This window comes from Paraburkholderia pallida, assembly GCF_004524855.1.
Classification (GTDB): domain Bacteria; phylum Pseudomonadota; class Gammaproteobacteria; order Burkholderiales; family Burkholderiaceae; genus Paraburkholderia; species Paraburkholderia oxyphila.
The window spans coordinates 514,276-681,938 of record NZ_CP038152.1; the positions used below are offsets into that span (position 1 = coordinate 514,276).

The 167,663-nt window shown below is 59.8% G+C and carries 160 protein-coding genes and 18 pseudogenes (1 of these 178 running past the window's edge); 111 read left to right on the forward strand and 67 right to left on the reverse strand.

From position 1 onward, the window contains the following. On the reverse strand, nucleotides 1-266 hold the 5' portion of the coding sequence (locus E1956_RS45095; protein ID WP_134760547.1) for an H-NS histone family protein. It extends 76 nt beyond the left edge of the window; 266 of the gene's 342 nt are visible here — the first part of the coding sequence; it begins with the start codon at nucleotides 264-266; its stop codon lies beyond the left edge, outside the window. A 699-nt stretch (nucleotides 267-965) separates the two neighbouring features. Between E1956_RS45095 and E1956_RS45100 the strand changes: the two genes are divergently transcribed. The 6 genes from E1956_RS45100 (at nucleotide 966) to E1956_RS45125 (ending at nucleotide 5,533) form a co-directional block, all read left to right on the forward strand. Further along, nucleotides 966-1,601 carry an H-NS histone family protein gene (locus E1956_RS45100; RefSeq protein ID WP_134760549.1) on the forward strand — a complete coding sequence of 212 codons (636 nt, stop codon included), beginning with the start codon at nucleotides 966-968 and terminating at the stop codon, nucleotides 1,599-1,601. 438 nt (nucleotides 1,602-2,039) lie between these two features. Continuing rightward, nucleotides 2,040-2,261, forward strand: coding sequence for a hypothetical protein (locus tag E1956_RS47315; RefSeq protein ID WP_232072525.1), 222 nt, complete (start codon nucleotides 2,040-2,042; stop codon nucleotides 2,259-2,261). A 133-nt stretch (nucleotides 2,262-2,394) separates the two neighbouring features. Further along, entirely contained in the window at nucleotides 2,395-3,285 is an 891-nt protein-coding gene (locus tag E1956_RS45110) for a hypothetical protein (RefSeq protein WP_134760552.1), read from the forward strand. 240 nt (nucleotides 3,286-3,525) lie between these two features. Beyond that, the gene (locus E1956_RS45115) at nucleotides 3,526-4,044 is read left to right on the forward strand and encodes a hypothetical protein (protein WP_134760554.1); all 519 of its coding nucleotides are present in this window, start codon (nucleotides 3,526-3,528) and stop codon (nucleotides 4,042-4,044) included. Nucleotides 4,045-4,174: 130 nt separating this feature from the next. Next, a complete protein-coding gene (gene hfq, locus E1956_RS45120) occupies nucleotides 4,175-4,468 on the forward strand; it encodes an RNA chaperone Hfq (RefSeq protein WP_134760556.1) in 294 nt (97 codons plus the stop codon). A 666-nt stretch (nucleotides 4,469-5,134) separates the two neighbouring features. After that, nucleotides 5,135-5,533, forward strand: coding sequence for an ABC transporter substrate-binding protein (locus tag E1956_RS45125; protein WP_134760558.1), 399 nt, complete (start codon nucleotides 5,135-5,137; stop codon nucleotides 5,531-5,533). An 11-nt stretch (nucleotides 5,534-5,544) separates the two neighbouring features. Here E1956_RS45125 and E1956_RS45130 read toward each other — a convergent pair. Further along, nucleotides 5,545-6,720, reverse strand: a pseudogene (locus E1956_RS45130) (IS3 family transposase). 13 nt (nucleotides 6,721-6,733) lie between these two features. Here E1956_RS45130 and E1956_RS45135 point away from each other — a divergent pair. After that, nucleotides 6,734-7,540 (forward strand): extracellular solute-binding protein, encoded by an 807-nt coding sequence (locus E1956_RS45135; RefSeq protein ID WP_232072527.1) that lies wholly within the window; start codon nucleotides 6,734-6,736, stop codon nucleotides 7,538-7,540. A 69-nt stretch (nucleotides 7,541-7,609) separates the two neighbouring features. On the opposite strand, the gene E1956_RS45140 is transcribed toward E1956_RS45135, so the two are convergent. Then, nucleotides 7,610-8,425 carry a carbon-nitrogen hydrolase family protein gene (locus E1956_RS45140; RefSeq protein ID WP_134760562.1) on the reverse strand — a complete coding sequence of 272 codons (816 nt, stop codon included), beginning with the start codon at nucleotides 8,423-8,425 and terminating at the stop codon, nucleotides 7,610-7,612. Nucleotides 8,426-8,558: 133 nt separating this feature from the next. Between E1956_RS45140 and E1956_RS45145 the strand changes: the two genes are divergently transcribed. The 5 genes and pseudogenes from E1956_RS45145 to ltrA form a co-directional block, all read left to right on the forward strand. Further along, nucleotides 8,559-9,353 (forward strand): LuxR C-terminal-related transcriptional regulator, encoded by a 795-nt coding sequence (locus tag E1956_RS45145; RefSeq protein ID WP_133197137.1) that lies wholly within the window; start codon nucleotides 8,559-8,561, stop codon nucleotides 9,351-9,353. 570 nt (nucleotides 9,354-9,923) lie between these two features. Further along, nucleotides 9,924-10,112 (forward strand): annotated as a pseudogene (locus tag E1956_RS45150) (group II intron reverse transcriptase/maturase); the annotation flags it as partial. A 115-nt stretch (nucleotides 10,113-10,227) separates the two neighbouring features. Next, nucleotides 10,228-11,734, forward strand: a pseudogene (gene istA, locus E1956_RS45155) (IS21 family transposase). Further along, nucleotides 11,727-12,523, forward strand: a pseudogene (gene istB / locus E1956_RS45160) (IS21-like element helper ATPase IstB). The pseudogenes istA and istB overlap by 8 nt, the downstream one beginning before the upstream one ends. Before the next feature lie 72 nt (nucleotides 12,524-12,595). After that, nucleotides 12,596-13,786, forward strand: a pseudogene (gene ltrA, locus E1956_RS45165) (group II intron reverse transcriptase/maturase); the annotation flags it as partial. A 358-nt stretch (nucleotides 13,787-14,144) separates the two neighbouring features. Here the strand turns inward: ltrA and E1956_RS45175 are convergent. Further along, on the reverse strand, nucleotides 14,145-14,534 hold the full coding sequence (locus tag E1956_RS45175; RefSeq protein WP_232072532.1) for a hypothetical protein: 390 nt from the start codon (nucleotides 14,532-14,534) through the stop codon (nucleotides 14,145-14,147). 123 nt (nucleotides 14,535-14,657) lie between these two features. On the opposite strand from E1956_RS45175, the gene E1956_RS45180 reads away from it, so the two are divergent. Continuing rightward, nucleotides 14,658-15,581, forward strand: coding sequence for a recombination-associated protein RdgC (locus E1956_RS45180; protein ID WP_134760566.1), 924 nt, complete (start codon nucleotides 14,658-14,660; stop codon nucleotides 15,579-15,581). Between the two features lie 224 nt (nucleotides 15,582-15,805). Further along, complete coding sequence (locus E1956_RS47320) at nucleotides 15,806-16,168, forward strand: hypothetical protein (protein WP_134760568.1); 363 nt, start codon at nucleotides 15,806-15,808, stop codon at nucleotides 16,166-16,168. 780 nt (nucleotides 16,169-16,948) lie between these two features. Here E1956_RS47320 and E1956_RS45190 read toward each other — a convergent pair. Both E1956_RS45190 and E1956_RS45195 read right to left on the reverse strand, forming a co-directional pair. Next, the gene (locus E1956_RS45190) at nucleotides 16,949-17,470 is read right to left on the reverse strand and encodes a hypothetical protein (RefSeq protein ID WP_134760570.1); all 522 of its coding nucleotides are present in this window, start codon (nucleotides 17,468-17,470) and stop codon (nucleotides 16,949-16,951) included. Nucleotides 17,471-18,259: 789 nt separating this feature from the next. Next, nucleotides 18,260-19,561, reverse strand: a complete 1,302-nt coding sequence (locus E1956_RS45195) for a sensor domain-containing diguanylate cyclase (RefSeq protein WP_134760572.1) — start codon at nucleotides 19,559-19,561, stop codon at nucleotides 18,260-18,262. Between the two features lie 860 nt (nucleotides 19,562-20,421). Here E1956_RS45195 and E1956_RS45200 point away from each other — a divergent pair. Beyond that, complete coding sequence (locus E1956_RS45200) at nucleotides 20,422-21,444, forward strand: IS110 family RNA-guided transposase (RefSeq protein ID WP_134760574.1); 1,023 nt, start codon at nucleotides 20,422-20,424, stop codon at nucleotides 21,442-21,444. Nucleotides 21,445-21,867: 423 nt separating this feature from the next. On the opposite strand, the pseudogene E1956_RS45205 reads toward E1956_RS45200, so the two are convergent. From E1956_RS45205 to E1956_RS45230, 6 genes and pseudogenes are all read right to left on the reverse strand, one after another. Continuing rightward, nucleotides 21,868-22,263, reverse strand: a pseudogene (locus tag E1956_RS45205) (transposase); the annotation flags it as partial. Between the two features lie 121 nt (nucleotides 22,264-22,384). Further along, entirely contained in the window at nucleotides 22,385-23,113 is a 729-nt protein-coding gene (locus tag E1956_RS45210) for a hypothetical protein (RefSeq protein ID WP_134760576.1), read from the reverse strand. Then, the gene (locus E1956_RS45215; RefSeq protein ID WP_134760578.1) at nucleotides 23,067-24,044 is read right to left on the reverse strand and encodes an AAA family ATPase; all 978 of its coding nucleotides are present in this window, start codon (nucleotides 24,042-24,044) and stop codon (nucleotides 23,067-23,069) included. Before E1956_RS45215 ends, E1956_RS45210 begins: the two co-directional genes overlap by 47 nt. 25 nt (nucleotides 24,045-24,069) lie before the next feature. Beyond that, nucleotides 24,070-26,052: a DDE-type integrase/transposase/recombinase gene (locus E1956_RS45220; protein ID WP_134760580.1), complete on the reverse strand. Its 1,983-nt coding sequence runs from the start codon at nucleotides 26,050-26,052 to the stop codon at nucleotides 24,070-24,072. Beyond that, a complete protein-coding gene (locus E1956_RS45225) occupies nucleotides 26,049-26,681 on the reverse strand; it encodes a hypothetical protein (protein WP_134760582.1) in 633 nt (210 codons plus the stop codon). The genes E1956_RS45220 and E1956_RS45225 overlap by 4 nt, the downstream gene beginning before the upstream one ends. Nucleotides 26,682-27,461: 780 nt before the next feature. After that, nucleotides 27,462-27,968 carry a glutathione S-transferase N-terminal domain-containing protein gene (locus E1956_RS45230; protein WP_167760363.1) on the reverse strand — a complete coding sequence of 169 codons (507 nt, stop codon included), beginning with the start codon at nucleotides 27,966-27,968 and terminating at the stop codon, nucleotides 27,462-27,464. A gap of 66 nt (nucleotides 27,969-28,034) precedes the next feature. Here E1956_RS45230 and E1956_RS45235 point away from each other — a divergent pair, with 66 nt between their 5' ends. Beyond that, nucleotides 28,035-28,841, forward strand: a complete 807-nt coding sequence (locus tag E1956_RS45235; RefSeq protein WP_134750941.1) for an IS5 family transposase — start codon at nucleotides 28,035-28,037, stop codon at nucleotides 28,839-28,841. On the opposite strand, the gene E1956_RS47925 is transcribed toward E1956_RS45235, so the two are convergent. The 4 genes from E1956_RS47925 to E1956_RS45255 form a co-directional block, all read right to left on the reverse strand. Next, entirely contained in the window at nucleotides 28,825-28,920 is a 96-nt protein-coding gene (locus E1956_RS47925) for a glutathione S-transferase N-terminal domain-containing protein (RefSeq protein ID WP_134760586.1), read from the reverse strand. The two genes, E1956_RS45235 and E1956_RS47925, sit on opposite strands and share 17 nt — an antisense overlap. A gap of 273 nt (nucleotides 28,921-29,193) precedes the next feature. Continuing rightward, a complete protein-coding gene (locus E1956_RS45245; RefSeq protein ID WP_134760588.1) occupies nucleotides 29,194-30,672 on the reverse strand; it encodes an aldehyde dehydrogenase in 1,479 nt (492 codons plus the stop codon). Nucleotides 30,673-30,843: 171 nt separating this feature from the next. Next, nucleotides 30,844-32,169, reverse strand: a complete 1,326-nt coding sequence (locus E1956_RS45250) for an MFS transporter (protein ID WP_134760590.1) — start codon at nucleotides 32,167-32,169, stop codon at nucleotides 30,844-30,846. Between the two features lie 263 nt (nucleotides 32,170-32,432). Beyond that, nucleotides 32,433-33,869 (reverse strand): CoA transferase, encoded by a 1,437-nt coding sequence (locus E1956_RS45255; RefSeq protein ID WP_134760592.1) that lies wholly within the window; start codon nucleotides 33,867-33,869, stop codon nucleotides 32,433-32,435. A gap of 418 nt (nucleotides 33,870-34,287) precedes the next feature. On the opposite strand from E1956_RS45255, the pseudogene E1956_RS45260 reads away from it, so the two are divergent. Next, nucleotides 34,288-34,803, forward strand: a pseudogene (locus tag E1956_RS45260) (DUF3363 domain-containing protein); the annotation flags it as partial. 115 nt (nucleotides 34,804-34,918) lie between these two features. On the opposite strand, the gene E1956_RS45265 reads toward E1956_RS45260, so the two are convergent. Both E1956_RS45265 and E1956_RS45270 read right to left on the reverse strand, forming a co-directional pair. Further along, complete coding sequence (locus E1956_RS45265; RefSeq protein WP_134760594.1) at nucleotides 34,919-35,548, reverse strand: ArgP/LysG family DNA-binding transcriptional regulator; 630 nt, start codon at nucleotides 35,546-35,548, stop codon at nucleotides 34,919-34,921. A 303-nt stretch (nucleotides 35,549-35,851) separates the two neighbouring features. Beyond that, nucleotides 35,852-37,027 carry a porin gene (locus E1956_RS45270; RefSeq protein ID WP_134760596.1) on the reverse strand — a complete coding sequence of 392 codons (1,176 nt, stop codon included), beginning with the start codon at nucleotides 37,025-37,027 and terminating at the stop codon, nucleotides 35,852-35,854. A 564-nt stretch (nucleotides 37,028-37,591) separates the two neighbouring features. Here E1956_RS45270 and E1956_RS45275 point away from each other — a divergent pair. After that, the gene (locus E1956_RS45275; protein WP_134760598.1) at nucleotides 37,592-38,479 is read left to right on the forward strand and encodes a LysR substrate-binding domain-containing protein; all 888 of its coding nucleotides are present in this window, start codon (nucleotides 37,592-37,594) and stop codon (nucleotides 38,477-38,479) included. A 382-nt stretch (nucleotides 38,480-38,861) separates the two neighbouring features. Further along, nucleotides 38,862-39,167 (forward strand): annotated as a pseudogene (locus E1956_RS45280) (transposase); the annotation flags it as partial. A 5-nt stretch (nucleotides 39,168-39,172) separates the two neighbouring features. Here E1956_RS45280 and E1956_RS45285 read toward each other — a convergent pair. Then, nucleotides 39,173-40,087 (reverse strand): LysR family transcriptional regulator, encoded by a 915-nt coding sequence (locus E1956_RS45285; protein ID WP_134760600.1) that lies wholly within the window; start codon nucleotides 40,085-40,087, stop codon nucleotides 39,173-39,175. Nucleotides 40,088-40,136: 49 nt separating this feature from the next. On the opposite strand from E1956_RS45285, the gene E1956_RS45290 reads away from it, so the two are divergent. Then, nucleotides 40,137-40,703 carry a nuclear transport factor 2 family protein gene (locus E1956_RS45290; RefSeq protein ID WP_167760364.1) on the forward strand — a complete coding sequence of 189 codons (567 nt, stop codon included), beginning with the start codon at nucleotides 40,137-40,139 and terminating at the stop codon, nucleotides 40,701-40,703. Nucleotides 40,704-40,761: 58 nt separating this feature from the next. After that, nucleotides 40,762-41,526: an SDR family NAD(P)-dependent oxidoreductase gene (locus E1956_RS45295; RefSeq protein WP_134760604.1), complete on the forward strand. Its 765-nt coding sequence runs from the start codon at nucleotides 40,762-40,764 to the stop codon at nucleotides 41,524-41,526. Between the two features lie 93 nt (nucleotides 41,527-41,619). On the opposite strand, the gene E1956_RS45300 is transcribed toward E1956_RS45295, so the two are convergent. From E1956_RS45300 to cyoA, 3 genes and pseudogenes are all read right to left on the reverse strand, one after another. Further along, nucleotides 41,620-42,057 carry a helix-turn-helix domain-containing protein gene (locus E1956_RS45300; protein ID WP_134760606.1) on the reverse strand — a complete coding sequence of 146 codons (438 nt, stop codon included), beginning with the start codon at nucleotides 42,055-42,057 and terminating at the stop codon, nucleotides 41,620-41,622. Nucleotides 42,058-42,240: 183 nt separating this feature from the next. After that, nucleotides 42,241-42,549, reverse strand: a pseudogene (locus E1956_RS45305) (cytochrome o ubiquinol oxidase subunit I); the annotation flags it as partial. A 7-nt stretch (nucleotides 42,550-42,556) separates the two neighbouring features. Further along, a complete protein-coding gene (cyoA, locus tag E1956_RS45310; RefSeq protein WP_134760608.1) occupies nucleotides 42,557-43,444 on the reverse strand; it encodes a ubiquinol oxidase subunit II in 888 nt (295 codons plus the stop codon). Nucleotides 43,445-43,775: 331 nt separating this feature from the next. Here cyoA and E1956_RS46615 point away from each other — a divergent pair, with 331 nt between their 5' ends. The 3 genes from E1956_RS46615 to E1956_RS45325 are packed head-to-tail and all read left to right on the forward strand — an operon-like array spanning nucleotide 43,776 to nucleotide 44,765. Continuing rightward, nucleotides 43,776-44,096, forward strand: coding sequence for a DDE-type integrase/transposase/recombinase (locus E1956_RS46615; protein ID WP_167760365.1), 321 nt, complete (start codon nucleotides 43,776-43,778; stop codon nucleotides 44,094-44,096). Continuing rightward, complete coding sequence (locus E1956_RS47930) at nucleotides 43,994-44,353, forward strand: integrase core domain-containing protein (protein WP_134760612.1); 360 nt, start codon at nucleotides 43,994-43,996, stop codon at nucleotides 44,351-44,353. Before E1956_RS46615 ends, E1956_RS47930 begins: the two co-directional genes overlap by 103 nt. Before the next feature lie 7 nt (nucleotides 44,354-44,360). Continuing rightward, nucleotides 44,361-44,765, forward strand: a complete 405-nt coding sequence (locus E1956_RS45325; protein ID WP_134760614.1) for a DUF3331 domain-containing protein — start codon at nucleotides 44,361-44,363, stop codon at nucleotides 44,763-44,765. A 102-nt stretch (nucleotides 44,766-44,867) separates the two neighbouring features. Here E1956_RS45325 and E1956_RS45330 read toward each other — a convergent pair. The 4 genes and pseudogenes from E1956_RS45330 to E1956_RS45345 all read right to left on the reverse strand — a co-directional run bounded on the left by E1956_RS45330 (nucleotide 44,868) and on the right by E1956_RS45345 (nucleotide 47,595). Then, nucleotides 44,868-45,255: pseudogene (locus E1956_RS45330) on the reverse strand (DoxX family protein). A 195-nt stretch (nucleotides 45,256-45,450) separates the two neighbouring features. After that, nucleotides 45,451-45,714, reverse strand: coding sequence for a hypothetical protein (locus E1956_RS45335; protein WP_134760616.1), 264 nt, complete (start codon nucleotides 45,712-45,714; stop codon nucleotides 45,451-45,453). 514 nt (nucleotides 45,715-46,228) lie between these two features. After that, the gene (locus E1956_RS45340; protein ID WP_418789379.1) at nucleotides 46,229-46,486 is read right to left on the reverse strand and encodes a type II secretion system protein GspG; all 258 of its coding nucleotides are present in this window, start codon (nucleotides 46,484-46,486) and stop codon (nucleotides 46,229-46,231) included. A 197-nt stretch (nucleotides 46,487-46,683) separates the two neighbouring features. Further along, nucleotides 46,684-47,595, reverse strand: a complete 912-nt coding sequence (locus E1956_RS45345) for a LysR family transcriptional regulator (protein ID WP_134760618.1) — start codon at nucleotides 47,593-47,595, stop codon at nucleotides 46,684-46,686. 124 nt (nucleotides 47,596-47,719) lie between these two features. Here E1956_RS45345 and E1956_RS45350 point away from each other — a divergent pair, with 124 nt between their 5' ends. The 4 genes from E1956_RS45350 (at nucleotide 47,720) to E1956_RS45365 (ending at nucleotide 54,339) form a co-directional block, all read left to right on the forward strand. Then, a complete protein-coding gene (locus E1956_RS45350; protein ID WP_134760620.1) occupies nucleotides 47,720-51,118 on the forward strand; it encodes a molybdopterin-dependent oxidoreductase in 3,399 nt (1,132 codons plus the stop codon). A 51-nt stretch (nucleotides 51,119-51,169) separates the two neighbouring features. Beyond that, nucleotides 51,170-52,618 carry a short-chain fatty acid transporter gene (locus E1956_RS45355; protein ID WP_134760622.1) on the forward strand — a complete coding sequence of 483 codons (1,449 nt, stop codon included), beginning with the start codon at nucleotides 51,170-51,172 and terminating at the stop codon, nucleotides 52,616-52,618. A 25-nt stretch (nucleotides 52,619-52,643) separates the two neighbouring features. Continuing rightward, entirely contained in the window at nucleotides 52,644-53,591 is a 948-nt protein-coding gene (gene lhpI / locus E1956_RS45360) for a bifunctional Delta(1)-pyrroline-2-carboxylate/Delta(1)-piperideine-2-carboxylate reductase (protein ID WP_134760624.1), read from the forward strand. Between the two features lie 547 nt (nucleotides 53,592-54,138). After that, complete coding sequence (locus tag E1956_RS45365; protein WP_134760626.1) at nucleotides 54,139-54,339, forward strand: hypothetical protein; 201 nt, start codon at nucleotides 54,139-54,141, stop codon at nucleotides 54,337-54,339. A 619-nt stretch (nucleotides 54,340-54,958) separates the two neighbouring features. On the opposite strand, the gene E1956_RS45370 is transcribed toward E1956_RS45365, so the two are convergent. Beyond that, a complete protein-coding gene (locus E1956_RS45370) occupies nucleotides 54,959-55,387 on the reverse strand; it encodes a hypothetical protein (RefSeq protein ID WP_167760367.1) in 429 nt (142 codons plus the stop codon). 427 nt (nucleotides 55,388-55,814) lie between these two features. Here E1956_RS45370 and tnpA (E1956_RS45375) point away from each other — a divergent pair, with 427 nt between their 5' ends. The 3 genes and pseudogenes from tnpA (E1956_RS45375) to tnpC (E1956_RS45385) form a co-directional block, all read left to right on the forward strand. Then, entirely contained in the window at nucleotides 55,815-56,294 is a 480-nt protein-coding gene (gene tnpA, locus E1956_RS45375) for an IS66-like element accessory protein TnpA (protein WP_134760628.1), read from the forward strand. After that, nucleotides 56,294-56,647, forward strand: coding sequence for an IS66 family insertion sequence element accessory protein TnpB (gene tnpB, locus E1956_RS45380; RefSeq protein ID WP_134760630.1), 354 nt, complete (start codon nucleotides 56,294-56,296; stop codon nucleotides 56,645-56,647). The genes tnpA (E1956_RS45375) and tnpB (E1956_RS45380) overlap by 1 nt, the downstream gene beginning before the upstream one ends. 99 nt (nucleotides 56,648-56,746) lie before the next feature. Further along, nucleotides 56,747-57,745 (forward strand): annotated as a pseudogene (gene tnpC, locus E1956_RS45385) (IS66 family transposase); the annotation flags it as partial. 34 nt (nucleotides 57,746-57,779) lie between these two features. Here the strand turns inward: tnpC (E1956_RS45385) and E1956_RS47935 are convergent. After that, entirely contained in the window at nucleotides 57,780-58,427 is a 648-nt protein-coding gene (locus E1956_RS47935; protein ID WP_134760902.1) for a tyrosine-type recombinase/integrase, read from the reverse strand. Nucleotides 58,428-58,913: 486 nt separating this feature from the next. Here E1956_RS47935 and E1956_RS45395 point away from each other — a divergent pair, with 486 nt between their 5' ends. The 21 genes from E1956_RS45395 to E1956_RS47655 all read left to right on the forward strand — a co-directional run bounded on the left by E1956_RS45395 (nucleotide 58,914) and on the right by E1956_RS47655 (nucleotide 69,630). Then, complete coding sequence (locus E1956_RS45395; RefSeq protein ID WP_134760632.1) at nucleotides 58,914-59,597, forward strand: tyrosine-type recombinase/integrase; 684 nt, start codon at nucleotides 58,914-58,916, stop codon at nucleotides 59,595-59,597. Between the two features lie 424 nt (nucleotides 59,598-60,021). Beyond that, on the forward strand, nucleotides 60,022-60,267 hold the full coding sequence (locus tag E1956_RS45400) for an AbrB/MazE/SpoVT family DNA-binding domain-containing protein (protein ID WP_028224935.1): 246 nt from the start codon (nucleotides 60,022-60,024) through the stop codon (nucleotides 60,265-60,267). Then, a complete protein-coding gene (locus E1956_RS45405; protein WP_134760634.1) occupies nucleotides 60,264-60,662 on the forward strand; it encodes a PIN domain-containing protein in 399 nt (132 codons plus the stop codon). The genes E1956_RS45400 and E1956_RS45405 overlap by 4 nt, the downstream gene beginning before the upstream one ends. 41 nt (nucleotides 60,663-60,703) lie before the next feature. After that, nucleotides 60,704-60,994 carry a DUF2471 family protein gene (locus tag E1956_RS45410; protein WP_134760636.1) on the forward strand — a complete coding sequence of 97 codons (291 nt, stop codon included), beginning with the start codon at nucleotides 60,704-60,706 and terminating at the stop codon, nucleotides 60,992-60,994. Between the two features lie 190 nt (nucleotides 60,995-61,184). Beyond that, entirely contained in the window at nucleotides 61,185-61,817 is a 633-nt protein-coding gene (locus E1956_RS45415) for a hypothetical protein (RefSeq protein WP_134760638.1), read from the forward strand. Between the two features lie 220 nt (nucleotides 61,818-62,037). Next, on the forward strand, nucleotides 62,038-62,823 hold the full coding sequence (locus E1956_RS45420; protein WP_134760640.1) for an FRG domain-containing protein: 786 nt from the start codon (nucleotides 62,038-62,040) through the stop codon (nucleotides 62,821-62,823). After that, nucleotides 62,820-63,020, forward strand: coding sequence for a hypothetical protein (locus E1956_RS45425; protein ID WP_232072535.1), 201 nt, complete (start codon nucleotides 62,820-62,822; stop codon nucleotides 63,018-63,020). Before E1956_RS45420 ends, E1956_RS45425 begins: the two co-directional genes overlap by 4 nt. A gap of 95 nt (nucleotides 63,021-63,115) precedes the next feature. Continuing rightward, on the forward strand, nucleotides 63,116-63,307 hold the full coding sequence (locus tag E1956_RS45430; RefSeq protein WP_134760642.1) for a hypothetical protein: 192 nt from the start codon (nucleotides 63,116-63,118) through the stop codon (nucleotides 63,305-63,307). Nucleotides 63,308-63,317: 10 nt separating this feature from the next. After that, nucleotides 63,318-63,887, forward strand: coding sequence for a hypothetical protein (locus E1956_RS45435; protein WP_134760644.1), 570 nt, complete (start codon nucleotides 63,318-63,320; stop codon nucleotides 63,885-63,887). Nucleotides 63,888-64,105: 218 nt separating this feature from the next. Further along, entirely contained in the window at nucleotides 64,106-64,315 is a 210-nt protein-coding gene (locus E1956_RS45440) for a hypothetical protein (RefSeq protein WP_232072537.1), read from the forward strand. A gap of 60 nt (nucleotides 64,316-64,375) precedes the next feature. Beyond that, on the forward strand, nucleotides 64,376-64,633 hold the full coding sequence (locus E1956_RS45445; RefSeq protein WP_134760646.1) for a hypothetical protein: 258 nt from the start codon (nucleotides 64,376-64,378) through the stop codon (nucleotides 64,631-64,633). Between the two features lie 15 nt (nucleotides 64,634-64,648). Beyond that, nucleotides 64,649-64,975 carry a hypothetical protein gene (locus E1956_RS45450; RefSeq protein ID WP_134760648.1) on the forward strand — a complete coding sequence of 109 codons (327 nt, stop codon included), beginning with the start codon at nucleotides 64,649-64,651 and terminating at the stop codon, nucleotides 64,973-64,975. A gap of 10 nt (nucleotides 64,976-64,985) precedes the next feature. Continuing rightward, nucleotides 64,986-65,291, forward strand: a complete 306-nt coding sequence (locus E1956_RS45455; RefSeq protein WP_134760650.1) for a hypothetical protein — start codon at nucleotides 64,986-64,988, stop codon at nucleotides 65,289-65,291. Between the two features lie 46 nt (nucleotides 65,292-65,337). Beyond that, a complete protein-coding gene (locus E1956_RS45460; protein WP_134760652.1) occupies nucleotides 65,338-65,559 on the forward strand; it encodes a hypothetical protein in 222 nt (73 codons plus the stop codon). A 13-nt stretch (nucleotides 65,560-65,572) separates the two neighbouring features. After that, complete coding sequence (locus E1956_RS45465; RefSeq protein ID WP_232072539.1) at nucleotides 65,573-65,851, forward strand: super-infection exclusion protein B; 279 nt, start codon at nucleotides 65,573-65,575, stop codon at nucleotides 65,849-65,851. 246 nt (nucleotides 65,852-66,097) lie between these two features. Continuing rightward, the gene (locus E1956_RS45470) at nucleotides 66,098-66,547 is read left to right on the forward strand and encodes a GIY-YIG nuclease family protein (protein ID WP_167760322.1); all 450 of its coding nucleotides are present in this window, start codon (nucleotides 66,098-66,100) and stop codon (nucleotides 66,545-66,547) included. Nucleotides 66,548-66,630: 83 nt separating this feature from the next. Beyond that, nucleotides 66,631-67,401 (forward strand): FRG domain-containing protein, encoded by a 771-nt coding sequence (locus E1956_RS45475; protein ID WP_232072541.1) that lies wholly within the window; start codon nucleotides 66,631-66,633, stop codon nucleotides 67,399-67,401. 414 nt (nucleotides 67,402-67,815) lie between these two features. Beyond that, on the forward strand, nucleotides 67,816-68,166 hold the full coding sequence (locus E1956_RS45480) for a hypothetical protein (protein ID WP_134760656.1): 351 nt from the start codon (nucleotides 67,816-67,818) through the stop codon (nucleotides 68,164-68,166). A 51-nt stretch (nucleotides 68,167-68,217) separates the two neighbouring features. Then, on the forward strand, nucleotides 68,218-68,475 hold the full coding sequence (locus tag E1956_RS45485; protein WP_134760658.1) for a hypothetical protein: 258 nt from the start codon (nucleotides 68,218-68,220) through the stop codon (nucleotides 68,473-68,475). 216 nt (nucleotides 68,476-68,691) lie between these two features. After that, a complete protein-coding gene (locus E1956_RS45490) occupies nucleotides 68,692-69,012 on the forward strand; it encodes a hypothetical protein (RefSeq protein ID WP_232072543.1) in 321 nt (106 codons plus the stop codon). Nucleotides 69,013-69,222: 210 nt separating this feature from the next. Then, nucleotides 69,223-69,630, forward strand: coding sequence for a hypothetical protein (locus E1956_RS47655; protein WP_335930052.1), 408 nt, complete (start codon nucleotides 69,223-69,225; stop codon nucleotides 69,628-69,630). A 74-nt stretch (nucleotides 69,631-69,704) separates the two neighbouring features. Here the strand turns inward: E1956_RS47655 and E1956_RS45500 are convergent, their stop codons facing one another. Further along, on the reverse strand, nucleotides 69,705-70,886 hold the full coding sequence (locus tag E1956_RS45500) for a tyrosine-type recombinase/integrase (protein ID WP_232072545.1): 1,182 nt from the start codon (nucleotides 70,884-70,886) through the stop codon (nucleotides 69,705-69,707). A gap of 357 nt (nucleotides 70,887-71,243) precedes the next feature. Between E1956_RS45500 and E1956_RS45505 the strand changes: the two genes are divergently transcribed. Beyond that, the gene (locus E1956_RS45505) at nucleotides 71,244-71,525 is read left to right on the forward strand and encodes a hypothetical protein (protein WP_134760660.1); all 282 of its coding nucleotides are present in this window, start codon (nucleotides 71,244-71,246) and stop codon (nucleotides 71,523-71,525) included. Between the two features lie 213 nt (nucleotides 71,526-71,738). On the opposite strand, the gene E1956_RS45510 is transcribed toward E1956_RS45505, so the two are convergent. The 6 genes from E1956_RS45510 to E1956_RS45535 form a co-directional block, all read right to left on the reverse strand. After that, nucleotides 71,739-73,757 carry an FAD-dependent oxidoreductase gene (locus tag E1956_RS45510; protein WP_232072547.1) on the reverse strand — a complete coding sequence of 673 codons (2,019 nt, stop codon included), beginning with the start codon at nucleotides 73,755-73,757 and terminating at the stop codon, nucleotides 71,739-71,741. 147 nt (nucleotides 73,758-73,904) lie between these two features. Beyond that, complete coding sequence (locus E1956_RS45515; protein WP_134760664.1) at nucleotides 73,905-74,546, reverse strand: DUF1109 domain-containing protein; 642 nt, start codon at nucleotides 74,544-74,546, stop codon at nucleotides 73,905-73,907. Next, on the reverse strand, nucleotides 74,543-75,046 hold the full coding sequence (locus tag E1956_RS45520; protein WP_134760666.1) for a DoxX family protein: 504 nt from the start codon (nucleotides 75,044-75,046) through the stop codon (nucleotides 74,543-74,545). Before E1956_RS45520 ends, E1956_RS45515 begins: the two co-directional genes overlap by 4 nt. 5 nt (nucleotides 75,047-75,051) lie before the next feature. Beyond that, nucleotides 75,052-75,831 (reverse strand): HvfC/BufC N-terminal domain-containing protein, encoded by a 780-nt coding sequence (locus tag E1956_RS45525; RefSeq protein ID WP_134760668.1) that lies wholly within the window; start codon nucleotides 75,829-75,831, stop codon nucleotides 75,052-75,054. Continuing rightward, complete coding sequence (gene bufB / locus E1956_RS45530) at nucleotides 75,821-76,768, reverse strand: MNIO family bufferin maturase (protein ID WP_134760670.1); 948 nt, start codon at nucleotides 76,766-76,768, stop codon at nucleotides 75,821-75,823. Before bufB ends, E1956_RS45525 begins: the two co-directional genes overlap by 11 nt. Nucleotides 76,769-76,798: 30 nt before the next feature. Continuing rightward, entirely contained in the window at nucleotides 76,799-77,110 is a 312-nt protein-coding gene (locus tag E1956_RS45535) for a BufA1 family periplasmic bufferin-type metallophore (RefSeq protein WP_134760672.1), read from the reverse strand. A 224-nt stretch (nucleotides 77,111-77,334) separates the two neighbouring features. On the opposite strand from E1956_RS45535, the gene E1956_RS45540 reads away from it, so the two are divergent. The 4 genes and pseudogenes from E1956_RS45540 to E1956_RS45555 all read left to right on the forward strand — a co-directional run. After that, nucleotides 77,335-77,712, forward strand: a complete 378-nt coding sequence (locus tag E1956_RS45540; protein ID WP_335930053.1) for a DUF1223 domain-containing protein — start codon at nucleotides 77,335-77,337, stop codon at nucleotides 77,710-77,712. 110 nt (nucleotides 77,713-77,822) lie between these two features. Further along, nucleotides 77,823-78,227, forward strand: a complete 405-nt coding sequence (locus tag E1956_RS45545; protein ID WP_232072549.1) for a hypothetical protein — start codon at nucleotides 77,823-77,825, stop codon at nucleotides 78,225-78,227. A gap of 416 nt (nucleotides 78,228-78,643) precedes the next feature. Further along, nucleotides 78,644-78,907 (forward strand): hypothetical protein, encoded by a 264-nt coding sequence (locus E1956_RS45550; protein WP_134760674.1) that lies wholly within the window; start codon nucleotides 78,644-78,646, stop codon nucleotides 78,905-78,907. 164 nt (nucleotides 78,908-79,071) lie between these two features. After that, nucleotides 79,072-79,296, forward strand: a pseudogene (locus E1956_RS45555) (hypothetical protein); the annotation flags it as partial. 107 nt (nucleotides 79,297-79,403) lie between these two features. Here E1956_RS45555 and E1956_RS45560 read toward each other — a convergent pair. After that, the gene (locus E1956_RS45560; protein ID WP_134760676.1) at nucleotides 79,404-79,607 is read right to left on the reverse strand and encodes a cold-shock protein; all 204 of its coding nucleotides are present in this window, start codon (nucleotides 79,605-79,607) and stop codon (nucleotides 79,404-79,406) included. A 318-nt stretch (nucleotides 79,608-79,925) separates the two neighbouring features. Here E1956_RS45560 and E1956_RS45565 point away from each other — a divergent pair, with 318 nt between their 5' ends. Beyond that, nucleotides 79,926-80,507 carry a lytic transglycosylase domain-containing protein gene (locus E1956_RS45565; RefSeq protein WP_134760678.1) on the forward strand — a complete coding sequence of 194 codons (582 nt, stop codon included), beginning with the start codon at nucleotides 79,926-79,928 and terminating at the stop codon, nucleotides 80,505-80,507. Between the two features lie 472 nt (nucleotides 80,508-80,979). Here the strand turns inward: E1956_RS45565 and E1956_RS45570 are convergent. Next, nucleotides 80,980-81,208 (reverse strand): annotated as a pseudogene (locus E1956_RS45570) (NrsF family protein); the annotation flags it as partial. On the opposite strand from E1956_RS45570, the pseudogene E1956_RS45575 reads away from it, so the two are divergent. Next, nucleotides 81,205-81,597 (forward strand): annotated as a pseudogene (locus tag E1956_RS45575) (SMP-30/gluconolaconase/LRE-like region family protein); the annotation flags it as partial. The pseudogenes E1956_RS45570 and E1956_RS45575 sit on opposite strands and share 4 nt — an antisense overlap. Before the next feature lie 127 nt (nucleotides 81,598-81,724). Here E1956_RS45575 and E1956_RS45580 read toward each other — a convergent pair. The 3 genes from E1956_RS45580 to E1956_RS45590 all read right to left on the reverse strand — a co-directional run bounded on the left by E1956_RS45580 (nucleotide 81,725) and on the right by E1956_RS45590 (nucleotide 88,858). Further along, entirely contained in the window at nucleotides 81,725-84,184 is a 2,460-nt protein-coding gene (locus E1956_RS45580; RefSeq protein ID WP_134760680.1) for a Hint domain-containing protein, read from the reverse strand. A 45-nt stretch (nucleotides 84,185-84,229) separates the two neighbouring features. After that, complete coding sequence (locus tag E1956_RS45585; protein WP_134760682.1) at nucleotides 84,230-88,135, reverse strand: hypothetical protein; 3,906 nt, start codon at nucleotides 88,133-88,135, stop codon at nucleotides 84,230-84,232. 345 nt (nucleotides 88,136-88,480) lie between these two features. Continuing rightward, on the reverse strand, nucleotides 88,481-88,858 hold the full coding sequence (locus E1956_RS45590) for a DUF1842 domain-containing protein (RefSeq protein ID WP_167760368.1): 378 nt from the start codon (nucleotides 88,856-88,858) through the stop codon (nucleotides 88,481-88,483). Nucleotides 88,859-91,061: 2,203 nt separating this feature from the next. On the opposite strand from E1956_RS45590, the gene E1956_RS45595 reads away from it, so the two are divergent. The 7 genes from E1956_RS45595 to E1956_RS45625 all read left to right on the forward strand — a co-directional run bounded on the left by E1956_RS45595 (nucleotide 91,062) and on the right by E1956_RS45625 (nucleotide 100,562). Next, on the forward strand, nucleotides 91,062-91,964 hold the full coding sequence (locus E1956_RS45595; protein WP_134760686.1) for a DMT family transporter: 903 nt from the start codon (nucleotides 91,062-91,064) through the stop codon (nucleotides 91,962-91,964). A 667-nt stretch (nucleotides 91,965-92,631) separates the two neighbouring features. Then, complete coding sequence (locus tag E1956_RS45600) at nucleotides 92,632-93,306, forward strand: hypothetical protein (protein WP_134760688.1); 675 nt, start codon at nucleotides 92,632-92,634, stop codon at nucleotides 93,304-93,306. Nucleotides 93,307-93,969: 663 nt separating this feature from the next. Next, a complete protein-coding gene (locus E1956_RS45605; protein ID WP_134760910.1) occupies nucleotides 93,970-94,662 on the forward strand; it encodes an alpha/beta hydrolase family protein in 693 nt (230 codons plus the stop codon). 892 nt (nucleotides 94,663-95,554) lie between these two features. Then, entirely contained in the window at nucleotides 95,555-96,637 is a 1,083-nt protein-coding gene (locus tag E1956_RS45610; RefSeq protein ID WP_134760690.1) for a porin, read from the forward strand. A 225-nt stretch (nucleotides 96,638-96,862) separates the two neighbouring features. Beyond that, nucleotides 96,863-97,768, forward strand: coding sequence for a helix-turn-helix domain-containing protein (locus E1956_RS45615; protein WP_134760692.1), 906 nt, complete (start codon nucleotides 96,863-96,865; stop codon nucleotides 97,766-97,768). A gap of 237 nt (nucleotides 97,769-98,005) precedes the next feature. Continuing rightward, nucleotides 98,006-99,322, forward strand: coding sequence for an MFS transporter (locus E1956_RS45620; RefSeq protein ID WP_134760695.1), 1,317 nt, complete (start codon nucleotides 98,006-98,008; stop codon nucleotides 99,320-99,322). A 40-nt stretch (nucleotides 99,323-99,362) separates the two neighbouring features. Further along, entirely contained in the window at nucleotides 99,363-100,562 is a 1,200-nt protein-coding gene (locus tag E1956_RS45625) for a M24 family metallopeptidase (protein ID WP_134760697.1), read from the forward strand. Between the two features lie 294 nt (nucleotides 100,563-100,856). Here the strand turns inward: E1956_RS45625 and E1956_RS45630 are convergent, their stop codons facing one another. From E1956_RS45630 to E1956_RS45660, 7 genes are all read right to left on the reverse strand, one after another. Beyond that, complete coding sequence (locus tag E1956_RS45630; protein WP_134760700.1) at nucleotides 100,857-101,720, reverse strand: oxidoreductase; 864 nt, start codon at nucleotides 101,718-101,720, stop codon at nucleotides 100,857-100,859. A gap of 102 nt (nucleotides 101,721-101,822) precedes the next feature. Further along, nucleotides 101,823-102,149, reverse strand: a complete 327-nt coding sequence (locus E1956_RS45635) for a hypothetical protein (RefSeq protein WP_134760702.1) — start codon at nucleotides 102,147-102,149, stop codon at nucleotides 101,823-101,825. A 231-nt stretch (nucleotides 102,150-102,380) separates the two neighbouring features. Beyond that, complete coding sequence (gene tatC, locus E1956_RS45640; RefSeq protein ID WP_134760704.1) at nucleotides 102,381-103,160, reverse strand: twin-arginine translocase subunit TatC; 780 nt, start codon at nucleotides 103,158-103,160, stop codon at nucleotides 102,381-102,383. Nucleotides 103,161-103,228: 68 nt separating this feature from the next. After that, nucleotides 103,229-103,768: a Sec-independent protein translocase protein TatB gene (gene tatB / locus E1956_RS45645; protein ID WP_134760706.1), complete on the reverse strand. Its 540-nt coding sequence runs from the start codon at nucleotides 103,766-103,768 to the stop codon at nucleotides 103,229-103,231. Between the two features lie 78 nt (nucleotides 103,769-103,846). Beyond that, complete coding sequence (gene tatA, locus E1956_RS45650) at nucleotides 103,847-104,074, reverse strand: Sec-independent protein translocase subunit TatA (protein ID WP_134760912.1); 228 nt, start codon at nucleotides 104,072-104,074, stop codon at nucleotides 103,847-103,849. Nucleotides 104,075-104,227: 153 nt separating this feature from the next. Then, nucleotides 104,228-105,499, reverse strand: coding sequence for an epoxide hydrolase family protein (locus E1956_RS45655; protein WP_134760708.1), 1,272 nt, complete (start codon nucleotides 105,497-105,499; stop codon nucleotides 104,228-104,230). A 152-nt stretch (nucleotides 105,500-105,651) separates the two neighbouring features. Beyond that, nucleotides 105,652-105,954, reverse strand: a complete 303-nt coding sequence (locus E1956_RS45660; RefSeq protein ID WP_134760710.1) for a hypothetical protein — start codon at nucleotides 105,952-105,954, stop codon at nucleotides 105,652-105,654. A gap of 1,152 nt (nucleotides 105,955-107,106) precedes the next feature. Here E1956_RS45660 and E1956_RS47485 point away from each other — a divergent pair. Then, nucleotides 107,107-107,232 carry a hypothetical protein gene (locus E1956_RS47485; RefSeq protein WP_256377833.1) on the forward strand — a complete coding sequence of 42 codons (126 nt, stop codon included), beginning with the start codon at nucleotides 107,107-107,109 and terminating at the stop codon, nucleotides 107,230-107,232. 133 nt (nucleotides 107,233-107,365) lie between these two features. On the opposite strand, the gene E1956_RS45670 is transcribed toward E1956_RS47485, so the two are convergent. The 3 genes from E1956_RS45670 to E1956_RS45680 all read right to left on the reverse strand — a co-directional run bounded on the left by E1956_RS45670 (nucleotide 107,366) and on the right by E1956_RS45680 (nucleotide 110,419). Continuing rightward, the gene (locus tag E1956_RS45670; RefSeq protein ID WP_134760712.1) at nucleotides 107,366-108,043 is read right to left on the reverse strand and encodes a hypothetical protein; all 678 of its coding nucleotides are present in this window, start codon (nucleotides 108,041-108,043) and stop codon (nucleotides 107,366-107,368) included. Nucleotides 108,044-108,698: 655 nt separating this feature from the next. Next, complete coding sequence (locus tag E1956_RS45675) at nucleotides 108,699-109,958, reverse strand: MFS transporter (protein WP_232072551.1); 1,260 nt, start codon at nucleotides 109,956-109,958, stop codon at nucleotides 108,699-108,701. Next, the gene (locus E1956_RS45680; RefSeq protein WP_134760914.1) at nucleotides 109,886-110,419 is read right to left on the reverse strand and encodes a MarR family winged helix-turn-helix transcriptional regulator; all 534 of its coding nucleotides are present in this window, start codon (nucleotides 110,417-110,419) and stop codon (nucleotides 109,886-109,888) included. Before E1956_RS45680 ends, E1956_RS45675 begins: the two co-directional genes overlap by 73 nt. Before the next feature lie 319 nt (nucleotides 110,420-110,738). On the opposite strand from E1956_RS45680, the gene E1956_RS45685 reads away from it, so the two are divergent. Beyond that, on the forward strand, nucleotides 110,739-111,026 hold the full coding sequence (locus E1956_RS45685) for a hypothetical protein (RefSeq protein WP_134760716.1): 288 nt from the start codon (nucleotides 110,739-110,741) through the stop codon (nucleotides 111,024-111,026). A 127-nt stretch (nucleotides 111,027-111,153) separates the two neighbouring features. Here the strand turns inward: E1956_RS45685 and E1956_RS45690 are convergent, their stop codons facing one another. The 3 genes from E1956_RS45690 to E1956_RS45700 form a co-directional block, all read right to left on the reverse strand. After that, complete coding sequence (locus E1956_RS45690) at nucleotides 111,154-111,843, reverse strand: SDR family NAD(P)-dependent oxidoreductase (RefSeq protein WP_134760718.1); 690 nt, start codon at nucleotides 111,841-111,843, stop codon at nucleotides 111,154-111,156. 118 nt (nucleotides 111,844-111,961) lie between these two features. Continuing rightward, on the reverse strand, nucleotides 111,962-112,558 hold the full coding sequence (locus E1956_RS45695) for an HD domain-containing protein (protein WP_134760720.1): 597 nt from the start codon (nucleotides 112,556-112,558) through the stop codon (nucleotides 111,962-111,964). A 61-nt stretch (nucleotides 112,559-112,619) separates the two neighbouring features. Further along, the gene (locus E1956_RS45700; protein ID WP_134760722.1) at nucleotides 112,620-113,354 is read right to left on the reverse strand and encodes an ABC transporter ATP-binding protein; all 735 of its coding nucleotides are present in this window, start codon (nucleotides 113,352-113,354) and stop codon (nucleotides 112,620-112,622) included. Nucleotides 113,355-113,541: 187 nt separating this feature from the next. Between E1956_RS45700 and E1956_RS45705 the strand changes: the two genes are divergently transcribed. From E1956_RS45705 to E1956_RS46620, 10 genes and pseudogenes are all read left to right on the forward strand, one after another. Continuing rightward, nucleotides 113,542-114,753, forward strand: coding sequence for an ABC transporter substrate-binding protein (locus E1956_RS45705; RefSeq protein ID WP_232072553.1), 1,212 nt, complete (start codon nucleotides 113,542-113,544; stop codon nucleotides 114,751-114,753). 51 nt (nucleotides 114,754-114,804) lie between these two features. Beyond that, nucleotides 114,805-115,569 (forward strand): ABC transporter ATP-binding protein, encoded by a 765-nt coding sequence (locus tag E1956_RS45710; protein ID WP_134760726.1) that lies wholly within the window; start codon nucleotides 114,805-114,807, stop codon nucleotides 115,567-115,569. Continuing rightward, a complete protein-coding gene (locus tag E1956_RS45715) occupies nucleotides 115,570-116,481 on the forward strand; it encodes a branched-chain amino acid ABC transporter permease (RefSeq protein WP_134760728.1) in 912 nt (303 codons plus the stop codon). Further along, nucleotides 116,482-117,597 carry a branched-chain amino acid ABC transporter permease gene (locus E1956_RS45720; RefSeq protein ID WP_134760730.1) on the forward strand — a complete coding sequence of 372 codons (1,116 nt, stop codon included), beginning with the start codon at nucleotides 116,482-116,484 and terminating at the stop codon, nucleotides 117,595-117,597. It abuts the gene before it with no gap. 102 nt (nucleotides 117,598-117,699) lie between these two features. Next, a complete protein-coding gene (locus tag E1956_RS45725; protein ID WP_134760732.1) occupies nucleotides 117,700-119,730 on the forward strand; it encodes a hydantoinase/oxoprolinase family protein in 2,031 nt (676 codons plus the stop codon). An 11-nt stretch (nucleotides 119,731-119,741) separates the two neighbouring features. Continuing rightward, nucleotides 119,742-121,442, forward strand: coding sequence for a hydantoinase B/oxoprolinase family protein (locus E1956_RS45730; RefSeq protein WP_134760734.1), 1,701 nt, complete (start codon nucleotides 119,742-119,744; stop codon nucleotides 121,440-121,442). A 2-nt stretch (nucleotides 121,443-121,444) separates the two neighbouring features. Continuing rightward, the gene (locus E1956_RS45735; RefSeq protein ID WP_134760737.1) at nucleotides 121,445-121,645 is read left to right on the forward strand and encodes a hypothetical protein; all 201 of its coding nucleotides are present in this window, start codon (nucleotides 121,445-121,447) and stop codon (nucleotides 121,643-121,645) included. 150 nt (nucleotides 121,646-121,795) lie between these two features. Continuing rightward, the gene (locus E1956_RS45740) at nucleotides 121,796-122,506 is read left to right on the forward strand and encodes a GntR family transcriptional regulator (protein ID WP_232072629.1); all 711 of its coding nucleotides are present in this window, start codon (nucleotides 121,796-121,798) and stop codon (nucleotides 122,504-122,506) included. A gap of 589 nt (nucleotides 122,507-123,095) precedes the next feature. Then, nucleotides 123,096-123,364: pseudogene (locus E1956_RS45750) on the forward strand (Txe/YoeB family addiction module toxin). Between the two features lie 17 nt (nucleotides 123,365-123,381). Then, nucleotides 123,382-123,558, forward strand: coding sequence for a hypothetical protein (locus tag E1956_RS46620; protein WP_167760369.1), 177 nt, complete (start codon nucleotides 123,382-123,384; stop codon nucleotides 123,556-123,558). Here E1956_RS46620 and E1956_RS45755 read toward each other — a convergent pair. Then, nucleotides 123,537-124,493 carry an adenylate/guanylate cyclase domain-containing protein gene (locus E1956_RS45755; protein WP_335930055.1) on the reverse strand — a complete coding sequence of 319 codons (957 nt, stop codon included), beginning with the start codon at nucleotides 124,491-124,493 and terminating at the stop codon, nucleotides 123,537-123,539. The two genes, E1956_RS46620 and E1956_RS45755, sit on opposite strands and share 22 nt — an antisense overlap. Nucleotides 124,494-124,621: 128 nt before the next feature. On the opposite strand from E1956_RS45755, the gene E1956_RS45760 reads away from it, so the two are divergent. Genes E1956_RS45760 through E1956_RS45765 form a run of 3 tightly spaced genes read left to right on the forward strand, consistent with a single transcriptional unit; the run spans nucleotide 124,622 to nucleotide 125,423 of the window. Continuing rightward, the gene (locus E1956_RS45760; RefSeq protein ID WP_134760741.1) at nucleotides 124,622-125,029 is read left to right on the forward strand and encodes a double zinc ribbon domain-containing protein; all 408 of its coding nucleotides are present in this window, start codon (nucleotides 124,622-124,624) and stop codon (nucleotides 125,027-125,029) included. Then, the gene (locus E1956_RS46625; RefSeq protein ID WP_167760323.1) at nucleotides 124,924-125,199 is read left to right on the forward strand and encodes a hypothetical protein; all 276 of its coding nucleotides are present in this window, start codon (nucleotides 124,924-124,926) and stop codon (nucleotides 125,197-125,199) included. Before E1956_RS45760 ends, E1956_RS46625 begins: the two co-directional genes overlap by 106 nt. Further along, nucleotides 125,196-125,423: a hypothetical protein gene (locus tag E1956_RS45765; protein WP_134760743.1), complete on the forward strand. Its 228-nt coding sequence runs from the start codon at nucleotides 125,196-125,198 to the stop codon at nucleotides 125,421-125,423. The genes E1956_RS46625 and E1956_RS45765 overlap by 4 nt, the downstream gene beginning before the upstream one ends. A 372-nt stretch (nucleotides 125,424-125,795) precedes the next feature. Here the strand turns inward: E1956_RS45765 and E1956_RS45775 are convergent, their stop codons facing one another. Beyond that, nucleotides 125,796-127,274, reverse strand: a complete 1,479-nt coding sequence (locus tag E1956_RS45775) for a hypothetical protein (protein ID WP_134760745.1) — start codon at nucleotides 127,272-127,274, stop codon at nucleotides 125,796-125,798. A gap of 945 nt (nucleotides 127,275-128,219) precedes the next feature. Here E1956_RS45775 and E1956_RS45780 point away from each other — a divergent pair. Continuing rightward, nucleotides 128,220-128,420 (forward strand): hypothetical protein, encoded by a 201-nt coding sequence (locus E1956_RS45780; RefSeq protein WP_134760747.1) that lies wholly within the window; start codon nucleotides 128,220-128,222, stop codon nucleotides 128,418-128,420. Between the two features lie 664 nt (nucleotides 128,421-129,084). On the opposite strand, the gene E1956_RS45790 is transcribed toward E1956_RS45780, so the two are convergent. Continuing rightward, nucleotides 129,085-129,567, reverse strand: a complete 483-nt coding sequence (locus tag E1956_RS45790; protein ID WP_134760751.1) for a hypothetical protein — start codon at nucleotides 129,565-129,567, stop codon at nucleotides 129,085-129,087. 226 nt (nucleotides 129,568-129,793) lie between these two features. After that, complete coding sequence (locus tag E1956_RS45795; RefSeq protein WP_134760753.1) at nucleotides 129,794-130,792, reverse strand: helix-turn-helix transcriptional regulator; 999 nt, start codon at nucleotides 130,790-130,792, stop codon at nucleotides 129,794-129,796. Between the two features lie 164 nt (nucleotides 130,793-130,956). On the opposite strand from E1956_RS45795, the gene E1956_RS45800 reads away from it, so the two are divergent. The 5 genes from E1956_RS45800 (at nucleotide 130,957) to E1956_RS45825 (ending at nucleotide 134,394) form a co-directional block, all read left to right on the forward strand. Then, entirely contained in the window at nucleotides 130,957-131,709 is a 753-nt protein-coding gene (locus tag E1956_RS45800; protein ID WP_134760755.1) for a hypothetical protein, read from the forward strand. A gap of 274 nt (nucleotides 131,710-131,983) precedes the next feature. Beyond that, nucleotides 131,984-132,250 (forward strand): hypothetical protein, encoded by a 267-nt coding sequence (locus E1956_RS45810; RefSeq protein WP_134760759.1) that lies wholly within the window; start codon nucleotides 131,984-131,986, stop codon nucleotides 132,248-132,250. Next, nucleotides 132,247-132,882 (forward strand): hypothetical protein, encoded by a 636-nt coding sequence (locus E1956_RS45815; protein ID WP_134760761.1) that lies wholly within the window; start codon nucleotides 132,247-132,249, stop codon nucleotides 132,880-132,882. The genes E1956_RS45810 and E1956_RS45815 overlap by 4 nt, the downstream gene beginning before the upstream one ends. Further along, a complete protein-coding gene (locus tag E1956_RS47325; protein WP_232072556.1) occupies nucleotides 132,879-133,229 on the forward strand; it encodes a DUF6283 family protein in 351 nt (116 codons plus the stop codon). Before E1956_RS45815 ends, E1956_RS47325 begins: the two co-directional genes overlap by 4 nt. 754 nt (nucleotides 133,230-133,983) lie before the next feature. Further along, entirely contained in the window at nucleotides 133,984-134,394 is a 411-nt protein-coding gene (locus E1956_RS45825) for a GNAT family N-acetyltransferase (protein WP_134760763.1), read from the forward strand. 24 nt (nucleotides 134,395-134,418) lie between these two features. On the opposite strand, the gene E1956_RS45830 is transcribed toward E1956_RS45825, so the two are convergent. Both E1956_RS45830 and E1956_RS47330 read right to left on the reverse strand, forming a co-directional pair. After that, nucleotides 134,419-134,886 carry an SET domain-containing protein gene (locus tag E1956_RS45830; RefSeq protein ID WP_134760765.1) on the reverse strand — a complete coding sequence of 156 codons (468 nt, stop codon included), beginning with the start codon at nucleotides 134,884-134,886 and terminating at the stop codon, nucleotides 134,419-134,421. 118 nt (nucleotides 134,887-135,004) lie between these two features. Continuing rightward, nucleotides 135,005-135,815: pseudogene (locus E1956_RS47330) on the reverse strand (tyrosine-type recombinase/integrase); the annotation flags it as partial. 365 nt (nucleotides 135,816-136,180) lie between these two features. On the opposite strand from E1956_RS47330, the gene E1956_RS45840 reads away from it, so the two are divergent. Further along, complete coding sequence (locus E1956_RS45840) at nucleotides 136,181-136,576, forward strand: avidin/streptavidin family protein (protein WP_167338331.1); 396 nt, start codon at nucleotides 136,181-136,183, stop codon at nucleotides 136,574-136,576. 4 nt (nucleotides 136,577-136,580) lie between these two features. Here the strand turns inward: E1956_RS45840 and E1956_RS45845 are convergent, their stop codons facing one another. Then, complete coding sequence (locus E1956_RS45845) at nucleotides 136,581-137,384, reverse strand: BPL-N domain-containing protein (protein WP_134760769.1); 804 nt, start codon at nucleotides 137,382-137,384, stop codon at nucleotides 136,581-136,583. Nucleotides 137,385-137,647: 263 nt separating this feature from the next. On the opposite strand from E1956_RS45845, the gene E1956_RS46635 reads away from it, so the two are divergent. Next, complete coding sequence (locus E1956_RS46635; protein ID WP_167760371.1) at nucleotides 137,648-137,824, forward strand: hypothetical protein; 177 nt, start codon at nucleotides 137,648-137,650, stop codon at nucleotides 137,822-137,824. A gap of 10 nt (nucleotides 137,825-137,834) precedes the next feature. Beyond that, entirely contained in the window at nucleotides 137,835-138,041 is a 207-nt protein-coding gene (locus tag E1956_RS45850) for a hypothetical protein (RefSeq protein ID WP_134760770.1), read from the forward strand. A gap of 270 nt (nucleotides 138,042-138,311) precedes the next feature. On the opposite strand, the gene E1956_RS45855 is transcribed toward E1956_RS45850, so the two are convergent. Continuing rightward, nucleotides 138,312-138,620, reverse strand: coding sequence for a DUF4148 domain-containing protein (locus E1956_RS45855; protein ID WP_134760922.1), 309 nt, complete (start codon nucleotides 138,618-138,620; stop codon nucleotides 138,312-138,314). Between the two features lie 443 nt (nucleotides 138,621-139,063). On the opposite strand from E1956_RS45855, the pseudogene E1956_RS45860 reads away from it, so the two are divergent. Together E1956_RS45860 and E1956_RS45865 are read left to right on the forward strand one after the other, a co-directional pair. Then, nucleotides 139,064-140,016, forward strand: a pseudogene (locus tag E1956_RS45860) (PDDEXK nuclease domain-containing protein); the annotation flags it as partial. Nucleotides 140,017-140,488: 472 nt separating this feature from the next. Further along, the gene (locus tag E1956_RS45865; protein WP_134760772.1) at nucleotides 140,489-140,701 is read left to right on the forward strand and encodes a hypothetical protein; all 213 of its coding nucleotides are present in this window, start codon (nucleotides 140,489-140,491) and stop codon (nucleotides 140,699-140,701) included. Between the two features lie 726 nt (nucleotides 140,702-141,427). Here the strand turns inward: E1956_RS45865 and E1956_RS45870 are convergent. Next, nucleotides 141,428-142,234: an IS5 family transposase gene (locus tag E1956_RS45870; RefSeq protein ID WP_134752154.1), complete on the reverse strand. Its 807-nt coding sequence runs from the start codon at nucleotides 142,232-142,234 to the stop codon at nucleotides 141,428-141,430. A gap of 67 nt (nucleotides 142,235-142,301) precedes the next feature. Here E1956_RS45870 and E1956_RS45875 point away from each other — a divergent pair, with 67 nt between their 5' ends. The 8 genes from E1956_RS45875 to E1956_RS45910 all read left to right on the forward strand — a co-directional run bounded on the left by E1956_RS45875 (nucleotide 142,302) and on the right by E1956_RS45910 (nucleotide 151,210). Continuing rightward, entirely contained in the window at nucleotides 142,302-143,225 is a 924-nt protein-coding gene (locus E1956_RS45875; protein WP_134760774.1) for a LysR family transcriptional regulator, read from the forward strand. Nucleotides 143,226-143,470: 245 nt separating this feature from the next. Further along, nucleotides 143,471-144,262: a fumarylacetoacetate hydrolase family protein gene (locus tag E1956_RS45880; protein ID WP_134760776.1), complete on the forward strand. Its 792-nt coding sequence runs from the start codon at nucleotides 143,471-143,473 to the stop codon at nucleotides 144,260-144,262. 24 nt (nucleotides 144,263-144,286) lie between these two features. After that, nucleotides 144,287-145,279 carry an acetaldehyde dehydrogenase (acetylating) gene (locus E1956_RS45885; protein WP_134760778.1) on the forward strand — a complete coding sequence of 331 codons (993 nt, stop codon included), beginning with the start codon at nucleotides 144,287-144,289 and terminating at the stop codon, nucleotides 145,277-145,279. Continuing rightward, nucleotides 145,276-146,283, forward strand: a complete 1,008-nt coding sequence (gene dmpG / locus E1956_RS45890) for a 4-hydroxy-2-oxovalerate aldolase (RefSeq protein ID WP_134760780.1) — start codon at nucleotides 145,276-145,278, stop codon at nucleotides 146,281-146,283. Before E1956_RS45885 ends, dmpG begins: the two co-directional genes overlap by 4 nt. A 60-nt stretch (nucleotides 146,284-146,343) precedes the next feature. After that, the gene (locus tag E1956_RS45895) at nucleotides 146,344-147,264 is read left to right on the forward strand and encodes a VOC family protein (RefSeq protein WP_134760782.1); all 921 of its coding nucleotides are present in this window, start codon (nucleotides 146,344-146,346) and stop codon (nucleotides 147,262-147,264) included. A gap of 52 nt (nucleotides 147,265-147,316) precedes the next feature. Next, the gene (gene bphD / locus E1956_RS45900; protein ID WP_134760784.1) at nucleotides 147,317-148,174 is read left to right on the forward strand and encodes a 2-hydroxy-6-oxo-6-phenylhexa-2,4-dienoate hydrolase; all 858 of its coding nucleotides are present in this window, start codon (nucleotides 147,317-147,319) and stop codon (nucleotides 148,172-148,174) included. Between the two features lie 114 nt (nucleotides 148,175-148,288). Continuing rightward, nucleotides 148,289-149,362 carry a porin gene (locus tag E1956_RS45905; RefSeq protein ID WP_134760786.1) on the forward strand — a complete coding sequence of 358 codons (1,074 nt, stop codon included), beginning with the start codon at nucleotides 148,289-148,291 and terminating at the stop codon, nucleotides 149,360-149,362. An 84-nt stretch (nucleotides 149,363-149,446) separates the two neighbouring features. Then, nucleotides 149,447-151,210, forward strand: coding sequence for an FAD-dependent oxidoreductase (locus E1956_RS45910; protein ID WP_134760788.1), 1,764 nt, complete (start codon nucleotides 149,447-149,449; stop codon nucleotides 151,208-151,210). A 562-nt stretch (nucleotides 151,211-151,772) separates the two neighbouring features. Here the strand turns inward: E1956_RS45910 and E1956_RS45915 are convergent. Together E1956_RS45915 and E1956_RS45920 are read right to left on the reverse strand one after the other, a co-directional pair. Then, nucleotides 151,773-152,885: a polyamine ABC transporter substrate-binding protein gene (locus E1956_RS45915; protein WP_134760790.1), complete on the reverse strand. Its 1,113-nt coding sequence runs from the start codon at nucleotides 152,883-152,885 to the stop codon at nucleotides 151,773-151,775. Between the two features lie 55 nt (nucleotides 152,886-152,940). After that, nucleotides 152,941-154,050, reverse strand: a complete 1,110-nt coding sequence (locus tag E1956_RS45920) for a DmpA family aminopeptidase (protein ID WP_134760792.1) — start codon at nucleotides 154,048-154,050, stop codon at nucleotides 152,941-152,943. 157 nt (nucleotides 154,051-154,207) lie between these two features. On the opposite strand from E1956_RS45920, the gene E1956_RS45925 reads away from it, so the two are divergent. Next, complete coding sequence (locus tag E1956_RS45925) at nucleotides 154,208-155,011, forward strand: helix-turn-helix domain-containing protein (protein ID WP_134760794.1); 804 nt, start codon at nucleotides 154,208-154,210, stop codon at nucleotides 155,009-155,011. A gap of 269 nt (nucleotides 155,012-155,280) precedes the next feature. Here the strand turns inward: E1956_RS45925 and E1956_RS45930 are convergent, their stop codons facing one another. Next, on the reverse strand, nucleotides 155,281-155,952 hold the full coding sequence (locus E1956_RS45930) for a hypothetical protein (protein ID WP_134760796.1): 672 nt from the start codon (nucleotides 155,950-155,952) through the stop codon (nucleotides 155,281-155,283). A 538-nt stretch (nucleotides 155,953-156,490) separates the two neighbouring features. Here E1956_RS45930 and E1956_RS45935 point away from each other — a divergent pair. From E1956_RS45935 to E1956_RS45950, 3 genes are all read left to right on the forward strand, one after another. Next, on the forward strand, nucleotides 156,491-157,165 hold the full coding sequence (locus E1956_RS45935) for a hypothetical protein (RefSeq protein WP_134760798.1): 675 nt from the start codon (nucleotides 156,491-156,493) through the stop codon (nucleotides 157,163-157,165). An 828-nt stretch (nucleotides 157,166-157,993) separates the two neighbouring features. Next, nucleotides 157,994-158,344: a hypothetical protein gene (locus tag E1956_RS45945; protein ID WP_134760800.1), complete on the forward strand. Its 351-nt coding sequence runs from the start codon at nucleotides 157,994-157,996 to the stop codon at nucleotides 158,342-158,344. A 263-nt stretch (nucleotides 158,345-158,607) separates the two neighbouring features. Then, complete coding sequence (locus E1956_RS45950) at nucleotides 158,608-159,957, forward strand: IS110 family RNA-guided transposase (protein WP_134760802.1); 1,350 nt, start codon at nucleotides 158,608-158,610, stop codon at nucleotides 159,955-159,957. 426 nt (nucleotides 159,958-160,383) lie between these two features. Here E1956_RS45950 and E1956_RS45955 read toward each other — a convergent pair whose 3' ends face one another. Continuing rightward, entirely contained in the window at nucleotides 160,384-161,187 is an 804-nt protein-coding gene (locus E1956_RS45955) for a hypothetical protein (protein WP_134760804.1), read from the reverse strand. A gap of 376 nt (nucleotides 161,188-161,563) precedes the next feature. Between E1956_RS45955 and E1956_RS45960 the strand changes: the two genes are divergently transcribed. Beyond that, nucleotides 161,564-162,739 carry a Fic family protein gene (locus E1956_RS45960; RefSeq protein WP_134760806.1) on the forward strand — a complete coding sequence of 392 codons (1,176 nt, stop codon included), beginning with the start codon at nucleotides 161,564-161,566 and terminating at the stop codon, nucleotides 162,737-162,739. Nucleotides 162,740-163,013: 274 nt separating this feature from the next. Here the strand turns inward: E1956_RS45960 and E1956_RS45970 are convergent, their stop codons facing one another. Further along, nucleotides 163,014-163,307 carry a hypothetical protein gene (locus tag E1956_RS45970; RefSeq protein WP_134760808.1) on the reverse strand — a complete coding sequence of 98 codons (294 nt, stop codon included), beginning with the start codon at nucleotides 163,305-163,307 and terminating at the stop codon, nucleotides 163,014-163,016. Between the two features lie 100 nt (nucleotides 163,308-163,407). On the opposite strand from E1956_RS45970, the gene tnpA (E1956_RS45975) reads away from it, so the two are divergent. The 6 genes and pseudogenes from tnpA (E1956_RS45975) to E1956_RS47335 all read left to right on the forward strand — a co-directional run. Beyond that, nucleotides 163,408-163,722: an IS66-like element accessory protein TnpA gene (gene tnpA, locus E1956_RS45975; protein WP_232072174.1), complete on the forward strand. Its 315-nt coding sequence runs from the start codon at nucleotides 163,408-163,410 to the stop codon at nucleotides 163,720-163,722. Further along, the gene (gene tnpB, locus E1956_RS45980; protein WP_134759364.1) at nucleotides 163,719-164,063 is read left to right on the forward strand and encodes an IS66 family insertion sequence element accessory protein TnpB; all 345 of its coding nucleotides are present in this window, start codon (nucleotides 163,719-163,721) and stop codon (nucleotides 164,061-164,063) included. Before tnpA (E1956_RS45975) ends, tnpB (E1956_RS45980) begins: the two co-directional genes overlap by 4 nt. 30 nt (nucleotides 164,064-164,093) lie before the next feature. Further along, nucleotides 164,094-165,684 (forward strand): annotated as a pseudogene (tnpC, locus tag E1956_RS45985) (IS66 family transposase). Nucleotides 165,685-165,871: 187 nt separating this feature from the next. Then, on the forward strand, nucleotides 165,872-166,699 hold the full coding sequence (locus E1956_RS45990) for a S1C family serine protease (protein ID WP_232072558.1): 828 nt from the start codon (nucleotides 165,872-165,874) through the stop codon (nucleotides 166,697-166,699). 18 nt (nucleotides 166,700-166,717) lie between these two features. Beyond that, entirely contained in the window at nucleotides 166,718-167,380 is a 663-nt protein-coding gene (locus E1956_RS45995) for a response regulator transcription factor (protein ID WP_134760812.1), read from the forward strand. 208 nt (nucleotides 167,381-167,588) lie between these two features. Continuing rightward, nucleotides 167,589-167,663: hypothetical protein (locus tag E1956_RS47335; RefSeq protein WP_418789392.1), on the forward strand; the 75-nt coding region annotated here is incomplete at its 3' end.

A 167,663-nucleotide genomic window follows, 5' to 3' on the forward strand; every position in this document is an offset into this window, starting at 1 on the left:
CCGCAGTGCTTTCCTGGCACTTCACGGGCAGTCCCATTGATTGCAAAATGCTCGCGCGACTGACCGGCGCTCATCGCCTGTTGAAGCCACTGCGGGATTTCACCCTTGCCGTCCCAGGTTTCCCCCGCGGCGTTGCGGTAACGTGTTTTGCTGTGCCGCCGCTGATCACGTGCGATGGATTCAGCGAGATCGTCGGGTTTGATGCCGAATTCCGCCATCCTCCGACGCAGATAGGCCACCATGCTTTCCCGTTTGCGTTCGTCCACGCTTCCTTTCCGTATCTGGCTTGACTCTGTGCTGGCGACCTTGATGGAGCGACCACCGTGCTGCAACGCACTCACGGGAGTCCGAGGCGCCTCGGCACAACTGACCGCTAATGTCGCGATTTTATCGGGCCATCCGGTGGCCGGCATATCGCGGTGGACCCTGATTTTCAGGCTGTTTAGCTCAATACTTCACCGAAACCGTGCCGCCATGGCAGGCGTCGGAAATCACGTTTTCATGCATGGACAATAGGGGCTCTTTCCTGGCACCGGAGAACTGTCTGAGACGCAATCGTTCCAGGCGATATGCGAGGACTTCCGTTCCAGGATTGCCATGATACTTCCAGGGGATCATGTGCCAGCCGAAGAAGAGGCCCGAACGAGACGGGTCTGACTATCCAGGCGTATTAACGATGTATCGCGTGTGCTGGCGTTCAGGCCCAATACGTGGGTTTGCTCGACATGAGATATAAGTGCGGAAGACGAAAGTGTCTCCGGCAAAAGTAATTTCTCCGCAAGTTCAACTTATTTCGAGGCTGCCCTCGAGTGCCAGGGTCAGCTTACGGTTTGCGCGTGCGGATCTTTAAAGCCATAATCTGCGTCGCGACGATGGCGTCAATCGTGACGGGCCAGAATGAACTTCGCTGTACCAGGGAAGTTTCAGGATCGCATAAACCGAAAACCCTAAAAGGAGCGAAGACAATGGTGACTTTGGATGCGATCAACCTGAAGATAGCAAAACTTCAGAAGCAGGCGGCAACGGTCGCTCAAAAACAGTCGTCGGCCGGACTGACCAAAATCCGTGATCTGATGAACAAGTACGGACTGAGCGTCGCTGACATCGAGAGCTTTGTCGGGAAAAAGCGTGGCCGCAAGCCATCCGCGCTGGCCGCGACAGGTGCAGCGAAGACTCCCCGAACAGGCGTGCATCACGTTGAACCGAAATACGCCGATCCGAAGACGGGCGCGACGTGGAGCGGTCGCGGGCGGGCACCGGCCTGGATCAGCGGCGCGAAGGACCGATCGAAATTCCTCATCGGCGCAGGCACGAACACGAAGGCTGCCGATGTGAAATCGGCTCCTGCGGAAAGCGCACCGGTGAAGCGTGCTGCCGCGAAAAAATCCGTCACGAAAAAGGCTGTCGTGAAAACGGCTGTTGCGAAAAAACCCGCCACGAAGACGGCCCGCGCGCGCGGCGCAGCATCATCGGCCGACGGTGTGCGGGCACGTAAAGCCGCAGCGCCCGCGAAAAAGACGCGTGCACCGCGCAAGGTCGCCACGAAAAAGGCACCGGCAGCGGTCGAGGTCGCTGCTACGCCTGAAGTGGCAGCACAGTAACGCTCAATCCAGTCGTGGCTGACGACGCCCGCTCCGGCGACGCCGGCCCGCTGCGTCCGGTCTATCGGCTGCAGCAGCCGGCAGGCGTTCGCTCTGCCGGCGTTTTTGCCCGTACGCACACACGATCTGGCGGCGCGATTCACGACGTGCACCCTTCGATGCCTGTCGCGATTCAGGCAACGCAACGGGCAATGCCGGCGACAGCTTTAATCTCCCGGTGCATCGCGTGTCTGCGTTGCGCGGAATCACGATTTCCGCCAGGATAGACGCGGCGCCGCGCGTGCACGCGGTGGACCGCAAACTCCCGCATTCCCTCGCATGCCTGCTCGCTTCGAACTCGTTGCTCTTGCGCTTCCCGCCGGACACGCTCCCGAGTCACTTCCGCTTCCGGTTGCGCAGTTCATCGCGACATGTTGGCCCGGGATGAGCCGCGCCCAGATGCTCGATCGTGCGCGCCGCCTCGCCTTGCGGGTCTCGCTTCGCGCATTGCGCGGAAGCCGGCCGGATGGGGTGGGGCTGTTTTCGCTCGTGATGAACGGGGCTGACGGTAACGCGGAGCTTGTGGCGCACGTGCGGCGGGTCAAGCGCCGCCGCACCGCTCGCCGCGCGAAGGTCTCGCTGGCGCCACCGCGCGACGTGCGGCAGCAGGAACTGTTCTGAGCAGCGGGCAGCGGATGCCAGTCTGCTCTTCCATGAAACGTGTACGGGGCGTCATGCGGATTGCAGCTTCCGTAGCGTGGTCAAATCCGCTAGTCTGGCCAGACGTGATGTTCACATTCGGGGCGCATGGACCATGCAACAGCTCGATATCTTCGCCGACAGCCGAGACGTCATGTTACGCAATGACGTGTCGGAGTGCCTGCAGCAGCGCGATACAGCATCCGCGCGTTCCGCACTGGAGGCACTGGCTGGCGAATACCCGGACGACGTTGATCTGCCGGCGTTGACAGTGCTGGTGGACGCACTCGAAGCCAAGGCCGTCGTCCGCTTTGCCGACCACGAGGCCCTGGCGGTAGCGCGTCGCGCCCTCGCAAACGAGGTGGTGCCAGCCGCGGTTCGTGTGCTGCCCAGACACGCCGCGCAGCCGTTGGTGGCGTCGCTCTGGCGCTCGCTGGCATTGCGGGCTGCGGCGCTGCCATTTTCTGCCGCCGCCGACGACTGCCACGCGGCGCCCCTGTGGCTCAGGGCCGGCGACTGGGAAGCCGCCCGTGAATGCGTCAAGGGCATCGAGTCGTGGTGGCACCTCGCCGCCCCGCTCGCGTGGATGACCGAGGCGTGCTACCGGGCGGATGGCCTTGATGCCGCGTGGCCGCTGCTCGCGGAACTGGCGTGGCTGGCACCTGCACGGTTCGTGGCGTTATTGCCGGTGCTGGGTGACGCATCGCTTGACGCGTTGCGCCGCCGCTTTGATGCCGAGTTTCCGGGGAAGGGCGACAGCGAGGACTTCCGCTTTTTTCCAGCCTGGTTGGTCCTGGTCAAACCGGTGCTCGCGGGGCGGCTGGCCGAGGCACGGGTGCGGCGTGAGCACAAGCCTTCCCGCGCGACGGCCCTGCTGAGCGAGATTCTGCGACGCGAGCGCGAGGGCGACCAGCACGAACTTGTCGGCCTGCGCGAACAGCTGTGCCGTCTGCATGGTGGACTCTTCGACATTTATATGAGCACCCGGAAAGTGCAACACCGGTAATCGCAGTGCCAGGGCATGCTGTGCCGCTGTCATGCGCGAAGGGGCTCTGATCCGAACGAAAAGAGAATGGCGGCTCATGCGGAGGACTCCCTGTCGACTACAGGCGGAACCCTACGCAAATGAGTTTGACCGATGCGCGCGATGCGCGGGGCATCTGGAACAACCGATACGGCGAGCGTATCGATCGCTTCTCTCCGATGGTCGATTGGTCTATCCTGCGTCATGCACGGAGATACTGCAATGGACGACCGATTTGACAGACGGGAACTGCTGCTTCACCTCGGGGCGATGCTCGAAGCCTCGAACTGTTTATCCAGAACAGCTCAACCGGACATGCCGGTCGCACAACTTGCCGAACAGGAATCGCTGCAGGGCTTCGAGTTCCTTCGAATGGTCGCACCGGGGATGACTGCGGCCGAGTTCGGCGCACGTGTCGCCAGCGCGTTTTTCCTGTGGCCCAGGGAACTGCTTGAGACAGACCTCGACCACAGGGTGCTTGCGTCGACTGTTCGACACGACCTGTTTGATCGGAATCCTTCCGGCTGGAAAGCCTATGTCGCCCATATGCGGAAGAAGGTGAAATGGTTTGGAGCCGGGCTCCCCGAGATGAAACGCGGCGCTTTGGACGAACCGGCGCGCGATGCTGCAGGGGAGACGAGTCCGGTCGAGGCGTCGGTCAGGATTGAGCCGTCTGTGGAGTGGGATGCGCCCGATGAGAAGAGGGGGTGGCCCTGGCCACAGCCGGGGTCAACGTCCTGACATCCTGTTGATCAGGATACCTAATTCGGATTAAAAGCGTCCTCGTCCTCATGCCGTGCGCAGTGCGGCGGTCTTGAGACTGCCATGTCGGGCTTCTGCTATCGTCCATACAATCGAAGGACCTGTCGAGTTGACCTCAGAACATGACCGCACGCCCAGCGTACAAGACAACTTTCTGCAGACGCTCATAAGGGACAAGACTACCGTCAACGTGTTCCTCGTGAACGGCATCAGACTGAGCGGTCAACTGACCGCCTTCGACCAGTTTGCCGTTCTGCTGGAGGCTGGCCCAGCTGTGCAACTTGTCTTCAAGCATGCCATTTCGACCGTGCTGCCGGTCGATGGCAGAGCCCAGGCACGTGAGCCGTACGAGGCGCCGTTGAGAGGCGACAAACCGAACCCCTTGCGCGGCCGTGTCCGATGAAAACCCTCACGACATGCTGTGGCTTACGCTTGACCTGCATATAGCGAGGCGATGTCGACGTCAAGATGTTCAGAAAGGCGTTCACAATCCGTACTCGTCGGAAATGGCGGCGATGGAGCGTGGGAGGAAACGACTCCCTCGCAGTTGCCATGGCATTTGTGCTGCAGGCTGCGTCTCATTGAACTGGGCTTTGCTGCCGCATGGGTAACGCAATTACGGGAGCGCGCGGGTTCTCCTCGAGCGCCGGCGGCGAAAGAGGGCTCGTGCCATACGCGATATCCGATTCAGCCGTCGCTTCCCGACCCACAAGAGACCTTCGACGTTATGTTCGACGATGGTCCGTTCACGGAGGCGCATCGGACATTGGGGAATATCAGGACGAGCGCCTTGCCGCAGAAGAATCGAACAAACAAACGGCTTTACCTATTCAAAATCTAACCGTGACGCATGGCAAATGCCACGTGTTCAGAAAGGCGAATATCTGCCCCACAAGGTCAGGTTCGCCTGTTTGGCGTAGCGGTTCGGAGCGGCCGCACAGCCCCGTTTTGTAAGGTTTAATTCAGGGATGTACCCCTCCCGGGTTAACCGATCGACGTGATTATTGAAATCAACGGCGAACCGCATACTTGTCCTCATTCGCTGACAACATCGACGGAGGAAAGTGGAATGGTAGGGGACAAAAGGAAAGGACTGAAAACGGCCTGCGCTGCGCTCGTACTGAGCGGGCTCGTATGGCACGGCATGCCGGGCGCACACGCCGAGGGCCAGGTAGTCAACATCTACAACTGGGGCAATTCGATCGGCAAGAGTACGGTCGCGAACTTCGAGAAGGCCACCGGCATCAAGGTCGTCTACCAGGAGTTCGATTCGAACGACACGCTTCAGGCGAAGCTGCTCGCGGGCACCTCCGGTTATGACGTCGTGGTGCCGTCCGACTACTACTGGGCGCGTCAGTTGCAGGCCAGCATCTATCAGAAGATTGACCGGTCGCACATATCGAACTACGCGCTACTCGACCCCGAGATCATGAAGACTGACGTTGCCCGCGAATTTCGGATCCCTTAACTGGGTGCAGATTATGCCACCCGTTGATTCTGGGCGGCGTGCCAGTCCTGCTCGAATTGCATCGGGCTGACGTAGTCCAACGTCGAGTGCAAGCGCGAATGATTGTAGAAGCTCAACCAGTCAATTACCTCGTCCATCGCTTCGCGACGCGTTGCAAAGCGCTGACCGAGGATGCGTGCACGCTTGAGCGATCCCCACAGGCTCTCGGTCGGCGCGTTGTCCCAGCAGTTTCCTCGACGGCTCATCGAGCTGCGCATACCGTAGCCTTTGAGCAGGTCCTGGAACTCCCGGCTGCAATACTGGCTACCCCTGTCACTGTGAACGATCAGGCCCGCTTGCGGCCGGCGGCGAAACCACGCCATACGCAGCGCTTCAGACACCAGTTCCGTGCGCATGTGCGGCTGCATCGACCAGCCTACTACCTGACGGCTGAACAGGTCGAGGATGACTGTCAGGTACAGCCAGCCCTCCTCAGTCCAGAGGTAGGTGATGTCCGTACTCCCAGGCCTGATCAGGGCGGCCGGGCGAGAAGTCGCGTTGCAGCAGGTTCGGCGCGACCGGCAGGCTGTGGTTGCTGTCAGTGGTGGCCTTAAAGCGGCGTTTGGTCTTCGCCCTGATGCCGTGCAGCTTCATGAGCTGCTGGACACGATCCTTGCTAACACGAATGCCCTGGGCAAGCAGCTTCTTCCACACACGAGGCCAGCCGTACTCGCCTTTGGATTGCGCGTGCACGGCCTTGATGTGGACCAGCAGGGAGTCGTGGCTGATGCGCCGGCGCGGGCGCTCCGTATCGATATCCCGGGCCTTGCGCGCGTGGTAACCACTGGGGCTGACGCCCAGCGCCTGACAGAGCAACGAAACCGGCCATTGTCGGCTGTGACGCTCAATCCAGGCGTACTTCATGCCGACCCCTTCGCGAAGTACGCCGCTGCTTTTTCCAATATGTCGCGCTCCATCTTCACGCGCGCCAACTCCGCGCGCAGCCGCGCAATCTCCATTTGCTCAGCAGAAACCTGTTTGCCCGCGCCGTTCAGCTTGCCAGCAGTATCGGCCTTGACCCAGTTGTGCAGCGTCTTAGGGCTGATACCCAATATCTTTGCCACCGCCGCCATGCTCTGGCCGCCCCGGACCATGCGCACGGCTTCTATCATGAATTCCTGCGTGTACCGTGCTCTCGGATTACCCATCTTTCCTTCCTCCTTGCGTGAGTCTTACACACTCAGCAAGGGATCCATTTTTTGCGGGCAAGCTCAGACCCTCGCGAAGGACGATCCGGGCAACCAGTATGGCATTCCGTGGTCGTGGGGCACCGACGGCCTCGGCATCAACGTCGAGAAAGTGAAGGCCCTGCTCGGCGACGACGCTCCGCTCGATAGCTGGTCGCTGCTGTTCGACCCGAAGTACGCGCAGAAGCTCAAGAGCTGCGGCATCTCGATCCTCGATTCGCCCTCTGACACCTTCACCGCCGCCCTCATCTACCTGAAGAAAGACCCCAACTCGGACAATCCGGCCGACATCCAGGCCGCCTATGAGGCGGTCAAGGCGATCCGCCCGTACATCTCGCAGTTCAACTCGAGCGGCTACATCAGCGACCTCGCGGGCAATGACATCTGTATTGCGCTCGGCTGGTCGGGTGATGTCAACTCCGCGCGCATCTCCGCCGCCGACGCCCACAAGTCGTATCACATCAAGTATCTGATTCCGAGCGAAGGCACGCCAATCTGGTTCGACATGATGGCGATCCCGAAGGACGCGCCGCATCCCGATGCCGCGCAAAAGTTCATCGACTTCGTGTTATCGGAGAAGGAGAGCGCGGCCCTGACCAACGACACGTCGTATCCGTCCGCGGTGCCATCGTCGCGGCATCTGGTGCGTCCCGAGGTGCTCGCCGACGCGGCCGTATTCCCCCCGCCTGAGGTATACCGCAAGCTGGTCATCAGCAAGCCGATGACAGCGCAGCTGATGCGTCTCGAGAACCGTCTTTGGGCGAAGCTCAAAGCCGATTGATCCTGCCACTCGTCCTTTCTCTTCGCCCGGCCGTGCGGCCGGGCAGAAGTTGACCGATCCGAAGATCGCTCAGGGAATCAGCAGCTCGCGACGCCCATCAGGATGTTCGACGCGCTCGCCCGGGAACGGCAGGCGCTGGTCGTCGCGGTAGTTGTAGAGCGCTCGCGCTGCCGCGATCTGCGCGAAATCCAGTTCGACGGCGTGGCGGCTCTCCTCGCGTCCGGCTTCGAACAGCATGCGCCCGAACGGATCCACGGCTGCGCTGCCGCCCGCAAACGTGATGTCACCGCTGCCTTCGCCGACCCGGTTCGCCATTACGGCGAAGACCTGGTTCTCCTGGGCGCGCGCCATGATCGCCGTGCGGTGGACGTGGCCGAACGGCTCCATGTTGCCATTCGTCACGAGTAACAGCTCCGCGCCAAGTTCGATGAGCGCGCGTGCGCTCTCGGCAAATTCGATGTCGTAACAGATCAGCAGGCCGAGGCGCACGCCGCGCCATTCGACCGTCGCGTATCGATCGCCGGGCAGCACAACGCCATGCTCGGAGACCCACAGGTGCGTCTTGCGATAGCTGAGCGCGACGCCCTCAGGCGTGACGAACACCGTCGTGTTGTAGAACTGACCGCGATCGTGCTCGATCAGCCCCGTCACCACGGCGACGTCGTGCTCGCGCGCGGCGTCCTTGATTGCGCGAATGCTCGGGCCGTCGAGCGGCTCGGCCAGCGCAGCTAGCTCTTCGACTTCGAGAAAGCCGGTCATCTGGGCTTCAGGGAACAGGACGATATCGGTGTCTGCGGCGCAGGTGGCGATTGCCCGTAACGTACGGTTCAAGTTGTAGACCGTGTCGCCGTCGCGACCGGCCAGTTGTACGATTTCAATCTTCATGGTTGGACCTTTTTTGATGAGCGGATCTTTTCCCGCATACTCTTGAGCCTTCGCCCAGGGGCGAATTCAAGTATGACTTTTGCCGCCGCTTTTAATAATCACGTCGATTGGTTAACCCGACGGGGGTACGCGCATGAATCTCACCTTGCAGGACGTGGCGTGGCACCGGTCGGTCGGCCAGCTCATCGAGTGTGTCGATCGTCCGGGCTTCTGGCTTGCGCTGACACGACACTTCGACGAGTACGTGAACGTTGACAGCTGGGTCGCGCTGCTATTCAGCAACGGCCGCCCGCACGTGTTCGCCGAATCGCAGTATGAAGGCGACGGCTCGGATCCGCTCTTTAACGACTACGTGAAGGGCCTGTATCTGCTGGATCCGTTCTATATTGCCAATCGCGAGGTGCTCAAGAGCGGGCTCTTCCGTCTGTCCGATGTCGCACCGGAGTGTTTCGACCAGACCGATTACTACAAGCTCTATTTCACGCACAACGTCGTCTCGGACGAGGTGCAATACAACGTCCAGCTCGACGACTCGCGCACGCTCTGTCTTTCGCTCGGCCGCAAGAAGCGCTTCAGTCCGGAGGAGATCGCCCTGCTCGACCTGATGCGGCCCTGGGTGGCCGCATTGATGCGGCAACGGATGTTCTTCGAAGGAGTACTTGCGGAGAAAAGCGCCGCGCCGCAGACGCCTCAGTGGCAAGGCAGCCTCGAAGAGGCGATGAAGCAGCGCGGCACGCCGCTCACGGCGCGCGAGCTGGATGTCGTCAGACTGATGCTGAGTGGCCGCTCGAACAAGGAGATCGCGTACAAGCTCGCGATCTCCGCCGAGACGGTGAAAGTCCACCGCCGGAACGTCTATGGGAAGCTCGATATCAAATCGCAGTCCGAGCTTTTCTCGCTGTTCCTGAAGGCACAGATCGAGTCGTAGCGATCGGTCCGCCTAGCCCGTGCTGCGTACGCCCTCGCCGCACAAGCAGGTCCGGGCCACGCGGGAATGTCCCTTGTCCGGGCGGCACCGACGTTCGAATGGCCGCATGAGAGTGCGGGCCAACGGCCGTAGATGGCGTGCGCCGTGAAAAGGCGGCGCTTTCCCAGTGGGTGTAAGCCCCACCCGGCAACCGCTCCAGCCGGAAGCAACCGGAGCAGCTATGGAGGTAACGAAATGGCTGAAGCCTTCGGTATAGCGTGTCACGAAATACGGTGACAGCGCGAGTGTGCAGGCCGTAACGCGAGTGAACGCTGAGCAAGCCTCGAAAAGGTCGATGCGCAGGCCGACCCGACTGCCATTACGGGGAAGGCTGATATGGCTGGGTGAACGAGCAGGCAGGACGCCCAGTCGCTGCGCCGGGGTAGTGGCGACAGCATGCACACAAGGGAAGCGCACGCAACACGGGAAGCCCCTTGGCGTGGTCAGGGATGACCAACCGGACGCCCGCGAGGGACAGGCCGGGCGCCTTGGGGTGACGGAGAGGCCCGTATTACCGTTGAAGCCGGTGTAATGCTGGTGGAGGGAAGGGGCCTCAGTTCAAGACAGACGCAATACGTAGTGAGGACGTGGAGATTGGGCAACCTATCAACTCCGATTCGTGTTCAGAAGCTGCAGATGGCGTTACACGCAAAAGCGAAGGCAGAAGCCGGGTACCGCTTCTACGCGCTGTACGACAAGATCTATCGCGAGGATGTGCTGGTGTTAACGGGCGAGCAGATTTGACCCACCTAGCGGTGTGATTTGCATCGAAATTTGACCCACGTGATTGAATGTCCTGCTCATTATTTGAGCAGGGGATACAGAGGTGATCACGGTGGGTATGCTGGCCAAGATCAGGCGGATGTATTTCCGCGAAAAGGTGCCGCTGCGGGAGATTGCGCGACGAACGGGGTTGTCGCGCAACACGATCCGCACGTGGCTACGCCAACCAGAAGCAGCGGAGCCGAAGTACCCGAAACGGGTCAGTCCGAGCGTGGTAGACGCATGGGCTGGACAGCTTGAGGAATGGCTGAAGGCTGACAGCCACCGGCCTAAACGCGAGCGCCGCACGGCGCGCTTCATGTTCGAGGCGATTCGCGCACAGGGCTACGGCGGCAGCTACACGCGTGTGAGCATATTCGTGCGGCGCTGGCGCGAGCGGCAGGCGCAGGCTCCGCGCCGCCAGGCTTATGTTCCCCTGGCGTTCGAGATGGGCGAGGCCTTCCAGTTCGACTGGAGCTGCGAATACGCCTTCGTGGGCGGGCTGCGCCGGCGCCTTGAGGTCGCCCATGTGAAGCTGAACGCCAGCCGCGCGTTCTGGCTGGTGGCCTACCCGACCCAGAGTCACGAGATGTTGTTCGATGCGCATGCCAGGGCGTTTGCCGCCTTCGGTGGCGTGCCGCGCCGTGGCATCTACGACAACATGAAGACTGCCGTAGACAAGGTCGGGCGCGGCAAGGCGCGCACGGTCAACGCCCGTTTCGAGGCGATGTGCAGCCATTACCTGTTCGAGCCGGAGTTCTGCAACCGTGCCGCCGGCTGGGAGAAAGGCATCGTCGAGAAGAACGTGCAGGACCAGCGCCGGCAGATCTGGCACGATGCCGTGCAGCATCGCTGGGACTCGCTCGAGGCGCTGAACGCATGGGTCGCAGACCGGTGCCGCCAGGCGTGGAAGATGCCGCACCCGCAGTGGCCGGAGCTGAGCGTCGAGGATGTGCTTGAGGATGAACGCACACGGCTGATGCCCAACCCCCCGCCCGTTCGACGGCTACGTCGAGCAGATCCTGCGCGTGTCATCGACGGGCCTGATCCACTTCCAGCGTAACCGCTACAGCGTGCCGACCGAGTTCGTGAACCAGCTCGTGAGCGTGCGCTGCTATCCGGCGCTGCTGAGCGTCGTCGTCGATGACCGGGAAATCACCCGTCACACGCGCAGCTTCGAGCGGCACCTGACGTTCTACGACTGGCAGCACTACATCACGCTGGTCGAGCGCAAGCCCGGCGCGCTGCGCAACGGCGCGCCGTTTGCGACGATGCCCCAGCCCCTTCAGGAACTGCAGCGACACCTGCTGAGGCATCCCGGCGGAGATCGCGTCATGACGCAGGTTCTGGGCGCCGTACGGGAGCACGGGCTCGATGCAGTATTGCAGGCCGTCCAGGCCGCACTCGACTCGGGCCGGCCCAGCGGCGATCACGTGCTCAACGTGCTGAGCCGCCTGAAGGCCCCGGCTGCAAGCCGCGCCACAGCTACCACCCAGCTGAATCTGACCGAGGAGCCCGCCGCAGACGTTGGTCGCTACGAGCGCCTGCGCGTCACTGAACCGGAGAATCGCCATGTCTAACGACATCATCGCCCGCCTCAAGGCGCTCAAGCTGCACGGCATGGCCAGCAGCTGGTCCGAGCTGTACGCGCAGTCCCGCCATACCGAGTTCGATCCCGAACGCTTCATGCAGCAGTTGCTGCTGGCCGAAGGCGCCGAGCGCGAGGTCCGCTCGATTGCCTACCAGATGGGGGCAGCACGCTTCCCGGCACACCGCGACCTCAAAGGCTTCGACTTCACGCAAGCTCGTGTCGATGAGGAGTTGATCCGGGATCTGTACCAGCTGAAATTCCTCGAGAGTGCGCACAACGTCGTGCTCATCGGCGGACCGGGCACGGGCAAGACGCATCTGGCCACCGCCATCGGCATCGAGGCGGTGCAGCGCCACGGCAAGCGTGTACGCTACTTCTCCACAATCGAGCTCGCCAACGCGCTGGAACTGGAGAAAACGGCGGGCAAGCAGGGGCAGATTGCCCACCGGCTCACGCATGCGGATCTGGTGATCCCGACGAACTGGGCTACCTGCCGTTCAGCCAGAGCGCTGGAGCGCTGCTGTTCCATCTGCTCTCGAAACTGTACGAGCGCACCAGCGTGGTGATCACCACCAACCTGAGCTTCGGGGAATGGGCCAGTGTGTTTGGCGACGCGAAGATGACCACGGCACTGCTCGACCGCCTCACGCATCATTGCCACATCGTCGAGACCGGCAATGAATCGTGGCGCTTCAAGGAGAGCTCAGCCAAGGTTCGGACAACCAGGAAGAGAACGACAAAGGAGGCTGACAACGCAGAGTTATCCACATCGGCGTAGATGTACTACGCTGTCTCGGGGTGGGTCAAATTTAGATGAAAACAGTGGGTCAAATTTAGACGCTCGCCAACAGTGCTGGCGCATGCGTACGCCCAGTGCCGCTCTAACAAGGGCGCGCCGGGTGTCGATCGGCAAGACTTCGCGGAGGTCGAAGCGTATGGGGTGCAGAAGTGGCTCGACGAACTGGCGCTTGCGCTCAGGCAGGAGAACTACCGGCCGGACCCTATCAGAAGAGTGTTTATCCCGAAGGCCAACGGCAAGCTCAGGCCCTTGGGCATCTCGACCCTGCGAGACCGGGTGTGCATGACAGCAGCGATGCTGGTGCTCGAACCGATCTTCGAAGCCGACCTTCCACCCGAGCGGTACGCCTACCGGCCGGGCCGCAATGCCCAGCAAGCGGTCGTCGAGGTGGAGGAGCGGTTGCACCGAGGGCAGACGGCCGTCGTTGACGCCGACCTGGCGGACTACTTCGGAAGTATTCCCCACGCCGAATTGATGTTGTCGCTCGCGCGACGCATCGTGGATCGGCGCGTGCTGCATCTGATCAGGATGTGGCTGGAATGCGCCGTTGAAGAAACCGACAACCGAGGCCGGAAGACACGTACGACCGAGGCCAAGGACAGCAGACGCGGCATTCCCCAGGGTTCACCCATCTCACCCCTACTGGCGAATGTGTACATGCGCCGGTTTGTGCTGGCATGGAAGAAGCTCGGGCTCGAGCGAAGGCTTGGCAGTCGAATCGTGACCTACGCGGACGATCTGGTGATCCTGTGCAAGCGGGGCAAAGCTGAAGAAGCGTTGTCGCGACTACGCGAGATCATGAGCAAGCTGAAGCTGACGGTCAACGAGGAGAAGACACAAATCTGTTCGGTTCCGGAAGGCGAATTCGACTTCTTGGGTTACACGTTTGGGCGGATGTACTCGGCGAAGACTGGCCAGGCTCGTATGGGCATGCGCCCGTCAAAGAAGAGTATCCGGCGTATGGTCGAGAAGATTCATACGCTGACCGCTCTTTCGATGACATGGCTCGATACCACGGAGCTGGTGAGCAAGTTGAATCGCATGCTGCGCGGCTGGGCGAACTACTTCAAGGTAGGCACGTTCCGGCGCGCGTATCGGGCGCTCGATAGCTACACCGCTGCGCGGTTGCGCCGGTGGTTACGCAACAAGCACAAGGTCAGGCGTCGCAGGGGCGGGAGCTATCCACTCCAGCACCTCTACGGGCACTTCGGTCTCGTTCGTCTGACTGGCCCTTGGGTGTAACTTGCCGTGTACGAAGGCGTGAGGTCTTGTCCGAGAGCCGGATGCGGGAAATCTGCCTGTCCGGTTCGATGAGCGGGATGTGGAAACGGGGTTAGGGTGACGTTACTCGGGCACCGCCAGACGAAAGGGGCGGCAACAGACAAACCAAACCTAACGCTACCGCGCCACATCTCGACTCTACCGATGACCGCCCGACGCGGTCGCCGTCTACCGACCCGGAAGAGACATCCGCACCGCTTGTCAGCGGTCATTCGCTACCGCCGTATGCGTTCGCTGGAGGTGTCGAATTCCCGAAAGCTCATGAATTGCAAAATTCCGTCAAAGACTTACCCGACGTATCGAAGCCGAAGCCGAACCGTCATCGCACACCATCCCGCCGCAGCAAGAACGTTTCCGAGCGGGAGCCATAGTGTTTCGTGACTTCGGCGTCGCTCATCAGTCTGGACGACTTCAGAATGGGCCGTACGACACCATACAGGCGATCGGGATCGGGCCCGTACATATACAAGTACCCGTCATTGCCGTCGAGGTGATATTCGGTTTCGCCAAGCTCACCCACGCCGGCACGCTTTATCGCGCCTTCCAGCCGATGTTCCAGCGAACGAATTTGCGGCAGGTCCTTGGGGTAGTAATCGAAGTGGACCATCATTACCGGTCCGGGCGGTTTCTGTGGCGGGTCCGAAGCTGCAGCACAATCAGCGAACAGGGCGGCAAGCAGAAACGCAATGCCTACTCTTCTTCTCAACATAGGTATGAAATCGTCGACGATGTGAGCATCGATTGTCGATGATGCCTGCAATCCCGCCAAGTGTCCCTGTCTGGCCAGGAAGCGTCACCGTCATCTAGAATGGTGCGCTTTGCCCGTACTCCCATGTGGTTCAAAAATCTTCAGCTTCATCGTCTTCCGGCACCTTGGGCCGTTACTCCCGATCAGATGGAAAAATGGCTGACGCCCCACGCGTTTCAGCCGGGCAACAGCGTCGAGATGCAGAGCTTCGGATGGGCATCGCCGCGCGACGACGGCTCGCTCGTGTATTCGACCAACCGGCAGATGCTTCTCGTGTTTCGTGCCGAAAAGAGGCTGCTCCCGGCGTCGGTCGTCAATCAGGTGACCAAGGCCCGGGCGCTTGAAGTCGAGGAGCAGCAGGGCTTCAAGCTGGGGCGAAAACAGCTGCGCGAACTCAAGGAGCAGGTTACCGATGAACTGCTGCCGCGCGCGTTCACCATTCGGCGCGATACCCGCGTTTGGATCGATACGGCGAATGGCTGGCTCGTCATCGATGCGGCTGCGCAGGCTCTTGCCGACGACGTTCGCGGCCTGCTTGTGAAATCGATCGATCAGTTGCCGCTCGCCGGCGTTCGCGTGGCGCTTTCGCCGGTCGCCGCGATGACGGATTGGCTGATGTCCGGCGAGGCGCCGGGTGGATTCACCGTGGACCAGGACGCCGAGTTGCGCTCGAGCGGCGAAGGCGGCGCCACGGTGCGATACGTCGGCCACGCGCTCGACGCGAACGACATGCGCCGGCATATCGAAGCCGGCAAACAATGCATGCGCCTCGCGATGACCTGGGACGACCGGGTCTCCTTCGTACTGACGCCGTCGCTGACAATCAAGCGTGTCACACCGCTCGACGTGATCAAGGAGGCGGTGGATCCCACCGCGCAAAACGACGACGAACGCTTCGAGTCGGATGTCACGCTGATGACGGGTGAATTGGGGCGGATGTTGACCAATCTTGTCGATATCCTGGGCGGCGATCAGCACGACGCGACGCATCAGGCAGCAGCAGCCTGAACTCCGTAGGCTGTCGAGGATCATCGCCCCGCGCCAGTGCGGTTCCGCGCCGGCGCAACAGTTCGAGGAGGACCGTCGCCGCCCAGGCGCTCACAGCCTCATGGGGGAACGCACGACAAGCCCCCGCGTGTTCAGACGATGCCGACGCGCGCGAGCCCGTGGAAACTTCTCGGCGTCAGTTCGTCTGTGCGGGTGGTCAAACTCCGCCCGATAGAGCCGATCCGATGAGCGCTCTATTCGTGATCAAGCCGTGGCAGGTCCGCGAGCGTTTGGCCCGCATCGGAGTCAGCGACCACCATTTCGATGCCTTCGCTTCCGGCCTCGTCGACGACGCGTCGGACCTCTGGACCAGCGACGCGCTGTCCATCCAGCGGAAAGACTGTTACAACGGTGTCGCCCTTGGCCAGCGCCTCTACCACTTCGATGACAGGCGATGCGTGCGGCGCGACCTCAAATTGCTCCCCGCTCACGGACACCTGCCCCCAAAGCACGTGTGTGACCCTTTGCGACTTCCCGTCCATCCGAACCGCCGTTATCGCGTGCACTGCCATCGCTTTTCCTCCCTTGTCGGGGAAATCCTAGCATGAGTGCAACGACCGCCATTTCGGTACCTACCGATACCGCGCGCCGGCGCGGCACCCTTCGCCGACCGTGCGCGGACGAAGTTCCTCATGCTGGACCCGAGCGCGGTCAACACCTGATGCGACGACCCGACCATAATGCCGGCGTGCAGGGCGTGCAGGGCGTGCAGGGCGTGCAGGGCGTGCAGGGCGTGCGCCGTCGCGATCTCTCACGAAAAGCGCTGGCTGCCGGCGCGCATGCCGGCCGCGTCGGGGTGGCCGCGCACGTGGCAGACCGAGACCGGGGGCAGGCACCCGGGTTGCGGATTCGCCGCGGGCCGGATTCCTTCGGTGCGGGGTTCGCCAGGCCGGCCCCGCCGGCGACAGTCGGGAGGATATGTCAAATGTAGTCAGACTACGTTGAAGGGGCCGCGATCTGGCGACACTGCTAGCCTCGTCTACTGGAGGAACCGGCGGTCAGAAGGCGACCCATTGTGGTCTCTTGACGAAAGGAAGCCAATGACGGCTTCTCATCTACGACGACATCAAGGCTTACGCGCAAGAAGATTTACGTCGGTGGCTTTGAGCCGCGAGTCAGCGTTCCTGTTAGCTTTCGTAAGTAGGTGATAGAGGCTGTTTAATCGTAATGCATATATCAACTGGCTAGTGTGCAGATCGCTCGACCGCGCGCGGTCGATTGTTGCGCTTTACCCGGGCACGAAGACGTTAAATTACGTGCCTCCCCCTGCGCAGCTTGGAGCGAACGCGAACAACAATCTAACGCTGATTACCGTTGCCAGCCTCACGTTACATCCCGTTTGCGGTTTTTGAGGCTGCGCGCATTTTCAACGGCTTATAGTCCACGATAACTACAGTCTCTAACCTACCGACGCCCATGCTAACGTGAATATTTTTGCTATCCCACACTGGAAAGCCGAGGTTATCGGTGCTCGTCGGTGGACCGAATTTTATCGTTAATGCATTCTTTAGCTTCTCTGCTGTATCAAAATCCGAAGACAACATAATGGATTCGATTTTTCCATCGATTAGATCGACCGAAGTTCTGTAATACGATAGATCCAGGTCGGGGCCACCGGAAAGCTCTACGTTTGAGTGGCCAGGATTTTTCAGGGCGGCTGGGCCGTCTGGGTCTTTCAGGCAAAAAGTTCCCTCGGCGTGAGGCTGGTCACATGTTCGGGCTTCAAGTGGTGCTCCCAATTTAAGTCCCAGAAAGCTGTTGGGATCGCCAGCATGAGCCGCTTGAGACGCCAGAAGGAGAAGGATTGATGAAAGTGCCAAGGAAGCTTTCAAATACGAATGCTTGACCATTGCAGTATTCCCATTGAAAGATGAGCGTAGTTGGTAATTAGTTTCCAACAGGGTACGCAACTAGCGTCCTTGTTTATGTGTCCAACCGAACGCAGCTCTTTCCCTCGACCTTGGTACGCGCACGACACCGGCGTGGGAAATTGTCGCCAGATAGTTCGCAAAACGACATAGGGGCCGTGCTCGGCGAAGTTCAAACTTATATGAATCCGACCCTTGCGGGTGTCGAAGATCAATCGTCGCAACAATGCGCTTAATTTGAGAGATCATCATGGTCCGCCTCGATTCGCGAATGAGATTATTCTCGCCTATTGCAACCGGTAGATACCACCGGTCATCCTGACGTCAAATTGCAGATCAGAAGCGGACACTCCGGGACCAGCCGCAATAGGCCGCTTGTGGCCGCCCGACGCGGTTGGCCGTACCCGGCCGCGCAGATTTTTCCGCCGTGAAGTTGGCCGGGGGCTAAAGCCCCGAGAGGCGATATTTCTCGTGACTTTAGATCAGTTCAAACCCACTGCAAAAATTGGCCGGTCTGGCTATCCATTGCTCGCGCGGCGGAAAAAAGCGCTTCCACACGCTCTGGACCCGGAGCGGACCTTCGCTCACCCGAATATTGGCGAATCGAATGCTGCTAACTTCTGGCGTCCAAACTTTCAATTCAGCTTTCGAACGCACCATACACGGTTGATATGGCCCCGTCAATGTCGGCAGTCCGCACGCGACCTTGGACGATGGAGCTTGATCCATAGAGATCGATCGGCAGCCGATGCTTGCTTCGACTAGGCGCGTTCAGGGCTGTCCGACCTCGACCCGGTTGCGGCCCGACTCCTTCGCCTGATAGAGCGCACGGTCAGCGCGCCGCATAAGCGCGTCGACATCGCGTTCGCCAGCATCGCGCGTGACCACGCCAATGCTGACCGTAAAAGGAATCGGTTTCACGCGCCATGCATGGTCGAAATCTAATTGCTCGAACCGCTGGCGCAGCGTATCCGCAATCGCATGCGCGCTTCGGCTATCCGTGCCCGGCAGCGCCGCGACGAATTCCTCGCCTCCCCAGCGCGCGAACCGCATGGACCCGTGCGGAGATGACGTAACGACCTTTGCCAGCACGCGCAGCACTTCGTCGCCAATATCGTGGCCGTAGCTATCGTTGATCTTCTTGAAGTAATCGATGTCGAGGATGAATACGGAAAGAATCTCGTCAGTAGAGAGCACTTTTTCGACAAAGTCCAGAAACTCGCGGCGATTCGGCAGGCCGGTCAGGGCGTCGGTGGCGGCTTGCTTCTTCAGCAGATCCATGAGTTGGGCGCGCTCGGTGATGTCGCGAATGACGGCTGTGAACTCGATCACCCCGTCCACCTTGATCTTGGAAATCGCAATTTCGACAGGGATGATTGTGCCGTCCCGATGTCGCCCATACACGCTGTTGCTTTCGTCCATGCGCGGCGGGGTGATCGACCGCAAGCTCATCTGCACCGAGTCCGCAAACTGCTTCACGTTCCTCGAATGGTTCGCGCGGAATCTTTCTGGCAGCAGGATTTCGATCCGCTGTCCGAGCACCTCCGACGATTTATAGCCAAACAGGTTTTCTGCCGCGCGATTGAATAGCGTGATGTTGTGCTGTTCGTCGATCGTCACAATCGCGTCGTAGGCTGAGTCCACCACGGCGCGAAAACGCGAGTCGCTGACTTCCAGTTCGCGCGTCAGATGCATCTTCGGAGCGTTGTCAAAACCCGTCACAAGAATTTCTTGCGCAGTCGCGCCGTTCGCATATCTCAAGGGCTTAAGCGAGAGGTGCCACCGGTGAACTCCTTCGATGAACTCGTAAGCCTGTTCCAATTCCAGCGCTGCGCCGGACGCGAAGCACCCATGGAGCCTTTCTCGCAATTCGGAGGACGGATGATCCGGAAGCAGCGCGTCTAAGGGGATGGGAAAGGTGTGCAAATCTGAGCGTGCTCCGCTGATCATCTGGAGGAATTGATCATTGCACGCGCTGACCACAACCTCGCCGCGAGCGTCGCGCCCGATTATGGCGACACTGATTGTTGTGCCATCCACATACTCCCGTGATTTGTTAGCCAAGCCGGACATAGCCTCACCTTGCGATACCTCAATTCGACCCCAATTAAATCAAGGTGTGGCGGCGTTGACGCCGCCACACGTCTGTAGATATCGGCAAAACGCCATGGGTCTTGAGACTCGAAAGCGACTTGGCATCACCACGCTCCCTGGCTGGTAGGTCCCGTCGGCTCACGTCGACCCTCCTCGGACCTTTGGCGTCTCTCGCATCCAGCGGTTGTTTCCGGAGGATAGCGTTTGCAAGGACTTTCTCCGAGAGTCAAGATCGGGGTTCGCTTTTTTCGGCGCTTGCAGACGTTCGACGCGCGTACGCAGGTGGGCCGGTTGACGTAGTCATTTCATTTTCCTCAAGTCGGCTGCTGTTGTGGCGTCAAGGCATTACCAGGGTAAGCGGCTCGTGCCGGCCGCGCCGGGGTTGCCGCGCGTCTGACAGACCCAGGCAGTCGCTGGTTGCGGGTTCGCAGCCGGGGCTCAATCCTGTTGGCGCCGGGTTAGCCAGTCCGGCCGGCGACGGCATGGCTGACGGATGGAATCATCGGTTGGACTTTGCGCGCGCACCTGAATGCCAGCCGTTCGATGCACCGGCCGGGCGTCCGGAGGGACCGGCATTCTTGACGGTTCCGCTGTTATGTCAAGATTCGCTATGCGAATGTCAGTGCGCGACTAGAACGCGGATTGCGGTGGCAGGCGCAGTCGGTTGCACAGGGCAGCGTTGCTCTGGCCCAAAACTGAATGGGCCATATCGACCCAGATGGAATGGACACCGCCCTCCCTCCGGGGAAGTGGCCACGATTGAGGGCCTCCAGGACCGAACGGCATCAATGTGCCAAAGTGGAGTTGCGACACAACCACTTGAGGAACGGAGGCCCCTGATGAATGCTACGACATATGGAGTCGACGTTGCAAAACGGGTGTTCCAGCTGTACTGGGTCGACGCCCATACAGGCGAGATCGCGAATCGAAAGTTCGGACGTGACGATTTAATTGCGTTTCTAGCTCAGCGCCCCGCCGGTCGAGTTGCCCTCGAGGCATGCGGAAGTGCGCACTGGTGGGCGCGTAAGATCCGCGCGCTCGGACACGAGGTGGTGCTATTGCACGCCCAATTCATTCGACCTTTCGTGCAAACGAACAAGACCGACGCGGCGGACGCCCGGGCAATCTGGACTGCAGTGCAGCAACCCGGCATGCGCACAGTTGCCGACAAGACAGAAGATCAGCAAGTGATGCTAAGCCTTCATCGTATGCGCTCGTTGCTCGTGAAGTTTCGAACGATGCAGAGAAATCAGCTACGTGGGTTGCTATATGAATTCGGCGTTACGTTTCGCGCAGGACGCGTAGCAGGGATAGACGAGATCAGAGCGCGCATGGCAGAACTCGAAGACGCACTGCCGCGATCAATCGTTCTTAACCTTCTTGAACAGTTGCGCCGCATCAATCTTTTTGAGGAAGACATCAATCAACTCGAGAAGCGGATTGGTGCTTGGCAGAAACACGAAGCTGCATGTCGAGCGATCTCCGACGTGCCGGGCATCGGTCGCCTGACTGCAACTGCTCTGGTAGCCACAATCGGAGACGCGAGGACTTTCAAGTCGGGACGTGAATTCGCGGCGTTCCTCGGTCTTGTTCCGCGGCAAAGCGGCACGGGCGGCAAGGTTCGATTGGGCGCCATCTCAAAGCGAGGCGATCCATACCTGCGCACGCTGCTGATCCACGGAGCACGCTCCGTCCTGTGCCACGCGAAAGTGCCCACAGCGTGGCAGAAAGGAATGCAGGAGCGCCGACCTGCCAACGTGGTCGCCGTAGCCCTCGCGAACAAGATGGCGCGAACTGCGTGGGCCATCCTCGCCCACGAGAGCAGTTACGAAACTAATCACGTCAATGTGAGACCAGCTTAGCAGTATGAGACTTTGAAACTTGAGGAACTGGTAGGTTGCTATGGTTGATTCCCAGTGATGGCAAAACAGGTCGGACCGCGGGAACGCAAACCTGAACACACCCTTGTGCCTGAAGCACGCGGTCGAGATGAGGACGTTCCTGGCGCATTCCATCAGGGCTTGCGGCTTCGGCTCGCGTAAAGCCGGATATAAGACCGCAGCCGATACCTTGTTACGTCATCACATGAAGATCAACTTGGCAAACCGGGCGGTGTCCATATAAGGGTGTGTGGAAACCCGATGGCATTACAATGCGACGCATGACCGCTGACCTCCGCGGCGCGTTTGGCTACCTTTTCGGCCATTACGACGACCGCGAGAGGGTGAGCCTCTCCGATGCGTTCGGACGAGTTTAAGGGCGGTGTTTCAGGACTTAGGGGGTGCTCATGCACCCGCCCGCCGCATTGCCTTCATCGTCTTACTGAAGCCCAGGATTTTCAGCACTCGAGTGAGATTGTAGGCGAGTACGTTTAAACTCATCTCGGTACCTACGTTGGGTAACCTGCGCATCAGGAAGTGCGTATAGCCCATCGAATGCTTGAATGTTCCGAAGACATGTTCGACGGTTCGCCTGCGCACTGTCATCGCATCAGGTGTCTTGTCCAGCCGACGTTGAACCGCGTCCAGCACAGACTCATGCGCCCATCGACTTATCCGTCGTTCGCCGCTGGGCGTGCACTGCGACTTTATTTTGCACTGGGAACATGCACTGCTCCAGTATCGACGTAGCTGCATCCCGTGTTCCTCGCTGGTGTAACGGTAAATTGCCCGCTCTCCAGCCGTAGACCAAATTAAAGTTGTCACAACTTCGCTAATAAAGATGTCAATTCGCGACTCCATCGCGAAGCCTGCAAAAAATTTACCGCAAATTCAAATGTTTACGGGAAACGAATTAAAGTTGTCACCGACTGGCGTCGCGCAACAAAGGGCCGGATCGGCCGTGAGCGACTGCGGCGTCGATGCCGTTGCCCAAGTGCAGATGCAATCGGCGAGTCAGGGCGATGCGGTCCTGCCTGCGCATTGCAGGCGTAGTTGACAGAAGAGAAAGACGCCCATAACTGAAGTGCGAATGGCACCGGACGCATCGAAACGGCGCCTCGATCACGCTGGTGTTAATGAGATAAGGCGTCTCGCTTCGGCAGTCCGGACAGCGCGTTTCGAGCGATTGATGATGCGCCGGGCAGTGATCTTCATCCTCGATCTGATGCAGCACGCTGTGGTAACCGTGCGCCACGCACTGTCGGCAATACCGGAATGTCGCGTGATACCGACCAGGGCGTGCCGCATCGAGCAACGAGACGCGCAAGACGTACTTGGGCAGGCGGAGGACGCGGCACAGGCGCATGAGGTCGATTTCGTCGCGCACCGGTGCCACGCCTTCAGACCCGTCAACCTCGGGGCTCAACAACTGAACCAGCACGTGACTGGGCAGCGAATTGGCACATGCGAACTTCCATAGGATCGAGACGAGAGATTCCCCGGGCATCAGCCACCTGTGGTTGAACACGCTGCCCAATGCGAGCGAGAGTTGCCGCTCGTCAAAGGTGAGAATCGGAAAGCGTGGCGGCTTAAGCACTGTGGTATCACGCGGGGACAAGCACGCGTCCGGTGGCATGGCGGGATTGGACATAGCCGCATCGCTGCACGGCGTATGCCCACAAGGCTGCCGTGGGACAGTAAGCGGGTTCATCTTTTAGTTCGCTATCCTTGAGGACGATTTCGACGGCGCGTGCGAACGACTCCATCGGGATCTCGAGGCGGCCCGGCAAGCTCGCCTTGTGGTGTGCTGCCTCGAACGCCTGCCACAGCACACCGGCGTCGTTGATCAGGCGGTAACCGGCGTCAAACGCCTGCGGCACGTAGAAGCGGGTGAAGCTCCACTGGCTGCCCTCCGGGTACGCTGTTTGATCGTAGCCGTCCAGGCACGTGGCGACATCTTCGGCGTTGCGGATGCCGCAGAAGGCGAACTCCTCGACCATGAGACGCGCGACAATCTGTGTCTTGCCGGCGACCTGCAGCGCCGTCTTCTGAGCGAGCAGATCCTCCTGGCCGACGAGAAAGGTAAAGAGTTTGATGTGCTGACGATCGAGGGCGTCGTGCACATCACGCAGCCATTCGTATTCGTTCTCGTTGTAGCGTTGCGCTTCATCACAAAAGAGCAGCACGGTGCTGCTGCCGGCGCGGGCGGCGGCCTCGCGAATACGCAGCGTCAGGCGCATGCGTTTGGCCGGATTTGTGCCGGAGTTTGGCGTGTGATCGCCCACAGCCTCCAGCAAGTTCACGAAAAATGGACCTTCGGCGTGCCGCGGCTTGTGCTCGCACTGCGCGTGGAAGGTCGTCATCTTCGGGTGTTGACGCGCGAGCATGAGCCTCACGTACTCAATTGCGCGGGTTTTGCCAATTCGCGAGGGGCCGTAAATGAGCGCCCCCATGATCCGGTAGCGCAGGCAGCGCATGACGAGCTCATGGAACGCCTCGATCGCAGGGGTGGCGATGCGGTAATTGCCGGTGACGAGCGGGTGCAGCGACGGGTCGATCGGACGTGGGATTTGCGGCGACATGGTGCCTCCCTTGCAAACGACAGCGTTAGAAAACCTGTCCGGTGCCGATGGTGAGCTTGCGCGGGCGCACGCTCACCGGCGGAGTCGCTTCGGCATCCGGCGCGGCGGCCAGCGAAACGGCCGGAGCGGCGCTCTCGGACGATCTCACGGGGCCTGGCGGCACGCGTACCATGGGTGCTGCGGTGAGCATGCGCATCGCCTGAGCGAGGTCGGAGGCGGCCTTGCGCGTCTTCCTGGCCTCGGCAAGCTTGGCTTGTATGTATGCTTCGACGGGATTGGAGTCGAGCGGACGGGCGCGCTTGTCGCCGTGTAGCTTCAGAATTTCCTGGCGCAGCTTGAGATTGTGCGGCACGACGCGCCACGTTCCTTGCGCCTCGAGTACCCCGAGCTCGGTGCCGTCGGCGAGAAAGGCGCGCACACAGCGCAGATCGTCCGCATTCATATAGACGAGCAGCGGCTGCCCGATCAGGTGCGTGCTGCAGGCGAGTATGGGGTTGGTGTAGCGAACCCGATACAGGTTGATGTGCGGGCGCACCCCCTGCTCGAGATAAGCCCGCACGCGACAGCGCCTGGCCGTTTGCATCAGGCACAGCGTTCGGCGGTGCCGCTCGGGAAGCCAGGTGAGCAACTGCTGTTTGCCGCGCACGAAATACGTCATCGCTTCGAGTGGCGTGACGTTATTGAGGCCTGCATGCGGAGTGCCGTGATAGCTGGCAATCGTATATTCGATCAATTCCTCCAGTTCGTCGAGTGACACGTAGAGGCGCATATTGCCCTTGGGATCGGCCAGCGCCCGGCGCAGATCGCGCGGGTGCGAACCGGTGTAGTCGGGCAATCGCGAAGACAAGCGAGACGCGACCGTGCCAAAGAAGCGCTCGATATAAGGGCGCTCGTCCGGGCTATAGTGGGGACCGGCGTCAACGCTGCAACCGACGAATTCGCACAGCGCGGCCAGCGTGTCGCTCGCGAGATTCGCCTTCGCGTTGTCGAGCTTCATCCATTCCCATGCCACGTAGGCCAGCTCGGGCAGACGCCGGGAGGGAAACCCGTCGTGTGATCCGTACGCGAGACCGGGAATGCTGAAGACGCGCGCGGGGTGGGGCTCAAGCGCTTTCTCGATGGTCTTGATGACGTCGTAGCGGCTGTACTCGCGCGCGAGCACAAGGTGGTAGCCGAGCACGGCGCGCGTGCAGACGTCGATGATGACAAGCAGCCAGACACGCTCGATTTCAAACTCGTGCGCGAAGCCCAGTGGGTCGGACACGACTACCTTGAGCCGGATGTCGAGCTTGTGACCATCGAATTCGACGACCTGATAGGGGCGGCTTGCCGCTGGCGCGCCTGCCTCATCATCAGGGCGAGGCAAGCCTTTGAGGTGCGAGGCGCCGGCCGCGCGCGCAGCAGTACCGAAGTTGCGTAGCAGCTCCGCCTTCACGCATGCCGATACGGAGCGAATCGCCTGGCCTGCCGTATTGAACGGATAGTCCGCCGCAGTCAGGCCCATTTGCCGGCACTGCTGCAAGAATTCCGTGTGCAATGCTTGCAGGCCGCGCAGGCGTGTACGCAGAGCGCCGTCGGTATGGCGCTGATCAAGCTTGACGCGGCGCTGCTTGAGCTGCAGCCGGAGCCAGCCGGCGAGGGTAGGGTAACGCTCAAACAGTTGTGAGAGGGCGCCTACGGCGCCACGGCTGCCCCGCTCGCCTTGTACGGTGACGGGGCGCACACGGACGTACTCCGTTACGCGGACACGCGCAATCAGCGCGCGAAACCCATAGATGCGCCCGTCGTGATGCAGTTCGAGCGCCCGCTCGAGCAAGCGGTAGAGCTGCCGACGATTCACACCGGTCGCGTGTTCGATGTCCTTGACAGGCTCGCCGCGCGCGTAACGCTCGATTGCCTGCATCCGAAGCTGGATGCGCTTGCGAGCGGGAGCATCAAACTCAGTCCACGCCACAGTTGGCCAGGTCATCAGGTCGAGTTCTTGCAATTCGGGTTTGCGGCGACTCATGAGCGGGCCTCGGCAGCAGCAAAGCGCGTGAGCCACGAAAGTGGCTCGGTGCGCAACTCGGGTGCCGTTACGCGGCCTGTATGCAACAGGCCGAACAAGGCCGCGCGCACGACAATGGGGTCACCGGTTGAGAACTCTCGCTCGATGTCGAGCAATGATTGAGACGTTGCGACGAAGCGCTCAATCGAGTTGAATAGCGAAGCCGGCACAAGACCGCGTGTGGCGATCAGACACGGCAGCATGCGTTGCCAGTTGTCGACCCAGATCCGCGAGGCCGCTAGTTCCGCGGGCTCGACGTGGCGCACAGTCATCGCGCTGGCATCAACGACCGCACGAGGACTGTCGTCTTCCACGATGACCGGATCGGGTAGCAGCAACAGTTCATGACGGTCAGCGTAGCGGACGTGGAAATCGACGAGATATCGCCGGCCATCGATCTGGACAAAGCCGGGACGTTCGCAAAAGGCGCGCACGGTCGGATCGGATTCGAGCACGAACCATTGATCGACGGCGCAGCGTCGGTCGAGCGTCAGCCGGCGTTTGAGTTTCGGGCTGAAGACTTCGAAGCGGTGCGCGCCGCGCATTCGCGGGAGCAAGACCGGCTGCGTCAGGTGCACGGGAACCTCCATAAGATCAAGACCTTAGGAGCGGGATTCGAAGTCTAGAACGTGAATTGACGAATTTAATGCGGACTTATGCGAATTGACGACTTTATTTCGTTGAGACTGCAAATAAAGTCGTCAATCCAAGCGTCACAAGCCCCGTGCTACGGGAATTCCAAGTTGACGGCTTTATTTTCTTCTACCTTTGCGGAGCTTTCTTCAGCCTGCGGCAGTGCAGCACGGCCCGATGACAGAGCCGCGCGATCGCGGCTTATTCTTTGCGGACTGATTTGGTATGCGAGTGGTAGACAGGAGGCGTGTGATCTTGCGTCATCATTTGACACAATCTACCGAGCTGGACAGTGCCAGTGAAATATGAGTTGAATCTGGCCGCCATAGGCGCGAGCAATGGCGAGATGAACAGCTTAATCTTCACGCTACCTATCTGAGTCGATTCACTGTGCAACTTCTTAGCTGATGGACCGAGAAACTTATTTGTCAGCAGTCTCAGCGAAAGACGGACAGGGAACGCAGTTGTGTTCTGAGGAGTACGACCGTGAGAATGAGCAAGTCCATATCTGGCGTATACATGATAGCGCTCGCTCTACAGTGATCGGCCGAGTAGCCTACTGCCGGGGCTATCTCCAGTTGCCATATCTGCAAGATGTTCAAAGTCGCAAAACGAAAAGCGCCCCGCGGGAGCGGCGGTCTCGTAGAAATCGGATGCCCGGCAGGGATGAACCTAACTTGAAAGCATCGCGAATACGATCTTGCGCGGAACTCGTTGGCGACGAGCGTGTGCCATTGCTACCTCGTGGTAGGCGGAGCAGTGTCCGCGAAGCTTTGCCGATCTGAATATGCCGAAAACCAAGACGACAGCGCTGCGTGCTCTTCACGCCACGAGAAATCCGGCATGCGGAAGTCGAGATACGCGAGTGCGCACGCCACTGCGATGCCGTCAAGCTGGATCTCATTGGGCAGCCGCGATTCGGTGAATGCACGTACAGCCCGTCGAATCGCGACCTCCCTGCGGTTGAGCCAGAAGGCTGATGGGCTTGCGTCGGTCCGCTGGAGTTCGAGGACAGACGCCACTGCAGCATCCATCACGCCGTCGGCCAGAGACTGCAATCGCATGGTGTGAATTCGTTGGCGAAAGTCAGCTGGAATCAGAGGCGGCTCGACTGCCAGGCTGTCGATGTATTCGCAGAGGATGGGACTATCGAACAGCGAACCATCCTCTGTTTCAAGTGCCGGTACTTTGGCGAGCGGATTCAGCGACAGCAATTCGTTTCCGCTGTTGAGTGGGTAGGTCACCACTTCATCAATACGTGACACTAGAAGGTGTTATGAACTTTCGGCCAGACCTGGTACCCTGGCGGGATGAAGAAACGCAGGCCCTACCCAACGGATGTATCGGATGAAGAGTGGTACTTCGCCGCTCCGTACCTGACATTGATGAACCAGGACGCGCCTCAGCGTCGCTACGAATTGCGCGAGATGTTCAACGCCTTGCGCTGGATTGTCCGCGCGGGTGCACCGTGGCGTCTGCTGCCCAATGACTTTCCGCCGTGGGAGACGGTCTACCAGCAAACGCAGCGCTGGATTCAGGCAGGCTGTTTCGAGGCCATGGTAAATGACCTGCGTTCGCTTATCCGGGTGGCGCAGGATCGCCGGGGTCAACCCAGTGCAGTCATCCTCGACGGCCGCACGCTGCAGTCGACGTGCGAGAGCGGCCCACGCGCAGGCTATGACGGGTACAAGCGCAAGAAAGGCAGCAAGGTGCACATGGCGGTGGATACGTTGGGGCAACTGCTTGCGGTTCATGTGACGCCGGCCAACGAACAGGAGCGTGCACAGGTCGGAGAGCTCGCGCGACAGGTCCAGCAGGCGACGGGGCAGACAGTGAGAATCGCGTTCGCTGACCAGGGCTACACCGGCGAAGAGCCTGCAGAGGCCGCGCGCGATGAAGGCATCGAGCTTCAGGTGGTCAGGTTGCCGGAGGCGAAAAAGGGCTTTGTACTGTTGCCGCGTCGCTGGGTGGTGGAGCGCAGCTTCGGCTGGCTCAACCGCTTCCGCCGACTGGCCAGAGACTACGAGCGATTGCCCGAAACGTTGGCTGGTCTGCATTTCGTCGTGTTCTCCGTGCTTATGCTCGTCCACTTTGCAGCCCTTAGCAAAAGTGCATAACACCTTCTAATCCTTTTTCGCGGATGACGATACGAACCTTGCGTGCAAATGGTGACGCGGGACTATATAGCAACTTCATCTATGTTCCTCAGTTCTGTTCATCAACATCTTCTTATGCGCATCGACCACACGATTCGTAACCACGACGAGAAAATTCGGTCGAGACAACGGCAGCGATTCCCCATTCACCTCAACGTGAATGACAAGCATACTCTCCGACGCACAGGACTACTGGGAACGCGCCGCTAGGCTACGGAACCTCGGTCGCGAGCTCGAATATTGCAGGGCGGGTTGGCAGACGTGGAGTGATCGCGCATATATCCGGTAGACCACGAGATATACGCGCGCGCCGTTAGCGCATGAGAAATGGGTTCGCGCTCGCTATTCCAGTGTTGATCCAGACACTCTTCGTCTGAAGATATTCCTGGATCGCGCTGATGCCGTTTTCTCGGCCGAGCCCGGAGTCCTTATAACCGCCAAATGGTGACATATAGCTGACAGCCCGGTAACTGTTGACCCAGACTGTGCCAGCCTGAATTTGTTCGGCCACACGGATCGACCGGCCAATATCCTTCGTCCAGACACCGGCCCCCAGGCCGAAGCGCACGTCGTTTGCGATTTCGACCGCTTCCGATTCATCCTTGAAGCGAATGATTGACAGCACCGGCCCGAAGACCTCTTCCTGGGCAATGCGCATGCTATTCTTGACATCGCCAAAAATCGTCGGCTCTACGAACCAGCCATTGCCGCATTCGGGCGCTGTACCTCGTTTGCCTCCGAGTAGCAGCGTTGCGCCGTCCTGCTTTGCGACATCGATGTAGTGCAAGACCTTTTCGTACTGAGGGCGCGTTGTAACCGGGCCAACCTGGGTGTCAGGACTTGACGGGTCCCCCATCCGCGCTGTGCTCGCGAGTGAGAGCAGTCTCTCGACGAACAGCTCATATGTGCTGTCCTGTACCAAGAGACGCGAGCCAGCAATGCAGGTCTGTCCGGTCGCAGCGAAAATTCCCGAAACAGCTCCATTCACAGCGTCATCGAGATCGGCGTCTTCAAATACGATATTTGGAGATTTTCCGCCGAGTTCGAGACTGACGTGCTTGAACTGGCGAGCCGCCGCTTCGTTGATGGCTCGCCCGGTCGAATCGGCCCCGGTGAAGGTAATTTTCTTGACAAGAGGGTGATCGACGAGGGGTGATCCGACATCTTTTCCGAAGCCCGTAACGACGTTAATGACTCCGGGCGGAAAACCCGCTTCGGTGAAGAGCTTTGCGAATTCGATGGCTGAGGCTGATGTGAATTCTGAGGGCTTAAGAACGACAGTGCAGCCAGCCGCGAGCGCAGGGGCGATCTTCCAGGTCGCCAGCATCAGTGGTGAGTTCCACGGCGTAATCGCCGCGACAACGCCGAGCGGTTCATTGCGTGTAAAGTTAAAGTATCCTTTCTTGTCAAGAGGGATGACCGTTCCCTGAATCTTGTCCGCGAGGCCACCGAAGTAGTAGTACCACTGCGGCAAATACTGACACTGGCCATACATCTCCGCTAGGAGCTTGCCGTTGTCACGCGTCTCGATTTCCGCGAGCTTGCGTGCGTCTCGGGCGATTAGATCACCAACCCGGTGAAGCAGTCGGCCCCGCTGGCTTGGCGTCAGTTGTGACCACGGGCCCGTGCTGAATGCCGCATGAGCGGCCTGCACTGCGCTATCGACGTCTGCTGCATTACCTTTGGCGATTTTTGCCCAAGGCGCACCGGTAAATGGATTATCTGTTTCGAACCATTCTCCCGAAGAAGACGGCCGTGATTCACCATTGATATATAGCTCAAAGTGTTGCATGGGGTGTACTCCTCTTGAATCAGGTACTAACTTGCAGGTTCTCATTGAATTCCCGCAAGGGTGTCGGCATCGAGAGAGCGAAAGGACATTGACCTCAACTAACCCTCTGGTGGTATGAGCTCAGTGCCGCAATGTGATTGCATCGGGAAAAATCGATTCATATGCTCGCTCTTATTCCGCGCCCCCGATCTTTTGAGCTGCGTCTGCGACGGTGCTCATAGCAAAAGAAAGGACGGCCGCGACGAGAGTGAAAGCCGAGATGGCATAAAGCCCAACGCTACTGCTGCCCGTAAGATCGCGAAATATGCCAAAGAGCCACGGCCCGGCCAGCCCGCTAGTGTTGCCAAGGGAATTAATTAGCGCGATCGCGATCGCTGCGCTCGCACCTCGAAACATCGAAGTCGGAATGGTCCAGAATAGCGGAACAGCCGCCTGCATACCCGCGGCCCCAAAGCATAGGCCAGCGATTGCCGTATAAGGTGAATCGACAGTTGCGCTCGTAAACAACCCGATTGCCGCGAGTCCAAGCAAGATCAGCATATGCCAGCGGCGAGTGGCCGGTCGTTCAGATGTGCGTCCAACGATGAAAGTTAGAATTGCTGCGCAAATCCACGGGATCGAAGAGATGAGTCCCGCGTCGACGGAACCAACGTGAAGCCGTTCCTGTACGATCTTTGGCAGGAAAAAAGTTACTGCCCAAACACCGATGAGCGTCGAGAAATACAGAAAAGAGAGTACCCATGCGGATCTGCTCCGAAGGATTGAAGGAAGATGGCGAAGATTTACGGATTCAGCTTCGCGGGCGACGGGCAACTGCGTAGTGAGATAGTTCTTCTCTTCATTCGAGAGCCACTTTGCGTTGCCGGGGCGGTCCGGTAGTGCCAGGAAGGTGAAGAATCCAAGCAGTATCGCGGGCAAACCCTGCAGAATGAAAACCCAACGCCAGCCAGCAAGTCCGGCGATACCGTGCATCCCAAGCATCAGGGAAGTCAGAATGGAACCAACAGCGAGAGAGATGGGGACACAGATCGTGAGCGTTGCATACGCTCTGGTAAGCATGCGCGGCGGAAACCAGAGGGTCAGGAAGAAGACCACACCTGGATAGTAACCAGCCTCAGCCACGCCAAGGAGAATTCGCAATATATAAAGCGACGTCGTACCTTGTGTTGCGGCTAGTGTGACTGTAACCGCACCCCAGGTAATCATAATGCGAGCAATCCAGACACGCGCGCCAAATCTGACCATGCCCATGTTCGACGGAATCTCGAAAAGCAGATATCCGACATAAAAGAGCCCTGCTGCCAGTCCGAAGCTGGATGCTGTCAGGCCGAGATCTTTCGATAATGGTCCGAATAAAACGCCCAAATTTGCGCGGTCGATGTATGAAACAAATATGCCAAGCATAAGTGCTGGCATCAGACGAGCACTAATTTTGACTAAAATTCGCCGCTCGATCCCGGAATCCGGGAAAGAATCTTGAGTCTCGCTAAGTTGCATTATGTGTCTCCTGTGCCGCATGGAACCCGGTTAGACCGAGGTTTTATAGATTCTGTCAGATGCGGAGCTTAACAACACGATTACGGCATAAATGAAGCTACCACTGGTTCGTATCGTGGAAAGGCTGCGATCCAACTCGTTGATGATCTCCTACACGGGGAACCAGATCGCAGACTTTCCCCTAATCACTACGCCTCTGATCTTTGGCACCGTTTCAATTTACTAAACTTTATCGAGTACCGAGGAAGCATCGGTGAGTGCGTTCATTCGGACTGCCATTGTGGCTGGTCGGCGCCATAGGGAACGAGGCGCTCGTGGTGGGGCAATGGCAAAGACGAGAAGCGCAACGGGTTCGTCAACGTTTTCACCTCACCGAACGCCGTTACAGAAGTAGTTGTGTGGCATGGGTATATATCCGTCGACGGCAATCCGGAAATAGTAGCGTCGTCGAGAAGGCCGAGATCCTGCACCCACATTGCACTTCGGGTGAGGGAGACTTTCACGTGATAGGAACCCCCTTCGGTGGCGCGCCGCTTGAGCGCGACGAGCATGCCAGCCGCGGCAAAATAACCGGTCAACAGGTCGTTCAGATAAAACACCGGCGAGAATTTTGGGGTTACCGTTCCTCCGCCTTCGGTACTCGAAAAGCCCGACGCGGCCTGGCCATGTGGGTCGAAGCCCGCTCGTCCTGCCCATGGGCCACTGTGGCCGTATGCATTAACCGACGCTACGACGATACCCTTCTTCGAGCGCCCGGCGAGCTCCTCAGGAGTTAGGCCGAATCGGCGCGTGACGCCCGGCCGGTAGCTGCAGACAAACACATCCGCTTGCGCCGCGAGGTCGTGCATGCGTTGAAGTTGCGGTGCGTGGGCAAGATTGAGGTAGGCACAGTACTTGCCCATATCGACGCTAAGATGCTGCGCAAGGGTATCTGCGCGGGCTGGGCTGGTAATGTGCAACACCTCCGCGCCGAACTCAGCTAGAGTCTGCGTGCTATGTGGCCCAGCTAGCACGTGTGCAAAGTCAAGTACGCGTATGCCGTCAAGCACACCCGACGGCGACGACTGAAACGGCACGGGATCGCTGTCTGAGATCTTCTCGATCTCGATGACTGGTGTGGCGCCCAGGGCTGTACCCTGAGGATGCGCGCGCCATTCTTCCGGAGAGAACGCGCGGCAGGCGGGGAGTCCCAATTCCGAAAGCGCTGATTCGAGGTCCGCAGCAGTGTAACGGGCGGTTGCCGCGTCGATCGACTTGCGATTGTTCCCGCAATCGAAGAAGTTCAGATAGCCGTTCAACAGCTTCTGGTATGGCGGTCCAGCCCACAGGACTACCTGACACCCGTCGCTGGTCGGATGGTAGCCGTTAACCGGCATATGCTCAGCACCGACCTCAAACCACTCGCCGCCTTGCCAGAGATAATGCGAAGGATGAAGCGAATGCAGGGCGTCTATCGTATCGACGGTGACATCGGTAGTTTTTCCTGTTCGCGCGTGCCAGATATTCGCGGCCGCGGCTCCAATAAGCAGCTGGGCGGTTCCCACCGCATCCACAAGGCGATGCGGCGATCGGATGAGTAGTTCATCGCCATCAAGGCTAACCTGGCCGAGTGAACCAGTATCGATACCAAGACTGTCAATCAATGAAGCGAGAGCGGGCAATTGCCGATCGCGCAGATCGCGGCTGTGTTTCTGATCCATGGAGCGTTACTCTGAAAGTAGACCGACGTTTGCTGTGATGCTGCGTTTGTGCCGGAATAGCAACGAACTTCCAGCGACGACTCGTCAGCGGCGATTCCTATCGTCGTCGCTAGGAAGGTGGATGTCCAATATGACTTTTTTGGCCCGTGATATCGTTTTTGTCTCACCATGATCCAGGCATGCTTGCTCTGGCAATTCGGCCCCGTGGTCGAGGAATCGCGTTTCAGCCGCGCTTCGGCGTGGCTGTACATGGCACTCAGCCACTAGGTAGTCAGGTCATCAAGCACCTCGAGCAGATCATCGGCGTGCCCTTGTTCAGGCGCTCGCGCCATTTCGTGCATGTCTTCCCGCTGGCGTTGTGGTCCTTAACAATGCGGGTGGACTTGTGATATGAGGGCCGTGTGCATCGGCGCCAAGCGGGGCGTGGGCAATGGAACTGAAATCCCACCTGCCTATTGAGCGGCAGGCCCGCGTGATCGGCGCCACGTGGCTGGATCAGCAATTGATCTGCGGCGGCAAGGGGTTGGGGGACTTGGGCTTTGGCAGTGAAGCCAAGCGGGCGTTACAGCAGCGTGCGGATTTCCTGACAGAGCAAGGACTTGCCGAGCGGCGCAGGCAGCGCGTGATTCTGGCGCGCAACTTGCTGGCAACGCTTCGCGAGCATGATGTAAAGCAGGCCGCTAAGGACATTGCGGGCGAAACCGGCCTGGAGCACCGTCCCGTGGCCGATGGTCAGCGCGTGACGGGCATTTACCGCCGTAGCGTCATACTGACCAGCGGGCGCTACGCCATGCCGGATGACGGCAAGGGCTTCAGCTTGGTGCCGTGGAAGCCGTTGATCGAGCGTCGACAGGGGCAACATCTGACAATCACTAAGTCTGGAGATCAGATTTCTTGGATCATTTCGCGCCAGCGCGGGATTCTTGGCAGATAGGCAATCGCTGCGAAAGGAGCAGATACCGTGACGGTTCTCGGGGCTTCGATGCCGCTCAACACCGGCGCAAACCCAGTGTTCATGTGGAGTGCGGGCTTATTGCAGGGTCGACCAACTAAGTCTGATGCTCGGTCGAAAGAAATTTGTCGTGAATCGCATCGTTGCGATCAAACAGTATCGCCGGAACGTCCAGTATGGCTGGCAGCGTCATACCCGTGGGAAGATGCGTTACGATGAACCCTGGCGTCGCAACGCATCGGTAACGCATCCCTCCAGCAAAGTCAGCCTGGAATCCGATAGGCGGCTCCCGTTGTGTCGAAATGCATCCCTTGACGTCACCGCGTGCCAATGCAGTCACCGTGTGGTCTTGATCGTCGACGATAATATCGAGCCCGATGTGTTGCATGCCGAGCTTCCATGAAACAGGTTCAAACGATGTCGCAAATGAATCGGCGTTGACGGCGATCGCAATATTCACGGGAGGGAATTTTCCCGGCTTGATGAGTTCAAGCGTTTCGTCCTCAAGCAGGCGCATCGCCATGATGTAGCGAAGAATCGCTTCGCCTGCACGAGTGGGGATGACAGTCGGGTCGCGCATCAAGAGCACTGCCCCGACCGCGGCTTCAAGGCTTTTGATCCGCTGCGACACCGCTCCTGGCGAGATGTTCAGTAGCGCTGCAGCTTTCCTGAAGTGCTGGCACTCCAAAACAGTGGCAAACGTTTCCAATTGCTGTCGATCCAACATACACAACTCCTACAATTAACCGTGCCTTTCCCCGAAAGATCATAGCTAGATTAACTAATTAATAGACAATTTCGGCTGTCCGCTTTCCACCCCATTCACAAATCGTAAGAAAGACCTCACTATCGCGACACATAGAGATCGGACCGTGCTCAATTGGCCTACAAGGTGCGCTCCAAACCATTCTTCCGCGGCACTCCAGCTTTTCGTTCGCCAGACGCTACCTCCTGGGCGCACCGCGGTTGTTCAAACAGAAACTCGCCGGTGCAACGTCGCCCACCAGCGAGCGGCAGGAACGCACGCAAGTTAAAACTTGTGCCGAATACCAATGCGCGCGTTGAGTTGATTGCTGTTGCCCGACGCCGCCAGGGTATTGATCGCGGCCACAGCGCTCTTTCCGGTCGAATCAGAGCCTGAAGCATGCTGGTACACGCCGATGACGTAGACATCAGTGCGCTTCGAAAGGAAATAGTCTACGCCCAGGCTGTATTGGAAATACTTCGCACCATCCGTGTTCGAGCCGTTTGTCAGCGTGACACCGCTGCCGTCCGTATAGTCGAATGCGAAACCTGCCAGTAGCGCCGGTGTAAATTGGTACTTGAAACTTGCTTCAACGTTGTTGAACGTTGCATTCGTCCCGTGTTGGTAGATCGTCGCACCGTTCGCCCCCAAGTTGCGGAAACTGACGTTCGAGTACGTCATGCCGAAAGTCGCTGCGCCCAGAGTGTAGGCACCACCGGCTCCGATTACTTGGTACGTGTTCGCGCTCACGTAGCCTGAATAGACCGGTGTCGTGACCGTAGCGGCAGTTGAAGTCGATGTGCTATTTTCGAAAAGGCCACCGGCGTTAGACGGCGTTCGCGCGTTCAGGTATCCGACACCAAGTGTCAGCGGGCCATTGTTGTAACCAGCAGCCAGCGACCATATCTGGTTTTCCGAGGAATTACCAGCGACACCTCCGAAACTATATGTGCCTGTGAAGTTCAGACCACCGTAATCTGCGCTTCTGAATTTAACGGTGTTGTTGGAGCGATACGCGTTGTTGAAATTGTCGAGATCACCCGGGTGTGCGGCGATGCTGCCGCCCCACTGGTCACCGGCAATCAGCGGCCCCAAATTATCGACAACAGCGTCATACTGGCGGCCCAGCGTGACAGTACCGAACCGCCTGCTGCTCAGGCCTGCGTATGCTTGGCGGCCGAACATCAGACCACCTTGACCGAGCTTGCCGGAGTTCACGTCGAAGCCGTTCTCAAGAACAAACACTGCCTTCAGGCCGCCACCAAGGTCTTCGGCACCGCGCAAACCGAAGCGGCTGGCCTGCATCACGCCATTCGACAAGTTGTACAGATGCTTGCCACCCGAATTGGTGTTGAGATTGAAACCTTCATCAATGATGCCATATAGCGTTACGCTGCTCTGTGCATGGGCACCGCCCGTGAACGCGACGAGCACGGCGAACGCAAGAAGAGACTTTTTCATTGTGCGATTTCCAAACGATTTCATAATTTTTTGATAAAGGTGTTTCTGAAATACTCCTTTGCATTATTTGTTTTTACATAGCATGTCGAACTATATTTACATCAAAAACTCAACAATATCGGCCGTGCCTTCCAATATTTCTTGAAACTCAATGTCCTAGTTGAGCCCTCCTCGCCTAAAATAAAAAACCTCAATTCCCGTTCCCGAGCTGCTTGTGGCACATGTCCGGCACCCTTGGTCACAACGGACTCGGCGACGACTGACATCTGTTATCGTTCTATGTCGCTGCCTACTTGCGACATGTTCATCGCCATACCGCTCAGCTTCCTGGCCTGAACCGTGCGTCAGTGACTGTCCTTATGAACTTGAATTGGTCCAGACCACGCATCGTCGTCCTGATCGGCTCACGCCCGTTCATGACCGGACGCTTCCAGATAGATGTCCACCCCATCAGTGACGGCGGACGGCGAGGTGTTACGTCAATTTTTTACTTATATGCTCGCCGCTTAAGCGATGAACGTCCAATATGACTTTTCCCAGTTTTGATATATTCTTTGTATCACCATGATACAAGCACGCCTGCTCCGACAGTTCATCGCAGTTGCCGAGGAACTGCATTTTGGCCGCGCCGCGGCCCGACTACACATGGCGCAACCGCCATTGAGCCAAGCGATCAAGCATCTCGAGGAAATTGTTGGCGTATCCTTATTTAAACGTTCCCGCCATTACGTGGCACTGACACCGGCTGGCAGCGTGTTTCTGGACGAAGCCCGTGAGCTTCTGCTGGCAGGCCAACGCGCCATCGACGCCGCACGGCACGCAGAGGACGGGCCGAGTGGGCGCGTCACAATCGGCTTCGTCGGTTCGGCGAGCTTCGAGATCCTGCCCCGCATCCTTCGGGAACTACGCCGACGCTTCCCAGCAATTCACATAGAGCTGCGCGAGCTTGCGTCAACCGAACAGATCGCGAGCCTTGCGGCTGAGCGCATTGATGTCGGCGTTGTCCGGCTACCCATCAACAACGCCGCAGACTTTGCCCTACGTGAGATTTGCTCAGAGCGATTCGTCGTGGCGCTTCCGATCGACCACCCGCGCGCCAAGGCACGAACGATACGACTGAAAGATCTGTCCGATGAGCCTTTTATGACGTTTCCACCGGATCGCATTCCCGCATTGCACACGAAAGTCATGCTCGCCTGCGAGACAGCGGGTTTCAGTCCACGGATTGCAATGGAGGCGTGGCAAACAGCGAGTATGGTTAGCCTTGTCGCGGCCGGGATGGGGGTTGCATTGCTGCCGGAACAGGTTCGTAGCTGTCCGCATCCGAAGGTGGTCTTCAAAACCATCTCGGACCAAAGCGAACATCTCGAGCTTAAGATTGCAGCGGTGTGGCATCCAGACAGAGTGTCTGCCGGCGTACGGGCCGTACTTTCAGTGCTGGATGAAATCTAGTTATAGGCGATGGCCCGCATACACCAGCGCAGCAAAGTCGTCCGAATCTCGAGAGCGGAATTTTGAATATCAAGTTTGGATTGCGGTTCCTGAGTGCAATCAAACGGCTTGCGCGTACTTTCTCGCGAAGGAACATGGCATTCTCGCTATAGTGCTCGAAGCAAATCAGGTAGCTTGGGGATGCAGCGGCAGAAACGAAAGTTTCGCGAGAATTTCTGGAGGACGGGTTCCTTTCGCCGAGCTCGTCGTGCGATACGGCGAGGCCAACGCTCAAGCGTACTTTGCCGAAATGATGCTGGGACTTAACACCGTCAGGAGTCTGATCGCCGAGGGACGTATCGAATGTGATGTGATGCCTGATGCGGTGTACAAGGTGGCAAGCTGGCCCGACCACGTTGAAAAGCTGCGCCGTGAAATGCGGTTGTATAACTATGTGGCGGGGTATGACTACCAGCGTTGCCGCCAGCACCTGAGGCTGAGAGGCGTTGTCAGCCGGATTGGCAGGCGGGGGATTGAAAGCAGCGAGCGACTGGGCAAGCACCGCTGGGTAGTGGAGCGGACGCACGGATGGTTTGCAGGCTTTGGCAAGCTACGAATCCGCTTTAAACGACGGCTGGATATCCATGAAGCGCTGCTGAAATTGGCGGCAGCGATCATCTGCGCACGCTTCGTGGATCGGTGGTGTTAGCCACTCTAATTCGGTGGTGTCACATGCTTCGTAGCAGCAAATAACTGTTCGGCCCAAGACCTGAAGGCCTTCAACTTGGAGGTTAGCATTCGGTGCTGCGGATAGAGGAGATTGACGGGGATGCCGTCAATTTGGTGATCGACAAGGATGCGCTCGAGCCGGCCGCTCTGGAGATGTTCCTCGAGCAAATAAAGTGGCGACAAGACAATACCAAGGCCAGAAATTGCCCCGTGCAGACACGATTCGATGCTGTTAAAAGCTACGCGATGACGGCCTCGGACGCTTGATCGAATCCCGTCTTTTGTAAAGTTGTAGTCAAAAAATCGACCGCTCCTTGATGAAAAGAAGCGGCAGATCTGATGCTCCTCAAGCTCATGAGGCGTCTTGGGCGTTCCAAATCGCTCCAAATATTTCGGTGATGCACATATCGCCAGATCGAATGTCCCGAGCTTTCGCGCAACCAGTGACTCGTCATGAATTAGATTGCCTCTGATCACGCAATCGATCCCCTCCGACACAAGATCAACTGGTCGATCGTTGCATCCGATTTCGAGCGTGATTTCGGGGTAACTGTCTACAAAAGATCCCAGTGCGGGAATTACGATGTGATGCCCCACAGCTGGCGACATATCAACTCGGAGTCGGCCTTTTGGTTGAGCTTTCGAAGCTGTTGTAGCGGCTTCGGTTTCCTCTAATTCTGACAGGAGCGAAACCGCGCGGTCGTAATAGGCAGCCCCCTCTTCAGTCGGAACTACATGACGGGTCGTCCTATTGAGAAGCTGCACACCGAGATGCCGCTCAAGCGCACTGACTTGGGAAGAAACAGTTGTCTTCGCCATGTTCAGTGAAATTGCTGCTTGACTGAAGCTCGAAAATTGCACCACCCGAACAAAGGCGAGCATCGCATCAAAGCGGTCCATGGCGACTCTCCAAACAATGAATTCTCGCAGAAGCGACTGTACGACGCGAATGAACAGTCTGTCCAAGTTGCCACCACTTGTCCAGCTGTATTCGATCAATATACTCCCTACCAACCAAACGATTCAGCACCTAGAGCTCATCAGATCCACAACACCCAAAGTCGAGGTTATTGAAATGTCACTACCAGTTGAAGAAATTGAAGAAATCCGGCAACGAAAGGCTCAGTATTGCCGATACCTAGATACGAAGAAATTCGATGAATGGGAAAACCTATTCATCCCGGATGCTAGCGTCACCTTTTACAATGTCGATGGCTCTCCGCAGTATCACTTCTCTTCGATAGCGGAACTCTCCTCGGTGACTCGTAACGGCTTCGCAAGCGCACAAACCATCCATCAACTTCACAACTCTGAAATTGAATTGAAGTCCGATACGGAAGCGCACGCTATTTGGTCGATGGAAGATCTGCAAATCTTCCCGGCGGAAGGCAGAAATCCCACGAACACCGTCCACGGCTATGGGTTCTATCATGACACATGGAAGCTGATCGACGGCGAATGGAAACTGGCAGTCATGGAACTCCGCCGGATTGTCCTGGACGTCCGTCAGTCGTAGCGTGCGGCGGTATCACGGCGCGAACGTCTTCCGACCGGCTTGGTACGTCACGACGAACATGCCATTGACCAAAGCCGGGAAACTGAAGAAATTAGAAAGGCTCAGAGACATGGCTTCTAACCCTTCCACCACGAACAAGACGATCATCATTTGCGGTTACGGCGTCGCCGTTTCTCGCGCTGTTGCCGGCAGGTTCGGGGCCGAAGGCTTCCAGCTTGCTTTGGTAGCCCGCGATGGCGCTAGGCTATCAAAGGCCGCAGATGAATTCGCCAGAGCTGGCGTACTTGCGCAGGCCTTTCCCTGCGATCTCTCGGATAGGTCCGCAATCACCAGAATGATCGGTCAAGTTCGCGAACGAATGGGGCCAATCACCGTGCTGCACTGGAACGCCTACAGTCCGATCGCTGGCGACCTCGCCAGCGTGGACGTCGCCGAACTGAGCACGTTGCTGACGCTAGGTGTGACTAATCTCGTGGAGGCAGTTCAACTTGCGTTGCCCGACCTGCGTAACGCTAACGGTCAAGGCGCCGTTCTTATCACCGGTGGCGGTGCTGCGTTGTACGATCCCAAAATTGACAATGCCGTCGTCGCGATTCGTTCAATGGGCGTCGCGGTCACCAAGGCCGCCCAGCACAAGCTTACCGGCTTACTGCACAGCAGACTCAAGGACGAGGGCGTCTATGTTGGCGAGGTGGTGATCTTTGGCGCAGTCAGAGGCACGCTTCGTGATCAAGGCTATGCGACCATTGAGCCAACAGTCGTTGCAGAGCGATTTTGGGACCTCTTTCAATCTCGCGAACAAGTCTGGTCGACAGTTGAGTGAGCCATTTCAAAAGCGACAGACGCTGCGGGGTTGTTGCCGATGGAGGTGTGGCGGTAGCCGAGTGTTGGCGAGCGTCTAAATTTGACCCACTGGTCAAATCTGCTCGCCCGTTAACACCTCAGTTGTGCAATCGCCCGTGCGGCCTCCTTCATCGGCGAGCACGCCCACAACCCTGAGAGTCCTATCGCGATTGAGGCCCTGCCAACGCCCGTAGTGACCACCGGCCGAGTCCTGTTCAACCAGCCCAGCCCTGGTGAGGCTCACCAGATAGCGGTGCACTTTCCCGACTGGCATGCCACATTTCGCCGCTAATTGCCGAAGAGGAACGGCTCGTCCAAAAGTCACAAGCGCCGTCATAATCTCCGCCCCGATTTCGACCGACTGTATCCCTGGGCGCTGATCGTCGGCTTGTTCTTCCTGCTCGGGGCTATTTTTCGATTCTGCCTTCATTGCTTTCCCTTCATAGATTGGTCTGAAGGGTATCGGTTGGAATTCGCCACGAGAGTTGTCGCAGCGATCGTCTCCGACCATTACGGGAAATTCCTGGAGGAGCCACCCGGTCCGAATAGCGAGCGTAGCAGCGATTTGCAGCGCGCCTTGCAGGAACTCGATTTTCTGCCTGCAACATGGTTTGGTTGGCGAATTTCTCTACCATGCCCCCGGAGTGGCTTGCTTGGCACGCATTTGAGGTGGATTTTCAGTTTATGGGGGTTGAGTGAAGATCTGGTCGTAGTGGTGCGGCGGCAGATAGCCCGGCGCGTTGTACGCGAGCGCGAGCTGGGTACGCATCATGATCGCGTCGGCGAAGCCGCGCAGCAGCATAATGAGGGCGAGGACGATGTACATCACGCCCAGACGCTTGTGGTCGACGCTCGTCAGCCACTCCGTCCACAGATATTTCCACTTACCGAGGTAAGTGATGCCACCGAGCACCAATGCGCCGATGAGCGCCATGCCGATCATCGTGCCGACGATAATCGGCTCGTGATACGGAATGGCATCCAGTGTAAGTTTTCCGAACATGCCTGGTTTACCCCTTGGTCACGCACGACGGGTCACTGAAATTCGTGACGTGGCCGTTGTTGTACTTCGCGATGATGTTGTTGAAGAGCTTCGGGTCGACCGTCGAGAAGTACTCAACCGGAGCCTTCTCGCTCGGCTGTGCGACCGTTGCGTATTGATCCATGGAAAGCTGCGTCTGCGACGCCTTCACCTTCTGGACCCACGCGTCGAAGTCTTGCTGGCTGGTGGCGAGCGTGCGGAACTTCATGTCCGAGAAGCCCTTGCCGCTGAAGTTCGCCGAGAGGCCGGCGTAGTCGCCAGCGTGATCGGCGATCAGGTGCAGACGCGTCTGCATGCCAGCCATCGCATAAACCTGGGTGCCAAGCTGCGGGATGAAGAACGAGTTCATCACCGAGTCCGACGTGATGCTGAAGTTCACCGGCGTGCCAACGGGCACGGCCAGCTGGTTCACCGTCGCGATACCAAGATCCGGGTAGATGAACAGCCACTTCCAGTCGAGCGCCACAACTTCGACGTTGATCGGCTTGACGTTGGATTCGAGCGGCTTGTAGGGGTCGAGCTCGTGCGCGGTGTTCCACGTGAGCACGCCGAGGAACAGAATGATCAGCGTCGGGATGGTCCAGACGACGATTTCGATCGCCGTCGAGTGCGACCACTTCGGCGCGTAGGTGGCGCTACGGTTCGATGCGCGATAGCGGTACGCGAACCAGAGCGTCAGGATGATCACGGGGATCACAACAATCAGCATGGCCCATGTGGAGGTAGCGATCAGCTGCTTTTCCGCCACGCCCACGCTTCCCTTGGGGTCGAGTAATGCCAACTTGCACCCCGAGAGCAATGTGGTTCCAGCAAGTCCAGCGCAAGTCCAGATACCTGGGGCTAATCTATCATTCATTGTGGCATTCTCCTCATACGATCACGCTCGCCTCGCCTTTGTTGCGCCGAATCAAGAATTCAAGTAGATATTAGTAAGTAATACCTCTGCGATGAAATGTCTGATTTCACAAATCACTATTACTGGACTATGGGATGCGTCTGTCTGTCGCAGCAGACGAATCTATATTTGCAAGCACATGTCCCTGTTGTACGGCCCACACCTTACAAATCTCACGAAGAGGCCTTTGTCGCGAAGTTCCAATTGTCTTTCAATGAGATATTTTGGAGAACATAAATCCAAACTACGCCCCATTCGGGCAACGACATCAAACGAAAGCGGGTTACGGGCGATGGACTTCGTCGCGGATGCGTTGTCGAATGGCCGACGCGTCAGGATGCTGACCATTATTGACGCATGGAATCGTGGGTATCCGCACATCGAGGTCGACTTCTCGCTGACGGGTGTTCGCGTGGCGCGCGTACTTGAGCAGCTATGTCAGCGGGGACGGCGCCCGAGTCTGACTCAGGTTGATAACGGGCCGGAGTTCGTCAGCAAGGCGCTCGATGCATGGGCGCACGAACATGCCGTCAAACTGCAGTTCGTCCTTCCGTGCAAGCCGATGGAAAACGCGCACATCGAGAGCCTCAACGGCCGGCTCCGCGAAGAGTGATTTACGATGTGCGCAAGCGAATCGAAGCGTGGCTCGCGGACTACAATTCGGTGCGCCCGCACAGTGCCTTGGGGCTGGACCAATCCGGCAACTGCATCAACCGAAATCCTGACCCGGATTTTGGCAGGCGAGGACACAGTTACCGCGCAGTCGCCAGATATGTCTATCATGCTACGAGGGCAGGGCGCGGTCTCAAGACTGCTCTGCGGGCCGGGAACGGGCAGCTTAGACGCATATTAAATGCACTGGGGAGTTGAACCGCTCATGAAGCATACAACGCAATGGAGCGCCATCATCGCCTCCTTAAGTGGTTATTCTGGCCACGTGACTGTCGCTGGTGCGGCCGCCCTGCCATCCGCGAACGTCCCGTTTCGCGTGCCCGCTAAATCCTTCTGCAACCGCGGCTATCCTGTCGTATCTATCGAGAAGGTTGATGAGGAAGCCATTCTGGTGTCATGGAGTGACGCGACCGGCGGCCGCTATCTCGACCAGAACTGGCGGGCAGGCCGCTCGCGCGGCAGTGGCCAGTGTGCGCTCACGAAGATGCCAATCAGAAAAGGCGACAAGGTATTCCGGCCGTTTTGTCGTAGCAAGATTCATCCGTCCAATTCGGGTGAGATGATTCCGGCTTCAGCTATCGAATCCTTGAAAGAAGCGTCCGCACTGTAGCAATAAGCGTTTTGATGTACGAAGGGTAGCGCTCATGTACCGGCTGTCGAGCGTGAGCGCATGAGCACCGCCGGAAGGCACGCAGAAGTGAGAATAGGCGTCTCACGTATAAGCATGTGAAACGCTTGCCAGCGCTAAGATGTCGTCCGATTGTCTCCAGTCGAGAGAGAACCGGCCCGGACCCGATACCGTGAGCAGCAGACGGCCGACGACGATACGATGTTCGTGTAGAGGTTAATCGTGTACGCGTACTGCTCCATTCCGGTCATCGTCCAATAGCGGTGGCCAATGAATGCGGTTCCGATCGTGTACAGGCCGAGCAGCAATGCGAGCGGGTGTGTGTAGAAGCCGATTGCAATCAGCACACCGACAGCGAATTCCATGACCACTGCCACCATGCTGCGAGGCCAGGTGCAGGACTGCCGACGCTGGCCATGTAGCCCACAGTTCCGTCGAATCCCGTCAGTCTTTGCGAACCGAAGAGAACCATGAGCAGCACGCGCGAGACAAGTAGCACGGTATCGCTTTCGCCTGCGCTTCAGGGATGGTTTTGGGGACGCTTTTCAGCGTGACCTGCGCGCTCACGATTTTAATACTGGGCTCGAAGCATGGACATCAAGTCTCGATCTTGAGGGTGGCGCTCACGCCTGCCGGCGGGCCTTTGCCGACTGATAAACATTGTGAATTACTCACCAAAGTAGATCGGTTTCATGCCGTCGTTGGCGTCGGGGCGAATCGATGCACGGATCGCATGCTCCAGCGAGTGGGCCGAATGATCCAGTGCTTGAAACGGATGATGTGAACCCGACGCCGACGTCCCATCGGCCACACCACCGTAGCTAGACACAGCGGCGTTGTTCACGGCGGCGCTAGCGTTCGACTGAGCAAACGAAACGGCCGGGACGCTGAGTACCGCGGCAACGGCAATGGCTTGAATGAGCGATTTCATGGTGAACCTCCAGTCTTGGTTTCGCTACGAACGGTTGTCCGTAGCAGGTGTTACCAAGTCTAGGAAAGCGACCGCTCCTAATTAAGCATCCTGTTCGCAAAAATGAGTTTCCAATTTAGGGGTTAACCCTCGGTTCGATCTGATCCCAATTTGAGACTGCCTGGCCAGCGTTACACGGTACATGCTGCACGGCGCTACCCACGAGGTAACTGATTGAGGGCCACAGATAGCCTTAAGCCACTGGAGCGCGGGCGTACCGGTGAACAAACTTGCAAGCGAGTTCCTCACGGTTGTCGACAATCCGTGCGGAAGCAGCGAACGTCGCTTCCTGGCTGAACCGGAAATCGAAGCTGGTCGTCGGACACTCTGACGCAAGTCAACGTCGAGCTTCCGTAGACGTTCAGGGTTGTTCTTCGGAGTCGAGCCGCCTTCCGAATCTCAGAGAGGTGACGTAAGCCGAGGACCTCTTGAGGCCGGTCCTTGCGACGCAGACGATGCAACTATTCCCATGAGCCTACGTCGGCGTCGTTTCCTTCGCCGCCTTGCCTGGCGTCCTGGCCATAGCTGAAAACTCGACCTCACCATGCACACCCGGATTGAGATACAGATAAGCATTGCCCCACGGGTCGTCTGGCAAGCGCGCAAGATAGCCGCCTTCCTTCCAGACACTCGGGATCGGATCGGTGTTGGACTTTTCAATCAGCGCATGCAGGCCTTGCGCCTGTGTCGGATAGCGGCCGTTGTCGCGACGATAGTTATTCAAGGCATGCATGATTGTGGCTGTGACGCTGTCTGGCTCACCTGGGATCAGAAACGCGTGATTGCACACGTGCTCTTCGAGGTTGAACGAATAAAAGAGCGGCTCTCATCATCTCGTTTGCCTCAACATAGCTGATACCCCTATCGATCGCTCACGCCAGCCAAAGAAATTGTCGAGTTTTTCAAGACTATGCAGATAGGGGCGGCCGATCACGACGAACTGTGCTTCCACGACCTGAACAGATCCAGTAGCGCCCTGACCTGACGGCTCAAGGTCACATCACGACGCCATACTGCGCCCACGTCCATGGTCGGCACCGCGACGCTCAAATCCCTGCGGCTGATGCGATTGCCTTCCAGCGACCACGGCCGGTAAACGAGATCCGAAAGAATGGTCACGCCCTCGCCCAGCGCGACGAGACTGCGCACCGCCTCGATTGACGTGCTCTGCATGCGCACGCGTGGCGAGACGCCGTGCTTTCCCCAGTAGCGCGCGACCGTCTGCACGTGCTCGTCCATGTCGAGCAAAAGATAGTTCTCCTGCGCGATGTCTTCCAGCGTCACACGCTGCGCTTCGAGCAACGGATGATCGGGCGGCGTCCACAAGCGGCGCGGCGAGCGAATCATGGTTTCGCACTTCAGCTCGTCGTGCAGCGCGGTATTGGAGACGAGCAGTAGCGCCATGTCCAGTTCGCCGTCGAGCAACTGGCGTTCGATGATTTCGCGCTCGCGCTCGATGATCTCCACCTGCAGATTACGGAAGCGGCGCGTAACGGACGACATCAACGATGGCAGCAGATACGCGGAAATCGTCTCCGTCATGCCGATACGCGCCAGCCCCGAGATCTGCTCTGGCACTTCCTGCGCCGCGACCACCGCCTCCTGCACCGATTGTCGCGCCTGCTGTACGTGCCGCATAAAGCGCACGCCCGCATCAGTGAGGCGCACGCCTTTGGCATGGCGTGCCAGCAGCGGCACGCCGACCGCGTCTTCCAGGTTTTGCAGTGCGATGGTCATCGACGACTGCGAAACGTTGCACAGATTCGACGAATGCGAAATCTGCCCGGTGTCGGCGACGGATAAAAAGTACTCGATCTGGCGCAGGGTGATCTGGCGCGACATGTGCAATGGCTCCGAATGCGGCCTGAATGTGAGGTATTGAAAAACTCTATATTGCCGGATCAAAAATATGAATTTGGCATCGGTTCTGGTTTCGTAGCATAGCCCTATGGAACCCGGAGACGAGATGGAAGCACAGGAAAAAAAGGGCTACTGCACACTTTGCCGCTCGCGCTGCGGCACGATCAACATCGTGCGGGGCGATCAGTTGACGGAAGTGCGCCCCGACCGCGAACACCCGACAGGCCACGCGATGTGCCTGAAAGGCAAGTCTGCGCCGGAGCTCGTGCATAGCCCCCACCGCGTGCTTCATCCGATGCGCCGCACCGCGCCCAAAGGCGCTGACGATCCCCGCTGGGTGCGCATCGGCTGGGACGAGGCGCTCGACGAAATCGCGGCGAAACTCGACAAGTTTCGCCGCGAATACGGCGCGGAATCGGTTGCATTCGGCGTGACGACACCCAGCGGCACGCCGATGAGCGACAGCATCGACTGGGTCGAACGCTTCATCTGGTCCTACGGCAGCCCCAACATCTGCTACGCGACGGAAATCTGCAACTGGCATAAGGACGTCGCGCATGCGTTCACGTTCGGCTGCGGCATTCCTGTTGCCGATTACCGCCACGCCGAAGTCATTCTCCTGTGGGGCACGAACCCCGCCAACACGTGGCTCGCGCAGGCCGATGCCATTGCGGCAGGACGCCGGAATGGCGCAAAGCTGATCGTCGCCGATCCGCGTCCGACAGCCCTCGCGCGCGAAGCCGACGTCTGGCTGCGCGTGCGTCCCGGTACCGACGCCGCGTTGGCGATGGGCATCGCGCGTCGCATCATCGACACCCACAGCTATGACGACGCGTTCGTGCGCGCATGGACCAATGCGCCTCTGCTGGTGCGGCGCGACGACGGCCATTTTCTGCGCGAGCGGGATATCGATCCCCGGGCACCGGCGAATCGCTATGTCGTATGGAACACGACGCTCGGCCGAGCGCAAGTGCTCGGGGAGCAAGCGCATACGACGCCCGACGACCTGGCGCTCGGCGGCCTGTACACAGTCGCCGACGTTGAATGCGAACCTGCGTTCGCGTGCTATCGACGCGCCCTCGATGATTTCACGCCCGAGCGCGTCGAAGCCATCACCGGCGTCGCTCCCGATGCGCTCGAACGCGCAGCCGCGCTGCTCGCGCCGGGTAGGCGTATCGCGTATCACGCATGGTCGGGCGTCGGCCAGCATACCAATGCGACGCAGACCGAGCGCGCCATCGCGACGCTCTACGCGCTGACGGGGGCCTTCGACACGCGCGGCTCGAATCGCGAGTTCGTCAAGCAGCCGGCCAATGCCGTGAGCACGTACGCGCTTTGTGCCCCGCAGCAGCGCGCCAAGGCGCTCGGCCTCGACGAGCGTCCATTAGGACCGCCTGCGCAAGGCTGGATCACGGCGCGCGACATGTATCGCGCGATGCTCGAAGGCGAACCGTACAAAGTGCGTGCCCTGTTCGCGTTCGGCACCAATCCACTTGTCTCGCAGCCCGATGCCGAATCTGCGCACGCCGCGCTGAGTCAGCTTGAATTTCACGTGCATTGCGATCTTTACGACACGCCGTCGTCGCGTTACGCGGACATCTTTCTGCCGATCAACACGCCTTGGGAACGCGAGGGCTTGCGCATCGGCTTCGAGATCGACGAGCGCGCGGTGGAACTCGTGCAACTGCGGCAACGCATGGTGCCCCCGCGTGGCGAAAGCCGCGCCGACTACGACATCGTGTTCGCGCTCGCGACGCGTCTGGGCATGCACGACGCGTTCTTCGGTGGCAGCATCGAGGCAGGATGGAATCACATGCTTGCGCCGCTCGGCCTCGATGTGGCGACGTTACGCGCGCATCCCGAAGGCATTTCGCGCCCCCTCGAACAGCGCGAGAAGCAATACGCGTTGCCATTGCACGACGGCCCGCGCGGCTTTCGCACGGACACGCTGCGCGTGGAGCTGTATTCGGAAAAGCTGTTGCGGCATGGCTATCCGCCGGTGCCGGCGTATGTACCGCCAGCCGGCCTCGCAAAAAACGCGCGCGACCCGGCCTATCCCTATGTGCTCACGTCGACGAAAAACGGCTATTACTGTCACAGCCAGCATCGCGGCGTCACGCGGCTGCGCAAGCGCGCGCCGTATCCATTGGTCGAAATGAGCGCGGTGCTCGCGGCAAAGAAAGCCATCGAGAACGACGACTGGGTGATCCTGAGCACCGCAAGCGGCTCGGCGCGTTTCGTCGCGCGTATCGAGGATGCGCTCGCCGATGACGTGCTCGTTGCCGAGTATGGCTGGTGGCAGGCATGCGACGAACTCGGCATGCAAGGATTCAATGCGCGCGGCAAGCTCAACAGCAACTTCAGCAATCTGGTGTCGGGCGGGCGATACGATCCGCTGTCCGGCTCGATGCCGATGCGTGCGCTTGCCTGCGATTTGCAGCCCGATCCGTCGTTCGAACGCAAGCGACGCGCGTGGAAGGGCTGGCGCGCTTTCGTCGTAACGAAGCTCGCCAACGAAGCCGAAGGTGTGCGCACGGTCACGTTCACCGCGAAAGACGGTGGCCAGCTGCCCGACTATCTGCCGGGACAGCACGTGAGCGTGCATGTCGCAACACTCGGGGAACGCGGCACCACGCGGGCCTATTCGCTCGTCGGCCATGCGAAGGAACGCGGCCGCCGCACCTACACGATCTCCGTGCGCCATCAGCTGGACGGCGCGATGTCGAGCCACGTCCATCGCGAACTCGCCGTCGGCGACGACGTGAAGCTGCGCGCGCCGGGGGGCACCTTCGTCCTGCCGATGCGTTCGCGCCAACCCGTGGTGATGTTCGCGGGCGGCATCGGTATCACGCCGTTCATTTCGTATCTGGAATCGCTTGCGCGCGATACCGCGACGAAGCAGCGCGCGGAAGCGTGGCTTTTCTATGCGAACCGTGACGGCGCGGCGCATGCGTTCAAACAGCGCATTGAGGCTTTGTGTGAAGAATGGCCTGCATTGCACGTGTTCGACTGCTATGCGCATCCGCGTCCGGCGCTCGATATGGCCAGCATCGACTACGACCGCGCGGGCTATCTCGACGCCTGCGTGATCGACGACGATCTGATCCGACGCCGCGCGCGCTTCTACCTGTGCGGCCCCGAGCCGATGATGACGTCCATCATCGACGGGCTCGTCGCGCGCGGCGTGCCCGCTTTCGACATCTTCAAGGAAGCGTTCCGCTCACCGTCGCAGCCCCGCGCCGACGCCTCGCAAGCCTTCTCGGTCACCTTCGCGCGCTCTGGGAAAACCGCGCGATGGACGCCGGTGCAAGGCAGCCTGCTCGCGTTCGCTGAAAGCATCGGCGTGTCCTTGCCGAGTGGTTGCCGCGTCGGCCAGTGCGAAAGCTGCGCGGTGCGTATCGCCCAGGGCGCAACCGACCACCTTTCGGGCAACGCCCCCGAGGAACCCGACATGTGCTTCGCATGCCAGGCGATTCCGCTATCGGATCTTGTCATCGAGGCATGACGATTCATCTATACCAACACACCAGCAAATAGGCTTGAAGGGAACGTCATCATGGAACAGGTCACACAGGCAAAGCCGCTACCGTCCGGTTCGGGCGCGGGCAACACGATGGAACGCACGGCCGCGCGCGTCACTCGCTGGGCTGAACGATGGTTTCCCGATGCCTATATCTTCGCGGCGATCGCCGTGATCGTCGTCGCGCTGGGCGCACTGGCGATCGGCGCTCCGATGCAGCGCGTGGGCATCGCGTTCGGCGACGGCTTCTGGAGCCTCATCCCCTTCACGATGCAGATGGCCGTCGTCGCGATCTCGGGCTACGTGGTCGCGGTGTCGCCGCCCGCGTCGAAGATGATCGCGTGGCTCGCGCACCTGCCAAAGAGCGGGCGCGGCGCAGTGATGTTCGTCGCATTCGTGAGCATCGCCATGTCGCTCTTCAACTGGGCGATCAGCCTCGTGTTCAGCGGCCTGCTGGTGCGCGCGCTCGCACGCCGCGCGGACCTGCGCATGGACTATCGGGCAGCGGGTGCAGCGGCCTATCTCGGCATGGGCGCGACGTGGGCGCTCGGCCTCAGTTCGGCGGCCGCGCAGTTGCAGGCGAACGCCGACAGCCTGCCGAAAGCGCTGCTGGCGATCACCGGCGTGATCCCGTTCTCTGAAACGATCTTCCTGCCGCAGTCGATGTTGATCGTCGCGGCGCTGACCATCGCGTCACTCGCGATCGCGGGCCTGTCCGCCCCGGTCGGCGACCGCGCGCGCACGGCGCACGATCTTGGCGTGTCGCTCGACGACATCGACATGAACGTGGCGAAGCCCGCACGCCCCGGCGAATGGCTCGAATACAGCCCGCTCGTGACGATCCTGATCGTGCTGCTCGGCGTTGTGTGGATCAGTCATGAGTTCACGGCGAAGAACCCTTTGCTCGCAATCTCAAACCTCAACACGTACAACTTCGTCTTCATTCTGCTCGGCATGCTACTCAACTGGCGTCCGCGCCGCTTCCTGAACGCGGTCGCGAAATCCGTGCCGTCGACGGCGGGCGTGCTGATCCAGTTTCCGCTCTACGGCGGCATCGCATTCATCCTCACCAAAGCTGCGGCGCCCGCCGGCCTGCCTTTGTCGGAGCATCTCGCGCATTTTTTTGTCGCGATCTCGTCGCAAGCTTCGTTTCCTGCAGTGATGGGCGCGTACTCCGCAATTCTCGGCTTCTTCGTGCCGTCGGGCGGCGGCAAGTGGATCATCGAAGCGCCCTACGTGATCGAAGCGGCGAAGTCCCTGCAAGTGCATCTCGGCTGGGCCGTGCAGGTCTACAACGCGGCCGAGGCGCTGCCCAACCTCATCAACCCGTTCTGGATGCTGCCGCTGCTCGGTGTGCTTGGGCTGCGCGCAAAGGACGTGGTCGGCTTTACGTTCACGCAGCTTATCGTGCATATCCCGCTCGTTGTGTTCATGCTGTGGGCGCTCGCGCCGACACTGACCTACCACGCGCCTGTCATGCCCTGAAGCACATCACAAGGAAAGTCTGCAAATGAAGATTCTGGATTCGACCATCACGCGTGACGCACTCCCGTTTCCCGAACTGATCGATGCATTGCGCGAGATGTTCGTCGAAGGCTGTCACGTGCCGCTGCGTCACAACCACAAGATCGCGACCGGCAGCGACGAAAGCGACGAAGGCACCGTACTCATCATGCCCGCATGGCAGGACGGGCGGTATCTCGGCATCAAGACGGTCAACGTATTTCCCGGCAATGCGGCGCTCGGCTTGCCGGGCCTGCACTCGACCTATGTGCTCTACGATGCCCGCACCGGCGCGCCGCTCGCCCAGCTCGACGGCAACGAGATCACGTCGCGCCGCACGGCTGCCGCGTCGGCACTTGCGGCGAGCTATCTCGCGCGAAAGAATGCCTCGCGCATGACACTGCTCGGCGCGGGGCGCGTGGGGAGTCTCGTGCCGCAAGCGTATCGCGCCGTGCTGCCGATTCGGGAAGTCGATGTGTGGGATGCGATTCCGGCAGCCTCGAAACGTCTTGTCGCGCGTCTGAACGAACTCGGATTCCATGCGCGCGTCGCCGACAATCTGCCGGAAAGCGTGGCGCACGCCGATGTCGTGACCTGTGCGACGCTCGCCACCGAGCCAGTCGTGTGTGGCGAATGGCTCGCTCCGGGCTCGCATCTCGACCTCATCGGCAGCTTTACGCCCGCGATGCGCGAAGCCGACGATGCGTGCTTCACGGAGGCAACGCTGTTCGTCGATACACCGGAAGCGTTCCAGAAGTCCGGCGATCTGCTTGGGCCACTGCAGCGCAAAGTCGTCGCCGATCCAGAGCGTTGGCCGACGCTGGAAATGTTGTGCAGGGGGCAGGCGTTGGGTCGCGCCAACGACACGGAACGCACGGTGTTCAAGGCGGTGGGCACGGCACTCGAAGACCTCGCGGCAGCGGCACTGGTCTATGAACGATGCGTTCGTGTGTAGCGAGGCCGCACGCTCGAGCCGATGGAAACCCCGCGCGCCTGGGAGCTTCGGAACAAGCCATGCTATTGGCACAACCGAGAAGCGCCGTCAATCTCGATTTGGAGATAAGGCGGTTACTTGCCGTCCGTCGTCTTCGTGGCTACTCCGATGGTGAGTCTCGAACTGAAGCACGCGGTGCCACGTTAGAGCGGTACTTTTACGCGCGCGTACGCCGAAGCGGTGGAGGTGAGCGCGAGTCGACGGGGAGCGACTATCCGGTAGATCACCGCCAGCGGCGAACCGTACATAGGGGGCAGTGAAGTTAAGTGGCAGGTGAACAGCAAAGCAGACGGACCTGAAGTAAGAGCGGGGGATAAACATGCCCTGTCATCAGTTTTCCAACTTCGTTCAGGTAAGTGATGGCCGCGCACGAACTCGCATCATCGCGATCTGCGATGCGATGCGCTTTGCGAGGAACACACCCGGATGGCATGACATCTGCGTAGTGTGCTGCAGGCAGCTGGCCGCTTGTCCGTTCCTGCAACCCTCTTGTTCAAGGAGACACACCATGAACACGCTAACTATCAACGACCTCGAGGAATCTGGAGAACTTGATCACCAGGAGATGAGCAACATTCTAGGTGGCCGGATGAAAATCATCGGCCAGCCCGCCGGCTCGCTCCTCACGTCCCCTGATGGAGACCCCGTTGGCGTGTATGTCGATGGCATGCTGCAAAACTCCGTCACCGACGGCTACTACCACGGTTGACAGCAAGGAGGCGCACAGTCCTGCGCGCGTGAGGCCGTATGGCTAGTTCGTGCGTGACCGCACCCTCGAGGTTCGAATAGAGTCACACGAGCGGCCCCGCGATTCAGAACGCGATTGCGCACACGCAAGAATGGTAGACAGATCAATTGGTGGACGCACGGGACACGCAGTCGCGCTGCCTGGTACAGTTGAAGCCGAACGACAATCTGTCACAAGCGGAGATGACCGGGTGTCGCCGTGCCGGGGACGCTGTGTCGCGATCGGGAAAATTCACGCCGAGAGCGCCGCGATGATGGTGATCTAAGTCAGACGGGAACAAATTCGAAAAACGAACACTCTTGGGCCTCGGCGGAATCGGAGGCTTCCAGGTGAGTGCGCCGGTGCCCAACGTACAGGTGGCAAAGACGATGTGCTTCCACGGAGAGCGAATGGGTCATATCGACCCGTTACCGCCGGTTGAGACGCTTGAGTTGAAAGAGCACGTATCAGAGCGAACCGGCCGTTTGAGTGACGGATGTGCGCGATGCGCGAGGTGGAAACTGGCCGAACTTGATATGACAAATCGCGAGATTACCGAGCACGACGGTACCGGTGAGACACGTTCAGAGAGTTGGACTGCCTACTTCTGACAAACAACGGCAGTCAGGACGAGCGGTATGACTTCGTTCACTGTCGCGGGACTTCCCATTTCCCGAACGCGTTCGCTCACCTCGTCTTTCCCAGCCACCACGACAACCCCGTAGATCTCATTGGTGGTGTGACTGCGCTGGGCGAACATGTCGTCGTTCGGGGAGAAACCGAATACGGCCCGGACCTTGAATCCTAGTGCTGTGAGATCGCTCGTTGGACTCGGCTGAAACGCGTTGACTGAGTTATCAGACACTTTCATCGGCTTCGAGGCGATCTCCCCCGCGTCGACCAGTTGCCCGATAAACTCATGCGAACCGGAATGACAATCGAGACTGGCAGCGAGTTCGTGTGCGTAGATCACGTTCGAAACGAGCGTCAGGCCAATAGCGGCGCATCGGACAAGTTGAGAGAACTTCACTCGTGATATCTCCTTGGGCAATGGGTTCATTCGCGCGCGACAAGCAACAACAACTCAACAAGATGCGCTAGCCAACTTGCCGAAAAGAAGCAAAGACGCGGTAGCGTTGGTGTTCTGCATGCACTTATATAGATTAGTGCGCGCAAGCGCTGCGAGCAATATCCGTAGCTGAATAACTTAGTTGCGTCGCGCGATACGATCCGCACTGTTGGACTCCCCGCTGCGAGTCGGTCAAGTTCGCTCGAACTCATGCCGATAACCCTCATCTCCTGTCTGACCGTCGTCATCGCCTTGTCGCACTCAACCGTAAATGTTTCCAATCATGACCGTATATAGCCTTACCGTAAGCGCGAAATAATGCACACCTAGCCTCAGCAGTCGGAAAGAGGCAAGCTGCGTCCGCAGACTTGAATTGCGGACGCAGATAATGACCGACACTGACTTTGACTTTCTTCCCCTGCGGGTGATCAAGACATGTGCCGATGGCAAGCATCGATACGATCCCGAGGGCAAACGCAAGCTTATCGAGGCTTGCCGGCGGCCTGGTGCATCGCTGGCTGGTCTGGCGCTGAAGGCCTGCGTGAACGCAAACCAACTGCACAAGTGGGTGCGTCTGGAGGAGCGGCGAGAACGCGCTGCTGACGCGACTGCTGACGTTGGGCAACCGTCGTCGGCATTTGCAGCGGTCGTCACGGTCGACGAGGCGTCCTCGATATTGGCCCCGAGGGTCGCAGTGCCGCGGGAGCAGCAATCAACGCCACAGCGCGAACTGTTTCAGCCTTCACGCCCGGCACCGACCGCGCGCCTGTCAGCGACGTTGCCCAACGGGGTCGTCGTCGAGCTCGAGTGTTCCGGCCGCGATGCTTCACTCGTGAGCGCGATGATCGCCGCACTGGGAGCGCCCTGATGTTCCGCTTCGATCATGACCTGCTGGTGTACCTGCATCGCGAGCCGATCGACTTCCGCGCCGGACTGAACACGCTGGTGACGCTGGTCGAGCAGTCGATGCAGCTTGACCCGCTCACGCGAGCCGTCTTCGGGTTCCACAACCGCAAGCGCGACCGCGTGAAACTTCTTCTCTATGATCGCGCGGGGTTCTGGCTCATGATGAAACGACTCGAGGCAGACCGGTTTGCCTGGCCCCGTCGCCAGCAGACCGTGGTCGAACTCACGACAGAACAGCTTCACCTGCTGCTCGACGGCGTCGATCTCGACGCGCTGCGCCGCCACCCAGCACGGCAATACTGCCACGCGAGCTGAAGCCCGGTATCGCCGCCGTTGCAGGTAAACAACGGTGGCCCCAGTTGTTACACATTCGCGTAAACCTGTTTGGCTCTTCGATTCGCTATCGTGGAGCGCATGTCCCCTCCAGATCTCCCCCGACTCCCGCGCACCGCCAAGGCCTATATCCACAAGCTGGAAGAGCGCGTGGCGGCTGATGCGCAGCTCATTGCCGAGCGCGACGCCAGGATTGACGAATTGACCCGGCGCCTGGACGCGCTTGAGGAGCAATATCGTCTTGCGCTGGCCCGGCAGTACGCACCGAAGAGTGAGAAGCGCAAGGACCGCGTGTTCAACGAGGCGGAACAGACCGTCCAGGATGAACCTGAAGAAGAGGACGCCGGCGAAGTGCCCGTGTTGCCGGACACCGGGTTGCCCGAGGTCAAGCCTGCCGAAACACGCAAGCCCGGACGCCAGCCGCTGTCTGCGGATCTGCCGCGCGAGCGCATCGAGTACGACCTGCCCGAAGAGCGCAAGAGCTGCCCGTGCTGCGGCGAGGCAATGCACCGCATGGGCGAGGAGACCAGCGAGCAGTTGCACATGGAAGTCAAGGTATCGGTGCTGCAACATGCGCGCTTCAAGTATGCATGCCGGCACTGCGAGCGTCATGGCATGCGCACGCCGATCGTGATCGCGCCCATGCCGGCACAACCCTTGCCGGGCAGCCACGCGAGCCCGTCGATGATCGCCGCTGTCACGCTTGGCAAGTATGTCGATGGCACGCCGTTGTACTGGATGGAGGATGTGCTCGCGCGCTCAAACATCGCGGTCAGCCGTGGTACGTTGGCGAACTGGATCATCCGCCCCGCCGAGTTGCATTACAGCCGGCTGTATGAAGCGCTCAGGCAGATCCTGCGGGGACAGGACCGAATCCACGGTGACGAGACGACAGTCCAGGTTCTGAAGGAGGAAGGCCGGAAGGCGCAGGACACGTCGTACATGTGGGTGTACAGAAGTGCTGAGGATAGCGAACAACCGGTAGTGCTGTTCGACTATCAGACCGGGCGCGGCCAGGAGCATCCGAAAACCTTCCTTGGTGACTATGCGGGTACGCTGATGACGGACGGCTGGCCCGCGTGTGTTGGCGAGCGTCTAAATTTGACCCGGTGGGTCAAATCTGCTCGCCCGTTAACAGTTCGATGCCGGCTGCGGCCCTCACCAACGGGACGATCTTGTTGCGCACGCCCATGCCCCTCGCGTCCACGTAGCCATACGGTCTGGATTTGGGGGCCGCCCTGGCGATGGTCTTGAGTTCGGATGCAGGGTTGAATTCACATCGCCCTTCCGCGATGGCCTGCCTGAAAATCTCACGCAGCCAGCCCCGGGCTTCCTTCGATATACTCAGGGCATCCCGTTTCTCAAAGCGTTCCTGGACGCGGGCGCAGACTGCGCGGGTGATTTTCTGGAGCATCATCGAACCGATCTCGGACAGGATATCCTTGTCAAGGTAGGTGCGCATCTTACCGAGCGTTGAGCTGGCACGGCCGGCGACTTCCTTCCGCCTGTACCATCGCTCGGTGGCCGAACGGAAGAGCTTCTCCCCGGTTTCCTTCGAGAGCTTTCTGGCTGTACGTCGGTGATGACCCGGATCCGTGCCATGAGCCAGTTGGGTCCGTGCCGTAGAGGTGAGCTCACGAGCATCCTGAAGGGAAAGCGCCGGATAGGTGCCGAAGGAGATGCGCCGCTGCTTCCCGGCGAAGCTGTATCGGAAATGCCAGCTTTGGGGCCGTCGGTGGGCAAAAAGAGAAACAGGCTGCAGCCGTCCTTGAGCGTGTAGTCACGGCTGGCAGACCTGGCCAACTGGACCTGTCGGCAGTCAGAAGCATGGTAGTACATCCAGTCAGCTCGAACTTTCGATTTACTGCCCAGTGTACTACTTTGACACGCGCTTCAGCTGGATGACGATGGACCGCAAAAAGTAAAAACCCCTGCTACGACAAGGCTTTGTGGGATCTTGCTGGACTGCGTTGTACTACCTTAAACAGCTTTATGGTGCCCAGGGCGAGACTCGAATCTGCACCGCTTTTCGCAGTGTCAGAACTTGAACCAATACGCCCCGTCAGCACGGTTCGTCACATTGGGACGATGTTGTCGTGGCATAACCGTAAATCCGGTCGCCGCTTGGATCCCAACTGCGAATTTTCCGAGGTTGGCACTTTTGACCGTGTGTTACGCTTGAAAAAGAAGCCGCGCATTTTTCTCTCTGACTTGTACGTGTTTGCGCATTATTCAGGGAGGCAACAGCATGGCTACCACGATCAAGCGGGCGGCAGTTCTTCGGCCCGGACAGATTTCTCACCTACTTCGTGCAACTGACGCGACCAGCCGCTTTCCAGAGCGCGATGCCTTGATCATCCTGCTTGGATTCGGTGTTGGTTTGCGCATTTCTGAGACGGCCCAGATCACGGCCGCCGACGTGATGTTCCCCGATGGGCGCATTCGTAAAGAGGTCAGCGCTCGCGAGGCGATCACAAAAGGATGCCGACAACGTACCGTCTATTTCACAAGCCCGAAGCTCATCGCCGCACTTGAGCGCTATCTAGCGTTTCGCGTTGAGCACGATCTGGGCACCACGCTTGCCCCCGCACGTTATCGCGGCATGCAGCCGAAATTACCCTTGATTTTGAGTCGCAAGGGGTATCCCTATTCACTGAATCGTAAGGTGCGTACGTCGGCTGCTGGAGAGAAGATCGACTACTGGGCAGCCGATTCGCTTCAGGCCTACGTGACGAAGCTCTACAGGGACGCCGGACTGAAGGGCGCTTCATCACATTCCGGCCGACGGTCCTTTGCATCCCGCCTTATCTATCGTGGCGCGGATGTGGAAACGGTGAGTCTACTGCTGGGGCACCAGTCGATTGATGATACGCTCCGCTATATCGAGCCGAGTCCGGCGATCATGCGCCGGGCTTGCGAGGATGTGATCTGAACCTGTCGGCGTATCACATCTGCAGCCGTTCGGCCATCATCTCGTCCGCCGGCAGCAGCTGCGGCATCGCGCGGGCGGCCTCCATGTCCGTCGTACGGAGCCACTCGTCGTAGTCGTCAGGCGTAGGATGACCATGGAGCGCTTTTCGTGTCTGGAGCGGTGCACGCGTCCCATGACGGAGTGACCCTCGGCGTCGGTCAGCCATCGTGACGCCGTTCAGGAGCCCCTGAGGCGTCTCATCGCATTTCCAGAGCCCTGCAGCGGCGAACGGCCCGCCGCTGTTGAGACCACACCAGGAGCTAGACGTTCTTGCCCGCCCCACATTTCTGCCCGGCTGCGTGGCGCCCAGCCGCACCCGACGGGAGGATTTTCCTTGCTTTTGTCATCTCCTTACCATAAAGTAAGGCGTATCGGAGGGCCAATCATGCCGTCAGCAACCATTACATCGAAGGGCCAGGTCACGATTCCGGTGGACGTGCGCAACCAGCTTGGCCTGGAATCCGGCGACCGGATCGAATTCAGCTTCAACGAGGAGTCGGGCCGGTACGAGGTTTATCCGGCCACGCGCGCACTCGCGTCGCTCAAGGGCATTGTGAAGAAGCCCGCCAAGCCAGTATCGATCGAGGACATGAACCGCGCCATCGCCGAGCAGGGAGCGTCCGCACGATGATCGGACTGGATACGAACGTCCTGGTCCGCTACTTCGCTCAGGACGACGCCGTGCAGTCGAAGCGGGCGACGGCGCTCATGGAGTCCCTGTCGGCCGAGCGCCCCGGTTACGTCTCGCAAGTCGCGCTGGTCGAACTCGTGTGGGTGCTCGCGCGTTGCTACGGCGTCGAGCGCGGACAGTTGAAGGACATCCTCGAATCCATGGTCGGGACGAAGGAACTGCTCGTCGAAGCGGCGGATACGGTGCGCAAGGCCCTGCGAGTTTTTGCGGCGTCCGACAAGGCAGATTTTGCGGATTGCCTGATCGAGCGGTCTGGGCACGTGGCCGACTGTGAATACACGGCAACCTTCGATGTGACTGCATCGAAAGTCGCAGGAATGCAGTTGGTCAAGTAATCGCGGCTCAGGCCGATATCAGGGATTGCGAGGACCAGAAAATGGATGTGCTGTTTTCCGCCAATGCGGCGGTACAGGAAGCCGTGACGGGGGTGGTGCAGCGTCACCGCGCCGCGGGTGTGCTCATGTGGGCGCTCCTGCACAGGATTGAGGCGGAAGTGCTCACGCAGGTGGCAGCAACCGGCAAGCACAGCACACGCATTCTCGACATGCTTCGTGCGCCTGCCGCGCTTGACTACCCGAAGGACGATCGACCGGTGTCGTTCGAAGGCCATGATTTTGTTCCAATTGTCTTCGGTGCGATTGATGACGCATGGCGAAGGGTTCACTGATCAGGGAAAGCAGGAGGGCTCATGTTGCAGAGGTGGATTGGACGGCTTGCATGCCTTATCGGGCGGCATCAATGGGCGCTGGGAACACACTACCACTACATACTTAACGATAGCGGCATTCATTTTCACGAATGCGGCCGCTGCGGTAAGGGGCGCTCAAGCTAAAAATCGGAAAGCGACAGGAAGAGCGATGAGCTACGACGAGCGCGACGCGGCGATGGATGAAATGTACGAGCGTATCGGCGAAGAGCTGTATCCAGAGCACCGCGTCCAGGCGATTACCGAGTTCACGGCGGACCGCCTAGGCTCGTACTATCTAGCCAATCCAATGGTTATGCGACCCGCCGTCGATGCTCTCCAAGAGGCGAAGCGCCTCAAGGCTAACGGACATCACTCAGCCGCCGTCGTGTTTTGCGCCACGACAATCGAGTTGCTCTTGAAGGCCACGCTTTTGCAGCCCATCGTCTATGGCCTTGTCCATAACGATGGTCTGGCTGACATCATCGTAAAGCACGCCCTTGGGCAGACAGGTTTTGATCGCTACCGAAATCTTTTGTCGCGTCTCTTTCAAGAGCTGGCGAATCTGGACATCGCAAAGGTAAGTCGTGATGGTGTTTCGGTCACACTCATTGATGAGAGCCGGCGCGTGCAAGATTTGCGGAATGACATCATTCACAAAGGTCAGACATGTGACGCAGCCGCTGCCGAAAATGCTTTCGATGTGGCTGTAGCCGTCTTCGAGAAGATCGTTGTAGATGTGCTTTGGTCGATCGGCTTAGCTGTCGGTGAGAAAGGTCACATCGCCCCACGGCAATTCACGTAGGAAAACAGGAGCTAAGAAGTGCATATTTTGGAAATGAGCACTGCCCGTCGAGTTGCGGATGCCATTAAGGACGAACGAAATCCCGTGGTTCAGAATGACGCCATGAGGCAACGCGAACAGTGGATGCTCGAAGCAGACACTGGCACTCTTCAAATGAGCGCGGAGATACGAGAGCTGCTGGAGCAAGCGTAGGAATATCGCGACAAGGAAAACGATCAAAATGCGTATTGCGTCGAGCATCGGAACGGCATCGAATCTAGAGGAGTATCTGTCGCTCGTGAACCGGCAGGTAGAGTCACACGGCGCGCCTTTTGGCACAAACGCCTACCTATTTCGCGGTCAAGCTGACGAAGCATGGCCGCTCGCACCTGGCATAGAACGTCATCGACGTGTTTCCGCGAGCACAGAGAATCGGATGCTTGAAGAGTTCAAGCGGCGTGCAGTTCCTTACGTCGAGTCATCGCATTCACTATCGGATCTGGATTGGCTGTCTATCGCCCAGCATCACGGAATGCCGACCCGCTTGCTCGACTGGACTGCTAATGCGTTGTGCGCGTTGTGGTTCGCGATCCACAAGCCTGTTGAACTCGTTGAAACACCGGGCCTCCGGTGCGCCGCTGTATGGATGCTCTTGTGCCGCACCGACGACTGGATACGCGATGACGAACGCGGAGCTCCTCTCCAAATCAGAGGCACGAAACTCTTCGAGCCTGCTCATATCTCACGTCGGATCTGCGCTCAGGACGGATTCTTCACTGTGCGTGCGAGAGAACCTAGCGGCTCCAATTCCCGGCTTATGCCGCTCGACGTGGATCCCGGATATTGTGAGATGCTCGGCTATATTAAAGTGCCATCGACCTCATTCGGACTCGTACGCGGGCAACTGCAAGTCGAAGGTATCACGCTGGCGACGCTTTTCCCGGACCTTGACGGTGTGGCCCGTGCGGTGGCTGCGACGCATTGTTACCCAGACGATCAAATGCAGATCGCGGGGGAGATGCGATGAACAACACAACGGAAAACGCAATGCGAATCACGCTCGACAGTGCCAAGGCGATCTATCGCAAGGCGATTGACTCGCGCGCAAGTGACGGCGAAGGTGCGGCATGGTGGGATGAGGTTGCGGACGAAGTTCGCGACGTAATCGTCGCAAGCTCGTTGAGTGATGCGGCGGCGGTGATCGAATGGTGGCATCACGACTGAACAGCGGCATCCGACACACCGCGCGATGCGGCTAGGCGGATACGAGAGGCCGGCCGAGCGCTGCGACTTAACGCATAGGAAGTCGATGCCGCGCGATGCAGACCTCCTCCGACGAGCGCGGCGCGCTGGAAGTTTCATTGCTGGATTTGCTCGACGACCGGGACGCGGTGACTGCTCAGTTGAGCGATAGGGTTCCTACCTGGCTCGAGGCGGAACTGGCGTGCGACGGGTTGCAGATCTACCTAGAGCGACATGGTGTTTGGATCCTCGCGCCTCTTGACGATTAGGAAAATGGGTATGACATTAGTTGATGTCCTTATTGCACTCCTTGCTTTCCTGATCGGTGTTGTCGTGCGAGAGTTCCTGCCCGGGTATTTCAGGAAAAAGGGCGAAAACCTAGCAACGAAAGAGGACGTCGCTGAAATCACGAATTTGCAAAAGGCAGTCGAGCATCGATTCAATGAACTGCTCGAAAATTCGAAACAACGTCACGCATTGCGTGTAGCTGCGCTTGACCAACGCCTCGCCGCGCATCAACAAGCGTTCTCGCTATGGCGCGAACTGTTGTCGAATACCCATAGCGAGAAGATCGGTCCGGTCGTACTCCGTTGCCAAACGTGGTGGGAGCAGAACTGCCTTTACTTGGAGCCGGTCGTCAGAGACGCATTCGTACGGGCGTACTCGGCCGCTCACTCGCACCATGCATACACAGAGGCACGCGCAAACTCTACGATCATTCAAGACAACTGGAACGAGATATCAAACTTCCCGAAGGTCTTGTTCGAAGCGATCCAACTGCCACCGTTAAGGCAGGCCGACGCGGAAAATGTTCTATCGGAACGCGGCGCGACCGATGTAAATGACTAGGAAAACAATATGGAAGTTAAAGTCACAGTCGATGGCCGAGCATATGCCGCAGAGGTTCACGAGGTCGATGGTGCTGTCACGGTTATCACGGACGCTGGAGGTACAGAAACGGCGACCATCGGTGGCAGCAGCGTCGAGTCGATCGCGCGAACGAGGCTCCTACGGATGGCGCGGACGGGCAAGGCCCGACCGAAGGCTCAGTGCCAACGGAAAACGCAATGCGAATCACGCTCGACAGTGCCAAGGCGATCTATCGCAAGGCGATTGACTCGCGTGCAAGTGACGGCGAAGGTGCGGCATGGTGGGATGAGGTTGCAGACGAAGTTCGTGACGTAATATCCGCACGCTCGTTGAGTGATGCGGCGGCGGTGATCGAATGGTGGCATAACGACTGGACAGAGGTATCCGACACACCGCTCGACGGCTAGGCGGATTCGAGAGGCGGGCCGAGCGCTGCAACTTAACGCGTAGGAAATCGGGGAAAAGCGATGGATCTTTACAGTATCGATGTCTCGGCGCTCGGTGACACCGTCTGGGTGACGGGTGACGACGGCTCATGCGTAGGTCGCTTCAGCAAGCGTTTCGGAATCGACGTACATCGGACAGTGACCGAGCAGATGGCCGGCGCCGCTCAATGTCTGCATTGCACGCACGAGGCCGCAGGGGCAGTTGAGTGGCAGGAGTTTCGCGAGGCCATCCGACGGCACTACGGAATCGAAGTTCCGGCCGACGTAATCCGGTTTTGAGCAAGGAAAGCAGCAATGCCGAAGAAATTTGAATTCAATGTTGAGCAGCGGCCGGCAGGTCCTAATCTCCATTCATGGGTCGCAATCGATATAGCGTCTGGAACGTCAATCGATCTCCCCAGAGGCGGGAATGGCAGTATGGTTGGGCAGTACCCGGAGATTCAGGAATACCTCGCCAACCGCTATCAGGTCGATGTTCCGTTGATCTACGTGACACAGCTTGACGAGCTGCGCATCGATCCAGACGGGACATCTCATTGGACGTTTCGTCGTCAGGCAGCGCAGGTGACGGTTAACGACATCCCTCGTGTCGTGTTTCAGGTACAGCTTGGCAGAGCATAGGAAAATGAACGTGGACGATTTCAAAGTTCTGCCCATCGCAGAGGCGGTACGCGATCTTCTGAGCGCGGAAGCGACCGAGAAGTTGTTTCTGGGGGCCGCCGCTGCGGCAGGTGCTGCCGCCCTCGCAGCGGTCGGCGTTTGGAGCTATAAGCAGGTTAAAGAGGCCAACACCAAGGCCGATTTCGAGCGTATGGAAGCGATGACGAAGAACGATATCCGTCATTTCGAGTCATCCTCATCAGCAGGCGCAGAAACCGAAAGTGGAGGAACTCGCACCAACTTCAATTTCGGGGATGGCTTCAAGGCTACGCGATAGGAAAGGCCGGGCCAGCCGGTTGCTGGCACTACTGGGCAGAGCAGCTATGTCGAAACAACGGAAGTTCACGGCTACGGTCAAGGAGCCTCCCAATCGGGCCACGGCCACGGCGTACGGTTTTGCAATCCATCTGGAGGATTTGGAGAGCGATCCGAGTTTTGGAACACACCGTTTGGTAATCGAGTTGCAGCCCGAAACGACTGTCGAGCAAGCGGACGAACTCGCGCGGCAGTTGAACCGGCTTGGCGTATCTGTCACGCTGAAATAGGAAAAACGCTGACATGGGAATGATCGCGGACATCGCTGAGGGCAAAGCAGCTGGACAGATCGCTGTGAAGCCTTTACTCGCCATCGCGATCGCCAGCGGGGCACTTTTGCACGCCCCGTCACATTTTGTTGGTTCGACAGGTCTCACGGATTTTCTCGCGAAGTATCGGATATGGATTGGCTTCGCGTTACTGGCTTCCTGCGCCTATCTGGTCGCGCAAGGGCTCTCATGGTTCTTTAGCGATCATCGGATCGCTGTTGGAGGATGCGCGGATGCGGAAGGTCCGACATAAGTGGCTGACAACGCTGACACCAGATGAGAAAGCTGAAGGCGAGGACGTATACGAGCCGTGGCCGGGTTACGACAAGGCGATGTCACTGGCCGACGCGGAGCGTGCACTCGATGAGTGCGTGCGTCGTTGGCCAGACTTAGAGTTTCGCGCGCATCGTGTTCGCGTCCACGAGAGGATCGCAGCGGACGCCATCGCGCGCGCGCAACCGCAAGTAAGAGCACACTGGAAAAATTGGGCATCTAGGCAATGGCGACTGATGAATTCGAACCGGCGGGCGGCTGGATCTACATAATGATGACGTCGGCCGACTGCAACAGATTTAAGCTGGGGCGCACAACGGGGAATCCGATGGATCGCGCCAAGACGCTTCGCACCGGTGATCCAAAGCTTGCCCTTGAAGTGGCTTGGTTCGTTCCGGCCAAATATGGAAAGCTGTCAACGATTGAAGCGGCGCTTCACGGCCAATTCGCTGAACGCATCGCTTTCCACGATGAAGGCACATCGGAATGGTTCTTCGGAGAAGCGAAGTGGGCAAGCGAATTTATAGAGAACTTACTTGAGGAGTGGTCGCGGCATCCGATCAGCGACGTGTTTGCAAACGCCGAGAATCGTGTGTGCCGGGCTTACGAGGCCGATCTCGAATCGTTATATGGGCCACCTGTCCGGCTGGACCCCGAGAGCGGCATGCCTTGGTAGTCACCACGCTGGCTGGCGAAACATGGGGCTCGACCAACGTAGAGTGACGGAACGGAAACGGAATGGAAATGGAGGCAAAAAGGATGACCGAGCTATCGGACATCGACGTATTCTGGCAAGAATTCATGCAAAAGACGCTCGCGTCGGGGCAGCCAAGGCTACTTTATCGAGGCCAGTCCGACAAGAAATATACGCTGCTTCCGTCAATCGCTCGGCATCCACAAGAACATACCGGTGGTGATATCAGCTCGTTGGAACGTGGATTAATTGATGAATTCAAGCGCCTGTCCTTGAGAGAGCTAGAGTTCGTTCCGGAAAGCGACTTCGAGTGGCTGTTTCTCGCGCAGCACCACGGGTTGCCAACACGGCTTCTAGATTGGTCTACGAATCCACTGGTGGGGTTGTATTTTGCAGTCGAGAGCCGAGACGAATGTGACGGAAAGGTGTATATGACGCGACAAGTCGTAAGCGATCAACCAGATCTTTTCGACTTTCGTACAGCCGATACCCTCGCTAAAAGTGTATTTGCTATCCAGCCGAAACAAAGAACAGTTATTTTTGTACGACCGAGGTATAAGGATCGTCGCTACCACAATCAGGCATCCGTGTTTTCGTGCCCGGCGAGGCCCTATGAAGATCTCGTTTCCAGCCTGGAAGGTGATCTCGACGAATTCATTGTGCCCGGTACTCTGAAACCTCGGCTGCGCGAGCGACTGCGTACGTTGAGCGTCTCTGCATCCTTCATTTATCCAGGGTTGGACGGTATCGCATCCGAGGTAAAAAGTCTTGAGCACGATCCGGTTCACTACGGAAGGAAGAGGATAGTTACGGCAACACTGGATTTGAAACTATGAAGCCCACGATTCTCTGGCTTGCGATGAACGCGACCGAGTGCAAGCCGAAATCGACCGCCTCTGTTCACGCATCGACGCTTTGATGTGACAACGGAAAACGGGATGCGCACCTGAACGAGCAAAACAACGGATGCTTGTATGCAGCTAGCACAATTGGCGATCGTAGTTGGGATGGTAAAGGACGCGATTCTTGCTGGCGCCGCCGTCGTGACCGCATGTATAGCGATACGCGGATTAAACAGCTGGCTTCGGGAGCTATCAGGGCGGACAAAATTCGAAGCTGCGTTAGCTCTCATGCGATCGGCTTACGGCCTCCGTGACGCAATCTGCAATTGCCGTGCTCCTCTGGTGGTCGCAGCCGAGTTCCCGCCCGGATACAAGAACCAAGGAAGTAGGCCATCGACGAAAGAGGAAATGGAAGCATGGAACCACGTATTCAAAAGCCGATGGGGCGGCGTTGTAGCTACGCTGAAGGAATACGACGCGAGGTCCCTGGAAGCGGAAGCGATCTGGGGAGTTGACGCGCGCGCAGTAACGCAACCGCTTTCTGAATGCGTCTCGACGTTGTACGCTGCGATCGAAAGCTACCTGGACGATGTCGCCAGCGAGGGGGACATTTTCCGCGCTGACCGAGACTTTGCGAAGAAAGTGCGCTCAGAGGTATTTGCCAGCAGAAGCTCCGCAGACAACGAGTTGAATAAACGAATCGCATCTGCCATGGACGCTCTCGCCGATTTCGCTCGGCCTCATTTGCGCCATGGGTGACCATCTTGCAAAAATTCAGCAAGCAAATAGGCCCCGGAAAGGGGGAAAGCGATGGATCTCGACAGTATCGATGTCTCGGCGCTCGGCGATGCCGTCTGGGTGACGGGTGACGACGGCTCATGCGTAGGTCGATTCAGCAAGCGTTTCGGAATCGATGTACATCGGACCGTGACCGAGCAAATGGCCGGCGCGGATCAACGCCTGCATTGCACGCACGAGGCTGCGGGTGCGGTTGAGTGGCAGGAGTTTCGCGAGGCCATTCGACGTCACCAAGGAATCGAAGTGCCGGCCAACGTAATCCGGCTTTGAGCAAGGAAAGCACGGAGAGAGGGAGTGACCATGACAAGGATTCGCATTCGAGGCGGCAAACCACCTGCAGCATAGGAAAGCCATCGGATCCGTGATCGTTGCCACTGAAGGCGGCAGACAGTAGCGACAAACTGGAACCGACGATCTTAAGATCGATCCTCTGCCGGCGGCGAGAATGCTGAAGCCCGGCCAGAGCGAAACTGAGCGAGCAGAGGAATGAGCGAGACACCGAAGTTTTCAAAGAGACAGCGCTTCTATCTTCCTCGCGCCTTCGACGCCGGGTACCGGCTCGTCAGCGACGCCGACACGCTCTGGAATGCGTTCGAAAACGCACATCACAAGGCCAACCTGCCAGGACGACTGGCCATTCCGATGGAGTCGTTCGCCCGTGCTGTCGAAATTGTGCTGAAGGATGGCGAGCTCAAGGACGCTCCCGGGTTTTGCCCGGAGCCAGCGTTGTGGTCGTTTGCGGTTTTGCAGTGCGGCTATGTGCAATCCCGTCATGCAACCGGCCGCGTGCTCGTTGCCGCAGCGTAGCGGCGCGTCGCTGCGGTCGCCGGGTTTCCCGATCCTCACGCTCGACGAACGCAGGCTGACGCCGGCTCTCGGATATGTATTCAACTGCAACTGGCTCGATCCACTTGGTCGCTTGTCTCGATCCTGTGGAAATTCGAGAGGGCAAATGCGTTGCCGGGACACGTGGTCGCGCGTCTGATAGGGGCGGACATCGACCCTTATGAGGGCGTCGTGCCGCAAGCGGGAAACGTCGATCTCCGGCGCCTGCGCAACACGCTGGCCGTGCCGCTGAAAACGCTGCGCGCGTCGCTGTTGCTGTCGACCCAGCGCAAACGTCATAGCAGCGCGTTCCGCTACTGCCGGCGTTGCATGGCGCGTGGCTACCACAGCGTCCTGCATCAGATGCTCGGTGTGAGCATTTGTCCCGCGCATCGCGTGGTACTGCAGACGACCTGCGACGGTTGCGGTTACGAAGCGCCGTACCTCGCAGGCGTCCTGCTGCTGGAGACGCCGTATCGCTGCGTCTGGTGCCATGCCTTCTATGGAGGCCGTGGATGGTCACCAAACCTGCATCAACCGATGAACTTCGCGCATCGCAAGGCGATTACGCGACTGCATTTCGACCGCTTTCCGGGGTAGTGGCGTATCGCGACCACAACTTTGCACATGGGCGGGGAAGAAGAGCTGCAGGCCGATCCAGTGTCGCGAGGCAGTCAGTTCCAGCCAAGCCGGTGACGCGTCTGCGTCGCTTCGTGCCGCGCATCGTCCTCGGCATGCAGGTAGACGCTGGTAGTTGCAAGCGACGCGTGTCCGAGGTTGTCGCGTACGAAACGCAGGTCGATCTGCTGATCGGTCATGTGCGATCCGGCTGTATGGCGGAGCCAGTGCGCCGATGCGCTGGCGAGCTGATCGGCCTGGGCGTGCCACTCGGCGCCGCGCACACGCAGCCGGTCTGCCGCGAGAGCGAAGACCTCCTTGACGATCTGGTGGATCGAGCCACGTGAGAGGGGCTTCTCGTGGCCGATGAGTGGCAGCAGCAGCGGGCGACGTTCGCCTTGGTATGGGGATGGCGCGAGGCCGTGTGCACGCCGGTAACGGGCGAGTTCGGCGATCAGCTCGTCTGTGGCCGGCACCAGTCGTGTCCTGTTGCCCTTGCCATGCACCTCGATCCACCAGCGCTCGACACCTGCGGTATCGCGACGCCAGAAGACGGCGCCCATCGGCGTGCTGGCGATCTCCGTCGCGCGCAGGCCGGTCAGATACAGCACGGTGAACAACCACCGGCACCGCGCTGCATGCAACTGCTCGCGCGCCGTGTCCGCGGGCAGCGACTCGATCGTCGTTTTAACCACTTCCCACCACGTATGGGTCAGATAGCGCGTCACGGCCGGCTTCCTGGCGACGCCGCGGCGACGCGCGAGCGACAGCGGGTTGCCGGCGAGGTAGCCGGCATCAACGAGCCACGCAAACATCGCGTTGAGGATTGTCAGTGCATGGCGCACGCTCGCCGGCGACAGCGCGCCAGCAAACGGCCGCCAGTCCGGTGAGGCGCGACCAGGCTTCTTGCGGGTCGTCATGACCCAGCGCCAGGCGGGCTGTGGGTCGGCCAGGAAGCGCTGGTAGACGAGCAGGTCCTCGTGGGTCAGCGACGACAGGGCCTTGCCGTGCTGGATTACCGTCCACAGCAGCAGCCGCTCGGCCTCCTTGCGATAGGCAGTGACGGTCCCGGGTACATCGGCGTAGCGCGCGAGCCATGCCGTGATCGCAGCCAGGTCGTCGTCGGCGCTGATGTGACGGAGCGCAGTGCGCGTGCGGTTGGTGCCAGTGGCGCCGGACAGGTCGGACGGAATGTGCAGCAGCTCGACGGGCTGGGCGGGACCGTGAGCCGACAGCAAACTTGATACTACCGAATGACGAAATCAACAACTTACGCTCCTACGCGACACCATTAGTGAGATCCGAGGCGCAGATACTTGAGATTTTCGTAGATGGCAATAAAGTCGTCACAACTTCGCTATTAAAGCTGTCAATCCGCGGCTCCAGAAGGCCGGAAGAGGCATAAAGTCCTGTGAATTCATGTGCTTACAGATCGCGAATTAAAGATGTCAACAGCCTCGCGTCGCGCGGGCGTCAACAAAAGCGGAAATCGTTCAGACGAACTGTCATGTGGCGGCGGCATCAAGGTCCGCGTGACCGCGGATATGAGCGCGGATATTTTTCGCGACGATCGGATTGGGTAGGAGTACAAATTCATGACGGTCAGTGTGGCGGACCTGAAAAACAGCGAGAAATCGCTGGCCACCGCTCTGGATAAAGCCAGGACGTTCGCAGAAGGCACACACTGCGGGCTCGGACTCGAGCACGATTCATCCATCGACAGAACAGCGCCGGCCGAACGTGAGCGGCCGTTTCGCTTTCAGGCAAAAGACTTCCAACCGGTGCGCACCGCGCGGTCGCGCAAGGGCGACTGGCTGCGCCACGAGACCAGAATATTTCATAAGATCAAGATCTTACGATCGGGATTCGAAGTCTAGAACGCGAGTTGACAATTTTAATGCGAACTCATGCGAATTGACGACTTTATTTCGTTGAGACTGCAAACAAAGTCGTCAATTCGGCGAGCGGAATCCCTACGCCTCAGGGATTTCGAATTGACATCTTTGTTTTGTTCTACGCCGATGCAGATGAGCGGGTGGCCCGTTGGCCCGGCGCAGGCAATCCGCAACGGCTTTGAGCACAGCGGACATTCAATCCGACTGCCTGCCCGAAGCTGGATCGGTAATGAGTCTCGTGCTGCGCCGGTAGGTGACATACGCCCAGAGCCAATCCAGCATGACCTTTGCTCTGTTGGGTCCTCCGGTGAGGAACGCGATATGAGCGGCGCCCCAGAACCACCACGCTGGCGCGCCCCACATGCGGATCGGGCCGAGTTCCGCCACGGCGGCCTGACGCCCGATCGTTGCCAGGCTTCCGAAATGCTTGTATCGAAACGGCGGGAGCGGACGGCGTCCCGCAAGCTGCGCGGCGATCACCTGCGCGACATATTTTCCTTGCTGTTTGGCGGCAGGCGCTAATCCCGGAACGGCTGCGCCTTTCCAGCCCAGGCTCGAAGCCGTATCGCCAATTGCATAGACGCCTTCAACGGCTGGAACAGAGAGGTCGTCGTTCACCTTGATTCGTCCTGATCCGTCTTCTGGCTGATTGAGCCATTTCGCAACCGGTGACGCCTCCACCCCGGCGGCCCACAGGATTGTGCGAGAAGCAATGCGATCTTTGCCGAGATCGGCGCCATCTTGATCGACGCCTAGCACCCTGGTATCGAGATACACGGTGACGCCCAGCTTGCGAAGGGCATGTTCGGCAGCAGCAGACAGGGAAGGGGGAAATGCAGGCAGAACGCGTGGTCCAGCATGAACCAGAATGACACGCGATGTCGATGGATCGATCGTGCGATATTCCTGGTCCATTCCGTGGTGCGCCAATTCCGCAATGGCTCCCGCTAGTTCGATACCCGTTGGTCCGCCCCCGACGATGACGAAGGTGAGCCACGCGGCACGGGCTGCTTCGTCGGTGGCCGTTTCCGCCTCTTCAAAGGCCCGCAGCAGACGGCTCCTTATTGACGTTGCGTCTTCTATGCTCTTTAGCCCCGGTGCGTACGGCGCCCAATGATCGTTGCCGAAATAACTATGACGTGCGCCAGTTGCCAGGACGAGATAGTCGTATTTCACCTTGTCTGCGCCTATAAGGACTTCGCGGATGGTGGTGTCAACGCCCGTGACTCTTCCCAGACGGACCTGGACGTTGCGCTGTCCGCGAAAGAGACTTCGGATCGGGGGTGCGATTTCCCCGGGCGACAGCGCTGCTGTCGCAATCTGGTATAGCAGCGGCTGAAGCAGATGATGATTGCGCTGATCGATTAGCGTGATCCGGCAGCGTGATCTGCGTAGCCCGCGAACGGTCGAGACTCCGCCAAAGCCGCCGCCTACTACTACAACATGAGGATACCGATCTAAAGTGCTTTCTTCGCTTCCCGAGCTATTGAGTAACCAGCGCGCAATCAATTGGTCCACCGAGATGATCCCGGGCCCGGTAGCGATAAACATGAGCAGCAGAAGGAGAATGGCGAGTCTGTCGTCCGTGGACATGGCTATGCCCGCGAGCGGAACCATAGCGGCATAGATCAGCATCGCCGGCCGCGTAATGCAGCCGATGGCGATACAGAATGCGAGGATTGCTGCAGTCCAAGAGGGGTAGGCGAACAGTGTCGCCAGACCGTGATGATCGACATGCCTGCCCAGGGAAAGCGTCAAAGCGGAAGCGAGACTGAGCGACGCCGCTATGCCTGCTCGCGAGGCGAGCAGGAGTACTGGCGAAAGATAGCGTTCGATCAGCGCGTAGAATCTCGTGATCAGGCGGCCCGGGCCGAGAGGGGCCCACGCCAGGCCTCGCTCCAGCAACGCGTCAAGGGACAATGCTCCCGGACCTTGCACGACTAGCCACGCGAGCAATACCAGGGTTGCTCCGCCCGGACCCAGGCCGATCGACCCGTATCCACCAACAAGCAACACAAGCGCGATAGGCCGGGTGAGGAGGCCTGCGGTGAGCAGGAATGGCACGATACCGTGTAGCGCAGCCTCTAGGCTGGATGGAGCATGCAATCCGGTGCCGGGTAGCCCGACATCGTGGGTTTCTGCCATCGCCATGATCTGATGCACGAGCACCACTTGTCCGAACCAGACACGCGTTGCAAGAAGAAGCCACGGCATGCAAAGCGAGCGTACTGGCGCGGCCAAGCGGACCATGTGTTCGAGCGCGTTCCGGAGCATACGGCACCATTCTGAAAGGACCAACTTGGCGAACGTCGGTGTCTGACATCGCTAGCGAAAGCGCGATGCCTGGCGTCGCCGCGAATCTCACCAGCGCAGACAATGCGGCGCGATGGCCGCACCGGCGGCAGTCGTTATGACGATTGCCAGCACGTACCAGACACCCCAGAACGGCGCCGCCATCTCCGAGCAATACAGCGAGTACACGAGCAATCCCTGGGCGCCGGCGAGGAGTCCCGCGCCCGCGCCGGCCAGCGCGAGACGAGTTGGCGCGAGCTGCTTCATTGCGCGCAGCATCGCGGCGAGCGAAGGCAGCGAGAGCAGCACGACGCTCGCCGTCGTGGTGCGCCACGTCGTCCCGAGCATCAATTGCAGCCGGTAGCCCGGCGGCGTAGCCAGCAGGATGCTGCCCGCGGCGAGCAGCATCGTGGCGATGGGCAGCGCTGCTGCGAACCATGCGAGCCTGAGCCGCGCGCCGGGTCGGCCCAGCCGCCCCGCGAGCTTCATGGCCGCGGCGATGATTGCGAGGGGGAACGCGAGGCGCACCCAGAACATCGTCGTGAGGATCAGCTCGGGCATATCACTTCGCACACCATACAGAGCGACCAGCAGGACCGTGCTGCCGGCGAGGCCGTGCATGAGCGCACAATTGAGCACCTTGGGAACGGCGTTGCGCTCGACGGGCGACACGCCGGTTGCGAGCCGGGCGACGAGATCTCGCGTCTTCATGACCGGTACGCACGGTCCCCGAGCAGGTAGTCGATCGAAATCACGCCCGGGCCCCACGCTGCGATGCCGAGCGCCATGGCGGCCCACGTGATGTGGATCGGCCAGCCGTCCGGCACCGTCAGCTCGATAATGCAGGTCATCAGCAGCAAGCCGGCAGCGGCGAAGCGCGTGCCGAATCCGAGCACGAGCAGTACCGGGAAACCGACCTCGCCGCACGCGGAGAGAAACGCGAAAACGGCCGGCGCGGGGAACGGGTAGGGGCCGCCGGGCAAATGCAACTTGAATTCATCCGTGAAGAGATCGATGGCCGTGTCGTTGAGCTGCAGAAAGCCGTGCCACTTGAGGATGCCCGATTTCCAGAACGGCACGGCCAGCGCGAGACGCAGCACGAGCTGCACGAACGACGGTTGTGCGAGCCGCTCGATGAAGCGCCGCGCGCATCCGATCGCGTGCGCGACGTTTCCCGCAAAGGACGGTCTGGAGTCTTGTCGAGTCTGCATGGTGATTACGCTCCCGGTTGAACGGCGGCGAACACGCCAGCCGAAATCATCGCGGCCAGGCTGGCCGACAGGTCGAAGGTGTCGCTCTCCTCGAAGGCTGCTTGCGCGGCGGCGCCGAGCGGCATGCCCTTGATGAGCGCGACGAGAAACGCGGCCCCGCCCGCGGGCAGGCGCGAGACAATCACGTCGTATTCAGGCCGCGTGACGAGCGCGTCTTCTGCGTCGCTCGAATGCAGCGGGGTAACGGGGCCGTCTGCGCGGTTCATCGCAAAGATCGCGACGGCCGGATAGCGCGAGCGCACGATACGCGCAGCCGGATGTGGGACAAAGCGCGCCTGCGCGAGCGAACCTGGATCGATGCTCGCGAATGCCTCGGCCGCGAGCGGCGCGGCATCCGCGGCGTGATACGCATCGAGCCAGGCGCGCTCGATGCGCGCCGTATCGGCAAGCCAGGGCATGTCGCGCGCGTACTCGTAGGATTCGATAAATGAGGGAAAATCGCGCCCGTACTCGAAAAGGAGCGGCGAAGCCGGCGACGTAGCACGCACGTGAAAGCGTGCCATCGCGCGGAAGAACTCAATGCCCGTGATCCGCTGCACGGCGGGATAGATCGCGGCGAGCGCATCGATGAGGCTGACCGTGACGTTGTTGCGATAGACGTTGTAGCGCTTGACAACGCCCATGCCGTGCATGGCCACGACGCCATCCGGCGTGGCGAGCTCGGGGTTCATCAGTCCCGGCGCGAAGCGCGCCGCGTAGTCGCTCGTGTGTTGTTCAGGCATCATGGCGGGCGCGCCCCGGCTTGAATATGTCATATTCCGATTCTCTTTCGACTGCACACTCCCGTACAATCCGCCGGGCCATTAGCGCCTGCGAGCGCAGCTCGGTCCACGCCGGTAACTGGCTGTCCCATTCGATCAGCGTCGGCATCGGCCCGGTGCGTGCGATCACGTCTCGGTAGAGCGCCCACACCGGATCGGCAACGGCGCCGTCGTGGCTGTCGATGAGCAGCGGCGCGTGTTCGTCATCGTGCTGCTCGCTGTGGCCGGCCAGGTGAATCTCGCCGACATATTCGAGCGGAAAATCCTCGATATAGCCGCGTGCCGGATAACCGTGATTGGTCGCCGAAACAAAAACGTTGTTGACGTCGAGCAGCAACCCGCAGCCCGTGCGCCGCGCGACTGCACGGATGAATTCCGTCTCGCTCATCGTCGACGACGCGAACGCCACATACGTCGACGGATTTTCAAGCAGTATCGGACGCCCGATGGCTTCCTGCATCCGATCGATGTGTTCGCAGACTCTGTGGAGCGTCGCCTTCGTGTAGGGCAGCGGCAACAGATCGTTGAAGTACGTGCCGCCGTGCGATGACCACGCGAGATGTTCGGAAACGAGCGCAGGTTTGTAGCGCTCAACCAGTTCGCAAAAGCGCGCGAGGTGGCCGGCGTCGAGCTCATCCGGTCCGCCGATCGACATGCACACACCGTGCAGCGAAATCGGATAGCGCTCGCGGATCGCGCTCAACGCGCGGTGCGGTGGGCCGCCGGCGCCCATATAGTTTTCGGCATGCACCTCGAAGAAGCCGTCTTGCAGGCCGTCTTCGAGAATCGCCGCGAGATGTTCGTGCTTGAAGCTCGTGCCCGCGAGCCCGGCCGCGCCGGGCACCGCGCGAAGGGGACAGCCCGATGCACGGGTCGCCGCCGATCGGATGAAAGCGGTCATGACCGTCCCCTTTCGTTCGTCGTCGCGCGATCAGGACTTGATCGGCGTGAGCGAGCCGTGGGCGCCGCCCGGCACGACGATGCTCGCGCAGGTGCCGCCCTGGACGAACTTCCACGAGTTGCCCTGGAAGTCGACCGTCGACGTACCCTGGCAGGTCGTGCCCGGACCGGCGGCGCAGTCGTTTTGCCCCTTCAGCGCGACGCCGAAGCACTTTTCCTTGTGAGCGGCGAGGGCGGCGCTCATCTCTTCCTTCGTGAGCGGCGCGGCATGAGCGACCGAAGCTAGCAGGCTTGCAACGGCACCTGCGAGCAGGGCGGAACGTACAGTGGTCTTTGCAGACATAGACTTTCTCCAGTGGTTGAGATGGAAGGTACCCGTTGCGGATACACGAGCAAATTCGCGCGATACTGAACGCCGGTTACACGAATTCAATTTTTTTCGCGTGAGCGCTCGATGTGTAACCGGAATGCAAAATCGAACGAATTTATACCGATCGGCGTGCAACGATGTAGCCACTGAGCGCTGTGATGAATTAACAGGTAGTCGCGTTGCTCTAGAGAATGATCATGTTGGTACGCGTCGTCGCTGCCACGTTCTTTGTACTTGTCGCGCCCGTCGTGGCGTCAGCCAGACCTTTAATTGTTGAACTGTTTACTTCGGAAGGGTGCTCCTCACGCCCACCAGCGGATGCCTACCTGTCGGAACTTTCATGTGACCATACGGAGGCGCCCCCGCTTGCGTTTCATGTGACGCACTGGAACAGCCTGGGATGGCAGGACCCTTACTCGCTGGATGCGACCACTCAGCGTCAGGTGGAGTACTGCACTCGTTTTGGTGATGCTCCTATACGCCGGAAATGGTGGTCGACGGTCAAAAGGGACTTGTTGGTTGATAAACGCCCGCCGTCGCGCTTAGATACGGCTGGCTATTTTTTGATCCTTTGAGATATGTAGGGGAAGTGGAGGGCGCGTGTCGGTCAAGATGATGGCATGGAGGCGCCACTTTCCCGCGGCCCTGAACTGGCATCTCGACATGGCTGGCCCTGCGCGACGGATTGACCAATGAAAGTGTCACATCGAAGGCCTGTGCCGCACGCGGCGGCACGCGCCGCGCACGTGCGCAAAAGCTCTCCCCTAAAGCGGGCGTTCTAAAGATCGCCGTGCTGCTGGCGCTCATCAACCAGATCCTCACGAGTGCGTTTGCGTTGCTCGCGCACGAAAACCATCCTGAGATCGCGCCCGGACTAACGCTGCTTTTCAACCTGACATTATTTGTCATCCTGATCGTCTGGATACGGCAGGATTCGAAGCACGCGTGGCGGGATGCGTGTGAATCGGGATTCGTCAGTCCTTGCGTGATTCAGAACGGCCGCACGGTACGAATCCGACGTGGCTGCGCGCGGCGCTGGCTCGTCGCGCTGCACGTGGAGCTGCAGAGTGGATTCGCATCGAAAGCCTGAGACGGTTCTTTACGATCTTTTTACTTGCCACCGGATTGCCGTTCAGTAGAAGATTGCGGTAGTCAGACTGAATCTCGCTTGCAATGACCATCCGAAGCCCACGTCCCCCGAGTTGTCTCGCTGCCTGAAAGGCAGGGCGTCTGTGCCTTGCGTCTTTGAGCCGCCGCCCTGCCGCAAGGCGGGCGGTGCGCGTCGTAGTGTTCTTCCGTGCACCCTTTCACGCTACAGGGATACAGCAACGGCAGTCGTCCGCGTAGTGCTGTTTCCATCGCAATACTCGCTCACATTTGATCTGCATTACGTGGCGCGTCCGTGTGTGTAGACGCTGGCAGCACGCAATAAACGCGCTGCCAGCGCCAACCAACGCGGCGAATGCAGGCCACATCTGGACGTGCAAAATGATAAAAGGATTGCCTATGAAGATGAAGAGTGGAGATCCGCAACATGCGAATGTGCCGAGCCTGAGCGCGCACGAAATGGCAGCCCTCATGTTGCTCAGCTATGCGCCGATAGAGGTCGAGAGCGAGACTCCCGACATGACTGCGCTTCGCGACGCTGGACTCGCGGAAGTTATTGGCCAGGATACCGCTAAAGCCAGATTTTCGATTACGTGGGACGGCGAGGTAGTTTTGCGCAGCCTGAGAGCGTCCGCTGTAGAGACCGACGTGTTGCGCCGATAGCCCGCAAAAGACGCCTCGTGATCACCTCGCTGCGATCAGGCGGGCGTCGTTGCGGGTAGCCATGTACGAGCTTGCGGAATTGATCTTATATAAGACGATAAATAGTACATATAAACAGCAATAAGCAAACGGAGTTTGTCATGTTTGAAATGAACAAAAGCGATGGCAGCGCTTCTGCAAGAGCAGCGGGCAGGACCCTGTCGGCGCAGCGCGATGCGATCCCCGTGTTCATCAAGATGGAGACGGACTCGTTTCGCTTTGTCGGTCTCTTTGCTGTCGGCGAATCCCTGGCCGCGCCGCTTGACCGTGCGCCATTCGCACGCAACAGCGGGTTCACTTCCGGGCAAGTTTCTCGCGCGCTCAAGATGAGGCCGCTCCTCGAGCGTTGAGCAGTGGCGGGAGGCACGCCCCCCGTCGATGCCCAGTTCCAGACTGGCAGCGATCCTGCATTGGCCTGATCGCTTCCCTGGCAGGACGCGTTCGCAGCCCGGAAAACTTACAAGGGCTGGATGTTCGCTGCCTGTTTCCCCTTGGGGCCCTGCTTTACTTCAAAACTCACTTTCTGGCCTTCCTGAAGGGATTTGAAGCCAGCCCCCTGAACCTCGGAGAAGTGCGCGAACAGGTCCTCGCCGCCGTCGTCCGGCGTGATGAACCCAAAACCCTTCGAATCGTTAAACCACTTGACGGTACCTGTTGCCATGTTCTGAATGTTCCTGCGAAGACGGGTTGTAGAGGATGCCACTGGCCTGCGCTGGCCGTGCGGCCATCTTGTAGCATAGTCGAACCGTCACCGACACTCCAGCTTCTTTAGGCGCTCTGGGGAACTGCAGCATATCGTTGCGCGCTATCTGGCCTATTACAGTCGTCCGGTTGTAACGGACGCACTGACGCAATCCATTTGCCTTGCGGCCCCCGGGGCTTTTATGCCATTTTGTCGTGTAAGGGTCACCTTTTCTGAAATTGTTCGTTCGCGCGGCGTAGCCTTTCAAGCAGTTTCACAGGCAAACCACTAGTGAACATGAACAAGAACTTCGGCGATCGGTCAGGCGCTCGTTCGCACAGTCTGCGCGCTATCGTTCTCGCGGCAATCCTGGTTGCTGGCCCGCTCAACGGAATGAGCTATGGCGCCGACGCATCGGTCGTTGAGCCGCCGGACCCTGCGTGCGACGCAGTCTCGGAAGGCACGCCGACAGCCGAAGACATCGCGACAATGTTAAACGTCCGGTTTCATATCGGCGTGCAAGAAGCACTGAAGATCGGTCAGGCGGTATCGCATGCTGCGAGACGCGATGCAATCTCGCCGATTCTGCTGCTCGCAGTATTCGCGGTCGAATCCAGATTCGACCGCTTTGCCGTGAGCGTCGTAGGTGCCAGTGGGCTCATGCGGGTCCTGCCCTCGCAGCACGAAGACCTTGTCCTTTGTACCTCCGACCTGACCGACGCGGGCACCAATGTCAGTATCGGGTCGTCGAACCTGCACGACTATATCGATGCGGCCGATGGGGGCGTCCGTCACGCGCTCATGCGCTATAGCGGCGGTGCAAGAGACTATCCTCGGCGCGTGGCCGATCGCATAAATGCGATCAAAAACCGCATTTAGCCTCCAGCCGCGCAGTGCCGCATCCGAAGGGGCGGGGACGTTCAAGTATTGATCGATGACGGCCGATGCGGAAGCCATCATATTTTTTCACGCGGAGGCCTCATTTATTTGTGATCTTTATTCACCATCCGTTAGGCTGAAGCCGTGTTGAAACTACGAGGATATTCTCGACCGCAAAACATGGCACCTGTTATATCGCTCAATTCCGCCGATACCCGCGATCAAGGCGATGATCGCGCTCGACCATCCTGTCAGTGCCGAGACACTGTTGCCCATTGCTCCGGCCTCGACTGAGCTGGTAAAGGCCATCTTGATGCCTGCACACGCCGTCTCGATTTTGTGCGAGAGGTCTTACATTGTCCGTCAGGCCGAGTTTGATCAGAACGCTAAAATACGACGGCTGAGGGCGAGTTCAAGCGCGTGAACGAGTGAAGCGGGCGTCCAAGGACGCCGAGCCAGTGTCATGCGTGTCTCACCAGCGCAAGTAATGCGGCGCGATGGCAGAGCCGGCAGCAGTTGTGACGATGATCGTGAGCACATACCAGATGCCCCAGAACGGTACCGCCATCTCGGAGCAATAGAGCGAATATACGAGCAGTCCCTGTGCGCCGGCGAGAAGTCCGGCGCCCGCACCAGCCAGCGCGAGACGCGTCGGCAGCAAGCTGCTTCATCGCTTGCATCATGGTGGCGAGAGATGGAATCGGACACTCTCATCCTGGCTAACATCGTAGGCCCCGACTGGACGTCGATCGGTACTCGCGTGGAGGTCTACCACGGCTGGAAGGCGGGCAATCAGACCAACCCTCTAGTGATCAATCTCACGAGCGCGAACCCGAAGTCGATGACCGCAGCCGGCAACTACCTCTTTGTTGGCTACGTCCACACCGTGCCGAACATCGATGCCTTCAACCTGACGACGGGCAGCCTGGACAACACGTTCATCAACAGCAACCCCAACAACGTGTACGTTGGCAACGACGTGGATTCGATGTACGGGCTGAGATCGGTGCTGCGTTCGAACGGTGAGTATGTTGTGACCAAGGACGATTACAACGGCACCAGCATCGTTGTCTATCGCTGGACTCCGTGATCAAGCGTGCCCGTCGCGCCTACTCCCCCGGTCTCAGACTGCTTCAGACCAGGAATCTGGCAAACCGCAGCGCGCAGAAAACGGCGCGCTGCCTTACGCACCGGCCCTTCTGAAGAACACGCCGGCCCTAGCGGCCTTCAAGGCTGACCGCCTCCAGCCGAACATTCTGGGCGGCGGCAGTCGCTGCCATACCCTGAAAATTCAGCACTGCAATCTTGAACCTTTCGACGACATGGGCGGCGGCCCCATGCGCAAGACGTTCGGCGAAAGCCGCCTCGTCCGCCTGGGTCCATGCTGCTCGTGCGGCTTCCTCTTGCGCACGTACTGGTTCGGCAACGCAACGAACATCCAGGCACACCCTGCCGACGGGGCGTCCATCTCCTGCCAGGACCGGAGCGCAAAGCGACACGAATCCAGAGGAACCCGGAAACGGCGAATGAACGTCACTGGAACAATCGGCTTTCTGCCCGTCGGATCGACGCTGAAGCGTGACGCGCAACCGGGCGGGTGGGGTGGCGTCTACGGCTTGCCGCCAACCGCGGAAATACGCTGCTCCGTCGCCGGCATAGAGAAAGCCGGTCGTGGAAGCTGCGACATCCACGGGCAGGGTTTGTCCAATCGTGCGCGCGCCGCATTCGAGTGTCAGGCTCAGAACTGCATCGGATAGCGCAGGCGCATGAACTGATCCGAACAACTCCAGTCCATGAATGCTCACGGCGAGCACGGCGTCCTCGTCTTCGGGCGCCAGCTCGAAGCGGCGCCAGCCCTGGCGGATCGCAGCATGAAATTGCTGCGCGAACGTCGAGAGGAAAAGGTCCAGAAATGCGGCCATTCTCTGATCGTAGCCGAGCGTATTCGCTGCCGCGAAACGCGTAGTGAAAGCGCACACGGCGGTGGTCAGGTCGGCACTCGTTCCTCGCGCGAGCTGCAGTACGCCGGTGCTGTTGGCGGCACGCGGCGAAGGCGACGACGCGGCAGCGGCAGGAAGCAGATCGTGAGCAAGGCTTTCCAGCGCGAGCGCCAGCAAATCGTGGACCGCGGGATCGGGAACGAGGGCAAGCAGGGCGAGCACTTCGCTGGCGCATTCCTTCAGTACGTGCAGCGTGGCAGCCGTTGTTGCGGGGGCGCTCAGGAAACGCGGCAGCTCGGAAGAGACGAGGAACTGGCTATTGCGATCGCCGACGAAGTATTCGGATCTGCCTTCTTCGTCCGGTTCCAGAACGAGGTCGTAGAGCGTATCGACGCCTTCGAGCGGCGCGGGCTCGATGGCGCGTGGCTGATCCGGGCGATGGATGCCTTCGCCCTCGTGACAGACCAGGTCCGGCGTGCTCTCGCGCTCCAGGCCGCGGATACCGAACTGATTGAAGCTCGGTACGCTCGCCGCAAGCCGCTCGGGATTGACGGCCGCATACTCGCCGGCAGTGCCGGCGTTCGTGGAATGGATCAGGAACGGCTGGCTCGCGGTGAACGCAAAGTCGACGCCGGCAAAGCGGAATAGCGGGCGCCCGGAACGCATCGGTGCGGCGCACAGCATGACGCGTCGCGTGCCGCGAGGCGTGCGGACCTCGTCGCCCACTTGCACGGATTCGATCGGCTTCAATGTGCCGTCTGTCAGTACGACCATCGCCCCGGGCGCAAAGCAGCTGCCTCCGGGAGCACGCCGGTAGCCTGTTCCCGGCTGCCCGTTGGCGGTGAACTCAAAGCTGTTCGCCTCCCGCAGGCAGGAGGGCCAGCGCGCACCTGGATAAACGCGGCAGATTTCCTTGAGCATTGCGCCGGTGGCGTCGCTCAAATCGCCGCCGCCAATCCTTTGCGGCATCCAGTTGCTCCACCGCAGCCAGTTTCCCGCCTTTAGCGATTCTGGAACCGGCAGTCCCTTGCCAACCGTAGTGGAAATCGTCGCGTCGATTTCGGTATCGCTTGCGCCGAGAGCCGCCAGCTTGATCCAGTGATGGAAGAGCTCCCAGTCGCGGTCGGACCAATTGCCTGAGGCGTCTTGTGCGCGCTTCATGTTGATCCATGCGTCGGAGGTGAGCCCGCGGATGTAGTCGGCCTTCGCGCTCGCAAGGTCGGCGGGCGTACGCGAGAGCGCAGCGAGCGCGTCTTTGATCACGCCATCGGTCACCGCTGCGATATGGGCATACCAACGCGCGCCACGCGCGCGCAGGTCCGCATTGAATGCGTCGATGTCGCGATTGATGTTGTCGATCAGCAGTTGGGGACGCAGCGAACTCGTTACTGCGTGCATCTGCTGACACAGCGCGGCCACTGAAAGCCGCCGCCAGAAGTCGTCCGCGAGATTGACGAAGCGCTGGAGGTTTCCCGCTTCGGCGTCGTCAACATAGTTGGCAAAGAAAATCGACCGGTAGGAAGGTCCGGTCCCGATAAGCTGCGAATGGTTTCCTGGCGTCGCGCCCTTGATACGGTTGACGTAGATGGCGCGCGCGCGTCCGCCGATCGGATTGGCGCCCTCCGCAGGCAGCGCCGCCGCAAGCTTGTTGACTTCACCCCAATTGACCTGAAGCGTCGGCATAGACGAACTCCCTCCCGGGACAGCAGTCGTGCAGGCCAAAGGCAGGCCGTCCAACTGGCGGCTGCCCCCGGGCTTGCGGTTGGTGAGAATGGCGGCGAATTAGCTGGCGGCTAGCGGCAAGCTCACTCCTGGGTCGAACTCCTGCTCGAAAAGTGCCGCGACTAGCTTGCTGGCAACTTGCGGAAGGATCTCGATCGAAAATCTGGTCGTGACGGTGCCAATCTTGTTGCTGGCGGTCAACTCGAAGGTCTTCTTCGCGAAGACCGGTACGTCCTGACCGGTCAGCATCGATATAGCCCCGGTGCTGGTGTCGAATTGCAGCTTGGGCGGAAGCGCCGGCGACAGGCTCCAGGCAAGCGGCGCGCTGCCGATCACGCCGAGCGACGGCTTCTGCCGCTGGTCGTGCTGGTAGGTGAACCAGCTGATGTCCGCCATGTTCAGAAGCTGTGGCTTGATCGACACCATTTCGATCACGAGGCTCGTGCCCGTGTCACGGGTCAATGTCCATCCGCCACTGTTGTCCGCGCTCAAATACCACTTGCCCTTTGCTTCGCTTGCCATCGACTCGCTGTAAAGCCTGAACGACGCCGACCTCAGATACTTGACGTCCTTAACGGTGTCGTATTGCCCTTCACCAAGGATCTCGGCGCGCCATTGAAGACGCTTGTCCGTAGTGGCGTTGTTGGGCGCCGCCACAGCGGCGAGGTGGTCATCCTTGCCGATGCCGACCACCATGAAGGTTCTCTTGCCGTCGGCGCCGAGCACGGGAGCGCCAAACTGCGCACGGCCGTCCTGATCGACGCGCAGATAGAACGCGGTATTCCCGGTGCCGTCGAACGGCTTCTGTGACAGCTTTCCGTCACCGGCGACATACAGCGACTTGCTTGCGTCGCCATTCGCCTTGAAGGCAACACCGGAGCGTTGCATCTCGCCAATGGGCTGGTAGACCTGAAAGTAGTCGATGTCCGTCTTGAAGGGCATGTAGTACACCCCTGACTTCTTCTTCGCGAACTCTTCGACGGGCGACGGTTTCGGCCGGGACATCTGGATCGCGATCAGCACGATTCCGGCGGCGAAAGCGACAACGCCGATGATCGAAACCACGGCGAAGATCGTGCCGACGGCGACACCACCGATCGTCGCAATGCCGAAAGCGCCGCAGGCCCATGCGCCAGCTGTCGCGATGAACTCCAGAACCGACGCCGCCAGGAACAACGCGTTCGCCGCGACTTCGAGCGGTTCCCCGCCTTCGGCGAGCGCGATAGCCGACATGACGATACCGACCGTCGCCAGCACGGCGCCCAGGCGCGTTGCGATAAACTCGTTGAGGTTCTTCCCGAATATCTTCTGAAGCATATTGATCCGGCCCGCGCGGCTGTAGAGCGCAGCGGCCTCGGCCGCAGACTCCGCGAAGAGCGCCCGCATGGCGAGGCCTTCGAGTTCCGAGTCGAGCGCGCCATTGCTGAAGAGCCAGGCCTTGAACCCGGTTGCCGATTCCAGGCTGCTGCGCATGAGCAGGCTTGGGGAGAAGACGGCTTTAAGCTTCGTCCACAGACCCTGCTCGACCGCGAACACCTGGCTCAGTGCAACGCCGCGCACGACCAGCATCAGCACGATCTGCGCTGCAAACCCTGCGCTTGCGGTGATGATCTGCGCTTGCTGCGTCACCGTGAGATCCGACCAGTTGACGGTGCCCTGCAGGAACAAGTTGATCAGCAGCCCGGCTGCACCGATGAGCGCAATGCGCGCGACGAGCATCGGGATATTCGACAACACCCGCCCGACCAGCGATTCGAATCGCGTGGCAAAGGTTGCCCATTGGAAGAGGCCGGACGACGTCGCGGCGGCGACGCGCATCACGTGAAGCAGCGAATCGACGGTTTCCTGGGCGCCATGCTTGCGTACTTGCTCGGCCGCCTCCCGCATCTTCGGGTCGGGGCTGTTGATGTAGTCGGCGACGAACTTGTCGACGATCTGCTTCAGAGCGAAATTGAAGTCCTTGATGTCCCCGTCGAAGGCGATCAGTTGGGGTAGCAGCGTCGCGACCTGGAAAAGCTGCAGCATGTACGAGTATTGCGACGCAAAGTAGCTCGAAGTATCGAGGACGTTCAGGAGCGCAACGGTTCTTTGCACACGCTGGGTAAACTCCGAGCCGTCGACTTCCGATCCGCCGAACACGACCGCCTGCAGCATGTTCAGATAGGCCGGGCGCGAGGTGTATACATACAGCAGGAACGCCCAATACGATTTGGTTGCCTTTGCCTTGTCGCCGATCTCGCGTATCTGCGCGATGAGCTTGTCGAGCTCTTCCGTGGTGCCGGCGAAGTTCGCTCTCGCTTCCGCCACCCATTCGGCGACCTTCGCATCGATCTTCGGCGCATAGGTCGCGGCGTTATCGATCTGGTCCTGAACGAACCAGTCGAGACTGGTCCACTTCTCCTGGTAGCGCCGCGCGTAGAGCAACGGCGCTTGGGCCTGCATGACGTCGCTGACCGTGTTCTCGTTGGTCAGCCAGGCGTTCGAGCGCCTGCCGTTGATGAGCTTGGCCGCTGGATCCGGACTCCACTGAGCGAGGGTCCCACACGTGTAGGCCACGCTCAGTTGGCGGTAGAACGCTTCCGGGTTGCCGCCGCGCTTGCCCGGCGTTTGCGAAATACCGATCAGCGAGGGTGGAAGCGGCTTGGGATTCGGATTGAAGAACTGCCTGCAGTCCTTATCGTCCATGTAATACTGGAGTATCGAATAGAAGTCCTCCATCGACTGCTGCTGAAACAGGTCATAGTACTGTCCGTTCGAGTCCTGCACGAATTGACTCATGCGAATGAGATCCTGCAGGGTGTACTCGGCCGCTTTGGCGGCGGCGCCCACGCCAAGCGCCGCACGCAAAGCGTCCGGAGTCTTCAGCGAATGCACCATCGCGGACACGATGTCCGGGTGGACGCGCGCACCGGCGATCTCCATCGAGGAATCGACGACCTCGTCGCCATCTGCGGAAAACGCAAGGTGTCCGCTCTCGGGCAGGCCGGAGGCTGCACACAACTCCGGCGCAAGGTTGTGCCAGCGGAGCACGTTGCCCTCTACCACTGCGTCGGGAACGGCCGTGTTTCCGACATGCAGTTGCCCATCGTGCACGGAGACCAGCATGTTCGGCGCATAGCCCTCGCCGGTCAGGCAGTACAGACCCGCAATATTGCCCGAGATCCAGACGCCTTCCACGCCGTAGACTGTGCCGGTCAGGTCGGGCTTGTCCGCCAGGATGCCGCCGCCGACAATGCTGTCTGCAAACTCGCTCAACTGTACCTTGAGCCGGTAGGGAAAGAGGTTGCCGCCCACATGACCGGAATTCGGCACATTCGAGGGGGCCGACGGCACGAAGCTCAGGTAACGCGAGCGGTTGATGAAGCCCGCATACGTGCCGACCTCCGGTGTCCATGTCCGGCCCGTCGTCAGATCCTTGAAACTGGTGACGAACTCATAGACCGTCTGTCCTTCGATGATCTCTTCCCTGGTGATGCCATAAGTGAGCTCGAGCCACTGCTCCCTTGGCCAGGAGGCCGTCTTCCAGCGCTCCGACTCGGTGTCCCAGCGGATATCGGGCGCGACGTTCGTGCCGGCGACGTAGGCTGCTCCGTTGGCGAGTTTCAGGCGATAGGTCTGCGGCTTCACGTCGTACTGGACGGCAAACGAATGCCCGCCGATATCCACCACGCCGAATCCCTGAGTCCGTTCACGGGTCAGGCGCAGGTGACCACTGATCCGGGTTTCGCCGTCGAGCGTCTCGAAGTTGAGCTCCTCAAAGCCCTGGTCCCAGTTGCTGTTTGCGCTGAGCACCGGCAACGCGCCGATGAACAGATGATCTTTCGCCGGATCCGCGTGATCAGGTGTCACGAGCGTAATCGTGCGCGGAAGTTGCGCCTTCGCGGCTTCGCTGGCATCCGCTACGCCGATCGGATCGGCCAGCGTCAGGGACAAGGTTCTCGCGGCCGGATAGATGGCCGCAATCATGTCCTTTCGGCTTTGCCGGGCAGTGCGATGCGCCGCACGGATCTTCGATGCTCGATTGGTCACAGCCATGTTTGTCCCCACGAATGGTGAAGGTCGCGGAAAATCGTCGCGATGAGTGATAAATTACGGATTACTTACTTTTTTTGACGGAGGTGGATGCGTGGTGACGCGGCTAGCCCGAGCCTCGAGAGCAGGCAGCGTCAAGCCGCGCGGAAGGCGCACTTCGCGTCGGCAATGCCCGCCGATCAATAGCACGTTACGAATCTTCCGGCGCTTCCCGCGCCGGCTCGTCCCGCTCTCAAACGCTGCTCGATCTATTGCCGGAGCGGGACGCCGTGGCCGCCGTTACTGTGCAGAGACAACGGGCACATTGGTGACGCCTCCCGTGCCCCAGTTGAAGTCGCCATGACCGTTCCACTTCTGGTCGACGAGGAACATCGCCCAGAACGGCTCTTCGATCGTGCCGATTGCCGGCGGCGGGAGATCGTGGGGATACTTGCCGGCGAGATGTACCACGTTATGGACGGGCTGGGTGCCGAATGCGTGTACGGTACCCGTCACCTTAACTTCGACGTTCAGCGGCGGGTTGGTCGCCTGCGTGATCTTGACGATTCCCGAAACGCTTCCCGACGGTGGGTTGACGAGCAGCGAGAAGTGCAGGATGGGTGCGCCGGGAACGCCCTCGCGTCCCGCGGTGCCGTCGACTTTATAGAGTTGGTCCATGTTTATTTTCCTTTTAACAGCGGTAGATGAGAACAGCGGTGAAACACCATACAACTCAGCGAAATATATGCAATCGTTTTTCCCCAGGCAGGAAAACAGCTTGAAGGGGGAACTGTTCGAAGTGGAAGGTGGTAGGCGATAGCATGCTAGCGAGATCGACCTCATACAACCTACCAATGTTGTGAGGATTTGCGCGAGCGCACATCATCGAACGACGTAAACCGCGCAACGCCTTGCGCAGCCGCGATGCCATTGGTGGGCCACGTTTCGCTAAGTGTCCCGTTGTAAACGAGAGTAAGAAATGAGCAAGACTCTGACACAATAATGTCAGTGAGCGGTGTTTGATTGGTGGGTCGCGAAGTTCACTGTTTCTGCTAGCCGTGACCACCGATAACGCTAACGCTAACGGTGGAAGGCCCTAAAAACCTTGCCTGTCGGCCCGGAGGAGGAAATTCGCCGAAGAGGCGGTTGTGGTTTCCGTGTAACAAAGGGAGTGTTCGATGTTCGCTAATTTTTCTAACGCATCAGTTGTGTACTCGGCTTCGACTAGCGAGGGGGGCATCTTAGGCAAGAGCGGTAAACGTCCTCTCGGGATTCGCAGAGGCGTTAACGCGTATTGACGGAGCCCTTATAACGTTGACTCTGCAACCGAAAGGTTCGCGAAGCAAGTCTCGATTTGATGCCTGATCTCGGCAGTCAAATGTGCGGCGTTGGATCTGCACCTGGCATCCACAGCGCAGTAGTGCACCAGAGCATTTTGGTATGCATATCGCCTGTACGCGGCAACACCCAACGAAGTGCCACCGCGCGTTGGGGGCGTTAGAAATCTTGGGGTTTCGTTAGTGGGCGCTCAAGCTTTCGATAGTCACGGTTGGCTGGAGGGCGAAATGAAAGTCACAATTCGCGTCGATGTCACCACGGACTACGGCGAAACTAATGCCTTCTAGATCTGCCACACCGGGCGGCTTGCAACAAAAGGAAACGCATCGCAGATTCTCGGGTTTGTCAGAAAGGAGTGGCCAGACGCAGTGGAGCGGCTTGCCTCCCTCGTGCGATGGCCAACGACGTTCATGAAGGGCGTCTTGCGGACAACCGGGCTCTTCAGGATATGCTGAGATTCAGACGAACCGCCACAGTCTAGCCGCGCTCGACCAGGACGAATCGCGAAAGCCCGAACTATGTGCAGATCTCGGGAACGGTCGCAGCCAGGGCACTGGAAGTCACCGGCCCGTGGCAGCGCTGCACACTGGATTCGACGGTGCCGCCCACCTGAGCCGTACCTGCCCGCGTATGCTCGGATCCGCGCCAACGGCGATCGCTGCGAGCAAGGCGCGTTGCATGACTGGATGAACCAATTTTGTTCTGCGTGAGATCCTTGGATCACGGGAAAGAATCGTTCGCGATGAATGTGGTCGTTGTATATTATATTAAGGAGTGCAATTGAATATAAAAAGGCGCCCGACAAGTCGGCTCAACTGAGAGGGAAACGAAGGGCAAGCGACTGGACCAAACGTCACTCGCCGCGGGGGCGTCTTAGTCCGATGTGCCGCGTGCCTGCACGCCCGGCGCTTACTCACTCGGGGCCGTCGTGCACACGATTGTCCCTGCCAAGCCATTCGTCAAAACATAGATGAAAGGCTGGGTAACGTTGTGTTGGACACACCTCTTTTCGTCCGGCTGGGTGCGGGACCGTACACCCGATGTCCACCACCGCGTCGTGCTGGCTCGAGAGCGGTGTCGATTGGTATGAATAATCCAGGCCGGCGTCTAATAGCGTGTCGATCGCGTTTGAATCATCGTGTACAAATTTGGCTGGCGCGTGTAACGGCCTTGCTTACGCATTGCGCTTTTATACAATATAAGGTAATACGCTGTTGCTGCATTGCATGATCACAGAGCCGGGGGTGTAATCTATACGGCCAGTTCTTCGCTTGCATTTTCCTTTTCCCACTCCTAATTCCCTATGGACGCTAGCTTGACCTTGGCGAGTCGGTGACGTCGAGGCTGGGCGCAGCTCTGCGCCGAGTCACTCCTGGCGGCACGCTTGCCCCGCTGCGGGTGCTCGCCTCCGTGATGGTGACCGGGAAAATCATCTCCTTGAGGCGAAGGCTCAGTGCGTCATTCGGCGTCGCATTGCCGAACCGGGTGGCACCGCTTGTAGCTCGCGACGCCTGAGCGCCTTTTCAAACCCATGGGTGCGGATATGAATCAAAGTCAGCCCGCTATGCGCACCGTGTTGCTGACGGGCGCCACGATGGTCGCATTCGCTTCCAACTCGCTGCTTTGCCGTCTGGCCTTGCAGCACGCGAGCATCGACGCGGCGAGCTTTTCCAGTATCCGACTGGTCTCGGGCGCGGCCATGCTGGCAGTTCTCTCGCGCTGGGGTCCGGGCCGAGTGCAGCAGGCGAGGGCGGATTGGCTCGCGGCGACGATGCTCTTTACGTATGTCGCGTTCTTCTCGTTCGCATATCTAACAGTGAGCGCGGGCACTGGCGCTTTGATCCTGTTCAGCGCCGTCCAGTTGACAATGTTCGGTGCCGGCCTGCAAGCGGGCGAACAGTTCGCGACGCTCGCGTGGCTGGGACTTGCATTGGCTCTCGCGGGGCTCATCTATCTCGTATCGCCTGGCGTCACCGCGCCAACTCCGCTGGGCACCTTGCTGATGAGCGCAGCGGGCGTGTCGTGGGGCGTGTATTCGCTGCGTGGCCGCGGCGTCGCCAATCCGCTCGCGGCCACGGCTGGAAATTTCCTGCGTGCCGCCCCCATGGCGCTCGTCTTGAGCCTGTTACTACAAAGCCGCTTTCATGTTGCCCCTGTCGGCATCGCGCTGGCGATCACATCGGGCGCGGTGACATCGGGCATCGGCTACGTGATCTGGTATGCGGCGCTGAAGGGGCTGTCCGCGATGCGCGCCGCGACGGTGCAACTGTCAGTGCCGCCGATAGCCGCTTTTGGCGCCGTGCCGTTGCTGTCGGAGGAAATTACGATACGCCTCATTCTCGCGTCCGCTGCGATTCTAGGCGGTATCGCCATGGCACTGGCGTGCCGCACGCAAAGCAAACGCGCGACGCCACATTCCGATCAAGGCCGGAAGTCGGATCAATAACCGCTGATGAAGGTGGTCTTTGGCGGCCATGAACAACCGTTCGGAGTTCGAGATTTTCCGTCGCCCAGGCGCGCAAACCCCGCACGCAGCCCGGCGGGTTCACCGGCATCGGGGAGCTCGGGGGGAGTCGAAGGCGGGCGTAGAACGCCATAATTCAATCCAGAATCCTGCTGAACCCCCCGCCGCGAAACGAATGCGTTGGGCGGATTGACAAAGTTTTTGCCACTTGCCACGCACTAAAAGATGACAGATTGGAGCAGGCACCGGCAAAGTCTCAGACCGAACTTGCAGCCGCTTGATCACAGACCGAGGCGCTACACCTTGTTCACCGTGCCTCGAAAAAGGGCTTCCCTTTCGGCTGGACTCGCGTTAGCCGTCAAGCTTTTGAACGCATTTCAGCCGTTGCTAGAAAGATACCTTGCGGGTCCTTGCCGCCATGCGGGCCAACGTCGCCGCCGTCTACGCTAAAGGCGAAGTAGTCTCAAACGCTTGACGGCTCTTCGCCAGATGTTGGGCGGACAAGTGCCCCGGTTCGCGCGATCTGTCAAGATAGGCGCCGTCCGACGGACACGTTTGTGGCGAAAATACGTACTCCACCTTTTGCTCCGCATACGCCCGCAAACGATTGCTTATACTCTACGCACCTCCTTCTCCGAAGGCGCATCGTATGCGGCAGGAATGGCTTGAATATCTCCAGCAAGTTAGCTGGAATACTCCGGTAACTTTGGCGCTGGTGTCTGCGACGGTCGGCTCTGTCGTAACGCTGGCATGGATCGCCGCTTGGGACGCCCGGGAGCGCAGGCGGTGCCGAGACCACACAGCACTGGAGCTGGCGTTATCGCTAGAAAGCTACGCCAGAACCTGCCGGACAATGATGCATAAGGCCGTCTGGGCGGCGTCAGAGCCTGTTGGCACTACGAACCGCGAAGCCTGCAAGGGCGTGTCCATTCCTGCCTTTGCCTATCCGGACAAGTTGAAGTGGGAGGTCCTGAGCCGCAGAGCTATCTCCGAGCTGCGCGAGTACCCGGCAACGGTGCACGCGGCACGGGAGTATGTGGAAGCATTCCGCGAATTCGGTGAGGCGATCGACCTTTGCGATCAGGTTGAATACGAATGTGCGAAAGTCGCGATGGCAGCGCTAGCACTGGCTCGGACCACGCGCCGGCGACACGGGGCTGCGACATGGAAGCCGGGTGTCAAAGATTCAGCTATGGAGCGTGAACTGTCCGACTTCATTAAGAACGCTGAAGTAAGGCGCAAGGAATCGCTCGAGCGTCGAACGGGCCCCTCGGTTGGTCGGCGACCTGACGTACAGCCATTCAAAAAGCCGCTAGGCGCCTGAAACCTGGGCGAGACAAAGGACATCAAATTTATACGCCTGGCGACTCGTTGCCGACGGTCGCGCTGACAGGTATTCAACGGCAGATAACTGAGAGCGAACCGGACATTCAAACCGGCTTCTCGGGGACGGCGATCGGCTATTGCAGAAGTCGGGGCGGGCTGAGTTCTACGTCAGCCATGCCGCGGTTTGCTGAAGGTGGTGGCATCGAGCAGTCGAACGTCAACTTCTTGCATCGGCGTACTCACACTCTCGACGCAGAGGGGACATTCGACCTGGCGAGACGTCATTGACGGGTCCCGACCCCTAGCCGCCGTTCGAGCGGGCGGAACGACAATGGCGGCCTCCCGAGTCGTTTCGGCCATCCAGCAGTCTGTTGATTTCCACCGAGTCTTAACTCAACTACTGGCCCCGGTGGGTCAATTCTGCGTGAACATCAGCTTCCTGAGGCAGAAAGGGCGAGAAAATCAACTTTCCTGTTTCGTCGAAAGTAATCCAGCCGCCATCAAAAAGGTGATCGACGCCGTTCACGATGGGCGCGCGCTCCATGGATCGGCCGGCAAACTCCGCGTGCGCAATGCCTTGCCGGACGCCGCTACAAACGCTCCCAGATGCCTCATTGATGCAGAATCGGCGCAATGGCCACAACGACACGACCTGAATACGATGGACGACCCAGAATCGCTTTCCCTGGCCCTGCCCGACGGCACTAAGGTCTCTGCGCTCCTCCGAGTGCCGGAGGACGCGCGAGCCCTGTATGTCTTCGCGCACGGCGCCGGGGCGGGCATGCAGCATGCCGGCATGTCGTCATTGGCCGACGCGCTTGCGGCGGCCAATGTCGCCACATTGCGCTACCAGTTTCCGTACATGGAGCGGGGCTCCAAGCGGGTGGACTCGCCGGCCGTGGCACATGCTGCCGTGCAGGCGGCCGTCGCAGAGGCCCGCCGGCGGCTGCCAGCCCTGCCACTCTTCGCGGGCGGCAGGTCGTTCGGCGGCCGCATGACCTCCCAGGCTCAAGCCATCTCCCCGCTCGACGGCGTGCGTGGCCTCGCTTTTGTCGCGTTCCCGCTGCACCCGGCGGGCGCGCCTGGCGTGGAGCGGGCACGGCACCTGGTGGACGTCACGGTGCCGATTCTCTTCCTGCAGGGCACGCGCGACAAGCTGGCCGAGCTTCCCCTGCTGAGGTCGGTCGTCGAGACGCTGGGGCCACGCGCCACGCTGCATGTGGTGGACGACGCAGATCATTCGTTCCACGTGCGCGCGTCCTCCGGCCGGACCGACGCGGAGGTCGTGCTCGAACTGGCACGGACGATGTCGGCGTGGTTCTTCGCCGAAGGAGAGTTCGTGCCCGTTACCTGAGCAAGCGCAGGAAAGTTTGTAGCAGAGTCGGGACGGCGAGCAGGCGAACTCGCCGTGCTGCACTCGCCCGCTCAATCCCTTCGCTATCCGCAGATGGTCCGTCGCATAGCCACGATAAGCGACGCCTGTCGCGTCAGCGACGTTTTCCCAGTGCCGAGTGAGTGAATTTGCCAGATCCGCTCGCGGTGATCCGCCGCGGAAATCGCGGAGGGCATCTGCTTTGATTTGGCCGACACACCTCCGATGTCGGCGCCGATCCGTGAGTGACCGCTCAGGGATGCTGGCGGAACCAGACTGGCAGAGCGTCGAACGACGCGCATTGGCCGTCACTGCCCGACGCGGTCGCCCGAAACCGACCCTGAGCAGCCTGTGCGATCAGTGTTCCGCATCGGCTGGTTGCGGACCACATCGGCCGTTGTTCATGCAGCCTGAGCCGCGGGCTCGGGTCGTACGGTGTCGAAAGAATACGTGACGGTGCAATGCAGCGCATGGAGTAGGCGCGAGCACTACGTCAGCTCCGCTTTGTTGCGAATATTGAACGATCTGGAGGGCCCGATTTCCACGTTTGCTGTGTTGATTTGTTGATAGATGGAAGCGTGTTGCACGCTTCCAGACGGCTGAGACGTCGGTTAGACGGACGTTACGACTTTCGTGAATTCGTCACCTCGACGGTCGTCTATACCAGCGACAATCCGGATGAAGTTTCATCGATCCTCCGTTCCAGCCACCGCCGCGAGACAAGCGCGCTCTGGGATTTTGTTCAAAGCGATTTAATTCTTCAATTCGATCCAACGCATTCACCTTACCGTGCTGACGTTTGCGCCGATTGCACTGAGTTGACCAGCGCAACGCACGATGAAAGAAATCTTAACGGGTGGCTTGGAGAGTTTGAATGAAACGTTCTTCTTTTTGCACGGTAGCTATTTCGCTGGCCGGCGCCTTCTCCAGTGGCGCCGTGTCCGCCCAGAGCAGCGTGACGTTGTATGGCATCGTTGATGCTGGCCTTGCGTACGTCAATAACGAGGGTGGCCACAGTTTGGTCTCCCAGACCAGCGGGGTGATGCAGGGCAGCCGCTTCGGATTTCGCGGCACAGGAGATCTCGGCGGGCGTTACAAGACGATCTTCGTACTGGAAAATGGTTTCAATGTTAACAACGGCTCGCTCGGCCAGGGCGGTCTCGAGTTCGGACGTCAGGCATATGTCGGGCTTTCGACTCCGGGTGGCACGCTGACGTTCGGACGTCAGTATGACTTCATGGTCAACCTGTTTCCAATGACCAATATTACCGAGGGAGGCGTCTATGCGTTCCACCTTGGCGACTACGACCGCCTCGGCGGCGAACGCCTCAACAATGCAATCAGCTATCAGACGCCAATCCTGAACGGCTTTCAGGCTGGTGCAATGTATTCATTCGGTGGTGTCCCGGGCTCGATAGCGACGAATAGCGCATTCAGCGGCGGAATCTGGTATAGCGGCTCGGCGATCAATTTTGCCGCAGCTTACACTTCGATCAACAACACCTCTGTGTCGCCGACCGCCGGTCTCGGCGTTCCCTTGCTGCTCGGTTTGCCGGCGGGCACTGCGTCTGTCAGCCTCAACCGGCTCAATATCGCCGGAGTCGGAGCAAGCTATGCCTTCCAGTCGGCCGTTGTGCACGCCGTCTACACGCGCACCGATTTTCGGCAAGGCAGATCATCAGCAATCCTGAATGCTTACGATGCAGGCGCAACCTGGTATGTCACGCCGGCTTTTACAATACTTCTAGGCGGAAACTATTATAAACTGGGTCACGTGCACTGGATCGAGCCGATTGTTGCGGTGGACGAGTTCCTTTCGAAGCGTACAGACCTGTATGCACAGTTCAATTATTTGCACGTGTCGGGTTCCGGTGCGAGAGCAGTGCTCGTTTCAAACGCTCCGTCGAGTGGTGATGCCCAGCTAGCCGTGACTGTGGGTATCCGACACAAGTTCTAACGGCTCGATCGTAAAGTACCGCGGATTCATCTGCAGCAGTGGCTCATCAATCGGACGCCTGGCTTGTCGCGCGCCAGGCTCAGAAAGCGCATTTGATGGTCAAACACTCGATCGACTCACCTGACGGCGCGCTTATGCCCGCCAATATTGGTGGGTCGCGATAATGCTAAACTCGCCCTGTTAAATGCGTCGAAATCTTGATTAATACCCGCAAGGGGCAGTCGAATGCACCCCATAATCGAGTCCGTCTCGCAGGCGTGGAACATTGCTCCACTTTCGGTGCTACCCGTTGAACACGAGGTGACCGGCGCGCGTTGGCTCTGCGCTGCGGGTAAACACCGGAAGCCCTTCACGTCGCCGCCGCTGGAAGACGTCCACGTGGTATCGCTGGTCCTGCGCGCATTCAATGTGCAATGCTGGGTCGACGGAGAAATATTTCACCGTGGGCGGGTGCAGGCCAATCGGCTGCGCATCGTTCCCGCAGGCCACTCGCCGTCGTGGGTCGCGGATAGCGTCGTGGAAATGTTCCATATCTATATCCCCGACGCGGTGCTCCGGCGTAGACTCAGCGTTCTGGGATATTGCAGCGACATGGGGTCTTCGTTGCTGCGAGCGACGAGTTACGTTTCCGATCCGTTACTGCAGAACTTGATGCAGCGACTGGCCGTCACCGTGCGCGCCGAGGGGCGGTTGCAGGAGCAATACCTCGGCACGCTTAGCGACGCGCTCCTTCTCCACCTTCTCAGCTATTACAACGCGCGCGAACTGGGTTCTCTGGAATCGCGCGACCCGCGCCAGCTAGCCATCGAGGCCGCGATTGACGATATCGCAGGCAGCCTTGCCACCCATACCGATAACCAGACACTTGCCAACAACGCGGATATGAGCGTTTCGCAATTCACGCGAAATTTCCAGAAAGCCACGGGCCTTACGCCTCATCAGTATCGGCTTCGTCTGCGGATCGAGGTCGCGAAGGAAAAGCTGAAGGGCGGGATGGAGAGCTTCGCGGCGATTGCCGACGAATTGGGGTTTGCGGACCAGGCCCATTTCACCCGGGCATTCAGGCAGTTTGCGGGCGTCACGCCCGGAGAATTTTCGGCGGCATTCAAACATTCGACAGCGCAAACGTGAACTGTCACGTTCGGCTCAGGCCTCGAGAGTTCTGTCCGTTAAGGTGGTTGCAGGATTCTTGATTGACTCGCGGCCTGATTGACTGACGCAGCCTCGTGCTGTTTCGCCGTAACCCGCGACAAAAATCTTCAAGGCGCGGTTTTTCTTCAATCCACCCAATATTGTCCCCCCTAGATTGGCGTCCAGAACGCGAGGCCTTTGGGCTGCCGTCGCGAAAAGACAATGGAGTGGGACGGTATGGATAACAGGTCGGCACGGGGTGCAGCCGGATTTGCGGCGACACAGCGCACAAGCGGGAACGATGCCCGGGTGAATACACCGCGCGAGATCGCGGCGGCAGCGCTTGGAAACGCGCTCGAATGGTTTGATTTCGTCACTTATGGATATTTTGCAACGCTCATTGCAAAGCTGTTTTTCCCGCTGGCGGGCCCGCTGGGCTCCCTGCTGCTCGCCACTGCGACATTCGGCGTTGGTTTCGTCGTCCGTCCGCTGGGTAGCCTGATTCTCGGACTCTACGGCGACAGGGTTGGCCGCAAAAATGCGCTTACGCTGACGATCTGGCTCATGACGGCGGGAACAGCCCTCATCGCCGTCGCGCCGCCGTATCAACAGGCCGGGTTGGTCGGTGCAGCGATGCTGGTGTTGGCTCGATTGATCCAGGGCTTCGCAGCCTCCGGCGAATACGGAAGTGCGGTGGCCTTTCTGGCCGAAAAGGCCCCCGCGAAGCGCCGAAATTTCTACGTAAGCATTCAGATGTCCACCACCATGCTCGCCATCGTCGCTGGCGCCGCAGTGGGAACATGCCTCACGCATGCCTTGAGCCAGGCCCAGCTAGAAAGCTGGGGCTGGCGTGTGCCATTCGTTATCGGTCTACTGATTGGCCCTGTGGGGTTTTACGTCCGCAAGCATGTGACCGAACCGGATTCGCTCACGGCGACCGAGCGGCTGTCGACCAGGGAGGTCATGATGCGGCTGTTCGGCGCGCAGCTGCGGACGACGTTGATGGCGATCGGCGTCGCGATCGTGGGCACCGTGGCGTTTTATCTGAACCTGATCTACATGCCCACGTTCGCTGTCCGCCAGCTTGGCCTGCCGCTTTCGGCACCATTCATTAGCACAGCGGTCGCGGGCTTCGTCATGGGAGTGTGCGCTCCGGCGGCCGGTCTGCTCGCCGACCTGAAGTTCCGCCCCGTGACCCTGTTTTCAGTCGCCACAGCGGCGATTGCCTTGTTGACCTATCCGCTCTATGCGTCGCTCATTCGTTATCCGACGCTTACGAATCTGCTGCTTGTGCAGGCAACTCTCGCGATTCCTATTGGGGCTATCAGTGGGTTAGTCCCCGCCATCGTTTCGCAACTATTTGCGCCGGAGATCCGTTCAACGGGACTATCCATCTCATACAACATTCCGACAACAGTTTTCGGTGGCTTTTCGCCGCTGATTGTCACCTATCTGATCAGCACGACGGCAAATAAGGCCGCGCCCGCGTTCTATATCATCGTTGCAGCCATTCTGAGTCTGATGGCCGCGATGGCCCTTCCTCGCACGCGTTGATTTGCGGGGCTCACTCACTTAGCTACCAAAGGTATTTCGAATGGCACTCTTGACCCGAGATGTCCACGCACAGCGTCTTAAGGACATGCAGACACTCATGAAACAGCACCGTCTCGACGCACTCATCTTCATGCGCGCGGACATGATCCAGTACGCGACCAACTTCGCAGTAGATGTAGAGACCTGGGAGCGTCCGATCGCGCTGATCGTGACGGCCGATGGCGCAATGTCACTCCTCCTCAACGAACTGTCGATCGGTGGAATCCGGATCTTCAGCACGCAGAACAAACTTTGGATCGACGAGTCGCACGTTCACTACTACGCCGAACATCCGCGCGTCGCTGCGCGCCTGCCGCTAGTTGCCGAATGGAGCGACACCTTCGCTGCCATGGTAGCCGAGGCCGGGCTACGTTTTGGTCGTATCGGCTGCGACGCTTCTCATCCTCTGCTGGCCGCCGCCATGCAGCACTTGCCCGGGGCGTCCCTGCAGGCGATATTCCCCGCCATTGCCTCGCTGCGCTGGCAAAAGCATCCAGAGGAAATTGCAAATATGCGAGCGCTCGCGGCGCTTGCCGATTGGGTACAGGAACGATATATCGAGAACATTCGGCCGGGTCGTCTCGTGCAGGAGCTGGACGCCAGCATGGCGGCCCTGTTTTACGAAGAGGGCGCGCGCCGCTTCCCCGGCGAGGACCTGATGATCAAAGTATTGCTCAGCCTGAGCGGCCCGGCCAGTGCCGCGCCGCACGGTGATGGAGCACAAGGTGGTGCGCGTTTCGAGTCTGGACATGGCATTGTCAACGCCGTGATTCCCAGCCTCAATGGCAGCGTGATCGAGAATGAACGGACCTACTTCTGCGGTCGGCCGAGCAGCGACCAGATCCGCTTCTACGAAACCGCTTTGAATGCGACTAACGCGGCAACAGAGCAGGCAGTTGTTGGCCGCCCGCTGTCGGGTATCGATGTTGCGGCGCTAGATGTGTTCGAGCGGGCCGGCCTGGCGCAGCACGTCAGACACCGCACCGGGCATGGGATGGGCATTCTGCATCACGAATTCCCCGCCGACATGGCGTTCAATCATCGCCCGCTGCTCGAACGGGAAGTCTATTCGGTCGAGCCGGCGTTGTACGTCGACAATCTCGGCGGGTTCCGGATCGACAATACCGTTGTGGTCGCCGAAGGAAAACCTGAAATCCTGACGCACTCGCCCTCACGCCTCTCCGAAGTCATTCTCGGTTAAGCATTTCAGCTAGACGACATACTGTGCGCCTTTCATCGGCGACGTGCTGATGGCCGATGAAGGGGCGGCTTCTCTTGACAACTGGACGGCCCTTTGCGGGGTGGAGCTGACCCTTGAATGTCCGACTCACAAAACTTGCGAAGGGCTGCTCATGGCCGCACCCGGTCCGACGGTTAGCCGACGGACGGTTGCTGTCGTCGGCTCGACTGCATCCGGCAGAAGTCGACTCTGGATTCAGCCAGTTGCCTTTCCTCAAAGCGGCCGCTCGGGATAGTTTGCAATGCTTAAGGCCATTCAATACGTCGGAAACGTCGGAATGGAGCCGGAAGCACCTACGTCAGTTGAGACGCTGACAGCTTGCCAACGATCTGCATCGGCTGCTCTTGCTTGCTCCGCCTGACGCGCCAAATGGAAAGCGTCGCTTCCGAGCAGAATGTGCGGCGGCACTGTCTCCGCGTCGGCGATCCGGAGAATAACCTGTGCTACTTTGATGGGGTCCCCGGACTCGTTGCCCCAATAGCCCTCCAGCTGTTTCACGCTTGCACCGACTGAGGGTTCGTAATCCGCCAATAAGGCCGGTCGGTCTGCGTTCGCACGCTTTCCCCAATTGGTACGCATTCCACCCGGCTCGAGCGCGGTAACCTTGACCCCAAACGGTGCAGTCTCCTGCGCCAGACCTTCGGTGAAGCCACCGACGGCCCACTTCGACGCGAAATAGGCCGCGTTGCCCGGGTATGCCGTACGACCACCCAACGAAGAAATCTGAATGATGTGTCCGCTACGCTGCCGCCGCATGATCGGAAGCGCCGCGCGAGTCAGATTCACGACACCGAAAAAGCACGTCTCGACCAGTCGGCGAAACTCGTTCGAGGGAACCTGTTCGAACGGACGTGTCTCCCCGTACCCGGCATTGTTCACGAGCACGTCAAGTCGCCCGAAGCCATCGATTGCTGCATCGACGGCCGCCTGACCTTGAGACTCGTCCGTGACGTTGAGCTCGACCGCCCGGACATTCGCGCCGTATTGCGCTACCAGTTCGTCCAACTGGCGGACGTTACGGGCGGTCGCGACGACCCGGTTTCCGGCGGCCAAAGCTGCCTCGGCTATGATTCGACCCAGACCGCTTCCGCTTCCTGTAATTAGCCAAACTTTAGACATGTTGAATTTCCTTTTCGTTAAATGGATGACTAGACAGTCATTTAAATGGGAAAAAATTTACCGCAATGCTTTCCACAGGAACTCGAACGTCGACATGCAGATCTATTCGGCATGCTTCGGGTTCCGACTCATGAAATCCATCGTCGTGTTCGCCAGGGACTCTACGACTGCTCCGACGAACGCCGAATCCTGATCCCGCAACGCGCCGTGACGAGCGAGCTGACGGATCAGGTTGACGGACCGATGGGCGACAGCAAACCCCGCCACTTTTGTCGATTCCAGTACGTCCTCCGAAACGCTTATCTGGGCGAGAACTCGCCGCTTCTCGCCATTGGCTGCGCCCCATCGAGTCCACCGCGCCCATACGTGCAGCAACTGTTCGCGCTCGTCCCCCGCGTTCGATAGACCATCGTCAACGGTGGAAATCAACTGTTCCTTGATCTCGATGTAGAGCGCGTTGAACAGCTCGACCTAGGTCGGAAAATACGTGTACAGAGAGCCATCAGGCCTCCAAGACTTCCAAAGACCGAGCGTCGCACGTGCTGCACAAGGCGTATCCAAAGGTCTACGTTGGAACCGCCGAGTTACTCGGCCCCGACTCTACGGCTCAATGCAGCGTGCGAAAGTGAGTGAGGACGCGCCTTCCTGGCCGCCGCATCACTAACCCTGTCGTTCAGCTTTCCGCTCCTTGATCCCGCCTTTGCGTGTGATTGTCCCGGCTGCAATGAGTCCGATCTCGTAGAGGATGACCAGAGGGAACGCGAGAATCAGCTGGGAGAACACGTCCGGTGGCGTCACCACGGCGGAAATCGCGAACGCACCGACGACCACATACGGCCGGATCTGGCGCAACTTCCTCACCGTCACGATCCCCATTGCTGCCAGAATCACCACGATGATCGGCACCTCAAACGTCACGCCAAACGCAAGAAACATGGTGAGGGCGAAGCTCACATACTTGTCGATATCCGTCGTCATTTCCACCCCGAGTGGGGCGTTGTAGTGCGCCATCACATGGAAAATAGTCGGGAACACGGCGAAATAGGCGAACGCCATGCCGCACAGAAACAAGGTGTAGCTGCTGGCGACCAGCGGCACGACGAGCTTCCTTTCGTGCCGGTAAAGCCCCGGAGCGATAAACGCCCAGATCTGGTAGAGCACGACCGGTAGTGCGATGACGAGCGCAACCACCATTGTGACCTTCACTGGGACGAAGAAAGAGCCGGTGACGTCGGTGACAATCAGCTTGCCGTCCGTCGGCAAGTTCTGGATCAGCGGATGTGCCAGCACCCGGAAGATATCGGGCGCCCAGTAAACCAGTCCCATGAACACGAACATCACCGAAGCGCCTGCGCGGATGATCCGGTCACGTAGTTCTCCCAGGTGTGAAATGAACGTCTCTTCGACGGGTTCGTCTCTAATGTGTTGCAGGTCGCTCATGCCAGGCCTCTGCCAGTAATCGCCAATGGAAGAAAAGTGAGTCAACGCCCAAACGAACGCGGGGAATGCTATGAAAAAAAAGACACCCGGCGACGCATTGTCTCGGGACTACGCCGTACAGTCCGCGGCGTGCGCGATAGCTGGCGCGTTCTGCGCACTATCGCGTGCTTGTACCAGCTCGGGATAGCAGCCTGCTTGACGCGCCAGTTCCTGTGCTTCGTTTGCGACGCGTTTCTAATGTTCATGGGGATACCTGAGGTATCGCCGTAGACGGACGTTAGATCTCGACCTTCAGAGCCCGTCACAGTGTCCGACATCGATGTGCCCGATTTCCACGTGTTGTCGAGTTCGCTTTCTTGCGAGCGCAGTACGTTGTGAACCTTGTTCTCGACATCCCGCGCCGATGATTCAAACTCTCCGCGCATCCTCTTCAAACTGTCCAGTTCAAGCTCGCGCGCGACTTCCGCCTTGACGTCGTCGACATACCGTTGCGCGCGGCCGAACAGCGCGCCCGCCGTTCGCGCTACGCCAGGCAAGCGCTTTGGGCCGAGCACTACAAGTGCGACGACACCGATCATCGCCATTTTGGTTAATCCGAGGTCGAACATGGGATCGAGGCTCCTGGAACTGGGGAGTACGGCCGAGGCCGTACTTGTCTAGAGTGGACCGTGAGGCTGATCCGATAACTACCGGTATTCGCCCCGATGCGTCATGTCCTTCGTTTCCACCTCAACGACACCGTCATGAGGCAATTCGCGCTGCCGCTCCGAATTTTGATTCTCGGCCATGCCATCCTTGAACCCCTTGACTGCGCTACCAAGATCGCCTCCGATGTTTCGTAGCTTCTGCGTACCGAAGACAAGCGCCACGATCAGCAAAACGATCATCCAATGCCAAATGCTCAACGAACCCATGATTGAAGACCCTCTCTGGCCGCGCAGCGCGTGTCGCCCGCGACGAAGAATGCGAACCTTGCGGCTCCGACTCGGAGCATCGACGCTCCGCTGATAGAACGGATGTTGTACCCAATGAAGGGCACCCACGACAGCTTCCTGAATGGAGCCGCACTAGCGCAACGATCTGAACGCTGACCGGATTTCGTGACTGAAGAGTTCTGGTTGCTCCCATGCAGCGAAGTGGCCGCCGTTGTTGACCTCGTTGAAGTAGATGAGGTTGTGATAGCTGCGCTCCGTCCAGCTTCGCGGTGCGCGATAGATTTCGCCCGGGAAAATCGACACTGCAGCAGGCAGGGATATGTCCACAGCGTTGAAGTTGTTGGAATGGTCTTCCCAATAGATCTGGGCTGCCGAGGTCGCGCTATTCGTCAGCCAGTAGAGCGAAATATCGTCGAGAATCTCATCACGCGTGAGCACGCGTTCCGGTACGCCGCCGCTATAGGTCCATTGAGAAATCTTGTCGTACATCCATGCGGCCTGCCCAACGGGTGAATCCGCGAGCGCGTAGCCAACGGTCTGCGGCCGGGTCACCATCATGGCCGAATAGCCGCTATTGTCGCGATAGAACGCACTGAGAGACTCGTATGCGGCCTTCTCTTCCGGCGACAGGTTGCCCGGTGCCGGCTCTCCGAGAGTAAGCAATGTGGCGATGTCGGGTGGCACCGTTGCGGGCATGTTGACGTGAATGCCGATCAAGCCCTTTACCTTCTGCATGGCCATCCGGTGAGAAATCACCGATCCACAATCACCGCCTTGTGACACGAAGCGGCTGTAGCCTAACCGGACCATCAATTCGCCCCATGCCCGGGCGATGTGATCCGAACCCCAGCCGGTTTTCTTTGGCTGCTCCGAGAAGCCAAAGCCGGGTATCGATGGCACGACGATATGGAATGCGTCGTCGGCGCTTCCTCCGTACGTAGTGGGATCGGTAAGCGGAGCAATGACCTTCAGCAGTTCGAAAATCGAACCTGGCCAACCATGGGTCATGATCATCGGCATCGCATTCTTGTGGCGAGACTGAACGTGAATGAACTGGATATCGAGACCGTCGATTTCGGTCATGAACATCGGCAATGCATTCAGTTTTGACTCGCCCCTGCGCCAGTCGTAACCGGTTCCCCAGTACTGGACTAGTGCCTGCATTCGCGCCAGCTGCACACCCTGGGACTCGTCGTTGACGGTCTCCTTGCCAGGCCAGCGCGTGGCGGCGAGCCGTCGACGCAAATCGACGAGGCTGGCTTCCGGCACGCTGGCCTTGAACGGGCGGATCCTGTCGTCACCGGTTGCGGCGAAGACGGCTCCGGGAATCAGGCCGGCGGCGGCTACCGCGGCTGTAGCCGCGAGGATATGACGTCGACGGTGTGAAAACGGTGTTGAAGACATGGCTGAAATCCTGGCGCTAGAAAGTAACCGGCGCGCCCATCACAATGCGCCGGAGTGTTCACGAGAAGGACGCTTCATTGCCGGACTTCCTGACTGCTAAACCGGCGTGGGGCATCGATCACACAATGGATAAGGCAGGTCGTGACGGGCAATTAATGACCGGTGGTGCGAATACGCCGAGATCGAAACATCCGGCACGTGAGCACCGGACTGCGACGCGGATGTAGTTGTCGCGCAAGCAGCAAGAACCAAAGCGCTCGTCGTGCTCGGCAATGAGGACGAGCAGCAAGAGCTGCGAGGAATCGATACCCAGAGGGGCGCCGCGCCTCGTCGTAGAGGGCGGTCAGCTCGCGCGCTGTCTGCTGCGTGCCTGTGAGCAGGCAGTGGCGCGCGATCTGGCGGCTCACGTTGCCGGTCATTTCGGCCCCGTGCGGGACCATCTCGATGCGGGACATGCTTCTTGTCTCCAGGCCTGGCGGGCGGCTTGCCCGGTCCGTGTATTGGAGCGCCCCGATGTATCCCGCGCGTGTCGGGCGAACTGCCTTTGTGTATGCGCATGTTTCCGCCCGGCGAGCGGATACGTAGCGATACATAACCCATGGGCGACACGGGCGCGGCGACCCTCACAAGAATTCGCGGATTCGGTCGAGGGCTTCCTCAAGCAAGGTAGCCAGGGGATCCCGACTATCCCCATTGACAAGACAAGCGCGCAGAAAGCTCTACGCGCCTCTTGCGGAGACGGCTCGTGATAATATTCGCATGCGAACTATATATTTACTGGCGTTCCGATGCCATGACGCGTTGCGAGGTTTCAGAAGTGGATCATCGGCTTGTCTATTTGCTGAATGTGGGGCAGAGGGACCTGCGCAGGCGGTCTCAAGAGCGGACGGCTGCTTCCGATGGCGCAGCTGGGTTTTTGCGCGCGGACGCCAAATGACGGGGCGCTTGATGAATCTGCGTGGTGGTTCCCCGGGATGCAATTAGCAATCCAATGCTTAAGAAGCCACGCGATCGTTGGGGCCCCGTTCGAAATGCAATTTTCGCGACAGCGTTTCTCTGCAGAGCAAAGCCGCGAGAAGTCTTGCGATCTCTCCTATTGACAGCCGCACGCTCATAGATCTTCCGTCCGCCCTTGTAGCCGGAGTCGTCGCGCTCGGCACCGGACACGCCGGCACGAAAGTCGCCAACCGCTTGGCCGATAAAGCAGCCGAGTAGGTGCAGCGCCACGCAGATGTGCGTCACCGTGCGATCTTCCCACGGGTCTTGGCGTCGACCAATCAACGGGACGATCTCTCGGATGTTCGATGTTGGCGGATTGTGGAGGAGGTGGGTAGCGCTGAGCGTGTCAAGGTTTCGACGACCACGTTCCGGCGGACCTTCTCTGCGGTGCCTTCCTACTATGTCTCGAGTCTTTCTGTAGGCTGCATGATCGTTTAGCAATTGGCGGAACAGCACACATACGCTTGAGAAGCGGCATAGACGCCAGCGGATCTGGAGCCCGCCGGCACATGAAATAGACACTTCGGAAAACAGTCGGCGCGGCCGTTCAAACTCCAATCATGATCTGTAGTGTCAAAAGGAGCGAAACGACATGGTTGATGAGTGTCATGTCTACAGTGTGGGTGATCAGCGACCGCTCGGCCAGGAGCGCCTCGGCGCGGCGCGAAAGCGAATGGGTCATATCGACCCTGAGCAGCCGTTCGACCCAACACCGCTTCGATGGCAGCTTCTGAGGTGTAGCGGCCAAACACCCAGACACGCAGACGCGAACAGCGGTCTGGCAAAAATATGGCTCTGCGCGGATTTTGGGGACTGGATGGCCTTTGCCAACCGGAACGGCTCGGCCAGGTTGAGTGTCGGAAAATATCAAGGAGCAAGCGAGAAAGCGCTTAGTTCGCTCTTCTGCGTGAACGCCGGCTTGAGATACAACGTGTAATCCGACTTGATGACTTTTTTCACGATGGGCGCGTACCAATAGGTTCGAGTGAAGGGGATACTGGACAAGCGTTCAACATGCTGCTTTGCGTTAATCCCATGACTTACTATTTTGAACGCCTCAAATGAACCAGCAGCTACCTGTACTCGCTCGAAAGCAACAATCTCGTCGCTGCCACTGACGTCAAGGGTTCCGCCAATAGAATGCTGTACATGATGAAAATTCCAGGTCTTCCCCACCGTCATGGGGAAATTAAGACTCTCGTCGCTAGGCTCATACGTTGCTCCGCCGGCCTCTCGAGTCATGTTCCCCTGATTGTTGAAGTCGATTTCTTTTAGGGGCCCACCGTTCCACGAAGCCGACAACGTCGTTCGCGCCCCGGTTACGGCAACTACCGTCAGAACATAGGGGGTTCCGGGCTCAGCGTCGGTTCTTCGTTGAATAATTGTCCACGTATCACCGACCTTGTAGCTCGGCGCAGAAGCCGTCATCGGGCTTGCCTTCTCCTGCGCCGCGAGGGGGCTTGCGAGGCAGCCGAGCGACATTGCGACATAACAAGAGTGCCTCGCAAGCATCGACAAGTATGATGTCACGATGTGGATTTTCACGGGTAACCTCCAGCCGGCGAGAGCACACGAATGCCTCAAACGGCGGCGCTCACGGAGCGCAGGCCCTGCGCGCGATTCTGTTCTCCATACGTCGTGCGGCGCGGTTTGTTACCGCACATATTCAAAGACCTTGTGACTCACCTGTAACGGGTGTGGGTTGTGGATTTCCCAAGATAACTGAGTGACTGACCGCTGCTCATCGGGAGCGGTTGCCACGACACCCGTCGCGAGACAGGAGAAGCGGTGGCACCAAACCCTTTTCCCCACGAATGCGTGGAGAGCCAAAAAATATGGGGTTGCTGCGCGTAACCGTAACAGCACCGCCCGTGTTGGTAGGTGGACCGTCCTAAATGCATCGCCAATCGTACGCTGTGGACGACGACGGGACAAGTGCGGTCGGCATCGATAGGTCCGTTGTTCGGGAACAACCGCCGCTTGAGTGGCCGACCAAAATCGTGGGGGAGCGTCGGCTTTTGGCCGAACACGGTCCGATGATGAGTCGATGACGGATGCTGTCGTCGACCCGACTGCATCCGGCAGAAGTCGACCCGTTGCGGCCGTTCGGCCTTTGAGTGGCTCGGCGGCCGCTTTGGGTACGACTTCTGCCAGTACAAGTGGTGCCCCGCATTCATTGGGGGCGGTTGACCGTGGTGGCTCAGTTCGCCGGAGAGGGTTGTCTGCACTCTCGCTTTCCCTCGCAGATGCCGAGCGTAAATACGGCAAGCGCGCCACTCGCGATCGCGAGCGGCCACATCAATGCGTCGTTTCCGAACACCTTCATCGCAGCGCTAGCGACGAGCGGCCCGACGATCGAGCTGGCCGTGAACGCCAGCGACACTAGCCGCATGTTCCTTACGAGCGCAGTCTTCTCGCTACGTGCAGCCGCGTACATGCCCAGTGTGATGAACGCGCTATTCATGCCTCCGACTACGAGGCCGCTCGCCGGATACAACCACGTCATTGGAGTGGCGAGCGCGAAGGTGACGAGTGCCAGCGTGCTCGTCATCGCGCACACGATCACCGCGAATCCCAAACCGGCGCGGTCAGCCATCCAGCCGACTGGAAATTGCAGCGCCATCCCGCCCAGGCCGAGGCATGACAGCAGCAGGGTTGCCTGTGTGCCGCTCATTCCACGCGCACCGGCATAAAGTGGGAACAGACCATATAGCGCGCCGTCGATGATTCCACCAACAGCCACCACTATCATGCCGAGGCATACAAGTGCGCTGACTGGCGTGGTGCGGACGCCTCCGTCAGGGGTCGCCTCACGTGCAACGGGATTTGGCGGATGCCCCGATGCGGTCAACCAGAGTGGGATAGCTGCGGCAGATGTAAATGACAGGCCGGCGACAACCGTCGCGGAACCGTCTGGACCGCACCAGGCGGCCAGTGCCGGCGCGATTACGCCAGCTGTCGCAATGAGCGTCTCATGCACGCCGACCACCCGGCCGCTCAACTCCTCGGGAACGAGACTATATAGCCACGACTCGTTGGCGATCCAGCGCAGCCCAATGCCCAGTCCAGTCAGGATGCCCGGCACGATCCAGAGCGGCCATGACAACCACGCGATGGAGGAAAACGCGACGATACTGGCCGCGAGGCCGAGCGATACCGTTCGCCTTGCGCCGATGCGAGCAACCAGCAACGGGGCCGCCGCCAGACCCGCGAGCATGCCAGCCCATTGCGACGCGGCGAAGAGGCCGGCGCGCTGCGCGTCGAGGCCTTGATGAGCGAGCCAGACCGGCAGCACGATAAAGCCAATGCCGAACTGTCCGATCTGCGCGAGCATCGACACGGCGGTCAGTGCGGTGATGGCTGACCAAGGCACCCCTGCTGAAGGTTTCATGGCGCACTCCGGGCCGGCATGGGTAGCCCCTCTTCGCGGCATTCGATCGGGCAGCCGGCCTTGAGGCATGGCCCGTCGTCGCAAAAGCGACATAGCTGCATCGCTTGGGCAGGGTCGCGCGTCTCGTGCCAGAGCATCTTGATCATCAGGTCTTCGAGCACTCGGCGCTCATCGCTGTCGAGATGGCCCACGATGCGCATCAGGATATTTTCGCGCGCGCTCTGCAAGCGCTTTACTTCCCGTCGGCCGCTGGCAGTCAGCGCGAGCGCAACGGAACGTTTATCGACACCGGTTCGCTTCTCAACGAGGCCGGCATCGACCAGGCCGGCTACGGCGCGCACAGCTGCGGGATGCGATAGTGCGACGGCATCGCGCAATAGTTCGATCGATGCGTCTGGATATTGGCCGATTGCATTGAGCATCGCCCGCGCAGTGGGGCCAGCGAGAGCTGGAAGGGAGTGCAGCGCGAACATCTCGTCCGTGACGAGCACGGCGAGTGCGCCGAGTAGATTTTCCGTACGCTGTGTCATAGGGCACCCCAAATACATGCATCATGCACATATGCAGTCTGCACATATTTGGGTGAAAACGCAAGGGCGGCAAGTTCAGATGCAGGCAACTGCGCGTCCGCGCACCGAATGGCTGTTGACCGCCGTGGAACCGCCATCTGGATGACCGACGAGCAGTATCGGCAATCGGCCGTTCCTGGCCGATCACTGCCTTATGGTGAACGCACAATAAGCCGACCCGCGTGTTCAGACGTTGCCGACACGCGCAAGCCCGTGGCAAGTGCCCGGCGTCAGTTCCTATGGGGGCTGGTGGTTAAACTTCGTTGATAGAGCTGACCCGATGAGCGCTCTATTCGTGATCAAGCCGTGGCAGGTCCGCGAGCGTTCGGCCCGCATCGGAATAAGTGGCTACCATTTCGATGCCTTCGCGTCCGGCCTCGTCGACAACGCATCGGACCTCTGGACCAGCGACGCGCTGTCCATCCAGCGGAAAGACGGTCACGACGGTGTCGCCCTTGGCCAGTGCATCCACCACTTCGATCTCAGGTTGTGGGTTCGCCTCGGGTCGTATCCTGTCGGCGCCGGGCTTGCCAGTCCGACCGAGGCGCATTGCTTGACGGTCGGGTGAAATGCCAAATCTCATGATGCGGAATGCGGGCGGCGGTGACGGAACGCAGGAGGAAAGGGCGCACACGGACGCGCCATCGCTTTTGTGCAGCAGGCTGCACGCCTGTTGGCACACGCGGGGGCAACCGCTACCAGGGGAGTATTTCCCCATGGCGGTTGACAAAGCGTAGTCCCGGAATACCGGCGCTTCGTTCAACGACGTCTACTACAAGCGGGATACTTTCGGCGATCTCCAATGTCGCCTGTTCTCCGCCCATTTCGGTTCGTACCCATCCCGGTGCAATCAGAAGCAGTGAGCGCGATTCACCGGCGTGGCGGGCCGAGAAGGCTTTCATGAGCATATTCAACGCGGCCTTGCTGGAACTGTACAGCTCCCAGAAGCCGGTGCAATTGACGATGCTGCCAAGCTCGGATGACATGATGGCAATCACGCCCTGTTCGGCGACCCGGTAATAAAGGGCTTCCACTACACGCATCGGCCCAAGCGCGTTGGTCGACATCATATCGAGGAAGTCCTTTTCATCAACCTCGAGCGGCGTAAGCGTGTTTGCCTTGCATATACCAGCGTTGACGAATAATGCGTCCAGGCTGACTGTCTCAAGTCGCCGGGCCAGTGCGCGTATCGATGAACCATCAGCGATATCGACCGTTTCGATTTCGAGCGACGACGGGTAACACTCGCGCAATTTATCGAGACCTTCTGACCGGCCACGGGATGTCGCTATGACATGCCAGTTTCGTGCGCAATATTCCTTGGCAAGCGCAAGACCAAGTCCGCGAGAAGCGCCTACGACGACGATCGTCCTGCGTTGACTCACGACGGATCTCCTGTTTGACGTTCATGTCATTCACGAACTTCGGCTTATTGCTAGGCCGACTTGCCTGGATCCCGAATTTCGCGCCGCGCGATGCGCGGCGCGTTGCAAGGGCGCTGACTCAGTTACCGGACTTGGTGTAGATCGAATGCGGGCTGCGCGAGAAAATCTCGCGCACCATCGGCTCGAAAAACGAAAGCGGCAAGACGTCAGCGTCTTTCACGAAAGCCGGGCCGTCATATTTGGCACAGAATTCCTCGGTGAGATGGAAGAGTTCCGGTTGATCGCGATAGCGCTCGCGCATGTTGCGGTCGAGGCCCAGATACTGGAAATAGAAATAGCCCTGGAAAATACCGTGATGCTTGATCATCCAGTGATTGTCCGGTGAGACGAACGGATGGAGGATGGCCGCCGCAATGTCGGAATGGTTGTAGCTTCCCAGCGTGTCGCCGATGTCGTGCAACAGCGCGCATACGACATATTCGGTATCCCGCCCGTCGCGGTGGGCGAGCGTGGCGGATTGCAGGCTGTGATTCAGACGGTCGACCGGAAATCCACCAAATTCTCCTTCAAGAAGCTTCAGATGCTCGATAACGCGCTCGCCAACAGCCGAGTCGTAGGGGTGAGCTTCGCGGTTGATGATTTCCCAGTCTTCGGGAGTGCTTTGGGCGATGTCTGAGAACGAGGCGCGCGCGCCGGTCGGTGCAATGCTTTTCATGTTGGTCTGAATTCGAGGTCAGGTTGTGAAACTACTGGAGTTGCCGTGAAACGAACGTCGATCAGGATGTGACGAGCATCGCGTGATCGCCGTGGTAACCGAAGTAGGCGTTTTCGAGTGCAATGCCGTCGCCGAATTCGTCCCGGCTCTGGTTCAACACGATTTTCCCGTTGCGTAGAACGGCAATCCGGTCGGCGAGGTCGAGCACACGAGCGGTGGATTGCTCGACCACGAGCAAGGTGAGGCCGGCTTTTTTCAATTCATAAAGTGCTTCGTAGACCTGATCGACAACGAGCGGGGCGAGGCCGAGCGAGGGTTCGTCGATCATCATCAGCCTGGGTTTGAGCAGGATGGCCCGAGCGATGGCCAGTTGCTGCTGCTCTCCGCCTGACAAGTAGCCCGCTGCGCCCTTGAAGCGCTTGCGCAATATCGGGAATAGCTGGGTGGCCTTTTCAATGTCTTCGCGAACCGATTCGCGGTCCTTGCGATGCATGGCCGCAAGCATGAGGTTCTCTTCGACGCTCAGCGTTCCGAAGATGTGGCGGCCTTCGGGAACCAGTGCGAGACCGTTCCTGCACAGCCGCTCGGGCTGGCTGCCGACGATGTTCTCGCCGGCAAACGTGATGCTGCCCGCGCGCGGCTTGAGCACGCCGGCAATGCACTTGAGCAGGGTGGATTTGCCCGCGCCGTTCGGTCCAACCACGAACACGAGCTCGCCGGCACCCACCGCGAGGCTGACGCCCTTGAGCGCCTGGAGCTTGCCGTAAGAGGCGGACAGGTCCGCGATTTCGATCATTTCACATACCTCCTTGAATAAGCGAAGCCTCAGCCATCGGCGTGGCAGGGCGGATACCAGGGTTGACCCAGGGACGGGCATGAAACGCTTGACAGGGATCATTGTGATCGTAAATATGTGAACTGTCCACAGTCTTCAAACCACAGTGGGCAAATTGGAGGAGACGAATTATCAAATGGAGACGAGCATGCGTAATAGTTTCGTAAGAATCATGGGCAGCGCGCTGGCGCTCGTCGCGCCGCTGCTGGGCCAGCCGGCCTCGGCGGCGGACACGGCGCCCATCACGATCGGCTTCGCAATCGCGCAATCCGGCTGGGTGGCGAACTACGATTCGGCGCCGTTCAAGGCGGCGGTCCTGAAGATCGACGAGATCAACAAGGCGGGCGGCTTGCTTGGGCACCACGTCGACTACAAGGTGATCGACACGAAAACCGACCGCGAGCGCTCGGCGAGTGCGGGCGCCGAGCTGGTCCAGTCGGGCGTGAAGCTGCTGGTCGTATCGTGCGACTACGACTTCGGTGCGCCGGCCTCGCTGGCCGCGCAGAAGGCGAAGATTGTGACGATGAGCCTGTGCGCGGCCGATCCGAAGATGGGCGCACAGGGTGTCGGTAACTACGCGTTCACCGCGAACAGCGCTGCGCAATCGGAAGGGATCGCGATTGCCGAGTACGCACGGCGCAAGCTCGGCCTGAAGACAGCCTACGTCCTCGAGGACACGTCGATCGAATACACGAAGTCGGCGTGCGCGGGTTTTCGTGCCGCATGGACGCGTGACGGCGGCAAGGATGCCTTGGTCGGTTCCGACGTGTTCAAGAACGACGATCCGTCGATCGCCGCGCAGATCACCCGCCTGAACAGCCTGCCGAAGAAGCCCGACGCGATTTTCCTCTGCAGCTACACGCCCGGTGGCGCATCCGCGGTCCGGCAACTGCGTGCGGCGGGCATCACTCAGCCGATCCTCGGCGACACCGCGATGGTCGACAACTACTGGCTCAACGCGGTACCGAATCTGAAGAACTTCTACGTGCCGGCGTTCATGTCGCTGTACGGCGACGATCCCCGTCCGCAGATGCAGGCTTTCGTCAAGGACTTCACCGCGCGCTGGGGGCAACCGCCGGTGTCGTCTTATGCAGTGCTCGGCTACAGCCTCATCGAGCAATGGGCGTATGCGGTGACGAAGGCGAACACCACTGACTCGGCGAAGGTGCTCGACGTGATGAACAGCTATCAGAATCAGCCGTTCCTCGTCGGCCCGACTTCCTATACGAAGGCGCTGCATATCCAGCTCAATCGTCCGTGGCTCGTGATGAAGGTCGATAACGGCTCGTTCCACGCGGTCGAACTCTTTCGCAACGAGTTCGTGCCCGACAACCGGCTGCTGTTTCGCATCGGCGGCTGAACGCTAACCGGCGCGTGCGCCGAGCACGCGCCATCGTGGACGAGGTGCGCAATGAACGAGCGGGAGTTTGCGACGATCAGGGTCGCGAACGTGTCGGTGGCGTTCGGCGGGATCGCCGCGCTGACGGACGTGAACATGGAGCTTCGGCAGCGCGAGGTGTTCGGGCTGATCGGTCCGAACGGCGCCGGCAAGACGACGATGGTCAATGTATTGAGCGGCTTTCAGCGGCCGACGCAGGGCAGCGTGACGCTCGACGGCGTCGAGGTTGGCGCGCGCGGGCCGCATTACGCGGCGCGCATCGGCGTCGGCCGGACCTTCCAGGCCGGGCGGTTGTTTCGCGATCTGACAGTTGGAGAAAATCTGACGATTGCTGCGATGGGGGCAGGGCTGGGAATGGGCGCCGCGCGGCGACGTGCGGGCGCTATTCTGGAATGGACCGGTTGCAGCGAGATGGCGGAGCGGCGTTGTGACAGCCTGTCGTACGGCAACGAACGCCGCATCGGCATTGGCCGTGCGTTGGCGCTGGCGCCGAAGTTCGTGCTGCTCGACGAGCCCGCGTCCGGCATGAACGACGCCGAAAGCGACGCGCTGATGCACATGATTGCGTCGATTCCCGGCGAGTTCGGCTGCGGCGTGCTGCTGATCGAGCACAACATGGAGGTGATCACGGGCGCGTGCTCGCGCATCCATGTGCTGGACGGTGGCAAGAGCATCGCCGAAGGCAGTCCGGCGGAAATCATGCATAACCCCGACGTGCGCCGCGCCTATCTGGGCGACAAGGCCAAGGCCGGGGCCACTCCAGTCAAGGCGGCTTAAATGTACTTCGTTCAGACAGTTCTGGATGCGATTGCGCTCGGCAGTCTCTACGCGCTCTCGGCCCTTGCGATCGGGTTCGTGTTCGGCATCATGCGTCTCATCAACTTCGCGCAAGGCGACTACATCACGATTGGCGCGTACCTGCTGATCGTGCCCGGTGCGAGCGCCGCGCCGGCGCTGATGTTCGGTGCGCTGCCCGTGCCGCTGATGATGGCCGCGACGATCGCAGCGGTCGCCGGCATCGCGCTGCTCACCGAGCGGGTCGCGTTTCGTCCGCTTCGGCAGTCGAACCCCTCGACCTTGCTGGTGTCGTCGTTTGCGGTCAGCTACTTCCTTCAGCATCTGGTGATGCTCGTGTACACGAGCCGGCCAAAATCGATCGACATCAGTCATGGGCTCAATGACGCGATCAATATCGGCGCGCTTCGCGTGCAGGGCACGCAACTCTTCAGCATCGGCGTGTGTGTCACGCTGCTCGTCGCGCTGCTGGTCTTTCTGCGCCGCACGCCCATGGGCATCCAGATGCGCGCGGCGGCGGAGAACTTCCAGATGGCGAGGCTAGTCGGCGTGCCGGCCAACCGCGTGATCGCGGTCGCATTCGCGATCAGCGGGATTCTGTCCGGCGCGGTGTCGCTGCTGTTCGTGATGCAGACTGGAACGCTCGACATCCGCATGGGCACGCTGCCAGTGATCTACGCGTTCTTTGCGACCGTGATCGGCGGGATGGGATCGCTCGCGGGGGCGGTGCTCGGTGGTTTCATCGTCGGCTGCTTCAGCGTCTTTCTGCAAGCCTGGTTGCCCGCGGAACTGCGGCCGTTTCGCGACGCCGGCGTCTTCGGTCTGGTGATTCTCATGCTGCTCGCGAAGCCGAACGGGCTGATCGCCAACAGCACCAATCGGGAGCGTGTGTAAATGTCTGCCTATCAAGAAAACAGCCAGGACAGCAGCCAGGTCCGTGGCCTTTATGCCGACACGCGTAATTCGCGTTCATTGGCCGCGTCGATTCTCGCCGGGTGGTCGCCGGTGCTGCTGCTCGCGATACCGCTGGTCGTGCTCGCGGCGGCCGTCGAGTACGCGGGTAACGCGACGCTCGAGAGCATCGTCACGCTCGCGCTGATCCGCATCGTGACGGTGGTGGGGATCTACATCTTCGTCGGTAATTCGGGAATCGTGTCGTTCGGCCAGATCGCGTTTATGGCGATAGCCGCGTATGCGAGTGCGTGGCAGACCTGCTGCGAGGCGCTCAAGCCGATGACCATGCCCGGGCTCCCCGATTTTTTGCTGGCGGGCAGCATGCCGCTGTGGCTCTCCGGCCTGACTTCGGTTGCGCTGGCGGCCGCGGCCGCGTTTGTCGTCGGGTTGATCCTGATGCGCCTGTCGGGCCTGGCTGCATCAATCTCGACGCTGGCCGTGCTGTTCATCTTCAACACGGTCTATTCGAACTGGGACAGCGTGACGATGGGCTCGGCGTCGATCGTCGGTCTGCCTGAGTATGTGAGTGCACCGGTCGCTGTGGCTGGCGTCGTTATCGCACTGGTGATCGCGTTCGTGCACCAGCGCTCGCGCTGGGGATTGATGCTGCGCGCGAGCCGCGAGGACGAAGTCGCGGCGCGCGCGGCTGGCGTGTCGCTCTACGTGTCGCGGCTCGTCGCGTTCACCGTGTCGGGCGCCGTGATGGGAATGGCTGGCGTACTGCAGGCGCATTTTCTCGGCAGCATCTCGACCGATTCGTTCTTTCTCGACCTGACCTTCATCACGCTCGCGATGCTGATCGTCGGCGGCACGCGCAGCCTGGCCGGCGCGGTGGTCGGCACGCTGGTCGTGCAGGCGATTACCGAAGTGTTTCGCCAGCTGGAGTCGGGCGTGAATATCGGGCACGCGCAGATCGCGCTGCCGAGCGGCATGCAGGAGCTCGTGCTCGCCGCCGCGATGCTGCTGATTCTGATTTTCCGTCGCGACGGCCTGCTCGGCGGGCGCGAACTGGTGCTGAGGTTGCGGCCGCGCTCGATGCGCGCGCCCGGGCCGTGACGTTACGCGCAGAATCGGGGAATTCGAACGCAAGGCGGGTCAGCGCGGCTGGCTCGCCACGAAATCAAGCCGCAATGTGCGGCAAGTACCAGGAGGAGTGTCATGCAAGGCATTGATATTATCGGGATCGACATCGGCGGGACGTTCACCGACTTTGTTGCCTACGATTGCGCAAGCGGGACTATCAAGAACTGGAAGAACCTGACCACGCCGAAGGATCCGATCCAGGGCGTGCTCGAGGGGCTCACCCAGCATCCCGATCCCGCGGGCGTCGCCAAAATTCGTCTGGGCACGACCATCGCCACCAATGCGTTGCTCGAGCGTCGCGGCGCGAAAATCGCCTACGTGACCACGGAAGGTTTTCGCGACGTTCCGTTCATCCAGCGCGGCGACCGCCGCAGCCACTACGACATCTCGTGGATCAAGACGAAGCCGCTGGTGCGGCGCCGCGAGTGCTTCGAGATTCCCGAGCGGCTCTCGGCGAAGGGCGAGGTCGTGACCGAGCTCGACGAGGCCGCCGTGCTCGAGGTCGCCCTGAAAATCAAGGCCGATCCGTCGATCGAGGCGGTCGCGATCTGCACGCTGTTCTCGTATGTCGATCCCACTCACGAGCGCCGGATCGCGGAGATCTTCGCGCAAGTGCTGCCGGATCTGCCGGTGTCGATCTCCTATGACGTGTTGCCGAAGTGGAAGGAATACGAGCGCGCGTCAACCACGATCGCGGACGCGTATCTGAAGCCCATCGTCTCGCGCAGTTTCAACCGCATGCAGAAGCATCTGGACGAGCTGGGTGTGGGCGAGAAGGTCGGCGTGATCAAGTCGAACGGCGGCGAGTCGACGTTGCGCCGGGCAGCCGAGGCGCCGGTGCAGATGGCGCTCTCGGGGCCGACCGGCGCGGCCGTGGCGACGCGCGTGATCGCGCAGCTCTGCCAGCTCGAGCATCTCGTCACGTTCGACATGGGCGGGACGTCGACCGATTGCACGACCGTCGTCGACGGCAAGGAGCACCTGACGACCGACTTCGAAATCGAGTGGGGGCTGCCGATCCAGGTGCCGATGATCGACATCCACACGATCGGCGCGGGCGGCGGCTCGATCGCGTGGATCGACAAGGGCGGCATGCTGCGCATGGGGCCGCAGTCCGCGGGCGCGGATCCGGGGCCGGCGGCCTACGGGCGCGGCGGCGAGCACGCGACGGTGACCGACGCGAACGTCGTCCTCGGCCGCATCAATCCCGACTACTTCCTCGGCGGCAAGATGAAGCTCGACGCGGCGGCCGCGCGTCGCGCGGTCAAGACGATCGCCGACCAGCTCGGCATGGAAGTCGACGACGCGGCCTACGCGATGATCCAGATCGCGAACAACAACATGCTCGGCGCGCTGCGCACGGTGCTGTTGCAGCGCGGCCTCGATCCGCGCGATTTCACGCTGGTCAGCTCCGGCGGCGCGGGCCCCGTTCACATCTGCGACATGATGGAGATCAGCGGAATTCCGCGCGGCCTCGTGCCGAACTACCCAGGCCAGTTCTCCGCGTTTGGCTTCATCATGACCGACGCACGTGTGGACCAGCACCGCACGGTGCAGCAGGTGTCGACGCGCTTTGAGGCCGAGCGCGTGGCGCGCGTGGCGAAGGAGCTCGTCGAGCGGGCGTATGGCGAGCTGCACGAGCAGGGCTACCGCGAGAACATCGAGGTCTACCGGTCGGTCGAGGCGCGCTACCTTGGCCAGAATCACGAGCTCGAAATCGTGCTGAACGGCGACGACTTCGACGAAGTCTCGGTTGCCGATCTGTGGGCGCGTTTTCACGCGCAGCACGAGGCGCGCTTCGGCTTCGCGATTCCGGGAGAAACGATCGAGCTGGTGAACCTCAAGGTGACGGCCGTGGCGCTCGGCGAGAAGCCGAAGCTGCGCGTGCTGCCCGAAGGCAGCGGCACACCGGCGTCGACCGGTAGCCGCCGCGTGCGCTTCGAATCGGGCTGGATCGACACGCCGACCTATGACCGCGACACCTTCCTGCAAGGCCAGACGATCGCCGGTCCGGCAGTGATCGAAGAAAGCGCGTCGGTGACGATTCTGCGTCCTAATCAGTCCATGCGGGTTGACCCGTATGGCAACCTGATCATCTCGGTCTGAGGAGAGCCACGATGGATCTTATTACCATGAACATTCTCGAGTCGACGATGGTGTCGATTTGCCGGGAAATGGGCATCACGCTGATGAAAACGTCCTATTCGACGATCTTCAACGAGGCGCTCGACTTCACGTGCGGGCTCGCGAACGCCGAAGGCGAGATGATCGCGGTTGCCGACTATTGCCCCTCGCAGATCGGCGGGATGCCGTTGCTCGTGCAGTCGTGCCTGAAAGAGATCGACATGGACGATCTCGCGCCGGGTGACGTCATTTTGCATAACGATCCGTATCGCGGCGGCCTGCATACGCCGGAGCATACGTTTTTCAAGCCGATTTTTGTTGACGCCGAGCTGGTCGGCTGGGCGGTCGCGATCGGTCACATCGCCGAAGTCGGCGGGATGGCGCCGGGTGGATTCTGCGGCGAGGCGACCGACATTTTCCAGGAAGGCATCCGCATTCCGCCCGTCAAGTTGAAGACGAAGGGCAAGGACAATCGCGATATCTGGAAGCTGCTGCTCGCGAACGTGCGCACACCGCGCACCAACTACGGCGACCTGCGCGCGCTGATCGCCGCCGTCGATCTCGGCGAGCAGCAAATGCGGGGCGTGTTCGAGAAGTACGGCAAGGAGCGCGTGCGGCAGAACGTCAGCGATCTGCTGTTGTATTCGGAACGCAGGATGCGCGCGGAGCTCGAGGCGATTCCAGACGGTATCTACACGTTCGTCGATCACATCGAGAGCGACGGCATCGACGCCGATCGAACCTACGACGTCCACGTCGCGGTCCACAAGATGGGGCAGGACATCGTCGTCGACTACACGGGCTCGTCGCCGCAGGCGTCGGGGCCGATCAACGCGACGCTCGGCGTCTCGACCTCGGCGGCGTACAACGCCATCCTGCACATGACCGATCCGTCGATTCCGCGTAACAGCGGCTGTTTCAGGCCGATCCGGATCGTGGCGCCCGGCGGCACCATCGTCAACGTCGATTTTCCGGCACCGGAAGTCGGCGGCAACACGGAAACTCACCCGCGTATCGTCGGCGCGATTCTCGGCGCGATGGCCGACGCTGTGCCGAATCGCGTGATGGCCGCGGAGGGCGCGACGCACTGCAACTTCGTGTTCGGCGGCGTGGACGCCGACAGCGGCGAGTATTTCGCGTGCTACGACCTTGAGGCCGTGGGCTGGGGTGGCCGCGCGTTCGCGGATGGCAACGACGCGGTCGATTCGATCAACGGGAACTGCCGGATCACGCCCGTCGAGGTGTACGAAACGCGTTTCCCGTGGCGGGTCGAGAAGCTCGCGTTCAACCAGGACTCGGGCGGCGCGGGCGAATACCGCGGCGGGGTGGGCTATTCGAAGCAGATGCTCTGCCTGAACGAGAGCATCACCGTCTCGCAGATGACCGATCGCCATCGGTTCGCGCCGTGGGGATTGAACGGCGGCGGCGAGGGCGGGCTGGGCGCAACGCTCGTGCAGAAGGCCGGCACCTCGGGCTGGAAGACGATGTGCGACGCGTATGGCAAGGCGTCGTCGAGCCGCTATTCGAACGTGCGGATCGTGCGTGGCGACCGCGTCACGTTGACCTCACCCGGCGGCGGTGGTTATGGCGACCCCGCGAAACGCGCGCCGCAAGCGCTGCAAGACGATGTGCTGGACGGCTATGTGTCCGCCGAGGCAGCTCGCGAGCTGTATGGCTACAAAGAGGAGGCTTGATCATGAAATTCTCGCAAAACGGACTCTATATCGAGCGCTACATCAAGTGCGCAAACTGCGGCACGCTGATCTACGCGGACGACAAGCATCAGCAGGCGCAAAGCGTGCAGCGCGACGGGCAGCTTTTCTGCTCGCAATGGTGTGTCGACTGGCGTGACGCACGCGAGAAGCGCAAGGCCGAAGCCGAGGCGGCCGCGCGCTGACAACGCGCGAGGAAGGGGTGCCGCAGGGACGCTTCGGCGGTCCGGCGGCACCGCTGCCTGCGGGCTCGCCGGTGAAAAAGTGTCCACAGTCTATAATGTGCATACTTTAAGTCGGTATGCCGACTGCAACCTGGAGGCGCGTCAGTGAACATGCGAGAGAATCCCGCGACGGCAAGTAAAGGCGGGCATCGCCCGGATGAGGGTGAGTTGCTTTACACCGATAGTCTGGTGGATCAGGTGACGGATATGCTCCGCAGCCAGATCGTCGAAGGTGTCATCGCGCCGGGAGAAAAAATCGTCGAGGCGGCGCTCGCGGAGCGGCTTGGAATCAGCCGTAACCCGATCCGTGAGGCGGTGCGACGCCTGGAGGGAAGCGGACTGCTCGTCAACCATCCGCGGCGTGGGCGTTTTGTACGACAGATCAGCCGCGACGAAGCGGAAGACATCATTTATTTCCGCACCTGCATCGAGCGCGCGGGCATCATGCGCGTGGCCGAGACGCGTACGGATTCCGACCTGCACCGTCTGCGCGGCATCCTGGCCGAAATGCGCGAGGCAGCGGACAACGGCGACGTCGTGCGGACGCTCGAAATCGACGCGCAATTCCATCGCGCTATCTGCGAGATGACAGGTAGTAGCCGCGGCCTGAAGGCATTCGATGATATTCACACGGAGTTGCGGATTCTGTTCCGGATGATCGGGAATACTTATGCGACGCTGGACGAGGCGGTACGTGGGCATGAGCCTCTAATGGCGGCAATCGAGGCCGGCGATGCCGAGACGGCGGGGCGTGTGATGACCGAGCATATTGCCGCGACGCGGATCGAGGTCGAGAAGTATTTTCAGGCTACGGGGCAATAACGTCGTTCGTGCGATGAGGCTCGACCCAATTGACCGTGCACGGCGGGTTACCGGCGAATGAGTCCAGACGGCGTGACGTAGGCGGCTCGCCGCCGCACATGGACACCTTCGGCTGGGACAACGGTCGATTGCGCGCCCAATGCAATCGACGCTCCGCGAGAGGCCGACGATTCTCGTTGCGAAAACGCGCAGCAGCGCGCAATCGAGCGTCCTGCGTCTGGCTGGAGCACCGGATGACGCATCGCCATTTGCGCAACTAACCGTCTGAGCCATCCATACCTCGCATACGCCGGTTTCCGGCGCAACCCGCCGGCGGGCAGGATAAACGGGACTTTTCGGCCTTGAGGCACCTTGTCGCAGCCTGTGCGAGCTGCGTCTGCGGCATAGGGCAGCGTGCGTATGCGGACTTTTCCGACGAAAGCACAGGCGGCGCGTGTTGCCGGTTGATCTTGCACTTCGCACGGCCCAGCCTCCTCGCAACACGACACGAAACCGGCGGTACTCCGGCCAACTTGGCTCATCTGGAGCGCTCAATTGCGCAGGCAAGGTCTGGCAAGGTCAAGCCCCGCAAGCTGGTTGCAGACAGCGAATGAGCGGCGCTTTGAACGTCATGTGGACGGCTGAGGCACATGGGACGACTATGTCTACTCGCCAGGACAAGACAAAAAGACGCTGAAACGCATCAATCAACTTATCAAGGAGACGCAGCGCTCGCCGTTTGAGGGCATTGGCAAACCCGAACCATTGAAAGAAAACTTGGCGGGTTTTTGGTCGCGCCGGATCGACAAGACGAATCGGCTGGTCTACGAGGTCGACGGCAATCAGATCAACATCATTTCGTGTCGCTACCACTACTGATACAACGGAAAACTGCCATGCCAGATTTGACCGTTGCCGATGTGCTTCGGCTCGCGATCAATGCGCTGCGGGACGTCGCTGAATCGCGCAGGATGCCCTCTGGCGTCGAGCTGGACGATGTAACTGCCGAGCTACATGCGGCCGCCGCCGACGTACTGGATGAATCGCTCGATCAGCTGCGCGGGCACGAATAGGAAAACTCCACGCGCTCGGCGTCATCGCTTTTGGGCGGCCCGAACGAAATCCAGCCGTGCCCCCAAAGCGTGACCTCGTCACGGCGAAGGATGACCTCGTGGCCGCCGTCGATCGTGATGCGCGTGCCGTTTGAACTACAGTCGAGCAGCACATACCGTCCGCTGCGGCACTCGATCGAAGCATGGGTCCTCGATGCGTGGCGGTCGTGCACGACGATGCTCATGCTCGCATGACGACCGATGGTCACTTGCGTCGATGCTTCATTCATTTCCACGAACACGTCCCGATAACGCAGAGTCAACATTGACGAGTCAGACGGGCCCAGCAGGTCGCTACCCAAGACGGTCTGATCGGTGCTTTGTTGCCAGATCGCCTCGAACAACTCCGTTGGCTGTCTCTTTCCCCGTGCCTGTATTGGGTAAAGATGGCGCGCCAAATGACGAAGTTCGGCAGGAAGGCAATCAATGGTGTCCTGGCTCGTGATGATTTGTCCTGGCGAAGCAAGCTCCCTGAGCCGGGCTGCCAGGTTCACGGTGTCGCCGAACACGTCGCCGGATTCGTCTGGCAATACGGTGCCGTAGTGAAAGCCGATTCGCAGCGACATTGGAATTCCCTCTATCGACGGCAACTGGTGGATAGCCAACTGCATATCGATTGCGGCCTGCATCGCATGTTCGGCAGACGGAAACACCACCATGACTTCGTCGCCGATGGTCTTGACGATTCGCCCACTCAGCGTTTCCGAACACGATTTCATCAACGCGATACAACGCGCAATCGTCTCGAAGGCAACCATGTCGCCGACGGTCTCGTAGAGTCTCGTGCTGCCGCTTACGTCCGCGAACATGACTGACTTTTTAGACGTCTCAAGCTTCGAATCAGCATCCATGAGCATACCGTCAGGTCGTGCAGCTGGCGCCGGAACGCCGCTCATGACCTGCTCCTTGGCAGGGCTTCGCTTCTCAGTGTAGTACCCAGTTCGACGTCCGGCCGGTCAAACGCTGCCGCGTGGAACGCGGCCGTCAAATCAAGCTTTGATGCAAGCATGGATTAAGCCTCTAATTGTTCTCGAGTGCGTCAGATCGATCGCGAGGCGATAAGCGCTGCACAAATTGCGGGGTCGAGAGCCGCGAAGACGTGAGATTCTGCGAGCACTGCGGAACCGAGCTTGTGCGGATCTGCTTGCGTTGCGGCAACGCGTTGAGTCCGATCGTGAAGTTTTGGGGCGAAGGCGGTGCGCCTGTCGGCGGGCCGCATTCGCTATCGGAGCCGGCGCCCACGCGAGTGTCGGCTCCCCCTATCCAATACACAAGTTCGGACATTGCTACGCGCATCGTGGCCGAACGGGCAGACCAGGAAGCGCTTTGCGAACCGCTGGTGAACGCAAGACTATCACCGCGCTGTTCGCCGACATGGCCGCTTCGATGGCACTCATTCAGGATCTCGATCTCGAAGATGCTTGCCGGCTGATCACGCCCGTCGTGGAACTGATGATGGAGGCCGTCCGTCGCTACGCGGGCTTCATGGCGAAATCGCTCGACGATGGAATAGTGGCCCTATTTGGCGCCCCGCTTTCCCATGAGTTTCGTTCGTTGACGCCTCGGCTGTCGACAGTCACGGTTGGCCGGAGGGCGAAATGAAAGTCACCATTCGTGTCGATGTCACCACGGACTACGGAGAAACTAATGCCTTCGAGATCTGCGACACCGGGCGGCTTGCAACAAAGGGAAACGCATCGCGGGTTCTCGCGTTTGTCAGAAAGAAGTTGCCAGGCGCAGTGGAACGGCTTGCCTCCCTCGTGCGATGGCCAACGACGTTCATGAAGCGCGTCTTGCGGACAACCTGGCTTTTCAGGATATGCTGAGATTCAGACGAACCGCCACAGTCTCGCCGCGCTCGACCAGGACGAATCTCGAAAGCCCGAACGACGTGCAGATCTGTACGACTGGATCGCTCAACTGTCGCGGCTCGTCGATACTGCCGGAGGCCGCTCTGCTGAGCGAATCTTCGGATGAGTTGGAGAAGGCGGTGACCGGCCTACAGGCAGAGCCACGCTTGCATGAGACGCTTGCTCACTGCAGGGTAGTTGCACATTGGCTCGTGAGCGAGCTTCGCGCGGCAGATCAGACTTTTCCGATATGACCGACAGGCTTCGCATCCTGGACGGCACGCCGGCGCAGTTGCAGGCCTGACTGAGTCCTCTCTCAACATCTCTACGTGTTGGGAATCGCTGAACTCACTTGAGCTCGATGATCGAGCGGCCCGGGGGCGCACCCGCATCGAACTTGAAGCCGCCGGGGTAGGTGGTATCGAACGTCAACTGCGCCACGACGTTGCCGAGTGCGTCCTCGACGGTGAGCAGCGGCGGCGCCGTATAGACGAGTTTTTTCGCCACGGTATCGAGTTCTATCTTGTGGGACGCAGCAAAGCCGGAAATCTTGCCCAGAAACGCACCGGGGTTCAGCAGCACGAGCCGCGCACCTTTGCCCAGGAACTCGATGGTCTGGCTCGACGGCACGGCCTCGACCGAGGCGATGCCATTGAGCTGTAATGCGATCTTGCCGGTGTCGACGATCGTGCCGAGGCATCGCAAATGGCCATTCTCAGCGACCGTGATCGTACTGGCGTTGTCGATATCGCCGATGAGGTTCAATGCGTTGGTGGCCGTTACCGTTCCGGCGATATAGAAGCCCGCGGCTGCCGTCACCGTGCCGCTACCGCTCAGCGTCGCTGGTGGGTTGACGGCAAGGGCATTCGTTTCGATCTGCCCGCCGCTCAGGGTGAGCGTTCCATTCACGAGAATCGAAATGCCCGCGGACACGAAGCCGTTGTTCTCGACCATGAGCGAGCCCGTTCCCATGTGCTGGACCTCGAGCTGATTCTCGACGACGAGGCGCGCGTTCCCGCCTGTGACCGTCACGGTTCCCACGCCTGCCGGCTGCGTACCCGTGGCCGGTGCCCAACCGATCGCGAGATCCCTCGCAACGACGGTCCCGCCTTCGCTCACCTCCAATGTCCCGTTGGCTTCGCGGCCGACAATGACCTGTCCGCGCGCCTGCAACAAGCCATTGGTTGACACCTGAACCTTGCCATTGGCACCCGGGTGGTTGCCGATCACGAGCGGCCACGGATAAATGAGCGGATCGCCGCTGCCGACGCTGACGGTGCCTGAGTTCTGCACGATCAGTTGCCCTTTGTCTACCTGCCCCACGGACATCGGCAGATTGCCGCCGTCGACGACGGCATTTTCGCCGTCCACCACGAGCGTTGCATTTGACCCGGGGGCGTTGCCTGTTGGCGCAACGGCAGCCAACAGGATTCCGTAGTTGTCGATGGAGTGCGTTCCGGCGATCACGACACGGCTGTCTTTGCCGACTGTGAGCGTACCGACGAACGGTGCTTGGGCGCCCTGGGGGAGCTGAACCCCGATGTGCAGCATCGGTGCGGTCAGGACGGCTCCAGGAAGCAATGTCATCTCCCCGTTGACAGGGCTTCCGTAGGTCGCAGTCAACTGCCCCGCAACGCGATCCGTGCCTTGAAAAAATAGAGTCTCGACGGTCCCGCCGCCGGTGATCACCTCGGCGGCACTCGCGATGGTGGCGAAATCATTCGGCCCCGGCGGCACGCTTGCCACCGTGTTTCCGAGGTTCCAATTGGCAGCCACGGCAAAGACACCCGTGCCCGAATTTCCCGTCCATTGATAGTTCGCCATCATGACGCTCCCTGGCTGCCGATCGGGTCTGCCCAAAAAACACATAGACGATTTCGGACCTTCCTTTGGAAGAATCGGAACTCATCTTGCGCGAACGGTGTTCGAAATATAGTGCGAAATTCGTGCACTACAAGAACTTCGAGAGCGTGCAAAAAGTCGGGGGTAGGGCAAATGAGCTGCCCACTTTGCCAGGAGGTATTCCAACTCAAGACTGACGCGTTTGATCAGTCGTTCTGGACGGTTCGAATCTGCGCGTTTGCAAAATTGAGACCCATTGAGAATGCAAAGTTGAATTTCCTTTTCGCTAGCGGAGGAAAAGCAATGAGAATCTAATTCGCTTTTTGTCTTGGTGGTCTACAAATATTTCGATCGGCGAGCACAGAAAACCGGGGTGGCAACGGTTAATGCAATCGGCATATCGCAGCGCATGTTGTCCTCCAAATACTCCTGAACTACCTGAAACCGAAACTGCTCGTCGTAATTCGCCATAAGAAACACCCCAAAGCTTGGATCGAAGTCCACTTTTTGCGGGGCAGTTCAAAACTACGGGCCATTTTCTATGTTTCACAACGTCCGAAGCATCGAAACGATGTTCATCGCGTAGCAAGCGGTGTCAACCCGGACAGGGTTTTACATCGAGCGCTAGCAAGCGAAGTCGGCAACGTGCCGCCCAGCGCCGCCGCGCATGGGCAATGCTCAATACGAGCAGATCGTCAGCGACGCTGGCAGCCTTGGAGTAGGGGTAGGAGGAAGTAAGCAAAGCCCTGTCGGCGATTTCCCAACATTGTTCAGGTAAGTGATGGTCACGCCCAAACTCGCATCATCGCGATGCACGTTGGGATGCGCTTTGCGCGGATTGTGCCCCGATGGCATGACATGTGCATAGTGTGCCGCAAGCAGCCGGCCGCCAGACCGTTCCCGCAACCGCCCTGTTCAAGGAAACACATCATGAATACGTTGACGATCCGCGATATCCCGAAATCTGTAGAGCTTGATTACCAGGAAATGGCCAACATTCGAGGTGGTCGGATAAAAATCATCGGCCAGCACGCCGGCTCGCTCCTCACGTCCGCTGATGGTGACCCCGTCGGCGTGTATGTCGACGGCGTGCTGGAAAACTCTGTTGGCGACGGCTACTACCACGGCTGAGCTTACAGCGACATATCAACTGCAGAGGTGCAGCGGTGTAACTGGGGAGGCTGACGTGGACCAAACGTGGCTGGGTTTGGGAGCAGGCACGACCGTGCTTGCTATCGCTGTCGTTGGCGTGACGGCGCACTACCTCCGTGAGCGGCGTCGGGCTGATCTTCTGCGCAATTTCGATTACCATGAATGGTGGCAACGAACCCACGGTGCAGCCTGCACTTCAGGTGGCTCCGATGCAGGAAGCTGGGCAGTGAAGACAAGAACGCGGTGGACACAACGAACGGAGAAGCAATCGTGAGAGACGGGGAACGACCGTGGGATGCCGCGACCACAAGAATAGGACGCCTGGAAGCAAAACACGGTTGAGTGTGACGAGGCTAGAAATAAAGAATAAACCGGGTTACACATTTCTGGCCGATTTCCATCAAGTGATGGAGGGTAGCGCGGGCGCGGGAAAATATAGCGAGAGCGTGTCCCACCCGCGCATGTGCTCATCCCAGACCTCAGAAGAACGTCAGAACCGCCGCCGCCTCTCGCTTGAAGGCCGTCGCGAATGGCGGACGATCCGTGCTGAAGCGAGGGCGACCAGCACAACAAACCCGCCTGGATTGCGTTGCTGGTTTAGTATTGTGCAAAAGCGACTGCCTTTGCGTTGCAGTTGCCACTGTCAGGCAAACAGCTTCTCGACTTCTGCTTTGCCAACTGCCATCCATGTTACCCAATTGTTTGCATCAAAGCCTCTACTGGCATGATGTGCCACCTGGAAACAGGCGAACGGGTCTTGTTTCGCCTCGCCATCGGAAAAGCCTGTCCAAACGTTGAGCAATCTGCGCCTGTATGGGCTTGGCATTGAAATACCGGCTTGTTCCCACCCCTCTTCCCACCCGTCCTTTGTACCGGGCAAATAGCCCCAAAGGACGAGACCCATCACTAACACGGCATGCGGTTTGTGAGTCCTGGTAACTTCACTGAACGCGCTACGAGACTCGGTGAATTGCCTCCTCGTTGGACGAACCTGCGCGTTTGGCATGCTCTCACGGACAAAGTTATAGAACGCCACAGTGTTCCAGAATCGTAGCCTTGCCTCGTCATCAAGCTGAGGTGAACCGGTCATCAATCTTTCAGCGGCGGTGCGAATGTCGTACCGCATTGATTTTCAGCCCCTCTGCGGATCGCCGTTATGCGCCCGAATCATCCATTCGGTTTCACGCTGTTCGTCATGACGTAGACTGTACCCAGATTCACCGAGAATGAGCCAACGGATCTTCTGGTCTTTGTATTGGTTACCGACCCACGGGTGATACCGCACTTCCGCTGAATAAGTTGCAGCCATAGCTGTCCTCCGGTTACGAGATTAAGTATCAATTGATTCGCCACTAGGCGGTGTAGCGCTCGGCCAGCTGCCTTGCGTGCGCCGAAAACTCTGCTCGAAGATCATGTGGCTCCCGCACTTCGACGCGGCTGCCAAAGCCAAGCAGCCACCATCTCAATGGTTCGTCGTTTTCCACTGTTGCTGAGACTTCGAAAAGCGTACCGTCGCCAACAGGCACGATAGTCTGATCGAGCGACAGCGGTGTCTCCCGCAAATGTTCCACCGCTACCGGGTCAAACCATGCGACCAGTCGTACAGGTCCCTGCGAGTGATATCGGCCAGCGCCTTGAACGTATTGCTGAAAGTCGAAGCCTGGCGGAGATTTGCGTGGCTCGGAGAGCACCGATGTGCTTGCCAGTCGATGGAGTGCGATCTGCCGAACGTCGGTGTAGTCAAACATCGTCGCGATCAGATACTGCACTGGACCTCGGACGACGAGCCCAAGCGGATTCAACGCTACTTCCCTCGCCACGTCGGCACCTTTGGAGCGATATCGCCCGGTTAGACGGCGCTTTCGTGCCAACGCTTCGTGTACGTCATTCAATACTCCTGCATCGATCGGAGGCGCTATAAGAGCCAGCGACGTGGGAATCACTGCAGTTTCCCTATGCCAACGCTTCCAGCCTGTCTGGGCAACCTCCGTGATGGCACTATCGAAGACAGGTTTGAGTTCGTTGAGTATCGCTTTAGGCAGGAATGATTTCAGGTGTGCGTGGGCGAGCAGCAATGCGACACCTTGCGATGTGGACAAGCGTGGCGCGAATTCCTGCCTGGCACCTTTGGCCCAGCTCCATCCATAAGGCTTGCTCGAATCATCTGCAGTCAGCGGAAATTGTTGGGCAAGCGCCCGCAAATCTCGTTCGATCGTGCGCCGCGAAACGGTGAACTGCCTGTATCCCATTGCGGAAATGAGATCGGCCACAGATACCTTACGAGGCCACGCTGGAATGCAGCGCAGTAGCGCCCATTGCCTGGACAGCGTTTGTTCAGTGGATTCGCGCAATCATGCTCCCAGAGTTTTTTTGAGCATCCTAGCACGCGGTGCGACGTAAATTAACGCGTGTGCGCGGATCATGACGGGACAGCGGCGAATTCGATCAAAATTCCAAATGACATCGGATACCAGACTTCACTTTCAAGCTAGCCGGCCTGCCCCCCGGAGAATAAATGTTCAGAGCAACCATCGTCGATCCGGAAGGATTCTGGACGAAGCCGTTGAGTATGCTGCCGTCCTGTGGTGACAAGGTGCATTGGTCAATGTCACCGACTGAGCCACCGGCTCGTGAAGCCGATCTTTGCTTTCAATTGGCGGGAAAACTCAACGAGCCTGGCAGTCAGCCACCAGACCATACGGCCCGCATTACGGTACTCGTCGACACATCGCTTCCACTCGGTCATCGCGATTGTGGTGCCGTGCTTGTCTGCGCTCACTCAACAATGCATGAAGCGATTGCCGCTGCAGCCGGCGCTCTTTTCACCGTGGCGACGGCGAACCACGTCGTCCGCTTTCAATGGGCCGAACTACTCGATGTATTGTCGTGCGACACTTTAATGGTCGCTTCGAAGGCGGGCAGTGCAGACCACGATTCCATTACCCGCTGCGCGCTTCAAAATCTCGGTTACTTTCAGGGCGCGAGCCGCGTTGAACCTGAAGCGACGCTGTTGGGCATCGCCGTGCCGCAAGTTCGCCCGCCCAGGCTGAGGGATATGGTCAAAGTCGCATCGTCGTTGCGTGCCTTGGTGGGTCAACGTTGTTATCAATTGATTGGTTACCGCCTCACCTCTGGGCCAGATGAAGATGCATTCCTGCTTGCGACCTTTCCGATTCCGGCTCTGCCTGGCGGTGCCGTCCGCGCAGCGGAGGTGGCCTCGATGAATATCGACGCTTACCCGCCACGCACGCGGCGGCGATCAGGATAAGATACGGAAGCACGGAATCCGGAGAGATCAATGGCTATGCGTGACGGAACGTATCTGGCGCGCTGCAAGGAGCGAAGCCCCTTGTCAGCCGCAATGAATGGACACGGTCCCGTCTATCCACAGGCGCGATGCACGGTGGTGAAGGGGCAGGCGATTTTTGATCGCGATGGGAGAGAGTTCTGGCGATGCAATGCCGCGTACGCGGAAGTGCATTTCGAACTCGAGAGAATTGAGGTTTCGCGAGGTTCGACAGGCGGGGCCGCCTGAAAAAGCTATGACACTATCTTTCGATGTGCTCAAGACGGTCTACCGGCAGGCGATCGATCCCCGGGCAAGTGACCGCGATCCGTCAATCTGGTGGGATGCTGTCGCGCAAGAGATGCGTGAGGTCGTGTTGGCCGGCACTGACCGGGAGGCAGCGGCGGTCATCGAGTGGTGGCACAACGACTGGGCATCGGTTTCCGATACGCCAGTGGCGGCGGCACGGCGGATCCGCCAGTCAGTCCGTTTGATCATGAAACGCGAACGGATGCAGGCATGATGCCAGTGCATATGCCGTCTGACTATCAGATCGATTCCCCGCAAACCCGGGAAAGGGTGATGCGTTTCTTCAGTGAAATTGGAATTCGCGCCCGGTACGAAGCCGGTGCGAACGGCTTTTCCAGAGGCTGCCGTCTTGATCGGGGAGCACTCGCTGTCGATCCCGCATGCCGTATCTCGACGATGCTCCATGAGGCGGGGCACCTAGCGATTACGCCACGCTGCTTCCGGTCACTGATGGACGGAAACCTTTACGCCGGCCAGCGCGAAATGCTGCGGATGGTCGAGGACGCCGACCTGCACCCGGACGACCCCCTCTATCGAGCTGTCATTCAATGTTCAGATCCGGAGGCCACTGCGTGGGCGTGGGCTGCAGGCGTCGAGCTTGCGTTGCCCGGCGAAGAAATCATTCGTGACGACGAATACGGTGGCGACGGTGAGGCGATCCGGCTGGCCTTGCAGATGCGCGCGTACATCGGTGTGCACGGGCTCGCGCACGCGGGGTTCTGTGCGATTCGCGAGCGTAACGGCGTCGCCGCCTGGCCATGCCTGAATTTCTGGACGCAGGAAGTCGGCTACCCGGCTACGGATGAGGCTTCCTATCAGCTGGAAGAAGGAGGATTGGCAACTTGAAGACGCCGGGTAAGCCTTGCGCATCGTGTCCCTGGCGCCGCGCAGCAGCGGCGGGGGATATTCCGAACTTCAGTCTTGAACTGGCCGAAAGGCTGGCCGGCACGTGTCCTGATCATCGTGGCATGGGACCTGACTTCGGTGCCAGCATGTTTGCGTGTCACCAGTCCCGGGAGGGAGAGGAATTTGCCTGTGCCGGCTGGCTGGCAAAGGTTGGTCGTCGCCATCCGGCGGTACGCCTTGCGGTAATGTCTGGCCGCCTCGTTCCTGCCGCGCTGGCGCCCGACGCTGACTGGCCCGAGCTGCATGACAACTATGCAGAAGTGCTGGACAAGCTTCGCGCGACCTGAGATCCCCGATCCGGTTGGCGGCAAAGGCCGCGATATGCCCTCATAAAGCGTAAAGATATCGCACGCCGCGAGAGCTTGGCTGCCGGAATGCTTCACAGACGGGTGAAACGGCTATCATGCGATGATGAATCAGTTGAACAAACTCCCGAAGCCAAAGTTTGGCGATGCCTGCAACGGCTGCGGATATTGTTGTACTACCGAGCCGTGCGCTCTCGCTCGAGAGTTCCTGAAGTGTGCCCGTGGGCCTTGCGTGGCCCTGGAGATTGCAGAAGGTCGGGCGATATGCGGCCTGGTGCGCAATCCCCTTGGTTACCTCTACAAAGCTACCCATCCTGACGAAGATGTGGCTGTTCTGGAAGCTGCGCCGGACGTGCTAGCAGGTCATCAGCTCTCGGTAGAGCTCGCAGCAGCACTGGGTCTCGGCAAGGGCTGCGATGCGGATGACGATGCAGTCTCAGCGGCATGGCCGGCAAGCAGTGTCTCGAAAGCTGCGGGATAGTCAATTAACACACGCGTGAGATCGTCTCCGAGACTATGAAGTCAACTTCAATCGAAGGCGATGGATTTTGGGCCCATTCAGGTACCCGACCAATGTTCGTCAGGGAAATAACGTGCTTCCTGCGCTGGCTTAAGGCCTTTGAGTGCGTATCCCGAACACGCCTGATGGGCTGTCGCGATGGTACCGGGGGAACGTCTTCGCTGCGTACTGCAGGAGTGGCACGCCCGGCCTTCGCCTGCGACGTGGCAATGCGCTTTGCTCGCAAATATCGAAGTAAGCCCGGAGTATCGCGGCAAGAGCTTCTTTACGTCGCTGATGGAGATGGTTATCAGCGAACCCAAGTTGCCTTTTGAGTGCATCGAGATCGAGGCGGTACAGAATGAGCGATTTGCGACCCGGCTTGAGCGCAATGGTTTCAAACGAAATGGACGAACAGGGCTGTCCGATGGTGCTGCCAATTCGTTCAGTCCCGGCTGTATCGCCCTTGTGACAGTTCGCCCGGTTTCTCAAGTGCCACTTTCAGTTTGCGGGCGCCAAGCTACGGATCTCATTCCGGATCTTGTTGATGTCGCCGCGGTGGGTGTGGCTGTTGCCGCATTTGCCGCCGAAGTTGTGACACTGTTCGTACGGTATGCGGTTCAAATGGCGGGTTTCCCCGCTCGCTGAACGACAGGTTGCGGCCGATCGCTGCTATGCCGAGCGATCGATCGCGCGCACCCGATCGCGCCAGGCGCGGCCCAGCATAGTTCCGCGGCAACGCCTTGTCCCGCAACGGCAGACGTATTCGCTGAGGGATTTCGTTTTCGATGGAACCTCGAGCGCGTAGTCGATGAAGAGCTCCTCGCCGGGCGCAATGTTGCGGATCGCTTCGATGTAGACGCGGCCGCCTTCCTCAACCGCTTCGCAGTTCGCGGTGCAGGCGTGGTTGAGCCACCGCGCGCCGTTCCCGCCGCGGCCACCGTCAATCACCCGTCCGTCGGACAGGCCGAACAGGAACGTATGGTTCTCCTCGTCGCGTCGCGCGTAGTGACGTGACGCTTCCTGCCAGCTGGTCACGAGGCCTCTGTATTCGAACACGCGCTCACCACGGGAGAGCGGACAAAGTGCGAATACGCCCTTGCCGTGGATGGGAGATCGACGGACGGAAACGCGTTTCATGCGGTCAAATGGAAGGGGGGAGGCTCGGAGTATAGCCGGAGAAAAGGCCAGCCACATGTGGCGGCCGACACCTTCGCGTGGCCTGCTCATGGGCGGCTGCACATGAGCGACCTCATGTTCATTTTGTCCTGGTGAAAGCCTGGGCGATCTGCTGGACGCGCTTGACCTCGTCGCTGTGCAGGTAGATGGAGGTCGTTGATACGGACGCGTGCCCCAGGGTATCGCGCACGCCGGTGAATTCCGCGTCACGTCCCAGTGCGTCGCATGTGTGTGGCGCATCCCGTGCGGGCTGGCACGGCGCAGTTTTTCTGCGAGGGGCGCGTGGTTGGCCTCGATCGCGCCAGCGCCCAGCGCAAAGAACCGCCGCATTACCATCCACAGGCGCACGCTGCTGATCGCCGCGTCACAGTCAGCCTCGAGGCTGCCGATTGCAGGCGTTTGCGGATTCCAGCGCACGGGCAGCACAGCAGGTCGCGTTCGACGAGATAGCGTGCGAGCGCGTCCTACGCGAGCGGTGTCAGTGCGACGCGTGCCAGCTTCTTCCCCTCGCCTGTCACGCGCAGCCAGTGATCGCCGCGCGGATCGATTTCGACGTGTCCGAGCGTCGCGCCGATGAACTCGCGCGCAGGCCGGTCGCACACCCGAAGTCCAGCAGGAAGCGCAGGCGCTGCGCAGCCGGAGCCGACCAGCCATACAACCATTCCAGGCCATCCGCGATCGTGCGCACGAGCGCCCATTCGCCTTCGGTGAACGCGTGCGCGATATTTGGCACCCGGGTGCCCGTCGCGTTGCACACCTTCACACCTGTAAACGGGTTCGCGAGTACGTAACGCTACTCGATGAGCCAGCGGAACAGGGCGTCGAGAATAGTCAGCGAGAGCATACGCGACCGAGCGCCCGGAGAGGCTCCCGTTGAACGGCCGCCAGTCCGGTCGTTTCAATGACGAACGACACCAAAGCGGACGTGCTGAGCATACCGCCGGGTTCGGCAGCATCGTTGCTGGAGCGGCGGGTTTGCCACCAGTGACGCACTGTACCGCGCGACGCGGAGCGCTTGCAGGACAATGGAAAGCGACGTGAGGTTTCATGCACTTCTATATCGAGCCCTTCAGTCCCGGAAGTACGTCAGCCGCAGCTGACGTTCTTTTGCAGGCAAACGACACACTCCGGCGTGCACGATCTATGCTGGATCTATTCCAGACAGGCACCTGGCTATTACTGTGCCCATGCAGCAGATTTGATGCCGTTGACGGGACGCCCCGTCTTCCGATCCACGCAATACAAAGGAGACACCATGACAATCCGAGTTGGACGATGGCTCAGCAGAAACGGTGGCGGGCTCGAAATCCTTTCCATCGGGCCGGGTGCCCATTTCACCGGGCGCTATCAGACCAAAGTGGGAAAACCCGACCCCAACGCATGGTTCGAAACGCACGGCATGACCGACGGCTCGCTCATCGGGTTCACCGTGCTCTGGAAGAATCAGTCGGAGCAGCATGCCTCGCTGACGACCTTTGCCGGTCGCTATCTGGCCGCGGGCGATCAGGATGGCCTCGGCGACGCATCGAGGGAACGGATCGAGGCCCAATGGGTGCTTGCCCGCCTCTATGAAGACGATGATCCCGGCAAGCCACACGCGATGTGGGAGACCTTTATCTCCAACTCCACCGTCTGGTACTGGACGCCCTGACTGATTATCGCAGCGCGAGTCCGGCGTGTACCAGCAATTGGCGGAAGACTGCCAATCGCACCGTACCGGTCTCCCCCAGTCTTTGACAAACATCCACGTGCGTGGTCATGTCGGTGTGGCCGCGCAACGCGTCTCTGCACTCGCGCTCCGAGGTCTCCAGGTGGACACCCGTCAGGATCGCACGGCCCTTGCCCACCCTTGAACTCACAATAGCGGGCGGGGCGCCTTCGATACCCGTGTAGACGGCCAGAATCTGCACATTGGGGCTCGGTGCATGGCCGAAATCGAAGCGACAGCCGCCATGGTAGTACGTGTAAAGCGACATCGGGGCATCGGTCAGTCGATCTGTCGTCCGAATTTCCACCGCAGCGGCGCTTCGCGGCGTGCCGTCGTAGGTGACGCCCCCCGTGAGTTCGGGTAACGAGCCGACCGCGAGCGCGTCCACGAAGCTCAGCTCGCGTGTGCCACAGATCGCGCCATCGGTCCCGGCGTGGAATGCGAGCTCCCTGCACGCGTAGTACGCACCCGCGCAAATGCCCAGGTAGGCACCACCTTCTTCAACGAACTTTCGGATGCGCCCATTGGGACCGCCATTCAAAGCTGTGCAGTAGGGCAGGTCGGCACCACCCGGCATGACAAACAGCGCCGCGTCATCGAAGAGCTCGGCGTCATGCTTGATGTCATCGGCCATGACCGCGCGGATCTCGTATGCTCCGGGGCGAAGCTGCTGTCCGATCGTTCTCATCAGGCGCGAGGTCCCGTCGGAGGTTCCGGCATCGATATAGGTCAGGATCTGAGGCTTTGGCATGCTGATTCGTGGCGGTCCAGTGCATATCTCGTTCATGGTCTTGATCCACTGAACGAATTGTGGTCTGGTTTCGTGATTACACCAAGTTTGTTTGCAATGTCAGCTTCCAGGTTTCAGCAGGTCCGAATATTCCATATGACAACACAATCCCTTCGTCCCGCCAGCCGCCAATTGAAGACGTTGCCCGAGCAGATCGCCGGGCGCATCTTCACGTCCATCGCGAGCGGTGAGTGCGCCCCGGACGAACGCATCGGGAAACTGCCATGCCAGAATTGACCGTCGCTGATGCGCTTCGGCTCGCGATCAATACGCTGCGGGACGTCGCTGAATCGCGCAAGATGCCCTCCGGCGTCGAGCTGGACGATGTAACCGCTGGGCTGCACGCGGCCGCCGCTGACGTACTGGATGAATCGCTCGATCAGCTGCGCGGGCACGAATAGGAAAACTGTCATGAAGCGACTCGAATACAGGCTTTGCAGGGATCAGCACGGTGCGCCGCTCGTCACGCTCGACTCTCCGATGGGAAACGGACAAGACATCTATCCGGACCGTCTGAGGGCATTGGCGAAAGCATTACTGGAAGTCGCAGATCAAGCGGAACTAACGAAGCTCGGCCGACATGAGCAATGGAAGTCGGGCTTGATCGAGTTCGAATAGGAAAACGGGGATGGCGATGACCATTGCACGGTTGTTGACACGGGGCAAGATCACGTCGGAATTCAAGAAGAGCCCCAGACGCAGCCTGAGAATGTGAAAACGACCCAGACCCATGAGGTCTGGGTGAAACGAGCGGGGACGGAGCCCCGTCGTGGAGGTATTCATACAAAAACTGGCTCACTCCGGGCTTGATCGCGGGAACGGGCCAGTCACTCGAGCAGGAGACGCACGATTGCGGCGCCCCTTTGGGAAATTTGCTAGTCCGGCGGGTTACTGGCCGAAGTAGACCGGCTTCATGCCGTCGTAGGCGGGGCGCGCAACAGGGCTGCCCGAGGCACTCGAGCCGTTCGCGACGCCGCCGACGGCGCTGTTTTGTGCGGCAACCTTGGCTTCCGCAGCAAGAATGTCGTCGGGGTAGTGCGGATCGTTTCCGCGCGCGGGGCTGTAGCCGGCCTTTTCAAGCTGCACCAGTTCGGCGCGAACCTGCGCACGGGTTACTGGCGCATTCGACTGCGCGAACGAGGCAACCGGGACAAGGATGGCAACAGCAACGGCGACGGCGTGGATAAGGGACTTCATGATGACAACCTCCATGGTGTTTTGGCTTTCGATGCGGTGGATTCGCTGCAACCGATGAGCCAAGTCTAGGAGTTTCATGCTCTAGGGTTAACCATGATTTCACGAAAAGACCCTTTCCCACGGCAGGAGGATCTGGGGCACTCGGCAAGTCCAGGCTGGTGGTTCAATTCCTGGCCAATCATGACAAAATGTCCCGAAATACCCTACAAAACGGGACTTTTTGTCAGAATCGCCCTGCAATCGGCTAACGACCCACGCCCTAGCGCGCTTTGGCCGGACCCAGGTGATCGGGCTACGACCGCCGTACCATCGGTCGATGGATCAGCGGCGCGTCGGCCTTGCCGCGGTGCGGAACGACACTGCTATCCGCTGCCCGTCAGGCATGCCGCAGCGGACGGGGCGCGCCCCGCCATCCGGATGTTGCCGTCTCAGGGTTGCAGCACGTGCTGGGCGGAGAGCGGGCGGGTTATGGACAGCAGGTTATTTCGACGCTGGCCGGTAGGCTGACAGCCGAATACGGGCGCGGCTGGAGTGCCCAACAGTTGCGTCATTGCCTTCGGGCGGCAGAGATTTTTCCTGAGAGGCAATTTTCTCCGCAGCGCGGAGAGAATTGGGCTGGACGCAGTTGAAGACGCTGATGTACATCGGCGACCCACTCAAGCGCGACATGTACATTGAACTCTGCCGGCTTGAACGCTGGTCGTCGCGTCAGCTCTAGGAGCGAATCCAGTCGACGCTGTTTGAACGCAGCGCGCTCTCGCGCAAACCTGCAGAAGTGATCCAGCAGGAGCTTTCTCAACTAAGGGAAGCGCAGCAGGTGACGCCCGCCCTCGTGCTCAAGGACCGCTACCTCCTCGATTTCCTCGGGCTGAACGACCGCTATCTCGAACGGGACCTCGAGTACGCGATCCTTCGGGAACTGGAGCAGTTCCTGCTCGAACTGGGTGCGGGCTTCATCTTCGTGGCCCGACAGAAGCGCCTGCTGATCGATGATGACGACTTTTATCCGGACCTGCTGTTCTATAACCGAAAGCTGAGACGCCTCGTCGCAATCGCACTGAAGCTCGGCGCGTTCAAGGCCGAGTACAAAAGCCAGATGGAGCTCTATCTGCGCTGGTTGGCCAGGCATGAGCAGGAGCCGGACGAGCAACCGCCTATCGGTATCATCCTGTGCGCCGGCAAGATGCAGGAGCAGATCGAATTGCTGGAGCTGGGCAAAAGCGGCATCCATGTCGCGGAGTATCTGACCGTGCTGCCGCCGCGTGAGACGCTCGAGGCCAAGATGCACCAATCCATCGAAGTGGCACGACCGAGGTTACGCGATGAGCGGAACAAGCAGTCAATCCAACGAACAGCCGTGGGGCGCACTTCAACGCACACACCAGCGCAGTGGTGAGATGTCAGCTGCTGGATGACATGGGCTGCGACGATGAGCAGGATAATCATGTCTCGCTGGCGCTGAACGCCTCCCGTGATGAGCGGCACGCAAAGTTCTATGAATACATCCACAGGCAAACGGCGTCGACAAATGGCAGCTCTCTCCGTTGTCGAATGAGTCTTCACGACCCAGAGCCGCCGTTCGAGCTATCAGGGGTTCAACGTCGGGTAGCAGAGTGGTCCGGTCATCGGAGCCGCTCTTTCTCCAACAGCACGGCGCATACCTGTTCGCGGGCGTCCAACATACAGGCCGTCGAGGTCGGAAGCAAGCGCGAGCCGAACATGTGTACTGGCCCATGAATCAAGGCCTCAGCGCATTCATACCTGCGTGCGCGGGCATTGGCACGGCCCTTGCGAAAAGCCGAGCGAGCATTTGCTGTGCTCATCCAGATCTCACGACCTTTCGTACTCGTATAGCCCGGAGAAACATCATGAAGAGCATTCTCGTCATCGCGGACATTCCGCGCGATCCGCTCGCGCAAAGCGACGAAGCCACGCTCACACGCGCACAAATGCAGCGGATCGTCGGCGCACGTAATGTCGTCGTCACGGTCGATGGTGGTCCCCCCACGGCGACCATCAACGATTTCGACATCAACAACGCTATCTGGGAAGGACGGATCTCGGGTCCGATGATCAACTGAAACGCATTCTGCTTTCACCACTGATGTCCCTACGCGTACAAGCGAGATGGGACATCGGCGTTCATGCTGCCGCGCGCTGCCTCGAAGCGCGCCCGAGAATGCGACGTTGTTGAAGGCAAGACAGGCCGATGGTCACCAATTCACGACGCAAACCGCTTGGTCCGTTTAGCCTCAATGCGCGCGACGGGTAAGAAAATATGCGTGCGCCGATATGGCACGAACGACAGCAAATGCTCCTGCATCTGCCTCACCATCAGTCATTCTCGAATGACCGCAATGGCTGATGGGACTAAACCGTTCGCGCGGTATGGGGCTCTGTCCGGCCTCTGGCGGCGAATGAGAGGTGAGTGGCGCCGGTGCTTATTTTGGTGACTGAGGCAATCCGCCTCGTTCTCCAGCAGGAGCCCCATCATGACCTCCTCCGATCCGGGCGTCAGCCCGCTGCGCCAGGCCGTATGGCTGCGAGCTTGACATCCGCGTATCCAGTGAGGTGCGGGCAACTGCGCGCGATAAGCCCTCAGGCGCGCGAACAACTGCCTCGCGGTTAAGATATGCGCGAAGCGCCGGGCGTATGGCGAACTCGCGTGGCGTTGAGACGCGAGTCAGCGCTCCGTCCAGTGGGAAATTCCAGACATCGTCGAGCGTGTACGGTCGCCCGCGAAGAATCACCGTGATCGCGGTAGTCGGAGGTCGCGCGAGCGGTGGTTTGAAGCGGCTTAGAAGGTGTTATGCACTTTTGTTAAGGGCTGTAAAGTGGACGAGCATAAGCACGGAGAACACGACGAAATGCAGACCAGCCAAGGTTTCGGGCAATCGCTCGTAGTCTCTGGCCAGTCGGCGGAAGCGGTTGAGCCAGCCGAAGCTGCGCTCCACCACCCAGCGACGCGGCAACAATACAAAGCCCTTTTTCGCCTCCGGCAACCTGACCACCTGAAGCTCGATGCCTTCATCGCGCGCGGCCTCTGCAGGCTCTTCGCCGGTGTAGCCCTGGTCAGCGAACGCGATTCTCACTGTCCGCCCCGTGGCCTGCTGGACCTGTCGCGCCAGCTCTCCGACCTGTGCACGCTCCTGTTCGTTGGCCGGTGTCACGTGCACCGCAAGCAGTTGCCCCAACGTATCCACCGCCATGTGCACCTTGCTGCCTTTCTTGCGCTTGTACCCGTCATAGCCTGCGCGTGGACCGCTCTCACACGTCGACTGCAGTGTGCGGCCATCGAGGATGACTGCACTGGGTTGACCCCGGCGATCCTGCGCCACCCGGATAATCGAACGCAGGTCATTTACCATGGCCTCGAAACAGCCTGCCTGAATCCAGCGCTGCGTCTGCTGGTAGACCGTCTCCCATGGTGGAAAGTCATTGGGCAGCAGACGCCACGGTGCACCCGCGCGGACAATCCAGCGCAAGGCGTTGAACATCTCGCGCAATTCGTAGCGACGCTGAGGCGCGTCCGGGTTCATCAATGTCAGGTACGGAGCGGCGAAGTACCACTCTTCATCCGATACATCCGTTGGGTAGGGCCTGCGTTTCTTCATCCCGCCAGGGTACCAGGTCTGGCCGAAAGTTCATAACACCTTCTAAGTGTGATGGAGAGCGTGAAAAGTGAATCCCAACAAGATTGATTTAAACCTGTTGATCGTCTTTGATGCCCTGCTGCGCACACGGAGTACGACGCTCGCGGCACAAGAATTACATCTCACCCAATCCGCAATCAGTAACGCGCTTAAGCGCCTGCGTTTCCTCTTCGAAGACCCGTTGTTCGTGAAGGGCGGGCGCGGAATGGTGCCGACGGCATTTGCACTCGAAGTGGCGCAGCCTGTTCGCGGTGGACTCGACTTGATCCGTTCGGCCGTCACGGCGCGCGCCAGTTTCGATCCCGCAACTTCGGATCGGGGCTTCCGGATCTACATGAACGAGCTTGGACAGACGGTTCTGATGCCGCGCCTGCTCGCAGCAATCGCCGACGACGCACCCGGGATCACGCTGACAAGCGTCGAGCTGGCGCCTAATGAAGCCTCGGCGGCGATGGAAGCCGGCGAAATTGATTTCGCGTTTGGTCATATCAGTGACCTCAAGACAGGTTTTCACCGGCAAATACTGTTCGAAGAGCGCTACGTGGCGCTGGTGCGGAAGTCGCATAGCCGTATTCGAGAGCAACTTACATTGCGTGACTTCTTCGACGCGAAACATGTTGCGTACCACCCGGCGTGGATAGCGATGTCGACATTCGAGGATACGGTCGATCGCTTGTTTGAGGAGCACGGCGAATGCCGCAAGGTGGCGTTACGCCTTGCCTATTCTTTGGGGCTCGCCGGTCTGCTGGAGGCAGCGGACGTATTGGTATGTGTGCCGAGTCTGCTTGCCGGGGTGCTTGCCCAAACCGGGAGCTTACATATCTTTCAGTTGCCGTTCGATTCCCCGGTCTTTCGTGTTTCCCTTGTCTGGCACGAACGCAATCAGGTCGATGCAGGGCACCAGTGGCTGCGGGAGAGGATTCAAGAGCTGTTCATCAGTGAATCTACTTAAGTAGGTTCACCGGTATTTATGGCGTAAATGAAGGGGATTTACACAAAGCGTTAGATTCAGCCCAGATCATTGCTTATATTTCCGCGAACACCCGCCGTTTGAACGGTGAGCAAGGAAGCACAGGAGACAGCAGTGATCAGTTCAACACTTCGGCGTCGGAGGGGAAACCCCGCGCGCGTGACGTATCGTTCCAACGGAGCGAACTCCATTGTTCAAAGCGCGGGTCCCACGCAAGGCGGGGCGCAATGAACGAAGACAAAATCGCGCATTACGGCCTCGAACTCTACAAGGCGCTGCGACGTGCCGTGCCGGTCGAGCCTCTGACTGAGCGGGAACCGTCGCTCAGTATCGAAGACGCTTACCGCATCCAATTGCACATGCTCGAATTGCGCACGACGCGGGACGGCGAGCGCGTCATCGGCAAGAAGATCGGAGTGACGAGCCAGGCGGTCATGGACATGCTCAACGTGCGACAACCGGATTTCGGTTGCCTGACGTCGGCGATGTCGTTTGCCGACGGCGCTAGGATCGACATTCGCACCTTAATCGCGCCCAAAGCCGAAGGCGAAATCGCCTTTGTGCTGAAGCATGACCTCCTTGGTCCGGGCGTCAGCGCGCAAGACGTCATGGCCGCGACCGAAGTCGTGCTGCCGTGCTTCGAAATTGTGGACTCCCGTATCCGGAATTGGCAGATCCGCATTGAGGATACGGTCGCCGATAACGCGTCCTCGGGCGTCTTCGTGCTCGGTAATAAGGCAGTCGATCCGCGTGACATCGATCTGGCCAGTGTCAGTATGAAACTAGTCAAGAACGGTGAGACCGTCGTGACTGGCGTCGGGGCTGCGGCCCTTGGGCATCCAGCGAATTCGGTTGCGTGGCTTGCAAACACCCTTGGGGCACTCGGTATGCCACTTAAGGCCGGCGAAGTCATTCTTTCAGGAGCGCTTGGCGCCATGGTTCCGGTGCAAGCGGATGACATGCTCCAGATGTCGCTTGAAGGTATCGGTGACGTAACCGTCTCGTTCGGCCCCCCCTGATTTCTACATGAAATATCGACGGAAATGAATCAGTTAATTACATCGCAATCCTCAGTAAATGGTGAAAAAAAGCTGAAGGGCGCAGTCATTGGGTCGGGTAATATCGGCGCCGATCTCATGGTCAAGATCCTGCGGCACGGCAAGCATCTGGAGATGGCGGCGATGGTCGGCATCGACCCGAATTCCGATGGCCTCGCGCGCGCCGCGCGTCTGGGCGTGGCGACCACGCATGAAGGTGTCGAAGGCCTCACGCGGCTGCCCATGTTTGAAGAAATAGATTTCGTGTTCGACGCCACCTCGGCGGGCGCGCACGTGAAGAACGATGCGCTGCTGCGCAGGTTCAAGCCGTCGATCCGCGTGATCGATCTGACACCCGCCGCGATCGGGCCGTACTGCGTGCCGGTGGTCAATCTCGACGCGCATATCGATGCGCCGAGCGTGAACATGGTCACGTGCGGTGGCCAGGCGACGATTCCAGTCGTCGCGGCCGTGTCGCGCGTGGCGAAGGTGCACTACGCGGAAATCGTTGCGTCGATCAGCAGCAAGTCGGCGGGACCGGGCACGCGCGCGAACATAGACGAGTTCACTGAAACGACCTCGAAGGCCATCGAAGCGGTCGGCGGCGCGGCGAAGGGTAAGGCGATCATCGTGCTGAATCCGGCGGAGCCGCCCGTGCTGATGCGCGACACGGTCTATACGCTTTCCGAACTCGCGGATCGCGACAAGGTCGAGCAGTCGATCGAAGCGATGGTTGAGAAGGTGCGAGCGTATGTGCCGGGCTATCGACTGAAGCAAAAGGTCCAGTTCGACGAGATTCCAGCAAACGCACCGCTCAATATTTCGGGCCTGGGGAAATTCAGCGGCCTGAAAACCTCGGTGTTTCTCGAAGTGGAAGGTGCCGCGCACTATCTGCCAGCGTATGCAGGCAACCTCGACATCATGACTTCCGCCGCGCTCGCGACCGCCGAACGCATGGCGCAGACGCTCTTGAGCGTGCAGGGAGCCCAAAAACCGTGAGCAAGAAACTCTATATCTCCGATGTGACGCTGCGCGACGGCAGCCACGCGATCCGTCACCAGTACTCGATCCAGAACGTGCAGGACATCGCGCGTGCGCTCGACAAGGCGAAAGTCGACTCGATCGAAGTCGCGCACGGCGACGGCCTGCAAGGGTCGAGCTTCAACTACGGCTTTGGCGCGCACAGCGACCTCGAATGGATCGAAGCCGTGGCCGACGTGATCGAGCACGCGAAGATCGCGACGCTGCTGCTGCCGGGCATCGGCACGATTCACGATCTGAAGGCTGCGTACAACGCGGGTGCACGCGTGGTGCGTGTGGCGACGCACTGCACGGAAGCGGACATCTCGAAGCAGCACATCGAATACGCACGCGAACTCGACATGGACACCGTGGGCTTCCTCATGATGAGCCACATGAGCACGCCGGAGAATCTCGCGGTCGAAGCAAAGAAGATGGAACGCTACGGCGCGACGTGCATCTACGTGGTCGATTCGGGCGGTGCGCTGACGATGAGCGATGTACGGGATCGTTTCCGCGCGGTGAAGGCTGTGCTGAAGCCCGAAACGCAGACCGGCATGCACGCGCACCACAACCTGTCGCTTGGCGTGGCGAACTCGATCGTCGCGGTGGAAGAGGGCTGCGACCGCATCGATGCATCGCTCGCGGGCATGGGCGCGGGTGCGGGCAACGCGCCGCTCGAAGTGTTCATCGCGGCGGCGGAGCGCATGGGCTGGAATCACGGCACCGACCTCTACACGCTGATGGATGCCGCCGACGACATCGTGCGTCCGCTGCAGGACCGTCCGGTGCGCGTGGACCGCGAGACGCTCGCGCTCGGCTACGCGGGCGTGTATTCGAGCTTCCTGCGCCACTCGGAAGTGGCCGCGAAAAAGTATGGCCTGAAGACGGTGGACATCCTCGTCGAACTGGGCAAACGCCGCATGGTGGGCGGTCAAGAGGACATGATCGTCGATGTCGCTCTTGACCTGCTTCGAGCGTAACAGCAACGAGGCATTGCTGCCTCACCCGTCTCGTCATCAGTTTAGAAAGGAGACAACACGATGACTTCAGTTTCGAATCTGGGTTACCTTGTTCTTGGCGTCAGTGACCTGGACGGCTGGGAAAAATTTGCGGTCGATATCATTGGACTCCAGTCTGGACGCCGCGTTACGGGCGAGTCGCTGGCTTTGCGTATGGACGATTACGCGCAGCGAATCCTGCTGGAGAAAAGCCCGGAAGATGACCTGCTCGCCGCGGGTTGGGAGTTCGACTCGGACGAGGAGCTTGATGCCTTCGTTGAGCGAGTCCGACAATCCGGTGCCGCTGTGAGCCAGGCAGAACCTGAACTCGCGAGCCGCCGCTGCGTCCCGCGGCTGTTCACCTGCATCGATCCCGACGGCGTAAGTCACGAGTTCTATACACGCGCCGCGCGAGCGGCGGGTACCGATCCGTTCCGTTCAAAAGTGTTGCGAGGTCGCTTCAACACCGGCCGTCTAGGTGTCGGCCACTATGTTGCGGTCCCGAAATCGGTCGAACTGGCGAATGCGTTCTGCAAAGACGTCCTTGGCCTGAAGGTGAGCGACCATGCACGCGGCGAGATGGCTCCGGGGGTCGTCCTTGAGATCGCGTTCTTGCACGCCAGGACGGGGCGCCATCATTCCGTGGCGATTGCAAAGGTCCCGTTTCCATTCAAGAAGCGCGTCCACCACATCCTTGTCGAAGCGACCGATTTCAATGATGTGGGTCTCGCGTACGACCGCTGCGCGAAGGCGGGTATTCCGATGGCGATGGAGCTGGGTCACCACCCGAACGATCAGATGTTCTCCTTCTATGTGCAAACACCTTCTGGATTCGCGCTCGAATTCGGTCATGGCGGTGTCGTGGTCGACGACAGTACGTGGGACGTTCGTCAATACGCGGAGCTAAGCGATTGGGGGCATCGCGCTCACCCGCCGGGAAAGAATGATTCGAATGCACATTAAAAAGCCGGTTCGCCGCGTTTTCCCAACCTGCACGATAGACAAGGAGTGAAGGATGTCCGTATTGACAGAAGCATCGACCAGCAAGTTCATAACGATCGACGAAGCGGGTCTCAAGAATTTCAGGATTCACTATAACGACGCCGGTAGCGGTCCCGTAGTCGTGATGTTGCACGGTGGTGGTCCAGGCGCGAGCGGCTGGAGCAACTATTACCGCAATATCGAAGCATTCGTCGGTGCCGGCTATCGTGTACTTCTGATTGATTGCCCGGGATTTAACAAGTCCGATGAGATAGTCTCGGACGTGCCGCGCAATGTGCTGAATGCACGCGCGACGAAGGGCGTGCTGGACGCGCTGAGTATCGACAAGGCACATCTGGTGGGCAATTCGATGGGGGGGGCGACGGCGCTCGCGTTTGCACTCGACTATCCGGACCGCGTGAATCGTATGGTGCTGATGGGCCCTGGCGCACAAGGCCCAAGTATCGTTCAGCCGCAACCGAGCGAAGGCATCAAGCGCATGATCAAGCTCTACGCGCACCCGACGTATCAGAATTTCGAGGAGATGCTCGACGTGTTTGTCTACGACCCGGCAGGAATTACAGAGGAACTGCGCCGCGGCCGCTGGAAAAACATTGAGTCGAATCTCAACCACCTGAAGAACTTCGCGGAAAGCGCCAGGCTTAGCCCGTTCACGAGTTGGGATCTCTCCGCACGCTTTTCCCAGATTCCGCATAAGACTCTGATTACCTGGGGGCGTGACGACCGGTTCGTCCCGCTCGATACCGGCCTGCGCATGATCAACACGCTACAGGATGCCCGTCTGCATGTGTTCTCGAAGTGCGGTCATTGGGCGCAATGGGAATACGCTGAGGAGTTCAACAGGCTCGTTTTGTCATTCCTGGAGAGCTGATCGCAGCGAGTTGTCTGCTTGCCTCGGCCGAACAGACGCATGCTATATGCACCGAAATCTAACGCAGTCGCATCAATCGATAAATTTAGTATAACTATATTTGGAGACACTTGGATGAAGTCAGCGAGAAGGGTGGGATGGACTATTGCAGCCGCGACGATGGCCTTATCAGGCGCTGCTCACGCGCAAGGGTCGGTGACGTTGTACGGCATCGTCGATGCAGGTTTTCAGATAACCAGCAAAACGGCGGGGCCCAACGGCACCAATGCCGGACGCACGTTTGCTCTGACTGATGGGGGTGCAGGTCCGTCTGTTTTTGGCCTGCAAGGAAGGGAAGACCTCGGCGGGGGACTGCAAGCGATTTTCGCGCTGGAGAGCGGCATCGATGTTGCCAATGGTGGTTTCAACAACTCAAATGGCAATCTTTTTGGTCGTCAGGCTTGGGTCGGTCTGACCGGATCATTCGGCACGATCAAGCTAGGTGAACAGTTTTCTCCGTTTTTCCTTTCCGTGTTTGCTTCGGACCCACGAACCTTCTCGTCGTTCGGTAGCGGCATCGTGTTGTATGGCAATAACGTGTTCCTGACTGGCGCCGTGAATGCAAACGCCATTTCGTACTCTTCGCCGACGATCGCTGGATTCCAGGGGAGTGCGCTGTTTGCACCGGGTGGCATCGCCGGCGATTTTCAGGCCGGTCGCCAGTGGGCCGCGAGCATTCAGTATGACTACGGTCCACTGACCATCAACGCCGCGATCTATGACGGTAACGCGGGGGGCCAGGCGACGCCCGTTCCCACCGGTGTCGAATTCCTGGGCCGCACGCTCGGTGTCTCCTACCGGTTCAGTCCGCTAACGCTGAAGGCGTCTTTCACCAGCTACAAAGTAGCGGGATCGTTTAACGACGACGTGTTTGGCGGAGGCTTTGACTACGCTGCGCTCCCATCACTCGACCTGAATGGTGGGGTGTGGTACACGACCGATCGTAATAACAGTAACAACCATTCTCTGATGGGAGCGGCGGGTGTCAATTATCTGTTATCCAAACGAACGACACTCTACACTCAGATCGAGGTGGTCAACAATCATGGGGCGATGAATACGGGATTTTCAGTATCCATGCCACAACTGCTTTTCGGTGTCCCGGGAACGGCCGTTGGTGCCAACGTGGGCATTCGCCACACGTTCTAGATAACCCAATCAGTACGCGAGGCGTGCAGGCGCCTATCCCGGTCCAATGCCGAATCTAGTCGATCTAGTTAAGGAATGTTCGCAATGAGTTCTCAATCCAACGCTGTCGAAACCGAAGTGCTGATCATCGGCGCCGGCCCCGCTGGCTCGTCCGCGGCCGCGCTGCTGGCGACGTACGGCATTTCGAACATCATGATCAACAAGTATGGCGGGGTATCCAATTCGCCACGGGCGCACATCACCAATCAGCGCGCAGTCGAAGTTCTGCGCGACCTCGGACTGGAGAAGTCGCTGCTTGAGAGCGCGACGCCCCAGCGCCTGATGGGCGAACACGTTTATGGCACCAGCCTCGCCGGTCGTGAGTTGGGGCGCTTGCGTACGTGGTATACCCATCCGCATTTTCAGGCGGAGCATGACTTGGCCAGTCCGTGCTCGGTTTGCGATATGCCGCAGGACCGTATGGAGCCGATTCTGGTCAACGCGGCGGCTAGCCGTGGCTCGACGGTTCGGTTCAACACGGAGTTTGTTCGATTCGCACAAGACGCAGACGGCGTGACGACCCGCGTGCGCGACCGCGTGTCAGGTCACGAATACGACATTCGCAGCAAATATCTGATTGGCGCTGATGGCGGCAATTCGATGGTCGCAAAGCAACTCGAACTGCCGCTCGAAGGTCAAACGGGCCTCGGTGGTTCGATTAACATCGTGTTTGATGCCGACCTGACACAGTATTGTGCCCACCGACCCGGTGATATGTACTGGTTCATTCAGCCCGGCGTCGGCATGAATGGCTTTGGTATTGGCGTGCTGCGCATGGTTCGTCCGTGGACCCGATGGATGGCTGTATGGGGTTACGACGTCAATGGGCCGAAGCCGGAACTGACGGAAGAAGAGGGCGTCCGTATAGCCCATCAAATCATCGGGGACAAAAGCATCGTGGTGAAGGTGGAGTCGATGTCGCTGTGGACCACGAACGACATCCATGCAACGAACAATATGAACGGCCGCGTCTTCTGCGCGGGCGATGCGGTACACCGCCATCCACCAATGAATGGGCTCGGATCCAATACGTCGATTCAGGACAGCTACAACCTTTGCTGGAAACTGGCGACGGTGCTTCGTGGGCATGCTTCGCCGTCATTGCTCGAAACGTACCGTGACGAGCGCGTCCCGGTTGGTAAGCAAATCGTCAAGCGAGCCAACAAGAGTATGCATTTGATGCCGCCGCTATTCGGGGCGCTCAAGCTGCCGCAAAGCCCGGATGTGGATACGATGAACAAGGTAATGGACGATCTGGGTGCGCCGACCGAAGAAGCGGCGCAGCGTCGCCGTGACTTCGACGCTGCGCTGCAGAATACGGTGATGTGTTTCAACACGCACGGTGTCGAACTGAACCAAAGCTACACGTCGGCGGCGATTGTCGACGATGGCACCCCGAAGCGGGACGCGCCGCGCGACGAGGAAATCTATTACTGGTCGACCACGCAGCCCGGTCGCCATCTCCCGCACGTTTGGCTGATCAAGGACCAGCGTCGCGTTTCCACGTTCGATCTTTGCGGCAGGGGGGAGTTCACGCTGCTGACCGGCATTTGCGGTGATCGTGCGTGGCGTGAGGCGGCTGGCCGTGTGACTGAAGAGTTGGGTGTGCCGGTGCGTGTTCACACCATTGGGCGCGGTTGCGAGTACGAAGACAGCTACAACGACTATCGGACCATGTGCGAAGTCGAAGAAGACGGTGTCCTTCTGGTTCGCCCGGACCATATGGTTGCATGGCGCGCGAACGATGCATCGGGCGATCCGTCTACGCAACTTCGCAACGTGTTTGCGCAGATTCTCGGCCGGCATTAAGCGCGCCGGCGTTTGCTTGCTCCCGCGACAGATCGCGGGAGCTCACCCTGGTACCCGAACCACCCGCTTTTTTCGATTGTCGAGGCTTGATCGTCGAACTAGTCTGCACATGCAGATTGCGGCTGCTCGCGACGCCCGGCACCGGTCATGGCGGCAGTCAGGTACGTACGAACGACGGAGTTGGCCTGGAGGCGACTGACTTGATCCGCCTGTGAAGGTCCGTTTTCTGGGGAAAAGCCGGCCTTCGAATGTCCACACGAAAGAGCGGGTCAGCGGCCGTAGATGGCCGATAGCACCAGTTCGATGAAGCTGCCGGCGTGAGGCCGTTAGAACTCTCAAGGCAGCTTTCCGGCGGCATCTGAGAACGCGTACTGCACGGGATGCTGCGTGCGGTCGGAATGAGCTCTCCGCCATGTTTCAGAACCTGGACACTATCGAGGGCGCCAGACGGTAGCATAACTAACGTTACGACCCACCCGGATCCGTTCCAAATGCCCCGCCGAGTGAAGCACAGTTGAGTCGCCGCACACCGGATCGTCTGCCGGGCGCGCGTGAATCCGGATCAGCGGCCGCTCTTCAGTTGCGCCCACAGCCGGTTCTCGAGCCGCATGATATCCGCGGGCGGCGGCAACTGCAGCGTGAGCGCGTTCAGGCGCTCCGGGCCCGGGTAAATGGCCGGGTTCTGGAGAATCTCCGGCTTGATCAGCGGCCGTGCGAGCGCGTTGGCGTTCGGGTAGAACACCTGATTCGTGATTGCCGCGCTCACCTTCGGCTGCAGGACGTAGTTGATCCACTGCATCGCCGCACCCACGTGTGGTGCGTCCTTCGGCACCGCCATCAGGTCGAACCAGAGCAGGCCGTCGCCCGGAGGGATCGCATAGCGGAGCTCGTAAGCTCGATGCGCTTCTGCGGCGCGTGCTTTCGCGATCGCGACATCGCCCGACCACGCGAGCGCGAGGCAGATGTCATTGTTTGCGAGGTCGTTGATATAGCCCGACGAATTGAACTGCGTGATGTACGGGCGGATGTTCCGATAGAGCTGATAGACAGCTTGATAGTCGGCGGGATTCGTACTGTTCAGATTCTTGTGCAGATAGATCAGCCCAACGCCGAACGCATCCTCCGGCGAATCGAGCACTGACACCCCGCAGCTCTTGAGCTTGGCCACGTACTGCGGATTGAACAGGAGATCCCATCGGTCGAGCGGCGCATCCTGGCCGAGGATCTCCTGGATCTTCGTTGCGTTGTAACCGAGACCGTCGGTGCCCCACGACCATGGCACGACGTACTGGTTGCCAGGGTCGACTGTCGCGACCATCTTCATCAGCACGGGGTCGAGATTCGCCAGGTTCGGAATCTTGCTCTTGTCGAGCTTCGCGTACACGCCGGCCTGGATCTGCTTGCTCGCGTAGCCCGAAGAAGGCACGACGATGTCGTAGCCGGACGAGCCGGCCAGCAGCTTCGCCTGCAGTGTCTCGTCGCCGTCGTAGACGTCGTAGCGCGTGTGGATGCCGGTTTGCTTCTCGAAGCCGGACACGGTGTCCTCGGCAATATTGTCGGACCAGTTGTACACGTTCAGCTCTTCGCCGCGGGCATGAGGGGCGGCTGTCACGAGCGTGATCAGGGCGGCCGCGAGGCTGGCGGCCAGCGGGGTGGCGAGTCGGTGAGGGGTCATGGCAGTTTCTCGATTGGTGATGACGGTTCGGACAAGCGGGGAAGCGCCCGGACGCTTATGCTCGCCGTGCGTCAGGGCGCCAGCCAACGCGTTCGAGCGCGTGGAGCAGCCGCTCCGCTCCGAGTGCGCTGACGTGCGTGCCCTGGCCTTCGGCGTCAGTTGCGGCGAGGAGCGCGTTGAGGATCGCCTCCTCGACCGCTTCGGCGGCGGCGACGAACAGCGGCGTCATGTAATCGGGGTTGACGCTCTGCACGGTGGACAGCGGCGCGCTCTGGCGGCCGTAGTCGGCGACCGGCAAGCCGCGGTTGCCGGTCGAGAACGCGACGAAAATATCGCCGCTCGCGTACTCGGTGCCGCCCCCAACGCGCGCGAGCCCGACCCCGGCGCGATGCGCGATCTGCGTGCACTGATGCGGCAGCAGCGGCGCGTCGGTCGCGAGCGCTACGACGATCGACCCCATGCCCGGCACGCCGGCCTCGCGCTTGCGGAACGGGGACGGCACGTCGCGCAGGACTTCGCCGACCGGATAGCCTCCGACGCGCAGCTCCTCGCGCACGCCGTAGTTCGCCTGGACGAGCGCGCCGAGCGTCCAGCCGCCGCCGTCGCCAGCGAGGCGCCTCGATGCCGTGCCAATGCCGCCCTTGAATTCGTGGCAGATCATGCCGGTGCCGCCGCCCACGCAGCCTTCGGCGACCGGACCGCCCTGGGCCGCGGCTAGCGCGTCGTGAACGTGCGCCGCGCTGACGTGTTGCCCCCAGATGTCGTTGAGCAGGCCGTCGAAAGTCTCGAGCACGACTGGCATGCACCAGTACTGGTGCGAGCCCGCCGAGGCGCGCTCGGCCTCTACGAGCGCGTCGCGCACCACGCCGACACTGTGGGTGTTGGTGAACGCAATGGGCGTGGTCAGCAGTCCGGATTCGCGGATCCATTCGAGCCCGGTCGCATCGCCGTTACCATTGAGCACGTGGTAGCCGGCGAAGCACGGGGCGAGCCGCGCCATGCCGGCGCGCGGCTCAATGACGGTCACGCCGGTCTGGATCGACACTTTGTCATTCTTTTCGACCACGGTACGATGGCCGACGCGCACGCCCTCCACGTCGGTGATGCTGTTCAGCGGGCCGGGTGTTCCGCGCCCGATCCGCACGCCGATGTCTCTGATTCGCATACCTGTTCCTCCGGACGCCCTGTGGGCGCCTTGTCATTGAGTGCGACGGTTGAACGTCGAGGTACGGCGATGGTAGGGGGCGAGGGGCTGAACGAACATCAGGCCGGAGGGCTAGGCACACCGGCGCGGAACTACACCTTTGGGTTTAGGAGAGTTTATGAAGCTAGACGTTGCGGACGTGGCGTTCCACCAGCGGCTCGGACGCCTGATTGAACGTCTCGACAATCGCCAGTTCTGGAATGCGCTGATCGACCTGTTACGCGGCGCGGTGCAGTTCGATAACTGGGTGTCGATGGTCTTCAGCCCGACGCTGAAGCCGCGCCTGATTGCGGCAAGCCCGTCCGACGCGGCGTGCGACACCCTGTTTGAGGGCTACCTGAACAACGTGTATCTGCTCGATCCGTACTATCAGTTCAGCCTCGGACAGATCAGTCCCGGCGTGTATCGGCTCGACGAGGTCGCGCCCGATCAGTTTCGCGAGACCGAGTACTTTCGGCGCTATTTCTCGGTGAACGTGCTGGAGGACGAGGTGCAGTTTCTCGCTCCCCTGCCAGGAGGGGAAACCGTTTCGCTGTCGCTCGGCAGCCGTCGGCACATCAGTGCCGCGGACGTAGGCACGCTGTACCTGTACGGCACGTGGATCCTGCCGCTGATGCGGCGCGCCGTGCGGCCGACGGACGGCCAGCCGGACAGGAACGATCGCGTGGCCGCCGAAGTCGAGTGGCGCGCGCGCTTCGAGCACGCGCTGCACGAACGCGCGAGTACGCGCCTGACGGCCAGGGAGGTCGAAGTCTCGCTGATGATCCTCGCCGGCCATTCCACCAAGAACATTGCGCGGCTGCTCGGCATCTCGCCCGCAACGGCAAAGGTTCATCGCGGCAATCTGTACCGGAAACTCGATATCTCGTCGCAGGCGGCATTGTTCGGCCTTTTCGTGGAGAACGTGCGGCAGGCGCCATGATCCGTCGCACACGACCGACTCGCGACGCCGGAGGCCGTTCAGCGAGCGGGGAAACTTGCCAATTGAACGGCTGCAGCACTCCGCAACCTGACGTTTCGCGTGCTGTTAGCTGCGCGCATTGTGCGAAGCACTTTCAAGGTCTGCTTGCATCGTTCGACGTGATCGACCATCGTGCAACGGATGCCGTGCATCGACAGGCGAGAAGACGGGTGTGGTATTCCTGTCGTCTGTTTGATGCGCATCCTGCGCAACGTCACGCTATACAGAACTTACTTTGGATCAAGGAAAAATAAAAGTAAGATTCCCGCTATCAGAAGAATGCACGAGATGGCAGCTACTTTTTTTCCAACAGTCCCTGCGACGGCACGTGATTTAAAAAACGCAGCGTATAGAAGGAAAAAGCAAACTAGTATTGAAACTGTCATGACAATAGATACATAGTTCGCGTTATACGTTTGAATTAACAAATAAATTGCGGTTGCCTGCTCCGTGGAAAAAACAAGGCTTACAATACACAACGCCACGAACCTCAGGGTCTCGTTCTTGTAGGGGTCGCTGCCAGGGAAGAAAACCTCGAAAAAACTTGTCGTCTCTTCCAGGCCCGACAGCAAGGCTTGTTCGGCCGGGGTATCCCCATATTTCTCGACTGCCTCTACAACGAGCCTCCGTGCGTCAAAAAATGATGTCAATAGATGACCAAATTTCATGAAATAGAATAAGACAATCGGAAGCAATATTAAGGCGACGGGTTTCCTTTCAAACGTATCCTGGTCCACAAAGTGCTTGACAAGAAACTCCGGAAGATTGCCTACATCGAAGACAATTGCTAGACCGGCAGCCGCCAGAACAAGATGAATCGTCCAGTTCCGCTCCAAAGCTACCGCAAGCTTTTCTGCCTGTGCAAAACTGAGTTCCAGGAGGCGCTCGAAGTCCTCGTTCATGCGACTCTCCGGTGAATGGTGAAAATGTCAAAAATGAAACTTCTTGAAGAATAGCCAAGGTTGAAGCGCGCGTTGCAGGAATCGTGATTAGATTTCCGAAGCGACCTTGCACGTGAAGCGGTTCACTGGTCGGCGCTAGCTGAATGGCGGCGGATTTGGGGCAAGCCCAGTGACAGAAGTAAAGCTCCATGGCGCTTTCAAGCCGCTTCCATGATCATGCGGTAACAGACGTATCTGACCAGAATGCCGTCACAAGAGGGTCTTCAATAGCCCATCGGACGACTGAAACGGAATCCAACGTCCAAGGAGAGCAAGCCCACGATTGCTCAGGCAGTCATACATGATGGCAAGACAGGACGTTTGCCGGCGACTTCCGCACAAACGGCGAGACCTGGCATCCCGCGTGGCGCTCGCCTATAGTCATTTGTCACGTCCGTCACTTCCGTCACTTCCGTCACTTCCGTCACTTCCGTCACTTCGCCGGGCCGCCGGCCACGGTGATCGCGGTATTGCACCCGTCGGTGCCAGGGAGGCCCGCATGCACTATGTCGGCAATAATCACGTCGCGTTTGATACCCAATCCCTCGGCTTTCCGAGCATCAAGGGCTGCCAGGCCGTTTGCTTCCAGGTGAGCGGCGGCCTCTACGGCTTCCACGACTACAAGGGCGCCGGCGGCGCCGGCGTGGACGGCGCCAAAGCCCAGGCCTTCGCCGCCTGGGCTGAACAGCACGGCACCGCTGACATCACGGCCGGCGTCGCGCTTTACGGCGTCATCAACCAGGAGCACCAGTACACGCACGACGCGAATGGCGAGCAGGACTGGAAAGCCATGCTGCTCGGCGTCGCGCGCGAACTAGGGTTCGACGGGCCCGTCTACGGCGTGCGCGTGACTTCGCACGTCGGCAAGGACGACTCGCTCTACGTGCGCTTCGACCGCGTGCAGGACGCGATGCGGATCTCGTACAAACGCTGGAGCAAGATGGAGCGCGACACCACGGCCGATCCGCTCAATCCCGATCAGCAGGCCCTGTTGCGGCCCGCGAAGTCGAGTGAGGTGGACCCCAGGTCGATCACGCGCGATACGCGTCCGTACATGGCGCAGTCGCTGAAGGACTACGAGTACGACGACGTGTATCCGGTCCGGCGCAAGGACCCGGGCAAGGCCGAGAACCTCAACATCGTCGCATCGAAGAAGATCACACGGTTTCGCTGAGCGAACGAAGGCCGGCGCGCCGGAGCTCGGCGGTGCAATGGCCCGGCGGCTCAGTGGGTCGCATTGAGCACCTGCTGCGCGGACGCGTCGAGCAGGTGGCTCAGGACGCTAGCACAACTGCCACGATGAGGCGCAGGACGTGCCGTTGCCGCCTCTCTATAGCCCGACGCCGTATTGCGGTTGCAGATGCCTACCTATCGCTCCTCTTGCCGCCGACGCCGACCTTCCCGCGCCCGACCTTGAGATGAGGCACACAGGGGCGCAGCCTTTTTCTGGAGCCGGCCGTCTACGTAACGTGCTCCGCAGGGTAGCGGGTTGTTCTGTGCGGCGTGGCCTGATAGGCGGGATGGCCCGAATCGATGCGCTTGATAGCTGACATAACTGGAACCTCCTCAGAGGATTCTATGCCGAAGCGGCACGGCGGTTATGTCGCCTTCTTGAATGTGCTGTAGTCAAATCCGCGACCAAGCGGCCAGCAAACCGGACGTGCGCCTGGCGATCGGCCGGGTTTCGGGGACATGTTCGATTGCGCTCCTGGCCCAGGAGGTTCGATCTCCTCTCCTTGGTAGCATGAACGTGACGTGGATTGTTGAGAGACAAAGGTCCGCTATCTGATTGGACCTGACGTTGGAGCGTCCGCTTGGGCGCACTGATGAACGCCCACTTATGGCCGGCAGCCGCCTGATGCGGACAGCCTGGGGCCAAGCCGTGCGACGAACATGCTATCGCGCGGAGGCGGCGCCAACTGGTTTTGCGGTTCCAGCTCGGAGCCTGAGGAGGCTGTGCTAACCTTGGTCGACGCTAACACCAGCAAAGCCGCGCTCGAGGATGAACGATATATTCGCGTTTTCTCAGGATTTCGAGCCGTTCCCCGAAGACCTGCCGAGAAAGGAGTGGCAGACAAAGTCGCTCGATTGCGCCATGGCCGATTATTGGGTGGCAAGTGATGGACGTGTCGCGCGCCGACAATTTCTGAACGACGATTACTTTGCCAGCGACACAGCCTCCTTCACGGCTTATTTGTTCCACTTCCGAAAAGGCGTGAGATTCGACCTGAAAGTCGTTGTCGCTCACGGGCGCATTCTGGAACTTCGGCGAGAGCGCGAACCTGAAGCGGGGGAAGCGGTGGCTGAGTGGACTATCCCCGTACCTGGTCCCGACGCTGAACGTCACGATTGATGCGAGCCGGTTCGCAGACGACTAGCTAAAAAACAGCCATCGCGGCATTCCACGGCCCCATGGATAGAAACGCGCAGATGCCTATACTGAAATGCGTCTGGACAGTGGCCGCTACGATTTTGGAGGCAATGACCCCGTCAAAAAACCTGGCCCAGGGGGACGCTGCGGACCCGCTTGTGGTGGCGCCCAGTGCGACCCCGTTTAGGAATGTGACCCCATCCGAGTCCCCCGTCCGGCGTGCCCAACCATCGCGAGGTTCGATCATGCCCAGACTGCACAGCAAGCCGACAGGTCTGCCTGTCGTCAACGATAGGGCCGCAGCCATCGACATTGGATCCCGGTTCCATGTCGTTGCAGTGCCACCAGACCTGTGCGACGAGCCGGTACAGACTTTCCGTGCCTTCACCGCCGACCTTCAACGTATGGCCGATTGGCTCGTGTCGCTGGGGATCAAAACCGTGGCGATGGAATCGACCGGCGTCTACTGGATTCCGGCCTACGAAATACTCGAGGCCCGGGGTCTCGAGGTAATCGTGGCCAACGCACGCGAATCCCGCGCCGTGCCAGGTCGCAAGAGCGACGTCAACGACGCGCAGTGGCTGCAGCGGCTCCATGCCTGCGGCCTGTTGCGCCCAAGCTTCAGACCCAACGGTGACATTGCCGCCCTGCGGGCCTATCTGCGGCTTCGGGAGCGACATCTGGACTACGCGGCTGCACACATCCAGCATATGCAGAAGGCGCTGACCTTCATGAACCTTCAACTGCACCATGTCGTCACCGACGTGACGGGAGCCACAGGGATGCGCATCATCCGCGCCATCGTGGCCGGCGAGCGTGATCCCGGCGTGCTGGCTGCAATGCGTGACCGCAACTGCAAGTCCAGCGTCGAGACGATCCGGGCCGCCCTGGTGGGAAACTACCTGCCCGAACACACCTTCGCGCTGCAACAGGCCCTGGCACTGTATGACTTCTATCAGGCCCGCGTCGACGAATGCGATGCACAGATCGAGCGCACGCTGGCCATGCTTACTGCCGACAAGCCTCTCCCGCGAGAGCCATTGGCGAAGGCGCGCAACCGGGCCCAACAGCCCAACGCGCTGAGCTTCGACGTGCGTAGTCTCATGTACCAGCTCGCTGGCGTCGATCTCACCCAGATCCACGGAATCGGCCCCTACCTGGCTGTGCGTCTCGTCGCCGAATGCGGCACCGATCTCGGCCGATGGCCGACTGCCAAGCACTTTACCTCCTGGCTGACCCTGTCGCCAGGGTGCAAGGTGAGCGGCGGCAAAGTCCTGTCGTCACATACGCGCAAGACAACCAATCGGGTGGCCGCCCTGCTGCGCCTGGCTGCCGTCACGGTGGGCAAGACCAGCACGGCGCTGGGCGCGTTCTATCGTCGGCTGGCCGCGCGTATTGGCAAGGCCAAGGCCGTCACCGCCACGGCGCGCAAGATCGCCGTGCTGTTCTACAACGCCATGCGCTTCGGCATGCAATACGTCGACCCCGGAGCCGACCACTACGAACAGCGCTACAAGGAGCGCGTCATCAAGCAGTTGCACAGGCGGGCAGCTGAGTTCGGCCTCTGCCTCCAACCCACCGGGGGCGTTTCTTAGGAATCGTACCTATTCCGCGCAAGTGGAGCCTATCCAATGGCCGCGCTGTGCAATTGCGTCCACCGCGGTGCATCGCTCTGGCGTTGACTTCTGTTCAAACGCATCCCGCGTCGGCTGGCGCTTTGCCCCGAAATGTACCACCGCTCCGATGTTCTGTACGATTTTGCCCGTCGCTGCGGCGAACTGCGTGCGCGCATCGCATCGCGGTCGGCGCGCTTTCGCAAACGAGCTCTACCTTTACCAACGCGATGGGCACGATTGGCACGTGAAGGTCCGGTCAACAGGGCGGAGCCGACTGTCGAATGTCACACCAGGCGCCAGGAGGAACGGCGCTTCCTGGCCGTACTCGGGCTGATTGCGCTTGGGGCGAGGCGTACCGCGATGTTCGCCCGCACCGCCGACTTCGAGTTTCCCAGCCGACTTCGGTCAGGGCTTCGCATTGTCCGGTGTGGTGCTCCTGGCCGCAGCGAAGCGGCTTTGCACAGCGACGAGTTGGTCGTCAGTGGTCGCTACCAGCCACAAACGTGCTTGCTCCACGATGTGGCGGTTGTGGTCCTTCAACGGGCCCATAGCAGTGGCAGCCTTCCAGGCCACCGGGCCAATTCGGCTTTTCCTGCCCGAGGGCGCGCCCACCAGCAGGCAGTATGGTCCAAGAGGAAGCGATACGAACGGAAGGGCCGGACTAGCGCGCACGCGCCAGTCGATGAAGGGCGCCTCGCTGATGAGCAGCGGCATGGGCAAACCGTAAAGCACACTGAAATCGTACAGCGCCAGTTGCTCCCGCACACGCGCATAGATGCGCCGGATATCATCGACAACCGCCGCGCGGATTTCATCCTCGAACATGGGCTCCTGCGCGTAGCGTGTGAAGGCCTCCTGGGCGTCCATCTGATATGCGCTGATCAGGCCGAGCTCCACGCAGTCCGCCACTGCGCGCTGGACCTCCACCACAGAGCCGGCTTCTTCCGGCTTGCCCAACTGCGCGGCCCGCAAAAACCGGCCAAGTCCCGCCTCCTGGATCGCAGGACCATCCACAGACGCATCCTTCTCACCATCCTTGTCGAGCGGCACGTAAATGTATTCTTCGTCTGCGAAGTGCAACTTCTTGCCTTCGTCAAACTTGATTTCGCCATCGATGCAGTCCAAATAGCGAGTACCGATTCGGCCATGCTCCCAAACCCAATTCTTCAGGAACGGACGTAGCGGATGCAGCCTGTCGTGATTAGCCATTGAATTCTCCAAGTGCCCCAGTATAGTTTCAAGTGGTTGCTTGGCCGAACCCTGTCCGATGCCGAATTTCTGTAGTCGACCCTGAGAGGACTTTCGACCGAATGCTCTCGCGCTTCCAACTCGTGGCCTTACCATTCGGCCGTCCTTTCGTGTTGGGTGCCCGGGCTGGCCGATCACCCTGGCCGGACGGCGTACTCGCGCCTTCGATGTCGCCCATCGGTATCGTGGACGGTGGTTCAGCGAATGCCAGCCACCGAGCAGGATGACTGAGATTGACCCGGTCCGGCGGCAGATAAGTAGTTGGTGGGGGATTGTGTGAGCCGCAATATTTTCAAAACGGCTCAAGATATGAGCCGAATGTGATAGATTGTGGCTCATGAGTACGAAATCTGCCTGGATTTGGCGTCGTGCCGAATGGCCTGACTTCACCTACGACGCGCAGATGACCGCACCTGATCTGGCAGAGGCCTACAGAATGCACGGTGTGGTCGAAGGTAAGGCCATGGCCATCGGCCTTGGTCGTACCAGCCAGGTCGCACTGGATGCGCTATCGGATGAGGTGCTGGCCACGGCCGCCATAGAAGGGGTGCGGTTGCCGCTCGATGTTGTTCGGTCGTCCGTGATGCGGCGACTCGGACTGACAACGTCGGGACCTTTCGACCGCCAGGTTGATGGCCTTGTCGAGGTCATCAATGATGCCACGACAGCGTTTGATTTGCCCCTCGATGAGGACCGCTTGTGCCGCTGGCAATCTGCGCTGTTCCCCGGTGGCACGTCCGGCATTCACCGAATCGCCGTCGGCCGATATCGCGACCATGACGATCCGATGCAGATCGTGAGCGCTACGCCAGGCCGTGAGGTAGTGCATTACGAGGCGCCGCCGTCCAGGGACGTGCCGGCGCAAATGAAGCGCTTTCTCACATGGTTCGCAAAGTCTTCGCTGGCGCAGGCCCTGGCGCCGGATGGCAAGCCGATCGATGGCTTCGCTCGGGCCGCCATCGCGCACCTGTGGTTCGAGAGCGTCCACCCGTTTGAGGATGGCAACGGACGCATTGGGAGGGCAATCGTTGACATGGCCATGGCGCAGCATTTGCGGCAACCGGTGCGCCTCTACAGCCTTTCGCGGCAGTTCCTGACTTACCGTTCGGCGTACTACGACGCCCTCAACCAGGCTCAACGCAGTAACACTGATGTCACGGTGTGGGTGCAGTGGTTCGCGCGCCAATGTACGGCAGCCTGTCATGAAGCGAACCACGTCATCGACCAGGCTATCGAGAAGCGGTGGTTTTGGGAGAGGCACGAGGGCTGCAAGTTGCATGAGCGGCAGCGGAGGGTGCTGCAGCGTCTTCTGGACGACGGGGACGGTGGCTTCCTGGGCGGGCTGAACGCCGAGAAGTATATGAAGATGACCGGCGTCTCAAAGGCCACGGCGACACGCGATCTTTCGGAGATGGTCGCAGGTGGACAACTGTGGTGCCATGGAATGGGCAAAGCTATGCGCTACTACATCAATGTGCCTGGGTGGTCACACGGCGTAACCACGGAGCGATGAAAAACCCCGGTCGCAAGAGCGAACCGGGGAGAAACTGATCCCTCACTGAATCGCCGTCATTAATTCGCTTCCGCGACTACCTGTCAGGTCCAGTCCAGACTAGTACGCGTAATGCAGCCAGTAGCTTGTCCAGCGCTGGACGAAGCCCTGCGGCCCTGCGTGCCCAGTACGTAGCCAGTCGAATGTCCATGGTCGGTTGTCAGCCGACGTTGGAACGTCCTTGCTGATGCAGAGGCCAATGGCCGCAGGCGGCCGATCTCTGCATCACGCTGCATCATGACGCCCGCACGGCATCGATCCGGCTACCCATTTGGGTGGTGTGCGCCACCTGTCCTTCTGTCATTGTGAACCCGTTGTCGCGACGCTGCCCGAAAAGGCCAGGTGAGCAATCGACGGCGCGAGGCACGTAGGTCGTATCGCAATTGGCAGGAGACTTGAAATGGAAACCACATCCTCGAGCGGAAATCCCTTGATGGATCTTTCGGACAATCTGGCGGAGATTGGTAAGCGGCTCGCGATGGCCGTCGTAGACGCCCGCAAGGATCGGCATCAAAGTGATGTCCATCATTTTCGAAGTGGTGGACATCATTTTGTCAGAGCCAACACAGAGGCCCGGCAGCCGTAAAGGTCGCCCAAACCATAATCCGGAATTCCGACGTCGCCTGGCGATGGCAGCTTGCGAACCAGGGGTGTCAATCGCCAGATTGGCCCGTGAGAACGGCTTGAACGCGAACCTCGTGTTCACGTGGCGGCGCCGGTATCTGGCGGAACAGCAAGCCGAGGCGGTGCAACTCGTTCCGGTGGCAATCGTGAACGAGGCGTCATCGGTCAATGAACCTCCTGCGCTGCCAGAGCCTGAGACCGTGAGGCCGGCTGTGCCCACTGGTTCAATCGAGGTTCGGATCGGTCGGGCGGTGGTTAAGGTCGACGGTATTGTCGACGCTGAGACGCTTCGAACGGTGTTGAGGAGTCTGCGCTCGTGATTTCTCTGCCAACGGGTACGCGTATCTGGCTTGTCGCGGGCGTCACTGACATGCGCTGCGGCTTCCGTGGCCCGGCTGCCAAGGTGCAAACGGCGCTTGAGGAGAACCCCCTTGGCGGTAACGTCTTCATCTTCCGAGGGCGCCGCGGCGATCTTGTGAAGGTGCTTTGGGCTACTGAGGACGGGCTCTGGCTTCTCGCGAAACGGTTGGAGCGAGGGCGTTTCATCTGGCCGCAGGCCGACGGCGGCAAGATCCATCTGACGAGCGCGCAGTTGTCGATGTTGCTCGAGGGCATCGACTGGCGACAACCACGACGCACCGCCGCACTCTCGATGTTGTAAACCTCGAGGAAGGCTCGTAAACTGCGACGCATGTCCGATCAAGCGCCGCTTCCCGATACTGTCGCCGAGCTCCGTGCCATGGTGCTCGCGCAACAGGCATCGCTGCTTGAGCACCGTGCATCGATTGCGAAGATGGCGGAGGAACTCGCCGCGCGAGATGACGAGATCGAGCGCCTGAAGGCGCAGATCGACAAGCTCAGGCGGATGCACTTCGGGCGCAAGTCCGAACAACTCGCCAAGCAGATCGACAAGCTCGAGGCGCAGCTGGAGGACCTGACGGGCGGCCGTGGTGCTGCCGAGGCGCGTAACCAGCGAGACAGGACACCGAATGCGCCGGCCAGCAAATCGCCTTCGCGAGAACCGCTCCCGCCGCACCTGCCGCGCGAGGAGATCGTACTCGAGCCTGATCCGCTCTGCCCGGTGCGCGACGACCATGCAGCCGCTGGGCGAGGACGTATCCGAACAGCTCGCGCGCGTAGCCGCCGCATTCAAGGTGATCCGCACGATCCGGCGCAAATTGCTTTGCCCCGGCTGCGGCCATATCGAACAACTGCCGATGCCGGGCCTGCCGATCGAGCGCAGCATCGCGCATCCGAGCCTGCTGGCCGATATCGCGGTATCGAAGTTCGCGGATCACCAACCTCTGTATCGCCAGTCGGAGATCGCGGCCCGCGACGGGGTGACGCTCGATCGCGCCAGCATGGGCCGTTGGATCGGCCAGATCGTCGAGCTCTGCATGGTGCTGGTCGAGGCGATCCAGCGCTACGTGCTGGCTGCCGGCAAGCTTCATGGCGACGACACGACGGTTCCCGTCCTCACACCGGGCAACCAGAAGACGACAACCGGCCGATTCTGGGTCTATGTGCGCGACGATCGACGCTCGGGCTCGACGGAGCCTGCGGCAGTCTGGTTCACGTACTCGTCGGACCGCAAGGGTGTTCATCCGCAAACGCACCTCGCCAACTTCAAGGGAATCCTGCAGGCGGATGCCTACGCCGGCTTCGATCAGCTGTACGCAAGCGGCGACGTCTTCGAAGCGGCATGCTGGGATCACGCGAGGAGGTACATATACGACGTTCACGAGCGTACGCCGACTCCGGATACCCAGAAACTGCTCGAGATGATCGGCGAGCTCTACAGCATCGAAGCCGACATTCGCGGCAAACCTCCCGATGAGCGGTTGCGTGTGCGGCAGGAGAAGAGCAAGCCTCTGCTCAACGCGTTCGAATCGACGCTCAGGGCCAAGCTTGCGACGCTGTCGAAGAAGTCTACGCTCACGGGCGCGATCAACTACTCGCTGAACCACTGGGCGGCGCTCACGTTCTACTGCGAGGACGGACGCGCCGAGATCAGCAATGTGCTTGCAGAAAATGCCCTGCGTTGTGTAGCGTTGGGCAGAAAAAACTATTTGTTCGTTGGCTCCGACAGCGGCGGTGAGCGTGCGGCGGCGATGTACAGTCTCATCGGTACGTGCAAACTCAACGAAATCAACCCACGTGCTTACCTCGAATACGTGCTCACTCATATTGCGGACCACAAGGTCAACCGCATCGACGAACTGCTTCCCTGGAACGTGGCCGACAAACTGAAGCCGGCCGCTCCGCCCACGCCCGCCGTTTGACCGGGTAGATCCAGATAGATCGTGTCCACGATCATGGAAACGATCTATCTGGATCTACCCGGACCTCTCCACGCTCTCACATCATGCCCCACGCGCGCGCGAATCGGGGACCGGCCCTGCCGAGCCGCTTACGGAGATTGTCGGGCGAGTCGGACGGAGCGTTGTGGCAGTACACGGCCGGCGTCGCATGCCATCAAGTGGGGTGATCTGGCGCCATGGCGTCGTCGCGACGGCCGCACACACGATCAGGCGTGAGGACGGGATCGAAGTCACATTGACCGACGGCAGTAGGGTCGCCGCACTCCTCGCGGGCCTGGATTTGGGCACCGACCTCGCCGTGCTGAGACTGGACGGCGTGGACCTGGAACCAGTCGAGTCTGGTGATGCCCGGTCACTGAAGCCGGGTCATATGGCGCTCGCTGTCGCGCGTGCGGACGAGTTCGGGGTCAGCGCTGATTTCGGTGTAGTCGGCAGCACAGGGGGGCCCTGGCGCACGTGGAGAGGTGGACAGCTCGATGCGTTCGTGCGACTGGACGGCGGTCTGCGCCCGGGTTTCTCCGGGGCGGCCCTCGCAGATATGCGCGGGCAGGTCATGGGCATCTGCACGTCGGCACTGATGCGCGGCGCCGGCATGGTGATTCCCGGAATGACTGTGGAGCGCGTCACCGATGAACTGTTGGCCAAAGGGCGCGTCTCACGGGGCTACCTTGGCGTCGGCACGCAGCAGGTCAGCCTGCCAGACGCGTGGGTGAACAAACTGAACCTGCCGTTCAATAGCGGATTGCTGATCAATTCGCTTGCGCCGGGCAGTCCCGCAGAACAGGCGGGCGTGCTCATAGGCGATGTCCTGATCGAACTGGACGGCAGGCCGTGCCGCGACATGGACGGCGTGCACGCCGCGCTGGGCTCCGCTAGCATTGGAGAGCAGTTGCAAATCACGTTGATCCGAGGTGGCGAACGCCACGCGTGTTCGGTAACCGTGGGCGAACGTCCCCAACGGAATTCGTGCAGGTGAGGTCCGGGAAGTGGCGAAATGTCGGATGGACAGATGGTACACATGGGGCCGGTGCGGGTCGCGGTGATTGCGGCATCGTCGCAGGTGCGCGCAAGCCTGCAAACACTTGTCGAGGCGACCCCGGCGCTCGAGTTGGTGGGTAGCGCAGCCGACGCCGAAACGCTCGCCGATTGCCTCGCCGGTTCGGTGCCGGATGTGGTCGTGACCGACATCGAGCCGGATGCGAGCGACGCGCTCAAGACGCTAGTCGAACCCGGGCCACCGGGGCTTGTCCTGTTGATCGACGACCCGGATAGCGATTGGATCCTTGACGTGCTGCCCGCCGATGCGACGGCGATCCTGCCGCGCAACGCGATGCCAGCCGAAATCGTCGTGTCCATCGAAGCCGTCGCCGCGGGCCTTTGCGTGTTGTCGCCCGACCTCCTCGCACGGCTGCTGGCCGGAAGAAAACCGTCGCGCCAGATGGCATCCGGCGAACTGTTCGAAGCCTTGACCTTACGGGAGATCGAAGTGCTGGCGATGCTCGCCGACGGACTCGGCAACAAGGAGATCGCGCGGCAACTCGACATCTCGGACAACACGGTGAAATTCCACCTCGCCTCGATCTTCGGGAAACTAGGCGCGACCAATCGCACCGAAGCGGTGATGCTCGGCATGCGGTACGGATTCGTCATGGTGTAGAGAGACACGACGAGCCTCGCCCCGCAAGGACATTGTCCGCTGCTCTCGCATCTTCGACCCGTCAGTCAACCTGGCCTGCACCTCGCCGTGGGGCGCGTGCTTCGCTACGTTCGCAACCATCTGCAGGAACCCGACGCGCTATCGCTGAGTGCGCTGGCCGTAGTGGCCGCCGCGCGCGTTCACCATTCGGCGCGATACCCGCGTTTGGATCGATACGGCGAATGGCTGGCTCGTCATCGATGCGGCTGCGCAGGCGCTTGCCGACGACGTTCGCGGCCTGCTC

What these genes read in the sequence shown, in the direction of transcription:
- E1956_RS45100 (WP_134760549.1), top strand. Translation starts at nt 966, where the DNA reads ATGGTGACTTTGGATGCGATCAACCTGAAGATAGCAAAACTTCAGAAG.
- E1956_RS47315 (WP_232072525.1), top strand. Translation starts at nt 2,040, where the DNA reads ATGCTCGATCGTGCGCGCCGCCTCGCCTTGCGGGTCTCGCTTCGCGCA.
- E1956_RS45110 (WP_134760552.1), top strand. Translation starts at nt 2,395, where the DNA reads ATGCAACAGCTCGATATCTTCGCCGACAGCCGAGACGTCATGTTACGC.
- E1956_RS45115 (WP_134760554.1), top strand. Translation starts at nt 3,526, where the DNA reads ATGGACGACCGATTTGACAGACGGGAACTGCTGCTTCACCTCGGGGCG.
- E1956_RS45125 (WP_134760558.1), top strand. Translation starts at nt 5,135, where the DNA reads ATGGTAGGGGACAAAAGGAAAGGACTGAAAACGGCCTGCGCTGCGCTC.
- E1956_RS45140 (WP_134760562.1), bottom strand. Translation starts at nt 8,425, where the DNA reads ATGAAGATTGAAATCGTACAACTGGCCGGTCGCGACGGCGACACGGTC.
- E1956_RS45145 (WP_133197137.1), top strand. Translation starts at nt 8,559, where the DNA reads ATGAATCTCACCTTGCAGGACGTGGCGTGGCACCGGTCGGTCGGCCAG.
- E1956_RS45175 (WP_232072532.1), bottom strand. Translation starts at nt 14,534, where the DNA reads ATGTTGAGAAGAAGAGTAGGCATTGCGTTTCTGCTTGCCGCCCTGTTC.
- E1956_RS45180 (WP_134760566.1), top strand. Translation starts at nt 14,658, where the DNA reads ATGTGGTTCAAAAATCTTCAGCTTCATCGTCTTCCGGCACCTTGGGCC.
- E1956_RS47320 (WP_134760568.1), top strand. Translation starts at nt 15,806, where the DNA reads ATGAGCGCTCTATTCGTGATCAAGCCGTGGCAGGTCCGCGAGCGTTTG.
- E1956_RS45190 (WP_134760570.1), bottom strand. Translation starts at nt 17,470, where the DNA reads ATGGTCAAGCATTCGTATTTGAAAGCTTCCTTGGCACTTTCATCAATC.
- E1956_RS45195 (WP_134760572.1), bottom strand. Translation starts at nt 19,561, where the DNA reads ATGTCCGGCTTGGCTAACAAATCACGGGAGTATGTGGATGGCACAACA.
- E1956_RS45200 (WP_134760574.1), top strand. Translation starts at nt 20,422, where the DNA reads ATGAATGCTACGACATATGGAGTCGACGTTGCAAAACGGGTGTTCCAG.
- E1956_RS45210 (WP_134760576.1), bottom strand. Translation starts at nt 23,113, where the DNA reads ATGTCCAATCCCGCCATGCCACCGGACGCGTGCTTGTCCCCGCGTGAT.
- E1956_RS45215 (WP_134760578.1), bottom strand. Translation starts at nt 24,044, where the DNA reads ATGTCGCCGCAAATCCCACGTCCGATCGACCCGTCGCTGCACCCGCTC.
- E1956_RS45220 (WP_134760580.1), bottom strand. Translation starts at nt 26,052, where the DNA reads ATGAGTCGCCGCAAACCCGAATTGCAAGAACTCGACCTGATGACCTGG.
- E1956_RS45225 (WP_134760582.1), bottom strand. Translation starts at nt 26,681, where the DNA reads ATGGAGGTTCCCGTGCACCTGACGCAGCCGGTCTTGCTCCCGCGAATG.
- E1956_RS45235 (WP_134750941.1), top strand. Translation starts at nt 28,035, where the DNA reads ATGAAGAAACGCAGGCCCTACCCAACGGATGTATCGGATGAAGAGTGG.
- E1956_RS47925 (WP_134760586.1), bottom strand. Translation starts at nt 28,920, where the DNA reads ATGAAGTTGCTATATAGTCCCGCGTCACCATTTGCACGCAAGGTTCGT.
- E1956_RS45245 (WP_134760588.1), bottom strand. Translation starts at nt 30,672, where the DNA reads ATGCAACACTTTGAGCTATATATCAATGGTGAATCACGGCCGTCTTCT.
- E1956_RS45250 (WP_134760590.1), bottom strand. Translation starts at nt 32,169, where the DNA reads ATGCAACTTAGCGAGACTCAAGATTCTTTCCCGGATTCCGGGATCGAG.
- E1956_RS45255 (WP_134760592.1), bottom strand. Translation starts at nt 33,869, where the DNA reads ATGGATCAGAAACACAGCCGCGATCTGCGCGATCGGCAATTGCCCGCT.
- E1956_RS45265 (WP_134760594.1), bottom strand. Translation starts at nt 35,548, where the DNA reads ATGTTGGATCGACAGCAATTGGAAACGTTTGCCACTGTTTTGGAGTGC.
- E1956_RS45270 (WP_134760596.1), bottom strand. Translation starts at nt 37,027, where the DNA reads ATGAAAAAGTCTCTTCTTGCGTTCGCCGTGCTCGTCGCGTTCACGGGC.
- E1956_RS45275 (WP_134760598.1), top strand. Translation starts at nt 37,592, where the DNA reads ATGATACAAGCACGCCTGCTCCGACAGTTCATCGCAGTTGCCGAGGAA.
- E1956_RS45285 (WP_134760600.1), bottom strand. Translation starts at nt 40,087, where the DNA reads ATGGACCGCTTTGATGCGATGCTCGCCTTTGTTCGGGTGGTGCAATTT.
- E1956_RS45290 (WP_167760364.1), top strand. Translation starts at nt 40,137, where the DNA reads ATGAACAGTCTGTCCAAGTTGCCACCACTTGTCCAGCTGTATTCGATC.
- E1956_RS45295 (WP_134760604.1), top strand. Translation starts at nt 40,762, where the DNA reads ATGCCATTGACCAAAGCCGGGAAACTGAAGAAATTAGAAAGGCTCAGA.
- E1956_RS45300 (WP_134760606.1), bottom strand. Translation starts at nt 42,057, where the DNA reads ATGGTCGGAGACGATCGCTGCGACAACTCTCGTGGCGAATTCCAACCG.
- cyoA (WP_134760608.1), bottom strand. Translation starts at nt 43,444, where the DNA reads ATGAATGATAGATTAGCCCCAGGTATCTGGACTTGCGCTGGACTTGCT.
- E1956_RS46615 (WP_167760365.1), top strand. Translation starts at nt 43,776, where the DNA reads ATGGACTTCGTCGCGGATGCGTTGTCGAATGGCCGACGCGTCAGGATG.
- E1956_RS47930 (WP_134760612.1), top strand. Translation starts at nt 43,994, where the DNA reads ATGGGCGCACGAACATGCCGTCAAACTGCAGTTCGTCCTTCCGTGCAA.
- E1956_RS45325 (WP_134760614.1), top strand. Translation starts at nt 44,361, where the DNA reads ATGAAGCATACAACGCAATGGAGCGCCATCATCGCCTCCTTAAGTGGT.
- E1956_RS45335 (WP_134760616.1), bottom strand. Translation starts at nt 45,714, where the DNA reads ATGAAATCGCTCATTCAAGCCATTGCCGTTGCCGCGGTACTCAGCGTC.
- E1956_RS45340 (WP_418789379.1), bottom strand. Translation starts at nt 46,486, where the DNA reads ATGCATGCCTTGAATAACTATCGTCGCGACAACGGCCGCTATCCGACA.
- E1956_RS45345 (WP_134760618.1), bottom strand. Translation starts at nt 47,595, where the DNA reads ATGTCGCGCCAGATCACCCTGCGCCAGATCGAGTACTTTTTATCCGTC.
- E1956_RS45350 (WP_134760620.1), top strand. Translation starts at nt 47,720, where the DNA reads ATGGAAGCACAGGAAAAAAAGGGCTACTGCACACTTTGCCGCTCGCGC.
- E1956_RS45355 (WP_134760622.1), top strand. Translation starts at nt 51,170, where the DNA reads ATGGAACAGGTCACACAGGCAAAGCCGCTACCGTCCGGTTCGGGCGCG.
- lhpI (WP_134760624.1), top strand. Translation starts at nt 52,644, where the DNA reads ATGAAGATTCTGGATTCGACCATCACGCGTGACGCACTCCCGTTTCCC.
- E1956_RS45365 (WP_134760626.1), top strand. Translation starts at nt 54,139, where the DNA reads ATGAACACGCTAACTATCAACGACCTCGAGGAATCTGGAGAACTTGAT.
- tnpA (WP_134760628.1), top strand. Translation starts at nt 55,815, where the DNA reads ATGACCGACACTGACTTTGACTTTCTTCCCCTGCGGGTGATCAAGACA.
- tnpB (WP_134760630.1), top strand. Translation starts at nt 56,294, where the DNA reads ATGTTCCGCTTCGATCATGACCTGCTGGTGTACCTGCATCGCGAGCCG.
- E1956_RS45395 (WP_134760632.1), top strand. Translation starts at nt 58,914, where the DNA reads ATGGCTACCACGATCAAGCGGGCGGCAGTTCTTCGGCCCGGACAGATT.
- E1956_RS45400 (WP_028224935.1), top strand. Translation starts at nt 60,022, where the DNA reads ATGCCGTCAGCAACCATTACATCGAAGGGCCAGGTCACGATTCCGGTG.
- E1956_RS45405 (WP_134760634.1), top strand. Translation starts at nt 60,264, where the DNA reads ATGATCGGACTGGATACGAACGTCCTGGTCCGCTACTTCGCTCAGGAC.
- E1956_RS45410 (WP_134760636.1), top strand. Translation starts at nt 60,704, where the DNA reads ATGGATGTGCTGTTTTCCGCCAATGCGGCGGTACAGGAAGCCGTGACG.
- E1956_RS45415 (WP_134760638.1), top strand. Translation starts at nt 61,185, where the DNA reads ATGAGCTACGACGAGCGCGACGCGGCGATGGATGAAATGTACGAGCGT.
- E1956_RS45420 (WP_134760640.1), top strand. Translation starts at nt 62,038, where the DNA reads ATGCGTATTGCGTCGAGCATCGGAACGGCATCGAATCTAGAGGAGTAT.
- E1956_RS45425 (WP_232072535.1), top strand. Translation starts at nt 62,820, where the DNA reads ATGAACAACACAACGGAAAACGCAATGCGAATCACGCTCGACAGTGCC.
- E1956_RS45430 (WP_134760642.1), top strand. Translation starts at nt 63,116, where the DNA reads ATGCAGACCTCCTCCGACGAGCGCGGCGCGCTGGAAGTTTCATTGCTG.
- E1956_RS45435 (WP_134760644.1), top strand. Translation starts at nt 63,318, where the DNA reads ATGACATTAGTTGATGTCCTTATTGCACTCCTTGCTTTCCTGATCGGT.
- E1956_RS45440 (WP_232072537.1), top strand. Translation starts at nt 64,106, where the DNA reads ATGCGAATCACGCTCGACAGTGCCAAGGCGATCTATCGCAAGGCGATT.
- E1956_RS45445 (WP_134760646.1), top strand. Translation starts at nt 64,376, where the DNA reads ATGGATCTTTACAGTATCGATGTCTCGGCGCTCGGTGACACCGTCTGG.
- E1956_RS45450 (WP_134760648.1), top strand. Translation starts at nt 64,649, where the DNA reads ATGCCGAAGAAATTTGAATTCAATGTTGAGCAGCGGCCGGCAGGTCCT.
- E1956_RS45460 (WP_134760652.1), top strand. Translation starts at nt 65,338, where the DNA reads ATGTCGAAACAACGGAAGTTCACGGCTACGGTCAAGGAGCCTCCCAAT.
- E1956_RS45465 (WP_232072539.1), top strand. Translation starts at nt 65,573, where the DNA reads ATGGGAATGATCGCGGACATCGCTGAGGGCAAAGCAGCTGGACAGATC.
- E1956_RS45470 (WP_167760322.1), top strand. Translation starts at nt 66,098, where the DNA reads ATGGCGACTGATGAATTCGAACCGGCGGGCGGCTGGATCTACATAATG.
- E1956_RS45475 (WP_232072541.1), top strand. Translation starts at nt 66,631, where the DNA reads ATGACCGAGCTATCGGACATCGACGTATTCTGGCAAGAATTCATGCAA.
- E1956_RS45480 (WP_134760656.1), top strand. Translation starts at nt 67,816, where the DNA reads ATGGAAGCATGGAACCACGTATTCAAAAGCCGATGGGGCGGCGTTGTA.
- E1956_RS45485 (WP_134760658.1), top strand. Translation starts at nt 68,218, where the DNA reads ATGGATCTCGACAGTATCGATGTCTCGGCGCTCGGCGATGCCGTCTGG.
- E1956_RS45490 (WP_232072543.1), top strand. Translation starts at nt 68,692, where the DNA reads ATGAGCGAGACACCGAAGTTTTCAAAGAGACAGCGCTTCTATCTTCCT.
- E1956_RS45505 (WP_134760660.1), top strand. Translation starts at nt 71,244, where the DNA reads ATGACGGTCAGTGTGGCGGACCTGAAAAACAGCGAGAAATCGCTGGCC.
- E1956_RS45510 (WP_232072547.1), bottom strand. Translation starts at nt 73,757, where the DNA reads ATGCCGTGGCTTCTTCTTGCAACGCGTGTCTGGTTCGGACAAGTGGTG.
- E1956_RS45515 (WP_134760664.1), bottom strand. Translation starts at nt 74,546, where the DNA reads ATGAAGACGCGAGATCTCGTCGCCCGGCTCGCAACCGGCGTGTCGCCC.
- E1956_RS45520 (WP_134760666.1), bottom strand. Translation starts at nt 75,046, where the DNA reads ATGCAGACTCGACAAGACTCCAGACCGTCCTTTGCGGGAAACGTCGCG.
- E1956_RS45525 (WP_134760668.1), bottom strand. Translation starts at nt 75,831, where the DNA reads ATGATGCCTGAACAACACACGAGCGACTACGCGGCGCGCTTCGCGCCG.
- bufB (WP_134760670.1), bottom strand. Translation starts at nt 76,768, where the DNA reads ATGACCGCTTTCATCCGATCGGCGGCGACCCGTGCATCGGGCTGTCCC.
- E1956_RS45535 (WP_134760672.1), bottom strand. Translation starts at nt 77,110, where the DNA reads ATGTCTGCAAAGACCACTGTACGTTCCGCCCTGCTCGCAGGTGCCGTT.
- E1956_RS45540 (WP_335930053.1), top strand. Translation starts at nt 77,335, where the DNA reads ATGTTGGTACGCGTCGTCGCTGCCACGTTCTTTGTACTTGTCGCGCCC.
- E1956_RS45550 (WP_134760674.1), top strand. Translation starts at nt 78,644, where the DNA reads ATGAAGATGAAGAGTGGAGATCCGCAACATGCGAATGTGCCGAGCCTG.
- E1956_RS45560 (WP_134760676.1), bottom strand. Translation starts at nt 79,607, where the DNA reads ATGGCAACAGGTACCGTCAAGTGGTTTAACGATTCGAAGGGTTTTGGG.
- E1956_RS45565 (WP_134760678.1), top strand. Translation starts at nt 79,926, where the DNA reads ATGAACAAGAACTTCGGCGATCGGTCAGGCGCTCGTTCGCACAGTCTG.
- E1956_RS45585 (WP_134760682.1), bottom strand. Translation starts at nt 88,135, where the DNA reads ATGATTGCGGCCATCTATCCGGCCGCGAGAACCTTGTCCCTGACGCTG.
- E1956_RS45590 (WP_167760368.1), bottom strand. Translation starts at nt 88,858, where the DNA reads ATGGACCAACTCTATAAAGTCGACGGCACCGCGGGACGCGAGGGCGTT.
- E1956_RS45595 (WP_134760686.1), top strand. Translation starts at nt 91,062, where the DNA reads ATGAATCAAAGTCAGCCCGCTATGCGCACCGTGTTGCTGACGGGCGCC.
- E1956_RS45600 (WP_134760688.1), top strand. Translation starts at nt 92,632, where the DNA reads ATGCGGCAGGAATGGCTTGAATATCTCCAGCAAGTTAGCTGGAATACT.
- E1956_RS45605 (WP_134760910.1), top strand. Translation starts at nt 93,970, where the DNA reads ATGGACGACCCAGAATCGCTTTCCCTGGCCCTGCCCGACGGCACTAAG.
- E1956_RS45610 (WP_134760690.1), top strand. Translation starts at nt 95,555, where the DNA reads ATGAAACGTTCTTCTTTTTGCACGGTAGCTATTTCGCTGGCCGGCGCC.
- E1956_RS45615 (WP_134760692.1), top strand. Translation starts at nt 96,863, where the DNA reads ATGCACCCCATAATCGAGTCCGTCTCGCAGGCGTGGAACATTGCTCCA.
- E1956_RS45620 (WP_134760695.1), top strand. Translation starts at nt 98,006, where the DNA reads ATGGATAACAGGTCGGCACGGGGTGCAGCCGGATTTGCGGCGACACAG.
- E1956_RS45625 (WP_134760697.1), top strand. Translation starts at nt 99,363, where the DNA reads ATGGCACTCTTGACCCGAGATGTCCACGCACAGCGTCTTAAGGACATG.
- E1956_RS45630 (WP_134760700.1), bottom strand. Translation starts at nt 101,720, where the DNA reads ATGTCTAAAGTTTGGCTAATTACAGGAAGCGGAAGCGGTCTGGGTCGA.
- tatC (WP_134760704.1), bottom strand. Translation starts at nt 103,160, where the DNA reads ATGAGCGACCTGCAACACATTAGAGACGAACCCGTCGAAGAGACGTTC.
- tatB (WP_134760706.1), bottom strand. Translation starts at nt 103,768, where the DNA reads ATGTTCGACCTCGGATTAACCAAAATGGCGATGATCGGTGTCGTCGCA.
- tatA (WP_134760912.1), bottom strand. Translation starts at nt 104,074, where the DNA reads ATGGGTTCGTTGAGCATTTGGCATTGGATGATCGTTTTGCTGATCGTG.
- E1956_RS45655 (WP_134760708.1), bottom strand. Translation starts at nt 105,499, where the DNA reads ATGTCTTCAACACCGTTTTCACACCGTCGACGTCATATCCTCGCGGCT.
- E1956_RS45660 (WP_134760710.1), bottom strand. Translation starts at nt 105,954, where the DNA reads ATGTCCCGCATCGAGATGGTCCCGCACGGGGCCGAAATGACCGGCAAC.
- E1956_RS47485 (WP_256377833.1), top strand. Translation starts at nt 107,107, where the DNA reads ATGTCTACAGTGTGGGTGATCAGCGACCGCTCGGCCAGGAGCGCCTCG.
- E1956_RS45675 (WP_232072551.1), bottom strand. Translation starts at nt 109,958, where the DNA reads ATGCCTCAAGGCCGGCTGCCCGATCGAATGCCGCGAAGAGGGGCTACC.
- E1956_RS45680 (WP_134760914.1), bottom strand. Translation starts at nt 110,419, where the DNA reads ATGACACAGCGTACGGAAAATCTACTCGGCGCACTCGCCGTGCTCGTC.
- E1956_RS45685 (WP_134760716.1), top strand. Translation starts at nt 110,739, where the DNA reads ATGAGCGCTCTATTCGTGATCAAGCCGTGGCAGGTCCGCGAGCGTTCG.
- E1956_RS45695 (WP_134760720.1), bottom strand. Translation starts at nt 112,558, where the DNA reads ATGAAAAGCATTGCACCGACCGGCGCGCGCGCCTCGTTCTCAGACATC.
- E1956_RS45700 (WP_134760722.1), bottom strand. Translation starts at nt 113,354, where the DNA reads ATGATCGAAATCGCGGACCTGTCCGCCTCTTACGGCAAGCTCCAGGCG.
- E1956_RS45705 (WP_232072553.1), top strand. Translation starts at nt 113,542, where the DNA reads ATGCGTAATAGTTTCGTAAGAATCATGGGCAGCGCGCTGGCGCTCGTC.
- E1956_RS45710 (WP_134760726.1), top strand. Translation starts at nt 114,805, where the DNA reads ATGAACGAGCGGGAGTTTGCGACGATCAGGGTCGCGAACGTGTCGGTG.
- E1956_RS45715 (WP_134760728.1), top strand. Translation starts at nt 115,570, where the DNA reads ATGTACTTCGTTCAGACAGTTCTGGATGCGATTGCGCTCGGCAGTCTC.
- E1956_RS45720 (WP_134760730.1), top strand. Translation starts at nt 116,482, where the DNA reads ATGTCTGCCTATCAAGAAAACAGCCAGGACAGCAGCCAGGTCCGTGGC.
- E1956_RS45725 (WP_134760732.1), top strand. Translation starts at nt 117,700, where the DNA reads ATGCAAGGCATTGATATTATCGGGATCGACATCGGCGGGACGTTCACC.
- E1956_RS45730 (WP_134760734.1), top strand. Translation starts at nt 119,742, where the DNA reads ATGGATCTTATTACCATGAACATTCTCGAGTCGACGATGGTGTCGATT.
- E1956_RS45735 (WP_134760737.1), top strand. Translation starts at nt 121,445, where the DNA reads ATGAAATTCTCGCAAAACGGACTCTATATCGAGCGCTACATCAAGTGC.
- E1956_RS45740 (WP_232072629.1), top strand. Translation starts at nt 121,796, where the DNA reads ATGCGAGAGAATCCCGCGACGGCAAGTAAAGGCGGGCATCGCCCGGAT.
- E1956_RS46620 (WP_167760369.1), top strand. Translation starts at nt 123,382, where the DNA reads ATGCCAGATTTGACCGTTGCCGATGTGCTTCGGCTCGCGATCAATGCG.
- E1956_RS45755 (WP_335930055.1), bottom strand. Translation starts at nt 124,493, where the DNA reads ATGAGCGGCGTTCCGGCGCCAGCTGCACGACCTGACGGTATGCTCATG.
- E1956_RS45765 (WP_134760743.1), top strand. Translation starts at nt 125,196, where the DNA reads ATGAAAGTCACCATTCGTGTCGATGTCACCACGGACTACGGAGAAACT.
- E1956_RS45775 (WP_134760745.1), bottom strand. Translation starts at nt 127,274, where the DNA reads ATGATGGCGAACTATCAATGGACGGGAAATTCGGGCACGGGTGTCTTT.
- E1956_RS45780 (WP_134760747.1), top strand. Translation starts at nt 128,220, where the DNA reads ATGAATACGTTGACGATCCGCGATATCCCGAAATCTGTAGAGCTTGAT.
- E1956_RS45790 (WP_134760751.1), bottom strand. Translation starts at nt 129,567, where the DNA reads ATGCGGTACGACATTCGCACCGCCGCTGAAAGATTGATGACCGGTTCA.
- E1956_RS45800 (WP_134760755.1), top strand. Translation starts at nt 130,957, where the DNA reads ATGTTCAGAGCAACCATCGTCGATCCGGAAGGATTCTGGACGAAGCCG.
- E1956_RS45810 (WP_134760759.1), top strand. Translation starts at nt 131,984, where the DNA reads ATGACACTATCTTTCGATGTGCTCAAGACGGTCTACCGGCAGGCGATC.
- E1956_RS45815 (WP_134760761.1), top strand. Translation starts at nt 132,247, where the DNA reads ATGATGCCAGTGCATATGCCGTCTGACTATCAGATCGATTCCCCGCAA.
- E1956_RS45830 (WP_134760765.1), bottom strand. Translation starts at nt 134,886, where the DNA reads ATGAAACGCGTTTCCGTCCGTCGATCTCCCATCCACGGCAAGGGCGTA.
- E1956_RS45840 (WP_167338331.1), top strand. Translation starts at nt 136,181, where the DNA reads ATGACAATCCGAGTTGGACGATGGCTCAGCAGAAACGGTGGCGGGCTC.
- E1956_RS45845 (WP_134760769.1), bottom strand. Translation starts at nt 137,384, where the DNA reads ATGCCAAAGCCTCAGATCCTGACCTATATCGATGCCGGAACCTCCGAC.
- E1956_RS46635 (WP_167760371.1), top strand. Translation starts at nt 137,648, where the DNA reads ATGCCAGAATTGACCGTCGCTGATGCGCTTCGGCTCGCGATCAATACG.
- E1956_RS45850 (WP_134760770.1), top strand. Translation starts at nt 137,835, where the DNA reads ATGAAGCGACTCGAATACAGGCTTTGCAGGGATCAGCACGGTGCGCCG.
- E1956_RS45855 (WP_134760922.1), bottom strand. Translation starts at nt 138,620, where the DNA reads ATGAAGTCCCTTATCCACGCCGTCGCCGTTGCTGTTGCCATCCTTGTC.
- E1956_RS45865 (WP_134760772.1), top strand. Translation starts at nt 140,489, where the DNA reads ATGAAGAGCATTCTCGTCATCGCGGACATTCCGCGCGATCCGCTCGCG.
- E1956_RS45870 (WP_134752154.1), bottom strand. Translation starts at nt 142,234, where the DNA reads ATGAAGAAACGCAGGCCCTACCCAACGGATGTATCGGATGAAGAGTGG.
- E1956_RS45880 (WP_134760776.1), top strand. Translation starts at nt 143,471, where the DNA reads ATGAACGAAGACAAAATCGCGCATTACGGCCTCGAACTCTACAAGGCG.
- E1956_RS45885 (WP_134760778.1), top strand. Translation starts at nt 144,287, where the DNA reads ATGAATCAGTTAATTACATCGCAATCCTCAGTAAATGGTGAAAAAAAG.
- E1956_RS45895 (WP_134760782.1), top strand. Translation starts at nt 146,344, where the DNA reads ATGACTTCAGTTTCGAATCTGGGTTACCTTGTTCTTGGCGTCAGTGAC.
- bphD (WP_134760784.1), top strand. Translation starts at nt 147,317, where the DNA reads ATGTCCGTATTGACAGAAGCATCGACCAGCAAGTTCATAACGATCGAC.
- E1956_RS45905 (WP_134760786.1), top strand. Translation starts at nt 148,289, where the DNA reads ATGAAGTCAGCGAGAAGGGTGGGATGGACTATTGCAGCCGCGACGATG.
- E1956_RS45910 (WP_134760788.1), top strand. Translation starts at nt 149,447, where the DNA reads ATGAGTTCTCAATCCAACGCTGTCGAAACCGAAGTGCTGATCATCGGC.
- E1956_RS45915 (WP_134760790.1), bottom strand. Translation starts at nt 152,885, where the DNA reads ATGACCCCTCACCGACTCGCCACCCCGCTGGCCGCCAGCCTCGCGGCC.
- E1956_RS45920 (WP_134760792.1), bottom strand. Translation starts at nt 154,050, where the DNA reads ATGCGAATCAGAGACATCGGCGTGCGGATCGGGCGCGGAACACCCGGC.
- E1956_RS45925 (WP_134760794.1), top strand. Translation starts at nt 154,208, where the DNA reads ATGAAGCTAGACGTTGCGGACGTGGCGTTCCACCAGCGGCTCGGACGC.
- E1956_RS45930 (WP_134760796.1), bottom strand. Translation starts at nt 155,952, where the DNA reads ATGAACGAGGACTTCGAGCGCCTCCTGGAACTCAGTTTTGCACAGGCA.
- E1956_RS45935 (WP_134760798.1), top strand. Translation starts at nt 156,491, where the DNA reads ATGCACTATGTCGGCAATAATCACGTCGCGTTTGATACCCAATCCCTC.
- E1956_RS45945 (WP_134760800.1), top strand. Translation starts at nt 157,994, where the DNA reads ATGAACGATATATTCGCGTTTTCTCAGGATTTCGAGCCGTTCCCCGAA.
- E1956_RS45950 (WP_134760802.1), top strand. Translation starts at nt 158,608, where the DNA reads ATGCCCAGACTGCACAGCAAGCCGACAGGTCTGCCTGTCGTCAACGAT.
- E1956_RS45955 (WP_134760804.1), bottom strand. Translation starts at nt 161,187, where the DNA reads ATGGCTAATCACGACAGGCTGCATCCGCTACGTCCGTTCCTGAAGAAT.
- E1956_RS45960 (WP_134760806.1), top strand. Translation starts at nt 161,564, where the DNA reads ATGAGTACGAAATCTGCCTGGATTTGGCGTCGTGCCGAATGGCCTGAC.
- E1956_RS45970 (WP_134760808.1), bottom strand. Translation starts at nt 163,307, where the DNA reads ATGATGGACATCACTTTGATGCCGATCCTTGCGGGCGTCTACGACGGC.
- tnpA (WP_232072174.1), top strand. Translation starts at nt 163,408, where the DNA reads ATGGCAGCTTGCGAACCAGGGGTGTCAATCGCCAGATTGGCCCGTGAG.
- E1956_RS45990 (WP_232072558.1), top strand. Translation starts at nt 165,872, where the DNA reads ATGCCATCAAGTGGGGTGATCTGGCGCCATGGCGTCGTCGCGACGGCC.
- E1956_RS45995 (WP_134760812.1), top strand. Translation starts at nt 166,718, where the DNA reads ATGTCGGATGGACAGATGGTACACATGGGGCCGGTGCGGGTCGCGGTG.